The organism is Corynebacterium sp. ES2715-CONJ3 (assembly GCF_024814365.1).
In the GTDB taxonomy this organism is placed as follows: domain Bacteria; phylum Actinomycetota; class Actinomycetes; order Mycobacteriales; family Mycobacteriaceae; genus Corynebacterium.
Genome location: NZ_JANUXS010000003.1, coordinates 56,816 through 287,501 on the forward strand (window position 1 = coordinate 56,816; position 230,686 = coordinate 287,501).

Annotated in this window: 210 protein-coding genes, 2 tRNA genes and 1 riboswitch (2 of these 213 cut by a window edge); of the genes, 143 read left to right on the forward strand and 69 right to left on the reverse strand. The window is 52.9% G+C overall.

Annotated features, from left to right (window positions below; translation table 11 throughout):
• The 3 genes in view from mscL to NXT00_RS04310 are tightly spaced (at most 51 nt apart) and all read right to left on the reverse strand, a layout consistent with a single transcriptional unit that may run on beyond the window.
• Positions 1 to 9, reverse strand: the beginning of a protein-coding gene (gene mscL, locus NXT00_RS04300; protein ID WP_259078341.1) for a large conductance mechanosensitive channel protein MscL. 408 nt of this gene lie to the left of the window's left edge; only the first 9 of its 417 coding nucleotides appear in the window; the start codon lies at positions 7 to 9; its stop codon lies beyond the left edge, outside the window.
• Between the two features lie 51 nt (positions 10 to 60).
• Positions 61 to 696: a hypothetical protein gene (locus NXT00_RS04305; protein ID WP_259078340.1), complete on the reverse strand. Its 636-nt coding sequence runs from the start codon at positions 694 to 696 to the stop codon at positions 61 to 63.
• Positions 697 to 701: 5 nt separating this feature from the next.
• Positions 702 to 1,268, reverse strand: coding sequence for a 5-formyltetrahydrofolate cyclo-ligase (locus NXT00_RS04310; RefSeq protein ID WP_259078339.1), 567 nt, complete (start codon positions 1,266 to 1,268; stop codon positions 702 to 704).
• Between the two features lie 87 nt (positions 1,269 to 1,355).
• Between NXT00_RS04310 and NXT00_RS04315 the strand changes: the two genes are divergently transcribed.
• Genes NXT00_RS04315 through NXT00_RS04340 form a run of 6 tightly spaced genes read left to right on the forward strand, consistent with a single transcriptional unit; the run spans position 1,356 to position 6,296 of the window.
• Positions 1,356 to 2,276 (forward strand): UTP--glucose-1-phosphate uridylyltransferase, encoded by a 921-nt coding sequence (locus NXT00_RS04315; protein WP_259078338.1) that lies wholly within the window; start codon positions 1,356 to 1,358, stop codon positions 2,274 to 2,276.
• 17 nt (positions 2,277 to 2,293) lie between these two features.
• Positions 2,294 to 3,541 carry a gephyrin-like molybdotransferase Glp gene (gene glp, locus NXT00_RS04320; protein WP_259158232.1) on the forward strand — a complete coding sequence of 416 codons (1,248 nt, stop codon included), beginning with the start codon at positions 2,294 to 2,296 and terminating at the stop codon, positions 3,539 to 3,541.
• A complete protein-coding gene (locus NXT00_RS04325) occupies positions 3,541 to 4,239 on the forward strand; it encodes a GNAT family N-acetyltransferase (RefSeq protein WP_259158234.1) in 699 nt (232 codons plus the stop codon). The genes glp and NXT00_RS04325 overlap by 1 nt, the downstream gene beginning before the upstream one ends.
• A 56-nt stretch (positions 4,240 to 4,295) precedes the next feature.
• Positions 4,296 to 5,246, forward strand: coding sequence for a gephyrin-like molybdotransferase receptor GlpR (gene glpR / locus NXT00_RS04330; protein WP_259078333.1), 951 nt, complete (start codon positions 4,296 to 4,298; stop codon positions 5,244 to 5,246).
• Positions 5,247 to 5,248: 2 nt separating this feature from the next.
• The gene (locus NXT00_RS04335) at positions 5,249 to 5,665 is read left to right on the forward strand and encodes a DoxX family protein (protein ID WP_259078332.1); all 417 of its coding nucleotides are present in this window, start codon (positions 5,249 to 5,251) and stop codon (positions 5,663 to 5,665) included.
• Positions 5,652 to 6,296, forward strand: a complete 645-nt coding sequence (locus NXT00_RS04340) for a zf-HC2 domain-containing protein (protein ID WP_259078331.1) — start codon at positions 5,652 to 5,654, stop codon at positions 6,294 to 6,296. The genes NXT00_RS04335 and NXT00_RS04340 overlap by 14 nt, the downstream gene beginning before the upstream one ends.
• 94 nt (positions 6,297 to 6,390) lie before the next feature.
• On the opposite strand, the gene NXT00_RS04345 is transcribed toward NXT00_RS04340, so the two are convergent.
• Both NXT00_RS04345 and NXT00_RS04350 read right to left on the reverse strand, forming a co-directional pair.
• Positions 6,391 to 7,497, reverse strand: coding sequence for an HNH endonuclease (locus tag NXT00_RS04345; RefSeq protein WP_259158237.1), 1,107 nt, complete (start codon positions 7,495 to 7,497; stop codon positions 6,391 to 6,393).
• A 131-nt stretch (positions 7,498 to 7,628) separates the two neighbouring features.
• The gene (locus tag NXT00_RS04350; protein ID WP_396124931.1) at positions 7,629 to 9,179 is read right to left on the reverse strand and encodes a dolichyl-phosphate-mannose--protein mannosyltransferase; all 1,551 of its coding nucleotides are present in this window, start codon (positions 9,177 to 9,179) and stop codon (positions 7,629 to 7,631) included.
• A gap of 282 nt (positions 9,180 to 9,461) precedes the next feature.
• On the opposite strand from NXT00_RS04350, the gene NXT00_RS04355 reads away from it, so the two are divergent.
• The 19 genes from NXT00_RS04355 to NXT00_RS04450 all read left to right on the forward strand — a co-directional run bounded on the left by NXT00_RS04355 (position 9,462) and on the right by NXT00_RS04450 (position 32,488).
• The gene (locus NXT00_RS04355) at positions 9,462 to 11,171 is read left to right on the forward strand and encodes a BCCT family transporter (RefSeq protein WP_259158365.1); all 1,710 of its coding nucleotides are present in this window, start codon (positions 9,462 to 9,464) and stop codon (positions 11,169 to 11,171) included.
• Positions 11,164 to 12,552, forward strand: coding sequence for a hypothetical protein (locus tag NXT00_RS04360; protein WP_259078323.1), 1,389 nt, complete (start codon positions 11,164 to 11,166; stop codon positions 12,550 to 12,552). The genes NXT00_RS04355 and NXT00_RS04360 overlap by 8 nt, the downstream gene beginning before the upstream one ends.
• Positions 12,553 to 12,663: 111 nt before the next feature.
• Entirely contained in the window at positions 12,664 to 13,533 is an 870-nt protein-coding gene (rsmI, locus tag NXT00_RS04365; RefSeq protein WP_259158242.1) for a 16S rRNA (cytidine(1402)-2'-O)-methyltransferase, read from the forward strand.
• The gene (metG, locus tag NXT00_RS04370; RefSeq protein WP_259078319.1) at positions 13,526 to 15,352 is read left to right on the forward strand and encodes a methionine--tRNA ligase; all 1,827 of its coding nucleotides are present in this window, start codon (positions 13,526 to 13,528) and stop codon (positions 15,350 to 15,352) included. The genes rsmI and metG overlap by 8 nt, the downstream gene beginning before the upstream one ends.
• A gap of 1 nt (position 15,353) precedes the next feature.
• Positions 15,354 to 16,211 carry a TatD family hydrolase gene (locus NXT00_RS04375; RefSeq protein WP_259078317.1) on the forward strand — a complete coding sequence of 286 codons (858 nt, stop codon included), beginning with the start codon at positions 15,354 to 15,356 and terminating at the stop codon, positions 16,209 to 16,211.
• Positions 16,212 to 16,372: 161 nt separating this feature from the next.
• Complete coding sequence (locus NXT00_RS04380; RefSeq protein WP_310470326.1) at positions 16,373 to 17,518, forward strand: transglycosylase family protein; 1,146 nt, start codon at positions 16,373 to 16,375, stop codon at positions 17,516 to 17,518.
• A gap of 336 nt (positions 17,519 to 17,854) precedes the next feature.
• Entirely contained in the window at positions 17,855 to 19,477 is a 1,623-nt protein-coding gene (locus tag NXT00_RS04390; RefSeq protein ID WP_396124742.1) for an ABC transporter substrate-binding protein, read from the forward strand.
• Positions 19,478 to 19,746: 269 nt separating this feature from the next.
• Positions 19,747 to 20,712: an ABC transporter permease gene (locus tag NXT00_RS04395; protein ID WP_259078315.1), complete on the forward strand. Its 966-nt coding sequence runs from the start codon at positions 19,747 to 19,749 to the stop codon at positions 20,710 to 20,712.
• Between the two features lie 2 nt (positions 20,713 to 20,714).
• The gene (locus NXT00_RS04400; RefSeq protein WP_259078452.1) at positions 20,715 to 22,760 is read left to right on the forward strand and encodes a dipeptide/oligopeptide/nickel ABC transporter permease/ATP-binding protein; all 2,046 of its coding nucleotides are present in this window, start codon (positions 20,715 to 20,717) and stop codon (positions 22,758 to 22,760) included.
• An 11-nt stretch (positions 22,761 to 22,771) separates the two neighbouring features.
• Positions 22,772 to 23,590: an ABC transporter ATP-binding protein gene (locus NXT00_RS04405; RefSeq protein WP_259078313.1), complete on the forward strand. Its 819-nt coding sequence runs from the start codon at positions 22,772 to 22,774 to the stop codon at positions 23,588 to 23,590.
• A gap of 100 nt (positions 23,591 to 23,690) precedes the next feature.
• Positions 23,691 to 24,608, forward strand: coding sequence for a dihydrodipicolinate synthase family protein (locus tag NXT00_RS04410; protein ID WP_259078311.1), 918 nt, complete (start codon positions 23,691 to 23,693; stop codon positions 24,606 to 24,608).
• 17 nt (positions 24,609 to 24,625) lie between these two features.
• On the forward strand, positions 24,626 to 25,312 hold the full coding sequence (locus tag NXT00_RS04415) for an N-acetylmannosamine-6-phosphate 2-epimerase (protein WP_259158243.1): 687 nt from the start codon (positions 24,626 to 24,628) through the stop codon (positions 25,310 to 25,312).
• A gap of 50 nt (positions 25,313 to 25,362) precedes the next feature.
• The gene (locus tag NXT00_RS04420) at positions 25,363 to 26,052 is read left to right on the forward strand and encodes a FadR/GntR family transcriptional regulator (RefSeq protein ID WP_259158246.1); all 690 of its coding nucleotides are present in this window, start codon (positions 25,363 to 25,365) and stop codon (positions 26,050 to 26,052) included.
• Between the two features lie 9 nt (positions 26,053 to 26,061).
• Positions 26,062 to 26,943, forward strand: coding sequence for an ROK family protein (locus NXT00_RS04425; protein ID WP_259158248.1), 882 nt, complete (start codon positions 26,062 to 26,064; stop codon positions 26,941 to 26,943).
• On the forward strand, positions 26,943 to 28,070 hold the full coding sequence (locus NXT00_RS04430) for an N-acetylglucosamine-6-phosphate deacetylase (protein WP_259158250.1): 1,128 nt from the start codon (positions 26,943 to 26,945) through the stop codon (positions 28,068 to 28,070). Before NXT00_RS04425 ends, NXT00_RS04430 begins: the two co-directional genes overlap by 1 nt.
• Positions 28,071 to 28,088: 18 nt before the next feature.
• Complete coding sequence (gene nagB / locus NXT00_RS04435; RefSeq protein WP_259078299.1) at positions 28,089 to 28,862, forward strand: glucosamine-6-phosphate deaminase; 774 nt, start codon at positions 28,089 to 28,091, stop codon at positions 28,860 to 28,862.
• A 51-nt stretch (positions 28,863 to 28,913) separates the two neighbouring features.
• Positions 28,914 to 29,786 carry a 16S rRNA (adenine(1518)-N(6)/adenine(1519)-N(6))-dimethyltransferase RsmA gene (gene rsmA, locus NXT00_RS04440; RefSeq protein WP_259158251.1) on the forward strand — a complete coding sequence of 291 codons (873 nt, stop codon included), beginning with the start codon at positions 28,914 to 28,916 and terminating at the stop codon, positions 29,784 to 29,786.
• Between the two features lies 1 nt (position 29,787).
• Positions 29,788 to 30,705, forward strand: coding sequence for a 4-(cytidine 5'-diphospho)-2-C-methyl-D-erythritol kinase (locus NXT00_RS04445; RefSeq protein WP_396124932.1), 918 nt, complete (start codon positions 29,788 to 29,790; stop codon positions 30,703 to 30,705).
• Positions 30,698 to 32,488: an ABC-F family ATP-binding cassette domain-containing protein gene (locus NXT00_RS04450; RefSeq protein WP_259158255.1), complete on the forward strand. Its 1,791-nt coding sequence runs from the start codon at positions 30,698 to 30,700 to the stop codon at positions 32,486 to 32,488. Before NXT00_RS04445 ends, NXT00_RS04450 begins: the two co-directional genes overlap by 8 nt.
• Here the strand turns inward: NXT00_RS04450 and NXT00_RS04455 are convergent.
• Positions 32,483 to 33,139 (reverse strand): TetR/AcrR family transcriptional regulator, encoded by a 657-nt coding sequence (locus tag NXT00_RS04455; RefSeq protein WP_259158257.1) that lies wholly within the window; start codon positions 33,137 to 33,139, stop codon positions 32,483 to 32,485. The two genes, NXT00_RS04450 and NXT00_RS04455, sit on opposite strands and share 6 nt — an antisense overlap.
• 161 nt (positions 33,140 to 33,300) lie before the next feature.
• Between NXT00_RS04455 and ppk2 the strand changes: the two genes are divergently transcribed.
• Complete coding sequence (gene ppk2, locus NXT00_RS04460) at positions 33,301 to 34,122, forward strand: polyphosphate kinase 2 (protein ID WP_259078284.1); 822 nt, start codon at positions 33,301 to 33,303, stop codon at positions 34,120 to 34,122.
• Between the two features lie 43 nt (positions 34,123 to 34,165).
• On the opposite strand, the gene NXT00_RS04465 is transcribed toward ppk2, so the two are convergent.
• Complete coding sequence (locus NXT00_RS04465) at positions 34,166 to 34,987, reverse strand: HAD family hydrolase (RefSeq protein WP_259078282.1); 822 nt, start codon at positions 34,985 to 34,987, stop codon at positions 34,166 to 34,168.
• 98 nt (positions 34,988 to 35,085) lie between these two features.
• Here NXT00_RS04465 and NXT00_RS04470 point away from each other — a divergent pair, with 98 nt between their 5' ends.
• Entirely contained in the window at positions 35,086 to 36,120 is a 1,035-nt protein-coding gene (locus NXT00_RS04470; protein ID WP_259158259.1) for a 3-hydroxyisobutyryl-CoA hydrolase, read from the forward strand.
• Here NXT00_RS04470 and NXT00_RS04475 read toward each other — a convergent pair.
• Positions 36,106 to 37,209, reverse strand: coding sequence for a DUF6882 domain-containing protein (locus NXT00_RS04475; protein ID WP_259078279.1), 1,104 nt, complete (start codon positions 37,207 to 37,209; stop codon positions 36,106 to 36,108). The two genes, NXT00_RS04470 and NXT00_RS04475, sit on opposite strands and share 15 nt — an antisense overlap.
• 97 nt (positions 37,210 to 37,306) lie before the next feature.
• A complete protein-coding gene (locus tag NXT00_RS04480; RefSeq protein WP_259078277.1) occupies positions 37,307 to 37,783 on the reverse strand; it encodes a hypothetical protein in 477 nt (158 codons plus the stop codon).
• Between the two features lie 161 nt (positions 37,784 to 37,944).
• On the opposite strand from NXT00_RS04480, the gene NXT00_RS04485 reads away from it, so the two are divergent.
• Together NXT00_RS04485 and NXT00_RS04490 are read left to right on the forward strand one after the other, a co-directional pair.
• Positions 37,945 to 38,598 (forward strand): hypothetical protein, encoded by a 654-nt coding sequence (locus tag NXT00_RS04485; protein WP_259078276.1) that lies wholly within the window; start codon positions 37,945 to 37,947, stop codon positions 38,596 to 38,598.
• A gap of 92 nt (positions 38,599 to 38,690) precedes the next feature.
• Entirely contained in the window at positions 38,691 to 39,239 is a 549-nt protein-coding gene (locus tag NXT00_RS04490) for a hypothetical protein (RefSeq protein ID WP_259078274.1), read from the forward strand.
• A gap of 491 nt (positions 39,240 to 39,730) precedes the next feature.
• Here NXT00_RS04490 and NXT00_RS04495 read toward each other — a convergent pair whose 3' ends face one another.
• Complete coding sequence (locus NXT00_RS04495) at positions 39,731 to 41,371, reverse strand: peptide chain release factor 3 (RefSeq protein ID WP_259078273.1); 1,641 nt, start codon at positions 41,369 to 41,371, stop codon at positions 39,731 to 39,733.
• 184 nt (positions 41,372 to 41,555) lie between these two features.
• On the opposite strand from NXT00_RS04495, the gene NXT00_RS04500 reads away from it, so the two are divergent.
• The 8 genes from NXT00_RS04500 to NXT00_RS04535 all read left to right on the forward strand — a co-directional run bounded on the left by NXT00_RS04500 (position 41,556) and on the right by NXT00_RS04535 (position 52,125).
• Complete coding sequence (locus NXT00_RS04500) at positions 41,556 to 43,991, forward strand: choice-of-anchor M domain-containing protein (protein ID WP_259158261.1); 2,436 nt, start codon at positions 41,556 to 41,558, stop codon at positions 43,989 to 43,991.
• A 122-nt stretch (positions 43,992 to 44,113) separates the two neighbouring features.
• On the forward strand, positions 44,114 to 44,944 hold the full coding sequence (locus NXT00_RS04505; protein WP_259078270.1) for a choice-of-anchor M domain-containing protein: 831 nt from the start codon (positions 44,114 to 44,116) through the stop codon (positions 44,942 to 44,944).
• Positions 44,945 to 45,037: 93 nt separating this feature from the next.
• Positions 45,038 to 46,708, forward strand: coding sequence for a choice-of-anchor M domain-containing protein (locus tag NXT00_RS04510; protein WP_259078269.1), 1,671 nt, complete (start codon positions 45,038 to 45,040; stop codon positions 46,706 to 46,708).
• A complete protein-coding gene (locus NXT00_RS04515) occupies positions 46,705 to 48,261 on the forward strand; it encodes an anchored repeat ABC transporter, substrate-binding protein (protein WP_396124925.1) in 1,557 nt (518 codons plus the stop codon). Before NXT00_RS04510 ends, NXT00_RS04515 begins: the two co-directional genes overlap by 4 nt.
• A 39-nt stretch (positions 48,262 to 48,300) precedes the next feature.
• Positions 48,301 to 49,221, forward strand: coding sequence for a choice-of-anchor M domain-containing protein (locus NXT00_RS04520; protein ID WP_259078265.1), 921 nt, complete (start codon positions 48,301 to 48,303; stop codon positions 49,219 to 49,221).
• Positions 49,221 to 49,970 (forward strand): anchored repeat-type ABC transporter ATP-binding subunit, encoded by a 750-nt coding sequence (locus NXT00_RS04525; protein WP_259078263.1) that lies wholly within the window; start codon positions 49,221 to 49,223, stop codon positions 49,968 to 49,970. The genes NXT00_RS04520 and NXT00_RS04525 overlap by 1 nt, the downstream gene beginning before the upstream one ends.
• On the forward strand, positions 49,967 to 50,824 hold the full coding sequence (locus tag NXT00_RS04530; RefSeq protein WP_259078262.1) for an anchored repeat-type ABC transporter permease subunit: 858 nt from the start codon (positions 49,967 to 49,969) through the stop codon (positions 50,822 to 50,824). Before NXT00_RS04525 ends, NXT00_RS04530 begins: the two co-directional genes overlap by 4 nt.
• Complete coding sequence (locus NXT00_RS04535) at positions 50,821 to 52,125, forward strand: choice-of-anchor M domain-containing protein (RefSeq protein ID WP_259078259.1); 1,305 nt, start codon at positions 50,821 to 50,823, stop codon at positions 52,123 to 52,125. The genes NXT00_RS04530 and NXT00_RS04535 overlap by 4 nt, the downstream gene beginning before the upstream one ends.
• Here NXT00_RS04535 and pth (NXT00_RS04540) read toward each other — a convergent pair.
• Positions 52,122 to 52,736: an aminoacyl-tRNA hydrolase gene (gene pth / locus NXT00_RS04540; protein WP_259078253.1), complete on the reverse strand. Its 615-nt coding sequence runs from the start codon at positions 52,734 to 52,736 to the stop codon at positions 52,122 to 52,124. The two genes, NXT00_RS04535 and pth (NXT00_RS04540), sit on opposite strands and share 4 nt — an antisense overlap.
• A 35-nt stretch (positions 52,737 to 52,771) precedes the next feature.
• Between pth (NXT00_RS04540) and NXT00_RS04545 the strand changes: the two genes are divergently transcribed.
• Both NXT00_RS04545 and NXT00_RS04550 read left to right on the forward strand, forming a co-directional pair.
• Complete coding sequence (locus NXT00_RS04545; RefSeq protein WP_259078251.1) at positions 52,772 to 53,770, forward strand: nitronate monooxygenase; 999 nt, start codon at positions 52,772 to 52,774, stop codon at positions 53,768 to 53,770.
• Positions 53,771 to 53,812: 42 nt separating this feature from the next.
• Positions 53,813 to 54,130, forward strand: coding sequence for a hypothetical protein (locus tag NXT00_RS04550; RefSeq protein WP_259078461.1), 318 nt, complete (start codon positions 53,813 to 53,815; stop codon positions 54,128 to 54,130).
• On the opposite strand, the gene pth (NXT00_RS04555) is transcribed toward NXT00_RS04550, so the two are convergent.
• The 4 genes from pth (NXT00_RS04555) to glmU all read right to left on the reverse strand — a co-directional run bounded on the left by pth (NXT00_RS04555) (position 54,117) and on the right by glmU (position 58,182).
• Entirely contained in the window at positions 54,117 to 54,656 is a 540-nt protein-coding gene (gene pth, locus NXT00_RS04555; protein WP_396124740.1) for an aminoacyl-tRNA hydrolase, read from the reverse strand. The genes NXT00_RS04550 and pth (NXT00_RS04555) overlap by 14 nt on opposite strands.
• Positions 54,657 to 54,721: 65 nt before the next feature.
• On the reverse strand, positions 54,722 to 55,357 hold the full coding sequence (locus NXT00_RS04560; RefSeq protein ID WP_259078249.1) for a 50S ribosomal protein L25/general stress protein Ctc: 636 nt from the start codon (positions 55,355 to 55,357) through the stop codon (positions 54,722 to 54,724).
• 269 nt (positions 55,358 to 55,626) lie between these two features.
• Positions 55,627 to 56,607: a ribose-phosphate diphosphokinase gene (locus NXT00_RS04565; protein WP_259078248.1), complete on the reverse strand. Its 981-nt coding sequence runs from the start codon at positions 56,605 to 56,607 to the stop codon at positions 55,627 to 55,629.
• A gap of 120 nt (positions 56,608 to 56,727) precedes the next feature.
• Positions 56,728 to 58,182: a bifunctional UDP-N-acetylglucosamine diphosphorylase/glucosamine-1-phosphate N-acetyltransferase GlmU gene (gene glmU / locus NXT00_RS04570; RefSeq protein ID WP_259158264.1), complete on the reverse strand. Its 1,455-nt coding sequence runs from the start codon at positions 58,180 to 58,182 to the stop codon at positions 56,728 to 56,730.
• A gap of 405 nt (positions 58,183 to 58,587) precedes the next feature.
• On the opposite strand from glmU, the gene NXT00_RS04575 reads away from it, so the two are divergent.
• Positions 58,588 to 59,202, forward strand: coding sequence for a TetR/AcrR family transcriptional regulator (locus tag NXT00_RS04575; protein WP_259078451.1), 615 nt, complete (start codon positions 58,588 to 58,590; stop codon positions 59,200 to 59,202).
• A gap of 51 nt (positions 59,203 to 59,253) precedes the next feature.
• Positions 59,254 to 63,027 carry a transcription-repair coupling factor gene (mfd, locus tag NXT00_RS04580; RefSeq protein WP_259158265.1) on the forward strand — a complete coding sequence of 1,258 codons (3,774 nt, stop codon included), beginning with the start codon at positions 59,254 to 59,256 and terminating at the stop codon, positions 63,025 to 63,027.
• Positions 63,028 to 63,115: 88 nt separating this feature from the next.
• On the opposite strand, the gene NXT00_RS04585 is transcribed toward mfd, so the two are convergent.
• Positions 63,116 to 64,594 (reverse strand): amino acid permease, encoded by a 1,479-nt coding sequence (locus tag NXT00_RS04585; protein WP_259158267.1) that lies wholly within the window; start codon positions 64,592 to 64,594, stop codon positions 63,116 to 63,118.
• A gap of 246 nt (positions 64,595 to 64,840) precedes the next feature.
• Here NXT00_RS04585 and NXT00_RS04590 point away from each other — a divergent pair, with 246 nt between their 5' ends.
• The 4 genes from NXT00_RS04590 to NXT00_RS04605 all read left to right on the forward strand — a co-directional run bounded on the left by NXT00_RS04590 (position 64,841) and on the right by NXT00_RS04605 (position 69,098).
• The gene (locus NXT00_RS04590; protein WP_259078241.1) at positions 64,841 to 65,281 is read left to right on the forward strand and encodes a YbjN domain-containing protein; all 441 of its coding nucleotides are present in this window, start codon (positions 64,841 to 64,843) and stop codon (positions 65,279 to 65,281) included.
• 2 nt (positions 65,282 to 65,283) lie between these two features.
• On the forward strand, positions 65,284 to 65,745 hold the full coding sequence (locus tag NXT00_RS04595) for a YbjN domain-containing protein (protein ID WP_259158269.1): 462 nt from the start codon (positions 65,284 to 65,286) through the stop codon (positions 65,743 to 65,745).
• 148 nt (positions 65,746 to 65,893) lie between these two features.
• Positions 65,894 to 68,389, forward strand: coding sequence for a hypothetical protein (locus tag NXT00_RS04600; protein WP_259158271.1), 2,496 nt, complete (start codon positions 65,894 to 65,896; stop codon positions 68,387 to 68,389).
• Positions 68,390 to 68,462: 73 nt separating this feature from the next.
• The gene (locus NXT00_RS04605; protein WP_259078236.1) at positions 68,463 to 69,098 is read left to right on the forward strand and encodes a MazG nucleotide pyrophosphohydrolase domain-containing protein; all 636 of its coding nucleotides are present in this window, start codon (positions 68,463 to 68,465) and stop codon (positions 69,096 to 69,098) included.
• A gap of 27 nt (positions 69,099 to 69,125) precedes the next feature.
• Here the strand turns inward: NXT00_RS04605 and NXT00_RS04610 are convergent, their stop codons facing one another.
• The gene (locus tag NXT00_RS04610; RefSeq protein ID WP_259078235.1) at positions 69,126 to 69,578 is read right to left on the reverse strand and encodes a hypothetical protein; all 453 of its coding nucleotides are present in this window, start codon (positions 69,576 to 69,578) and stop codon (positions 69,126 to 69,128) included.
• A 166-nt stretch (positions 69,579 to 69,744) separates the two neighbouring features.
• Between NXT00_RS04610 and NXT00_RS04615 the strand changes: the two genes are divergently transcribed.
• From NXT00_RS04615 to NXT00_RS04660, 10 genes are all read left to right on the forward strand, one after another.
• Positions 69,745 to 70,533: a lytic transglycosylase domain-containing protein gene (locus NXT00_RS04615; RefSeq protein WP_259158274.1), complete on the forward strand. Its 789-nt coding sequence runs from the start codon at positions 69,745 to 69,747 to the stop codon at positions 70,531 to 70,533.
• Between the two features lie 48 nt (positions 70,534 to 70,581).
• Entirely contained in the window at positions 70,582 to 70,707 is a 126-nt protein-coding gene (locus NXT00_RS04620; RefSeq protein WP_259078232.1) for a hypothetical protein, read from the forward strand.
• Positions 70,708 to 70,838: 131 nt separating this feature from the next.
• Complete coding sequence (gene eno / locus NXT00_RS04625) at positions 70,839 to 72,116, forward strand: phosphopyruvate hydratase (protein WP_259078230.1); 1,278 nt, start codon at positions 70,839 to 70,841, stop codon at positions 72,114 to 72,116.
• 155 nt (positions 72,117 to 72,271) lie between these two features.
• Entirely contained in the window at positions 72,272 to 72,811 is a 540-nt protein-coding gene (locus tag NXT00_RS04630; protein WP_259158277.1) for a septum formation initiator family protein, read from the forward strand.
• A 34-nt stretch (positions 72,812 to 72,845) separates the two neighbouring features.
• On the forward strand, positions 72,846 to 73,406 hold the full coding sequence (locus NXT00_RS04635) for a DUF501 domain-containing protein (protein ID WP_259078228.1): 561 nt from the start codon (positions 72,846 to 72,848) through the stop codon (positions 73,404 to 73,406).
• Positions 73,403 to 74,368: a Ppx/GppA phosphatase family protein gene (locus tag NXT00_RS04640; RefSeq protein WP_259078227.1), complete on the forward strand. Its 966-nt coding sequence runs from the start codon at positions 73,403 to 73,405 to the stop codon at positions 74,366 to 74,368. Before NXT00_RS04635 ends, NXT00_RS04640 begins: the two co-directional genes overlap by 4 nt.
• Positions 74,369 to 74,440: 72 nt before the next feature.
• A tRNA-Leu gene (locus NXT00_RS04645) sits at positions 74,441 to 74,514 on the forward strand.
• 267 nt (positions 74,515 to 74,781) lie between these two features.
• Positions 74,782 to 75,003, forward strand: coding sequence for a hypothetical protein (locus tag NXT00_RS04650; protein WP_259078226.1), 222 nt, complete (start codon positions 74,782 to 74,784; stop codon positions 75,001 to 75,003).
• A 104-nt stretch (positions 75,004 to 75,107) separates the two neighbouring features.
• Positions 75,108 to 76,091, forward strand: coding sequence for an AraC family transcriptional regulator (locus tag NXT00_RS04655; protein ID WP_259078225.1), 984 nt, complete (start codon positions 75,108 to 75,110; stop codon positions 76,089 to 76,091).
• A gap of 119 nt (positions 76,092 to 76,210) precedes the next feature.
• Positions 76,211 to 77,023 carry a Bax inhibitor-1/YccA family protein gene (locus NXT00_RS04660; RefSeq protein WP_259158279.1) on the forward strand — a complete coding sequence of 271 codons (813 nt, stop codon included), beginning with the start codon at positions 76,211 to 76,213 and terminating at the stop codon, positions 77,021 to 77,023.
• Between the two features lie 53 nt (positions 77,024 to 77,076).
• Here NXT00_RS04660 and NXT00_RS04665 read toward each other — a convergent pair whose 3' ends face one another.
• The 3 genes from NXT00_RS04665 to NXT00_RS04675 form a co-directional block, all read right to left on the reverse strand.
• Entirely contained in the window at positions 77,077 to 77,553 is a 477-nt protein-coding gene (locus tag NXT00_RS04665) for a hypothetical protein (protein ID WP_259158281.1), read from the reverse strand.
• 8 nt (positions 77,554 to 77,561) lie between these two features.
• Positions 77,562 to 78,083, reverse strand: a complete 522-nt coding sequence (gene greA, locus NXT00_RS04670; protein WP_259078220.1) for a transcription elongation factor GreA — start codon at positions 78,081 to 78,083, stop codon at positions 77,562 to 77,564.
• Between the two features lie 146 nt (positions 78,084 to 78,229).
• The gene (locus NXT00_RS04675) at positions 78,230 to 78,652 is read right to left on the reverse strand and encodes a DUF4307 domain-containing protein (protein WP_259078449.1); all 423 of its coding nucleotides are present in this window, start codon (positions 78,650 to 78,652) and stop codon (positions 78,230 to 78,232) included.
• 269 nt (positions 78,653 to 78,921) lie between these two features.
• Between NXT00_RS04675 and mca the strand changes: the two genes are divergently transcribed.
• The 4 genes from mca (at position 78,922) to NXT00_RS04695 (ending at position 81,678) form a co-directional block, all read left to right on the forward strand.
• Complete coding sequence (gene mca / locus NXT00_RS04680; protein WP_259078218.1) at positions 78,922 to 79,800, forward strand: mycothiol conjugate amidase Mca; 879 nt, start codon at positions 78,922 to 78,924, stop codon at positions 79,798 to 79,800.
• A gap of 279 nt (positions 79,801 to 80,079) precedes the next feature.
• Positions 80,080 to 80,355, forward strand: a complete 276-nt coding sequence (locus tag NXT00_RS04685; protein WP_259078217.1) for a hypothetical protein — start codon at positions 80,080 to 80,082, stop codon at positions 80,353 to 80,355.
• 5 nt (positions 80,356 to 80,360) lie between these two features.
• Positions 80,361 to 81,134 carry an isoprenyl transferase gene (locus tag NXT00_RS04690; RefSeq protein ID WP_259078215.1) on the forward strand — a complete coding sequence of 258 codons (774 nt, stop codon included), beginning with the start codon at positions 80,361 to 80,363 and terminating at the stop codon, positions 81,132 to 81,134.
• Positions 81,135 to 81,174: 40 nt separating this feature from the next.
• Positions 81,175 to 81,678, forward strand: a complete 504-nt coding sequence (locus NXT00_RS04695; RefSeq protein ID WP_259078213.1) for a flavodoxin domain-containing protein — start codon at positions 81,175 to 81,177, stop codon at positions 81,676 to 81,678.
• Here NXT00_RS04695 and coaA read toward each other — a convergent pair.
• The gene (coaA, locus tag NXT00_RS04700) at positions 81,675 to 82,601 is read right to left on the reverse strand and encodes a type I pantothenate kinase (RefSeq protein ID WP_259078211.1); all 927 of its coding nucleotides are present in this window, start codon (positions 82,599 to 82,601) and stop codon (positions 81,675 to 81,677) included. The genes NXT00_RS04695 and coaA overlap by 4 nt on opposite strands.
• A gap of 217 nt (positions 82,602 to 82,818) precedes the next feature.
• Between coaA and glyA the strand changes: the two genes are divergently transcribed.
• The 3 genes from glyA (at position 82,819) to NXT00_RS04715 (ending at position 86,900) form a co-directional block, all read left to right on the forward strand.
• The gene (gene glyA, locus NXT00_RS04705; RefSeq protein ID WP_259078209.1) at positions 82,819 to 84,102 is read left to right on the forward strand and encodes a serine hydroxymethyltransferase; all 1,284 of its coding nucleotides are present in this window, start codon (positions 82,819 to 82,821) and stop codon (positions 84,100 to 84,102) included.
• A gap of 100 nt (positions 84,103 to 84,202) precedes the next feature.
• Positions 84,203 to 86,197, forward strand: a complete 1,995-nt coding sequence (gene pabB, locus NXT00_RS04710; RefSeq protein ID WP_259158282.1) for an aminodeoxychorismate synthase component I — start codon at positions 84,203 to 84,205, stop codon at positions 86,195 to 86,197.
• Positions 86,187 to 86,900, forward strand: coding sequence for an aminotransferase class IV (locus NXT00_RS04715; RefSeq protein WP_259158283.1), 714 nt, complete (start codon positions 86,187 to 86,189; stop codon positions 86,898 to 86,900). Before pabB ends, NXT00_RS04715 begins: the two co-directional genes overlap by 11 nt.
• A gap of 2 nt (positions 86,901 to 86,902) precedes the next feature.
• Here NXT00_RS04715 and NXT00_RS04720 read toward each other — a convergent pair whose 3' ends face one another.
• Complete coding sequence (locus NXT00_RS04720; protein WP_259158286.1) at positions 86,903 to 87,223, reverse strand: DUF5997 family protein; 321 nt, start codon at positions 87,221 to 87,223, stop codon at positions 86,903 to 86,905.
• A gap of 62 nt (positions 87,224 to 87,285) precedes the next feature.
• Here NXT00_RS04720 and NXT00_RS04725 point away from each other — a divergent pair, with 62 nt between their 5' ends.
• Positions 87,286 to 87,942, forward strand: coding sequence for a LysR family transcriptional regulator substrate-binding protein (locus NXT00_RS04725; protein ID WP_259158288.1), 657 nt, complete (start codon positions 87,286 to 87,288; stop codon positions 87,940 to 87,942).
• Positions 87,943 to 87,948: 6 nt separating this feature from the next.
• Here NXT00_RS04725 and NXT00_RS04730 read toward each other — a convergent pair whose 3' ends face one another.
• Positions 87,949 to 89,346, reverse strand: coding sequence for a class II fumarate hydratase (locus NXT00_RS04730; protein WP_259078199.1), 1,398 nt, complete (start codon positions 89,344 to 89,346; stop codon positions 87,949 to 87,951).
• Between the two features lie 199 nt (positions 89,347 to 89,545).
• Positions 89,546 to 90,565 (reverse strand): class II fructose-bisphosphatase, encoded by a 1,020-nt coding sequence (gene glpX, locus NXT00_RS04735; RefSeq protein ID WP_259078196.1) that lies wholly within the window; start codon positions 90,563 to 90,565, stop codon positions 89,546 to 89,548.
• 229 nt (positions 90,566 to 90,794) lie between these two features.
• Between glpX and NXT00_RS04740 the strand changes: the two genes are divergently transcribed.
• Complete coding sequence (locus NXT00_RS04740) at positions 90,795 to 91,367, forward strand: DUF4245 domain-containing protein (RefSeq protein WP_259078194.1); 573 nt, start codon at positions 90,795 to 90,797, stop codon at positions 91,365 to 91,367.
• Here NXT00_RS04740 and NXT00_RS04745 read toward each other — a convergent pair.
• Together NXT00_RS04745 and xseA are read right to left on the reverse strand one after the other, a co-directional pair.
• Complete coding sequence (locus NXT00_RS04745) at positions 91,364 to 91,618, reverse strand: exodeoxyribonuclease VII small subunit (protein WP_259078192.1); 255 nt, start codon at positions 91,616 to 91,618, stop codon at positions 91,364 to 91,366. The two genes, NXT00_RS04740 and NXT00_RS04745, sit on opposite strands and share 4 nt — an antisense overlap.
• Positions 91,619 to 91,638: 20 nt before the next feature.
• Complete coding sequence (xseA, locus tag NXT00_RS04750; RefSeq protein WP_396124738.1) at positions 91,639 to 92,865, reverse strand: exodeoxyribonuclease VII large subunit; 1,227 nt, start codon at positions 92,863 to 92,865, stop codon at positions 91,639 to 91,641.
• Positions 92,866 to 92,905: 40 nt separating this feature from the next.
• Between xseA and NXT00_RS04755 the strand changes: the two genes are divergently transcribed.
• The gene (locus NXT00_RS04755; protein ID WP_259078190.1) at positions 92,906 to 93,862 is read left to right on the forward strand and encodes a 4-hydroxy-3-methylbut-2-enyl diphosphate reductase; all 957 of its coding nucleotides are present in this window, start codon (positions 92,906 to 92,908) and stop codon (positions 93,860 to 93,862) included.
• A gap of 25 nt (positions 93,863 to 93,887) precedes the next feature.
• On the opposite strand, the gene NXT00_RS04760 is transcribed toward NXT00_RS04755, so the two are convergent.
• The 4 genes from NXT00_RS04760 to NXT00_RS04775 form a co-directional block, all read right to left on the reverse strand.
• Entirely contained in the window at positions 93,888 to 94,667 is a 780-nt protein-coding gene (locus tag NXT00_RS04760; protein ID WP_259078188.1) for a DUF6542 domain-containing protein, read from the reverse strand.
• A 23-nt stretch (positions 94,668 to 94,690) separates the two neighbouring features.
• On the reverse strand, positions 94,691 to 95,896 hold the full coding sequence (locus NXT00_RS04765) for an AI-2E family transporter (protein WP_259158290.1): 1,206 nt from the start codon (positions 95,894 to 95,896) through the stop codon (positions 94,691 to 94,693).
• A 96-nt stretch (positions 95,897 to 95,992) separates the two neighbouring features.
• Positions 95,993 to 96,172, reverse strand: coding sequence for a methionine/alanine import NSS transporter subunit MetS (metS, locus tag NXT00_RS04770; RefSeq protein ID WP_259078184.1), 180 nt, complete (start codon positions 96,170 to 96,172; stop codon positions 95,993 to 95,995).
• Between the two features lie 18 nt (positions 96,173 to 96,190).
• Positions 96,191 to 97,816, reverse strand: a complete 1,626-nt coding sequence (locus tag NXT00_RS04775) for a sodium-dependent transporter (protein ID WP_259078183.1) — start codon at positions 97,814 to 97,816, stop codon at positions 96,191 to 96,193.
• A gap of 271 nt (positions 97,817 to 98,087) precedes the next feature.
• On the opposite strand from NXT00_RS04775, the gene ychF reads away from it, so the two are divergent.
• Both ychF and NXT00_RS04785 read left to right on the forward strand, forming a co-directional pair.
• The gene (ychF, locus tag NXT00_RS04780) at positions 98,088 to 99,170 is read left to right on the forward strand and encodes a redox-regulated ATPase YchF (protein ID WP_259078181.1); all 1,083 of its coding nucleotides are present in this window, start codon (positions 98,088 to 98,090) and stop codon (positions 99,168 to 99,170) included.
• 445 nt (positions 99,171 to 99,615) lie between these two features.
• Entirely contained in the window at positions 99,616 to 100,476 is an 861-nt protein-coding gene (locus tag NXT00_RS04785) for an SDR family NAD(P)-dependent oxidoreductase (RefSeq protein WP_259158291.1), read from the forward strand.
• Between the two features lie 499 nt (positions 100,477 to 100,975).
• Here the strand turns inward: NXT00_RS04785 and NXT00_RS04790 are convergent, their stop codons facing one another.
• Positions 100,976 to 101,383: a hypothetical protein gene (locus tag NXT00_RS04790; RefSeq protein WP_259158294.1), complete on the reverse strand. Its 408-nt coding sequence runs from the start codon at positions 101,381 to 101,383 to the stop codon at positions 100,976 to 100,978.
• A 79-nt stretch (positions 101,384 to 101,462) separates the two neighbouring features.
• Here NXT00_RS04790 and NXT00_RS04795 point away from each other — a divergent pair, with 79 nt between their 5' ends.
• Entirely contained in the window at positions 101,463 to 102,317 is an 855-nt protein-coding gene (locus NXT00_RS04795; RefSeq protein ID WP_259158296.1) for an alpha/beta hydrolase, read from the forward strand.
• Between the two features lie 57 nt (positions 102,318 to 102,374).
• The gene (phoU, locus tag NXT00_RS04800; protein WP_259158297.1) at positions 102,375 to 103,103 is read left to right on the forward strand and encodes a phosphate signaling complex protein PhoU; all 729 of its coding nucleotides are present in this window, start codon (positions 102,375 to 102,377) and stop codon (positions 103,101 to 103,103) included.
• A gap of 70 nt (positions 103,104 to 103,173) precedes the next feature.
• Here phoU and pstB read toward each other — a convergent pair whose 3' ends face one another.
• The 4 genes from pstB to pstS all read right to left on the reverse strand — a co-directional run bounded on the left by pstB (position 103,174) and on the right by pstS (position 107,133).
• Positions 103,174 to 103,950, reverse strand: a complete 777-nt coding sequence (gene pstB, locus NXT00_RS04805) for a phosphate ABC transporter ATP-binding protein PstB (RefSeq protein ID WP_259078166.1) — start codon at positions 103,948 to 103,950, stop codon at positions 103,174 to 103,176.
• A 36-nt stretch (positions 103,951 to 103,986) separates the two neighbouring features.
• Entirely contained in the window at positions 103,987 to 104,886 is a 900-nt protein-coding gene (gene pstA, locus NXT00_RS04810; RefSeq protein WP_259078165.1) for a phosphate ABC transporter permease PstA, read from the reverse strand.
• Positions 104,887 to 104,903: 17 nt separating this feature from the next.
• A complete protein-coding gene (gene pstC / locus NXT00_RS04815; protein WP_259158366.1) occupies positions 104,904 to 105,896 on the reverse strand; it encodes a phosphate ABC transporter permease subunit PstC in 993 nt (330 codons plus the stop codon).
• Between the two features lie 118 nt (positions 105,897 to 106,014).
• Positions 106,015 to 107,133, reverse strand: coding sequence for a phosphate ABC transporter substrate-binding protein PstS (pstS, locus tag NXT00_RS04820; protein WP_259078164.1), 1,119 nt, complete (start codon positions 107,131 to 107,133; stop codon positions 106,015 to 106,017).
• A gap of 1,605 nt (positions 107,134 to 108,738) precedes the next feature.
• On the opposite strand from pstS, the gene NXT00_RS04825 reads away from it, so the two are divergent.
• Both NXT00_RS04825 and NXT00_RS04830 read left to right on the forward strand, forming a co-directional pair.
• Positions 108,739 to 108,900: a hypothetical protein gene (locus tag NXT00_RS04825; protein WP_259158299.1), complete on the forward strand. Its 162-nt coding sequence runs from the start codon at positions 108,739 to 108,741 to the stop codon at positions 108,898 to 108,900.
• An 18-nt stretch (positions 108,901 to 108,918) separates the two neighbouring features.
• Positions 108,919 to 109,482 (forward strand): hypothetical protein, encoded by a 564-nt coding sequence (locus tag NXT00_RS04830; protein ID WP_259078159.1) that lies wholly within the window; start codon positions 108,919 to 108,921, stop codon positions 109,480 to 109,482.
• A 33-nt stretch (positions 109,483 to 109,515) separates the two neighbouring features.
• On the opposite strand, the gene NXT00_RS04835 is transcribed toward NXT00_RS04830, so the two are convergent.
• The 3 genes from NXT00_RS04835 to NXT00_RS04845 all read right to left on the reverse strand — a co-directional run bounded on the left by NXT00_RS04835 (position 109,516) and on the right by NXT00_RS04845 (position 114,286).
• Complete coding sequence (locus NXT00_RS04835; RefSeq protein WP_259078156.1) at positions 109,516 to 110,649, reverse strand: hypothetical protein; 1,134 nt, start codon at positions 110,647 to 110,649, stop codon at positions 109,516 to 109,518.
• 78 nt (positions 110,650 to 110,727) lie between these two features.
• Positions 110,728 to 113,274, reverse strand: coding sequence for a fibronectin type III domain-containing protein (locus tag NXT00_RS04840; RefSeq protein WP_259158301.1), 2,547 nt, complete (start codon positions 113,272 to 113,274; stop codon positions 110,728 to 110,730).
• A gap of 64 nt (positions 113,275 to 113,338) precedes the next feature.
• Complete coding sequence (locus NXT00_RS04845) at positions 113,339 to 114,286, reverse strand: DUF808 domain-containing protein (protein WP_259078153.1); 948 nt, start codon at positions 114,284 to 114,286, stop codon at positions 113,339 to 113,341.
• A 159-nt stretch (positions 114,287 to 114,445) separates the two neighbouring features.
• A riboswitch (TPP riboswitch) is annotated at positions 114,446 to 114,562 on the forward strand.
• Between NXT00_RS04845 and NXT00_RS04850 the strand changes: the two genes are divergently transcribed.
• Entirely contained in the window at positions 114,562 to 115,143 is a 582-nt protein-coding gene (locus NXT00_RS04850) for an ECF transporter S component (protein WP_259078151.1), read from the forward strand. It overlaps the preceding riboswitch by 1 nt.
• Before the next feature lie 10 nt (positions 115,144 to 115,153).
• Here the strand turns inward: NXT00_RS04850 and NXT00_RS04855 are convergent, their stop codons facing one another.
• Positions 115,154 to 116,281 (reverse strand): chloride channel protein, encoded by a 1,128-nt coding sequence (locus tag NXT00_RS04855; protein ID WP_259078148.1) that lies wholly within the window; start codon positions 116,279 to 116,281, stop codon positions 115,154 to 115,156.
• Positions 116,282 to 116,299: 18 nt separating this feature from the next.
• Between NXT00_RS04855 and NXT00_RS04860 the strand changes: the two genes are divergently transcribed.
• The 7 genes from NXT00_RS04860 (at position 116,300) to NXT00_RS04890 (ending at position 124,626) form a co-directional block, all read left to right on the forward strand.
• A complete protein-coding gene (locus tag NXT00_RS04860; RefSeq protein WP_259078146.1) occupies positions 116,300 to 117,706 on the forward strand; it encodes an ABC transporter ATP-binding protein in 1,407 nt (468 codons plus the stop codon).
• Complete coding sequence (locus NXT00_RS04865; protein WP_259078144.1) at positions 117,703 to 118,485, forward strand: energy-coupling factor transporter transmembrane protein EcfT; 783 nt, start codon at positions 117,703 to 117,705, stop codon at positions 118,483 to 118,485. Before NXT00_RS04860 ends, NXT00_RS04865 begins: the two co-directional genes overlap by 4 nt.
• Positions 118,482 to 119,000: a hypothetical protein gene (locus tag NXT00_RS04870; RefSeq protein ID WP_259078143.1), complete on the forward strand. Its 519-nt coding sequence runs from the start codon at positions 118,482 to 118,484 to the stop codon at positions 118,998 to 119,000. The genes NXT00_RS04865 and NXT00_RS04870 overlap by 4 nt, the downstream gene beginning before the upstream one ends.
• Positions 119,001 to 119,342: 342 nt before the next feature.
• Complete coding sequence (locus NXT00_RS04875; protein WP_259158303.1) at positions 119,343 to 120,941, forward strand: ABC transporter substrate-binding protein; 1,599 nt, start codon at positions 119,343 to 119,345, stop codon at positions 120,939 to 120,941.
• A 105-nt stretch (positions 120,942 to 121,046) separates the two neighbouring features.
• Entirely contained in the window at positions 121,047 to 121,973 is a 927-nt protein-coding gene (locus NXT00_RS04880) for an ABC transporter permease (protein ID WP_259078133.1), read from the forward strand.
• Positions 121,966 to 122,925, forward strand: a complete 960-nt coding sequence (locus NXT00_RS04885) for an ABC transporter permease (protein WP_259078131.1) — start codon at positions 121,966 to 121,968, stop codon at positions 122,923 to 122,925. Before NXT00_RS04880 ends, NXT00_RS04885 begins: the two co-directional genes overlap by 8 nt.
• 12 nt (positions 122,926 to 122,937) lie before the next feature.
• Entirely contained in the window at positions 122,938 to 124,626 is a 1,689-nt protein-coding gene (locus NXT00_RS04890; protein WP_259078129.1) for an ABC transporter ATP-binding protein, read from the forward strand.
• 54 nt (positions 124,627 to 124,680) lie between these two features.
• On the opposite strand, the gene NXT00_RS04895 is transcribed toward NXT00_RS04890, so the two are convergent.
• The 4 genes from NXT00_RS04895 to NXT00_RS04910 all read right to left on the reverse strand — a co-directional run bounded on the left by NXT00_RS04895 (position 124,681) and on the right by NXT00_RS04910 (position 127,169).
• Positions 124,681 to 125,505: a trypsin-like serine protease gene (locus NXT00_RS04895; RefSeq protein WP_259078127.1), complete on the reverse strand. Its 825-nt coding sequence runs from the start codon at positions 125,503 to 125,505 to the stop codon at positions 124,681 to 124,683.
• 74 nt (positions 125,506 to 125,579) lie between these two features.
• Positions 125,580 to 125,849 (reverse strand): hypothetical protein, encoded by a 270-nt coding sequence (locus NXT00_RS04900; RefSeq protein WP_259078117.1) that lies wholly within the window; start codon positions 125,847 to 125,849, stop codon positions 125,580 to 125,582.
• Positions 125,850 to 125,904: 55 nt separating this feature from the next.
• On the reverse strand, positions 125,905 to 126,444 hold the full coding sequence (locus tag NXT00_RS04905) for a DUF402 domain-containing protein (RefSeq protein ID WP_259078116.1): 540 nt from the start codon (positions 126,442 to 126,444) through the stop codon (positions 125,905 to 125,907).
• Positions 126,444 to 127,169 (reverse strand): hypothetical protein, encoded by a 726-nt coding sequence (locus tag NXT00_RS04910; RefSeq protein WP_259078115.1) that lies wholly within the window; start codon positions 127,167 to 127,169, stop codon positions 126,444 to 126,446. The genes NXT00_RS04905 and NXT00_RS04910 overlap by 1 nt, the downstream gene beginning before the upstream one ends.
• Positions 127,170 to 127,518: 349 nt before the next feature.
• On the opposite strand from NXT00_RS04910, the gene typA reads away from it, so the two are divergent.
• From typA to NXT00_RS04950, 8 genes are all read left to right on the forward strand, one after another.
• Complete coding sequence (typA, locus tag NXT00_RS04915; protein ID WP_259078113.1) at positions 127,519 to 129,432, forward strand: translational GTPase TypA; 1,914 nt, start codon at positions 127,519 to 127,521, stop codon at positions 129,430 to 129,432.
• A 180-nt stretch (positions 129,433 to 129,612) separates the two neighbouring features.
• A complete protein-coding gene (locus tag NXT00_RS04920) occupies positions 129,613 to 132,237 on the forward strand; it encodes a hypothetical protein (protein ID WP_259158304.1) in 2,625 nt (874 codons plus the stop codon).
• 124 nt (positions 132,238 to 132,361) lie between these two features.
• Positions 132,362 to 133,966 (forward strand): ABC transporter family substrate-binding protein, encoded by a 1,605-nt coding sequence (locus NXT00_RS04925; RefSeq protein WP_259158306.1) that lies wholly within the window; start codon positions 132,362 to 132,364, stop codon positions 133,964 to 133,966.
• Positions 133,959 to 134,834 carry an N-acetyl-1-D-myo-inositol-2-amino-2-deoxy-alpha-D-glucopyranoside deacetylase gene (gene mshB / locus NXT00_RS04930; RefSeq protein ID WP_259158307.1) on the forward strand — a complete coding sequence of 292 codons (876 nt, stop codon included), beginning with the start codon at positions 133,959 to 133,961 and terminating at the stop codon, positions 134,832 to 134,834. The genes NXT00_RS04925 and mshB overlap by 8 nt, the downstream gene beginning before the upstream one ends.
• Positions 134,831 to 135,229 carry a hypothetical protein gene (locus NXT00_RS04935; RefSeq protein ID WP_259078102.1) on the forward strand — a complete coding sequence of 133 codons (399 nt, stop codon included), beginning with the start codon at positions 134,831 to 134,833 and terminating at the stop codon, positions 135,227 to 135,229. The genes mshB and NXT00_RS04935 overlap by 4 nt, the downstream gene beginning before the upstream one ends.
• A 17-nt stretch (positions 135,230 to 135,246) precedes the next feature.
• On the forward strand, positions 135,247 to 135,567 hold the full coding sequence (fdxA, locus tag NXT00_RS04940; RefSeq protein ID WP_259078099.1) for a ferredoxin: 321 nt from the start codon (positions 135,247 to 135,249) through the stop codon (positions 135,565 to 135,567).
• Between the two features lie 111 nt (positions 135,568 to 135,678).
• Entirely contained in the window at positions 135,679 to 136,779 is a 1,101-nt protein-coding gene (gene dapC, locus NXT00_RS04945) for a succinyldiaminopimelate transaminase (protein ID WP_259158309.1), read from the forward strand.
• A gap of 434 nt (positions 136,780 to 137,213) precedes the next feature.
• Positions 137,214 to 137,765 (forward strand): GtrA family protein, encoded by a 552-nt coding sequence (locus tag NXT00_RS04950; RefSeq protein WP_259078444.1) that lies wholly within the window; start codon positions 137,214 to 137,216, stop codon positions 137,763 to 137,765.
• 32 nt (positions 137,766 to 137,797) lie between these two features.
• On the opposite strand, the gene dapD is transcribed toward NXT00_RS04950, so the two are convergent.
• The 3 genes from dapD to NXT00_RS04965 are packed head-to-tail and all read right to left on the reverse strand — an operon-like array spanning position 137,798 to position 141,137.
• Positions 137,798 to 138,769: a 2,3,4,5-tetrahydropyridine-2,6-dicarboxylate N-succinyltransferase gene (gene dapD / locus NXT00_RS04955; protein WP_259078096.1), complete on the reverse strand. Its 972-nt coding sequence runs from the start codon at positions 138,767 to 138,769 to the stop codon at positions 137,798 to 137,800.
• Between the two features lie 5 nt (positions 138,770 to 138,774).
• Positions 138,775 to 140,163, reverse strand: coding sequence for an amino acid permease (locus tag NXT00_RS04960; protein WP_259158310.1), 1,389 nt, complete (start codon positions 140,161 to 140,163; stop codon positions 138,775 to 138,777).
• 59 nt (positions 140,164 to 140,222) lie between these two features.
• Positions 140,223 to 141,137 carry a DapH/DapD/GlmU-related protein gene (locus tag NXT00_RS04965; RefSeq protein WP_259078093.1) on the reverse strand — a complete coding sequence of 305 codons (915 nt, stop codon included), beginning with the start codon at positions 141,135 to 141,137 and terminating at the stop codon, positions 140,223 to 140,225.
• Positions 141,138 to 141,219: 82 nt separating this feature from the next.
• On the opposite strand from NXT00_RS04965, the gene dapE reads away from it, so the two are divergent.
• The 7 genes from dapE (at position 141,220) to NXT00_RS05000 (ending at position 146,309) form a co-directional block, all read left to right on the forward strand.
• Positions 141,220 to 142,308: a succinyl-diaminopimelate desuccinylase gene (gene dapE / locus NXT00_RS04970; protein WP_259078091.1), complete on the forward strand. Its 1,089-nt coding sequence runs from the start codon at positions 141,220 to 141,222 to the stop codon at positions 142,306 to 142,308.
• 41 nt (positions 142,309 to 142,349) lie between these two features.
• The gene (locus NXT00_RS04975) at positions 142,350 to 143,093 is read left to right on the forward strand and encodes a TIGR00730 family Rossman fold protein (RefSeq protein WP_396124736.1); all 744 of its coding nucleotides are present in this window, start codon (positions 142,350 to 142,352) and stop codon (positions 143,091 to 143,093) included.
• A gap of 72 nt (positions 143,094 to 143,165) precedes the next feature.
• On the forward strand, positions 143,166 to 143,978 hold the full coding sequence (gene folP, locus NXT00_RS04980) for a dihydropteroate synthase (RefSeq protein ID WP_259158367.1): 813 nt from the start codon (positions 143,166 to 143,168) through the stop codon (positions 143,976 to 143,978).
• Complete coding sequence (locus NXT00_RS04985) at positions 143,975 to 144,691, forward strand: glycosyltransferase (protein WP_259078089.1); 717 nt, start codon at positions 143,975 to 143,977, stop codon at positions 144,689 to 144,691. The genes folP and NXT00_RS04985 overlap by 4 nt, the downstream gene beginning before the upstream one ends.
• A gap of 60 nt (positions 144,692 to 144,751) precedes the next feature.
• Positions 144,752 to 145,084 carry a hypothetical protein gene (locus tag NXT00_RS04990; RefSeq protein WP_259158311.1) on the forward strand — a complete coding sequence of 111 codons (333 nt, stop codon included), beginning with the start codon at positions 144,752 to 144,754 and terminating at the stop codon, positions 145,082 to 145,084.
• 108 nt (positions 145,085 to 145,192) lie between these two features.
• Positions 145,193 to 145,360 carry a DUF3117 domain-containing protein gene (locus NXT00_RS04995; RefSeq protein WP_259078086.1) on the forward strand — a complete coding sequence of 56 codons (168 nt, stop codon included), beginning with the start codon at positions 145,193 to 145,195 and terminating at the stop codon, positions 145,358 to 145,360.
• Positions 145,361 to 145,445: 85 nt separating this feature from the next.
• Positions 145,446 to 146,309: a methyltransferase domain-containing protein gene (locus NXT00_RS05000; RefSeq protein ID WP_259078084.1), complete on the forward strand. Its 864-nt coding sequence runs from the start codon at positions 145,446 to 145,448 to the stop codon at positions 146,307 to 146,309.
• On the opposite strand, the gene NXT00_RS05005 is transcribed toward NXT00_RS05000, so the two are convergent.
• Together NXT00_RS05005 and glgA are read right to left on the reverse strand one after the other, a co-directional pair.
• On the reverse strand, positions 146,306 to 147,679 hold the full coding sequence (locus NXT00_RS05005) for a GH32 C-terminal domain-containing protein (protein WP_259158312.1): 1,374 nt from the start codon (positions 147,677 to 147,679) through the stop codon (positions 146,306 to 146,308). The genes NXT00_RS05000 and NXT00_RS05005 overlap by 4 nt on opposite strands.
• Positions 147,680 to 147,763: 84 nt before the next feature.
• Positions 147,764 to 148,930, reverse strand: a complete 1,167-nt coding sequence (gene glgA, locus NXT00_RS05010; protein ID WP_259078082.1) for a glycogen synthase — start codon at positions 148,928 to 148,930, stop codon at positions 147,764 to 147,766.
• A 114-nt stretch (positions 148,931 to 149,044) separates the two neighbouring features.
• On the opposite strand from glgA, the gene glgC reads away from it, so the two are divergent.
• A complete protein-coding gene (gene glgC, locus NXT00_RS05015; RefSeq protein WP_259078080.1) occupies positions 149,045 to 150,262 on the forward strand; it encodes a glucose-1-phosphate adenylyltransferase in 1,218 nt (405 codons plus the stop codon).
• 63 nt (positions 150,263 to 150,325) lie between these two features.
• Here glgC and NXT00_RS05020 read toward each other — a convergent pair whose 3' ends face one another.
• Positions 150,326 to 150,961, reverse strand: coding sequence for an O-methyltransferase (locus NXT00_RS05020; protein WP_259158313.1), 636 nt, complete (start codon positions 150,959 to 150,961; stop codon positions 150,326 to 150,328).
• A 186-nt stretch (positions 150,962 to 151,147) separates the two neighbouring features.
• Between NXT00_RS05020 and sigE the strand changes: the two genes are divergently transcribed.
• Together sigE and NXT00_RS05030 are read left to right on the forward strand one after the other, a co-directional pair.
• A complete protein-coding gene (gene sigE / locus NXT00_RS05025; protein WP_259158314.1) occupies positions 151,148 to 151,765 on the forward strand; it encodes an RNA polymerase sigma factor SigE in 618 nt (205 codons plus the stop codon).
• 539 nt (positions 151,766 to 152,304) lie between these two features.
• Positions 152,305 to 152,745 (forward strand): twin-arginine translocase subunit TatB, encoded by a 441-nt coding sequence (locus NXT00_RS05030; RefSeq protein WP_259078071.1) that lies wholly within the window; start codon positions 152,305 to 152,307, stop codon positions 152,743 to 152,745.
• Positions 152,746 to 152,778: 33 nt separating this feature from the next.
• Here NXT00_RS05030 and NXT00_RS05035 read toward each other — a convergent pair whose 3' ends face one another.
• The 3 genes from NXT00_RS05035 to NXT00_RS05045 are packed head-to-tail and all read right to left on the reverse strand — an operon-like array spanning position 152,779 to position 155,814.
• Positions 152,779 to 153,912 (reverse strand): Mrp/NBP35 family ATP-binding protein, encoded by a 1,134-nt coding sequence (locus NXT00_RS05035; RefSeq protein ID WP_259078070.1) that lies wholly within the window; start codon positions 153,910 to 153,912, stop codon positions 152,779 to 152,781.
• Positions 153,913 to 153,944: 32 nt separating this feature from the next.
• On the reverse strand, positions 153,945 to 154,517 hold the full coding sequence (locus NXT00_RS05040) for a DUF1003 domain-containing protein (RefSeq protein WP_259078068.1): 573 nt from the start codon (positions 154,515 to 154,517) through the stop codon (positions 153,945 to 153,947).
• Positions 154,510 to 155,814 (reverse strand): magnesium transporter MgtE N-terminal domain-containing protein, encoded by a 1,305-nt coding sequence (locus NXT00_RS05045; RefSeq protein WP_259078066.1) that lies wholly within the window; start codon positions 155,812 to 155,814, stop codon positions 154,510 to 154,512. Before NXT00_RS05045 ends, NXT00_RS05040 begins: the two co-directional genes overlap by 8 nt.
• 136 nt (positions 155,815 to 155,950) lie before the next feature.
• On the opposite strand from NXT00_RS05045, the gene NXT00_RS05050 reads away from it, so the two are divergent.
• Both NXT00_RS05050 and NXT00_RS05055 read left to right on the forward strand, forming a co-directional pair.
• On the forward strand, positions 155,951 to 156,451 hold the full coding sequence (locus NXT00_RS05050; RefSeq protein WP_259158315.1) for a general stress protein: 501 nt from the start codon (positions 155,951 to 155,953) through the stop codon (positions 156,449 to 156,451).
• Positions 156,452 to 156,466: 15 nt separating this feature from the next.
• Positions 156,467 to 157,159: a hypothetical protein gene (locus tag NXT00_RS05055; RefSeq protein ID WP_259078056.1), complete on the forward strand. Its 693-nt coding sequence runs from the start codon at positions 156,467 to 156,469 to the stop codon at positions 157,157 to 157,159.
• Between the two features lie 64 nt (positions 157,160 to 157,223).
• On the opposite strand, the gene NXT00_RS05060 is transcribed toward NXT00_RS05055, so the two are convergent.
• The 5 genes from NXT00_RS05060 to NXT00_RS05080 form a co-directional block, all read right to left on the reverse strand.
• Positions 157,224 to 160,946, reverse strand: a complete 3,723-nt coding sequence (locus NXT00_RS05060) for a multifunctional oxoglutarate decarboxylase/oxoglutarate dehydrogenase thiamine pyrophosphate-binding subunit/dihydrolipoyllysine-residue succinyltransferase subunit (RefSeq protein WP_396124926.1) — start codon at positions 160,944 to 160,946, stop codon at positions 157,224 to 157,226.
• Between the two features lie 99 nt (positions 160,947 to 161,045).
• Positions 161,046 to 164,978, reverse strand: a complete 3,933-nt coding sequence (locus NXT00_RS05065) for an ABC transporter ATP-binding protein (protein ID WP_259158316.1) — start codon at positions 164,976 to 164,978, stop codon at positions 161,046 to 161,048.
• 41 nt (positions 164,979 to 165,019) lie between these two features.
• Positions 165,020 to 165,748, reverse strand: a complete 729-nt coding sequence (locus NXT00_RS05070; RefSeq protein WP_259078051.1) for an EcsC family protein — start codon at positions 165,746 to 165,748, stop codon at positions 165,020 to 165,022.
• A gap of 236 nt (positions 165,749 to 165,984) precedes the next feature.
• Positions 165,985 to 166,449: a GNAT family N-acetyltransferase gene (locus tag NXT00_RS05075; RefSeq protein WP_259078049.1), complete on the reverse strand. Its 465-nt coding sequence runs from the start codon at positions 166,447 to 166,449 to the stop codon at positions 165,985 to 165,987.
• Between the two features lie 281 nt (positions 166,450 to 166,730).
• On the reverse strand, positions 166,731 to 167,591 hold the full coding sequence (locus NXT00_RS05080) for a shikimate 5-dehydrogenase (protein WP_259078047.1): 861 nt from the start codon (positions 167,589 to 167,591) through the stop codon (positions 166,731 to 166,733).
• Between the two features lie 219 nt (positions 167,592 to 167,810).
• Between NXT00_RS05080 and NXT00_RS05085 the strand changes: the two genes are divergently transcribed.
• The 10 genes from NXT00_RS05085 (at position 167,811) to NXT00_RS05130 (ending at position 178,315) form a co-directional block, all read left to right on the forward strand.
• The gene (locus tag NXT00_RS05085; protein ID WP_259078045.1) at positions 167,811 to 168,587 is read left to right on the forward strand and encodes a (2Fe-2S)-binding protein; all 777 of its coding nucleotides are present in this window, start codon (positions 167,811 to 167,813) and stop codon (positions 168,585 to 168,587) included.
• 176 nt (positions 168,588 to 168,763) lie between these two features.
• Positions 168,764 to 169,651, forward strand: coding sequence for a hypothetical protein (locus NXT00_RS05090; RefSeq protein ID WP_259158318.1), 888 nt, complete (start codon positions 168,764 to 168,766; stop codon positions 169,649 to 169,651).
• Positions 169,652 to 169,701: 50 nt separating this feature from the next.
• Positions 169,702 to 170,715: a nucleoside hydrolase gene (locus tag NXT00_RS05095; protein WP_259078041.1), complete on the forward strand. Its 1,014-nt coding sequence runs from the start codon at positions 169,702 to 169,704 to the stop codon at positions 170,713 to 170,715.
• An 84-nt stretch (positions 170,716 to 170,799) separates the two neighbouring features.
• Complete coding sequence (locus NXT00_RS05100; protein WP_396124927.1) at positions 170,800 to 171,567, forward strand: ECF transporter S component; 768 nt, start codon at positions 170,800 to 170,802, stop codon at positions 171,565 to 171,567.
• A gap of 5 nt (positions 171,568 to 171,572) precedes the next feature.
• Positions 171,573 to 172,259 (forward strand): energy-coupling factor transporter transmembrane protein EcfT, encoded by a 687-nt coding sequence (locus NXT00_RS05105; protein ID WP_259078039.1) that lies wholly within the window; start codon positions 171,573 to 171,575, stop codon positions 172,257 to 172,259.
• On the forward strand, positions 172,256 to 173,284 hold the full coding sequence (locus NXT00_RS05110; protein WP_259078038.1) for an AAA family ATPase: 1,029 nt from the start codon (positions 172,256 to 172,258) through the stop codon (positions 173,282 to 173,284). The genes NXT00_RS05105 and NXT00_RS05110 overlap by 4 nt, the downstream gene beginning before the upstream one ends.
• A gap of 42 nt (positions 173,285 to 173,326) precedes the next feature.
• Positions 173,327 to 174,550 carry an MFS transporter gene (locus tag NXT00_RS05115; protein WP_396124746.1) on the forward strand — a complete coding sequence of 408 codons (1,224 nt, stop codon included), beginning with the start codon at positions 173,327 to 173,329 and terminating at the stop codon, positions 174,548 to 174,550.
• A gap of 202 nt (positions 174,551 to 174,752) precedes the next feature.
• Positions 174,753 to 175,154, forward strand: coding sequence for a (deoxy)nucleoside triphosphate pyrophosphohydrolase (locus NXT00_RS05120; protein ID WP_259078035.1), 402 nt, complete (start codon positions 174,753 to 174,755; stop codon positions 175,152 to 175,154).
• 185 nt (positions 175,155 to 175,339) lie between these two features.
• A complete protein-coding gene (locus NXT00_RS05125) occupies positions 175,340 to 175,750 on the forward strand; it encodes a hypothetical protein (RefSeq protein ID WP_259078033.1) in 411 nt (136 codons plus the stop codon).
• Between the two features lie 471 nt (positions 175,751 to 176,221).
• The gene (locus NXT00_RS05130) at positions 176,222 to 178,315 is read left to right on the forward strand and encodes a DEAD/DEAH box helicase (RefSeq protein WP_259078437.1); all 2,094 of its coding nucleotides are present in this window, start codon (positions 176,222 to 176,224) and stop codon (positions 178,313 to 178,315) included.
• Positions 178,316 to 178,445: 130 nt separating this feature from the next.
• Here the strand turns inward: NXT00_RS05130 and NXT00_RS05135 are convergent, their stop codons facing one another.
• From NXT00_RS05135 to putP, 3 genes are all read right to left on the reverse strand, one after another.
• Positions 178,446 to 178,937 (reverse strand): DUF2269 family protein, encoded by a 492-nt coding sequence (locus tag NXT00_RS05135; protein ID WP_259078031.1) that lies wholly within the window; start codon positions 178,935 to 178,937, stop codon positions 178,446 to 178,448.
• Positions 178,938 to 178,989: 52 nt separating this feature from the next.
• A complete protein-coding gene (locus NXT00_RS05140; protein ID WP_259158321.1) occupies positions 178,990 to 179,670 on the reverse strand; it encodes an HNH endonuclease family protein in 681 nt (226 codons plus the stop codon).
• A 127-nt stretch (positions 179,671 to 179,797) separates the two neighbouring features.
• Positions 179,798 to 181,312, reverse strand: coding sequence for a sodium/proline symporter PutP (putP, locus tag NXT00_RS05145; RefSeq protein ID WP_259158324.1), 1,515 nt, complete (start codon positions 181,310 to 181,312; stop codon positions 179,798 to 179,800).
• 336 nt (positions 181,313 to 181,648) lie between these two features.
• Between putP and NXT00_RS05150 the strand changes: the two genes are divergently transcribed.
• The 6 genes from NXT00_RS05150 to NXT00_RS05175 all read left to right on the forward strand — a co-directional run bounded on the left by NXT00_RS05150 (position 181,649) and on the right by NXT00_RS05175 (position 190,374).
• Entirely contained in the window at positions 181,649 to 184,807 is a 3,159-nt protein-coding gene (locus tag NXT00_RS05150) for a DEAD/DEAH box helicase (protein WP_259158328.1), read from the forward strand.
• A 1-nt stretch (position 184,808) separates the two neighbouring features.
• Complete coding sequence (locus NXT00_RS05155) at positions 184,809 to 185,702, forward strand: SWIM zinc finger family protein (RefSeq protein ID WP_259078023.1); 894 nt, start codon at positions 184,809 to 184,811, stop codon at positions 185,700 to 185,702.
• Positions 185,703 to 185,755: 53 nt separating this feature from the next.
• Positions 185,756 to 186,895: an exonuclease SbcCD subunit D gene (locus tag NXT00_RS05160; protein ID WP_259158329.1), complete on the forward strand. Its 1,140-nt coding sequence runs from the start codon at positions 185,756 to 185,758 to the stop codon at positions 186,893 to 186,895.
• Positions 186,896 to 186,909: 14 nt separating this feature from the next.
• On the forward strand, positions 186,910 to 189,480 hold the full coding sequence (locus NXT00_RS05165) for an AAA family ATPase (protein ID WP_259158331.1): 2,571 nt from the start codon (positions 186,910 to 186,912) through the stop codon (positions 189,478 to 189,480).
• A 90-nt stretch (positions 189,481 to 189,570) separates the two neighbouring features.
• Positions 189,571 to 190,053: a MarR family winged helix-turn-helix transcriptional regulator gene (locus NXT00_RS05170; RefSeq protein WP_259078019.1), complete on the forward strand. Its 483-nt coding sequence runs from the start codon at positions 189,571 to 189,573 to the stop codon at positions 190,051 to 190,053.
• A gap of 90 nt (positions 190,054 to 190,143) precedes the next feature.
• Complete coding sequence (locus NXT00_RS05175; protein WP_259158332.1) at positions 190,144 to 190,374, forward strand: PspC domain-containing protein; 231 nt, start codon at positions 190,144 to 190,146, stop codon at positions 190,372 to 190,374.
• Between the two features lie 53 nt (positions 190,375 to 190,427).
• Here the strand turns inward: NXT00_RS05175 and NXT00_RS05180 are convergent.
• The 5 genes from NXT00_RS05180 to NXT00_RS05200 form a co-directional block, all read right to left on the reverse strand.
• A tRNA-Arg gene (locus tag NXT00_RS05180) sits at positions 190,428 to 190,500 on the reverse strand.
• 110 nt (positions 190,501 to 190,610) lie between these two features.
• Positions 190,611 to 191,246 (reverse strand): LUD domain-containing protein, encoded by a 636-nt coding sequence (locus tag NXT00_RS05185; protein ID WP_259158335.1) that lies wholly within the window; start codon positions 191,244 to 191,246, stop codon positions 190,611 to 190,613.
• Positions 191,247 to 191,248: 2 nt separating this feature from the next.
• On the reverse strand, positions 191,249 to 192,787 hold the full coding sequence (locus tag NXT00_RS05190; RefSeq protein WP_259078015.1) for a LutB/LldF family L-lactate oxidation iron-sulfur protein: 1,539 nt from the start codon (positions 192,785 to 192,787) through the stop codon (positions 191,249 to 191,251).
• Positions 192,784 to 193,569 (reverse strand): (Fe-S)-binding protein, encoded by a 786-nt coding sequence (locus NXT00_RS05195; RefSeq protein WP_259078013.1) that lies wholly within the window; start codon positions 193,567 to 193,569, stop codon positions 192,784 to 192,786. The genes NXT00_RS05190 and NXT00_RS05195 overlap by 4 nt, the downstream gene beginning before the upstream one ends.
• 472 nt (positions 193,570 to 194,041) lie before the next feature.
• A complete protein-coding gene (locus NXT00_RS05200; RefSeq protein ID WP_259078012.1) occupies positions 194,042 to 195,712 on the reverse strand; it encodes an L-lactate permease in 1,671 nt (556 codons plus the stop codon).
• Positions 195,713 to 196,273: 561 nt separating this feature from the next.
• Here NXT00_RS05200 and argS point away from each other — a divergent pair.
• From argS to thrB, 4 genes are all read left to right on the forward strand, one after another.
• Positions 196,274 to 197,926, forward strand: a complete 1,653-nt coding sequence (gene argS, locus NXT00_RS05205; protein WP_259078010.1) for an arginine--tRNA ligase — start codon at positions 196,274 to 196,276, stop codon at positions 197,924 to 197,926.
• Positions 197,927 to 198,005: 79 nt separating this feature from the next.
• The gene (lysA, locus tag NXT00_RS05210) at positions 198,006 to 199,355 is read left to right on the forward strand and encodes a diaminopimelate decarboxylase (protein ID WP_259078008.1); all 1,350 of its coding nucleotides are present in this window, start codon (positions 198,006 to 198,008) and stop codon (positions 199,353 to 199,355) included.
• A 112-nt stretch (positions 199,356 to 199,467) separates the two neighbouring features.
• A complete protein-coding gene (locus tag NXT00_RS05215) occupies positions 199,468 to 200,814 on the forward strand; it encodes a homoserine dehydrogenase (protein WP_259158337.1) in 1,347 nt (448 codons plus the stop codon).
• Entirely contained in the window at positions 200,815 to 201,729 is a 915-nt protein-coding gene (thrB, locus tag NXT00_RS05220) for a homoserine kinase (RefSeq protein WP_259158339.1), read from the forward strand.
• Here thrB and NXT00_RS05225 read toward each other — a convergent pair.
• Complete coding sequence (locus NXT00_RS05225; protein ID WP_259078003.1) at positions 201,726 to 203,453, reverse strand: long-chain fatty-acid--CoA ligase; 1,728 nt, start codon at positions 203,451 to 203,453, stop codon at positions 201,726 to 201,728. The genes thrB and NXT00_RS05225 overlap by 4 nt on opposite strands.
• A gap of 426 nt (positions 203,454 to 203,879) precedes the next feature.
• Here NXT00_RS05225 and rho point away from each other — a divergent pair, with 426 nt between their 5' ends.
• The 17 genes from rho (at position 203,880) to NXT00_RS05310 (ending at position 220,197) form a co-directional block, all read left to right on the forward strand.
• Positions 203,880 to 205,748 (forward strand): transcription termination factor Rho, encoded by a 1,869-nt coding sequence (rho, locus tag NXT00_RS05230; RefSeq protein WP_259078001.1) that lies wholly within the window; start codon positions 203,880 to 203,882, stop codon positions 205,746 to 205,748.
• A 3-nt stretch (positions 205,749 to 205,751) separates the two neighbouring features.
• Positions 205,752 to 206,825, forward strand: a complete 1,074-nt coding sequence (gene prfA / locus NXT00_RS05235; RefSeq protein WP_259077999.1) for a peptide chain release factor 1 — start codon at positions 205,752 to 205,754, stop codon at positions 206,823 to 206,825.
• Between the two features lie 5 nt (positions 206,826 to 206,830).
• A complete protein-coding gene (gene prmC, locus NXT00_RS05240; RefSeq protein ID WP_259158341.1) occupies positions 206,831 to 207,667 on the forward strand; it encodes a peptide chain release factor N(5)-glutamine methyltransferase in 837 nt (278 codons plus the stop codon).
• Between the two features lie 44 nt (positions 207,668 to 207,711).
• Complete coding sequence (locus tag NXT00_RS05245) at positions 207,712 to 208,362, forward strand: L-threonylcarbamoyladenylate synthase (RefSeq protein ID WP_259077996.1); 651 nt, start codon at positions 207,712 to 207,714, stop codon at positions 208,360 to 208,362.
• Positions 208,363 to 209,577, forward strand: coding sequence for an MraY family glycosyltransferase (locus NXT00_RS05250; RefSeq protein WP_259077995.1), 1,215 nt, complete (start codon positions 208,363 to 208,365; stop codon positions 209,575 to 209,577).
• The gene (locus NXT00_RS05255) at positions 209,574 to 210,005 is read left to right on the forward strand and encodes a hypothetical protein (RefSeq protein ID WP_259077994.1); all 432 of its coding nucleotides are present in this window, start codon (positions 209,574 to 209,576) and stop codon (positions 210,003 to 210,005) included. Before NXT00_RS05250 ends, NXT00_RS05255 begins: the two co-directional genes overlap by 4 nt.
• Before the next feature lie 1,512 nt (positions 210,006 to 211,517).
• Positions 211,518 to 212,309 carry a F0F1 ATP synthase subunit A gene (atpB, locus tag NXT00_RS05260; RefSeq protein ID WP_259078435.1) on the forward strand — a complete coding sequence of 264 codons (792 nt, stop codon included), beginning with the start codon at positions 211,518 to 211,520 and terminating at the stop codon, positions 212,307 to 212,309.
• 97 nt (positions 212,310 to 212,406) lie between these two features.
• Positions 212,407 to 212,646, forward strand: a complete 240-nt coding sequence (locus NXT00_RS05265) for an ATP synthase F0 subunit C (RefSeq protein WP_259077993.1) — start codon at positions 212,407 to 212,409, stop codon at positions 212,644 to 212,646.
• Between the two features lie 33 nt (positions 212,647 to 212,679).
• A complete protein-coding gene (locus NXT00_RS05270) occupies positions 212,680 to 213,228 on the forward strand; it encodes a F0F1 ATP synthase subunit B (protein ID WP_259077991.1) in 549 nt (182 codons plus the stop codon).
• 8 nt (positions 213,229 to 213,236) lie between these two features.
• Positions 213,237 to 214,055 (forward strand): F0F1 ATP synthase subunit delta, encoded by an 819-nt coding sequence (locus NXT00_RS05275; RefSeq protein WP_259077989.1) that lies wholly within the window; start codon positions 213,237 to 213,239, stop codon positions 214,053 to 214,055.
• A 63-nt stretch (positions 214,056 to 214,118) separates the two neighbouring features.
• Positions 214,119 to 215,747 (forward strand): F0F1 ATP synthase subunit alpha, encoded by a 1,629-nt coding sequence (gene atpA, locus NXT00_RS05280; RefSeq protein ID WP_259077987.1) that lies wholly within the window; start codon positions 214,119 to 214,121, stop codon positions 215,745 to 215,747.
• A gap of 57 nt (positions 215,748 to 215,804) precedes the next feature.
• Positions 215,805 to 216,782 carry a F0F1 ATP synthase subunit gamma gene (locus tag NXT00_RS05285; protein ID WP_259158342.1) on the forward strand — a complete coding sequence of 326 codons (978 nt, stop codon included), beginning with the start codon at positions 215,805 to 215,807 and terminating at the stop codon, positions 216,780 to 216,782.
• Between the two features lie 3 nt (positions 216,783 to 216,785).
• Entirely contained in the window at positions 216,786 to 218,231 is a 1,446-nt protein-coding gene (gene atpD, locus NXT00_RS05290) for a F0F1 ATP synthase subunit beta (protein WP_259077983.1), read from the forward strand.
• 14 nt (positions 218,232 to 218,245) lie between these two features.
• On the forward strand, positions 218,246 to 218,617 hold the full coding sequence (locus NXT00_RS05295) for a F0F1 ATP synthase subunit epsilon (protein ID WP_259077982.1): 372 nt from the start codon (positions 218,246 to 218,248) through the stop codon (positions 218,615 to 218,617).
• Between the two features lie 100 nt (positions 218,618 to 218,717).
• Positions 218,718 to 219,173, forward strand: a complete 456-nt coding sequence (locus NXT00_RS05300) for a DUF2550 domain-containing protein (RefSeq protein WP_259077980.1) — start codon at positions 218,718 to 218,720, stop codon at positions 219,171 to 219,173.
• Between the two features lie 33 nt (positions 219,174 to 219,206).
• Positions 219,207 to 219,905 (forward strand): endonuclease NucS, encoded by a 699-nt coding sequence (nucS, locus tag NXT00_RS05305; RefSeq protein WP_259158344.1) that lies wholly within the window; start codon positions 219,207 to 219,209, stop codon positions 219,903 to 219,905.
• A gap of 4 nt (positions 219,906 to 219,909) precedes the next feature.
• Positions 219,910 to 220,197, forward strand: coding sequence for a hypothetical protein (locus NXT00_RS05310; RefSeq protein ID WP_259077976.1), 288 nt, complete (start codon positions 219,910 to 219,912; stop codon positions 220,195 to 220,197).
• A gap of 3 nt (positions 220,198 to 220,200) precedes the next feature.
• On the opposite strand, the gene mce is transcribed toward NXT00_RS05310, so the two are convergent.
• Positions 220,201 to 220,647: a methylmalonyl-CoA epimerase gene (mce, locus tag NXT00_RS05315; RefSeq protein ID WP_396124731.1), complete on the reverse strand. Its 447-nt coding sequence runs from the start codon at positions 220,645 to 220,647 to the stop codon at positions 220,201 to 220,203.
• 72 nt (positions 220,648 to 220,719) lie between these two features.
• Here mce and NXT00_RS05320 point away from each other — a divergent pair, with 72 nt between their 5' ends.
• Together NXT00_RS05320 and NXT00_RS05325 are read left to right on the forward strand one after the other, a co-directional pair.
• Positions 220,720 to 221,028 carry an MTH1187 family thiamine-binding protein gene (locus NXT00_RS05320; protein ID WP_259077974.1) on the forward strand — a complete coding sequence of 103 codons (309 nt, stop codon included), beginning with the start codon at positions 220,720 to 220,722 and terminating at the stop codon, positions 221,026 to 221,028.
• A 12-nt stretch (positions 221,029 to 221,040) separates the two neighbouring features.
• Positions 221,041 to 221,883 (forward strand): tetratricopeptide repeat protein, encoded by an 843-nt coding sequence (locus NXT00_RS05325; protein ID WP_259077972.1) that lies wholly within the window; start codon positions 221,041 to 221,043, stop codon positions 221,881 to 221,883.
• A 55-nt stretch (positions 221,884 to 221,938) separates the two neighbouring features.
• Here NXT00_RS05325 and glgB read toward each other — a convergent pair whose 3' ends face one another.
• Together glgB and NXT00_RS05335 are read right to left on the reverse strand one after the other, a co-directional pair.
• Positions 221,939 to 224,158: a 1,4-alpha-glucan branching protein GlgB gene (gene glgB / locus NXT00_RS05330; RefSeq protein WP_259158346.1), complete on the reverse strand. Its 2,220-nt coding sequence runs from the start codon at positions 224,156 to 224,158 to the stop codon at positions 221,939 to 221,941.
• A gap of 387 nt (positions 224,159 to 224,545) precedes the next feature.
• A complete protein-coding gene (locus NXT00_RS05335) occupies positions 224,546 to 226,582 on the reverse strand; it encodes a maltotransferase domain-containing protein (RefSeq protein ID WP_259077962.1) in 2,037 nt (678 codons plus the stop codon).
• Positions 226,583 to 226,776: 194 nt separating this feature from the next.
• On the opposite strand from NXT00_RS05335, the gene NXT00_RS05340 reads away from it, so the two are divergent.
• The 5 genes from NXT00_RS05340 to NXT00_RS05360 all read left to right on the forward strand — a co-directional run.
• Positions 226,777 to 227,562: an ABC transporter ATP-binding protein gene (locus NXT00_RS05340; RefSeq protein ID WP_259077954.1), complete on the forward strand. Its 786-nt coding sequence runs from the start codon at positions 226,777 to 226,779 to the stop codon at positions 227,560 to 227,562.
• A gap of 12 nt (positions 227,563 to 227,574) precedes the next feature.
• Positions 227,575 to 228,372 carry an NUDIX domain-containing protein gene (locus NXT00_RS05345; protein ID WP_259077953.1) on the forward strand — a complete coding sequence of 266 codons (798 nt, stop codon included), beginning with the start codon at positions 227,575 to 227,577 and terminating at the stop codon, positions 228,370 to 228,372.
• On the forward strand, positions 228,369 to 229,547 hold the full coding sequence (locus NXT00_RS05350) for a THUMP-like domain-containing protein (RefSeq protein ID WP_259158347.1): 1,179 nt from the start codon (positions 228,369 to 228,371) through the stop codon (positions 229,545 to 229,547). The genes NXT00_RS05345 and NXT00_RS05350 overlap by 4 nt, the downstream gene beginning before the upstream one ends.
• 134 nt (positions 229,548 to 229,681) lie before the next feature.
• Positions 229,682 to 230,479: an electron transfer flavoprotein subunit beta/FixA family protein gene (locus NXT00_RS05355; RefSeq protein ID WP_259077950.1), complete on the forward strand. Its 798-nt coding sequence runs from the start codon at positions 229,682 to 229,684 to the stop codon at positions 230,477 to 230,479.
• Between the two features lie 12 nt (positions 230,480 to 230,491).
• Positions 230,492 to 230,686 carry the 5' end (the start) of an electron transfer flavoprotein subunit alpha/FixB family protein gene (locus tag NXT00_RS05360; RefSeq protein ID WP_259077949.1) on the forward strand. It continues 768 nt past the right edge of the window, so only the first 195 of its 963 coding nucleotides appear in the window; it begins with the start codon at positions 230,492 to 230,494; its stop codon lies off the right edge, out of view.

Consider the following 230,686-nt stretch of genomic DNA (forward strand, 5'->3'; position numbering starts at 1 on the left):
TTGAAACATCTCTATAACTTTCGTCGAAGGGATACGATCTTCGAGTTATCGTACCCGACTTCAGCCTTGAGCGCGTGCTCCCGTTACGATGACGCTAATGGGGGATTGCGCCGCCGCAGCCGCCACGCTCTCGGCGTCTGCAATATCGAGGGATAGCAAAAGTGATCCAGTTTTTAAACCCGCCGCCTGGTGATCGGCACTACTACTAAAAACCACCTGAGCACCTGAGGCAACTGTGCGTGGTTCCCCGGTCTCGGCGGAGAGCGCCACAATACTAATTTGGTCACCAGGAAGGACAAACCCCGCAAGGGCAGGATCATTCAAACTTATAGGAATGAGTGCATTGCCGTCGAGGCCGACAATATTCTTGGCATCGAATTGGGTATTAATAGTATCCTCGGGGAGCGCAATCGCGGACTTAGGCCGTTGACTAATAAGTACCCGACCCACAAAATCTTGCTTTTTCATCGACTGTCCCCTAGGAATGAGGTCGATTGCCACCTGCTTTTCCATTAAATCCTCGGCTTTCAGTCGGGTTCCGGCTGCGACGTCGTGACTGTAGATGATCGCGGTGGCGGTGGAATTATTGTGTCCGGCCACAAGTAAGAGGGCAGCGCTGATGATCAAAGCCGCGGAAATGAGACGTCGAAAAGCGATCTGGCGGGCAATACCTGGCGAGGCAAAAGGGTAGATCATACCTGCTATGACTCACAGCGAAGATCGACGGTTCCGTTCTCAGTGAGGATAATGTCTACACGGCAATCGTGGGCCTCGACTACGATGGGTTGAACCTCGCTGGCGAAACACACCCCAATGAGTAACGTAGGACGATCAGCCAATGCGCGGTCATAAAAGCCACCGCCCTGGCCGAGGCGTTCACCGCTGGGGCTGTAGCTCAAACCTGGCACCACAACCGCGTCAAGCTCACCTAGAACTGCAACATCCCTAGTTGCCAAACGAGGTTCTCGTATGCCACAGCTGCTTTTTTCCAAGGATGCTGGACCCTGGTATAGGCCCCACCGAAGCTGGTGCCGTTGAGCAACACGCGGTAACCAGAGCTGCTCGAGGGCTGCAGCGAGAGGAGCGACAAAGTCGAAACCCGGTTCGTGAGGAAGGGGAGCGTAGGCGGCAACAGCTCGCGCATGATAGTCACGAAGAAACTTCACCAAGTGTCCGGAAATTTGAGCATTTTCACTTCGGCAATCTTTAGAAATACGAGCTCGTCTCACCTTATCTCGCATCACCGATTTCGCTGCAGCACTATTCATGGTTTGAATCCTAGGCGGGAAAAAATCTCGTGGCTATAGCGGTGGTGCTTTCCGAAACTCAGCGGTCAAACGTTTACACTATTAACCATGACTTTGCCTTCCTCCTATTCCTCGACAGCGGTACGAACCGTTATTGTGCCGGCGGCTGGCATGGGTACGCGCTTTTTGCCGGCCACCAAGACGGTGCCCAAAGAGTTGCTACCCGTTGTCGATACCCCCGGCATCGAGCTCATCGCTGAGGAAGCGGCACTTCTCGGGGCCCAGCGGCTTGCTATCATCACGGCCCCTAATAAACGCGAGGTGCTTGCCCATTTCCAAAAATTCGGGGACCTCGAGCGCATGCTTGAAGATCGTGGCAAAGATGAGCAACTAACCAAGGTTCAACGTGTCAACACTCTGCCTACCCCAGTCGCCGTAGAGCAGGCAGAACCCTTGGGCCTAGGCCACGCAGTTAGCCTCGCAGAATCCGTCTTAGATGACGATGAAGATGTCGTTGCGGTCATGTTGCCCGATGATCTTGTACTTCCTATGGGCGTAGTAGAGAAAATGCTTGCAGTGCGCAATGAACTCGGGGGGTCGGTACTCTGTGCCTTTGAAGTCGCACCGGAAAACGTGTGCAATTACGGGGTTTTTGATATCGAAGAAGCTTCGTATTCCGGCGATCTGACCGTGAAAAAAGTTAAGGCCATGGTGGAAAAGCCGACCGTTGAACAAGCGCCGTCTACTTTTGTTGCTACCGGTCGCTATCTGTTAGATCGTTCGATATTCGATGCCCTAGCTCGCATTCAACCAGGTGCTGGCGGAGAATTACAACTAACCGACGCAATTGCCCTACTCATTGAGGAAGGGCACCCCGTCCATATTGTGGTTCACCACGGTAAGCGCCACGACCTCGGAAATCCTGGAGGGTATATACCGGCGTGTGTCGATTTTGGTCTCCAAGACCCCGTGTATGGTCCTGGATTACGAAAAGCCCTGCGTAAAATATTTGACGAGCATGGGCTCTGAAAAGAGGGAGAATCCTAGTGCGCTCCGTTGACGAGCAGCTCAATCTCATCACCCAGGCTGCACGAACCCCAGAACCTGTTCGTATCGCTATCGCCGAATCGTTGGGGCTCATGTGCGCCGAGGAAGTTCAGGCCACGCATCCGCTACCTGGTTTCGACCAAGCAGCAATCGATGGTTACGCTATTAGAGCAGTCGATATCGCCCCGATCGCGGGGGATCCCGATGTCCCCACCGAAGTGTCGTTGCCAGTTGTTGGTGAAGTAGCTGCTGGCAGCTCAAGACCGTTGCGGTTGCAACCGAAGCAGGCAGTGCGCGTCCATACCGGCGCCCCCCTCCCGAGCCTTTCCGATGCTGTTATCCCGCTGGCGTGGACCGACCGAGGACGCAAGCGTATGACCGCGCTCAGAGCTGTACGGCCAGGTGAATTCGTACGCAGGCAGGGCGATGACATACAGCCCGGCGATATAGCGGTCTCTGCAGGAACGATTTTATCTCCTGCCCATATAGGCCTCCTCGCAGCTGTGGGGCGGAGTAAGGTACTGGTCAATCCGCGCCCTCGGATGTCTGTGATTTCGATCGGTTATGAACTTGTTGACATTGACCGGGATCCCTCCCTGGGTCAGATTTATGACGTCAACTCCTACGCCTTAGCCGCCGCGGGTCGAGAATCCGGCGCCGACGTGCACCGCGTGGGAATAGCGGCGGGGGAGCCTCGACGGCTGCGCGAAATCGTCGAAGCGCAGATGCTGCGCAGCGAAATTATCGTGATCTCTGGCGCCGTTGGGGGTTCGGGATCGGACACCATTAGGGACATTCTTAATGAGTTTGGTGAGATCGACACTACCCGCGTAGCCATGCACCCTGGCAGTGTTCAAGGCTTTGGTCTCCTCGGTGATAAACAGATACCGGTATTTCTGCTACCGGCCAATCCAGTATCCGCCTTGGTAATCTTCGAAACCATGATCCGGCCCCTGGTACGGGCGAGCCTAGGCAAGCGTAACGCTAGACGTCGGGCCGTACGCGCCCGGGCGCTGAACCATGTGAGCAGTAAGAACGGGCGGCAAGGTTTCATCCGAGCCAGGCTTATGCGCGATGCACAAACGCAGGATTATCTTGTCGAGGCACTTGGGGGTGCCAATGGAGCTCCCGCCCACTTGCTCGCGGGCCTATCAGATGCCAACGCGATGATTCGTATTCCGGCAGGTATAACCCAGGTGCGTCCGGGCGATATCGTCGAGGTCCTCTTTATGAATCAGCAAAGCTAATGCCCATCTTTCGCGAGCGTCTTGCTCTCGGCCCCCGACACCCCATGCACCCAGGTTGGCGAGAGTATACCCCGCATATTCGAGTGGGCACACGCCAACTTCGGTTACGGCCGCTACGAAGAAGCGACGGTCCTCAATGGTGCGAATTGCGTATCGACGACGAACGGTTCCTCCGCCCCGTCGAACCGACTCCCACTGCCGCGTGGCACCTCGCACACAGCAGTGCCGCTTGGCGAGCTACCTACAGATACTTGAGTCGCAGTGCCGCTAAGGGAGAGACTTTGCCCCTGGCTATCGAAGTCAACGGGGAATTTTCCGGCCAGCTGACAATAGGCAATATCCAACATGCGACTGCTCAGGAAGGATGGGTGGGTTATTGGCTGCATTCTTCTCTAACTGGCCACCACATTGCTACCGCAGCAGTGGCTCTAGCGATCGATCATGCCTTTAATCGAGTGGGTCTTCACCGCCTCACGGCAACACATCTTCCGTCGAATAAAGCTAGTCGAAGGATCCTGGAAAGAAACGGCTTCAGAGAGGAAGGCTTATTAAAGGAAAACCTTCATATTGACGGCCGGTGGCGCGATCATTACTTAATGGCCCTCACGCGTTCAGAGCTTCAGCAGACGGCTGTCCAGAGAATAAGCGACCAAGGGATCATTTCAAAAAAGCCCAGTAGGAATCGGCGCGCCTTATAAGCTATGTTCGGTCGCCCCAATAGGCTTGAACTGTTAAGTAGAAAGGGCTATCACTAGTGACCGGACTCATTGGTCTTCTCATCATCGTCGTGCTGTGGATTTTCGTGCTCGCACCGTGGTTTTTGCGTGCCCAGAAACCGATAAGAAAAGCGGGCGAAGCCTTCAATGAAACGCGCGTCATTCTCGAGGGTGGATCTAAAAAGCTCAGCCCCCAGCGATCGTTGAAAAAATTGCCGCTCGAGGATTCAGCGGTCCCAACTCCCAGTGACTCACAGCTCGAGTCTGACGTTGAGGCATCGGGCGAGGAAAATGAGCCGGTGAATGGCGAGGATCAAGACGAAGATTCTATCCTCATAGATCCTCCTATTAGAGAACAAACTATCTCTGACCTTTCTTCACAGGCCACCTATGAAATCGATTCTTCCTATACCGATCCAGAGGATCTGCTCTTCCCAGCCCCCGACGAAGATACTGGCGATGAAGTAGAAGATAGCGAGGAAACGCCCGATAACGACGACTTTAGCCCAGAGTTCACCGAAGAAGAGCTGTCGTATATTCAGGCTAGGCGTGGTCGGGGAGGTTTCGACCCTGAAGCGGATCGAGAAGCCGCGAAGTCACGTTATCAACGGCGAAAGATCGTAGTAGCTACGATGAGCGTGTTGCTTCTCGTCGCTGTTATCTCTGCGATTGTATTTGGGGGACTGGCCTGGATTGCCCCTGCACTCATGGGCGTTATATTTGTGGCATACCTGATCGTGCTGAGGAAATTGGTTAAATCAGAGATCGAGTTACGCAACCGACGCATTCGGCACCTCCGTCGTAGCCGACTTGGTGTACGGAGCGTCTCCGATAACGATCTGGGTATACCGCAGCGGCTGCGTCACCCTGGCGCGGTGGTTTTAGAGATTGACGACGAGTCAGCCGATTTTCAAGAATTGGAGCTCATCGACAGTGCTCATTATAAACAGCCCACACATGATGCTGAAGCTTCGCGGCGGGTGAGCTAGGCATGGATCGCCCAGTGGTACGCGATATTGCACTCGCAATATTTCGGCTCGTCCTCGGCGTCATCTTCGTAGCACATGGTTACCAGAAGCTATTCATCCAGGGAATTGATGAGATTGCCGGACAGTTCTCTGCAAGCGCTATTCCCCAGCCAAAGCTCTCTGCCTATATAGCTGCCATTGCTGAACTCGGTGGGGGAGCCTTGCTGGTTATTGGACTGCTAACCACTGTAGTTGCTGGTGCTCTAGCTCTTCTTATGGCGGCGGCCTTTTACTTCGTCCACCTAGGTTCTGGTTTTTTTGCGTCCAGTGGGGGATTCGAGTACGTGCTCTTGCTTATTGTGTCTCTTATGGTAGTCGTGGTATTTGGTGCAGGTCGGCTCAGCGTAGATTGGTTTCTCACCCGCGATGCTGAACTGTGACAAGGTTCAAGCTGCTCTCTCGGCTCGCTTGGATGGCGAAGCTTTTTCTCTTAACGATGAGATCGTTGATGCCCACCTTATAGGGTGCGAACAATGTCGCCATTTTCTTGAGCAAGCCGCCTTAATGAATCGCAGATTAGCCTTCAACGAAAATTTGCGGGATCGCGCTCCGGACTTGTCGGCAATTATCATCCATGGTGTGGAATCCGAGTGGCGCCGTCACGCGTCTGCGCGAATTGTTGGTATCACCGTATCGCGCGTATTCATTGCAGTTACTGGTTTGTTCTGGGTCTTTTGGGCCCTCTTTCTTTTGGGCGATGTTGAGTTTCTAGTCGATGACCCGCTGATGAGTAGAGTTGTAGTAGAGGCAGCCGCTATGCGGTTATCACTGGGTTTTGGTCTATTTTTTGCCAGCTGGCAATACCGCCTCATCGCCGGAATCTTGCCCGTGTATGGAGCTGCGTGGATGTTCAGCTTTGGTTTTGCGACGCGTGAAATTGTTGTTGGGACGATTAACTACGATGCACTCGCTCAGTTGGCATTGCTGCTTTTCTCCGTCGTAGCGTTGGCGGGATGTTGGTTCGCTGAACGTGGCTGGGAATTGCTGGAACTCGGCAGACGTTCTCTGTAATAAGGCATCCTCAATAACCCCTTGGTCCTTCGACCTCGAGGATGTGGGTGTTGCGTGTGGACTAGCTCTCTCCGAGGATCCGGTGGGCGAAGGCCTATGTTCCCTTGGAGATAGCTGGGTGGAGATTAGCGCGTTGAGTGCCGTCGGGCATCCGGTAGGAGATAAGTCCAGTCTTAGGGTCAGCTTCGACACGCCCGTGGCGAGACCTATTAGGGTCATCGTCGTTTCTAAGGTTATGGACCCTACACAGGGGGCAGAGATTGGCAGTGGTAGTTGCCCCTCCACGAGAAAAGGCCTGTATATGGTGGATATCGCAGCGTACGGCCGGGATCGAGCATTCTGGATGCTGACATATCAAATGCGAAGTTATCGCGCGAAAACGGTCGTCTGCGTCTGCTAAGCGTTTGATATCAAGAACTTCGTGAGGCCTGGGTACTCCGTGTGAGTCCTTGTAGATTGCGATGGCAAAACCCATTTCGTTGATAATTTCTTCAGCAATATCGGTAATATTGAGAATGACGCCATCACTATTGGTGACTGTACCATCGCAGTGTTCTTGCGCATCTGCTATCGGAATAAGGATCAGAGGACTGTGGCGAAGATCCCGGTGGCCAGAATCAGTTGAAGTATTGGTAATAACGGTTTCATACAGAGCCATAGCGAGGCCTTCAGCCTCTCCGTTGGCCATACCTTGGGATGCTTTATCGTGGGCTTGTGGAGTTAGCACTGTGCGCAGACGTTCACATTGCGCTTCAGGGAGCTTCATATTGATATAGCGCATGCCGTCTGCATCGGCAGTTGCGGAGAAACGGGCGTACCATGCACGTGGGCGGGAATACTCGGCATTTAATGTTTTCAACGTAGTTTTGATGTGGCGATCGAGGTCGAAGCAGCTCAAGGTTGCCGCTTGACGGATGAGTTCTTCTCGTAATTCCTTAGGATCGATGCTCGGATTGCGCAGTTTTTTGCTCACACTTGAGATCAAACGTAGTTTGGCAAAACTCAGTTGGTAGTCAATAGCTAGGTCGAGCTCGTCCGGGTGAAAAGTTTTTGCAACCGCGAGCATCAGTGAGGCTTCGGTATGGGTGCAGTCGAGGAATAACGCCATCTCGTCTTTTGTCAAAACGGTGCGCTTGAGTTCGTAAGCAAGTTCACCACCACGTGGAGCGAGGTCCTTTATCGATTCTAGGCACGTCTTCATGCTCCTGACGCTAAACAGGAAGAATCGCGAGCACAATATCTACTCTAAAAAACGCGAAAAGTTGTGGATAACTTTTTGCGTTTGCAGTATCGACCTTTAGACCCTCAACCGCTTTGGCTCTACGATTTTTGCTATCGCCACGCAGGGATCCACGCTAGCGCGTCATAGGCTGAATCGGGCAGAATGAAGCCAAAGAAGAGAGGCATGAAGTAGAAGAACTGTGCAATAAGGATGCCGAGGTAGATACTAACAATAACCGTTCCCCCTCGGGGTCTCCTGTGGATTATTTTCCCTAATAGGTAGGTGAGCATCACAATAACCATCGGGATCAGAGGAGCCGCGTAGAAGAAGTACATCTGGCGGTCGTAACCGATCAACCAGGGAATGAAGCCAGCCGCAAACGTCCATAAGGGGATAACAAGTACCCAATCCTTTTTGATCAGGACAAGCCACAAGGCGGCAATAATAACCGGTATGACGAGCCACCACAGAGCGGGAGTGCCAAAGAGGTAGAGCATGCGGCGGCACGCGGTTGGTCCGCAAGGAATATCCGTTTGTGAGAAGTAGAGAATGGGCTTAATCCCGACCAGCCATTCCCATGGCTTGGATTCAAAGGGGTGCTGGTGGCCGGCGGAGGTGGTTAGCGAGGCATGAAATTTCAGCACTTCTGAGTGATAATAAGTCCAACCTGCAAGTCCCTCGGGGAGAAGCTTGATAAAAGAATCATCTCCTAAAGTGCCGTCGCTAGCAACATGGTGATAGATCGACGTCTCGCTAGCGAACCAAGCTCGCCAGCTCCAGATATAGAGCGCAACAGGGAGGATAACCAGGTGGGTAAAAGCGCGCCAGCTATCACGCATAAGTGTTCCTACAAACGGTGATAACGTACCGGAGCGGGCGCGAGTTCGGTAATCGAGAATAACCGAGAGGATGCCAAAGAAAGCCATATAATACAGACCTGACCATTTTACGGACAGCGCTAGTCCGAGAAAAACTCCACAGGCAAAACGCCACCAGCGAAATCCGATGGGAGGCCCGTAGAGTGATTCGTGGCGATCCTCATAGCGGGCAGATACCTGCAGCCAATCTCTGATAAGAGCCCACGAGGCCGCAGTAATAAAAAAAGTTTGAAAGACGTCAAGAAGAGCGAATCGACTGATTACCAGAAGGAAGCCGTCGCTTAGCGCTATCACTCCCGCTGTAGTCGCTAGGCCGGTTGAGCGGGTGAGCTGCCTAGTTATAGCCATGATAAGGGTGATCGTCAGTGCGCCGAGCAGCGCGCCCACCGCCCGCCACCCGAAGGGCGTGTAACCGTAGAGCATTTCGCCAAGGGCGATAAGCTGTTTCCCTAATGGTGGATGGACAACGAGGCCGTAGCCCGGATTTGATTCGATGCCTCCAAGGATCGGGTTCATCCACGTCTCCACCATATCCCAGGCCTGGGGCACATAATGCTTTTCGTCAAATACTGGGGTTTCTTGGTCGCTGAGGGAGCCGAGATTGACGAAACGCAAGAGTGCCGCGCAGATGAAAACGACCATCGTGGAGAGAGTATCCCCGAGGGTCCAGATATGGCGTGGGTATTCGTGGTTAGGTGGCTTCTTGACGAGGTTCACTGTTTTAATATTAGAGGTAGAGCGGTCTCGAGTGGAAAGATATTGAGAAACTCGCCGGAGCTGGATAGCGTGGCTGATGGCCCTAATCGTTACCCTATTGTGACCTTCGGTCAGGCATTGTATTATCGTGCCTGCGCATAGCGTTGGTAACGAAATGGTTACATTGATCAATTTGGAGCGCCGGAGCTGTCAATTTTGGGCGCCTTTGTTGCATTATCGCTGCATATGGAGCACGGTAGCTTTATGGAAAAATCTAATGAATCTCAGCCTGCAGAGGCTAGCGGTGTCGCTTTGACGACCGCGCAGGAGGATGCAGCAGCACCTACTGCAACGCATGAGCTTGCTGCCATGCTCTCGAGTAGATCGACAATCGAGGAGCAGGCCTACGGTGACGAGGAAGAGATTATTCTTCAGGGTGAAGATGAGGATGCCAAGGTAGATTGGCTGGTCACCATACCAGCAGTCGTCGCGGTTTTAGCCGTCGTGGCTTGGGGTCTCCTTCTTCCGGATTCATTCTCAGGCTTTGCCGGCACGGCCCTTGGCTATGTCATCGATACCTTCGGTTGGGCCTTCATTTTGGGCACCACCGTCATATTGGTATTCGCTATTGTTGTGGCGCTCAGTAAATTTGGTTCCATAAAACTGGGCCGCGATGATGAAGCCCCCGAATTCTCCACCGCCAGCTGGATCGCCATGATGTTTGCTGCCGGCATGGGAATCGGTCTGATGTTCTACGGTGCATCGGAACCGTTGACTCACTACCTCAACGGAGTGCCAAATTATGCCCCGAATAACGTGGCTCAGGCTATGGCAACCACGCTCCTGCATTGGACATTGCACCCGTGGGCTATCTACGGAATTTTTGGCCTTGCTATTGCATATTCGACCTTCCGTTTAGGGCGACGCCAGCTGCTAAGCGCATCCTTCATCCCATTATTTGGTGAAAAAGGGGCGCGAGGATGGCCAGGGCGCGTGGTGGATATCCTCGCAATCATAGCCACCATTTTCGGTACTGCGTGCTCCCTTGGTATTGGAGCGACTCAGATCCGTGCTGGTCTCACCGCTGCGGGAATCGTCGAGGAACCACGGATGTCCACGCTTATTGGTATCGTCTCTGTGCTCACTCTAGCGTTCTTAGTGTCCGCTATGTCGGGCGTGGGCAAGGGCATCCAGTATATTTCCAACGCTAATATGGTCCTCGCCTCGCTCGTTGCACTCTTTGTGTTCGTCGTGGGACCTACCGTAACCATCCTCAACCTCATTCCTGGTGCCCTAGGTGCCTACCTGTCCAACTTCTTCCAAATGATCGGTCGTACTGCTGAGTCCGCTAATGGTTCTGCCGGCGAGTGGTTGGGTGGCTGGACGATCTTCTATTGGGCTTGGTGGATTTCCTGGTCACCTTTTGTTGGCATGTTCCTGGCTCGCATTTCGCGCGGACGCACGGTGCGCGAGTTCATTATGGGAGTGCTACTGGTACCATCTGCCGTGTCCGTAGTATGGTTCGCTATCTTTGGTGGGACCGCTATTCACCTCGAGCAAGAAGGTCGCTCGATCTATGGTGAAGGCAAAGCAGAATACCAGCTCTTTGATCTGCTCCACACGATGCCAGGTGGGCATATTGTTGGCATTATCGCCCTCATCCTGCTTGCTACCTTCTTTATTACCTCGGCAGATTCTGCCTCGACGGTGATGGGGTCAATGAGTCAAAATGGTAAGAGTGACGCTAATCGCTTCGTCTCTGCGGGTTGGGGTGTTCTTGTAGCTCTCATCGGTATGACGATGTTGGTCACCGGTGGAGCGGATGTGCTATCAAACTTGCAGAATTTAACTATCATCGCCGCTTCGCCTTTCCTCCTTGTTATTGTTATGCTCATGTTTGCTCTCTTGAAGGATCTTCGCAACGATGCGATTTACCTCGACTATCGTGAGCAACAGCGCTTCCAATCCCGGTTGGCCCGCGAACGACGCATCCACTTAGAGCACGTTCGACGGGAGAAGAATAAGGCTAAGCGCCGTCTCGACAGGCACCACAAGAAAGAGAAAACTCCACATGTTTAAGCGCGTTGCGTCGATAGCTCTAGCATTCATCGGCGTCATCGTAGGAGCTGGGTTCGCTACTGGCCAGGAAGTGCTGCAGTACTTTGTAGGCTTTGGCTCGATGGGCATCCTTGCGGCAGTCATATCCAGTGTCGTGGTTATGCTCTCGGGCATGGCTGCCATCCAACTCGGCTCCTATTTTCTAGCCGACGACCACGGGGCCGTGATCCATCGGATCTCTCACCCCATCGTTGGCAAAATGCTCGATGCAGGTGTCCTCGTGACCCTGTTCTGTACCGGTATGGTTATGTTTGCCGGCGCTGGTTCCAACTTGAATCAGCAATTTGGTTGGCCAATTTGGGTAGGCGCGATCGGACTGCTGGTTGTGGTGCTCATCGCAGGTCTACTCGACGTTGATAAGATCACTGGCGTTATCGGCGCCGTAACTCCCTTTATCGTTGCCTTTATTGGGCTGGCGGCCGTGTGGGCCTTAACCCATGCGTCCTCCTCACCAGAGGCTATTGAGGCTGGCGTGCGCTTGATTGAGCCCGCTACTCCGCACTGGTTTATTTCCTCCATGAACTACGTAGGACTGAATCTGATGGTGGGTGCCTCGATGGCAATCATCATCGGCGGAAATAATACTGATCCAAAAGCTGCTGGTATCGGCGGCCTCATCGGTGGCATTGTCTTTGGACTCATGCTCACACTAACCGCATTGGCACTCTACCGCAGCGTTGATGTGGTGGCCCAAGACGATGTTCCTATGCTGCGCATTGTCGACGGCATTCATCCGAACTTGGGTCTTTTAATGAGTATCGTGATCATCGGCATGATCTTCAATACTGCGGTCGGTATGTTCTACGCCTTTGCCAAGCGCCTAACGTCCAAATCTCCACAGCGTTTCTACCTGGTATTCGTGGCTTCCTGCCTCATCGGATTTGGTGCCAGCTTCCTAGGCTTTAAAACATTGGTTGCCACGGTATACCCAATCCTGGGCTATATCGGAGTGATACTCTTTACGGTGATTACCCTTGCATGGATAAAGAGCTTAACTACCATCCGTGAGGAGTCCACACGCCGCGACCGCATCAGAGAATTGCTACGGCGTAAACTCGATCCGCGCCTACGCTTTAGCTCCAAACAACAGCGTATGTTAAATCGGTATGTTGAAGAGTCGAACCTAGAGCGCGAGGAATTCGTGGAATCTATTCGCGTTGAAGTTGAGGAAGAGATCGAAGAGGAAATCGCTGAAGAAGAACGTCGTGAACACGAGAGCCTTGACGGGGCCGATGAGAGCACCACAGAGTCTCATCAGATTGAATCTGAGAATTCACGTGAGCACCCGGAAACTTTAGGAGATTCCGATCAGCAGTCGCCACATAGGTTGCAGGATCACTAGAGCTTGACCTAGCGCCGCCAGTTTTTTACTGGCGGCGCTTTTGTATAGTCCTATAAGGGTAGATTAGGGGGTGCTAGTTAAGCCGCTGCCTTCTAAGGAGTTATTAAGAAGATGACCGTCGACCTACCACCTCTGCCACGCGGGCTCATCCTCGCAGCGACGCCACTGGGCAATATCGGAGATGCTTCCGAGCGGTTGCGCCAAGCTTTGAGTGAGGCTGATTATATTGCCGCCGAAGATACCCGCCGTACAAAGGCGTTGGCGCAGGCTTTAGGAATTGAGGTGAAGGGGAAGATCATCTCTAATTTCGACCATAATGAACGCTCGCGCGTGGCTACACTCATTGAACTGGCACGTGATGGAAGAGTTGTTGTGGTGACCGATGCAGGAATGCCTATCGTGTCGGATCCTGGATTTCCTCTTGTTGAGGCTGCTCATGAGCAGGGTATTCCCATCACTTGCTTCCCTGGTCCATCTGCCGTGCCCGTAGCTTTAGCCTTATCCGGGCTGCATGTGGGAAAATTCGCCTTTGATGGATTCGCGCCACGAAAAAAAGGAGCCCGACTGTCGTGGTTAGAGTCTCTGAAGAACGAAGAACGGGCCGTGTGTTTCTTTGAATCGCCCCATCGAATTGTCGATACGCTCTCGGATGCTCTCGATGTTTTAGGTCCGCAGAGGCGTGTCGCCGTGGTGCGCGAATTGACTAAAACATTTGAGGAAGTTAAGAGGGGGAGTCTTCTTGAAGTTCTGCAGTGGGCACAGTCTGGGGTACGTGGCGAGATCACCTGCGTGATCGAGGGAAATTTGGGGGCGAGGGATGTCGATATTGACGATATTATTGCCGAAGCTGTAGAGAGGGCAGCGGCTGGGGAGCGGCTTAAATCGGTCTGCAAGGACCTGGCCCGCACGTACTCTTTGCGTGCGAATGATATCTTCGAGAGCGCTTTGGTTGCTCGTGATAAAGTTCTAAACCATGAATAATTTGCTGGTAGCAGTTGCTTGGCCCTATGCCAACGGTCCGCGACATATTGGCCATGTTGCGGGTTTCGGTGTCCCCTCGGATGTATTCGCTCGTTTTCAACGAATGGCAGGGAATAATGTGCTGATGGTGTCGGGGACCGATGAGCACGGAACTCCCCTATTAGTGCAGGCTGACAAGGAGGGCGTCCATGTCAAGGAGCTGGCTGATCGATATAATCGTCAGATCGTTGAGGATCTTACCGGTTTGGGTCTAAGTTATGATCTCTTTACCCGTACAACCACCCGCAACCACTATGCGGTGGTACAGGAACTGTTTAAGGGCCTGTATGACAACGGTTATATGATTAAACAAACAACTTTCGGGGCGGTGTCGCCATCGACAGGGCGCACCTTGCCTGATCGGTATATCGAGGGTGAATGTCCGATTTGCCACTCGGAGGGTGCCCGTGGAGATCAGTGTGATAACTGCGGCAATCAACTAGATCCGGCGGAACTCATCAACCCGATATCGAAGATAAACGGTGAGGTTCCTCAATTTATTGAGACTGAGCACTTCCTTCTTGATCTTCCGGCGCTTGCTGAGTCTTTAGAGCAGTGGCTTCATAGTCGCAAGGATTGGCGTCCTAATGTGCTGAAATTCTCGCTCAACCTCTTAGGTGATTTGCGCCCGCGGGCCATGAGTCGAGATATCGATTGGGGAGTTCCAATTCCCGTCGAGGGCTGGGAGAATAAGCCAACAAAAAAATTGTATGTATGGTTTGATGCTGTTATAGGCTACCTATCCGCATCCCTGGAGTGGGCCTATCGCTCGGGCGATAAAGACGCTTGGCAGAAGTGGTGGACTAATCCACAGGCTCTTTCCTACTACTTCATGGGTAAGGACAATATCACCTTCCACTCCCAGATCTGGCCTGCTGAGCTCTTGGGGTACCAAGGATCCGGTGCCAAAGGTGGTCAGGAGCATCACTATGGACACCTCAATTTACCGACCGAGGTGGTTTCATCGGAGTTTCTGACCATGTCAGGCTCGAAGTTCTCCTCGTCGAAGGGCGTTGTCATCTACGTCAAGGATTTCCTCAGGGAATTTGGCCCGGATGCCTTGCGTTATTTCATCGCGGTCGCCGGTCCGGAAAACAACGACACAGATTTTACCTGGGATGAATTCGTCCGACGCATCAATAATGAGTTGGCGAATGGCTGGGGCAATCTCATCAACCGTACAGTCTCTATGGCGCATAAGAACTTCGGGGAGGTTCCTCCCTGTGGTGAACTTCTCCCGGCTGATATGGACATTCTGCAGGCGGCTACCGAAGCCTTCGACCGAGTTTCTGAACATTTGGCCCAATCGCGATTTAAGCAAGGCATTTCTCATATTATGCACATCGTGGGTGAGGCGAATGCTTATATTGCGGAGATGGAACCGTGGAAGCTTGCCAAAGATGAATCCCAGCGTGAACGCTTAGGCACTGTCTTGTGGGTAGCCTTGCAGCTGGTTTCAGATATCAATGTGATGCTCACTCCATATTTGCCGCATCTCGCTCAAGCTGTTCACGAGACTTTGGGACGCTCGGGAATATGGGCAGCACAGCCTGAGATCGTTGAGGTTAGCGACGATATTCCGGTTGAGCTGGTCGGAGTGGGTTTACCTGACCCCAGTTCTACATATCCGGTAATCATGGGGGATTATGCGAGCGAGCAGGCTTGTTGGCAGCGCATCGACATGGTCGCCGGTACGCCCTTGTCGAAGCCGCGCCCGCTGATTGCAAAATTAGACCCTAAGCTCGCCACGGAGGGCCCGAGTTGGGCACCGGTGCAATAGCATGGGGAAGAAGAAGCCGCGCCCTCTCGCGCAACCGTACCCTAGAATCCCTTTGCTTGTCGATGCTCACACGCACCTGGCTAGTTGTGGAGCTCGCAATACCAGTGAGATCAAAGCCTTAGTCGACCGTGCCTTAGCCTCGGGGGTGGAGAAACTGTGTACCGTCGGTGATGGCCTTGACGAGGCCGTCTTAGCTCTCACGGCGGCGCAGGTGAATCCTCGTATTTTTGCTGCGGTAGCGATACATCCTACACGAGCAGGTGAACTCGACGAGGTGGCACGCGACCAGCTTACTCGTATGGCCGGGGACGAGCGGTGTGTCGCCGTAGGAGAAACAGGGCTTGATACTTATTGGATTACACATGCTCCTGAGTCGACGGCTTCGCTAGATATTCAGGAAGAGGCCTTTCGCTGGCATATCGATTTGGCGGTGAAAACGAATAAGGCCCTCATGATACATAACCGCGAGGCTGATGCGGATTTACTGCGAATTCTCGCGGATGCTCCTCGACCACGCGAAGTTATCCTGCATTGCTTCTCTTCACCCGTGGAGGTTGCGCTCGAGGCGATCGACAGGGGCTATATATTGAGCTTCGCTGGCAACCTGACTTTCAAGCGCAACGATCATCTACGACAGGCTGCTGCGCTGGCTCCGATGGATCAAATTTTGGTGGAAACTGATGCTCCGTATATGACGCCCGAGCCCTATCGCGGAGTTAAAAATGAGCCGGCATTAATCGGCCATACTGCGGCTGTGATTGCGCACAGTCGCGGGATGGAGCTGGAAGAATGTGCTTATCAAATCTACCGAAATTTCCATCGCGCCTATGGACTCGATGAAACCTTGGGAACAATTTGAGTGGCGGGTGTGACGACTGTACACGCATGGGGCAAACGCGTTTTCCCAGTTCTACCGCCTGTAGTTGTGGTTCTGTTATCATAATGTAATCAAACCCTCGAATCTCACTGAGGGGGTTGGAAACTCGTCACGCAGGGTGGCAGAACGTTGAGAAAGGGATTATGGGACATCATCGCAAGGATTTAACTCCAGGATCATCGCGTCGTATCGCCATCCGTTGTGCAGCCGGTGGCACCGCCGCGGCTTGTCTGATGAGTGGCGGAGCGATGGTAGCCCAAGCAAAAGACGTGGTGATAAACCTCGACGGGGAGAACGTAGAGTTACTCACAACGGCTAGTGATGTGGCTGGCGCGTTGGAGAAAGCGGGGATTACCGTCGACGCTGACGATATCGTCGCTCCCGCCCCCGATCAGAAGATTCAACACAATCAAGTAATCTCAGTGCGTACCTCGAAACAAGTCGATCTGGTTATCGATGGCAAGCGCGAAACGGTCAAAACTAATGCAAATACCGTCGGGGAATTAGTCTCACAAATTGATTCAGTGTCCAGTGCAGCCCGGGCTTTGGGTTTAAGTCAGCCTGTTTACACCAGATTGGCGGAGGGGCCACGTGAAATCAACGTGGTAACACCAAAAATAATCACGCTGTCCGATGGGGGTCGGACTTCATATATCTCCATTGCAGAACCTACTGTGGCTGATGTGCTCAAAGCTCGAGGTATAACATTGAGTGCTTTAGATCGCGTGACACCAGATCTGAAAGAGCAGATAGCGCATAATACCCACATCGTTATCAACCGTGTGATAGAGCAGGACGTCGAAGAAGTTATTGAATATGACGCTCCTGCAGCCTATTTTGAGGATCCCCACCTCGATAAGGGGGTGGAACAGGTGCTCCAGCCCGGTACACCTGGACACAAGCGGGTGAGCTCAATTATTACACTCATCGACGGGGTGCAAACCGCGCAAGAGATCCAATCTGAGGAGATTATCCATACTGCAATTCCCGCAACCATTGCACGCGGAACCAAGCCTGTCATCTCCGTGCCCGCGGTCAGTTCTGGATCGGTGTGGGATAAGTTGGCACAGTGCGAAGCCGGAGGGAATTGGTCTATAAACACCGGGAATGGGTTCTCTGGAGGGCTGCAGTTCGCTCATTCTACCTGGCTGGGTTTTGGCGGGGCGCAGTATGCTCCCATGGCATATCTGGCAACTCGAGAACAACAGATTGAGATAGCCCAAAAAGTGCAGGCGGTTCAGGGCTGGGGGGCGTGGCCCGCGTGCACATCCAGAATGGGCTTGCGATAGTCTTCTCCTTCTTATTACCTGGGTCTCGCCACCTTATTTGTGTGAGGTGGCGAGGTCCTTTTTTGTGATGAGTAATCTTTTGGGTGAATATGACGGGTTGCCCAGGCATTACTGCCGAAAATAGGGGGTGTTGATGGGGGTGGATTTTCTGTACTGCCTATGTCAGGATTTCTGCAGATAACGGCGCTATTCTCGGCTTTTGCCTCGGTCAGATGTTATCTACCTTACATTAAGGCGAAATAGTGACGGTAGCCCGTTGTTATGGGTGTAATTGTTTAGTACACTCAAAGTCGAGGCATCAGACGTCCGACAAGTCAACTCAATGGAGGTTGAAACATGACAAATACCGCTGAAGGTATGAACCGTCGTGGTTTTTTAAAGGCAGCAGGCGTTATGGCCGCTGCCGCTGGTATTGCTACCACCGTTAGCGCCTGTGGCTCTGACGATAAGTCAGATGGGAACACTAGTGGATCCGGATCCGGATCCGGCGGTGCTATGAGCAAAGATGAGATTACCGCTGGTATCTCCTATGAGCTGGGCACCAACGGCTATGACCCAATGACCACAACGTCAGCACTAACGATTGCTGCGAACTGGCATACCCTGGAGGGTCTATACGAGATCACTCCCACCCCAGACCGCACTGTTTACGCAGCGCTCGCTGACGGTGACCCCAAAGTAAGCGAGGACGGAAAGTCCGCTGAAGTGACTTTGCGCGACGGTGCAGTTTTCCACAATGGGGAGCCAGTCACCACGGAGGATGTCGTGTTCTCCTTCGAGCGCGTATTGGACGAGTCAAATAATTCGCTCTACGCATCCTTCATCCCATTCATTGAGAAGGTCGAGGCTAAAGACGCCACCACCGTGATGTTTACGATGAAGTACCCCTTCACCCTTGTGAAGGAACGTCTATCGGTAGTGAAGATCGTACCGAAGGCAAGCGTAGAGGCTGATAGTGCAGCATTCGATGCTAACCCTGTAGGAACCGGCCCGTGGAAGATGACCGACAACGGTGCTGCATCTTCGCAGGTTGTCTTTACAAAGTTCGAGGATTACACCGGTCCTAAGCCAGCCAAGGCTGCCAAGATGACATGGAAGATTCTTCCAGACGCAGCAACTCGTACCAACGCTATGGAATCCAAGTCGGTTATGGCTATCGATTCGGTTCCCTACCTCTCACTCACCCAGGTTCAGGCCTCGTCGAGTGTCGAGTCTGTTCAAGGTTTCGGCTTGCTGTTCATCATGTTCAACAATGGTGAAAATTCTGCCATGAAGGACCTCAAGAATCGTCGTGGTGTGCTTTATGCCATCGATATCGACAAGGTTATTCAGACAGGCATGGCCAACCAAGCGTCGCCGGCTAAGTCTTTCGTCCAGGAAAACCACGCAGCCTACAAGGAAGCTTCGATGGTGTACAGCCTCGATGCTGCCAAGGCTACCGAGCACTTCGCCGAGACTGGCCTGAAGTCTGTCCGGATGCTGGTAACCAACCATGACTGGGTCAAGGGCTGCACCCCAATCATCAAGGAATCGCTTGAGGCTGCTGGTATAAGCGTAGAGTTCACCGAGTTGAAGTCTTCGGATCTCTATACCCAAATCGCATCTGATGACACGTGGGATATTGTGATCGCCCCTGGTGATCCTTCCGTCTTCGGTGCTGACGCCGACCTTCTTATGCGCTGGTGGTACGCAGGTGACACCTGGACCGATGGTCGTATGCACTGGAAGGGCACCGACTCCTACAACAAGGTTCAAGAGCTGCTTGAGAAGGCATCCCAGTCTTCCGGTGACGAGCAAATGGATCTGTGGCACCAGACCTTCGATCTCCTCTCCGAAGAGGTACCTCTGTATCCGCTCTTCCACCGCAAGAGCCCATCCGCTTGGAACGACGATGCACTTGATGGTTTCGAGCCGATCTCGCTCACCGGTCTCTCCTTCGTCGATGTGGGACTGAAGTAATATCTTGTAGAAGATAAGCGACAACGGGGCGGGCTTGGCTCCTGCCAATACCCGCCCCTTAGTCGAAATTGGCTCGTGTTCGGCCAAAAATTATTGAGCACAATCAAACTTTAACCGTGATGCGCACTGGCATCGTTATTTGTCGTGCCCGCATAAATCTTGGGGAAACTGCCCAGTCATCGCAAGCACGCAGCTTCCTTAAATACTGAAATACCTGTCCCCACAAAAACTACTTAAGCTTCATTTCTTACGAAAGGAGCAGTCCCACTGTGTCGAATCTCATCCGACTGATCGGACGAAGGCTAGTTGCGCTGCCCATCATGATTTTGGGCGTTACCTTTTTGGTCTTCTTCGTCATGTCTTTCTCACCCTCCGACCCTGCGCGCCTAGCCCTTGGCGAAGCAGCTTCCGAAGAAGCCCTCGAGGCCTATCGTGAGCAAAACGGTCTCAACCTTCCCTTGTTCGTTCGCTACGGACAATTCCTTCTTGGACTTTTGCGGCTAGATCTTGGAACCTCCAAGGGTAATACCTCGGTAACCGACCTCGTCGCTTATGCTTTCCCAATTACGTTGCAATTAACGTTCATCGGCCTTTTCATTGCTGTCATCATCTCCTTCAGCTTGGGCGTTATCGCTGCCCTGTACCGTGATAGCTGGCCTGATCAGCTCATCCGTATCCTCTCTATCGCAGCATTGGCAACTCCTTCGTTCTGGCTGGCAATCTTGCTCATTCAGGCCTTCGGTACCGTGCCTTCAGGAACTGGTTGGTTCCCAGCGTTGATCTCAGAGTGGGTCCCATTTACTGAAGATCCTGGTCGCTATATCAACAATATCTTCCTGCCCGCCTTCGCTTTGGCTGTTCCTGTTGCAGGTTCCTTGACCCGTGTGGTGCGTACTGCCATGGTTGAAGAGCTCGATAGGGATTATGTCCGTACCGCTATCGGAGCCGGCATTCCAAAGTCTGTTGTCATCGGCCGTAACGTCTTGCGTAATGCATTGATCACCCCAATTACAGTTTTGGGTCTGCGTGTTGGCTACCTCATGGGTGGCGCGGTGATCATCGAGATCATCTTTAATATTCAGGCGATGGGTCAGCTCATCCTCGACGGCGTTACCCGTAACGACGTCTACCTTGTCCAGGGCGTGACCTTGACTGTGTCTATTGCCTTTATCCTCATCAATATCATCGTTGACCTTCTCTACGTGATGGTCAACCCGCGCATTAGGAGCGTCTAATGATACGCAAGAAGATGACCCAAAAGCTCAGCACGCCTGGATTGCGATTCAAAAAATCCAGCTTGCCCGTAGGCTCGCAAATCGCCGTTGGTATGCTCGGCCTTGTGATTCTCATGGCTATTTTCGCGCCGTTGATCACCAAATTTGATCCTCTCACCACCTCGCTTCCCTTCGATCCTTCGGTGGTTGGCGATGAACAAGCTAATAGCGCACTAGTCCCAGTCGTTCCGCCAGATTCCACCTTCTGGTTTGGAACCGACGCCTCCGGCCGCGACGTCTTCGCTCGTGTAGCCTATGGCGCTCGCTACTCCCTCGCCATTGGCCTCCTATCTACCGCAATGGCACTAGTCTTCGCCGCGGTCCTCGGCTCCATCGCAGCAACAGCTGGCAAGGTAGTTTCCGAGATCCTCATGCGTATTTTGGACATCATCATGTCCTTCCCCGGCATCGCTTTGGTTGCTGTTTTCGTAGCCTCCCTCGGTAAGACAATCGGCGTGATCGTCTTTTCCATTGGCTTCCTGTATGTGCCGCAGCTCTCCCGTATCGTTCGTGCCAACGTACTCTCACAGTTTGGTGAAGATTATGTTTCCGCTACCAAGGTCATGGGTGCTCGCACGTCCTGGATTCTGTTTAAACACGTTGCCCGTAACTGCATCGCTCCCATTATGGTGTTCGCGACGGTGCTGGTAGCCGATGCGATCGTACTCGAAGCCTCGCTATCATTTATCCAAGCTGGAGTTCAGCCACCTGCTCCATCGTGGGGTAATATCCTGGCCGACGGTAAGCAACTTTTGACTTCAGGATTCTGGTGGCCCACATTCTTCCCAGGTCTGATGATCTTGATCACCACCTTGTCTCTGAATGTACTTTCCGAGGGTCTCACTGATGCGTTAGCAGCACCTCGAGCTCGCGGTAATGCCAAGTTCATCGGGGCAACTGAGGATGAAGTCGAAAAGCGTAATGAGTATATCGTCAGCGAGTATGTTCGCCAGAAGGAATCTCTTGGCGAGCGCTTGGATGCGCTGCGCATTTCTGAAATCTCCCGCGATGATCGCCTCATCTTAAGCCCAGAGAAAAGCGCGCAACCTCCACTACTCGAGGTCAAGAACCTCACCATCAAGTTCCCAGCAGCCCACGGTGATGTGGCTATTGTGGATAATGTCTCCTTCTCCGTTCGCCCGAGTGAAACTATGGGTCTAGTGGGTGAGTCCGGATGCGGCAAGTCCATCTCGTCTATGGCGGTGATGGGTCTGCTCCCTGATACCGCAGAAATTACTGGTTCAATCCTTTTCGACGGACACGAGCTAGTCGGTATGGATCCCAAGGAGCACAACTCCTTGCGTGGCCATGAAATTGCCATGATCTACCAAGATGCTCTGAGCTCCCTCAACCCCTCGATGCTTATCTCCTCACAGATGAAGCAACTGACCTCGCGCGGCGGAACGCGAACCGCTGAAGACCTTCTTGAATTGGTGGGCCTCGATCCTGACCGCACCTTGAAGTCTTATCCCCATGAGCTCTCCGGTGGACAGCGTCAGCGTGTGCTCATTGCTATGGCGCTCACTCGCGATCCTAAATTGGTCATCGCAGACGAGCCGACAACCGCGTTGGACGTGACGGTTCAAAAGCAGGTCATTGACCTGCTCCACGATCTGCAACAAAAGCTTGGATTCGCCATGGTCTTCGTATCGCACGACCTCGCCCTTGTGGCCTCGGTCTCGCATCGCGTCACCGTTATGTACGCAGGTCAGATCGTCGAGCAGGCACCAACTGCCGAGCTTATGACCAGCCCAACCCACGAATACACCAAGGGTCTGCTGGGGGCTGTGCTTTCGATCGAATCCGGAGCCGAAAGGCTCCACCAGGTACCCGGCACAGTGCCTTCGCCTCGCGAATTTGTTACGGGCGATCGTTTCGCTCCGCGTTCCTCGCACCCGACTGTGGGTATCGACACCCGTACCGTCCCCGTTGAGGTTGGTCCCGAGCATTGGTATGCGGAGCTTCCAGAATACCTCGACGCTCACAACCGTCCGATTGCTAAGAGTTAAGGAGCACTGACATGACTTCTCCACAGGACGTCCCTGTTATTGAGCTGAAAAATGTCCACGTGGTTCACACCTCACGTACTGGTAAACTCTTCCGGCCGGATAAGGTTCATGCCGTCAATGATGTGTCCATGAAGGTGTTTAAGGGTAAAACCCTAGGCATTGTGGGTGAATCAGGGTGCGGTAAGTCAACTACAGCGCGTGTCATGGTGGGCTTGCAGAAGCCTACCGGGGGAGAGGTTCTCTTCCGTGGCAAACCGGCGCACTTCAATGCTTCAGGGCGCAAGGAAATTGGACGTGCTGTTTCGGTGGTCTTTCAAGATCCCGCAACCGCCCTCAACCCTCGTATGATCATCCGCGATGCGTTAACTGATCCTATGAAGGTCCACGGCATTGGCACTCCGGAGTCGCGCGTTGCCCACGTCAAGGAGCTCCTCGATCTAGTGGGTCTACCTCAGTCGGCCCTCGACGTGTTACCTCGCCAGATCTCAGGTGGCCAGCGCCAGCGCGTGGCTATTGCTCGCGCCCTGGTTCTAGAACCTGATGTCATCATCGCCGATGAACCGACCTCCGCCCTCGATGTCTCGGTGCGTGCACAGGTACTTAACCTTCTCGTAGATCTGAAGGAACGCCTCGGACTTGGTTTGGTTTTCATCTCCCACGACATCAATACTGTCCGCTTTATTTCTGATCGCATCGCGGTGATGTATAAGGGTTCGGTAGTCGAAGAACAGTCGACGACCGATATCTTCAACAACGCCCATGATGACTACACCAAGATGCTGCTCTCCGCAGTTCCTTCATTGGTGCAGGAATCGCAAAAGCTCTACTAGTTTCACCCTCGGTGTGCCCCGGAGGTCGTAACCTCCTCCTCCGGGGCACTGGAGGATACTTCATCTTTTTCTCCTTTTCGGAAAGGTCCTTAACATCATCATGAATAAGAAATTTCATGGCATCATCCCTCCGCTCGTTACCCCACTACTCGAAGATGGATCCTTCGACCGCGAGAGCTTCAAACGTCTAATTGATAGACTCATTGATGCAGGATGCCATGGTCTTTTCGTCCTCGGTTCCTCAGGCGAAGTCGTTTTCTCCACTGACGCGCGGCGCCGGGAAATCATTGCTGCTGCAGTTGAATTCAACGCGGGCAGGGTGCCTGTGCTGGTGGGCTGCATCGATACAGAGACCAACCGTGTTATCGAACATGCCAAGGTCGCCCAGGAACTCGGCGCCGATGCGATTGTGGCTACCGCCCCCTTCTACGCACTCCAGGGCCTCGAAGAGATTGAGCGTCACTTCCGCCTCATTCACGAAGCCTGCGAGTTGCCACTTTTCGCCTACGATATTCCAGTGTGTGTTCACACGAAACTACCGCACACCTTGCTCGTACGTCTTGGACAAGAAGGTGTTCTCGCTGGTGTTAAGGATTCCTCAGGTGACGACGTATCATTCCGCTTCTTGGTCCAAGATAACGAACGCGCTGGCCACCCTCTGACCATCCTCACCGGCCACGAAGTTGTCGTAGACGGAGCTTATTTGTCCGGGGCTGATGGTGCAGTTCCAGGTCTGGGCAACGTTGATCCAGCAGCTTATGTGCGCCAGTGGAACGCCTACCAAAATGGCGACTGGGAGACCGTACGCGCCGAACAGGATCGACTTGCGGATCTGATGCGCATTGTTTTCGTACCCCAAGACCTGCACGGCTACGGCGCCGGCGTAGGTTCTTTCAAGTCCTCTCTGATGCTCCAAGGCGTTTTCACCAGCAATACGATGCCAGCTCCTGTGCGTACTCAAAGTGCGGAAGTGGTTCAAGGAATTGGTGAACTGCTCAAGGCTCACGGCGTTCTCTAGAAGAAGGTTAAACGATAATGAGCACGGATATCACCAGCATCATTGAGCAAACAAAGGGGCTCATTGTGAGCTGCCAAGCCTATCCAGGCGAGGCACTGCGAACTCCTGAAGTCACTGCCAGAATGTGTCAAGCAGTAGTTGCAGGTGGAGCGGTTGCGGTTCGCGTCCAGGGTGTCGTCGACATCTCAGCTGCGCGCCAGGCAGTTGAAGTCCCAGTGATCGGCTTGATTAAGTACGGACATGATGGAGTGTATATCACCCCTTCTACTGCTCACGCTCGTGCGTGCGCCTTAGCCGGGGCTTCGATTGTGGCTATTGATGCCACCAATCGGCCCCGGTTAGGAGGGGAGTCTTTCGCCGATGCTGTGCGTAGTATCCACGAAGAATTCCCTGGAGTCGCCATCATGGCTGACTGCGGTAGCCTCGATGACGCCCTGCGGGCTGAGGAAGCTGGAGCTGATCTCATAGGTACGACGCTCGCCGGATATACCGGTGATCGAGAAAAAACCGCGGGACCAGATTTCGAGCTTATCGACGCTGCATGTGAGCACATCACTCGACCCATCATCGTCGAAGGCCGCATCCACACCATAAGTCAGCTCAAAGAAGTATTTACTCGCCCGATCCATGCTGCCTGTGTGGGCACCGCCATTACTCATCCCACCTCGATTACCTCGTGGTTTAGTCAGGCTATCGAATACTAATTGATGGGATCCCCATCCCCCTTATACCGTGGCAGAAAGGATATATTCTCATGGCTGTGAGTACTACCCAGCAGGCAGTAGCCGGAATAGAAAAATATATCCGAACCCACGGACTTCGTGAGGGGGATGCATTGCCCTCCGAGACTACCCTGTGTGACGAGCTAGAGTGCTCGCGCAGCTCCGTCCGCGAGGCTATGCGAACATTGCAGTCACTCGATATCGTCCACATCCGTCGTGGCCAGGGTACTTTTATTTCGAAAATGAGCATGAGTCCGCTGGTACGTGGGATGGTTCTGCGTTTGACTCTCGATCCCCGTAACGCTGGGGAAAATCTCCTCGAGGTAGTTGCTACGCGGGAGGCTATCGAATCAGCACTGGCCGCAGAACTAATTGACAAGCATACTTCCGCAAGTATCGAGGATATGCTCATCACGGTTGAACAAATGCGTTCGAGCTACGAAAACCGCGGCCATTTTACCCGCGAGGACCGTCTGTTTCATCGGCAGCTACTAGCACCAACATCTAATAAACTTATGCGGGAGCTTTCCGACGCCCTTTGGCAGATTCACGACCGAACGGTGCCCATGCTCAGCCTTGATATCTCTTCGGACTACGCACGCACCATTGAATCGCATGCCGTCATGGTCAAAGCCGTTGCCGCCCGTGATGTTGAGGCCTTCAAAACTGCAGTCCACCATCACTATATTCCGCTGCGAGAAGCAGTGGCGAAACTCAATTAAGGATAAAGTATGGTCAGCATTGCCGTCGATATCGGTGGCACCAAAATTGCCACGGGAATTGTCCTCGATGACAAGCCTAAAGAAGTGCTATTTCGCAGCGTTCGTCCAACCTTGGCTCAAGAGGGTGGCCAGGTAGTCTTACGCGAAGTAATAGCCGCCATTCAAGAAAGCCGAGAGCTGGCCAAAGAAGCTGGTCTGGAGCCAAAGCGCATCGGAATCGGAGCCCCAGGCGTGGTAGGGAACGGCCGCATTCTATATGCGGGCCCCACCATGCCAGGCTGGGTCGGAACCGAACTTACTGAACGTATCACCGAAAAGTTTCAGCTTCCCATCGCTCTTCATAACGACGTGCGCGTCATGGGATTGGGAGAAGCCGTCTATGGCATCGGTGCAGACAAAGAAGTTCTCTTTGTCTCCATTGGCACTGGCATCGGGGGAGCTCTGATTAGTCGGGGCGAATTGATTGATTCCCCCCACTTCAATCGGGGAGAAATCGCTTATCTCCTAGGACCCACTCCACAGGGAGGCTGCGCTCCGATTGAACACGTTGGTTCAGGTCCAGCGATGTCTCAAGCCTATGGCACCGATTCTTTGCACCCGGTAATGCAGGACTACCGAGCAGGGGTCAAGGAGGCGCGCGCACTTATCGATAAAAGCCAGGAGTGCGTGGGGCAGGCGATTGCCGGTTTTATCAACTCTTATGATGTCGACGCCGTAGTTCTCGGTGGTGGAGTAGGAACCTTGCCGGAAACCCTCGCGCCCTTCGAAAAAGGTCTGCGTTCAGGTCTCATTTCTTCTCTTAAGGATATTCCGTGCATTCAGGCGACTCTCGGTACTAACGCACCACTCGTGGGCGCCGCATATCTTGCTCGAACAAAGGACAATACGTAATGGCTGATATTTTCCGCGGACGTGTCGTTAATCGTGAGGGAATCACCCCCATGGAGATGGAGGTAACGGACGGTGCAATCTCGGCTCTGAGGGTTCTCGACGAGGATCCAGATTCGCTGCCCATTCTCTTCCCTGGCTTTACTGATATCCATAACCACGGCGGGGCAGGGGAGTCTTTCCCTAACTCCGACCTTGCTGGGTGTCGCAAAGCTGCACGCTACCACGCTATGCACGGCACTACGTCGATGCTCGCCTCTCTAGTTTCTGCAACTGAGGAGATCCTGACCGAGCAAACAAAAATTCTTGCGCAACTAACTCACGAGGGTGAAATAGCCGGAATTCATATGGAGGGCCCCTTCGTCAATCCAGGTAAATGTGGCGCTCAGGATCCTGATGCCATTATGCCCGGAGATCCAGAGATGTTTAATCGGATTGCTAGCAGCAGCGAGGGCACCATGCGCTCTGTCACCTTCGCCCCAGAAACTGCTCATGCTAAGGAACTTGTCGATGTGTGTGTTGCCCACAATATCATTGTCTCCCTCGGGCATACGAACGCTGATGCCGATACCACTTGGGAGATTGTTGATTATGCCCTCAGCAAGCGGGCGACTGTGACTGCGACGCACCTTTTTAACGCTATGCCAGCTATCCATCACCGTGAACCAGGAGCAGCAACCGCGCTTATCGACGCCGCTGAGCAGGGCCTGGTGACAGTAGAGGTCGTTGCCGATGGTGTTCACCTTAATGACCATATAGTCAATATGGTGCGCAATGGTTCGCCTCATAATACTATGTTCATAACCGATGCTATGGCTGCCGCTGGCTTGGGCGACGGAGACTACGTGCTAGGAGCACTCCCGGTGACAGTCAGCGACGGAGTCGCTCGTCTCACCCACGGCGGAGCGATCGCCGGGGGTACGTCCACCATCCACCAACAACTGCGTCGGCACACCGCCAAAGGGTGGACCTTAGACGACATGGTTCCCCTCGTGTCTCAGAATGCTGCTGCATTATTGCAGCTTAACTCGGGCGAGCTAGAGATGGGCCGCGATGCCAATTTCGTGATTATGGATGAGGATCTATCAATCCAGAGCGTTTATCGCTTGGGTAAAGAATTGTCATACTAAAAAAAGGAGTTAGTAATTATGGAAATTATCATTATGCCTGATGCCCACCAAGTGGCACTGCGCGCAGCCGATGTCTACGAAGGCTATGCCACCGAAGGGGCAACGTTGGGACTAGCGACTGGTTCCACCCCGCTGGCGATGTATCGTGAGCTCATCCGTCGTCATCGCGAAGAAGGGTTAAGCTTCGCGCAATGCCGAGCCTTCCTCCTCGATGAATATGTGGGACTACCTCGCACACATGAGCAGAGCTACTATGCCACCATTCGGAACGAATTTACCTCCCATATAGATATCGATGACACCGCGGTGAAGAGTCCCGATGGGACAGCCCCAGATGTCACTGAGGCTGGGAAAGCCTACGATGCCGCTATCAAAGAGGCCGGTGGCGTAGATATTCAGCTTCTTGGAATTGGAACCGATGGACATATTGGGTTCAACGAGCCAGGTTCCTCCCTGCGTTCTCGCACTCGTCTGAAAACTTTGCATCCGCAAACGATCAAGGATAACGCTCGCTTCTTTGAATCCGAGGATGAGGTTCCTATCCATGTTCTCACCCAAGGACTGGGCACTATCTCCGAAGCCCGACATCTGCTGTTACTTGCCACGGGGACCAATAAGGCTCAGGCAGTACGAGATTTTGTAGAAGGACCGCTCGCATCCGTATGCCCGGCCTCAGTACTGCAATTGCACAATCACGCTACCGTGATCGTTGACGAAGAGGCGGCATCACTTCTCGAGCATGCGGACTATTACCGCTTCGCCTTTGATCACAACCCTGCGTGGAAGAAATAAGGGCGGTACCCTTTTAGAGAAATATTCTCTAAAAGGGTACATTTATCTGCTATGGAGACCCTCGAACCGCCTCGACTTCTAGGCCCCCAGGAAATTCGTCAGCTGGCGGACCATCTGGGGGTGAGCCCGACAAAAAAGCTGGGTCAAAATTTTCTTCTCGACCCCAATACAGTGCGCATGATCGTTCATGCAGCTGGACTCAATGACGAAGGTGTTTCAGAGCACGTCGTCGAAGTGGGGCCCGGCCTAGGCTCTTTGACCCTCGGCTTAATCGACCAGGCGCAGCATCTGACAGCTATCGAGATTGATCAAAACTTGGCTCGTCAATTACCGCAGACGATAGCTGATTACGCCCCAGATTTCGCCTCTCGTTTTTCCTTGATGGGAGCGGATGCGTTGCGGATAAGTTCGACTGATCTCTCGAACCCCACGGCTCTGGTTGCTAACCTTCCATATAATGTTTCGGTGCCAGTAATCTTGCATATGCTCAAAACTTTTCCTTCAATCCAACGAGTTTTGGTGATGGTGCAAGCAGAAGTTGCCGATAGGCTAGCGGCAAAACCCGGCAGTAAGGTTTACGGTGTCCCGAGCGTCAAAGCTGCCTTTTATGGAGATGTAAAAAGAGCCGGCTCCATCGGTAAAACCGTCTTTTGGCCCGCACCGAAAATAGATTCCGGCTTGGTTCGTATCGATTGCACTCGTCCCTATGATCTTTCTCTGAGGCAGCAGGCATTTCCACTTATTGATGCTGCTTTCCTCCAGCGCCGCAAAACCATGCGCGCGGCATTATCAGGATTCTATGGATCGGCAGCCCAGGCCGAAAATGCTCTCAGACGTGCAGGAATTGATCCTGCTATTCGCGGTGAAAAGCTTGGCATAAATGATTTTATTCGCTTGGCTCACGCCGGGGGGAGCGACATCTAAAGTGCCGAAGGTTCCTAAAATATCGAAAGTAACTGCCAAAGCCCAAGGCAAAGTGAATATCCATTTAGGGGTGGGGCCCATACGAGACGATGGCTACCATGAGCTTTCTACAGTTTTCATGGCTCTCGATCTCAGCGATACCATTACCGTCGAGGCCACCACGGGGGTTGGGGTCACCACTCTTGATTGCGCGGAGACCGGGGTGCCAACCAACGCTCGTAACCTCGCGTGGCGGGGAGCCGAACTGGTGCTGCAGCGCTATGGGCGCCTCGGTAAAACACAGGGTCTCAAGATTACTATTGAGAAAGGTATTCCGACAGCTGGTGGAATGGCCGGTGGGAGTGCCGATGCCGCCGCAGCCATGGTGGCCACTAACCACATGCTGGGCGGTCGCCTCAGTCAGGCAGAACTGTTATCCTTAGGTGCCCAGCTGGGTGCTGATATCCCATTTACTATCCTCGGTGGTGTAGCTCTTGGTCAAGGAAGAGGTGATGAGCTCCGGCCTTGTGAGTCCAAAGGTAAATTCCACTTTGCTCTTGTTTTTTCGGATACCGGCTTATCCACACCTGAGGTTTTTCGTACCCTGGATTCTATGGATCGTATTTCCCATATGGACTCCTCGCGGGCAGAAGCTGCGCTTCGACTCGGTGACGCGGATGCATTGGCGGAAGCTATGCGCAATGATTTGCAACCCGCCGCCTTAAAACTTCAACCAGCACTTGCAGATATTCTCGCCGCGGGTCAATCCGCCGGAGCTCTTCGGGGCATAATTTCCGGCTCGGGGCCGACGTGTGCTTTCCTCAGTCCTCATGAAGAGAGCGCACGCGCTATCGCCCGTGCGCTCTCACCCCTAGCCCGCACTGCTATCGCTTCCGGTCCAGCTCGCGGGTCATATATTGAACGGATACATCATGGCTAATCTCATCAATCTGGCAGAAGTCTCGAAGTCATTCGGCTTAAAAACCCTTCTCGATGAGGTGAGCTTAGGTGTGCAGTCCGGAGATCGCATTGGCGTAGTGGGACTAAATGGTGGGGGAAAGACTACTCTGTTAGAGGTTCTCACGGGGATCGAGCCTCCAGATTCCGGGCGAGTAAGTCATACTACGGACCTGAGGATGGCGGTAGTTACTCAACGCGCTGAGCTTGATCCACAGGCCACCATAGCCGACATCGTGTTGCGTCCGTTGGGACTAGCCACCTTTGAATGGGCTGGTGATGCGCGAGTACGTGAAGTGCTTAATGGTTTAGGGGTTGCACGGCTCGGGCTGGACACTAAAGTGGGGGAGCTGTCGGGTGGGGAGCGACGCCGTGTAAATTTAGCGGCAGCCCTTGTTAAAGAACTCGATGTGGTCGTTCTCGACGAGCCCACCAACCACCTTGACATTGAGGGTGTCCAGTGGTTGGCTGCTCATATTGTTGCCCGCAAAATCGCGGTTGTAGTAGTCACCCACGACCGGTGGTTTCTCGATACTGTCGCGACCAAGACCTGGGAAGTCCACGATGGTCACGTCGACATCTACGACGGTGGCTATAACGATTGGATTTTTGCCCGCGCGGAACGGTCACGCCAGGCCGATGCCGTAGAGCAACGCCGTAAAAACCTAGCCCGCAAGGAGTTAGCGTGGTTGCGTCGAGGAGCGCCCGCACGCACCTCAAAGCCTCGTTATCGCATTGAGAACGCCGAGGCGCTCATCGCTGATGTCCCTTCACCGCGCGACAGCGTGGAGCTCATGGCTTTTTCAAAGAAACGCCAGGGCAAGGTTGTCATTGAGCTGGAAAATGCCCGTATCGAAACTCAGGACCATCGAGTTCTTGTTGAAGATCTCACCTGGCGTTTAGGGCCCGGCGAGAGAATTGGCCTCGTAGGCATCAATGGTTCCGGTAAGACCACGCTGTTAAGAGTGCTCGCTGGTGCTTATCCACTCAGTGCTGGACGTCGTATTGAAGGGCGAACCGTGCGCATAGGATGGCTGCGTCAGGAACTCGACGATTTGGATCCACATATTCGACTCCTTGATGCCGTGGAAGAAGTGGCAAGCTATGTACAGCTAGGTACTAAGGAGCTCAGCGCGTCTCAACTAGCCGAACGTCTTGGCTTTAGCGCGAAGCGCCAGCGTACACCAGTGGGCGACCTATCCGGTGGGGAACGCCGACGTTTGCAGCTAACCAGAGTGCTCATGGCTGAGCCGAATGTGCTGCTCTTGGATGAGCCCACCAACGACCTTGATATTGATACCTTGCAGGAATTGGAATCTCTTCTGGATAACTGGGCAGGAACTCTTGTCGTGGTCTCGCACGATCGATATCTTATCGAGCGTATCGCTGATTCCACATGGGCCCTTTATGGTGATGGCATCTTGAGTAACCTTCCTGGTGGGATCGAGCAATACTTACAACGACGGCAGGAAATACTAGCTGATACTCCTTCTGGGCTCATTCAACACGGAGAAGCTCAGGTGCATCAGCCGCAGCCGCAGATCGACCCAGCTTTAAAAAGGCGCGTTGAGAAGGAGATGAAAGCTCTCGAGCGTAGGGTGGAAAAACTTCGCGAACAGCTCACCGAGCTTGATGCTCAGATGGCCGCCGCCGCTCATAACGTCAGTGAACTGATGACATTAGGGGAGAAGGCCCGCGTGATCCGTGAGGATATTGAGGGCCTGGAAATGGAATGGATGGAGCGAGGAGAGCAGCTCGAGCTATGACAGTTGGGCACGAAGCCTTTCGAGCTCAATCTGATCTTCGACAGCTTGGATAATGCGCTCGACATATTGGCCGAGCTTGCCAGCGTCCATCCAGCTTTCGAGAGGGCTGAAAGCTTGATCAGAGATTCCAGAAATACGCTCACGGGCTTCATTGAGTCCTGTTTCGCCACCCTCATGAACCCTTTGCAGGGTGGAGTGGGCGATATGGCCGGTGACTGTTAGCTCACCTAACATGGTGATGAGAAAATCTACGTTGGCGTAATCAACGGGGAAACCCTTTGCAACGAGATAGCCTGAGATATCCCTGTAGTAGTCGAGGGCATGCACATGAGCTGCTGGAGTTTCTAACATGGCCTTCTCGAAACCAGGATAACGCTCAAAAAGATCCCATAATTGCTTAACCAGAAAGCGTAGGGCATCCTGCCAACCCATCTCGTCCTTCGGCAAGGTCAGTTGCGATAGTCCGTGTTCTAAACATAGATGCACTATATCGTTGCGTGTTTGAACGAGGCGGTATAGCGATGGACTGGAAACTCCTAGTTCTCGAGCTATATCGGCAAGGGTGAATTTATCCACTCCACGTTTGAGAGCAATACGTACTAGGTCAGATTCATTGAATTTAGGCTTTGGTCCAGTCTTCTTTACGGGCATAGCGAAGATAATACTACTCCTAAGTTATATATTCGAATGCCTTTAAAACTTCGACCTCGTTGACATTCGCCTTCGTTTTAAGACTTTATTCGGCATCTTATTTGAGATCAGCAACTGTACGTATAGCGACGTAAACACGCCGAAGCGGGTAAATTGGAGGTATGTCCAACAAAGAAGAGAAAAAACCGCGGAAACTGAATAAGAAGACCTACCAAGCAGAGCTGAAGCGGCTACAGGCCGAGCTCGTGGAGATGCAGCAGTGGGTGGTAGCTACAGGGGCCCGCGTGGTCATTATTATGGAGGGCCGCGACGCCGCAGGCAAGGGGTCGGCAATTAAGCGCATCACCCAATATCTCAACCCACGTTCGTGCAGGATTGAAGCGCTTCCTGCTCCCAACTCGAGAGAACAGGGACAGTGGTATTTTCAGCGCTATGTGGAGAAACTCCCCACCGCCGGCGAAATCGTTATTTTTGACCGATCCTGGTACAACCGGGCGGGCGTCGAGCGCGTCATGGGATTTTGTACAACCGAGGAATACCGGAAATTTCTCCATCAAGCGCCAATATTTGAGCGCCTGTTAACGGAAGATGGCATCATTTTGCTCAAATACTGGTTCTCGGTATCGAATGAAGAACAAATTGAGCGCTTTAAGTCCCGCCGTAACGATCCACTGCGCCGATGGAAACTCTCGCCTATTGACCTCAAATCTATTACACGTTGGGAGGACTATTCCCGCGCTAAAGATGAGATGTTTATCCACACCGATATTGTGGTAGCACCGTGGTACACGGTTGAGAGTGAGGATAAGAAGCGCTCCCGGATCAATGTGATCAACCATATTCTCTCGGCTGTCCCGTATGAGCATATTAAACAGGAATTACCGGAGATACCCGAGAGGCCTGAATCGTCGTATGACTATCAGCGCCCTCCGCGGGAAGAGTTCCGTTATGTTCCAGATGTAGCCAAACGCTTGGAGGAATAACATGAAACCTGGCCGCGCTAGCTGCTCATATAACTAGCAAAACCTATTTATCGGAATCTGGAAATAGCTCGTCTAAAACAGTGAGCACTCCGTGCTCGCTATTGGGAGGGGCTATATGGTCGGCAATATCCTTCAATTTTTGATGACCGTTGTCCATGACATAGGAGGTCCCAGCGGCCTCGATAAGTTCGTAGTCGTTGAGATAATCTCCAAAAGCTAAAGTTTGGGATATATCGATGCCCATAGCGTCTGCAAGCTCGCGCAAAGCTTTGCCTTTATTAGCAGACTTATTCATGACATCAATCCAATGCTTGCCGGAGACTGCAACAGCGAGGTGATCAGGAAGCGCGGAAAAAAGGTCATGGGCGCGATCTTCAACGTCCTCGAAGCTGTAGAGGGCAAGCTTTACAACATCATCGTTGACTGCCTGATGAAGGTCTTCGATATGGGTGAGGCGGGCGTAGTACCGGGTACCTTCAGCTAGGAAGTCCTCGTCGGTGCGTGAAACAAATGCCCCATCTGTGCGGCACAGGGCAAGGCCCCAATCGATCTCTGGGTGAGCGTCAACAATGTCAATAATGCGGTGGGCATCCTCAGGGGCGATCGTTGTCGTTGAGATGATCTCACCTTCGTGGTAGACCATTGTGCCATTCTCGGCGATGACCGAAACCGGGTAGGATGCCTGCTCGAACTGATTAAGCAGCGTATACAGCTGACGGCCTGAGGCTGGAGCGAAGGCGACGGACTGCGAAGTTAGTCGATCAAGAAGAGCCCAAAACCCCTCAGGTATATGGTGTTCGCTATCTAATAATGTGCCGTCCATATCGCATACGACTAGTTTGTACTGCGGATCCTGATTACCCATTATCTCGGCGTGCCTTTCTCGATAAGTTCATGCAATGCCCACGCTACCTTACAAGATGCTAGCTAGCGGAGCACATTTTAATATGTCACACTTAGCCTATGACAGATAGCGTGATTCGTGCCTATGTTGAAAATCGCACCGGTATTGTCGAGCTTAACCGCCCCCAGGCTCTTAACTCTCTGAATCTCGAGATGGTCACTATTATCTCGAAGCATATGAGCATCTGGGAAGCCGATCCCGATATTGACCAAATACTGATTTATTCTAATTCCAAAGCTTTCTGCGCCGGCGGTGATGTGCGCCTCGCCCGAGAGTATATTATTGCTGGCGATCCCGAGCGCGCCGACGAATTTTTCCGTGCTGAGTACGCCATGAACGCTCAGATTCATCACTGCACTAAACCGTATATCGCGCTGATTGATGGTGTAGCCATGGGCGGCGGCTTGGGTATTTCGGTGCATGGTAGTCACCGCATCATAAGTGAAAATGCTCTTGCGGCGATGCCCGAAATGGCGATCGGGTTCATCCCAGATGTGGGTGTTGCCTATATGGCACAACGAATGGTGGGGCAGCGAGGCTTCGCATCGCCAGCCCTCGCGCGATTTATGCTCCTCAGCGGCTGGCATCTGGGGCCAGCTGATCTTCTATGGTCAGGTTTTGCAACCCATTATGTCGAACACGCAGATATGGAAGGTGTGCGCTCTGCGATCATTGCCCACGGTATTGATCAAGCGCTTGATCGCTATGCTCGACCAGTGAAGGGTGAATCGGAGCTTGCGAGATTTGCGGAGGCCATCGAGGAGGTCTTTTCGGCGGCCGAATGGCCCGATATCGAACGACGACTTACTGCCTATCCCGAGCTCGCTGAGCGTTTCGATACCCTCACCAAGGTGGCAAGTCCTACCTCCATGATTGCCGCCCTCGAGCTCTTAACTCGCAGCCAAGAAGCCAGCACTATAGAGGAAGAACTTCGTTTAGAAGAGAGGCTGGGGGCCTATCAGCGCCAGCACCCAGATTTTGCCGAGGGGGTCCGAGCAGTGCTCGTGGACAAAACTCGCGATGCTTCGTTCTGCCCTGCTCACATCGATAATGTGGACAAGGATGCGATTAAAGCCGCACTAGAATTGTCGTAGTTGACGGTAGGCGAATTCTGCTCGTTGCTTATCGACGCCGCTCGGGAGACGTGTGGATCGAGCGGCCGCCGCAGCCTCCGGAGTATAGGGAGGTAAATGGAAGGCGGGAGCGTCGATAAGCACGAGAGCAGTGGTGCACTCATTCACGGGAATAAAGACGTGAGTCCAGTGACCTACAATGCGCTTCACAGCATGGACAAGACCTAGTTCCTGGGCACGAGCAATAGAAGTAGGTTGGAGTAGTTCAGGAATTGCGTATTTTGTCGCGAAGGCTCGTACCGGTAGCAGCTCAGCTTCGCTGGAGTGGGCGAAGCTGAAGGTATCCCCACTGAGGAAGCCAGCTACGATCCCGTGGGCATTAATGGAATTGCCGCGAAACTTGACCTGAGCCTGATGGGTTTGCTCGTCATAGGTTACTCTGGCCTGGGGAAATGCGCCGTGGAAGAAGAGTTGATGTTCCACACTGAAGTAGAAGGAATCTGCCACAACGTCGGCGATGCTGAGTGAGTTCGTCGACTCTAAAGTTCCCGAGCTTAGATTGACGCGCGATCCGTTTTCGAAGACAATCACATCATCGTCGGCGCGAATCCTGATATTTTCGAAGGCCGCGAAAGACAGCAGCGCTCGCTGTAGATCTATGGAATGTGGCAGGGAGCGCAAACCAAGGGCGAGTGTTTCATCGATAGATGGCAAGAAACCGCCCCAGTCGGCATCTTCGGCTAGCACGAGATCCGTTGTCCCGTCATCCTGCGGTGCTAGATAGAGCAAACCTGGTCCAAAAATCGTCCGGGCCGCCTGGATGAGCTCATCTGAAGCGGGAGCGAAGAGAAAATCGAAATCGGGGTGGGGAACCAGCCATGTAATATGAGTCCGATCAGCGTTGAGTGAGCCGATAATTCGGCCCTTAAGCTTCAATGCCCGGTCAGCCCCAATAAGGTCAATCGCATAGCCGGATTCAGTGCGCATATAAGCAACCTTAGGGGACGTACCCAAGCAGGTCCGCAGGGCATAATCGCGGCGCAGAGCAGAGAAATAACCATCTGAACGTACGTCATCGAGGGTTCGAGGTGGTTGCAGGTGGGTAGACAATGAGGTTCCTCTAGGGTGAATTACTTCAAGCTAGGTAACCAGCGTTACCTAGCTTGTAATCTGGACATACCGCTATTTATCTTAGCGTAGAGGACTTTTAGGAACCTGTGGGCTGAACGCAACCAATGGTGTCGCTTCCAGCAGCTGCTGAGAAGAGCGTTTTACCCTCGTAAGTAGACACGTTGAAGATCATGACTTTTTCAAAAACTCCCTCGCCATTGGCGGGAGTATGCCAGCACCACTCGTGGGTCTCGGATTCGTCGTTGAGCGGTTGGTCGTAGACAAGGGTCATATCCAGCTCTTTGCGCGGTGGGTTGGAATAAATATAAGTCGCGAGCGCTTCCGTGGACATCTCGGGGTAGTAGGCATCCCAGAAGTAAGTTCCCTCTGCGGCAGTTTTATCCTCGATCTCCGTTGCACCCAGGGGGAGGACATAGTCGTAGAGCTTGGCTACGGTAATACCATCGCTGCCAACGCTGGTGCCTGAATCGGCTGTTGTGTGGTCTTCGTCGGAAGCGCAGGCAGCAAGGGCGGTTATGGTGGCGAGCCCGCAAATGAGGGGAATAATTTTCATATCGGAAATCCTTCAGAAGAGTCAACAAAGATTGCTATCAGCCTATCAAATGCGAGCTTGCTAACCCATTTTCTATTGGAGGAGCTCTCGTAAAATAGGGATGCCCGTTAGACTGTCAGGGACACCAAAAGGAAGCCCACAAAAAATAAAGGCAGTATTTAATGCTTCATGCTGTAACCTATGCATTCCTCGATTCGCTTAACGTCCTCCTCATCGGCATTGTGGTTGCATTGGGGATTATGCTGCCTGAGCGCTCCCGTTATCGCCACGTGGTGGGGGTCCTCATTGTTGGTGACTGGTTGGGAGTTTTTTTACTTGCATTAAGTACGATGTTTATTTTTGACCAATTAGGCGATGTCGTACGGAAAGCGGTTTCTTCGCCCATATTTGGTTGGTTGCTTATCTTTGTGGGCATATTAAGTATTGTGATGACGGCTCGCGGAGGGGACTCCCAGGCGATGGTCGCAAAGTTCCTGCCACCTTTGCATACCCCCAGCTTTCGTACCCTAATTATGGGACTATTTATTGGGCTCGCCCAATCTGTTACATCGGTTCCTTTTTTTGCGGGTATTGCAGTCTTAAGCGCCGGCGATTTTTCTTGGATGACCCGTTATCTGGGAATGATTGTTTACGCCAGTATTGCTCTGTCACTACCGACGTTATCGGCTCTCATGATGGTGTCTATCCGATCTCGGCCGACCTCGCGTGCAGCGGTCCTGTTCCAGGCAATGCGTGGACGACCGCGTTTGGCTTCGCAGATTGCCGGTTATACTGTTGGAATCGCTCTGATCCTTATGGGCAGCTTTCATCTTTAAGTGGTTGGTAGCACAGAGTTCATCTCATAACGGTTCGGTAAATTTCGGGCGCGGGGATGTAAAAATATGCGGAACTATGCCACCATAGAGCTATGAAGAAGATTCGCCATATCGCTCTCGCCACCTCTCTTGCTTGTGTCATGGGATTGGCTCCTCAGGCAGCTGCCCAGCCTGCACCGAGTAGCTCAGACTTAGCAGCGATAGGCGGAAGCTCCGAATTTGTGCTGCCCAAGGAATTGCTCGACGTGGCCGATCAGTTGAGGATCCCAGTTCCTGCTGAGTTGCGTCCTGATGACACCCTCGCTCGCACTACTCACGAGCGGGCTGCTTTGCAATCTGCCACAGAAAAGCACCTTGCAAAGATGGGGCATACCCCTGATCAACGGGCGTATAGCATAGCTGCTGCTTGGGCTGATGAGGCTGCACGCGGACGAGTGGTATTCCACGGCAATGCTGGACGCGGCGGCAGTCATCTGCGTGAAGGCACCGGAAATATTTACCGCTATACCCCGCAACAAGCTCGCGAGCGGGCGAAGTGGCTGAAAAACTCCCCAAACTATTATCCAGATGGGCGAGGATTTGGGGTAGCTACATCGGCGCGCAGAGGCCAGGTTTTTGTCGTTGAGTATTTCCTCAACTAGCAGTGGTTTAATCCGCACCTTTGTCACGAAGGTGCGGATTTCCTATTCTCGGGATTGAGAGCTTTTGCCCTCGACACTTAGTATCATCTCGTGTTCAGCACTATTGCTAGGAGTCGAGGGGTGCTCAGGGGATAGTAGATCGCGTAAAGCTAGCACAGTGACGTAATGCTCAGGAGCAAAAGTGGCCCGACTCAGCACGCATCACTGGATGCCTGCCTCACATAATCAATATAGGAAACGGTTAGTGGTGCCCGGCTGTTGTTTATGGGGCCCTGCCAGCCGCTAGATACTGAACTTCATTGCACTCAGTAGGCCAAGGCTCACGCTATATGATCGCATATGCCCCTAGGTATCAGTTTGAACTCTTCGAATATAGCTTTACAGTCCGGTGATCAGGATTCACCTATTCCCCACGAGAGGCGTTTGAAAATGGTGAGATCTCGAGAGCCTCGTGGGCTGCGGCGACAGTTGAGGTGTCGGAAGTTCTTAACCTAATCTGCGACCATGGGGAAGAGTTCAAACTCGGGGTGCTCTTTTTCGATAAAGGCAAGTTTCCACTTATCCCCAAAGAGAGCGACGAGCTCGCCATCGGTGCGCGTGAAAATCTCAACTCCGCGCTGTTTGGCTAATTCTGGGGCGGTCTCTTCGGTGGTGCGCCGTGCTACGGAGTAGGGGATAGGGTCAGCTTGGGTTTCTACGTTGTATTCATTCTCCATTCGAGCCATCATGACTTCGAACTGCATGGGACCTACCGCCGCCATGACGGGGGCGGCATCGCCACGGGCGTCATTCCTCAAAATCTGCACTACCCCCTCGGCTGCGAGTTGGTCTAGCGCTTTGCGGAATTGCTTGTATTTGCCCAAGCTCTTCGCGCGAAGGGTGCGGAAATGTTCGGGGGCGAATTGCGGCATGGGTGGGAATTGCACTTTTCGTCCTGCGTAGATGGTATCGCCTGGTGCGAGGGAACCGGCATTGACCATACCTACGATATCGCCAGGAAATGCGCTTTCCACTGTGGATCGGGTGCGACCGAAAACAGTGAGCGCGTATTTTGTGGAGAAGCTGCGCCCCGATTGAGCGTGGGTGACCTGCATTCCGCGCTCGAATTCACCTGAAACGATTCGCATAAATGCTAGTGAATCGCGGTGATTTTTATCCATGCCGGCTTGTACCTTAAAGATTACGCCAGAAAATTCCGACCCTACTTCGCGAAAACCGTCGAAGGTGCCGGTGGCGGCGGCTAATACTTTCTCATCTGAGCCTCTTCCCTGGGGGGCGGGGGCGAGGGTGCATAAGGTATCGAGAATTTGGTGTACACCAAAATTCAACATCGCGGAGGCAAAAATAAGAGGGGAAGTCATGCAGGATAAAAAGAGTTCTTGATCGTGCACGGCTCCATCAGCAGCGAGGAGTTCTACCTCTTCGGTGGCATTGTCCCATGCCGCGCCCTCACGGGTATGGGCGGCATCGGGCTCGTAGTGCTCCTCTGGGGCAATGGTGGATCCGCCTGCGGTTCGCACAAAGTGGATATAGTTTTCTGCTTCACCCTCATCATTGATGCGAGCGAGTCCGCGAAAATCGCCTGCTTCTCCCACGGGCCAATAAAGCGGAGTGGGTTGTAGCCCGATCTCTTGAACGATTTCATCGACGAGTTCCAGAGGGCTGCGGCCTGGGCGGTCCCATTTATTGATCACCGTGATAATGGGGAGACCACGAGCTTTACATACCTTGAAAAGCTTGAGGGTTTGCGGCTCGAGGCCTTTGGCAGCGTCAATAAGCATCACGGCTGCGTCGACCGCGGTGAGGACGCGATATGTGTCCTCGGAGAAGTCGGCATGCCCTGGGGTATCGACGAGATTGATCATATAAGGCTCGCCCTCATGACCCGCCGGCGCATATTCAAATTGCAGAGCCGATGACGCGATCGAGATCCCGCGGTCTTTTTCCATCTCCATCCAGTCAGAAACAGTTGCCTTACGTCCTGCTTTACCGTGCACGGCTCCGGCTTCGTTAATGATGTGTGCGTGAAGCGCGAGAGCTTCTGTAAGTGTTGATTTACCGGCATCGGGGTGGGCGATGACTGCAAAGGTGCGACGGCGGGCGGCTTCTGTGGCGGTGTGGGTTGAACTCATGATTTTTAAGGATAGTACAAACTAGGTGCTCTCCTTTCTTTCTCCGTATGAGCAGAGTGGTGTTGATTACATAGGGCGTGGCTTAGTTGGTTTGAAAGTCTTATTCGTTTATTCTTGGATTCTGATGCCTATTGGTACTCGTTTTCATTATTTTCAATAAGAACCCCTTGATGGAAAGGCTCCCATGTCCCTTCGTCCTTCCGCTCAGAGGCTCTTAGCGTCGCTAACCTCGCTATCCATGCTCGGTGCAGCGCTCATAGTGCCCTCAACAGCAACTGCCAGCCCCGATGATGGCAAGCGTGTGATTACGCGCCACCATGTCGATTCCCCAAAGACCTTCTACGATGAAGCAACGGGATCTATCCAATTGCGCACCGAATACTCCGACGGAAAGACAGCCGAATTTGACGAGTCGGTCATCTGGATCGGTAAAGGCTGGGAGCGCGGATTCCGTGGATATGTACCCACCTATCAGTTCACCACCCCTGATAATGATTTATTCGATCATATGGGACTTAAGCGGGAAGCGACCTACTACGCGAGTCCAGCGAATATCCGCAGTTCAGCAACACCGATTTGGTGGGGTTATGGGTCAGATGAAAGCTTCAAAATCAACCAGTACCTCAATCAAATGGCCATGCTCGACCTCGTGAGCGTCAAAGGCCCAGGCCGCGTGGAACTGTTTAACTACTACGAGGACTACCCAGCTGGTCTCAATCAACTGCTCGGGTCAAGCGCTCAGAGCCCTCGCTCGAGCAAGCTCGATTTCGGAGAGCACACCCATAACTACACCCTTTTCACCAAGCCTGGACGCTATGAGCTCACCTACCGAACCGTAGCGCGCCAAACTGACAAGGAGCTGCTCTCCTCCAAGCTCAGCACGCTAGTGGTACAAGTAGGCGGCGAAGCTCCTAAGGATACTGCGAGCGCCAGCCTGAAGGACCGCTACTCCAACGCACCTGCCCAAACGCATTCCCCGGCTTATACACTGAGCATTGCCCCGACCGAGCTCAATGCCGAGAGTAGCGCCGGCGATGACAAGCTCGACACCATTCGTTTCGACGCCAAAGACGATTCGGTGCGCGGTACCCTGACTGTGCTTATCGATGGCTACCATCTCACTGATCTAGACGTGGTAGACGGTGTGGCGAGCTGGAATGAGCTCATGGGGCCTGAAGCCTCCAAACTTCAAGCTATTTTCGTCCCCGAGGGGGACGCTGGGCAACGCTGGATCTCGCCTATCTTAAGCCGCGAGGTCGATGAGGAATTCCAGGTCATCCCCGCGACGGTGGGAGGCGTTGAAACCGAAGAATCATCGTTTGATGAAAAAGTTCTAGCTCCGGTTGCCAACGACGTTGTAGACCTTGATCTCAACAATTTTGAGCCACGTGAAGATATCACCTGGGCAATTGCCATTACTCCTATTGAAGACGATCACTATCGCGTTACGCTCACCGCAAGCGACCCCAGGGCGCGCGGCGTAGTCAAGTTCCGCGCTGGTGAGGGCGGCGATGAATACTCCTTCTTCGTTGAAAACGGTGTAGGCACCCTTGTTCTTAGCGATAGTGATCTTCAAGATCGCCAGCCGCATATCAAGATCATCCCCCACCCAGCAGTTGCGGTTAGTGCTGTCGACGTAACTGCCACAGCACCAATAGATCTGGAAAGCGATTCGATAACCATTGCTACTCCTCCCATGGTGTCCACACCGCTTATCGACGCTCCCGCTGAAACCCCAGAAGTACCCCGGGTAGTTCATCGGTGTGAAGACAAGATTCTGCTCGACCGCGGGCACACCGACTTGGTGGTGGATCGGGAAGGCGAGAAGCTGAGCGCCATGATCTACGACGAGACGGGGATCGAGACCGACGACTTCATCAAGCGTGACATCGAATCAGTAATCAATGTTGTGTCGCCCGCCGCCTCCGTGGTACGCACGCAACGGTTTGATAACCAGGGACTCGACTTCATCGATGCCCAGTACCTCGATCAGGGTGAGAAGTTCTACCTCCTTCCCGAGAGCTTAGGCAATAAAACCAGTATTCTGTGGCCTGGCTACAACACCATGAAGCTCGATATGGAGGACTTCTCCGATGGGATTACGTGGCACCTAGAGCCCACGAAACTGCCTCAAGGAGCACAGTTTGGGCTCTACCGTGATGCCACCCTCAGCGATAACACCTTGGTCATGATCAACTCAGTGACCAAAGACTACGAGGAAAAAATCAGCACGGCTTCCCACGTGCACATGAACTGGGCGTTTAGCAAAGCTGGCGTATACACGCTCAAGAGCTATTTTACGGGCGAACTTAACAACGGCACGAACATTTCCTCTGAGCCCGAAGAAATGACCTTTGTGGTGGGACATAATGCCGACGAAGCCTGTAAAGTTTTGAGCCAGCAATCTCACGATGAACAAAGCCCTGAGGACACGCAGCCTGGGGATCAGCAACCAGAGGATCCGCAGCCTGAAGATCCAAAGCCTGAAGATCCAAAGCAGGAGCCCACCCCAGTCTGGATACCAATTGTTTCAGCCATCTCCACGATTGCCCTCACAGCTCTGGCAATCTTGCAGATGCAATGGCTCATCGATTTCCTTCGATCGATACTGCATCGTTAAATTGCGCGAGGCACCACTGCCCTAAGGGGTGCCATGTCGCACCCCTTAGGGTCATGCCCACCTCGGTTCAACTGGAATGAACTGGGCACCAAGCTTTTGAAGCATTTTCACAAGGAGAAAATATGTTACGCCAACACGTCGTCGCCCTGGGCACCGCTGCCATCGTGGGAACGTCTACCATGTCTGTAGCTCATGCAGAGACCCTCGTTCTCGATCGAGGCCATGTTGACTTCCTGCACCTCCAACAGGACAAGGATCAACTCAAGCTCAACGTCAAAGAAGACGTGACCGGCGTCGGTGTTATCCGTGAGGCCGATGAGGTTGTTTTTAAAGTCAACGAAAAAGCCTGGATAGAGGCCAAAAAATTTGAGAAGTTTTCCACTAATCCCGTTGGAGCCAATGCCGCGTATCTGCCACAATCTCAACGGCAAGAAACACTGTGGCCTGGCTGGGACGCCCCTTTGAAAAACAAGAAGCTACCTGTCGACTTCAACTTTCTCGAAGTCAGTGGTCCTGGTTCGATCTATATTTTTAAAACCGATGGAACAAATGGTGATGGACTTTTAAATGTTCGCCCGGTACTCAACGGTGGGCAGCTCAAGCTGGAGACCGGTTCTCATCTGATCACTCAACCAGCCCATAGCCACGTTCATTGGATCTTCACCGAGCCTGGAACCTACACCATGAAAGTGTCGGCTCAGCAGGGTCAGCTCATCTCCAACCAGGCTACATACACCTGGGAGGTCGTAGAATCGCCGTTAAAGCCTGAGGCACCGAGTGCGCCTAGTACGACACAACGTCCAGCCGAACCTGACTCTCCCGCCCCTTCGCAACCTACTGAAAAGAGCGGCCTTAGCGTTGGGGCCATTGTAGGAATTGTGATAGCTATTATCGCTGCTCTCGGTGGGCTGATTGCAGCGGCTCTCAACGGAGGATTACTTCCGCGCTTCTAAGAGGGCACCATCGTTAAGATCCCGACACTCTACGTGAGTGTCGGGATTCCCGCACCCTGCGATTTTTTCGTTTCTCAATTTTGTGAAGGTCTCATGTCTCAGATTGCTACGCGCCGATTAGCTGCACTACTAGGCAGCATCCTTATTTCGGTTATTCTCATAACCGCCCCAGCCCAAGCTCAGGGAATTGAATTGAGCAGCGGGCACGTGGATCTTTTCACTGTTCGAGCTCAAGACGGTGGACTTGATTTGGCGGTAAAAGAAGACATCACTGGCACTGGGGTGATCAGACGAGCAGAAGACATCACCCTGATTGTCGGCGAGAATGCTTATTCTCAAGAAACAGCACGGGTGTCGGAAATCGGACAAGCCAGTTATTTTCTCCCACAATCACAGCAGCCCGGAATTCTATGGCCTGGATGGGACACCCTGGGAGTGCGGACCGGTGGGTTTTCTGAGATAACTCTTACCTTCGAATCAGTTTCGGGCCCAGGGTCGGTCTATCTCTTCGAAGATCGCATCGGCGGGGAACTAGCTGCTGTGACCAGTGACGGCGGCTTCGAGCTCACCTCAGGTAGTACTGTTGACCAACGCTACCCAGCGCATCGCCACGTCAATTGGGCATTCACCCAAGCAGGCAGTTACCAATTCGAAGTCGTGGCCAGCGGCAACGGGGTCAGTTCAAACCGCGCTCTCTATACGTGGAAAGTGGGGGACACCGCTGCCCTCGGGCGCTCGCAGGACGATAGCTCAGATCTTACCCATCAAGACAACAGCCGCACTCCATCACCCTCGCGCAACCAAAGTGCCCCTATACAGCAGCAATCCCGACCTCAGCCAGCACGCCCCCAAATCCAATCGGTGCCTGCACCTTTAGCGCCGCAGGCTCACGTACCTCAACCCGGGACGTGCGAACCCACGGTGATTCCGCAGATTAAAGATGACACCACCTCTCCAGCTCGCTGGGTGAATTTCAATGACCTGCAGTTTCACTTGGGGTCAGCGGCTATTAAAGATCTACCTCTTAGTATAGGCCCCGTACCGCGAGGAAAAGTTTGGATGATCGGATCCACCCAGGAGCCCCATGTCCCATGGGTGGGTTCGAATAACCAACATCCCACCATGCTGGAGCATACTCAAGGATCCGTGGTGTGGGAACTTGTAGGCTTCCGCGGTCCTGGCCCCATGGTGGTCTACAGCCAGGGATCACTCGGCACCGTGGTGGGGGAAGAATGGTTTAGAGGAGCGAATAACCAGGCGTCTGGGGTACACGAAATTCCGCGCAATTCCCATGTCCATCCCAACTGGGTATTTGGAGCCCCTGGTACCTACTATGTGTCGATCCGGCAATCAGTGACCTTGACTACGGGGGAGCAAGCACAAGGTACAGGTACTCTTGTCTTCAATGTAGGTCATGGTGATCAGTCGGGGCATTTTGACATAGGAAGTGTGATCAACCCCGCAGGCGGGCAGTGCGATCCGGGGATCTCTCAAGCGCAAGCAATCGCGCCCGTGCCCCAAGCGCCAGCGATACCAAGTGACGTATCCAATGGTGCACCAGGGGAGACTGGAAATATTCCAGATTATTTCGGCGAGGTCCAACACCAGAACGCCGCAGAGAGCAAATCCTTGGCAGAAAAAATCATCGGGGTACTCCCGTTCGTCATTTTCGGCCTCGGTCTTTTCGTATTGGGTGCCGGCAGCACCGTATTGATCAATGCAATGATGAGGTCACGTGCACGATCGGCGGTAGCACCGAAATGACAAGATTTTCGCGGAACCTTGTTCATACAATACTGGTAGCAATAGCAGGCTCCCTGATGATCACTGGGTGTGCGTCTGATAATGCTCAAGTACCCACCACTAACGACTCGACCGTTGATGCCGTATCAACCACACCTATTATCGCGGATCTGGTTTCTCAAGTCGCAGGTGATCGTGCTCGGGTTATCTCCCTGATGCCCCTCGGCGCCGATCCTCACAATTATGAGCCGGGTTTGCGCAATATTCGCAATATAGCCAACGCTGATATCGTTTTTGCCAATGGGCTCCTCCTCGAACAGCACTCTCTCCTGACCACGGCTCAGCACGTCAAACGTGTGGGCGTGCCTTTCGTAGAGCTCGCCGAGCAAGCGCCACGACATGGCGGGGAATTGCTTCCCCTGGTTGAAAATATTGCCCTTGATACGGTGTGGTTCGGGATGCGCATTGGTGGCCAGGGGCAAGCTCTCGGTGCGAGCCGCAATTCCGGCGTAGATATTGCCCTCTCAGCGGCTGAAGGTCCAGGTCACGCAGCAGCCTATATCACTAGTACCTTCGGCACTCCAGAGATCCTATTTAATACCCGCGATGGAATCGACGCCGCCGATCAAGCTACTTTACCTGTCGACGCCCACACCCATGTGTCCTGGGCGTTTTCAAAGCCGGGATACTACCGGCTGAATTTTTCTGCCACCCTCAACACCGCTGAGTCTTCCATTCCAGTTGGCACCTCAACGGTGACTTTCGCCGTGGGGGTTGATCCCCACAGCACTCCGGGTATAGCTCATCCGGTGGTTCTAGATCACGGACATATGGACCTCACCGCTGACCTGGATCAAGCCCGAATGACCATTCGCGGTGATGCCCCGGAAGGGATTCAAACAGATTATGATTACGACCCCGAGCGTTCGGTCGTGGCTGTCCCATCATCCGTTTTGCAACAAATTCCTGGTGACCCAACCTTCCGTTTCCTAGGAACCGCCGGCGAAGAAACTTATCTACTGCCACAAGCGGTCTTGGGTAAGCACGTCCACGGGGAGGTTGACCCCCATGTCTGGCACAGTGTCGCCAATGCCATTGCCATGGTTCGCGTAATCCAAGACGAATTAACAGCTATAGACCCGGGTGGACGAGATATCTACCGAGACAACGCTGACCGATATGTGGACTCACTCCAGGAGTTAGACCAATGGATGAGGGCTTCTTTGAGTACAATTTCGCCACACCGACGCCATTTAGTAACCACGCACGACGCCTACGGATATTTAGGCCACGACTATGATCTCAATATCGCGGGCTTCGTGACCCCTAACCCAGCCGTTGAAGCGAGCCCCCGAGATGTGATCGCCTTAACGCGCACATTGGAGAATTTACAGGTGCCAGCGGTTTTCCTGGAACCAAAACTAGCTGGCCGCTCAGGTGTACTGACCGAAACCGCTGCCACCTTGGATATCGCTGTGTGCACTATACGTGGCGATACCCTTGACTCCACCGCGACGAACTATATTGACCTCATGCGGAGCAATGTCGAAGAACTCCGTCGGTGTCTGGGATAGCAAAAATAAGCGCACTTAAAAGTAATTTAAGGAGAAAATATGTTCAAAGAGAAGGTTGCTGCACTGACCGCATCACTATGCCTGGGTCTGTGCATCACCCCAAGTATCAGCACTGCCGGCGATCTGAACCAAGTTATTAGCGCGGATGAGCCGATTGCACCCGAAGGCGAACTCACCGAGTTCTTCGGTGGGCATGCTGATATCGCTCCGCTGGTGAAAACTGATGGATCGGGATTCGATGTACTCATTCGCGATGACAGGCAGGTGCCTCCCGTGTGGCGCAGCGTCGACGATATGATCTTCGTTTTGGATAATAAAGCTGTTCAGCAAATTCCCGACACTGAAGAATTTGCTTTTATCGGTGCTAAACCTGGCGCAAAGGTATGGGTCGCCCCGCAGGTGGAGGAAGTAGGAGTGCCGTGGTTAGGGTGGTCTACCCAATCGCCTCTTTTCGTTGATAAAGCAACGCGCGGCATGAATATGACTTTCCTCGGGCACGAGGGTCCTGGAGAATTTACCCTCTTCTTACAAAATGGTGGCTTCGAAGCGCCGCAAGTACTCTTTAACTCCGCGCAGCAGAAAGCCCAAAAAATTTGGATCGATCTCAATACCCACACGCATGCAAACTGGGTATTCACTGAGCCTGGAATCCAGCAGGTAGCACTAAAGTTCAGCACTGAGTTTAATGATGGCAGCACTCACGAGTCGATTAAGACTCTGGTTTTCGCCGTCGGTGAAGAGGCCGACCTCCCCGCAGCCCAGGCAGTCACATGGGATGGAGAATTCCTTGCTGACGATGACGACACTGTCACGCCTGGCCCCGCGTCAAGCGCCGAGGGCGAAAGCCAGTGGGTGCTGTGGTCGATCATCGCACTCGTGGCGCTTCTCGTTATCGTGAGCATTATTGCAGTAGTACGACTCGTCCTTGGCTCTAATAAGAGAGGAGCTGAGCAGAACTAGTGGAAATTTTGCGCGCCCGCAATCTGGGAGTTCACCTCTCAGGTCGGCGAATCTTTCAAGGCGTGGATCTCAGCGTCAATCAAGGAGAATTTCTGGGATTGCTGGGGCCCAACGGGGCCGGCAAAACGACCCTTTTGCGGGCCATTCTAGGACTGGTGCCGTCTACAGGCACGGTTAGCATAGCCGGGGAAACGCAACTAAAAAAGATGCGGCAGCTCACCGGGTATGTGCCACAACGCCACGAATTTGCGTGGGATTTCCCCATCAGTATTCGCGATTGCGTGATCAATGGCCGCATTGGGATCAATGGAGTCCTCATAAAAAAACGTGCCGCCGACCGAGCAGCGTGTGACCAGGCACTCAAGCGAGTAGGCCTCGACGGACTCGCAGACCGCCCGATTGGCCAACTCTCCGGCGGTCAGCGGCAACGCGTGCTTGTTGCCCGGGCACTGTCTACTCATCCGCGATTATTACTTCTCGATGAACCTTTTACTGGCCTCGATATGCCCACCGCGGAGGGGTTGACGCAACTCTTTGTGGAATTAGCCCAGCAAGGAATCTCTATTGTCATGTGCACCCATGATCTTGGGGAGGCACTTAACTCCTGTTCTCGTCTGGTGCTCTTTCGAGGAGCAATCCGTGCAGATGGAAGCCCTCGAGAGCTGAGTGACCCGCACGTGTGGATGGATACTTTTCAAGTGGGGGAGACCTCGCCGCTGCTCACCCTGGTAGGAGCCCATATACAATGATTGATATTTCCTTTGTCGACTTCCTCCACGATCTCGCAAACCCCTCTCTAGCATTTTTGCCCCGCGCTTTGCTGATCTCGGTGATATCAGCAATCGTGTGCGCTATTATCGGCACCTTCGTGGTTCTGCGCGGTATGTCCTTTATCGGTGATGCTGTGGCCCACGCAGTTTTTCCCGGACTGGCCATTGCTTTTGCATTACAGGTATCAGTGCTCGCCGGGGGTGCGGTAGCGGGAGCGTCGGTTGCTCTGCTCATAGCTGTCTTTTCTCAGCGACGTCGAATTCGAGAGGATGCGGTTATAGGAATCTTCTTCGCTGCAGCGTTCGCCCTTGGCCTCGTTGTCATCTCGCGAACCGAGGGGTATACAGCTAGCTTGAATAACTTTCTTTTCGGCTCCATTACTGGGGTATCAGACGCCGATATTGGTTTTGCCGCCATCGCTGGCACGCTTATAATCGCCGCAGTCTTTTTACTTCTTCCCCAATTAACTGCGGTAGCTTTGGACCGTGAGACCGCACGCGCTATGAATTTACCGGTATTCTTCCTTGACCTGGTTATCTATATGGCAGTCACAGCTGCGGTGGTGATGAGTGTGCGCACCATCGGTAATATTTTAGTTCTAGCTCTTTTGATAACCCCCGCCGCCACGGCCCGTCTGCTGAGCGATAACCTGAAGATGACGATGCTCATAGCGGCTCTGGTTGGGGTCATCGGAGCTATCGCGGGGGTATACCTTTCTTGGGCAATTGATCTGCCTACCGGTGCTACCATCGTGTTGGTACTAACTTCCATTTTCCTTTTCGCTTGGATCTTTAGTCCCACGCAGGGGCTGATAGGACGCAAAAAATCATGAGAAAATACGCCCTTGCCTTAAGTGTCAGCTTGGCCTTTATGCCGTTGGGGATGGCAACTGTTGCTTTTCCACCAGCGGTAGTTGCCGCGGAGGAAAGTAGTGGTATCCAACGCTACTTGGTGCGCGAAAATCACCAAGATATGCACCTTTTCCTCGGTGAGGATCAACGCATCAACTTTCTCATGCGTGATGATGGATCCTTCGACTCCCGTGGGCTTTCGCCGATGCGGGAAAGCGAAACCGTTTTTATTCTCGTCGGGGACGATGCTCGCCTGACATCTGCACGACTGGAACCAGATCTCGGCCCTGACCGCGCAGGGATAACGCCAAACGGTGAGGATGAGATCTGGAATCTTCCTGAGGTGCAAATAACCACCTGCGGCACCCACGTGCCCTGGGTCGGTTTTTCCACTCTGGGTATAACCAGTGAGCAGCTTGGTGGTGCGACGTCGCTACCTCTGAGCATGGATCTCCTCGAAAGCCCAGAAGACGGACGCGTAGTATTTTGGAAGCAACAGAATTCTCTCTTTTCCCAAGCGGATGTATTGCTCGATTCCGCCGACGCATCAAAGGTGTGGGATTTCCCAGCTCACGCCCACGTTCATAGCGGCATTATCTTTACACAGCCAGGGATCTATACAACCAAATTCGCCTTTGGTGGCAATTTTGCCCATAATCCGGTGATTGCCTCGGATTATACGGTGAACTTTGTGGTGGGTGAGGAGACAATCGATGACCTGATAACCGCTCAGGACTATCAATTCATCGAGCAGCAGGTGTACCAACCTCAGAACGACGCCAACTGTGGCCCCAGACAATCTCGTACGGCCAGCTCCATTGGTCAATTGCCCAGGGTGCTGGTCCGTGAGTTTAAAAAACTCGACTCCGAGGTTGTTAAGCTTGGCAAGTCTTTAGACAACCTAGAACCGCGCCAAAAAAGCACAGAGTCCGAGAGTCCCCAATCTCTACAGGCACCAGAGTCTCTACAGGCACCAGCGGAAACGTTCGTTCCTGTGCAACCGCGAAGCGCCTCCTCACAGCTGCCTGTGATTGTTAGGCGACAAACAACACCGATCCAGCAGTCGCCCTTTAGTCCCGCCTTAAGCGCTCCCCCGGTAGCCTCCTCTCCACCCCCTTCCGTTCCCAATGCGAGCTTGCAACCGGTGCCTGCTCAAGCGCAGGTTGAGGCTACGAACGCCCGCGAAAATTCGCGAATGGGCGAGGGGGTTGCACTAGGTATCGGGATGATGAGTCTCATTATGGGCTTCGCCGCTTTCGGCGTCGCTCGGTTTATCAATTAGTGAATCTGATTTTGAGCCCGTGCTAAGCCCGATGTGACTATCAGCTCCGCGGCGCGGGCTGCAGTATTTATGCTGGCTGAGAGCTCCGTACTTTCAGGTATATCGGAAAGGACATAATTGGCAATATTAGTACCCTTCTGAGGGCGGGAAATTCCCATCCGAATGCGGAGGTAATCGCGGGTACCAAGATGGGCTGTGATCGATTTCAGCCCATTGTGACCATTCTCATTACCGCCCAACTTTAGGCGCACTTTAAACTCGGGAAGATCCAGTTCATCGTGGATAACAATAATATGATCCGCGGCAATATTGAGCGTCTCTGCAACTGCTGCCACACTCTTGCCTGAGTTGTTCATGAACTCAGTTGAACGGGCGAGAACGCACGGGCTATTATCAATCTCGGCAAATGCTAGTAACACTGGCATTCCTTTGACAGGAGACAGTGTGCGGCCGCTTTCTTTCAGTAATATATCTAGAGCCCTATAGCCGACGTTATGGCGGGTCTTGGTGTATTGTTCTCCGGGATTTCCCAGACCGATGATCAGCCACTCAGCGGATTGGAGGGGTATATAGGGTGAGGAAAAGAAAGATGCACATTTCTGCCAAAACATAGACAAATAGTCTCATATTCTCAAGGATGGTGCACATGAGCGTCTTGAAGTCGCTGAGGTACCCGATCATCGCGGCTCCCATGGCTGGCGGACCATCGACCCCTGATCTCGTCAATGCCGTTGGTGAGGCCGGCGGCTTCGGATTCCTCGCGGGTGGCACCTCGAAACCAAAACATCTTATTCAAGAAATGGATGCTGTTCATGTTCCTTATGGGGTCAACCTTTACTACCCTCAACTGAAGAAACCCAAAAAGCAGGATATCTTCGAGGTCTACGAAAAGCTTGACCGTGCTGTAAGCGACGAGAATCTCAAGCACCCCTATATGGTGCCTTCGGCTGATTACAGCTTCGGATTTAGCAAAAAATTTCAATCGGTTCTCGAATTAAAACCTACGGTCGTTTCTTCCAGTTTCGGTTGTTTTAGCTCTAAGGAAATTAAGAAGCTGCACACTCAAGGGATAGAGGCCTGGGTGAGTGTAACTAATGCGCAAGAAGCCCACATAGCCGAAAAAGCCGGCGCAGATGCCCTCATAGTTCAAGGTTATGATGCCGGAGGGCATCGCCTCAGTTTCGATCCAAAAATTGAACCCAATCAAATCCCCACCTACCTCTTAGTCCAAGAAGTCTCTGAACACACCGAAACCCCGCTTATTGCAGCAGGCGGAGTACGAACCGCCCGTCAAGTAGAGGCGATGCTTGAGATCAAACAAGTCCATGCAGTGTGTTCCGGCTCTATCTTTTTGCGGTCCAAGGAAGCGGGCACCTCAAAGTTCAACCGTAAGCTCATCAAAAACTCTTCGTCTACAGTAGTTTCTCGCGCCTTCAGTGGACGCTATGCCAGGGGGATCCCGAGTTCCTGGAGCGAAAATAATGCAGACCTTCCCTTTAGCTATCCCGAATTAGCTTTTATGACCGCAACCGTCAAGGGGATAGCGGAAACTAAGGAGTTCGCTTATTGCCTCGTCGGCGCCGATCTGGATCATATTAAACGCAAGCGAGCGCGCAAGATTATTCAAGAACTGTTCGAGAGCTGAGAACTTCCTAGCCAGCTTAGGCTGTGCTATCTTCGTAGTACTATGAGTTCTTCTTCCTCGCGCTTAAGCAGCTATCAGCCTAAGGTGACAACGCAACTGAGAGCGCGGAAGATCATCGACGACGCCTTTGCCCAAGCTCTAGCTGAGTCCGACATTCATCCCTCAGCGGTATCCTCACCCACCTCCACGCGCGAACTGCGTGACAGCATAGCCAAGGGATCTCCTAAGAAAAAGTGCTGCCGCTCGCATCCGCGGTGCAAAAAGTGCCCCACGGTCATGCACCGTTTGCGGCGAGCGGGGGCACTAAAGCTCGACGATAACGCACTGAAAGCCGCTCTGGTAAAAGCTAGGAAGTGGTAGCGATATAGCGTTCGATCTCGTCGGCCATATCGGCACATATTACCGGCAGAGATTCCTGCTCTTTTTTAGAAAAGGGTTTGAGTACAAAACTGGAGACATCCATTCGGCCGGGTGGCCGTCCTATACCCAGGGCACAGCGAATATAATCCTTACCTGCACTCCGCGTTATTGAGCGCAGACCTTTATGTCCGTGATCGCCACCGTGATGCCGGAGTGCAGTATGGCCGAACTCCAACTCAAGGTCGTCGAAGAGTATCAGCATTCTAGAGGGATCAATCTTATAAAAGTCCGCGAGCGCTCGGACAGGTATTCCTGATTCATTCATATATGACCGCCCCTGTGACAAGATAACCCGGTGGGAAGCGATATGAGTTTCCGCTACCTGAGTGCGAGTCCGAGTATGTTGTTTAAGGGTTTCCCCGGTACGTTCGAGCAGTTCATCAAGAGCCATGCGCCCAATATTGTGGCGTGTTTTGGCATAACTGGGGCCTGGATTACCTAATCCAAAAATCAGAAAAGTCATCATCGATCCTTGATAAGCAAAATGCCAGGGTCCCCTCGAGGAGGGGACCCCAGCATTTTAAGTGTTGATTATTCTTCAGACTCGGCTTCCTCAGCGTCACCCTCGGATGCCTCAGCCGCTTCTTCAGCGTCCTCGTCAACCTCTTCCTCGTTGAGCTCCTCGTAGGAAACGGAAGCGATAACGGTTTCTGGATCGAGGATCAAGGTGGTCTTAGCAGGCAACTCGATATCCGAAGCCAAAACCTTATCGTCGGCATTGAGGCCTTCGATATTGTGGATGATCTCTTCCGGAATAGAGAATACATCGGCTTCGACCAGGATGGTATCGATATCCTGAACCAACTGAGTACCAGGCTCGGTCTCGCCCTCGAATACCACAGGTACTTCAACCTCTACCTTCTCGCCGCGCTTAATAGCGAGCAGATCGATATGATCGGCGTTGAAGGTCAACACGTTTTGGTCGACGTGCTTAATCATGACCATGTGGCTGTCGCCCTCGATATCGAGCTCGAAAACGGCGTTGGAGCCGTAGTTACGCAAAACTGCGTGGATCTCGAGAAGATCAGCGGAGAAGTGAACGGGGTTATCCAGGGTCTGGCCATAAATAACGCCGGGAACGCGGCCTGCAGCGCGCAGACGGCGAGCAACACCCTTGCCGAACTCCTGGCGAGGGGTAGCGCTAAGAACCAAAGTATCTTGTGCCATGGTGTACTCCTTCAAGTACTAAATGCGACCCAGGGCAAAACAAAGGCCCTGCGGTCTCGATAGAAACAGAAAATTGTCATCGTCGAGTCTTCGCAAGGCCACACTATGGCAATATGAAGATATCTATCGCGTCGATAACGGCGCACTCAAAGAAGAATCCTCGAGCTCGCCCTCGCCGAGACTAGGAAATCTTAACATAGAAAATATACTCTCTCAACAGAACTGGCCACGAGCATCAACGCTCGTGGCCAGTCTAAATATCGGCGTGGCTAAGCCTCGCCCTCGAAGAGGTCGGTAACCGAGCCATTCTCGAAAATTTCATTGATGGTACGTGCCAGCAGTGGGGCAATAGATAAAACCGTGAGATTGTCCCAATCTTGATGATTTTGCGGCAGCGTGTCGGTGGTAATGACCTCTCGAGCACCGCACTTCGATAGCCGTTCGCGAGCCGGGCCAGAGAATACGCCGTGCGTGCAGGCTATAATAACGTCTTTAGCGCCGGCATCGCGCAAAACGCCTACGGCTCCAGCGATTGTTCCACCAGTGTCAATCATATCGTCCAGTAGTACCGCGGTCCGTCCAGCAACTTCGCCAACCACCCGGTTAGATACAACCTCATTGGCCACCTCAGTCGAGCGGGTCTTATGAACGAAGGCCAAAGGTGCTCCACCAAGGGTGTTAGCCCACTTTTCAGCGACTTTCACTCGACCAGCGTCGGGAGAGACCACCACGATATTCTCAAGGGAGTATTTCGACTTGATATAGTCCGTGAGAATAGGCATTGCATGCATATGATCGACCGGACCGTCGAAGAAACCTTGGATCTGATCGGTGTGTAGATCCACCGAAACGATGCGGTCGGCACCAGCGGTCTTGAGGAGGTCAGCGATGAGACGGGCCGAAATGGGCTCACGGCCGCGGTGCTTCTTATCCTGCCGGGCATAAGGATAAAAGGGCACAATTGCCGTAATGCGTTTGGCTGATCCACGCTTGAGGGCGTCGATCATAATGAGCTGCTCCATGAGCCACTTATTCAGTGGTTGATTGTGGGCCTGGATAACAAAAGCATCCGAACCACGAACTGATTCTTCGAAACGAACGAAGATCTCACCGTTGGCGAAGTCGCGGGCGGTCATGGGGGTGAGTTCGATACCTAACTCGCGGGCGACAGCTTCGCCCAGCTGCGGATGTGCGCGCCCCGAAAAGACCATGAGGTTCTTCTTGGTTTCGCTCCACTTGGTGGCGGTCATTCGAGAACTAACCTTCCTTTAAGGTGAGTAATTAGATGAGGAAAGTGGGTGAGTGTCAACTATGGGTTAATCTGGCACTACCGTCTTTTAGAGTACTTCTTTTCTTAGCTTGACGCGAGATTATGAGGATTCTCGTGCCCGCCGAGCTGCCTCAGCTGCTGGGGTGCCTGGGCGATGAGTTTCTACCCAGCCTTCAATAGTGCGCTGTCGGCCTCCCGATACCACCAGAGCACCTGCTGGAACATCCTCGCGAATGACCGTACCCGCTCCAGAATAGGCGCCATCGCCCACGGTTACTGGAGCAACGAACATGGTGTCCGAACCAGTGCGCACATGTGAACCCACCGTGGTGTGATGCTTATTGACGCCGTCGTAGTTGACAAAAACAGAGGAAGCTCCGATATTAGATTCTTCACCGACCGTGGCATCACCGATATAGCTGAGGTGAGGAACTTTCGAACCACGTCCGATTGTGGCGTTTTTTGCTTCCACGAAGCCGCCCAGTTTGCCACCTGCGCCGAGATACGTGCCAGGGCGAATATAGGTGAAAGGCCCCACTGAGGCGTTAGGGCCAATCTCCGAGCCCATGGCGTGGGTGCGAATCACGTGCGCGCCTTCACCAATAATCATATCGCGCACAGTGGTATCAGGGCCGATCACCGCATCATCGGCTATTCGAGTATTTCCCAGGAGCTGGGTCCCAGGATAGATCGTAATATCCTGACCCAATTGCACGTCGACATCGATCCACGTCGTTCCCGGATCAATGATTGTTGCCCCACCCTGCATTGCGGCAGCTAGGAGGCGGCGGTTTAATACCTTGCCAGCATAAGCTAATTGGCCGCGATCATTAACACCCACCAGCTCCTGAGGATCTGCCGCACGATGGGCGCGTACAGGATGCCCTTGCGATCGAGCAATGGATAAGACGTCAGTGAGATACAGTTCGCCCTGGGCGTTATGGGTTGTAAGTTTGCCGAGAGCATGACGAAGCAAACGAGCATCAAAAGCAAATACTCCCGAGTTCACCTCAGTAATGGCAAGCGTATGTGGATCGGCGTCCTTTTGCTCCACGATTGCAGTGATATTGCCATCGCCATCGCGTACGATCCGGCCGTAGCCAGTCGGGTCGGGTTGTTCAATGGTAAGAACTGTGACCGCGGTAGGAGCCTGATTATGGGCGCTGACCAGAGCGTTGAGCGTCTCTGGCCGTAGGAGAGGCACGTCGGCATTGGTCACGACAATGGTGCCCTGGAAGGCGCTAATGTCACTTGCGCTCACCAGCTCATCTAAGGCATCTAAACCACACTGCACTGCATGCCCGGTGCCTTTTTGCTCCTCCTGAATAGCCTGGACAACATCGATACCGATTGCATCAATGGCGGGGCCGACCTGGTCGCGACAGTGGCCAATGACGGCAACAATATAATCTGGGTCGATTCCAGCAGCGGCGTGGAGGGAGTGACTGAGTAAGCTGCGCCCGCCAATCGTATGCAACGTTTTTTGTAGCTTGGACTTCATTCGAGTTCCAGCGCCTGCAGCTAGAACGATGACGGCGGTTTTATGCGCATTCACTTTCGAGGTACTCCTTTGAGGAAAATAGCGAATATGTCTATGGTGCCACTGTAGTCGGGTCGGACTGGCTTCGGTAAGATTCACACTCTGCTGATCCTCTACCGGTTGACCAAAAACCTCAGCTCTAGCTTGCGTGCCTGAGTGGAGACTTTTCCCTGCTCAAAGAACCAGGAGAGATAATTGGCACTCCGGGCTCAAGCTATGTATAATGAGGAAGTCCAATCGCGACATTGTTTGGATTTTTCCCTGTGGTGTAATCGGCAACACTACGGTTTTTGGTACCGTCATTCGAGGTTCGAGTCCTTGCAGGGAAGCATTATTATCCCCACCCCTTGGTAGTATCAGGGGTGGGGATATTGTTTTCGGTGTCCCATCCTCGAAGGGTTAAAGACTGCCATGACACGTATGACCGGAAAAGAACGCCGAGAACAACTCATTGCGGTTGGGCGCAGTACTTTCGCCGAGCGCGGTTACGAAGGCACCGCAGTCGAAGAATTAGCGGCGCGCGCCGGGGTCTCTAAACCCGTCATCTATGAGCACTTCGGAGGAAAAGAAGGTCTCTACGCAGTTGTCATTGACCGCGAAATGACGAGGCTGGAGACGGTGATCACTCAGGCCCTTACCTCAGGCACATCTCGCCAACGCATCGAGCAAGCAACCTTGGCCCTACTGAGTTACGTAGACGCTGAGACCGATGGTTTTCAAATCCTCGTGCGCGATATGCGTCCGGGCTCACAACGCAGTTATTCGACGTTGCTCAACGATGCGGTCAGCCAAGTGTCCCATATCCTGGGGCGAGCCTTCGAACGCAATAACCTCCACCCCGAATTAGCCACACTCTATGGTCAAGCCTTAGTTGGAACGGTCAGCATGACAGCTCAATGGTGGCTCGATCAGCGTAGCGGCGACAACGCTCTTGCCAAGGAAGACGTGGCCGCGCATATTGTTAATTTATGTTGGAATGGACTTGCCGGCATTGAGCGAGATCCGCATCTGGGCATTCTAGAATCGAGGCAATAGGGATCGGCTAGACTCTTCTAGGTTGAGTTTAATCTAGGGGAGAGAATATTAATGTCGAGCCAACCGCTCATGCTGTCCGGCCTACTCAAAGTAGCTGCAACTGATCCTAAGCTGAAGGGCTTACGTTCATCAATTGGGGAGAAGTCCCTGCACATAACGGGGATCACCCAGGCACGCCCGTGGGCGATTGGAACCATTGCTCAAGACGTTCCTACCCTCGTCATCGCGGCAACTGGGCGGCAGGCGGAAGATATCCACGCCGAATTAGTGGCCATGTACGGTGACAAAGTGGGATTCTTCCCCGCGTGGGAAACTCTCCCTCATGAGAGATTGAGCCCCGCCAGTGATGTTGCGGGCAGACGCGCACAGGTGCTCGAGAACCTCGATACTTATAAGATCATTGTCACCCCTGCACGCGGTGCTTGCCAGCCGATTGTCCGATCCGTCGCGGGGCGCGAGGCTCTCATTCTCGAAAGTGGAAAAGAATATGACCTCAATGAGGTTGTGGAAGGTCTAGTATTCCGTGCGTATGCACCCGTTGACCTGGTGGCCAAGCGAGGGGAATTCGCGGTACGCGGTGGTATCGTAGATATTTTTCCCACCACCATGGACAATCCTGTGCGCGTGGAATTTTGGGGTGATGAGATCTCGGAGATGAAACCCTTTTCTCCAGCAGATCAGCGCAGTTACCTCGATGGCGATATCACTTCGCTGGAGATCTACACTGCCCGGGAATTGCCCATTACAGACGAGATTGCCCAGCGAGCCCAGGAACTTGGCAGGACCTTTGAATCTCACCCCATCCTGCAAGATCTCCTTGTGAAGATTGCCGATAAGATGCCCTCCGATGGCATGGAAGCTCTGATCCCAGCTCTGGTGGAGTCGCCTCTGGTTACCCTTGCCGAGATGATGCCCCAAGGCACCCACGTCGTGGTTCTAGACCCCGAGAAAGCGCGATCGAGGATCGCAGATTTGCAATCCACCGATAAGGAATTTCTCCTCGCCAGTTGGGAAGCTGCCGCCATGGGGGCAGATGGTCCGATTTCGGTGCCGGAGCTCGATCTCGAGGGATCTACATACCGCAGTTACGAGGCGCTAGAGATAGCCGCGCATCAAGCTGGACATGCGTGGTGGACATGTGCTCCTCAGGGCATGTTTGAAGCGGCAGAAACGCAGACCCTAGAGCTCAATTTCGAGCAGGGTCCAACCCCGCGCGGCGATGCTGATCAGATCGCCGAGATGATGACAAAATTACGTGCCCATACGATTGGTGGTGGGCGGGCCGCCTTTATTGCACCAGCAGAAGGGGCGATCAAACGGATGGTCGCCCGCTTTAAAGAGAATGGTATTGCTCATAGGGTTGCCAGCCCCGGGTGGGAACCGAATCCCGGAGAAATAACCCTCTACCAGGCTTTAAGCCATGCTGGTTTGGTTTTTCCTCGAGTGCGTAAGCATCGCGATGCTGAGGCTTTACCGTTAGTGGTGATTACCGAAACCGATCTCACAGGTAATAGAGTCGGTGATATCGCTGGTCAACGTCATAAGCGCACCAAAAAGCGGCACCGGGTGGATCCGCTGGCGCTCACGGTGGGGGATTATGTTGTTCACGAAACTCATGGCATAGGTCGATTTCTCACCATGACAGAGCGAACCGTGGTGGTCGGGGACGAAACCTCCAGGCGCGAGTATATTGTGCTCGAATACGCGTCGTCGAAACGCGGGCAGCCAGCCGATCAACTTTATGTTCCCATGGATTCCCTCGACCTGCTCAGCAAATACGTCGGTGGAGAGAAACCCAGCTTATCGAAGATGGGGGGTGCGGACTGGAAAAATACCAAGAAAAAAGCACGCAATGCGGTGCGAGAGATCGCTGGCGAGCTTGTAGAGTTATACGCCAAACGCCAGGCATCACCGGGTCATGCTTTCGCCCCCGATAGCCCGTGGCAGCGTGAAATGGAAGATAACTTCCCCTTTGCGGAAACCGAGGATCAGCTACTCGCCATTGAATCAGTGAAGAACGACATGGAAAAAGCTGTACCCATGGATCGCGTGATTGTTGGCGATGTCGGCTATGGCAAAACCGAGGTAGCGGTACGCGCGGCCTTCAAGGCGGTGCAAGATGGCAAACAAGTGGCTGTGTTGGTTCCCACAACCTTGCTTGCCCAACAACATCTGAGCACTTTTGCCGAACGAATGGCAGGATTTCCCGTAACTGTGCGAGGGCTATCGAGATTTACCTCAGCATCAGAATCGCGCGAGATCATCCAGGGCCTTGCCGACGGCGGAGTCGATATCGTCATCGGAACCCACCGACTGCTGCAAACGGGTGTGCAGTGGAAAAATCTCGGCCTCGTTATTGTCGACGAAGAGCAGCGCTTTGGCGTGGAACACAAAGAACATATCAAGGCGATGCGGGCGCACGTGGATATGCTGACGATGTCGGCCACCCCGATCCCACGCACCCTCGAAATGTCGATGGCGGGCATTCGAGAAATGTCGACGATTTTAACGCCACCGCAGGACCGCTATCCCATTTTGACCTACGTAGGCCAATATGAGCACAAACAAGTAGCAGCTGCCATCCGGCGCGAACTCTTGCGCGATGGTCAAATTTTCTTCGTGCATAACAAGGTCGCCGATATCGAAAAACGAGCTCAGGAATTGCGAGACTTAGTTCCAGAAGCTCGTGTGGTGGTCGCTCATGGGCAAATGAATGAGGAGCTCCTCGAGCGGACTGTCCAAGGTTTTTGGGATCGTGAATACGATGTTTTGGTATGCACGACCATTGTAGAAACTGGGCTCGATATTGCTAATGCCAATACCTTGATTGTAGAAAATGCACACCATATGGGCCTTTCGCAGTTCCATCAATTGCGTGGACGTGTGGGACGTTCACGATCGCGGGGTTATGCCTATTTCTTGTACCCCAAAGGAGCAATCTTGACCGAGACCTCCTATGATCGCCTCGCAACTATCGCCCAAAATAATGATTTGGGAGCTGGTATGGCAGTGGCTATGAAAGATCTCGAAATGCGTGGTGCCGGCAATATTCTTGGAGCTGAACAATCAGGCCATATTGCCGGAGTTGGTTTCGACCTTTATATTCGACTCGTAGGCGAAGCTGTGGAAGCGTATCGAGCTCTAGCCTCCGGAGAGGTGGTAGACGCCTCCGACCAAGGCCCTAAGGAAATTCGCATTGACCTCCCCGTGGATGCTCATATCCCCGAGGAGTATATTGACGTGGAGCGGCTGCGATTAGAGCTCTACCGATCGCTAGCAGCAAGCGCTAATGAAGCGGATTTAGGCGCCGTTATGGAAGAGATGACCGACCGTTTTGGGGCGCTGCCAGATCCGGTCAAACGGCTCATAGCGGTGGCGCGCCTACGCCATATATGTCGTTCGCTCGGGATCGGTGAGATGATCATGCAGGGAAATAGGGTCAAAATTCATCCCGTGCAGTTAGCTGATTCGAAACAACTCCGCCTCAAGCGCCTCTACCCAGGAGCGACACACCGCCCGGCAGCCCAAGCTATTACGGTGCCTTTGCCTAAGGCGGGGCCGAAGATCACTGATCCACCCCTGCGTGATCTCCCACTGGTGCAGTGGTGCGCTGATTTCTTGGCGGCCATGTGGGATAGTCAACGCATCGATGTCTCGAATGGGCATCAGCTGGCAGGAGAGATTATATCTGTTGTGGAAGAACCTCACTCTAAGGTCTCAACTCCTAGCCGCCCCAGCACTCGAGTAGCGGGTCGACGGCGCCTATCAGATATGGATGATGACGAACGCCGCGAGGAAAGGCGGCGCCGCTACCGGCTGCGGTAGAAACGTTTCCGCACCCACGATTCGCTTTACCCCTGCTCTGCGAACCTTAAAGCGAAAACCACACCGCGATTTACGGTGTGGTTTTTCCCTATAGGCTCAAAGAGCCAGTGTAGAGCCCTATTATTGCTGCGATTGAAAAGATAACAAGAATCCCAACCACTCCTATTTCGAAAGAATTGAAAATCTTCTTTCTGTAGTGCCATCGAGTCCAGATATAGGGAATAAGACCTGGAAGGACCGCTAATGCCCCAAAAAGGACAAATACTGGATCCGCAGCGTAAACCAACCAAAGAGAATACGTTAGGGCAAGTATCCCAACCCCTAAATGCCTACGATTAAGTTGTGCTGAGATTTGCACTGTGTCATATCCAATTGAGGGCGCGAGATCGTCTTCGCTAAAGCCGCGCCCACGCACCGCCAATAAAATGAGGTAGAACGAGGAAAAAATATAGGGAACTAGGTAGAGCACCGTAGCCAACTGCACCATGAAAATATAGGTCGTCTCATTGAGATAGAACACAATGATGCAGATCTGAATAACGGCGGTGCAGATCAGTTGCGCCAACCATGGGGCCCCCTGGTTAGTCAGAGAACCAATCTTACGCGGCAGCAGCCTATCATAAGCCATCATGGCAAGTGGTTCAGCACAGAGCATCTGCCAAGAAATATATGCTCCCAAGACTGAAAGACATAGACCGACGGAAATCAGCGCGCCGCCCCACGGTCCCACCACAGCTTCGAGAACTCCCGCCATTGAATTATCGGTTAGGGCCGCAAGTTCCTCTTGGCTGAGAACACCAAAAGAGAGAGTTGCTACGGTGACGAGGAGTAAAAGAACTGTAAAAAATCCAATGACTGTGGCGCGGCCGACATCAGCGCGAGAGTGCGCCTGCTTGGAATAGACCGAGGCCCCCTCGACACCAATAAACACCCACACTGTAAAGAGCATGATCCCCTGAACCTGCTCAAATACCGATCCAGCTGCAGCGTGGCCCCAAAAATCAACAGTGAATGTGTCCCAGCTAAAACCGAGGAAAAGTACGAGGATAATAAAAGCGAGAATGGGAAGTAATTTGGCCACAGTAGTGACCCCATTCATTATCTTTGCCTGTTGGATACCGCGAGCTAGAACTGCAAAGACTATCCACGTCATCGCAGAGACACATATAGCCTGGAAGAGCCTATTATCGCTGCTGAAGAGCGGAAAATAGTGTCCCAGCGTACCAAAAAATAAAGTGGCATAACCTACCTGGGCGATTACTGAGCCTAGCCAATAGCCCCAGCCCGACGTGAAGCCTATATAATTTCCCAGCCCAGCACGTACGTAGGCATAGACACCAGAATCGAGGTGCGGTTTGCGATAAGCCAAGATGTGGAAAACAAAAGCTACCGAAAGCATACCGATGCCGGCGATTATCCAGCCGATGAGCATTGCGCCTGGACCCGCCACAGAGGCGATATTTTGGGGTAAAGCAAAAATCCCCGAACCTACAGTCGATCCAACAATGATGGCAACGAGCGCCCAGAGTCGAACGGTATTAGGTTGCCGCTGCTCAGATTTATTCACCGCGCTGAGTCTAGTACATACCTATTCCACAAACGAAAAAGTTTCAGGCGAATTAACACGCTTGGGTGCAGCTCATAGCGCTGATGAGAGAGCTGAACTTTGAGATTCAGGCCGCAATCTTAAATAATTCCTCTACACTTAGTTGACAGGTCTAGAGGGTGCTCGGTTGAAGAGAGGGCGGAATCAAGTCCTTCATATCATATCTGGACTAATCCTAATTTAAAACAATGAAGGAGCTTAAATTTTATGGCTTTAGCACAATATAATCACCAGCGGCTGGAGGCCGCTCTCGAACGAGCTAATCTGCTCTTCGACCAACAAGAAGGGTTTATCGGAGTCGGCTTCGATGAAGGCTGGTTCGGCTTCGATATTCTCGGTGAGAGTCAAATCTTGCGCTGCTTCGGACGCTGGTTCGGTGAGGCGAAGGAACCTCATGATATCGCCACGCTACGCGAACTAGCCGCGCACCTTAACTCTGATAGCTATCTGTTTAAGCACTATCCCCTTGAACTCGACAACGGTGTCACAGTATTGCAGTTTGAGCACTGTCTACCGATCACAGCTGGGATTAGTGATGAACAGATAGATTCCTTTATTGACGCAATGTTCACTGCAGGCCACAGCGTATTCACTAATGCCGCTAAGGAACTGCCCAGCTTGGCACCTGCTACGGGTGAGGAGAAATAATAATGGCTTGGTTTAAAAAGACTGAAGAGACTACTCCCGTTACCAAAGATCGACTCGAACAGTGGTTTAGTTCCAGAGGATACTCGATGAGCTGGGAAGACGACACTGCATATGCCATTTTCGACGGTTTCTATACTCGTTTCGATGTCGGTCATGATGCTCTGACAACGGTAGGCGTCCACTACCCTGAATTGCCTATCCCGCCAGAGCGTATCGATGAACTCACATCTTTTGTCGAAACGCGCAATCGAGAAGGTAGCCTCGGCATTTGCTACCTCAAAGAAAACGAGGGCCACGTAGACTTCGTGTCCGATCACTCTTTCATTACGGTGAAAGGCGCCTCGGACGAGCAAATAGATGAGTGGATTGACGCCGGCATCTCCGCTCAGCTCGGTCATGCCATGGCTTTATGTGAACAATTTGGTATACAGCCACCGGTGGAACCGCCCAGTGATGACGCCTAAGGGCGCTTAGAGTTTTCTCAAAAAGGATAGAGTGCTTCCTAGGTGATCTCATACTGTGGTCACAGCCTTAACGTGTAGGAGTTGAGGGGGAAGCACTCTTTTTTAAAAAATAACCAAGCAAAGTGCGACCTTAAATAGAAAGTAGTATATGAGCAGTCAATTTGAAATCGATGAACTCCGCGACCTGATGGAGCGCGCCTATGCTGCTCCTTATGGTAAGTCATGTTCGTCTTTGTGGGCTGAGGCAGTTCAGCTAGCTCACGATGAGGGGCGCTGCGAAGAGGAATTCGAGTGCTATGTCCATCTAGCATCATCCCTTGGACAAGGTGGGGAGATCACTCGCATGATTGCCCCGTTTTTGTGGGTGGATAAGACACGCAAGGTTCATCCAGAGTACTTCACCCCGGATCTTGCAGAATCATTTGCATGGTCGTATAAATACCTCATGTCGGCAGTGCGTGCAGTGCCGACGATTAGCGCCCAGCAATGCCTAGACAGCTTGGCCGAGATGAAAAAGCTCTACCTTGACATGGGAGACCCGCTCAAGGCGTATTATATGCGCGAATACTACCTATACAAAGAGCTAGGTATGGATGAGCAAGCGGAAGAATCCTTCAGCCAGTGGCAGGCTGCTGAGGGGAGTGAACTCTCCGACTGCGCTGGCTGCGATCCCTCGCACTTGGTGGGCTACCACGAATTAAACGGTGACTATGAATCAGCAGTGAAGGTGGGCGAGAGAGCTTTGGCTGGGGAAGCGGAAACCTGCCCTTCCCAGCCAGAGTCGCTCTATACCGAATTGCTCATACCGTGGTTAATGACCGGTAGAGACGATAAGGCATGGCGTGCCCATACCCGCAGTATGCAGCGCTTTAGTTACGACAAGCACTTTCTCTCCGATTTTGCAGTCCACATCAACTACTTAGTGATCTCAGGTCTCGCTAATCGGCCGGAACGATTAAAGCGCGGTTTAGAATATTTCATCCGTTTCTTGCCATGGTGGCTAGAAGCGGAATCTCCCGCGGAGTTACTTCTTCTCTCACGCTCATTCGCTGGGCTATTACGCCATATCCCCCAACAAGATGTCGCTCTCGGGGTAGATCTTCCTGGCAGTTTACTGCCATGGGTAAAAGCCCCCGATATTAAGGATCCCACTATTGCAGATGCAGCGCAGTGGTGCACTGATATCGCTGTGACCCTAGCCCAAGAATTCGATGAAAGACCCGGTATCGTGCGTCCCCACCACGTGGAGGCAACGCGCGAGATCATCTTCTCCCCACCTCGTATTGATCCCCTTCCTGATCCCGTCGTCCACGATGCAGCAGGCGGCTTCACAACGGTAGACACTGTTGACTACCGGGTAGATACCGGCAATTTTTCGGATATGGAACGACTGACGGTCGCTGCTGAGGAATCGGAGGAGCAGCCTCTCACGCTCATTTCTCTACACGGAGACTGGAAAGAATTAAGTGACGAGGAACTGGACGCACGTCATGAGGTTCTGCAGACACAATTACCAACCATTTATACTATGGTGCAGGCCGAAAAGCACAAGCGTGGCCTTACGTGGCCGGAGCAGCTTGATACCGAAACTGACCCAGCTCGGAAACTTCTTGCGAACGCTATTACCAGTTTTAACGAGCGCGATTTCCGTTCCGCGGCAATCCAGGCTGACGAGGCTATGCGCACCCCAACTGCTGAGCCTATCGGAGTGCGTCTGACTGGTATGTCCCTGCTAGGCGCTGCAGCCATGCACGCTGGATATGCCAGCGAGGCGATTGAACCACTGCGTCACTGGTTGAATCTGGTGGCCGCTTATGAATTAAGTTGGCAGCGAGAAGCAGCCGCAACAGCGCTTGCCGATGCCCTCATCGCCACCAAGCAATACTCGGAGGCCGCCGAGGTTATTTCGATGACGCTCGACGCCCTCAGCGATCGACCTGCTGTCAAACTTCGCGCCATGCTCGTAACCAGCCTAACTGCGCTCGACCTAGCGCGGGCTGCCTGCAGCGCTGCTTTCGACTTAGCGAAGAATAGCGAAGATCGCGAGGTCATCGTTGATGCCTATCAAAAAGCCTTCCAGAGCGCTTATCAAGAGCGCGAATTTGACGTAGCGATTTCTATCGCTGATGAAATCGCTCAGATCTCCCGCGTTAGCTATCGTGATAATCCAAAAGATGACAACGCAGCGCAACTCGACTCCGCCCTGGTCCGATCCATCTTCGCACGCACTTCAGCACCTGGCACTCTTGACGATGCGGAATTTGCCGTGGTTGAATCGCTCACCGAGGAGCGACGCGATATAGCGAAGCAGAGAAACGACGATGAGCGTCGACTGGCAGGGGCTCTCGCTGATATCAACGAGGACCTTGCCCTAGGTGCGGTACGGTCAGCGCGCTCCATGGATTTTACTCTCCATATGGAAAATGCCCTTGAAAGTTTCGCGGAGTATCGGTTCTTCCCGGAGGCTGCACGCTGTGCGCTGACACTTGGCGAAGTCGCCGCGGGGGAGCAACGGTGGGTGGAGGCCCGGGCTCGGCTGCAGGAGGCCCGAACGTTTATGGATCAGGCAGCAGTTGTCCCAAGCGCCCTGCGTTCACGTGAAAAAGGCCTGGAAGAATTTCTTAATCAGACCTTAGACGACTAGAAGCGCTTGTCCGCTAGCCCACGTATACCCACCATATAAGGGGTGTCGGCCATACGTGGGCTAGCATGATCTCATGACTCAAGCCCATCTCACTGTGCTCATCCTCGACCCGCGCTGGCCCACTATGGTCCCTCTTAATATCCTCAAAGGCCTTCGAGGGTCGATTGAAGTGACCGAGGATATTCCAGAGCAGCTGCTTTCCTTGCTCAAAGATCTAATACCCGCTGGGCCTGAGATACTTCTAGTGAGCAGCCAGCCCAACCATCCTGCGGTCAAAACCTTTATGGATCAGGATGCTGTATTAATCTGCGCTCCCTCGCTGGAGGATCCTGTTGATCAAGCTGTACAGACAATGAGACGAGCTTTGGAGATAGGAGAGTGGGAGAGAGCCCAAACTCATCGTTCTCTGATTCCTTACCTGCGTGAAGAGACGGCCGAAGTCATCGAGGCCATTGAATCAGAATCCGGGGATGACCAGATTCGAAACGAGTTATCGGATGTGCTTTTGCAGGTTTTTTTCCACGCCGAAATAGCCGCCCGACGCGGAGCTTTTGACTTCGCCGATATAGCGTCAAGCTTTACGGCGAAAATGCGTCGGCGCGCACCTTATCTTTTCGATGGAACCACTGAGACCATTCCTACCGAAAAGCAGCAGGACATATGGCAAAAGGCAAAGCTAATGGAAAGTGAAAAACAGGCGCAACCATAGGGTTACGCCTGCTTCTTCATCGTTGATCTATGAGCTCAGTAAAGATAAGGCCGAAGAGCCCAGGGAACTGGTGGAATTCGAGGAGCCCGAATCAGACGAACCTGAGTTGGACGACGCTGAAGGGGCATCCGGAGAGACAATTTCACACGTCAGTGCGCGGTTGAGCACTGGCTCGAGAGCGATAGCGCGGATCTTGGAGGGAACATTAGTATTCGTAGCCTCTTTGTAAAGGACGTCTGAAAGCTGCTGTCGAGTCATGCCAGGTTTGACGTTGTCACCGAGCATGGAACCTAGCAGTGAGCACGGGGTATTGGAGACGAAGAAATCCACTGCCTTCTGGCTCACAGTGCCGAAGGAATCGAGAGCTTTAATAGCGGTGAGAATGGTTCCTAAACCAGCAGCATTGGCGGCTGGGACCGTAATGCCAGAGCTCAAGAGGGCAGTGCCGGCTACAGCAACAATGGCGCGACGAATACGCATATTTACGTGTCCTTCCAGTAAAAATAAATTACGACAGAGCAACAATAATAGAAAAACCACCTACTGCATAGATATATAAGGGTCGGGGGTAATTGGTAGGGGATCGTTCGAGCCGGCGCGTTGGAGGAAATTCTGCTCACCACAAAGATTGCTAGAATCACACCCCATGAGCGGTGGAGTAAAAATTGTGTCGGGTTGCGCGGTGGGTGTCCTGCTTGCTGTGATCACGGTGATAGCAGTAGTCGGATGGAGCCTGTCCTTCCTCGACCAGGGGCCAGCGGTGAGGCAGTTAGCACCTATCCCTGAGAATATTCCACCAGCCAGAGGCCAAGAGGTTCCCCTCATTGATGTCAACGCGCCGGGACGCACCTCGGATAAACTGCGCTTTTGGGCCGATCCAATTTCGGCCGAGACAGGGGTATCCTCGGCCGCTTTGCGTGCCTATGGCAATGCGGAACTCATCGCGGCGCAATCGTGGCCCGAGTGCCATCTGTCGTGGACGACACTTGCAGGAATCGGTTATGTCGAAACTAGGCACGGAACCTACTCAGGACAGCTCTTCAACTCGCGTGATATAGATGAAGACGGTAACGTTTTGCCTCCCATTCTCGGGGTCCAACTTGATGGATCGCCCGGATTCGCCGAGATCCGCGATACCGATCAAGGACAACTAGACGGAGATTCGGAATATGATCGAGCTATTGGTCCCATGCAGTTTATTCCAACCTCATGGCAACGATACGGGCGTGACGCCTCGGGGGATGGGGTGGCGGATCCCAATAATATCGACGACGCCGCTCTAGGAGCAGCCAACCTACTGTGCTCTCAGGGCGACCTAGCCACGCCAGAGGGGTGGACTCGTGCAGTTTTGTCCTATAACAGCTCGCAAGCCTATCTGATTAAAGTACGCAACGCCGCTAATTCCTATGCGCTCTCACAACCAGCGATGCGGTAGAGAGCACTTTCAACCAAGCAGAACGAACTGTTCGTGTGAAGATCGTTGATGTGCAGAAACTCACAACCTAATCTCGACGGCCATCAAGGATCGACACCGACACTTGATATTGCTCGGAAAACGCTGTTCAGCGCCGGTTTCTACGACAAGGTGGGGGAGGAATATCTAGGCTAAAAACCACAAAACCAAACATGCTCTCACAGAAAGCCAAGGCGGACACTTAAAAAAAGTGCGTTTGTTATATAAGCTCGTAAGACGAGTCCTCATACGAGAACACTTACCTTTAACCACAGAGGAGTTTTACAGTGGCTGATATTATGCATGTATTTGCACGCGAAATTCTTGACTCACGCGGTAACCCTACCGTTGAAGTTGAGGCTTTCCTCGACGATGGCGCTCACGGCGTCGCCGGCGTTCCATCAGGCGCCTCCACCGGCGTCCACGAGGCACACGAATTGCGCGACGGTGGCGACCGCTACCTCGGCAAGGGAGTTTTGCAGGCAGTAAAGAACGTCAACGAAAAGATCGCCGATGCTATCGCAGGTATCCCAGCCGATGACCAGCGTCTGATCGACCAGGCCATGATCGAGCTCGACGGTTCTGAGAACAAGAAGAACCTCGGTGCAAACGCTATCTTGGGTGTATCTATGGCCGCTGCTCACGCGGCAGCCGAGTCAGCTGGTCTACCCCTCTATCGCTATATCGGTGGACCGAACGCACACGTCTTGCCAGTTCCGATGATGAATATTGTCAATGGCGGCGCACACGCTGACTCCGGTGTGGACGTTCAGGAATTCATGATCGCTCCTATTGGCGCTGAATCCTTCTCCGAAGCACTGCGCATGGGTGCGGAAGTGTACCACTCCCTCAAGTCCGTTATTAAGTCCAAGGGGCTTTCTACTGGCCTTGGCGACGAGGGCGGCTTTGCTCCTTCGGTTGAGTCCACCCGTGCCGCTCTAGACCTCATTGTAGAAGCCATTGAGAAGGCCGGTCTGAAGCCAGGTGCCGATATCGCTTTGGCCCTAGACGTTGCATCCTCGGAGTTCTACAAGGATGGTAAGTACCACTTCGAAGGTGGCGAGCACACCGCAGAAGAGATGGCCAAGGTTTACGAGGAACTCGTTGACGCTTATCCAATCGTATCTATCGAGGATCCTCTTCAGGAAGACGACTGGGAAGGTTATACCAACCTCACCGCTAAGATTGGTGACAAGGTACAGCTCGTGGGCGACGATTTCTTCGTTACCAACCCAGCTCGCCTCAAGGAAGGCATCGAGAAGAAGGCCTGCAACGCGCTCCTGGTTAAGGTTAACCAGATCGGTACTTTGACTGAGACCTTCGATGCCGTTGAGATGGCTCACCGCAATGGTTACCGTTGCATGATGTCTCACCGCTCCGGTGAGACCGAGGACACCACCATTGCTGATCTTGCTGTGGCGTTGGGCTGCGGTCAGATTAAGACCGGTGCTCCTGCTCGTTCTGAGCGGGTGGCGAAGTACAACCAGTTACTGCGCATTGAGCAGGAACTCGAGGGTGCAGCAGTTTATGCTGGGCGCTCTGCATTCCCACGTTTCCAGGGCTAGGGTCTAGGCTAGAAGTTAGCCGTTTCCCCTCCCTTATTGACTAACTGAACTCGCACCTTCAAACGTGAAGGTGCGAGTTCAGTTTATTTCTACGGGTACCACCCCGTGCGGCTTTAGATACCTGTGGGCGTGAAGGTGCTAAAATTTAGAATCCTATGCAACGTAAAAATAGAGCTGTTCCGGTTCTCAACCGTGAGAAAGAAATAAGGGCTACACGTCCGAAGCGCACACCCGTGCGACTCGGTCTTGAAGCCTATGCAGCCATAATTGCTGCCGTTGCTTTCGTCATAGTCATTATCTACGTACCGGTGCGCGATTATATGGAGCAGCGCTCTGAGATAGACCGCTTGGAGGTCTCGATTTCTCAGCTCACCAAGCAAAAAGAGAAGCTCCAAGACGATCTGAACCATTATCAATCCGAAGAGTATATACGCGAGCAAGCACGAATTCGATTAGGGGTCATTGCCCCTGGCGAACGTGCCTTCCGGATCATCGACCCTGGCCTTGAGAACTCCCATCATACGCAAGCAGTTAGCCCGAAAAATGAAGAAATTCGTATTTGGTACGAGACCCTCTGGGATTCAGTGACTGTGATCCCCGAGGAGGATGAACAGCCGCCGCGAGAAAATAAGCTTCCTCTTTTGAGCGATCTGCAGGCTCCCGTCCCATCGGCTCCCGAGGAGGGTGAAAGATAGGTGAGAGGGCGGGCATAGTCTAAAATCTTCAGATATGAGTGTCGACGAAAAAGATCTAGCTGCCGTAGCCCGCCAACTTGGTCGCAGTCCGCGTGGAGTCGTTGAAATATCCTATCGATGCCCGGACGGTGCACCTGGCGTCGTGATGACGCGTCCTCGCTTAGAGGATGGAACGCCTTTTCCCACTCTCTACTATCTGACAGACCCGCGGTTAACGGCCGAAGCATCCCGCTTGGAGGTCGCTCATATTATGAAATGGATGACTGAGCGTCTATCCAAAGATCACGAGCTCGCGGCGGACTATCGAAGAGCCCACGAGTATTTCCTTGATAAGCGCAATAGCTTAGAGGACCTAGGAACCGAGTTCTCTGGTGGGGGAATGCCAGATCGAGTAAAATGCCTTCACGTTCTTATCGCCTATGCCCTGGCTGAAGGACCGCAACATGTCCAACTGGGGACCGAGGCCGTCGCCATTGCTGCCCAACACGCTAACCTGCGCGGAACCGCTATTCCTGAAGACTGGCCTACGGTTGATGATTTAGGTATCGATATGGAGCACTTCGACTTCACTCATGCTGAGGCGCCACGCGCATGACTAGATATGCAGCGATTGATTGTGGGACGAACTCCCTACGGCTTCTTATTGTAGAGTGCACCCGGGATGGCGACATCAAAGAAATAGCGCGTCAGATGGAAATCGTCCGCCTGGGAGCCGCAGTGGATGCGACAGGTGAATTTGATCCAGCAGCAATCGAGCGAGCACGTCTCGTACTCGCTCGCTATGTCGATATTATGCGCGCCGAGAGGGTTGCCGATATCCGTATGGTGGCGACATCTGCGACCCGGGATGCAAAAAATCGCGAGGTTTTCTTTGATATGACGCGTACTGAGCTCGCTCCAATTAGGGAGGGAGCGGTTGCGGAGGTTATTAGTGGGGACGAGGAGGCACAACTTTCTTTTGCCGGGGCCGTGGCCGATCTGAACCCTGATCGAGGACCCTTCTGCGTCATCGACTTAGGCGGTGGCTCCACCGAATTTGTAGTCGGTTATCCTCATGGCAAGATTCTCGGTTCTTACTCGGCACAAATGGGGTGTGTGCGGCTGAGCGAGCGCATCCTTCACACGGATCCTCCAACTGACAAAGAACAGCTTCAGGCCGCAGAGTATATTTCCCAACAGCTACGTGACGTGCAAAACGCAGTACCTATTTCCCAGGCTCGCACATTTGTCGGGTGCGCCGGCACGTTTACCACACTCGCTGCCTTGGCACTGGGTTTAGAGACCTATGATGCTACGAAAATTCATAACACAACGCTAAGATTTCCCGCCTTAAAAGTGTTGAATAAGGAGCTCATCGGGCTCAGTAGTGCTGAGCGGCGCATGAATCCTGTGATTCATCCAGGACGAGCGGATGTTCTCGCCGGTGGGGGATTAGTAGTCAATGCCATAATCGACATGATCGCCTATATCACCAATATTTCACAGATCACCATTAGTGAAAAGGATATTTTAGACGGGATCATTCTGGGCATGATCTCTTCAAAGAGTTCCCCATAAAACACCGTGTTCGCGCTGGTGAGATCTTCATTTAGAAAATAACGGGTATCTACATTAAGATAATTACTCGTTGCCCCCATAGCCCAATCGGCAGAGGCGGTTGACTTAAAATCAATACAGTGTGGGTTCGAGTCCCACTGGGGGCACAGATAAAGACCTTGCGAGAAATCGCAAGGTCTTTATCTTTTAGTTGAGAAGCAGTGGAATCTAGCCCCTAAAGTGGGTGGAATTCAAACACGCCGACGAATTTACTCATCGCCTAAATGGCAGCTTAGAGGGACATTTAGTAACTCACAGCAATTTGACAGCTTGGGTCGACCCCTTCTTCAGATAAGCCCCATAGATTGCTTATTAAGTAATTTGCACACGCAACCATACGCAACGAGGACATAATCTTTTTAAGGAGCACCCTGATGGCAACCACCACCATGCAGCACACAGATTCAACAGACCTTTTTGTCACGCGCGACGTTGACGATACTGTGGTCTATCACCTTCGTCAATGTAACCCTTATGATCTCAACAGCTCCTACTATGTGCGCGAGAATCAATCGACCGGAGGACGCGCTTTTGTGGAAATGAGTATGCGGCATGGTTGTGGCTATGCGTATGCTCAGCGACGCGCTCGCGCCTAAGATACCCTTATAAATCAAACTTTTGGTGGTGTGGGCCTAGCTTTTAGCCGGTGTGACCTTTACAATGGGCTCACTGGCTTTTTGCTTAGGCTAACCTAATGGGAATGAGCGCAATTGTGATCAAAGATACCACCAAAACACGTACGACCACTTTCATGTGGTGCCGCATCGGGCAAGCCATTATTAAGGCACCCGACCGGATGCTTCATATTGTCGCGGGCGATCTCGTCATCGCTCCGGAAAGTGCGACGGTCATCGATAGCGCCGAGGCGAGCATTATCTCGTTCAAATTTACTGATATGCTCCCTGGGCCTACTCGAAAAATCTCTCTGGGTCCGGACTGGGATCGACGCATAATAGCTGAATATGCCAGAGCCCGGCTCGGGGAGAAGCATTGCAGTGAGGGATTCCTTACAACTCTTCATCAACCCCGTTTTCAATGTCCTCCGCTGCCAGTAGAACAGGCCGCACGCCGTGTTGCTAGCGAATTATTAGCGCAACCGAGCTGCACGACCTCACTTGAGGTATTTGCCCAATCCCACCGCATCAGTGCTCGAACTCTCCAGCGACAATTTCTCAAATCCACAGGATTACCGTTTTCCGAATGGCGAGCCGCATGTCGGGTAGCCAGCGCTGCCGATCTCATAAGTCGGGGGATGAGTATTAAACTCGCCTCTCAGCATGTAGGATTCTCGGCCACGAGTAGTCTGACACGAGCTTTTAAGCGCCACACAGGTCAGACGCCCGCGAGTTTTCTCAATCTTAAATCTGTTCATGTTCCACTCAGCGATCCTCTGACCGTCTTCGCACGCGCTCGAACTGATCTCGTCCTGTGGCTTGCTCATGGATCCGCCACCGTAACCACACCAGGCTACTGTCGGTTTCTGGCGCAAGGAGAGACAGTGACAATTCTCTCCGGAACTCATACTCGCCTGGATATCGCCTCTGGGTCAATCGCATTGCCGGTCAGCCCGCGTTTCAACGAACATGCCGTAGATGCTCTTTCTCGAGCTTTGGATACTCAAGGCGATACTTTCCTTGAGGGGTTGACAGATAGCAGTGACCAAGAGGCACTAACCCCCGCATAAAAGAGGCGCGGGAACTATTGTTAGTGCGGTCACGTTAGAAGGATGTACCTGGTCTTGGGGATAATTGATCCGCAGGACTATATAAGTAGAAAAGTAGCGAAAGGACAGTGTTACTACCTATGCGTAGCAGCAATCCAGTGCTCGCCTCTCTCCCCGCAAAAGGACAGGCGACGAATTATTACGGAGACTACCAGCAGGCCCCGACGGGTCTAGACGGTTTTACTCCCGCGCCAGTTAGCACTGAGCGTCCTATGACTGTCGACGATGTGGTGACCAAGACTGGAATCGTTTTGGCGATTATTGTGGCGCTAGCCGCTGTTAACTTTGGCATTGCGCTGGTAAGTCCAGCCCTTAGCATGGGACTTACGGCAGTTGGTGCCATAGGCGGTCTGGTCACTGTTCTTATTGCCACGTTCGGCAAAAAGTTTGGATCTGCACCAGTGACTTTGGTCTATGCAGCCTTCGAAGGACTTTTCGTTGGAGGTATTTCGGTTCTATTCTCTGGTTTCCTCGTGGGAGGAAATAACGCTGGGGCTATGATCGGTCAAGCCGTTCTGGGAACCCTAGGCGTCTTCCTGGGCATGCTCTATGCGTATAAGACTGGCGCCGTTAAGGTGACCCCGCGATTTACCAAGATTCTCACTGGGGCTATGATCGGTGTTCTGGTACTGGCGCTCGGTAACTTCATGCTCGCCATCTTGGGCGTGTCCAATGTATTGCGTGATGGTGGACCGATTGCCATTATCTTCTCCCTCGTGTGTATCGGTCTTGCTGCCATGAGCTTCCTACAGGACTTTGATGTCGCCGAGAAACTTATCCGTCAGGGAGCACCATCAAAGATGGCGTGGGGTGTGGCTCTCGGATTAGCTGTGACCTTGGTCTGGCTCTACACCGAAATCTTGCGGCTGCTGAGCTATTTCTCAAATCGTTAAAACCAAATAGAAATCCGGTTGCACACCACGTGATGGGGTGTAACCGGATTTTTTTAACCCGTAAGCTGATAGAACAGCAGGGCTATATCGTCAACAAATACCTGACTAAAAGCCCATCCTTGCTGCGTATCAATAGGGTCAGAGAGCACTATGCTAACGCTACTGCCATCGCGCAGATTGCCTGAGCCTATCGCTGTGTCTTTAGCCCACCGGGTCCATGTGATCGAAGTGATGCTGTTCGATGAAGTACAGCTTAATTTTATGCTGCGGGGTTGAATGAGAGCTGGGCCGAGGCAATCAATATAGCCAGGTTTGTTCTGCTGGGGATGGAAACCACTATCTACCTGATTGATGAGCCGATCAAGGGGATCTTTTGCTACGGGTCGTACTAGGGGGATAGTGCTATCGAGAGACGATAGCACTTTCAACGGTAGCTCCGGGGGGTCTGGTTGCGGGGTGGAGCACGCGCTGACGGATAAGAAAACGGTTAGATATCCGCAGATACCTAACCGTTGTAGAGTAGTTCTCATAAAGAATATTAGGCCTGGCGCGGAGTCGAGGCCTTTGTGGAGTCATAAGGCTCTGCAGATACGAGAGTCACGCTGAGGGTTGACCCACTAGGAGCAGTGTATTCGCGAGTTTCTCCTTCTTGAGCACCGATAAGTGCGGCTCCGAGAGGGGACTGTTCGGAGTAGGTTTCCAGATCTTTATTATCGGAGGCGGCAGCACGAGTACCGATGAGGAAAGTCTCTTTATCATTTTCATCACCGTTATAATAAACGTGTACAACCGAACCGACGGCGGCTACACCTTCGACAACGGCGGAACGCTCGGTAGTGGAATTCGCGAGGATTTCGGAGATCTGCTTGATGCGAGCCTCTTCCTGATCCTGCATTTCGCGAGCGGCATCATAGCCGGCGTTTTCTTTGAGATCGCCCTCCTCGCGGCGCTCGTTGATCTCCGCAGCCACAATAGGGCGGTGCGCGATCAGGGCATTGAGCTCTTCCTCGAGCTTGGCCTTAGTTTCCGGAGTGATATATTGCTTCTGCTGCTCTGCCATGTCACACGAACCTTTGCATAGTGATAAATAGAGACGCCCCAACTCCCAAAAATTTGAGGAGCGATGCGGGGCCTAGGATTTCTGTAGTCTAAGTAGTCGGAGGAGATTCTACCAAATATTGACGCGGAATAGTGCTGTCGCGAGTATTAGGGTGCTTTCTGCTCTAAGTAGAATGGAATAGAGTCACTGCAGCCATAGGCGGCTCCTGCTACTGCGCGCTCGCGCGTGGGAATATTGATATTCCACCGAGCGATATTTTGCCCACCAGCGGGAACAAATACTTCGCGCCGGCCCACCTCGGCCATATCAAAGTTGAGTGCCGTCACAATGCAGTAGGCGGGTTGGGAGGTATCTTTACGGGTGATATCAGCGATGACAGTTATATTCTCATCATTAATGGGCTCGGCGTTGACAAATTGAATCGTGATTGGTTGCGATTGTGCAGTCTGGAGGTATTTGGCGAAAGCGACTGCGAAGCCGATAACTAAAACCAAAATGGCAATAGCCATGAGCTTCCCCGTCATCGACGATTGCGATTCCTTGGGCTCGGCGGCATATCTACTGCGCATGGTCACAGCTAAATTCTCCTTCACCACGGCTGTGATCAAGGTTAGGATTTAGGATCCAGCCGTCCGTGGTTAACAAATCCGGGGTTAGCTCATAGTGTAGACGTTTTCGTTGCAGAAGCCGTCATTATCCATAGGCGTATAGCCAAATACGTATATAATTGGGGACTTGTCAACTTCTACCTGATAGATAAAATAGGTGGATTGGTCTCCTCTATGACAATCTTGGAGGGACTAACTCACCAGCAAAAGTATAGTTAAAAGGACAACCGATGACCCATTGCCTTCCTAAAATTCTTGCCATCCATGCCCATCCTGATGATGAATCGAGTAAAGGGGCTGCCACGATGGCCCGTTATATCTCGGAAGGACACGAGGTATTGGTGGTGAGCTGCACGGGCGGCGAGCGCGGAGATATTCTTAATCCAGCGATGGATCGGCCTGGAATTAAAGAAAATATTCGCGAAGTCCGAAAGGACGAAATGGCGAAAGCGGCCGCGGTTTTAGGGGTTGAGCATCGTTGGTTGGGCTACGAAGATTCTGGTCTCCCTCAGGGCGATCCATTGCCGCCTCTCCCAGAGGGCTGCTTTGCGCTCGTCGACTCCGATGAGATAACTCAAAAGCTTGTAAAAATTATTCGTGAATTTAAACCTGAAGTGATTTTGACCTATGACGAAAACGGCGGCTATCCGCACCCCGATCACCTGAAAGTGCATGAAGTCTCGCTCATGGCCTGGGAATATGCTGGAAACCCCCAATATCACCCCGAGCTTGGAGCCCCCTTTACCCCCCTGAAGCTGTACTATACGCACGGCTTTGTATTTCAACGCCTGCAGCTTTTCCACGAGCTTGCCTCGCGTGACGGGGCCCAAAGCCCCTATGGTGACATTTTGGAGCACTTTAAAGAAAACGGAGCCGACCTCATGAAGCGCGTGACCACACGAGTGGAGTGCAGCGATTTCTTCGATGCTCGCGATGCCGCACTGCGCGCTCATGCGACTCAGATCGATCCGGATGGTCTCTTCTTTTTTACCCCTGTGGACGTGCAACGCGAATACTGGCCGACCGAAGAATTCGAGTTGGCATTTAGCCGTGTGCCCAGTTCGCTTCCCGAAACCGATCTATTCGCTGGACTTGATAGTCAAAACTAACTATAAAGAGAGCCCTTGGCAATAAGTTATGGCCCGGAATCATCAACGTGACAGGATTCATGTCTGATGCTCCCAACGCGGTGAGCTGCGGCGGAGAGGGACCTCTCGCACTCGTTTGAGAGCTGCATTGAGATGAGGATACCCACCACGGGCGGGTGTGCGGATATACTTAATGCTCGATAGGGTAGTGGCGGGCAGTTAAATCGCTGAAGACAGCATTAGTTGCGATGCCTCACACTAAGTGTCTCAATACCAGCACAGACTTTGGGAGTATATCCGGTGGATTTTTCATCTGTGATCTTTTTAGCGCAGCAGGGTCCAGGACCCGTCGGCAGCGAATTTGGCAAGGCATCACCAATCGGCTGGTTCGTTTTGGTAGCTCTAGTCGTCGCGGTGCTATTCATCGGTTGGGCTTTTCATCGACGCTACTCACGCCTGAATCGACGCCGGCTTTTTGCTGAGGAACACCAAATTGATCCATTTGATGCTGGCGCTCTGGATCGAGCGATGGCAGAAGCCGGCCTTCTTGACCAGCGCAAAAAGCATTGGTTCTAGGGTCGATGAGATTTTCTCTCCCCTCGCTCCTTTATCCTCTATACGAACGCCGCCTCCTGTGTGAAATCGCCGATGTGGAACAACCAAGCCATGTCGCCATCATGTGCGATGGAAACAGACGGTGGGCGCGGGAAGCCGGCTTCATTGATGTCAGCCAAGGGCATCGAGTGGGCGCTAAGAAGATTGGTGAGCTAGTGTCCTGGTGCAAGGGAACCAAAATCAAATCGGTTACTGTCTACCTCCTATCGACTGAAAATCTGGAGCGCAGCCCTGATGAATTGCAGTTACTGCTCGATATCATTGGCGATGTTGTCGATGAGCTAGCCGCCCCGCAGCGTGACTGTGTCGTTCGCCTGGTGGGACACCTCGACTTACTGCCAGAGCATATTGCAGCGCGGTTGCAAAAAGCATCTCATAAAACTTTGGAACACTGTGGGGTTACAGTGAATGTGGCCGTGGGTTATGGTGGGCGCCAAGAGATTGTGGATGCGGTCCGCGCTGTGATCGCAGATGCCGCCACCCAGGGAATATCCGCAGCTGAGATGGCTCGACAGATTAGTGCTGAATCCATTTCCTCTCACCTGTATACCTCAGGCCAGCCTGATCCTGACCTGGTTATCAGAACTTCCGGTGAACAACGTTTATCTGGTTTTATGCTGTGGCAGTCCGCGTATTCCGAGATTTGGTTCACCGATACCTATTGGCCTGCCTTCCGACGGCTCGACTTTTTAAGAGCATTGCGTGACTACTCCAAACGCTCTCGCCGCTTCGGAAAATAACATTCTTTAAGTAGACAACACTCGAAGGAGTGAGCAGCTCTTGACCACACCCGTAGCCCATATCCGCTATGACTCCCAATACGGATCCAGCAGGGATTACGCCGAGGAATTAGCTCAGCGTTTGAGTACCCATGCTCACACCTTAGATGCAGCCGTGCCGAAAGACGGCCAGCCGGTCGTCTTCTTCAGTTTTATTCACGGGCCGGTGATCCCCGCCGTGGAGGGGGCCGCGGCTTTAGGCGAGTACCAGCCCCCGATTGCGCTCGCTGTGGTCGGTATGTCTCCCGTTGACTATGCGCGGGAAAAAGACAGCCTGGCACGTCTCGCCCCGCATTATCAACGTTTTTACCTTCCCGGTAGGCTGATCTATTCTCAACTTTCCACCAAGCACAAAACTATGATGCGAGCTCTAGCAGCAGGCATTGCTCTCAAACCCCTGAGGAACCCGGCCGAGCAAAATATATTGGATACCTTTGGACGTGATATCGATCTAGTTAACTTCGCGGAGTTAGACCCCATCGAACAGTGGATCAATTCTTTCTAGACTTTGCGCATGCGCACGTGCTGCACACTGTGGTCGGCGCCCTTGACCAACACCAGTGAAGCCCTCGCACGGGTAGGCAGAATATTCTCTACCAGGTTGGGCAAGTTAATCGTTTGCCAGATACTGCGGGCTTGAGCGGTGGCTTCCTCATCGCCAAGATCAGCAAAATGCCGAAAGTGGGAGTCAGGCTCTTTAAACGAGGAATAGCGCAGCTCCAGGAAACGATTGATATACCATTGTTCGATGTCCCCGCTCTCCGCGTCCACATAGACAGAAAAGTCGAATAGGTCGGATATTGCTAGGTTCGGACTCGGCTGTAAAACGTTGAGCCCCTCCACAATAAGAATATCGGGACGTGAAACTACGTGGTAGGTCTCGGGTACTCGGTCGTAGAGAGTATGCGAATAAACCGGTGCATGCACAGGTGCCTTGCCCGCTTTCACATCACTCACAAAACGCAAGAGCGCGCGTTGATCATAGGTTTCGGGGTAGCCCTTGCGTTCCATGAGACCGCGCCGCCTTAGCTCACGGGCTGGATAAAGGAATCCATCGGTAGTGACAAGATCTACATGTGGGTGGTTGGGCCAGCGTTGCAGGAGAACTTGCAATAATCGCGCAGTCGTCGATTTGCCGACGGCTACCGACCCCGCGATACCAATGACGAAAGGGACGTGTTCTGGACCTTCGCCGAGAAAGGTATGGGTAGCTGCGTGCAACCCTTGGCGTGCTGCAACCTGCAGGTGGATCAAACGAGAGATGGGAAGGTAGACTTCGGCGACCTCTTCGATATCGAGGTTTTCTCCGATGCCTCGAAGTTGCTCAACCTCGTGTTCGCTGAGAACTTGGGGAAAAGACTTTCTCAGGTATCGCCAGGATTCGCGATCGAATTCCAGATAGGGACTACCTATTTTTGCGCGGGACATAAACCTAAATTGTGCCAACCACAGCATAAGAAGGGCAAACTGGTTGAAACTAAAAATACGAAGCGCTCCCGTCACAGGGGAACGTGAGTATATTCTTAGATCTGAGCCTTAAAGATCCCCAACCCTTTCCATCACTGACCGCTGGTACCCTGAATTCTTAGGTTGGATCACGATAAAGAAGAGCTCAATTGAAAGAGAAAGGTTCCATAAAGCCCTCATGTCTAATGATATTCGCTACCAATCCCTTGCTGAATTAGATCCAGATATTGCCGAGGCGATTTCGGGAGAGCTCTCGAGACAGCGCTCCACCCTCGAAATGATTGCCTCAGAGAATTTTGTTCCCCGTGCCGTGCTGCAGGCGCAAGGTTCTGTCTTTACTAACAAATATGCCGAAGGATATCCAGGTCGCCGTTATTACGGTGGCTGCGAGCACGCCGATGTCGTGGAAGATCTAGCCCGATCACGAGCTAAGGACCTTTTTGGTGCAGAATTTGCCAATGTCCAGCCCCACGCGGGTGCCCAAGCCAATGCCGCGGTGCTCATGGCGCTCGCTCAGCCAGGGGATAAGATCATGGGTCTGTCCTTAGCGCACGGTGGTCACCTCACCCACGGCATGAAGCTCAATTTTTCCGGCAGATTCTATGAGGTTGCAGCCTATGGGGTCGATCCGCACACATTCCGAGTGGATATGGATCAAGTACGCGATATGGCCCTCAAGGAGCGACCTCAGGTTCTCATCGCCGGTTGGTCTGCGTATCCGCGACATCTCGATTTTGCCGCCTTCAGGGATATCGCCGATGAAGTAGGGGCCAAATTATGGGTCGATATGGCGCATTTTGCTGGGCTCGTTGCAGCAGGCGTTCACCCGAGCCCCGTGCCCTATGCCGACGTGGTGTCCACGACAGTACACAAGACTTTGGGCGGACCCCGCTCCGGTATTATTTTAGCCAAACAGGACTACGCCAAGGCTCTAAATTCCAGCGTCTTCCCGGGACAGCAGGGCGGCCCTTTGGTGCACGCGATTGCCGCAAAAGCGGTAGCCATGAAGATTGCGGCCACTTCTGAATTCGCCGAGCGCCAACATCGCACGCTCGATGGTGCCAAAGTTCTAGCCGAACGCCTGATGCAAAACGATTGCACCCGCGCGGGAGTCGATGTATTAACCGGTGGAACCGATGTCCACCTTGCACTTGTGGATCTGCGCAATTCTCAGCTCAATGGGCAAGAAGCCGAGGATCTGCTGCATGAAGCGGGAATTACCGTCAACCGCAATGCCGTCCCATTCGATCCGCGCCCACCGATGGTAACTTCCGGCCTGCGCATTGGTACCCCGGCCCTAGCTACGCGCGGCTTCGACCACGACGCCTTTGCGGAGGTAGCAGACATCATCGCAGCGGCTCTAACCGGATCGGAAAATCTCACAAACCTACGCGAGCGAGTTGATGCTCTCACGAAGAAATTCCCCCTCTATCCAGGTCTAGAAGATTGGAAGATGTTTTAAAAATCTCTGAAAATCCGAGCCCCGTTGCCTAGAGAAAGTTAAACCTCGGGCAGCGGGGCTTTATTGTCAAAACCCGTGGACCTCGTCTACCTTAGCTGATGTGCATATCATTATCGTCGATCACCAAGATTCATTTACCTATAACGTGCACACGTATATCCTGGATATTCTCCCCAGCGCCCGTGTCGATGTCATTGATTTTCGAGATATGACGGTGGCGCTGGCAGATACGGCAGATGCCATCATTCTCTCGCCTGGTCCTGGAGCAGTCGAGAACTCGCAAGATATTGGCAATAGCCTCGAGATTATCCGCCACAGTATAACCCCATTACTTGGTGTCTGTCTGGGGCACCAAGCGCTAGGCTTCGCCTACGGAGCCCAGTCAATACTGGCCCCCACGCCCATGCACGGCCGCACGAGCTGGATCAAGCATGATGGCCAAGACCTCTTTGCCGGTTTAACATCCCCTTTGGAAGTAGTTCGCTATCACTCCAGAGCCATCACTAATATTCCTGCTGAATTTGACATCACAGCGCGCGCCGATGACACCACGATCATGGCAATCAGGCATCGCAGCAAACCCCAATGGGGTGTCCAATTCCACCCCGAATCCATTGGGGGTTTCGACGGACACCGCTTGATCGAGAATTTTCTCAATCTCGCGAAAAACCATAAAAATTCCTCATCTCAATGCACGGTCGCACACCCCGCCCCACCAAAGCCCATAGCCAAAGTACACTCAGGCTATCGGGTAGAGGTTAAGACTATCGAGGGCTGCGTGGATCCTCTCAACATAACAGCTGATCCTGTGTATCTTCTCGATTCCACCGATCCGCACCACCGTGATGGTCGCTGGAGTTATCTCGGTATCAAGGGCGGTCCTTTCGCCCGAGAAGTCCAAGGGTGGGGTGCTGCCCGAAATCCCGGAGGGCAGGGTAATATCGAGCTTTTGGAAGATGCTCTGATTCACGCAGACACCTCCGCGGTCAGAGACCTAGAACTTAGCTTTAGCCTCGGCTTCGTGGGCTATTTTGGCTACGAGGTTCATGACGCGCTCAATCCCGAGGATCATCCAGCAGCCCTGCACTTTGTACTCAGTGACAGAGCTCTAGCGTTTGACCATCGAAGTAAGAAAACTCATATCCTCTATCTCACCAAAGAGGGTGCAGCCAAGGCGAATCTCGCTCAGCACCACTGGGCACGCAGAATGGCGCAGACAGTGAGCGCTACATCACCCCATTATTTTCCAACGAGCATAGGAAAACTCACAGCCTGGCATTCGGAAGTTGAATACCTAGCAGCCATCCAGCGTGCCCAAGAGTATATTGCGGCGGGAGATTCCTATGAGGTGTGTTTGACTACGCAACTTACGGCAACCATCGATAGTTTCGACCCGAGGAGTTGTTATGCACAATTTCGCAACCGCACTCCGCTAGGAGCTTGGCTCAATTTTTCCAACACCCAAGTAATGTCAAGTTCGCCTGAGCGATTCCTCCACTGCGATCAAGATGGCGTGATAGAGTCTCGCCCCATCAAAGGGACAAGGGCTCGCAGCTACGACCCGCGGGAGGATCAAGCCCTTAGAAACGATTTACTGTCTCACCCAAAAGACCGTGCCGAAAATCTTATGATTGTGGATCTAGTACGCAATGACCTCGCTCGCATTGCCCAGCCCGGGACGGTAGTAGCGGCTCCTCTTTTTGAAGTGGAGAGTTTCGCGAGTACCCATCAGCTCGTGAGCACTGTGCGCGCACAGCGCGCGCCGGGAGTGGGTATCTCTGAGATTATGCGAGCGACGTTTCCAGGCGGTTCGATGACGGGCGCACCTAAAGAGCGAACAATGCGCATTATCTCAGAACTGGAGAAGGGGCCACGCGGTATTTATTCGGGCGCGCTGGGCTATTTTAGCTGCGACGGCCAGTTTGATCTCTCCATGGTGATTCGAACCTTAGTTATCTCAGGTGGCCAGGCGCGCTATGGAGTGGGAGGGGCGATTGTTGCCCAGTCTGATCCCGTAGCGGAATATGCTGAGATTATGACCAAAGCCCGACCCCTTACCGACAGTGTGGCGCAGGATTTCCCTCGTGGACATTGATCTGTCGGTATTCGATCCCGCTCAGGGATTCGTTCCTACCTCCCACAAAGTATCTGGGCGCGTTATCATAGATTCCTTCCCTGTGGAGCTCGGCCGCACATCCCATCTCGATCTGCACCTTGAGCGTTTTTCTCAGGCCTGCGGAATTTGTGTTCCAAGGAAGATCCTCGAGGCCGCACTCAGTGATATTATGTGGGGATTTCCCCGCCTCGAATACGAGGTAAAGACAGGCCAGATATTCCTCAGGTTACGATCCATGCGGCCAATTCGTACGGAGACCTCACTCTTTAGTGTCACCGACACCCGTGAGCGACCTGAGATAAAGGGGTGGGACCTTGGTCTCATTGATTCCTTGAGGGCTGGAGGCTACGGGTGCGACGATATTCTCTTCCTCAATCCGGACGGCTTGGTAAAAGAGGCCGGATATGCGGTTGTTGCTTGGTGGGAAGGAGAACAGCTTTGTAGCCCGCGGAGCGAGCTGGGCATCGTGAATTCCACGACGTTGAAAAGAACTGCTACCCACATACCTATAATCCGCAAGGATATAACTGTGGCGACGCTCGCTAAGCACGTCGCCATGGTCGGGTCAGCTCTTCATGGATGGACAGCCCTGACCAGCATCGTGAACGACGAGGCTCAGACCTTGATCCTCCCGCAGAATGTCAACCTGCTCGAGCGAGCAAATAGAGCGTGGGGAGCTTAAACCTAGTGTGAATCGCGGTTTTCCGCGAGGTTAGTTCGTTCGGTGCGCAGCCACTCCGGCTGGTTATTGAGCAAGTCCTTAATCTCGGCAGTAGTTAAGGGCTTATCCATGTCATTGCGCTTCAGAGCGGCGATGGTGATACCCAGTTTCTGAGCCACCACTGGGCGAGGATGCGGCCCAGTGCGGCGTAACTCTTCCAACCAATGAGGGGCTGCCTCTTGCAAAGCCACAAATTCTTCGTGACTGAGCGCAGTATGTTGGAACTCCTCTGGGGCGGCGGGCAAGTAGATGCCTAGCTTCTTAGCGGCTGTCTGGGGCTTCATATAAATCCCAGACGGTTTGCGTGCAGATTCTTCATTCACGTAGTAGACGGTACCATTATTTCATGCTCACCTTAAGTTTTATCACTGGAACCGAACCCGATAAGTGGTTTCGACGCTTCCGAGATCGCACCTCTCAGACCGAGCTTAAGGTTCACGCCAGCGATGATCCGCTTGCCGAGTTAATCAGGGGTGAGGTTGTCTTAGCGCTCACTCGGATTCCAGATTCGCGTCTCGATGACACCTACCATGTGGTCCGCTTGTACCAAGAGCAAGTAGGAGTGGCATTCCCCAGTGACCATCCTTTAAATCTTTTAGACGCAGTCACGCCAGCGGAACTAGACGGCGAAATTGTTCATACCCGGTATACCGAAGCCCTCAAAATCGAGGAGATTCGTACGCACCTACACACTGTGGCAGCCAATGTAGGTGTGGTTATTGCTCCGCGTCCTATGCTCAAAGCTCTCAGCGGGGCACGTGTAGCACATCGTCCATTAATCGAGAGTGAAACTCCCCCCACCACCATCGCCTTAGTATGGTTGAAATCCGAAGACAGTGACGATATTCAGGATTTTGTAGGCATTGCTAAAGGGCGAACGAGTAACTCCTCGCGGCATACGCAGCCACAACGATCCGCCCAACAAAAAGCTCGAGATAAAGCAAAGCGCCGCTTGGCGTCGAAACGCGTGCCAGCAAAGCACAACAAGCGGCGCAGCCGATAGCGGAGATTAGTGATCGCGGTCAGTATTGGCCATCGCCAAAACGTCGAGGCGTTTATCGAGTTCTTCCTCGGTCAGTTTTTCTCCGTCAACAAAGCCTAGATCGATAACGGTCTGCCGAATCGTCTTGCCTTCCTTGAGTGCGGTCTTTGCCACCTTCGCGGCATTTTCATAGCCGATAGCGGAGTTCAGCGGGGTCACAATAGACGGGGAGGACTCAGCAAGTGTCTTCATGCGCTCGACATTGGGCTCGATTCCATCCACTAGTCGAGTAGCAAACTGGCGCGCAGTATTAGCGAGCAGGCGAGCCGACTCTAAGACGTTGCGTGCCATCACCGGGATGAATACGTTGAGCTCAAAGTGCCCCTGGGAGCCACCAAATGCTACAGCTGCGTCATTGCCAATGACTTGCGCTGCCACCTGGGTAGCAGTTTCGCAGAGCACTGGATTCACCTTGCCAGGCATGATGGAAGAACCTGGTTGGAGATCAGGAAGGTGAATCTCACCGAGACCAGTCAGTGGGCCGGAGCCCATGAGACGGATATCGTTAGCGATCTTGTTTAAAGAAACGGCGATCGTGCGCATAGCTCCTGAGAATTCCACCAACCCATCGCGGGCTGCCTGCGCCTCGAAGTGGTTAACACACTCTTTCAGCTCCTCAACTCCAGTGAGCTTGACTAGTTCAGCGGTGACTTTTGCGCCGAAATCAGCGGGAGTATTCAAGCCGGTGCCGGTAGCGGTACCACCAATAGGAAGTTCGCCCAAGCGTGGGAGGCAAGCCTCAACGCGCTCGATACCAGCCTCAATTTGGCGGGCATACCCGCTGAACTCCTGGCCTAGGGTCACAGGGACCGCGTCCATGAGGTGAGTACGGCCAGACTTAACAACGCTCTCCCATTCTTTAGCTTTAGCGGCAAGAGAGGCGTGCAGTACCTTCAGGCCTGGAATAAGGTCGCGCACCGCAGCCTCAGTCGCGGCAATATGGGTAGCAGTGGGGAAGGTGTCGTTGGAGGACTGGCCCATATTCACATGATCGTTGGGGTGGACTTCGACACCATTGAGATGCGCAATGGAGGCAATGACCTCGTTGGTATTCATATTCGATGAGGTACCCGAACCAGTTTGGAATACATCGATGGGGAATTCAGCGTCGTGCTTCCCCTCGGCAATTTCCTTAGCAGCCGCGATGATGGCCTCAGCTTGCTCGGTAGGGAGCAAACCACGGTCTTTATTGACCTGGGCGCAGGCCGCTTTAAGTAAGCCGAGGGCCCGGATTTGAGCGGACTCAAGGCCGCGACCAGAGATAGGGAAATTCTCCACAGCACGCTGGGTTTGGGCTCGCCATAGAGCCTTAACGGGAACCTTCACTTCACCCATAGTGTCGTGTTCGATGCGGAATTCAGTCATATACGTTTCCAACCTTTTAAATATGTGAAAGTAAAAGAACTTTCTGCGGAAAATTGGGTCGACTGGGCACTCGGCGTGGCAGGCGCACGAGCAATCCCAGCGCTTAACCTAGTATGGCTCAAAAACGAGGGCAGCGGGAGTTAAAGCGCTCAAGAAGGCCTAGCTTCGTGGCATGAATCACCTCACCAACCCTTTCCCGCTATCTGAGGTCGGCGTGATAATCCACAGCGGAATACTCCTGTAGTTTTGCAAGCTGATGCACGGATTCGATATAGCGCACCGTGCCGCTGCGCGAACGCATCACCAGCGAACGCGTTGTGGCGCCGTTTCGGCGATAGCTCACTCCGCGCAGCATATCTCCATTAGTCAGGCCGGTAGCAACGAAATAGCAGTTATCTCCACGGACTAGGTCATCGGTTCCCAACACCCGATTAAGATCGTGGCCCGCTGCTCGAGCGCGGCTGCGCTCGGCGTCGTTCTGGGGGGCGAGAATCCCTTGAATTTCTCCACCCATGCATTTCATCGCGCAGGCGGTAATAATTCCCTCGGGGGTTCCGCCAACACCCATCATTATATCGACCGAACGACGCATCTGAGCCGCGGCGACGGCGCCCGCAACATCGCCGTCTCTGATTAAACGCACCTTAGCTCCAGCCTCCCGAATATCTCTTATAAGCTCGGCGTGTCGGGGGCGGTCGAGGACCACCACGGTGACATCGGATTTATTAATTCCCTTTGCTCGCGCTACTGCGGAAATATTGGTGGAGACCGGGGCATTAATATCAATGGCTCCAACACAGTCCGGGCCTACTGCGATTTTTTTCATATAGAAGACTGCCGACGGATCATACATCGTGCCGCGCTCGGCAGCAGCGAGAACCGATATAGCATTGGGGCGCCCCTCTGCCATGAGCGTGGTGCCGTCGACAGGGTCGATGGCGATATCAACCTCAGGGCCTTCGCCGGTGCCTACTTTTTCGCCGTTAAAGAGCATGGGGGCGTGATCTTTTTCCCCTTCTCCAATAACAATGACTCCTTTCATGGGGACAGAATTTAAAAGGGTTCGCATGGCGTCCACCGCGGCTCGATCACCGTTATTCTTCTCGCCCCGTCCCACCCAACGTCCTGCTGCTAACGCTGCGGCTTCCGTCACCCGAACAAGATCGAGAGCTAGATTGCGGTCGGGTGTATGTACTTCGTTGCTCGAGGTATAAGTCACAGTATCTCCTTGTAGGTCAGGGGCGTGGAGGCTATCAACACTTGTCCAGGGAGGGGGACCCTCTTGCGTCAATCCCACATTTTAATCCCTAGACATTCACCATTGTGACACCATTTAGTGGGTATTTGCTATGGGTTTACCCTCAACGAGGGGTGACTGTATGAATCGGGGACGGTGCAGAGTGTAGATAGGCTTTGCAACCGGTATGCCAACTGACATACTCATACACATGGCTGAAGAGAAACCACGGATCTACCAATCGGGCCGCGACATCACGCTTTCACTTGGGGCGATCCTCATCGTCATGGTCGTTGCGGTTGCGCCAACTGGCATGTGCTCGACCACCGTTGGTGCTCCTGAATTTGGGCCCGTGAAAGAAGTGGATGCGCGCGCCTTTTTAAGCCTTGAGTCTCGGGCTATGCCTTATCCCCTCCGCTTGCCTCAAGCTCCCCAAGACTGGGTTGCTAATTCTGCCAGACGCTCGAGTATCGATGGGCAGCCGGCAACTGTCGTGGGTTGGGTAGTTGCCGAGAGTGGATATATTAAAATGACCCAGACGGGTCTGCCGGCTGACATAGCAATCGCAGAATACGATAATAATCCCCGTGAGTTAGTCGCTCGCTATCAGATTCAGGGCACGCCCGTGAAGCTGTACGAATCTCCTGACAAGGGGGTTCGCGCGGTGCGCTTGATCGACTTGGGTGATGTCCGCATTCTCTTCTCAGGAGCCGCCAACGATCAAGAATTCGACACGATTATCGCGGGGACAATCCTCACGGATCCTGTCATCTCTGAAGGTTAATCCTGGCTGTTTTCCTGCTGGCCAGTGACCTCCGCAACCTTCGAGGCAGCACGGCTGAGTTGCTCTTCACAGTAACGGGCTAGAGCCTCGCCACGTTCCCAGTACCGTAGTGATTCATCCAAACTCATTTGACCTAATTCTAAGATCTTGACAATCTCGATGAGTTCGTTGCGGGCGTGCTCGTAAGGCAGGGATTCTATCGGTGCGAAGTCTGCTTGTCCTTGGCCGCTGCCAATTGTCTCGTGGGGCATGGTTTTCCTTTTCTTTGTGGTTAGTCTGCGGGCTTATTCTGCATGGCTGCCGCGGTAATTGACCCATCATTCACGCGGATGCGCAGCTGCGAACCCGGGGGAGACTGCTGGATTGAAGTTACTACCTCTGGTGGTGTTCCATCCCGGGGTAATACCTGCACAACAGCATAACCGCGCTCAAGCGTAGCTGCAGGGCCTAAAGTCGAGACCTGCTTGCGCAACATTAGCATCTCTTTGTTAAGGCCATCGATATAGCGGTGAATGGTGCCATCCAACTGGGTTGCAATAAGTGAAAGATCCCGAACATGCTGGTCCACGAGGCTCATCGGTCGAGCCAATACAGGTCGCATCCGCAGATCTCTCAGGGCCCGTGATTCTTTATATACCCAGCCACGCAACGCCTGCGAGCTACGGTAACGAAGCTCCTTAATCAGCTCGCGTTCGGCCACCACATCAGGAACTACCCTCTTGGCCGCATCAGTGGGAGTAGCGGCCCGCAAATCCGCAATATCGTCGAGTACGGGGCGATCCGGTTCATGCCCAATTGCCGACACCACCGGAGTGTGGGTGGCCACCACCTGACGCTGTAAGGCTTCCTCAGAGAAGGGGAGCAAATCTTCAACAGATCCACCGCCACGCGCGATAATAATGACGTCAACATCGGGATGCTCGTCAAGAGTTTTCAGGGCTGCAATAATCTCAGGGACCGCCCGTGCGCCTTGCACGGCGGTATTGATAACCTCAAATTCTACTTCGGGCCACCGTAGCCGTGCTACCGAGAGGACATCGCGTTCGGCAGCTGAGCCGCGACCGGTTATCAAACCGATGCGTCGCGGCAGAAAAGGAAGTGGTTTCTTACGCGTTGGATCGCTGAGGCCTTCGGCTGCCAATTGTTGTCGTAATTTTTCAATACGGGCAAGCATAGCTCCGAGACCAAGGTGTTCGATCTTGGTTATATGAAGTGAAAAGCTGCCGCGACCTTCGTAAAATTGCGGTCGACCGAAACAAACGATTCTGTCACCATCGTGGATTGTGGCTAATAGCTCGTGCGGACACGTGACCGACACACTGGCCTCAACTTCGACATCGCGCAGGGTGAGATATCCATAGCGCCAGCGAGGGTTGGCTTTGAGTTGAGTGACTTGGCCCTCAACCCAAATTGTTCCTAGGCGTTCGATCCAACCTTTAACTTTATTGTTAAATTCCCTGACTGGCCACGCGTTTTCCGGAGAGTGTGCTGCGTCCACGATAGAATTCGACCCCCTATGTGTATTAAGCTCGTAGATTATGACATCAACTAAGAAAGTGCTCCTGGCCGCACCGCGCGGTTATTGTGCAGGAGTAGACCGCGCGGTTGAGACAGTCGAGCGTGCTCTCGACAAGTATGGCGCACCAGTGTATGTGCGTAAAGAAATCGTACACAACCGCTACGTCGTAGATACGCTCGCTGAACGGGGCGCCATCTTTGTTGATGAAACTTTTGAGGTCCCCGACGGAGCTTATCTGGTGTTCTCAGCCCACGGAGTTAGCCCCGAGGTGCATCGGGAAGCCGCGGAGCTTAACCTTACAACTCTCGACGCCACGTGCCCGCTCGTGACCAAGGTGCACAACGAGGTTAAACGATTTGCCCGAGATGGCTATCATATCCTCTTTGTCGGACACGAAGGCCACGAAGAAGTCGAAGGCACTGTAGGAGAGGCTCCGGGTGTCACACACCTCGTGGATGGCCTCGGCGGGGTATCCACCCTTCCCGAGTTCTTGGCCGATAAGGAAAAGCTGATCTGGCTATCCCAAACTACCTTGTCAGTTACCGAAACCATGGAAATTGTGGATCTGCTGCACCAGAAGTATCCGCAGCTCATCGATCCCCCTAGCGATGACATATGTTACGCAACCCAAAATCGTCAGGTTGCCGTCAAAGCGATTGGTGCTCGCGCTGATCTTTTCATTGTGGTGGGATCGCAAAATTCCTCAAATTCCAAACGGCTCGTGGAAGTAGCGCTACAAGCGGGCGCGAAGGCCGCCTATCTTGTTGATTACGCCCATCAAATTGACCCAGCGTGGTTCAACGGTGTGGATACAGTGGGGATTTCCTCCGGAGCATCCGTTCCCGAGATCTTAGTCGATGGGGTGCTGGAGCTTTTGGCTAAAAACGGCTATAACGACGTTGAAGAAGTTCGGACCGCGGCTGAAAAGATCGTCTTCGCCCTTCCGCGCGACCTGCGACCAGCACGAACCTCATAAAACCTTTCCAGCTGGGAGGTTTTTGCTAGCTATACAAATCGTCATCGAGGGAGCCAAGTCGAGGCAGGGTACGCTTATCTAGACGCGGGTTGGGAGTCGCCTGAGCCTGCTCGCTAGCCGCTGGCTGCGGCGGAGACGCTTCAGGCGGCCGCACCGAACGAACGGGTCGTAAAGCATAGGTCTGAGGTTTACGCGATTCTGGGTCACGTTCAAGGACCGATGGGGGGCGTGATCGCGCATTGCGGCGCAATAATTCTTCTACCGTCACAGTGCCTCTATCAGAGCTGCGTCGCACCCGCGAACGAGCCTGGCTAGCTTGCATTGTGGTGCGGGCGTTGGCCGCCCTAGTTTCTTGCAAGGTCTTCTTCACTCGGCGCTCAATAACTCGAGTGCGGCGGCGCAAGAGGCTTACTCGCAAAACCGCGATGAATCCAGATAGAAGGGTGGCGGTGAGGAGTGCGGGGAAGTGTTGCATGAGGGGGTAAAAGACCGAGATAATCTCTGTAGTACTGAGATTTTGGGCTGGTTGGTTATCAGTCACGATGAGCCATCCCGCTATAGCGCTCGAGGTGGCAAAGCACACGGGTACACAACTCACTATTATAAAGAGGGCTTTCGGAATGGTGAGGATAGTAACCAGCAGAGCGCTGAAGGTGAAAATAGCTAGAAAGGGCACCCCGAGAGTTCCCGTTACTAAGGTTGCTCCGACTGCGGTCAGAGAGCCAGCGACGAGGCCGAGTAGCGCGATCTTTAAGGAAAAGCCATAAAAGGGCGCGGAAGACGATTTGCTGGTAGCGGTAGACACAAATAATTATCCTACTATCAGTTTCAGCGACTAAAGATGTCCGCCACTTTTTTGGGCGCCAAACTTACATAGGAACAAATATAACGAGCGATATTCTCGCTGTCACCGAAATCGTCAACCGCAGGGTTGCTCCCTGCCGAATCCTGCTGCGGCGCTACGTATTCACCTGTTCGCTGGGCAATTTTTTCGTTGAGGTAGCGCATAAGAACCGCCACCATGGCAGCTACAGGTACAGCCAAGAAAGCGCCCATCATGCCAAATTGGCTACCGCCGATTGTGATGGAGACGAGGACTACCACCGGGTGCAGATTCATCGCTCGCGAGTGTAAAAGAGGTGCCAGTATATTGGACTCAACCTGCTGAACTACGAGCACAATTGCGAGAGCTATCAGGGCTTCGGTAAAACCCAAGGACACTAGAGCAACTAGAACCGAGAGGGCACCTGCGACAAATGCTCCCAGTATGGGAATGAAGCCAGCAACGAAAGTGAGAACTGCGAGCGCCAGCGCCATGGGTACCCCGAGTATTGCGAGACCCAAACCGATAAAAACTGCATCGACGAGAGAGACGATTGCTTGAGCGCGGATAAATCCACCTAAGGTAGCCCAGCAACGGTGGAGAACTTCAGTGAGGTGGAGGCCGATACGCGGGCCGACGATCCCAGATAACCACGGGAGAAAAAGGTCGCCGTCCTTGAGGAAAAAGAACGTAAGCACCACGATTATGCCAATTGTTATCAGTGCAGAGGAGGCGAAGCCGAGTCCAGAAAATAATAGGCCGCCTTCCTGAAGCCAGTTAACCGCCCGATTAATGAGGGCACTCAGATCTTCGGCATCCAAATTAAAAGGCGGGCCCTGTAACCACAGCTGGAGTCTCTGGATTCCTTCGAAAGCTTGGTAGTAGAGAGTTTGAGACTGACGGCCTACCTGTGGGGCCATAATCCTAAGGAGAACACCGATGACGGTAAAAGATCCCACTATGGTGAGAAAAGCTGCTAAACCTGGGTGAACCCCGAGTTTTCGGAGAACGACGAACGGTGGATATAGAACTGTACACACAATGAGCGCCAGTGCGATGGGAAGGACCCCACGCCACGTTTGCCACAATACAATCCCCACTAAGTAAGTGGCAGCAACGATAATCATGAGTCTTAGACACCACGCCGCCAGGATTTTAATGCCACTTGCGATAACCGTGGCGCGATCGGGATACGGGGGAGGGGTGCTCACATTGACAATCTTTCCACATTTTCTCTACGGATAGCGCAAGGGCCGGCTCGACTCGATGTCGATCCGGCCCTTGCGTGTATTGAAAGCTGAGGTCTACTAAGCGGAGTCCTGTCGAATCTCCTGAGCTAGCAAGACATCGTCGGTGGCAAATTCAGCGGTGCCAAAATCACCTGAAACTTCGTCGGGGTGGCGTTGTAGGTGGATGAGGGTAGCAGCAAAGCCTCCCCAAATAACGACCATAAACAAGACCATCATAAAAATTGCGATACCAGTCATGTAAATCAGCACTCCTTTCTATTTGTACTGTTCGATTGCAAAACCAGCCACGCGGGATTCACGGGGATCGAATTGTTTGGGGATCTGCGGAATGCGGTTGAGTTCTGGTGCAATTCCGAAATCTGAGCCTGGAGGGCCGTCGAGTGGGAGCTTGCTGGGCCAGGTGATAAAGCTCATTGCTATTGATGCCACAAATATGAAACCTAAAACGCCCCAGCCGTAGAGAGCCACCTGAATAGTCGTATAACCGCCATATGGTTCCTTAATGAGATCAAGGAGCTCTTTGGCCAGAGTATAGCTCAAAACAATCGCGGTGAGATTTACGATGCTGATTCGCCAAAGGACACCAACTTTAAAGGATGAAACCACATTGAGGTGTGCTGAAACTTCGTCGATTCGCCGCAGGATCCAGTCGTAGCACACGATGATAATCAGCGCGATGAGGACGATGCCAATATTATTGGTGAATTTATCCATAATGTCGAGGTGGATTAAGCCACCGGTGGTGGAGAAAAGCAGCACCGACAACGTGGCCATGACGATGCCAACGCTGAGAGCGGCACGCTTACGTGGCATATTGAGCTTATCTTTGACTGCAGAAACAACAACCTCGAAAAGAGAGAAGAGGGAAGTGAATCCAGCGATGGTTAGAGATCCGAAGAAAAGTACCCCAAACAGACCACCCAAAGGCATCTCATTGATAATGGTGGGGAAGGCAATGAAGGCCAAGCCGATACCACCCGAGGCCGTATCTTCAACGGAAACACCTTGCTGCACAGCCATAAATCCCAATGCAGCAAATACTCCGATGCCGGCAAGCACTTCGAATGAAGAGTTGGCAAAGGCTGTAACCAAGCCGGTACCCGTTAGATTGGTACGAGGCTTGAGGTAGGAGGAGTACGTGAGCATAATGCCGAAGGAAACCGAGAGAGAGAAGAAGATCTGCCCATAGGCGGCGATCCACACGCTGGCGTCTCCAAGGGCTTCCCACTGAGGAGTGAAGAAGGTGTTGAGGCCGTTAGAAGCCCCGTCTAAGAAGAGAGCCCGCACGACCACAACGATGAAAAGGACCGTGAGTAGTGGCATGAAGATCTTAGAGATGCGGCCGATTCCTGAATCGACTCCCATGGCAAGCACAATAATGGCGGCGATCCATACGAAGGCGAGTGCGATGACGATTTCTCCGACATAGTCGAAGGAGAATGTCGCAGAGGCATCCATGCGAAGGAATGACTCGAAGAAATAGGTATTCGGATCATCTCCCCAGACGCGGTTGAAGGACTTCACCGTGTAGAGGCCGGCCCACGCGATAATGGCGGCATAATAAATCGTGATGAAAAAGCAAATTCCTACTTGGATCCATCCGATTGGCTCGCTCCACTTTTTGATGCGCCTGAACACCAGAGGTGCGGAGCCGCGGTAGCGGTGGCCGAGGGCATAGTCGAGGAAAAGGAGGGGAATACCCGCGGTAAGTAGCGCGATGATATAGGGGACAAGGAATGCCCCACCGCCATTTTCGAATGCTACGTAGGGAAACCGCCAAATATTACCCAGTCCAACGGCTGAGCCAATCGCAGCCAGGATGAACACCCAGCGTGTGGAGAAGGTCTCCCTCCTTTGGCTGGTATCTACTTCTGTTGCCATGAGAAGAACGCCTTTCTGTGGTAGTGATCATTACCGCTGGTGGCGGCAACGACTGTGAAGCAAAAAAGAAGTGTCCCTCGCGCTTTTTGAACAGCCCTAAGGGTGCATACCTTTTTTAATAATCAAGAAAACAGTCCTTGCAGAAAGGTTTTCTATCGGTAGAAAGAAACTCTAGCGCAGCGATTTTAGAAAATAGGAATTACTATCCCATATAGTGGGATATGGGGGTGTGGTATGGGGTTATTTTTCTCAGGTGATACCATTAGCAATCGTGAGCTTAACTTTAGGAATTGTAGGACTGCCCAACGTGGGTAAGTCGACGCTATTTAATGCCCTGACCCGCAACGATGTTCTGGCTGCGAATTATCCCTTTGCAACTATCGAGCCCAATATCGGATTGGTTGAATTGCCAGATGAGCGTCTGAAGCGCCTCGCCGAAATTTTCGGATCCGAGCGCATCTTGCCCGCTACCGTTTCCTTTGTTGACATTGCTGGCATTGTCAAGGGAGCTTCTGAAGGCGAAGGAATGGGGAATGCATTCTTAGCCAATATCCGCGAAGCCGACGCTATCTGCCAGGTTGTGCGCGCTTTTGCCGATGATAACGTCATCCATGTCGACGGCAAGGTCGACCCGTCTTCGGATATTGACGTTATTAATACTGAACTCATCTTGGCGGACCTGCAGACTATCGAAAAGGCCTTGCCACGCCTGGAAAAAGAAGCCAAGAAAAATAAAGATTTGGCCGACCATGTGGCAGCTACCAAAACCGCGCAAAGCATCCTCGAAGATGGGCGTACCCTGTTTAGTGCCTCTAAAGCCGGCGAGGTTGATCTAGCTTTGGTCCGTGATCTGCATCTCATGACGGCAAAGCCGTTTCTCTACGTCTTCAACTCCGATGAGGACGTTCTGAGCAATGATAAGCGCAAAGAAGAACTACGAGCCATGGTAGCCCCAGCAGATTGTGTTTTCTTGGATGCTAAAACAGAAACCGACCTGCTTGAACTCGATGACGATGAAGCTTTAGAGCTACTCGAGTCCGTTGGGCAGACCGAGCCGGGCTTACACTCTTTAGCCAAGGCAGGTTTCGCCACCCTTGGGCTGCAAACTTATCTTACTGCGGGCCCCAAGGAATCGCGTGCGTGGACCATCCATAGGGGGGACACAGCTCCCAAGGCTGCCGGTGTCATTCACTCCGACTTCGAGCGTGGCTTTATTAAAGCCGAGGTCGTTTCCTTCGATGACCTCGATGCAGCGGGGTCTATGGTTGAAGCACGTGCTCGGGGGAAGGTTCGCATCGAGGGCAAAGAATACATCATGGCTGATGGTGACGTCGTGGAGTTTCGCCACTCCTAGAAACACCCAGGCTTGAGACCTTTTATAACAATTAGTGCATATTATGGTGCCAGCAGCTCATCCGTGGGGATAATGTCTAGCCGGCATAGCGCACCTGCCTGCTCCAGGCGTTAGGAAGCGCCGTTTAATGACATCAACAGTCTATGGTTTTTAAGCTGAGTAATTGACTGTCCCGGTGTTTGTGTTCTCCTAACGGGTTCGTGGATGGGTGAGTGGTGTACTATCAACGCGGTTCCTCGTAGACAAGCGGTAGCCTCCGCCAATAGATCCCAGTGCGGAGGAATGACGCGTTATTTTAAGTCTTCAGTGCTAGCTGCGGTCAGAGTCCTCAGACCTCCGCTTCCGGCTTTTTAGTATGATTTCACAGAGTGGTTCGAACCTATGCTGCCACGGAGAAGGGCAATGACGGGTACCGTTGGTCATAAACCTAGCTTAAGGAACCACTATGAAAAATCGTGTTCAACCAATTGAACTACCCGATCAAACCGGCAGTACCTGGCTGGTCACCGGCGCCACAAATGGAGTGGGACAAGAAGTGGCACGGGCGGCACGCAAAGCCGGAGCGCGTTTAATTATCACCGCCCGGGATCGTGGTCGCGGCCTGGCGGCACAGAGAGAGCTTGATGCCATCCGCCTCATAAATCTTGATTTAGCTGATCTCGAAAGTATCCGAGCGGCTGCTGCCTCTGTGGATGAGCCTATTGACGTGCTAATCAACTGCGCTGGTGTGGTTACTCCCAAAAGAGAAGAGACTGTCGACGGTTTTGAAATGATGATGGGGACGAATTTTCTCGGCCCCTTCGCGTTTACCAACCTCATCGCTGGGCACGTTAAACGCCGGGTTGTCATCGTGGGCTCGGAAGCCCATCAAAAAGCTCGGCTCGATTTAGGTGATCTGCAATTTACCAACGGGTGGTGGCCTTTAGCCGCCTATAGCCGATCGAAATTGGCGGATATGCTTTGGGGTTTGGAGCTTTCTCGCCGATTGGGCCCCGTTGATATAACTGTAGCTCACCCTGGGTGGGCAATGACCAATCTGCAAAATGCTTTCTCGGCTCCTGTTAACGCCGCGATTACTGCGGTTACAAGCCTTGTCGCCCAATCTGCGGCTGATGGGGCGCAATCGGTCTTATGGGCAGCCGTCGCAGATATACCCTCGGGGAGCTATGTTGGCCCAGACGGTTTCGGGGCACTGCGAGGTAACCCCACCCTAATCGGACGGGCCGCCCTGGCCTCAGATCCCTATCTATCCCGTAAATTATGGGATAGTGCTGTTGAACTTACAGCTACCGACCTCCCCTCCTAATAGAGAACCGGAGGTCGCGCCGGAATCCCTCGGCCGCGCGGTTTACAATGCGGTGTCGTCGAAGATTTGCAGAGGCTAGACCATATGTGCCAAGCTTTTCGGCTTTTCAGCATAGCCGCATTGCGCTTCTCATTGCCGTGCGGACTGAGGGGAATGTTACTGCTTCGGCCAGCTCTGACCCACGTAAAAGAAGGTCGATCTGCGGTGCACTAGACCAGTGGTCACCTCACTGTCGGATGCTGAGAGATGCGTACACGACCGCTCTGAGGCCTTGTTTAGACTGATAATTGTCACCGCACTAGACGGGTCAGGATTCTACTGCTTCGGGGTCTAAGCCGAGCTTATTATATTTAACCAGGTTGAGGCATAGCCCCTTTAGGTAACCTCGCCGCATAGTGGTCCGTAGCTTCGGCGAATCTGAGCTCCCGCTTGGCCCCTTTGATAACCGGCAGAAGGCCAAGACTTATATCGTTGACGGATAGGGGGGCTTGTGCACAACTTAAACGCGATCTCTCCTGCCAAACCAGTTACCGGCGTAGAGAGCCGCGAGAACAAATATGGGCTGGAAGAACAGGCGAGCAAGCCGTTTGGCATCGGTGTCGAGTCCGAAAGCATCGATACTGCCGGTGTATTGAGAAAGATTGCCAGTAAAGACCGCGATTAAAAAGACTATGAGCGCGGCGGTTATGGGGCGCCGGTACCGTGGTAAAGCAATGAGCAGAGCGCCAAAACCGATCTCAATAATCCCGGACCCAACAACTACGGGATCTGCTGGAAAAGGTACCCACGGTGGAACCAGAGCTTGAAATTCTTCGCGTGCAAACGTGAGGTGCGCGACGCCGGCGAAAGCCATAAATCCACCCAGGGATAGTCGGGTGAGATGTTGGCCAAATTCAGAGATGTGCATGAACTAATTATAGGCGACAATCCATCCAGGGCTATACCCCTTCGGGGGGTGGTAACCAGACACCTGATAGAATAGTGATATGGAAAATACAACATTCACACTCCCCACGCGTGACGGTCTGTCATTATTTGGGTACATATGGCTTCCCGAAGTGGCCCCAAAGGCGATTGTGCAGATACAGCATGGTCTTGCCGAGCATGCAGGGCGCTACGAGCGATTCGCTCGAGCCCTCACTTCTGAGGGTTATGCGGTCTATGCGGCTGATGCTCGCGGTTCAGGTAAAAGCGCCGCCGGAGAATACGGTGACTTTGGACCGGACGGCTGGTCTGGATGGGTCGACGATGTCTTTCGATTGACTACGTTTATCAAGCAGTCTCACCCCGGACTTCCGCTGATTATCTTCGGGCATTCCATGGGTTCTTTTGCTACCCAGCAATTCCTCCTCGACCATTCTGAGTTAGCGGACGCAGTGATATTAAGCGGTACAACTGATGCTGCCGGGATCGTCTCCGCCCTTACTTCCGGTGGAGAGGCGGATCTTGCGGCCTTCAACGCACCCTTCGAGCACCGCACCGGTTTTGAGTGGCTGTCACGAGATCCCGCCGAGGTTGATGCCTATGTGGCGGACCCGGCGAACGGTTGGTCAGCGCCTCCCCCCAAGGGGATCGAACACCTAGCGGTCGCATCTGAGGTCGAGCGGGTACAGGCTATCAAAAAAACGCTGCCTATCCTCGTCATTAGCGGAGATCACGATCCGGTCGCCGGCTCTCAGGCCCTAGGTCCGCAAGCTGTTGCCGCACGTTACCAGCACGTAGGCCTCAATGATGTCGAATTGAAACTGTACCCTGAGGCACGCCACGAGATCCTTAATGAAATTAATCGCGACGAAGTCACGGCCGATATTATCGATTTTATCTCTCGCCATAATCTCTAAATTTTTGGGCTAAATTACCCGTGCATCTAGGGAAAGCATCACGTAGACTTAGGGCTTATGCGTACTGTTTACAGAGAGAAAATTCGCAATTTATCCCATGATATGATTCTCATGTGCGATCAGATTAATCATATGATTCGCGCAGCTACACAAGCACTTATTCACAACGATCTAGAGAAGGCTCAAGATGTGAAGAGATCCGCAGTGGATCTTGAGCAACTGAGAATCTCTTGTGAGAATACTTCCTTCGAACTACTTGCGAGGGAAGCGCCGGTGGCCCGAGATCTACGCCAGGTGGTCTCGGGCATTTATATCTGCCAAGACTTGGCTCGCATGGGTGCACTGAGTAGCCATATTGCAGGGATCGCGCTAAGAGCTCAGCCTCAAGCGGCCATCGATGAGACTATGGCGCCCTATTTCGAGGAGATAGGGCGGTTGTGCGATGAAATGACCCAGTCCACGCACGAAGTTCTCGTTTCACGTGATGCAGATCGAGCCGTGCAGATGGGGCGTGACGATCAAGCTATTGATGATATCTACGAGAGTATAAATCGAATTATCTCCAGCGGTGATCGAGAGCTCGGACACAGGCAGATAGTAAATATGACTCAACTGAGTCGGTACTACGAGCGCTTCGGAGATCACTGTGTATCGGTGGGTGCACGAATGGTTTATATGGCGACCGGATACAAGCTTGAGGAGTATTTGGATATGCGTGATCTTGATGAGAAAGAAAGGGTATTGCAGGCACGCTTCCGTAATATTGCTAGTACATTTGATGACTAGTTAGAGGATATTTGTAGAAAGTTAAATGCTCTCATTCCGTCATAAGAATGAGAGCATTTATTTATTCGTTTTAACCGAAGCGTCCGGTGATATAATCTTCGGTTTCTTTTTGCGTTGGTTTTTCAAAGAGTTGCTTAGTTTCGCCAACTTCTACTAAACGTCCAGGCTTTCCCGTTGCTTCGAGAGAGAAGAAAGCGGTTTGGTCCGAGACGCGTGCTGCCTGCTGCATATTGTGGGTGACGATCACGATTGTAAACTGCTCTTTAAGCTCATGAATGAGATCCTCAACTGCCAGGGTCGATATAGGGTCGAGGGCGGAGCATGGCTCATCCATGAGCAGCACCTCGGGTTCGACAGCTATGGCGCGCGCGATACACAGGCGCTGTTGTTGCCCACCCGAAAGTCCAGAGCCAGGCTTATCCAGGCGATCTTTGACTTCGTCCCATAGGTTGGCACCTCTGAGTGATTTTTCGGCTACTTCCTTCAAGCGTGCCTTGTTCTTAACCCCTGATAGCCGCAGTCCTGCGACCACATTGTCTTCGATTGACATAGTGGGAAATGGATTCGGTCGCTGGAAAACCATACCAATAGTATTTCGGACTGAGACGGGATCGACCTGAGGGGCGTATATATTCTCGCCGTCAAGAAGCACTTCGCCCGTTACGTAGGCGCCAGGGATGACTTCATGCATCCGGTTCAACGAGCGCAGTACTGTTGACTTACCACAGCCGGAAGGGCCGATAAAAGCGGTAACTGACTGCGGGGGAACATGGAGATTAACATTTTGGACAGCGTGAAAGTCACCGTAAAAAATGTCAACATCTTTGAGATCTAGGCGCTTAGCCATAGAGAGACAACCTTCCTTGAGAAATATAGTGTGTGGCTAAGCCTTGACAGAAAAGCGGCTAGCTATAATGCGTGCAACGATATTGATCGTGGCAATGATGAGAACCAGGGTGAGAGCGGCGCCCCACATATTTTGTACCGACGCTCCCGTGTTACCAGCTCCATATTCGCCCAAAATATAGAGCGGGAGAGAGGATTGAGAAGAACCAAAGGGGTTGTATTTAATGATGCGGGACGCCGCAACCAGGATGAGCATGGGAGCTGATTCGCCCATGACGCGAGCTATAGCAAGCATGACGCCCGTAACAATTCCAGACAATGCAGTTGGGAGAACGATCTTTACAATAGTTTTCCATTTAGGAACTCCGAGAGCATAAGACGCTTCACGCAACTCATTAGGTACTACTCGCAGCATTTCCTCGGTATTGCGAATCACGATGGGCAGCATGAGGAGAACTAAAGCCAGCGATACGGCAAATCCCGAACGGTTCATGCCAAACATCACGACCCACATGGAGTAGATAAACAGGGAAGCAATAATTGATGGCACACCAGAAAGAATGTCCACCATAAAAGTTGTCATCTTGCCCAGTCGCGAATTCCCAGCGTATTCCACGAGGTATATAGCCACAAAAATTCCAAGCGGTACCGTCATAATTGCGGTCACGAGAGCCTGGACTATCGTGCCTATGATGGCGTGGGCTACGCCGCCAGAAGCTGAGCCAAGGGTTACGCCCATTTGGGAGCGAGTCCACCATTGGGTGCTCAGCAGACTTGGGGTACCGCGCACGATGAGTTCGAATAAAACCCACATCAGCGGTATAAGTGCGAGAACCATACTGGTGTATATCACCGTCGTGGCAACCTTATCTGCGAATTTACGGCTGCCTTTGATTTCTGTAAAAACCACCGATGGGGTGGAAGTTGAGGTAGTCATAGTATTCTCAGCACTCCTTAGTACTTCTTCTTGGCAGCCATACGGGCGGCGGTGTTGACCACGAAGGTGAGGACGAACAGCACGAGCCCTGCTGACATATAGGCGCCCGCTTTGAGATTATCGTTGAACTCAGGTGCAGCATTGGCAATTAAGGTGGCGAAGGTAGCTCCACCATCGAAAAGTGAGCCATTGAAATCTGCTGACGGAGACATCACCATATAGAGCGCCATAGTTTCACCCAGCGCTCGCCCAAGGCCGAGCATGGAGCCTGATATAAAGCCCGATTTGCCGAAGGGGAACACTGCTAGCCGCACAGTTTCCCAGCGGGTTGCGCCTAAAGCCAAGGCTGCCTCAATATTCCCTCGCGGCGTTTGTACGAAAACCTCTCGGGTTGTCGCTGCGATCACAGGCAAAATCATAATCGCCAGGACGATGCCGCCGGTGAAAATATTGCGTCCGGTATCAAAGGAGGGCGAGTTGGGATAGACGGCAAATAATGGTATGAAGCTGAGGCGGGTACTAAGACTTTCGTAGAAGGATCCTAGAGCTGGCCCGAGAGCCATAAAACCCCACAGACCGTACACAATGGACGGTACTGCTGCCAAAAGATCTACCAGGAACCCTAAGGGGCGCACTAGACGCTTAGGGGCGTAGGACGTGAGGAATATTGCAATTCCCAGCGCCACAGGCATGGCGAGCAAGAGTGCCACGAGGGACACCATGACGGTGACGAGGAAGAGATTGGGGATCCCAAAGTGCATAGCGCTGACATCACTGAGATCCCAACGCTGATTGAATAAGAAGAAATTTTCCTCATTACGGGCTAAGGATGGAACAGCCCGCAGCATGAGAAAAATTCCGATGGCAAAAATAGTCAACGAGACCAATATCGAGGAACCGTTGGAGAGGATCTGAAATACGCGGTCGCCAGGTCGGATGACTGAAGATCTTGGGGCTGGCTCGGCAGGATCCTGCTGTGGGGGAGCGATCTGCGCAGCCGAAGTTTTCATCGAGATGGATTTTTCTTGAGTAGAAGTCGAAAGGGGCATAGGTGCTTTCCTTGATATGAACTGATCTGCCCGGTGCGGACACGATAGTCCGCACCGGGAATTCAGTCTGGGGGAACAGCTATTGGATAGCCTCTACGGCAGCTGCGAGCTTGGTCTTGAATTCTCCCTGAACCGGGATATAGCCCGCGTCTTCCAGCGCTTGGCCCTGACCTTGGTCAAGCACGACAGTGAGGAAGTTCTTTACAAGGTCGCGATCGTGTGATTGATCGTCGGGGTATGTGGAGCAGACGATCTCGTAGGTGGTGAGCACCAGCGGATAGGCGCCAGGTTCGTTCATAGCGAAGAGGGTCTTCGCATCGACAACCATATCGTGGCCGTCACCCTTGAACTCCACGGAGTCGAGTGCCTTACCGACAGTGTCCTTGTTGAGTTCTACTGCTCCGGAGCCGAAGTCCATCTTCGCCACTCCCAAGTTTTTGGATTTTGCGTAGCCTGATTCCACATAGGTGATGGCACCTTCGACAGCCGAAACCTCATCAGTTACACCCGAGGACTTATTGGCACCTTGGCCAACTCCTTGCGGGAATTGCTTAGAAGGCTCGTGAGGCCATGCAGCATCCGCGGTGGCGCTTAAGAATTTCATGAAGTTGTCGGAGGTACCAGACTCGTCGGCGCGGAAGACGACCGTAATACCGGTGTCAGGAAGGGCGACGTCTGGGTTAAGTGCAGCAATTTTAGGGTCGTTCCACTTGGTTATGGCTCCATCGAAGATTTCTGCAACTAAGGTAGGCGAAAGTGTTATATCGACTCCTGGAAGGTTGTAGGCAATGGCTACCGGCCCGATGGCCATAGGCAGGTGCCAGGCGTCGTTGCCACCGCAACGGGTGCGAGCTTCTTCAATTTGGTTGATGCCTTTTTTATTGTCTTGGAGTGGCGAATCAGAGCCGGCGAAAGCCACCACGCTAGCCAAGAACTGTTTTTGACCTGCGCCGGACCCCGTCGGGTTGTAGGAGAGAGCGGAACCGGTGGCCTCAAAGAGTGGAGCCCACACACGCATGGCATTGTCCTGTGAAGAGGCGCCCTCGCCTTTGAGCTCCCCTGTGGTTTCGTTAAGACCCTGCACCTGAACTGCATCCTCGCCGCCTGCTCCGCCTTCGGAGCAAGCAGTTAAGCCAAGGCTTGCTGCGAGAGAAGCAGTGGCGATAATAAGAGCCTTGCGGCGTGTAGTAGAGAACAAAACAACCTCCGATAAGAGTGGATGACATTTATGCAACGATGATCGTCGTTCGGGGCTATCGGCTGGGTTTTGTCGATCGGAAAACACGGGTGGACTGCCAGCTCAAGGCAGATATAGACCTTAAGCTGAGACCTAGCTAAGAAAACGTTGGTCTCTTCCAATGGTTAAAACAAACAAAAATTTGATTATCCACTATAAAAGCGGTAGTGTCAGGAGTAGTCAGGATCTTTTAGCAATGCTGGTAGCGACTTAAAGCCCGCGCTATTACTTGGCGGTATAGCGGGAAATGAAAGATAAGTCGCGGACAGGTCTGCGAAAAGGGTCTGAACTTCTGCTGATGCTACTTGTCCTCTAGTGATGTCCAATCGACCTTGGCGGGTGTGATAGCTGAACATCCTCAGGCTAGCACAGCTTAAATCAGCTAAGCCGGGGGTAGAGCCCCTGGCTTTGCTTTGTGCCCGAGTGGAGCTGCTAATCCATATAAGATGCGGTCTCTGTGAGAGGGCTCACTTTAAGAGTTAGCTAAGATTTCCCAACCTTTATTGAGTTGATCCGTACTGCTTAAATATGTGTTGAGCTGTAAATTTCCCCCTTTCGGCTATGTGGCTTGGAAAAGTAGACGGGCTTAGTGGAATAACGAGGCTAAAACAACCAACACTGTAAAATTGTGATATATATTACTTTTTTGAGTGGGGGTGGAAAATTATCTCCTAACCCACCGATTTATAGGTAGCCCCACGAGTGCCCAAGCCTACGCAAGCAGATCTAATACGCCTCGAATGAAGCGTAGTTCCATCAAGAGTGCCGCCGATTCTGGAAAAAGTACTTACACAAGCTCTGCCCCCTTACTCAAGGGTACCTATACGTGCCTCCAAGCCGTGTGTGCAATGGCACGAATTTTCCCTTACCTCCACCAAGTCTTCTTTAAGGGGGCACAACGAAGAGGGAAGCACAATCACATCAGAATTTTCGCACAACCTCATATTTCTATGTCGAACGCCCCGCGCATTGCGGCAGCTCGCTGATCCCGGAAAGCGATACGCGCGGGTGCCAACCGTATGCTGCCAGTGTGAACAGGTGTGCAGGCAATTTCCGGAGTCGGAGAAACGGTCTCTAGTGTGAAACCCCTAGTATGAGAGCCTTTGAGTTAAAACCTCAGGGTGAAAACAAGACCTCCTGCTTCGAGTATGCCCGAATGAAGAGCTATTGCCGGGGAGTGCCCGCGGCCATAACGGGGTGCACTTTAATACCTCGGTATCTTCACTTCGCAACCTAATAGTCGTGGAGGCAGCCGGTGTCTTTCCTGGAGGTGCCAGCTCATGAAAAAAGTTATGGGAATTGCAGAACAATACGATCACTGACCCGATCTCAGAGAAATCCGCAAAATATATGGTGAGATCCAGACCGGACACAGACTTTTACCCTTGCGCAGTCCATCTGGCTACCCAAGGATTAGTGCCCTCCAGGCGCCCCTCATGGTTCGCGAATGGCTAAAAGCGACCTCATCACATTCCACCAGCTCTGCAGACAATCAAACTCTTCAAAGCTAACAAGATAGTGGAATGGCATATTGTAAAAGACGAAAGATCACAATTAAGGAGACCAATGTTCACTGAGCTACTACACAATCGATCAAGTGTGCGCGCCTTTCGTAACGAGCCAGTTGAGGACAAAGACATTGATATTATCCTCTCCGCAATGAGTAATACCGCGTCGAGCAACTTTGGTATGCGCGCCTGTATGATCCGTATCTCCTCACAAGAGTAGAAGAGTGAAATTGCTGCTATGTCCGGTCAAGCTTTTATTGCTCAGTCACCGGAGCTGTGGATTTTTATTGCAGATGATTGCCGCAATCGTGAGATTGCCGAAAGTTTCGATGTAAAAATCCCCCAGGAGCGCCTCGATGTCGGTATTTTCCTCCAAGCTATGACCGATGCTTTACTGATGGCGCAAACCGCAGCGATCGCTATTGAATCGCTTGATATGGGCAGCGTCTTCCTCGGTAGTATTCTCAACGATCCCCGCAAAATTATCGAGATATGTCAGCTTCCCCCTCGAACCATGCCCGTTGTGGGATTGGCGTGGGGCCCATATGATCACCGCGAGGTTAAAAAACCCAAGCTAGGTCCGCAACTAAGGGTGTTCCACGATGCTTATACGCTAGCGGAAGACTATGGAGAACATCTCAGTGCTTTCAACGAGCTGGTCGAGCAGTACTATGCGCAGCGGTCGGGCCCGAGAGTGACGACGACTTTCTTTGAGCATATTACGCACATTTCTAGCACCTACAAACCGCAGCGCAACCAGTATTTTAAGATCGCTGAGGAAAGAGGATTTAGACTGCTATAAGAAAACCCCAGTACTAAGACTGGGGTGAAGAGTTTAGATCCGGATGCCGGCGTGCGGAGCAAACCAGCTAGCCACCGCTGCAAATAATCCAATGACAGCGGAGATAATAGCGACCACTATTCCAATTGTGGAATCTTTTTGGAGCTTGTCGTATTTCTTTTGCAACTGGGAAAGATCTTGGGTGTTTTTGCCGTCGAACTCCTGGCGCAGCTTCTCCAGGTCCGCCTTAGCCTCATTGAGTTTCTGCTGCGCTTGATTGCGATCATTCACAGCATTATTGAAGCGCTCTTGAGCTAGATCGAGATCTCTTTTCGCCCTATTGAGCTTGAGCTCGTTGTCGCGCAGGATGCGGTTGTATTCCGCCGCACTAGGAAGATCGCTCCCGAAGTGGTTTCCCATTACCTCCTTCAACGTCGCTTTTTGGAGCAGCAGGTTATCCGCCGAGGGGAAGTAATGATCGAAACCCTCAGCCTTGGTGCGCTGCGGAATCTGTTGATTAAAGTCGGCGCGGTGAATAATCGACATCACTGCGGGAGCGCCACTGGCACTCACTAAGTTAAAAGCACCTACTGCTTGGCCTACATAGCCTTTCCCTGGTACCCACGCTGGACCACCCGAGTCGCCGCCTTTGGTACCAAGATCGGCAGCGTAGGCTAAGTGATCGTCAATATGTAGCACTTTGCTGCAGAAAACATGGTCGAAAGTCGTGGCTCCAAATCGACAAATGTCGTCGCCCACGCTCGGTTGGTAATAGCGATCACCAGAGAATTTATTGCTTCCTGGAGTCACCTTATCGGAGAGATCAATATAGGCAATATCGTGGAAGAAGTAGTCGGCAGTTAATTTTCTTCGTTCGAGTTCGGACACCCGCGGATCGATCGTTGGATCCACGTCGTAGGGATGTTTTATCACGCCAATTTCGGTTCCAGTTGACGTGAAAACGAAAGAGTTATCTCTGGCGCAGTGACCTGCAGTCCAGATGCGCCGATTCTCTCTATCAACGAAGCCAACCGTGCAGGTGAATGTGGAGGGTCCCTCCTGGAGTTTAATGGCATCGCCCTGATTGATGATGGGCTTCGAGGCGGACACTTCTTGGGTGTGAGCAATTCCGGTGCTGAGCAGGGAGAAAGAGACAACAACTGATGCCAGTGCTCGAGAAAATCGCATGGAGGATACTTCCTTAAGGGACGAAAGATAAAGCGCGTCGCGCTTGGCGACGCGCTTTATAGGAACAGGTCGGATATGTTAGGGCAGCCGTAGGAAACCTTTGACAGTCTGAATGATCTGAGGGAAGAAATTGATCACAGCACCAATGATTGCTGCCAATGCAGTCAACGATCCGATGACACTAGCCGCAATAATCCCTGGGCTCGACCCTTCGGAGTTGTCGTCTGGGGTAGGTTCCGGAGCCGGTTGAGGATCGGGCTTCGGTGTGGGGGTAGGCGAAACTTCTGGATCCGGGGTTGCAGCAGAGCCGAAATCGACGGGAAGTGGGGTGCTGGAATCCAGGCTACGGTCAGTCTGGGAAAGCGCATGGGCTGCGAAGGTGTTGACCATATACGGAGCATCGCTTGAGGTTAGAACACCCTTTGGAATGATGAGATCAACGGTGAAACGTCCATCGCGCAATTGATCGACAGAAATATGTTGCGCTGTAATTTCGCCCTTGCGGTGAGCGGGAGTGCCTGGACGCCATGCGTTTTGGGGCTGGATTGTGACGTAGACGCCTTTAGCGGTGCCGTCGCCATAGAATCCAGAGCCATTTACGCGCACTACATTGTCCATGGTCGGATCAAGCGGCCGCTGATCGAAACTAATCTGTGGATTGGCTACCTCGGTTCCTTCGGTGCTCAATAGCTGCGTTGCACGGTACTTATCGCCCTTTTGGGTGCGTACGCGGTATTTCTTTCCTGGTTCTAGGGTGCCAGCCGATATGCGCAACTCATAGTTCAACTCGCCACCAGACACTGGAGCTGTGACTTTTAGCAGCGAGGTAGTGCCCTCGAGGTCAAGCACCTCAACATCGACCGAGTCCGTCTCAAAATAGCCACTGCCGTTAAGCCTGATCGTAGTGTCACGGGTGGCATTGATGCGATTATTAGAAAGCAGGAATTCAGGAGTGAATTCGATGGCCTTCTCAGTGATCTGGTGAGAATTAGAGACAGCACTGGCGGCGGAATCACCAGCAGCACTTTCGGCAATGATTGTTGCGGTCCAGGTGCCCTGGGTGAAACCATTGAATTCGAGCAAGGAATCTAATGGCTCAGCAGTCTTGGTGACTGTCTTAGTTCCATCGGTGAAGATGATACGGTATCCAGTAATCTTGGCCTGTCCAGCTTCACGGGGCCCATCGATCCAGCTGATCTTTAAAGATCCAGCTGCTCTCCCGTCACCGAGGATGACGCTCTGCACCGCACTAGGAACTGTTTTAACCTTAGAGCTGGCAATCTCTACTTCTGTCGATCGAGCTTCAGGCGAGTAAATCGCTTGGCCAGAAGAATCGCTCTGAATATTGCTGACTACCTTGGCGTAATAGCGACCGGCCTTGAGGCCTTCAAAAGAGGTCGACGTAATATTTTTACCCCGCGAGATGCTCTTGACCAATTCATTGGTCTCGGCGTTAAAGAGTTTGACTACGTATTCTCTAACGCGGTGATCCCTAGCAGGAGCCCATGAGACAGAAACTGAAGCATCCGAGGCTTCCGCGGTGACGTTGGTGACGGGTAGGGGGGTGAAAATGATCTCAATGGCTCGGTCAAGTCGCCGATCATTACGGAAATTCTCCGCAGTAATGCCGACAATATAACGGTCGCCCTTGGAGATATCGAAAGTATCGGCAGGAATTGTGATCTGTTTGGTGAACGTCCCATTCGTGATATCACTGGCTGACATCTTATAACTGAGTTGAGTGTCATCCTCGGTCAGCCAGGGGCGATATCCTGGCTCCCACTGCTTGGTATTCCACACCACCACATAGAAGCCTTTTTCCACAGCGCCGCCGGTTAGACCACTGCCGCTTAAAACAAAGGTGTTCTCTTTGGTGGGATCAATCAGTGGGGGGTTGAGGTTAAGGGATATATCACCTGGGTCAGCTGTGACAGTGATGCTATCGCTGGATTTGGCCGGCTCAGAGTCGCCAATTTCGTTATGGACCGCCACTGAGGCTGTATATGTGGTATTAAGTTTCAGGCCACCGATTTCAATTTCGTTAAGCTCGCCGTCAGCTTTGGCGGTGATCACTTGAGAGCCATCGTTCGGGATCAGTGTGACCATGCTGTGTTCCACTCGAGCGCCGCCATTGGAAGTCCGTGACCACCAGACACGCGCTTTGGAGCCCTTGAGGAGTTCAATCTGCGGCTCATTGGGCTTCTGGGGCACCGTGATGTCGTGCGAAACCGTAAACTCCTCGGAGAAAATCGGGGTATCGGCGCCCGGGTTATTGGTCAAGGGCTCAACCTTCACCCTGTACGTGCCGGCAGGAACTTCCGTAAACACAGTCTGAGTGAATACACCGTGCTTGGGGGAAACAACTTCGCCAGATTTCGAAGGTAGAACGATAGTCGCGGTATAGCCTTTGGCCCCTGGGATAGCGTCCCAAAACACGCGGACAACTGGACCGTCAGCGAGCACGCGGGGGAGGCTTGCCTCGGGGGTTTCATTACTATCGCTTGGGCTTTCCACTGTGCTTTCGCTGGGAACTGCCTGAACTGCCTGGGCTACGGGCAGAGTGAAAAGGAGGCTGGAAGCGGTGGTTCCAGCGATAATGGCGCGACGCCATCCGACTGCAGACATAGATAAACCTTCCGACAGGACTATTTCAAATATAGGCTAGCCTACGCTCGTCTTTGAGAATTCACTAATTTCCAGATAAGCGCGGATTTGCGGAGTCCTTGGGAGGGTTGATGACTCTCTTGGAAGCCTTAAAAATTCCGACGATCAGCGTGCCTGCTACGAGACCGACAACCAAGGAAAAGAATGTATCGGTCAACCATGATACAAACCCACCCCATGCCAAGGCTTGATGGCTTAAGTGGTGGACAAAATCAATTGGAGCTGACCATCCTAGGTCAGAAAAGCCCGCAAGCAGGATATGTCCTCCAACCCACAGCATGGCGAACAGGCCCACGACAGAAATGATGTCGAGTACCTTGGGCATCCCCGCGACTAGCGCCCGGCCAGTGCGTTGGGCAAAAAGAGAATCCCTAGTCATGAGGCTAAGGCCGAGATCATCCATCTTCACAAGGAGGCTCACCGACCCGTAGACGCCGACGGTAACAGCAAGCGCTACGACTACGAGAATGGCTGCTTCTTTCCAGAGAGGTTGATCTGCGACCTCATTCAAACTAATGACCATAATTTCCGCTGAAAGGATGAGATCTGTGGTAATTGCACCGCGAACAAGAGCCTTTTCATCCTTGAGTGCGGCCTTTTCTTGATGATGCTCATGACCACTGATCATCTCTAGAAATTTCTCTGCTCCCTCAAAGCAAAGATAAAAACCACCGAGCATTAGAATGGGTACGAGGAGCCATGGCGCTAAGGTATTCAAGATCAGGGCGATCGGTAAAATAACAATGAGTTTGTTAAATAGCGACCCCTTGGTGATTCGCCAGATTATGGGAAGCTCCCTGGCAGGGCTGACACCCTCCACGAAGCGCGGAGTAACAGCGGTGTCGTCGATGACAAGACCTGCCGCCTTGGCGGAGGTCTTGGCTGCCGAGGCAGCAATATCATCCACACTCGAGGCGGCAGTTTTTGCGATGAGTGCGATATCGTCGAGAAGTGCAGCGAGTCCGCCAGCCATAAAATTGTCCTTATATATATGGGATTTGTGGTACTTACGTGGTTACTATAGCGAATCTAACTGCGCGGGCGGGTGGGGGTAGAGATAAGGTTGGCCACTTCTGATGAGTAGTCTTCATCGGTTTTATCCGTTAGTATCACTAGCTGTACGCCATAATAATGAGCGTATCCCGGGTGCTCTTTTCCGCCGCCAAACGGAGGAAGAGGTGCTGAGATCAAACCGATTGAACCTGATCTGTGTGTAATGCCAGCGTTAGGGAGAAAGAGAGACTAACCATGCTTAATTGGCGTGTTATTGATATTGTCATCGCGGCCGTTCTAGGTGTCGCAACTGGACTCATCTTCTGGGTCTGGAATTCCATCGGTTATGCCTGGTACGAGGCTGCCAACGCACTGACCCCTGGTTTCGGCGGAATTTCCGTGGGTATCTGGTTGATGGGTGGTGTCCTCGGTGGGTTGATCATTCGTAAGCCAGGCGCTGCGATTTTCGTTGAGGTACTGGCTGCCTGTGTATCTGCCGGCCTAGGTAACCAGTGGGGAATCGAGACCGTCTATTCGGGTCTCGCCCAAGGCATCGGAGCAGAACTCATCTTTGCCGCTTTTGTGTATAAGCGATTCGGCCTAGGGGTAGCTGCACTATCGGGTATTGGTGCGGCAGTTGGAGCCTTTATTCTAGAACTTTTCCTATCCGGAAACCTTGCCAAGACCTTCGAGTTCAACCTCATTTATTTGGCGTCCATGTCCGTTTCGGGTGCCATTCTCGCGGGCGTTCTGTCCTTCTATCTGGTCAAGGCCCTTGCTGCTACCGGAGCGCTGGATCGTTTCGCTGCAGGACGCGAACGCCAGAATCTCGTCTAGCTGTCCGCCATTAGCTGCTCCGATCCGGGGGAGTGGCTGATCTCGGAGGTCGGGCATATCGCTTCTTAGCGAAGGTTCCTACTGTCACTACAGTAAGGGCACTGAGTGTTATCACTGCGGAGAGTGCTAGTGAAGGTCGACTTAGTTCCAGTACAAAAATAGCCGCGAAAATCCAGCTCTGCTGGCTTATTGCCAAGGCGCAGAAAGCGCCGAATAGGGCCAAAGCCACAGGGCTGGTATTCCACAATGAGGCGGTCATAGCGCCCCCGGCAGCGCCCAAGGCTAAAGCGGGAGTGAGCACTCCGCCCCGAGCGCCCGACGATAGCATTGCTAGCGTTAGTGCAAGTTTGGCGATAATTAATATCAGAGCATATGTGGGGTCGAGACCGAGTAAGGCTTGTTCCACAATGAGCTGCCCGTTACCGGTTACCGGGGGAATATAGGTTGCTGTTATCCACACAGTTGCGCAAGCTAGTGGGATGCTCAGGAGCGTGATGGAGCTGGTGGCACGGAGTGACCTCGAGCCTAATTCACGCAATAACAATCCCAGCGTCATAGCCATCAGTGCGGTGAAAAGATATGCTCCCAGGTCTTCGGTGCTGATTGGAGATTCGGTAACTGAATAGATGGTTCCTACATCAAGAACTAGCCACGAGGTTAGGGTGGCTACGCCAGCCATCAGAGCGCATACCAGAAAATTCCGCACGGTTCGGGTTATAGGGAGCAACAAAAACGCGTAGAGTGCTCCAGCTAGTGGCACATTGTAGACTGCTGCCAAACCACCTCCAGCGGCGCCAGCGATGACGACCCTGTCCATACGTGAGCTCAGCGCGGCTGCTACCTGCCGAGGCGCCTGTTCGCGACCCAATGACGCACCGAGACCAACAAGAAGGAGTTGCATGGTCGCATCGATAAGAGTGGGCACTACTGGCAGCGGCCCTCCAGTAGTTATCGCTGAAGCTACACTAATACTCCAACGGCGGCTGATCATCAGCCACGCACCCGCCGCCACCACCCCGGCGGGAAGAAGCAAGATCGGGTTAAGGCACGCGATATTCTCGATGAGGAGGCTGGTGGCCGCTCCAACCAAACCAGCGGTAACTCCGAAGAAAAGCGCAGATAGTAAAAGTGAGAACATCCTTGAGGACCAGTAGTAGTGAATATACAGATTAAACTCGATCGCTTTAGTTTCCGTCACGCAAGCCGAAAAAAGCCAGCGCTTAACCAATTAAGTCTCAGCATAAAGGCTGGCGAGAAGATCCTGCTACTTGGGGCCTCTGGGTCGGGAAAATCGACCCTTCTGGCAGCCCTAGCCGGGGTACTCGGTGCTGATGAAGGGGATACAAGTGGCCACCTTGAGGTATCAGGGATCGTAGGCATGGTGCTCCAAGATCCAGATTCACAAGTTATCGCCTCCAAGGTCGGAGACGATATTGCCTTTGGATGCGAGAATTTGCAGGTTCCAGCCGAGGAGATTTGGCCTCGAGTGCGCCAGTCCCTCGATATGGTTGGCCTAGATCTTCCCTTAGACCACCCTACGGCTGAGTTATCGGGCGGGCAAAAGCAGCGTCTGGCCTTAGCAGCTGTTCTTGCCATGGGCGCAGATATCATCCTCCTCGATGAGCCCACCGCGAATCTTGACCCCGAGGGAGTGGAGGAGGTCGTGCGTGCTGTCGATCAGGTCATCGCGGAAACCGGCGCCACCCTCATCATTGTCGAACATCGCGTGCACACCTGGGCGCGAACTGTCGATCGAGCGCTCGTGCTTGTCGACGGTATCCTGCAAGCTGATGCACCACTTCACGAAATTTCTACCTCTCATGGGCGCATGCTCGCCGAGCAAGGGGTATGGATGCCAGGACACGACCCACAGCTGCCACCAGCACAAAGCCCCTGCACCTTCGATAAACAGGAATGGGCGATAAAGACCTCAGGTCTCGTCACTGGATGGGATCGTCCACTCTCACAGCGCGATGTTCGTATACGCCTAGGGTCATCAACAGTGATTACCGGCCCTAATGGAGCTGGGAAGTCGACCCTCATGCTCACTCTCGCCGGACTTCTCAAACCCTTGGGTGGAACGATCAGTTTTCATGAGCAAATTGCTCGCGGCCTGAAAAAGCAGCCTATTCAGTGGAGTTCAGAACAACTATCACAACGCATTGGCTGCGTCTTCCAAGACCCAGAGCACCAATTCGTTGCCCGATCCGTGCGCGAAGAACTCCTCGTGGGAGCAGGCAACGGTAAGGGTAAAGATATTAGTCAGGCTGAGTATGATCGAGCCGACGAGATTCTGCAACGCTTACGCTTAGATCACCTTGCTCAGGCTAATCCTTTTACGCTTTCAGGAGGACAGAAGCGACGTCTCTCGGTAGCAACAACCTTGGTCAAATCACCGCAGCTGATTTTCCTCGACGAACCGACTTTCGGCCAAGATCGCAATACTTTCATAGAGCTCGTTACTTTGCTTAGGGAACTAACGGATCACGGAGTCACCGTGGTATCAATTTCTCACGATCGACTTTTCGTTGAGGCGATGGCCGATGAAGAGGTCAAACTATGACAACCACAACCACCAAAAATCACGACACGCTGATTTCACGCTTCAACCCGGTGGCGCGTATCGCAGCTGTGGCGGTATTTACCACTCCCTTACTGCTAAGCGTTGACGTTGTTAGCGCCGCAGTGGCGCTCCTGATCACCTTGATCGCTGCGCCATTTTTGGGAGTGCCGCTACTGACTCTGCTGAAAAATGCCCGTCCCATTCTCTTCCTCACTCCCATCGCAGGTATATCGATGGCGCTATACGGAAGGCCTGAGGGTAGAGAATATTTCTCTTTCTTCTTCGCTCATGTGACCGACAACTCCCTCCAGCTCGCTGCTGCCATTATGGTGCGCGTCCTCGCGGTTGCGCTTCCTGTTTTGGTTATGATGGGTCGAATTGACCCCACGGCTTTAGGGGACTCCTTAACCCAAAACTTAAAACTGCCGCACACTTTTGTGATCGCGGCGGTCGCTGGTGGACGACTGATCAGCCTCTTCCAGCGAGATTTGGAAACGATGCGGCGCTCACGCCGTATTCGAGGCATCGATAATAGAGGGGTGCTGACAACCACGATCGCTTTAACATTCGGACTCCTCGTGCTCGCTCTTAGGCGCGGTGCTAAATTGGCAACCGCTATGGAGGCGCGCGGTTTCGGCCGCTACCCTGAGCGCACCAAGGCCCGTGTCTCCTCATGGAACCCTCGAGATACTCTGCTGCTCGTTGGATGCTTCGTTGCATCTCTTATGAGTCTCGGGGTAGCTATCTATACCGGATCCTTCCATTTTCTTGGCGCATGATTATTCTCATCGATGGTCGCAGTGGATCCGGGAAGACAACCTTAGCTGCCACATTGTCTAGAGTTTTAGATTACGAGGTTATTCACCTAGACGATTTTTACCCGGGATGGGAGGGCCTAGCGGCTGGTCGAGAGATAGTGGCACGATCAATTCTCCAAGCGAACCGCGCCGGCTACTTCCGGTGGAATTGGGAGGAGAATAAGCGCGGGGAGTGGGTACCAGTGGATATGAGCGCCTTGAAAAATCCTCGACGAGGCCTCATTGTTGAAGGGGTCGGTGCCATCAGTCTGGAAGCAATTAAAGCTGCTCGCCGTTTTTGTAGAACGCACCTTATTCTCTTGGAACTCGAGACCGAACAAAGGAAAAAGCGCGCCTTAGACCGTGATCCTGACTATGCCCCTTACTGGGATCTGTGGGCACGCCAAGAGGATGAACACTTCGAGGAGCTGGAGAAGCTCATTGCTACCTCTGCTCATGCCCAGTACTTCTCCAATCTCCAGCGCATACGGGGTTGAGAGAATAGCAGCAATGCCGGCTTCGATTTTAGCAACACGCTTTAATAAGCGGGATAGGGGGAGACGGTTATCGAGGATCCGAGACTCTCTCTAGCGTCACCTAATACCAATCGTTTGAAAGAATTTCGTCGAACAAAGATCGCCGGGGGTAGGGGTAGCATTACCCCTACTCGTTCACGATGTTTTCGCAGCACACAGCGAAATGGAAGGGGGTATAAGCTGAAATTGTTCCCTAGGTAACTTTTGATTGTTTTGCATGAGATAGATCACCCTATAGGGTTGATGATAAGCAACCGACGAAGTACGCTTCGTCTTTTTTATTTTCAACGAAAGGGCTGCTTAATGTCTCTCAAGAAAACTATCGCGGTAGGCGCAGGTACATCACTTGCGTTTATCCTTGCAGCGTGTGCTACCGACGCCGATTCAAACTCCGCATCCGACGATCAAAAGATGAGCGCCACGAATTACATCACCGCTTTTGGTACTGAGCCTCAAAACGCTCTCATCCCGGCGGATACCAGCGAAACTGGTGGAGGCCGAATAGTCGAGCTTATTTACTCGGGTCTGCTCTACTATGACGCGGCGGGTGAAACGCACAACGATATGGCTAAATCCATTGAGCTTGAAGGCGACAAGACCTATGTAGTCACTCTGAAAGACGACATCAGCTTCGCGGACGGCACTCCAGTAACTGCCCAAGATTTCGTGGATACCTGGAGCTATAGTGTGGAAAATTCTCTCCGCAACGCCTTTTTCTTCGAACCCATCAAGGGTTTTGAAGAAGGCAAGCCACTCGAGGGTTTGACAGTAGTTGATGAGAAGACCTTTAAGATCGAGTTGAATCAGCCCGAGTCCGATTTCCCCTCTCGCTTAGGTTACTCTGCTTTCTACCCACTGCCTGCCGTTGCCTTCGATGATATCGAGGCTTTCGGTGAGTCCCCCGCAGGTAATGGTCCGTATAAACTCGCGGAGTGGAATCACAACCAAGACGCCCTTCTTGTTCCTAACGAGAATTACGACGGCCCCCGTAAGGCACTAAATGACGGCATTAAATTTGTCTTCTATGCCTCCCAGGACGCGGCTTATGCTGATTTGCTGTCCGGTAACCTTGATATCTTAGACGCCATCCCCGACACCGCCTTTGCTTCCTTCGAATCCGAATTGGGCGAGCGGGCTGTCAACCAACCTGCGGCTATCTTCCAATCTGTTACCATTCCTTATAGCCTCGAGCACTTCACCGGAGAAGAGGGCGTGCTACGCCGCGAAGCGATCTCGCTGTCGATTAATCGTGAAGAAGTGACCAAAGCTATCTTCGATGGCACTCGCACTCCAGCTACCGATTATTCGTCTCCTGTCATTCCAGGCCACTCCGATTCTCTTAAAGGCTCCGAGGTGCTGGAATACAACCCAGAAAAGGCCAAGGAGCTGTGGGCCAAAGCCGATGAAATCGCACCCTATGAGGGCGAATTTACTATTGCCTACAACTCCGATGGCGGACACCAAGCATGGGTGGACGCGGTAGCTAACCAAATCAAGAATACGCTCGGTATTCAGGCGGTGGGATCCCCGTATCCAGATTTCAAATCCCTGCGTGACGATGTCACCTCTGGCAATGTCACCGGCGCTTACCGCACCGGATGGCAGGCAGATTATCCCTCACTCGCGAACTTCCTGGTTCCACTGTACGCCACGGGTGCATCGTCGAATGATGGCGGATATTCTAATCCCGAGTTCGATGCTCTCCTAACCTTAGGTAATGGGGCAGACACCGTAGAAGACGGACGGTCCTACTTCCTGGAAGCACAGGAAGTCCTGCTCCAAGACTTGCCTGTCCTGCCCCTGTGGTATTCCAACGTCACCGCTGGTTATAGCGAAGAAGTCACAGATGTTGCCTTCGGGTGGAATAGCCAGCCTGTTTACTACATGGTGAAAAAGGCCTAGATACCTTAGAGCTCCTTCGTAGCTCATGATTGTGGCCCCGTGCGTACTCACATGCGCGGGGCCAGAGTCCTTTTATAATACTTCAATTCATAAGGAACTAATCCAATGTTGCGCTATATTGGCCGCCGCGTTCTACAGATGATTCCGGTATTCTTTGGCGCCACCCTGCTGCTCTATGCCTTGGTATTTCTCATGCCTGGCGATCCCGTAGAGGCTTTAGGGGGCGAACGCGGGCTCACTGACGCCGCCCGCGAGAGAATTACCGCCGAATATAATCTGGACAAGCCCTTCATCATCCAATATTTGCTGTATATCAAGGGCGTATTCATGCTCGATTTCGGAACGACCTTCTCCGGACGTCCCGTAGCCGAAGCGATGGCAAATGCCTTTCCCGTCACTATCAAACTGGCCATGATGGCACTGATCTTTGAAGCCGTCCTCGGAGTCCTCTTCGGCGTTGTTGCTGGTATGCGCCGTGGCGGAATTTTCGATTCCACGGTTCTTGTGACCTCACTTATCGTGATTGCAGTGCCTTCCTTCGTCATAGGCTTTCTTTTTCAATTTCTCATCGGCGTCAAGTGGGGGATTCTGCCGCCCACCGTCGGCGCCCGCGAAACCTTTGTCAACCTCCTCATGCCCGCGGCGGTGCTAGGTGCCTTATCCTTCGCTTACGTTGTGCGACTCACGCGACAATCCGTGAGTGAAAACCTCCGCGCAGATTTCGTGCGTACTGCCAGGGCCAAAGGACTTGCCAGCGGTACGGTAACGCGACGTCACGTGCTGCGTAACTCGCTGATACCAGTGGCAACCTTCCTCGGCGCCGACTTAGGCGCGCTCATGGGCGGGGCCATTATCACCGAAGGCATTTTTGGAATCAACGGAGTAGGTGGAGCGATCTATCAAGCAATTTTGAAAGGCGAGCCCACGACTGTCGTTTCCTTTACCACCGTGCTGGTGATCGTATATATCATCGCTAACCTCGCCGTAGATCTTCTCTACGCTGTGCTGGACCCAAGGATTCGCTATGCATAATTCTCATAATCCCCGTACTCTTCCAGGCCAAGAGCGTTTTATTGCTCACACTGATGAGACAGGCCTTGGCGCCGTTGACGCAGTTGCCGATGAATCTGCGCCTACTTCCGTCTGGGGTGAAGCGTGGCGCTACTTGCGCCGGCGACCACTATTTTGGGTCGCGGGGTCCCTTATCCTGATAGCTCTCGCTCTCGCAGCAATCCCACAGCTTTTCACCTCAACGGATCCCACTTTCTGTCAGCTGGCTAACTCACTAGATAGTCCGCGCTCCGGACACCCCTTCGGTTTTGACCGACAGGGCTGTGATATCTATGCCCGCGTTGTCTACGGGGCGCGTGCTTCCGTGGCCGTGGGGGTTTTGACAACCTTGGCTGTCGTTGTGATCGGTACCACGGTGGGCGCCCTAGCCGGCTATTTCGGTGGAATTATTGACGCTATTTTGTCGAGAGTCACCGATATTTTCTATGCAGTACCTCTCGTTCTTGCTGCTATCGTGGTGATGCAAATGTTCAAAGAATATCGTACGATCATCACCGTCGTTTTAGTACTCACCATGTTCGGCTGGACATCAATTGGTCGTATTACCCGCGGTGCCGTTTTGGAAACTAAAAATGAGGAATTCGTGACGGCGGCGCGTGCCGTGGGAGCTTCTCGGTGGAAAATTCTCACCTCACATATCCTCCCCAACGCCGCTGCTCCCATCATTGTCTATGCCACGGTCGCCTTAGGTACCTTTATCGTGGCCGAAGCAACCCTGTCCTTTTTAGGCATAGGATTGCCGCCCACCGTTGTCTCCTGGGGCGGCGATATTGCCAAGGCACAGGCCTCATTGCGCACCCAGCCAATGGTGTTGTTCTATCCGGCTGTGGCCCTCGGGGCTACCGTCTTGAGCTTTATCATGATGGGCGATGTGGTCCGTGATGCACTCGATCCTAAAGCCCGTAATAAGTAGGAGAACAAAGAGATGACCCAACCACAACCAACCCTGCCCGCCCCGTTGCTGGAATTGCAGGATCTCAAGATCTCCTTCGAGTCCACCACTGGAACAGTCGAGGCAGTGCGCGGGATCAACCTGACAATCTATCCCGGCCAATCTGTGGCCATTGTGGGAGAATCTGGTTCCGGCAAATCCACGACCGCTATGAGCATCATTGGCCTGCTACCAGGGTCAGGAAAAGTGACTGGCGGTAGCATTACATTTGAAGGTCGCGATATCACGCACCTGTCCGAGAAAGAGCTCAATGAACTCCGAGGTTCCGATATTGGCCTGGTGCCGCAGGACCCCATGAGTAACCTCAACCCAGTATGGCGCGTGGGTACTCAAATCAAAGAGTCGCTCAAAGCAAACAAAGTTGTCCCACAGGCCGAAATGGACGAGCAGGTTGCGGAGCTCTTAAAAGAGGCCGGACTCCCGGATGCGAAACGCCGCGCCAAGCAGTTTCCACACGAATTTTCTGGCGGTATGCGCCAGCGTGCGCTCATAGGCATGGGCCTAGCAGCTCGTCCTAAATTGCTGATTGCTGACGAGCCCACCTCTGCGCTTGACGTAACCGTGCAAAAACGTATCCTCGATCACCTGGGAAATCTCACCAAAGACTTAGGAACCGCCGTACTCTTTATCACCCACGACCTAGGTTTGGCTGCCGAGCGTGCGGAGCACCTCGTGGTTATGCACCGCGGTCGCGTAGTTGAATCAGGTTCTTCTATTGAGATCCTCCAGAACCCGCAGCATCCCTATACGCAGCGTTTAGTGGATGCCGCTCCGTCCCTAGCCTCAGCGCGCATCCAGTCTGCCCAAAAGCGAGGGCTCACTCCAAAGGAGCTGTTAAGGCGAAAGCGCGAGAATGACCACGAGGAGATCATCCGAGTGGAGAATCTCACGCGCGAATTCAAAGTTCGCGGCGCGCGTGGGAGTAAATCGATACTCAAAGCTGTAGATAATGTGAGCTTTGGCTTGAAAAAGGGTACGACCCTCGCCCTCGTAGGAGAGTCGGGCTCTGGGAAGTCGACAGTAGCGAATGTGGTACTCAATCTTTTAGACCCCAGCTCCGGTAAAATCTATTACAAGGGAACTGATCTTTCTACTCTCAACGAGAAGGAACTTTTCGCCATGCGCCGGAAGCTACAGGTGGTTTTCCAAAACCCCTATGGTTCCCTGGACCCCATGTACTCCATCTACCGGTGTATCGAAGAGCCTCTCATCGTGCACAAGGTAGGGAATCGACAGGAGCGGGAAAACAGAGTCGCGGAACTCCTCGACATGGTGGCAATGCCTCGATCGGCTATGCGCAGATATCCAAATGAATTGTCGGGAGGCCAGCGCCAGCGTATCGCCGTTGCTCGCGCACTCGCCCTCAATCCTGAAGTTGTGGTCCTGGACGAGGCTGTATCGGCATTGGATGTGTTGGTCCAGCATCAAATCCTACAATTACTCGCAGATTTGCAGGAAAACCTCGGCTTAAGCTATCTATTTATCACTCATGATCTCGCGGTGGTTCGCCAGACCGCTGATGAGGTGGTTGTCATGAAGAAGGGCAAAGTAGTCGAACAAGGAACCGCCGACCAACTATTCCTTAATCCACAGCAAGAATACACCCGCGATCTTATCGATTCGGTTCCGGGCTTAGGTATCGAACTAGGTGTCGATTTATAAGCCATCGCCTTGGTAGAGAAAAGCCCCTGATAAAAAGGGGCTTTTTTTCCTACTCTAACTACTCAGGATCGCACCTGGGGTGAGTACGCGGATATCGAATTGGTAATTAAGTAAACTCTCGATAGCTGAGATGCCCACCGGGGGGACCGCGGGGAGAGGAACAACAGTAGGCGACTGGCTGGCGTCGATAAGCGGGGCAGGTCGATCGATGATCACCGGAGCTGGGATGCCTGCGTGTCGGCTGATCCACGAACTATGCTCGGCCACTGGGGTAATAAAACCCACCGTGCCAGGTTCGGTCATGGCGGATTGAACACCCGCGAGTGCTCCGCTGTCGTCGAAGAGAGGTCCGCCAGAATCTCCCTGGCTAATACGTCCGCCGGTAAAGTTCGATTCTATAATTGTGACCGTATCTAGGGGCGCTGGAAGACGGTGCACACGCCGGGTGATATGGGCGTCAGCGGTTGTTGCCTGACCATTGGGGTGAGCACCGAAGCCGGTGAGGATGCCATGTTCACCAGGGAGGAGGTGGGATGATGACAGCGGGACCGCTCGCGCTGAGGTAGGGCGATGAAGCCGCAACAGAGCTAGATCATCATGAGGGTGCAGCACTGCCTCAGTGGGATAAAAATTCTCCCCCTTAATTCGGATCAACGAGGGTCCCTGATGCACACAATGCTTGGCGCTAAGTACCCACGTTGGGGCGATTACCGTGCCCGAGCATTGTGAGTGACCGAGCACGACTAAGGCTACCGATTCGTTGGGTATATAACGCCCACCCATGACCGCGTGCGCTTCTGGTACAGATCCAAGGCTAGAGCCAAATAATAGTGATATCCCCAGCATGACAGTGGTACTGAGCAAACGAATAATTTTCATGAGTAAGTATCTGCTATCTCTATCTATAGGGCAAGACAGTGCTACGCCCAGGTTGTCTGTGAAACTAGGGTGCTTTAGGAAACGAGTTCGCGCTCTAGTATTAGGTTGATGGCTTCTTCTCTGTGGCGCCCATAATCACACAGCCGAAAGAGGGAGGCTATCTTTCTCGCACTTTCGCGTGCATGTGGACGCACACGGTAGTGCTTCAACATAGGCCCAGTCGGGGTGTCGTTATGGTTAGGATCATCTTTAGTCTCGTGGAGCCGTGTGGCTCCATGTTTGTGGGGGTGGCTAAAGCTCACTCGGAATCTCGAGCGGTCTAACCGGCGAATATCGGTGAGCATAGCTGGGAGTCTACCCGCGAGAGGTTCAGAAGTGAAGGAAGTGACTCCAGGGATCTTAGGAATTCGCAGCAGGGGACAAGGTAACCGCTTTGGCCCATCGAATATCTATCCCCTGGGAGTACATCCACCGTGTTGGATCATCCCCATAGCGGGTTATTCCCTCTACAGCTCTCAGCGTGGACTCGATTGCCATCTCAGCATCATCAGCGGAAATTAGCCCTGCCGACGTCGCGGCGGCGAGCTCATCAATATCAAGAACCTCGATACTATTGCCACGGATCCACATGAGATCCACGTAGAGATCGCGCGTGGTCCACGTATCCGCTTTGATATCTATGTCCACGACGTCGATATAAATATCTTCACGCTTTTTAACCGAGTCTCGGTAGTGAAATTTATTTGCCCGTAGGCCTATTTTTGGCAATAACCACGATTCTAGGTAACCAAACTGAGGGTGATCGGCGCCGCGAGCCATATACAGTCCACATGGAGTCGTGCGGTAGGAATCTACAGCGCGACTAAAACCCTTGGGGTCGATATTGATCTTGGATTCCAGATCAAATACTTCTTCCTTGATGGGATGGAGATCGACCATTATTTAACCTCGAAAGCTACGCTAGTAGGGGCAAAGGTGCAATATGTTGCACTTTCCCCTTCTATCGTGCTCATCCCTCCATCCATTACGGCTACAATGTGCCCGCGTCCCGTTGGAGCAGTGGCAGTTGCGGTCGCTGGCCCCTCTGGGTTGATACCCTTCTGGTCAAGGATGATCTCTCCGCTGGTGAGCGTGCTGAGATTAAACCACCGTACTCGCATATCAGACCGATCCAAGGTGCCAGTTCCTAATGCTGTAAAGACGAAAGCGGTCTCCCCATCAGCCACTCCCGGTAGGGGGAGCGAGGCGGGTCCTGGCACTGCGATGGCACTACCGACCGAGTCTAGCTCTCCTCCTATACAGCTACGGGCAACGGTGGGCCACCCAAACTGGAAGAAGCGGGGACCGTCAGCCGGAAGATCTACGCCCGGTTCCCCCTCGCCTTTAAAGAAGCCCACCCCAGCCATGATGGCGGTGCGAAGCATATCCGGCAACGGCGCGGATTGTGCAAAGGTTGCAGCTTGGTCGAGGAGGTGAGCCTTCGGGCGCCCTAGATTATCGATGGGCCAAGCGGGATACTGGCTCAAATCAATCGCTGGAGGCACAGTGATATGTGACTGCGATGATAAGGCGGGCTCCGCGGCGTGAGCGACCGGACTCAAAGCAGCAGGGATGAGAAGGCCTGCGGTGGCAACTAGTAATGATGCAGCTTTTTTTCTGAACATAGTGGGGCCGTCTCCTGCAGGTGCCAAAGGTTGGAAGCGATAGGAAAGGTCGATCGCCTTTCCCGTGACTTAGAATATTGTGTCCGAAGAATCTTTGCTGAGCAGTGTGGGATTCACCCCTAGGCCTCTCAGATAAAGTTCTCAAATCTAATACTTTTCTAGCACAATTGTCCCACTTATAACAGGGATCGGTTGTTTTCCAGTAGCGGATTGAGGTGACTAGAGCGATCGATCATTGCGAAGTAAAGGTGCACGCTGGAACCTAAATGGGGCCGAAAGTAGCCATGATTGGCCGTGGTGGAGTAGGGTTGTACCGTTATTTTTCTTTCCTTTATAGTGGGAGCACCTCTTGAGTCATCCAGAATTTCGCAACGTTGCCATCGTCGCACACGTCGACCACGGCAAAACTACCCTCGTGAACGCCATGCTAGAGCAGTCCGGCGTTTTCGGTGACCGCGGTGAGGTCACCGATCGGGTCATGGATTCGGGTGACCTTGAGAAAGAAAAGGGCATCACCATCCTGGCAAAGAACACTGCCATTCGTCGCAAAGGATTAGGCAAAGACGGCCAAGACCTCGTTATCAACGTTATCGATACACCAGGTCACGCCGATTTCGGCGGTGAGGTCGAACGTGGCCTATCCATGGTTGACGGCGTTGTTCTCCTCGTTGATTCCTCTGAGGGGCCACTACCACAAACTCGCTTCGTGCTCGGCAAAGCGCTCGCCGCCAAAATGCCCGTCATTATCGTGGTCAATAAAACCGATCGCCCCGATGCTCGTATTGACGAAGTTGTGGAAGAGTCTCAGGATCTGCTCCTCGAGCTGGCCTCTTCTCTTGATGATCCCGAGGCTGCGCAGGCTGCCGAGCAGCTGCTCGACCTCCCGGTGCTCTATGCTTCCGGACGTGAAGGCCGCGCCTCTACCAAGAATCCTGGGAATGGAAACGTGCCAGACGCTCCAGACCTTCAAGCACTCTTCGATGTCATCTACGAGGCACTCCCAGAACCATCAGCAACCATCGATGCGCCACTCCAGGCCCACGTGACAAACTTGGATTCATCCTCCTTTTTAGGGCGTATCGGGCTCGTTCGCATTCACTCCGGCCACCTGAAAAAGGGCCAACAGGTGGCGTGGATCCATTACGACGACGAGGGTAACCAGCACGTTAAAACCGTTAAAATCGCAGAACTGTTGCGCACCGTGGGTGTGTCCCGCGAATCCACTAATGATGAGATGGTCGCTGGCGATATCGCGGCGATCTCAGGTATCGACAATATTATGATCGGTGATACCCTCGCCGATATCGAACATCCAGTTGCGCTGCCTCGCATTACCGTCGACGAGCCCGCAATCTCTATGACCATTGGTGTTAATACCTCACCACTAGCTGGTAAAGGCGGAGGCGACAAGCTCACGGCGCGTGTTGTCAAGGCACGCTTGGACCAGGAGCTCATTGGTAACGTATCCATCAAGGTACTGCCCACCGAGCGTCCAGATACCTGGGAGGTGCAGGGGCGTGGCGAAATGGCGCTATCTGTGCTGGTAGAAACCATGCGTCGGGAAGGCTTTGAGCTCACTGTGGGCAAACCCCAGGTTGTGCTGCAGCATATCGATGGCAAAATCTACGAACCCCATGATCATATGGTTATCGACACACCATCAGAGTATCAAGGCGCAGTAACTCAGTTGCTCGCAGCCCGCAAGGGGCAGATGACGTCAATGTCTAACCTGTCGGGCGATTGGGTCCGGATGGAATTCGACGTGCCCTCTCGTGGTCTCATCGGTTTCCGTACCACCTTCCTCACGGAAACCCGTGGTGCAGGCATAGCCAACTCGTACTCGATCGAAGCTCGCCCATGGGCGGGGGAAATCAAGGGTCGCGCCTCGGGCTCCCTCGTGGCCGATCGTTCCGGTCAAATTACAGCTTATGCCCTTCAGCAATTGTCCGATCGCGGCAATTTCTTCGTCGAACCTGGCATGGAAGCCTACGAGGGCATGGTCGTTGGTGCCAATAACCGCGATGAAGATATGGACATCAATATTACCAAGGAAAAGAAACTCACCAATATGCGCTCGGCAACAGCCGACGCTACGGTGACTCTGGCTAAAGCGCACGTGCTATCGCTCGATGAGGCCATGGAGTTCTGTGGTCAAGACGAGTGTGTTGAGGTTACTCCGAATATCTTGCGCGTGCGCAAGGTGAACCTCAATGCTACAGAGCGAGCTCGTTCGCGTTCTCGGGAAAAAAACCGCAATAAGTAGCTTCTCGAACCCCCCTTCCACAGCAGAGTGGAAGGGGGGTTGCTTTGTCTAGACCGATGGCAGGGAGTGGACCTTCACGGGGGTATCCGAGGGTATAGGATTTAGGCAAGGCTAAGTTGCCGAGATATGGTAACTTCGAAAATTTTATCATTTGCCGATCGATCAGGGAGATCTTCTTAGATGCACAATCCAGCCCGTTTGACCGCCCTTGGCCTGACCACAGCCCTCGCGCTGCAAGGCGTTGCAGTCACTCAGCCATCAGTTCTAGCGTTAAGTGTAGTAGCAGCTCAGGCAGCTGAGATTGCATCACTCCCCAGCGATCAGCTGCTGAACCCCCCAGCCGACGCCGCACGTTACGAAGGTGCATTCACGAGCTTCGATACCATCTACCGTGCACGGCAATATTACGCCGATTCGGCTACCGAGTGGAACGAAGACTTCTATGCTTTCGACAGTCCACGCGCTTCCTGGAAGGGACTAGGATGGGCCAAGCAACACGCTCGAATAGCCCTTGCTGCCCGCACTTTCGTGCTTCTGCAAGCCGAGGATTTCCCCGAAGCGCGGGCCCTCGATCTTACAACGCTTGGATACAAAGAAGCGACCGACCTCAAGGCTAAAGAGATCCTCTCAGAGGCGAAGAAAAAGTTTGCGGAACTCAAAGATCAACCGAATGCCGAAGCGTGGTATCAGACCCGTTATACCGACATCGTGAGATCCCTTGCGATCTTAGAAACCTACACAAATGGAATCGTCGAGGTTAAGCGCATTCCAATAGCAGCGGTCATCGACTGGGGCGTACCCGATAAATATCCCACTGACTCGGCTCAACGGGCGAAAAAAGAGGACTTCGCTGACCTCGAGATATACAAGGTAGAGTACAACGAGTCGAAAGCGGATCAGAACTTCGTTACCGAGACCGCAGAAGCGAATGCGCAGACGAATACTGGTGTCCTCGAGGCCGCCCACGGTCCCCTGCAACCAGCCGATAGTGGTGAAGTTGATTTCGACCGACAAAAGTCTGACCTCAAGGAAAAAATAGCCGATACCCTTGAGCGGGCCCAGGCCCTTGCTGATTCTCAAGAATTTGTGAGCAAAGCCGAGGAATTAACAGCCACCGTCGAAGCCATCGATTCCGAGATGAAGCTACAGCAGGCCACCGAAGAAGTCAACGCGTTTGCCCGCTCCGTCGAGAAAGCTGCTAGCGATGAACTCGCTGCACAGAAGCAAGTGTATACAACTAAGTTGCAGGAGGCTCGGGCTCAGATCACCGCGCTCGTGGCAGCGGAGATCGCCGAGAATACGCGCACTCGAATCCTAAATGAACTTGACGAACTTGAACGAGGCGTGGCTGACGCGACCGATCGAGCAGCTCTCGAGAGTTTGAGCAGCGCGATTGAAACAGCCTTATTGAATGTTTCGGTGCACACTCATCGAGCCGAGGCTCTAAGAGAACTAGCTACTACTGATGCTGCTGTACAAGCCATCGGTGATGATGCGATCTCAAACAAGGCCGAGGATATACGCAGCAGGCTACTCGATGCCGTATCTCTCGATGGAGTAACTAGGATCGCCGAGGAGATCGAGCCCTTCAAAGCCGAAGCACAGTCAAGCCTCAATCAAAAAGTAGGAGAAATCCTACGCGAAACCGTTAAAGTAGCCAACGCCACGCAGGTATACGCCCAGGGAGCAGACTCGAGCCTATTGCAGGCTAAAGCACTTCAGGCAACGCAAATGCTGGGCGCACTCTCCCAAGCTGATCTGCCAGAACTTGTGACCAAGAAAGTGGCTGCTAGCGAGCTCAAAGAAAGTGTTCTCGCAATTAAGGTTCGCGTAGAAGAAAACTATCTCGCGACTGCGCAAACCTCTTTAACCGAGCGGCTGGAAGCCATCCTTGATAAAGCGACCCAGCTTGACAATCAAACGCTCAAGGGCCAAGCCGCGGATCTCCTCAACCAAGTCGGCTCTTCAACAGTGCACACTATCAAAGACCTAAAATCTAAGGTCACGGCTCTTGAGGCCCAGCTTATCGAGGCCCAGCTTGACGCTGCACGTCAACCATTGATTGTGCGTCTTGAAAGTGCAAAAGCGCAAGCGATCAAACTGAACGCTACCGAAATACTCGCTCAGATTGACACGCTTACCGATGATCTCTCTGCAGCTCAAAACTCAGAGGATCTAGCACCAATCGAAGCAAAGATCATGCAGGTGGAGCAGGATGTTCAGGATTTCTCAGCCAACCTCCGTGCCGAAAAGAGCGCTGCACTTATGAAGCGGTTGGAGGCTGCGAAGTCGGGTGCTGTGGCTGTGGGCGCTGATGCTGTGGTGGAGCAGGCTGAGGCTGTGATGGCTGAGGTTAATGCTGCTGCGAGTGTGGAGGCGCTTGAGCAGTTGGTGGCTCAGGTTGTAGAGGTTGAGCGGGCTGTTGCTGATGCTGTGGCTGAGAAGGTTGATGCTGCTCGTGCTCCGTTGGTGAAGCGGTTGGAGGCTGCGAAGTCGGGTGCTGTGGCTGTGGGCGCTGATGCTGTGGTGGAGCAGGCTGAGGCTGTGATGGCTGAAGTCAATGCAGCAGCATCAGTGAGTGCGGTGAGGGCCCTAGAGTCGCAGGTTAACGCCGTCGAGCGAGCACTTGATTCCTTTAAGAAAGAACAAGAAAAGGAAAAAGAAAAAGACACTCTCAGTACCGGTGCGATCGTAGGCATCGTAACCGCAGTTGTCGCGATACTGGGCGTCTTGCTGGCAGTGCTAGCCCAAGGAATCCCTGGAATCAACGCCTTCCTTGATTCGCTCCCTCTCCCAAGATTCTAAAACCGTATTTTCAATCTAGTGAGCTCTAGTCCTCCCGCAGGGGGCTAGAGCTCTGTTTTCGTAATTGTTTCATACACGGTTGCTTGTTTCGGTTGGAATCAGGCGACCAAGTAGACTTTGTAGTATGAAAGCTTTCGATCTCAGCTGGGGGATACTCCTCGTCGTGTCTCTGGCGGGCTGTTCGGCTTCGCCCGGCCCCCCTCCCGTTGAGGATCCGCTGGCTTCCCAGATATCTGTGGCTACCAGTACGACCACCGGCCAACCCACTCTCCAACAGACAGAACTTGTTATCGGGATCGATCAAGTGCAAACCGGATTTAATCCGCACCTACTTGTCGACGATTCGAAGTTCACCCGAACCCTCGCATCGCTTATTCTCCCCAGCGCATTCGTTGACGGAAAGCGAAATAAAGATCTGCTGACTAACGCCTACGTGCTGCCTGTACACACCTCTGCCACGAAGGCCGACCTCTTAATTCCGCGCGGTGTGGAAGAAAGAACTCAAGGCGATCTTCAGCGCGAGCGACCACTCGCATTTACTGTGCGATACGATATCGCCCCAGAAGCACAATGGAGTGATGGAACTCCAATCACTGTCGCGGATTTTGAATATTTGTGGTCTTCAATCATCGCTACTCCCGCTACCCTTAATCCCAGCGGTTATCGCGCAATTTCTGCTATCCGTTCCGCCAACGGCGGTAAGACGGTCTACGTTGATTTCGCCCAACCCTACGATGAATGGACGTCGTTATTTTCGGCTCTTTTGCCCGCTCACCTTCTACGCGGGGACCCTTTTTCCGAGGTGCTAGCAAGAGGGGTGCCCGCTGCAGCAGGGAAATTTGCGGTTCAGACGATCGATCGGCAGCGGGGTGTTTTTATCCTCAAGCGTAATGATCGGTGGTGGGGGCGTGAGCCCGCGCGCGTTGAAACACTTTCCTTCAGAGAAATTCGCAGCACGGCTCAGGGCATAGAGATGCTCAATAGCGGACAAGTTAGTTTTCTGGATCTCAACCCCACCCAGACCTCGCGCGAGGCGTATGAGTTAGTTCCAGGCACCCAAGTGTGGGAACAGTCCGATGAACTGGAACTCGAAATCGTAGCTAATACAAAGCTGCAACCAGTTGTGCGGCAGGAATTGCAGTCCTTAATCGATGCGCCCACTATCGCAAGATTGGCCTACGAGCGCACGAATCACCTTGATATCGACCCTACTGAACGGACGCCGCAAACACTGCATATCAAGCATCTAATCTCGCCGGTGCGAATCGGGGTTGATCCCTCTCAAGAACTAGACTTTAATGCTGCTCAGGCGCTCATGGCTCTTCTACAGGGCCATAACATTACAGCTACGATCGTTCAAGCTGATATGACCACCCTTGTCGGAGCACTGATCCCGCAAGGTAAGGTGGATGTGGTTGTCCACCGCACGAGTGCACAGTTACCCGAGCGCTATGCCTGCCCTGCAAAAGGATTGTTGGGCTCCAATATCTCGGGTTTTTGCGACGGGGAATTGCAACAGCGGATCGATGCCTATTACGCCGGGCGTTACCCCTATGATGAACTCTTCAACGATATTGCTGCAATTGAGCGAAAAGAAACCCTGCGAACGTCCATTGCTCGGGGTACGCGTCTCGAGGTTAAGGGCAGGGGTATTGTAGGTCCTGAACCGATTGAGGGAGACGACCCTCGAGGCACAACATCTTTGGATACCTGGAGAGTATATGATTAACCTGCGCGTCGTCGCAGTGCATGCCCATCCTGACGACGAAGCCATTTGGACCGGCGGGCTCCTAGCTCATCTTGCGGCACACGGTGCAGACGTTGAAGTTATTACCTGCACCCTGGGTGAACAGGGAGAAGTTATCGGCTCTCGCTACCAGAATCTGGTCGCCGCCGACCAATTAGGCGGATTCCGCATTTCTGAACTTAGTGAGTCGTTGACGCATCTAGGAATACGCGGAGAATTTCTCCGGGCCCCGGGATACTGGCGCGATTCCGGGATGGTCGGTGATGCTGCGAATGAACACCCTAGAGCTTTTATCCACTCAGCGGATAAGGCTGTGAAACAACTCATTGAGCAACTGCGCGATCATCCGCCGCAGCTGCTGATCAGCTACGGCCCCGATGGGGGCTACGGTCACCCGGACCATATCCGAGCTCACGAGATCACCGAGGCAGCCGCTCGTTATCTAGATATCCCAGTTTTATGGTGCGTGACCCATCAAGAGCTCCTCGCCGACGGCCTAAAAGTCATATCGGCCCCAGCGGGATGGCGTATGCCTAAGGCCGGAGAGTTGGCCTGTGTCGACTACTCCGATTTTGCGCTGCGGCTCAGCGATGATGTGCTAGCGAGGAAAGTGGGCGCTATGAAAGCCCACGCTACGCAAATTTGGGTGGCTGATGGAAGCAGCTGCGCAACCCGACCAGTTGCGGCCTATGCCCCGCAATCCGATCCAGAGCGAGCGCCCTTCACTTTTTGCTTGTCTAATATGATTGCTCAGCCATTAAGCCGGTATGAGCATTATCAATTTTCTGAGTTCTCCGATCCCCGACGACTACGCGAGATTGTGAGCCTGATAGAGGGTATCGAAAGATGAGCTCCGAGAATCCTCAGCGTTATATCTATTCGAATTTCTCCAAGGCGGAGGCGGCCTTCGGGCTCATGTGGCTCGCACTCGCCTCGCTTTTGTCCGTATTCCTCGAAGTGATTTACCTAGGTGTCTGGATATTCGGGGTCCCGGTGCCTTATACCATCGTGATCGCGTTCTTTTTTAATAGAGTTCTCAGTAATACGGCCCTTTTGTGGTCAAAGAATTTAGCGATCGCTGGGATTCCACTATGGGCTTGGACGATTGGCTATTTCCTCATGCTGATGGCGCCGAACCTAACAGGGGATCAGTTGGTAGGCTCGAGTATTCGGAGTATAGTGTTGATGTTTGCGGGACTAATCGGGGGTTTTCTGCCTTTGATGAAGTCAAGAATGGTTAGTTGAGAAGAAGTTGGAAAGTAATGACTTACACTATTGCCCAGCCATGCGTTGACGTGATGGACAAAGCGTGTGTTGAAGAATGCCCAGTTGACTGCATCTACGAAGGCAAACGCTCGCTTTATATCCACCCAGATGAATGCGTGGACTGCGGGGCTTGTGAACCCGCCTGTCCCGTAGAAGCAATCTTCTATGAAGATGATGTTCCTGATGAATGGATCGACTATAACGAGGCCAATGCCGCCTTCTTCGATGATCTCGGATCACCTGGCGGGGCGATGGGTCTTGGCCCCCAAGACTTCGATCCACCGCTGGTTGAAAAATTGCCTCCACAAAACCAATAGATCGTCCGCTAAGGCCCCTGGGTTCGACCCAGGGGCCTTAGCCTTTCATCCGTTAAACTGTTGAAGTGAGAATTTTCTCGCCCCTACTCTTACCCGATCAAGGATATTCCCATGGCCCGTCAATCACTCGCTGAAGTCCTTCCAGATTTTCCTTGGAATTCATTACTCCCCGCAAAGAAGCGAGCTAGCGCCCATCCTGATGGGCTCATCAACTTATCGGTTGGATCGCCCGTCGATCCTGTGGCTCCCGGTATTCAATTAACCCTTGCTGAATCAGGTCAAGCATCCGGGTATCCTCAGACGGTGGGGACACCCCAGCTACGCGCAGCTATCAAAGAGTCTCTAGCCAGGCGTTATAATATCCCTCAAGTCGAGGGTATTTTGCCTGTCGTGGGTACTAAAGAGGCAATAGCATGGTTGCCCACTCTGCTGGGCTGTCGTGGAAAGATTGTGATTCCGACTGTTGCTTATCCCACCTACGAGGTAGGGGCGCTGCTCGCAGGAGCGCAACCAATACGCAGCGATACTCCGTGGGATGTAGACGACCCTGACACTATTGATTTGATCTTCATTAATTCGCCGTCGAATCCCACTGGCCGTGTGCTTAGCCCTGAGGAACTCCGACAGTTAATCACTTTCGCTAGAGCACACGATATTATTGTGGCCTCTGACGAATGTTACCTAGGGCTCGTGTGGGAAGGCGAGGCCATGTCCATTCTTGATGAGCGGATTTCCCATAACGATCACCGCAATCTCTTGGCCATCCATTCGCTCTCAAAAACATCGAACCTTGCAAGCTACCGCGCCGGGTTTTTAGCGGGAGCGGATAATATCATCGCGGAGCTCACCGAGACTCGCAAACATGCGGGATTGATGGTACCCGGACCCATCCAAGCTGCGATGGTAACTGCGCTTGCCGACGATGACCAAGAAGCTCTGCAAAAACTGCGCTACGCCCGTCGCCGCACAGTCTTGCTTACTGCGCTTCTTCACGCTGGGTTCCAAGTCGAGGAGTCTTCTGCTGGGCTGTACCTGTGGGCCACCCGCGGAGAGGACTGCTGGACAAGTGTCGAATGGTTTGCCGAGCGCGGCATTCTTGTAGCGCCGGGTTCTTTTTATGGCCCTACAGCCACGCCATTCGTCCGTCTTGCTTTAACTGCGACCGATCAGGATATCGACAGTGCTGCGCGGCGCTTAGATATCGCCTCCTAGCCAGTTGTGCCACTCTTATTACATTCATCGGATCGCAAACGTGGAGTCGACCCAGGCTATGGTGCCTGCGTGTGAAGCTATGTGCTGCGAATGCTCTTGAGTAGGAGAATTCTGAGTGCTCTACTGCTTCCGGCAATAAAACTAATTGGGTCTGTTTTTGCAGCTGATGTCCTAGATGCATAAGCGCGCGCTATTAGTGGGGTGGGGAAGTGGAGAGTACCCAAGAATTTCCTATATCCGTGAAATTGTCCGCGCTTTTGTGCAAACGGATATTACCGATGCATCCCGACCTCAGGCCCTTGTGATTACTGGTGTTGATGAGAGATAAACTAACGGCACGTTTTAATTCGCTTAGAAACTTTGCAGCAGAGTAGTATAGGGAAAATCTGTTTTTAACAAAGAATAAGGGAGCGTAACGTCTAGTGGCTATCACTATGAGCGAGGCTGGCTCACATCTTCGGCAATTCCTCCAGTTTGGACTGGTGGGAGGCTCGGGGATCGTAGTCAACCTGGTCGTTGTCTATATAGCCAAGAAATGCGCTGCCTATGGTTTTAATATCAGCGAGCATGATGCCTTTCTGAATCTTTTGGGCAGTCGCTACCACATTCGCTGGTACCACGTCTTTATGACGGTAGCCTTCCTTGTAGCCAATACGTGGAATTATCAACTCAATCGAATGTGGACCTTTAAATCAGACCGGTTATCCAAGTGGTGGAGGGGATTTTTTGCTTTTCTCGCCACCGGCCTTTTGGCATTTCTGGTCAGCCAAGTGGTGGCCACCTTATTGATGAATCCTCTGAGCCCTGTGGCTCTTCCCACCGAGATTTTCGATGATTCCTCCGGGCTGCGGACCAAGTTCTACTGGGCGCTGATCATCGCTATCGGTTTGAGCATGCCAGTTAACTTCGTCGTTAACAAGCTCTGGACTTTTAAGCCCAAACCAATAACGATCATCAAGGACGTTGACCCCCAAGCTTTGAATTAAAAAATATCCTCTCGTTGTGAGAGGATATTTTTTTAATTGGCATGCAGTGCGGCGTTGAGCTCAATAGGATTTTTACCGTGGGCTACCGCTTCAATCGCGCCACTCAGGGAATTTCTGCGATATAAGATATTGCTGGCTCCCGATAATTCGACGGCTTTAATGGTATCGCCGTCGGCAAGCTCGAGGGCACGAGCCACGTCGCCGCGCACGATAATCTTGGCGCCGGCTGTAATATAAAGGCCCGCCTCAATAACACAGTCATTGCCAAGAGAGATTCCTAGTCCCGCATTGGCACCCAGCAGACATCTCTGAGCAATCGAGATGACCTGCTTGCCACCGCCCGAGAGGGTACCCATAATCGAGGCTCCACCACCGATATCAGAGCCATCTGCAACAACAACCCCAGCCGATATACGGCCCTCCACCATAGAGGCGCCGAGTGTGCCAGCATTAAAGTTCACAAAGCCCTCGTGCATGACGGTAGTACCTTCGGCTAGATGAGCGCCGAGGCGGATACGGTTGGCATCGCCGATGCGTACACCGCTGGGCATCACATAATCGACCATACGGGGGAACTTATCCACCGAGAACACTGTGACGGGGCCGCGCAGGGAGAGTAATTGCCTTGTCATTTCAAAATTCTCTGGAGAACAAGGGCCAAAATTAGTCCACACCACATTGGCCAGGAGACCGAAAATGCCATCAAGGTTTTGTCCGTGCGGTTTAACTAAACGGTGGGAGAGCAGATGCAGGCGCAGATAGGCATCATAGGCATCGATTGGTGCCTCGTCGAGGTTCTCAATCGTCGTACGGATAGCTACTCGGGTGGTACGACGATCTGGATCAAAAACAAGAAGATTAGTAAATTCATCCGGGGCATCAGCAAGCTGGACCGTACCCGGTGACTCAGGTGTGTCGGTCATGGTTGGGTTGGGGAACCAAGCATCTAAGACGGTTCCGTCTTCATAGATGGTGGCTAAACCAGTAGCGGTGAATGCAGTCATGGGTGCTAGAGTCCTTTCGATGCTGATGATTTTTTAGTGATAAAGCTCGCGAGGACTGTCAGCGCAAAGATAATAGCGACGGACCAAATTTGTCCTCGTGCGCTTTCGTCTATCAGCATTAATCCTACGAGTGTGGCTAGCATGGCCAGGCAGATAATCGCACTCCACGGGTGGCCTAGCATCCGCACTTTGGTGATTTCATTATTTCGAACTAGTTCGGGGTGCAGTTTCATCCAGCTGGCTGCGATCATGACCCAGAGGACGATCAAGCAGCCACCTACGGCATTGAGCAGGAATGTGAGCAATCCTGGCGGGTTCCAGAACTGCAAACCGACAGAGCCAAAGGCGAAGAACATTGAGAGGATCACCGCGTTCATCGGCACCCCTTGTTTACTGATAACACCAAGGATTCGAGGTGCATTGCCGCGTTCCGCGAGGGAGAAGATGAGGCGGGAGGTCCCATAGATTTGCGCATTAAAGGCACTCAGGAGCGACAAAACGATCGTGGCCTCCATGAAACCTACAACATAGGGAATATTGGCCAGGCCCAGAATAATGGTAAATGGTGATTCGGCTGCGTTAGAAGCTCCAGTAATGCTCTCAAATGGCAATAAGGCGATGATAACGAGCACCGAGCCGAGATAGAATAACGATATACGCCAGATGACGGAGCGGACGGCGGTCGATATGGAGGAGGCGGGATCTTCGGATTCGGCCGCTGCAATTGTGATAATTTCTACTCCACCGAAAGCGAAGGCTACAGCTAGAAGGCCTGTGGCTACCCCGGCGAAGCCATTAGGCATAAAACCGTTGCCAAGTATATTGCGCATGCCCACGTACTCAGTACCAGGTAGTAACCCAAATACGAGCAGTACGCCCACAATAAGGAAAAGTATAATGACGGCGACTTTGATGAGGGCAAACCAAAATTCGAATTCACCGAATCCCTTCACGTGCGCCAAGTTGATGACAGCGAAGATAGCCACGCTGATCAGGGCAGGAATCCACGGGGCGACTCCAAACCACTCTCCCATAATTGCCGCGGCCCCGGTCATTTCTGCCCCCATAACCATGGTGAGCATAAACCAATAGAGCCACCCGGAGGAGAATCCAGCCCAGTGTCCGAAGGCTTGTTCGGCGTAGACAGAGAAGGATCCCGAGGTCGGGCGTGCGGCGGCCATCTCGCCGAGCATCTCCATGAAAAGCACAACGATGATGCCTGCAAATATATAGCCGAGAATAACCGCGGGCCCGGCGGCTTGAATTCCTACGCCGGTACCAAGAAAGAGTCCGGCACCGATTGAGGATCCTAGACCCATCATGGTTAGGTGTCGGGTTTTTAAGCCTTTACCTAAACTCTTGGTCGCTGTCGTTGTTGAAGGGGGATTTTCCATAGGGAATACTCTAGTATCCCGCTTGCTGCGGAGACTAATAAATCCGAACCGAAAATACTTTAGGAGGCGATTTTTTCCGCAAATGGTTCCCGGTAGTCCGGATGCATGGTGATCGACCAGTCGGATTGCCCGGCAATGACCTGAGCGGGTGCGATGCCACCAGTATCGGCAAAGCGGAGGAGAGTGCCAGGCTCGAGGACGACTTTATGACCTATATGGCAGCGATCGCCAAGGTCGAGACCCAGAACCGAACTGCTTACTCCGAAGGTGCAGTTTTTTCCAATGCGCATGGGCTGTGGCTTGGAGCTCATCAGAGATGACGAGAGCATTAACGTGCACCCAGCATCGATAACAGTGCCTGAGGAGATGCGCCCTTCAACGGTGCACGCGCCGAGCGTACCAGCGTTATGGGAGACAAAGCCCTCCCGCAGAACGCGAGTTCCAGGGGCCAGGTAAGCCCCCAAACGTACCCGCTCTGCCTCCGAAATTTGGATACCGGATGGCACCACATAGTCCACCATGCGCGGCAAAGGATCGATACCGTAGACGTGGATCAAACCCCGAGAGCGCAGTGAGGTGCGCATGAATTCGAAATTATCGGGCAGACACGGACCCTTGTTAGTCCACACCACCACGGAGAGCTTTTCCAAGGCCTGCGTCATATTAATCGTATTGGGTTCGACCAAGCGGTGGGAGAGTAGATGCAGCCGCAGATACACGTCATAAGGATCTTGAGGTTCTAAACTGAGATCGCGAATGACAGTGCGAACAGCTACTTGCTCAACCATGCGGTCATTATCAAGCTTCACCAGATTGAGCAGCCGCACAGGGAGATCCTGGGCTCCAAGACGTTCCGTGCCAGCGCTATAAGAAGCAGGATCGATAAGTGCCGGAGAGGGGAACCAAACATCTAAGACATCCCCATCCATCGAAATATTTGCGATACCAACGCCCGTTGCACCGTGTTTTAGCATGCGCCTAACTTTAGTGGCTGAAAGCTTGAGAAATAAAACCGTCTCAGCTGCCTCCGACTCATGACGGTCTACACTAAAACCTATGATTGATCTCAGCATGGACCCTGTCGAATTAACTGAGGCTTTGATGAATATTCCGAGCCCCAGCCATCACGAAGAAGCTCTCGCAGATGAATTAGAAGGTTCTCTCCGGAAACTGCCAGACGTTGAAGTTTTGCGCTTAGGTAACAGTCTCGTGGCACGTACCAATCGCGGTTTACCGGCGAGGGTCATCCTCGCCGGCCACATAGATACTGTGCCCCCAGCCGAGAACCTACCCGCACGAAGGGGGTTGGACTCACGCGGCCGCGATACCCTCTTTGGTTTAGGCAGTGTCGATATGAAATCGGGGCTAGCAGTGTATGCCCACACTTTTGCCACCCTCAGCCAATCACCTGATCTTAAATACGATCTGACCTTGGTCTGTTACGAAGCCGAGGAGGTAGCGGAGCGCTACAATGGCCTAAAGTTTATCGCCGAGCAGCACCCCGAATGGCTACGAGGTGATCTCGCGCTTTTGGGAGAACCATCAGAAGCCATTATTGAGGCAGGTTGCCAGGGCTCGATTCGGCTTAAGGTGAGCGCGAGAGGGGTGCGCGCGCACTCTGCACGGAGCTGGTTAGGCTTGAATGCAATGCACCTTCTAGCCCCCGTGATTGCAAATATTGCTGCCTATAAAGCCAGCGAGGTCGACGTTGATGGGTGTTACTACCACGAAGGTCTGAATATCGTGCACTGTGAGTCGGGGGTGGCTACCAATACGATCCCTGATGAAGCGTGGCTATACGTCAATTACCGATTTGCTCCGCACCGTGATCTTGATGCAGCAATGGCGCACCTCCTTGAGGTTCTAGATCTCCCAGATTCTGTGGACTACGAGATCGACGACGCCGTTCCTGGTGCACGCCCAGGTTTGGACCAGCATGTGGTCCAAGACCTTATCGCTGCCACGGGGCAAGAACCGCGCGCCAAATTCGGATGGACAGACGTTGCACGCTTTAGCGAGCTAGGGATACCCGCTGTGAATTTTGGTTCTGGCGACCCCAGTTTCTGCCACAAGAAGGATGAACAATGCCCAGTGGAGATGATTACTGAACTTGCTGAGGTACTGAGGCGCTATTTGGTGGCCTAAGTGTGCGACAAAGTTATAAAGCCTCATCTAATCTGGACGACATGGAAAAAAAAGAACGTATGATGTGTGGCCCAGTGCTGCTGAAGAACTCCATGAACCAGCCTGGTTCTACCTATGATCAGCGGCTCCTTGAGGTCGGGGCAAATCACGACTGGAAACACGCCGATCCGTGGCGGGTCTTGCGTATCCAGAGTGAATTCATCACTGGTTTCGATGTCCTTAGTGAGCTTCCCCGGGCAGTAGCTGTATTTGGTTCTGCACGGATGCAGGCCGAGCATCCGTGGTACCGCCTGGGCGAAGAAGTTGGCCAGGAATTAGTAGAGGCCGGCTATGCCGTCATCACTGGTGGCGGCCCAGGCCTCATGGAGGCAGCCAATAAGGGTGCCAGTGACGCCGAGGGTCTATCCGTGGGCTTGGGTATCGAGCTTCCCCATGAGCAGGGCATGAATGACTATGTAGATATGGGTGTTCATTTTAGGTACTTCTTCGCCCGCAAAACTATGTTTCTGAAGTACTCTGAAGGATTTGTATGCCTGCCAGGCGGTTTGGGAACAATGGATGAGCTTTTTGAAGTTCTATGCATGGTGCAGACTGGCAAGGTAACGAACTATCCTATTGTGCTACTCGGGACGGAATTTTGGGCTGGTTTAGTGGACTGGATGCGTAGCCGCATGGTTGATGCAGGAGTCATTAGTGAATCGGATATGGATCTCTTCCTAGTAACGGATTCGGTTGCTGAAGCTGTCGCTCATATCCGTGCATACCACGCTGCTGCGGAGCAGTAAATTGTGATTTCGGCTTCTCGACCTCCAATACGCAGTGCTTTTGCGCCCCGCGATTCGTCCATCGCCATTGTCATGGCCATCATTAATCGCACCCCCGATTCTTTTTATGATGCAGGAGCAACTCACGATGTTGATCGTGCCTTTGATCGTGCCCTTATGGTGGTCGACCAGGGTGCGCGCATTGTGGATATAGGGGGAGTCAAGGCGGGGCCAGGGGAGGTGATCAGTCCTGCTGAAGAGATTGACCGCGTGGTACCGCTTATTGCGAGGATTCATGACCGGTTTCCAGATATCACCATATCCGTGGATACGTGGCGAGCTGAGGTGGCTGCGGTTGCGATCGAAAATGGGGCTACTTTGGTCAACGATACGTGGGCGGGCCACGACCCTGAGTTGATCGAGGTGGCAGGCCACTTTCGAGTAGGTTATATATGCTCCCATACAGGTGGGGCTATCCCGCGCACGCGCCCTCACCGCGTGCACTTTGATGAGCTTGTATCCGATGTCATCGCTGAAACTACCTCGCTGGCAACGAGGGCAGTAGATTTAGGGGTTCCCGAGGACAAAATTTTTATCGACCCCACGCATGATTTCGGTAAAAATACTTATCACGGCCTGGAGCTACTACGCCGCATTGATGAGCTCGTGGCAACAGGCTGGCCGGTACTTATGGCTTTGAGTAATAAAGATTTTGTTGGAGAAACTCTAGATCGCCCTGTTAAACAGCGAGTCGCTGGGACTCTAGCTGCAACAGCATGGGCTGCAGAGCGGGGAGTAGCCTGCTTTCGGGCCCATGAGGTAGCTGAAACCATTGATACTATACGTATGACCGCAGCCATTGCGGGCATACAGCCGCCGTTACGCGCGACGAGAGGCCTGGTATGAGTGACTTTGATGTAGTAATTCCCGCCCTGAATGAGCAAGATACCATTGCTGATGTGGTGGGTGCTGCCCTCGGCTCGCAGGCTTGCAATGTATTCGTCATTGACTCAGATTCCACCGATGAGACCGCCCAGCGTGCGCGGATAGCTGGTGCGCAGGTGATAAATTGGCGTGAGGTTCTCAGCGATATCCCACCGCGGCCAGGCAAGGGGGAGGCTTTATGGCGTGGGGTGGCGGCCGCCTTAAGTCCTGTCATCGTTTTTGTCGATGCCGATGTCCGAGGACTCACCTCAGAATCAGTGAACTCGCTAGCTAAACCTTTCGCCGATCCATCAGTAGACCTCGTTAAGGCCAACTATCAGCGTACTTACCTCGGTTATTCTACCGGGGGAGGCCGGGTAACGGAACTGTGTGCAAAACCTTTGATGCGTATCCTTTTCCCGCATCTAGCTCATATTGCCCAGCCGTTGGCCGGGGAGTACGCGGTGCGGCGGGACTTTGTCCGCCGAGTTTCCTTTATTTCAGGCTACGGGGTGGAGATAGGCCTGCTTATAGACGCTTCCCATATCGTTGAAGTAGCCTTGCCTCCGCGCGTTCATCGAAACCGCCCCTTGGAGCAAGTGCAAGGTGTAGCTGAGGACGTGGCACAGGCTATTTTGGCCAAGGCAGGACTCTGTGAGGTGGATATGCGTCCCCCTCTCAATGATTATGATTAAGCCTCTGTGGCTGTAGACACGTTATGCGAACTGGCAGGGCACGAGGGGTAGGATATAACTATGAACATGGTTGCTGTTACCACCGTTATTATCATGGTTGCACTGCTGCTGGTCCTGACTATTGCCGCCTCGGGAATCATATATCTGGTTCTGAAAAAACGCGACGGCGCAGCCTTTAAGCCGCAACCTATTGAAGTTGATGTTGATGTCACTGCAGTAAATAAGCGCGCTATTGGCGAGCGTAATCCTGCAGGTCTTCAGTTCCACGATGGGGTTCCGGGCTACGACAAGCGTGAGGTTGACGCGGTATTACGGGAGCTATTTGACCAGCTATCTCACACTTCTTCCTTAACAGAGCTCCCGCAGGCAACCGATAAAGATATACCAGAGTAATTTAAACCTGCTCTTTACTCCGTATTTTCATGTGAGATCTGTATTTTGTATTGACCTTTAAGGTAGACTTAAATACTAGGACTGAAATAAAAAAGAATGAGAGAGAATATGGCAGCCATGAAACCCCGTACGGGTAATGGTCCGATGGAAGTAGTCAAAGAAAATCGCAAGATTGTCATGCGAATTCCCACCGATGGTGGTGGGCGTCTTGTTATCGAGCTCAATGACAGTGAGGCTGCAGAGCTCGCTGAACATCTAGCCGCAGTAGGTAGCTAGACCATCCCACCTAGAGGTTCCGCTAACAGGGGAAGCGGAACCTCATTTCTTTAGCAACATTCTCTTATTCAGACTGGATACTGCAATGCTCTCCCATATCGTCGACGTTCTCGCCGATCCAGAAGATGGAACCAGACTATTTCTTAGCGAGAACGGTCGCTACTTATCATCAGAGAGCGGACACACGTATGATGTGGCCAAACAAGGCTATGTTTCCTTAGTTGGAGGATCTGGTCTTCGACACCATGGAGACGATCTAGCGATGGTGCGAGCCCGTGAAAGCTTTCTCGCGTTAGGCCATTTCGCTCCTTTCGTCGAGACGGTGTCGACCGGGATCGACGAAGCCCTATCCGGAGTTGAAGCTCGTGAACCAGTCATTCTCGAGATTGGAGCGGGTACCGGTTACTACCTTTCCCATATCTTAGATTCGATCCCCGACTCCCGAGGGGTGGGTCTCGATATTTCCACCCCCGCGGCTAAGGCACTGGCGAAGAGTCACCCTCGCGTTGGTGCCGTCGTGGCTGATGCTTGGAAAACTCTGCCTATCAGACCACAGAGTATTGACGCTATCGCCGTTGTTTTTGCGCCGCGTAACCCCCAGGAGTTCTCGCGTGTACTTAAGACTAACGGTGAAGTAGTGATTTTAAGCCCTAACCCGAATCATTTGCAGGAACTGCGAGAACCGCTCGGGATTTTGCGAGTGGAAAAAGATAAAATCCATCGGATGCTCGAACAGTCAGCTAAATATTTTGACGTGGCGGATGAAGGCCACGAGGTCGAATTCTCGATGCGTCTAGACCAGGAGTGCATCGCTGCCCAGATTGGTATGAGTCCATCAGCACGTCATATTCCACCCGCAGATTTAGAAGCGCGCATCTCCTCTTTAGACCCGGTCATGATGGTTACAGCAAGCGCAACCATCACACGGCTTCGAAAAATACAGCCCTAAGCCGGAAAGATCTCTGGCAAGGGTTTAATAAGGGTGGATCTCTCAACCTCTACCTGCTCCGAGTTGTGGAGAACGAATCGCGTGGTGGGTCCGTCAAAGTAAACTCGGCTAGCCATGGCTACTTGTCCACCGTTGCCGAATACTTCCACTGTTGAGCCATCAATGATGACTGTCATCGAGCTCGTTGCATCATAAAGAAGAGGTGCGCTAGCGACTGCATCGCCCGCGTGGTTCGGATTCATCGAGCGATCTAAGGTGATGTGATCACCATAATGAGTGATCGTGCATATAATCTGATCGTTAATATCTAGAACGGTGATGGTTTGATGTTCGCCACGAGGAATCTCGCTAATACCCGTCCACATAGAGGCACGATCTGATTCCTCAATGGCAGCGATGATGCCGCTCGTAGGGGTCTGGTAAATATGGCCCCCCTGAAGGGTAATCTCGCGCGCGAGGCTGAGGCAGTTCGCCCACCCTTCAGCGCGGAAACTCAGGTGCGCGCTCCCGTCATCCTGGCGGGAGGCACTATTAAGAAGGCCAAAGATCACAGTGTGCTCTTTATTGTCGGCATCGGGTGCCCAGTTTACAGTTCGGGGGCGTCCGAAATCGTGTCCATAATCCATGCGCTGGAAAGGCTTCGCCACCTCGAACGAGGTACCATTGAGCTTTCCCACAAGACAGCCCGCAATATCTCTGCCGTTCTCGTCGATCGTGACGAGCAGGATATCGTACAGATGCTGATCTATTTCATCGCGAAGTTGGAAAATACGAGGCGCCACCACAAATGTGGAAGCAATGCCAGAATCGCCGTGAATCGTCAACGGCCCGCGCATCTTAAAGTGTTGGCCATCAGCGGAATCTAGAACGACGAGTACAGGATCTGAGGATGAACCCGCCACCGCGACCATCAGATATCCACTATCCACCGGAATCACGCAGGGAGAACGAAAACGTGACAACCCTTCCTGGTTAGCGACAACTGTTCCTATATCAACAATATGCTCGTCCAGGATGAGGTCATCATCATCTAAGTCCGCGATTGTTTCGCCTAGGTCATCGACTCGGGCGGCCTTAATAGTGCGCTCATTGCCCACCACGTGAGTGTAGTAGAAGGTGGTGGAATCGCCCGTTGTTACTACCGAGCCAGCCCGGATGGATTCGTGGTCTTTGGTGGAGGCGAGTACATCGGTGCAGATTTCGAAATCGAAAGCTGTGGCGGAAGAAACTAAGTGGGCCCACCTAGAGGGTTGGGTGGGATCTGGACGGTATTGGTTGAAAAGATGCCAGTAGGTGCCGTCGTACAGCGCTCCAGCGGGGGCGTCCAGAATGCCGTGATCAGGGTGGATATGCAGTTCGGGGCGATACATAATTGTTGTGGGCTCCTGCCAGTTGACGAAGGCTGTTATGCCTCCCAGCGTAGTAGCAAAAGCCCACGACTGCAGATATCGACACTAAAGGAGGGAGCGATAGATTTCCACCGTCTGCGTGGCTATCTTGTCCCAAGAAAAAAGCTCCACGGCGCGTGTACGCCCCGCCAGGCCGAAGGCTTTGACCCGCTCTTGGTCGGCTATGAGTGCATTAACTTCTGCGGCGAGATCGCGCTCGAAGGCCGTGGTATCGGCTGGATCGTAATGCACTAAGAGGCCTGTCTGACCATCGGCTACGACTTCGGGGATGCCGCCGACATCTGAGGCCACCACGGCGGTACCGCAGGCCATCGCCTCAAGATTAACAATTCCCAAGGGTTCATAGATGGAGGGACAAATAAAGGCGTCAGCAGCGCTTAGAATTTCCTGAATTTTAGGTTTGTCCAGCATTTCCTGCACCCAAAATACTCCAGCTCGTTGGTGCTGTAATTCAGTGACCAGAGTGGAAATCCGGCTGGCTATCTCGGGGGTGTCGGGGGCACCGGCACAGAGTACCAGCTGAATCTCGGGGTCAAAGTGGGCCGCCGCCCGCACGAGATGTTCCACCCCCTTTTGCCGCGTTATGCGCCCCACAAAGGCGACGATCGGGCGAGTAGGATCGACACCCAAGGAGTGTAGAACAGAAGTACCCTCAAAGGCTGGGCGCGGCTGCCACACAGTGGTATCGATTCCGTTAAGAACCACGTGAACCTTGGCGGCATCGACACGCGGATACGCTTCGAGGACAGCTTCTTTCATCTTCTGTGACACCGCAATGACTGCATCAGCATACTCCATCGCATTACGTTCGGACCACAACGAAATATCATATCCACCATTGAGTTGTTCGCGTTTCCACGGGCGATCGGGCTCGAGTGAGTGAGCCGTGACAACGTGGGGAATATTGTGTAGCTGGGAAGCGAGATGTCCTCCTAAACCCGTGTACCAGGTGTGAGTATGTACGACCTGAGCATCGCGGCAGGCTTCGGCCATATAGAGACCTGTTGAAAGGGTCTGGATAGCCGGATTCGCATCACGCAGGCCAGGATCGGCGCTGTGGACGAAAACATTGTCCTCGTCACGGGGTGCCCCCATGCAGTGTACGTCTACGGGTACGATCTCTCGCATATAGCGAGTGAGCTCTGCTACGTGGACGCCAGCACCTCCATAAATCTCCGGTGGATATTCTTTAGTTAATAGTGCGACTTTCATAAAGATAACGGTAGTGGCAATGAGGCTAGGGCGCTGAGTATTTGAAAGGTGGCGTGGATCGCATTTTTCTCAATACCCTAACGGTGGTAGAACTTTCGCATTAAATTAGACACTGTGAAAAGTCAAAATAATGTCCTTGCCATCGTCTTGGCCGGCGGAGAAGGGAAACGTCTCTTCCCTCTGACTGAAGACCGCGCTAAGCCTGCCGTTCCCTTCGGCGGCACTTACCGATTGATCGATTTTGTTTTGTCCAATTTGGTCAATGCCGGTTATATGAAGATCTGCATTCTTACTCAATACAAATCTCATTCGCTAGATCGTCACATCTCACAAGCGTGGCAATTTTATGGCCCGACCGCTCAGTATATTGCGTCGGTGCCGGCGCAGCAGCGTCGAGGCAAGCACTGGTACCGGGGCTCAGCGGACGCAATTTTGCAGTCACTGAATCTCATCTACGATGAACGCCCTAATTATGTGCTGGTATTTGGCGCTGATCACGTTTATCGCATGGATCCGGAGCAAATGGTCGACGAGCATATCGCCTCCGGCAAAGCTGTATCTGTAGCTGGTATCAGGGTGCCCCGATCTGAGGCCAGTGCTTTTGGCTGCATTCAAGCCGATGAGGCAGGAAATATTACGGAATTTCTGGAAAAGCCCGAGAACCCTCCAGCTGTACCCGACGATCCAGACGTCACCTTTGCCTCAATGGGCAATTATGTATTCACTACGGACGCCCTCGTTGAAGCTCTACGGGAGGACGGTATCAACGAAAATTCCGAGCATGATATGGGCGGGGATATCATTCCGTATTTTGTTGAGCGCGGAGATGCACACGTTTATGACTTTACGAACAATATAGTTCCAGGATCCACGGATCGTGATCGGGGATACTGGCGTGACGTGGGTACCATCGATGCCTTCTACGAGGCTCATATGGATCTGATCTCGGTTCACCCGATCTTTAACCTGTATAACCAGCAGTGGCCGATCCGCTCAACTGACCTGACGGAATTACCTCCAGCTAAATTTGTGCAAGGCGGCATCGCGCAATCCTCGATGGTGGCCCAGGGCTCCATTATTTCGGCCTCTACGGTTCGCAACTCGGTGCTATCGACCGGTGTCATAGTCGAGGAGGGAGCCACGGTGGAGGGTTCGGTTCTAATGCCGGGAGTTCGCATCGGTAAGGGGGCTGTCGTGCGCCATGCTATCCTCGACAAGAACGTGGTAGTTACGGACGGAACGCTCATTGGTGTGGACCATCAGCGGGATGCAGAGCGCTTCGCCATTAGTCCCGGCGGGGTTGTTGTTGTAGGAAAGAATGTAGTCGTTTAAAGATCACATGAGAAGAGGAATCTCGCCCCACTCAAAAATTATTTGGGGGGCGGGATTTTTTGACTACTGCACAGTCACGATGACTAGGCCGGCACCTAGGGGAAGCCTGGTGACCTGAACTGACTCCAGCGAATTGAGGTAGTCCTGCAGGTCGCGGGCAGCTACAGTTTCTCGGTCGCGTCGCGTCTGGTCGCTGGGGGTACCGTCGAGCAGGATATCGGGGATGATTACACTCCCACCTGCACTTAAAAGGGGGAGCGAGGCACTAATAAGAGCTCTCGCATCAATGGGGGATACTTCTCCGTAAATAATTTGATAAGACTTTTTAGCTAGGCGCCCCATGACATCGAGAGGGCGGGATGGTAAAAAGCGCACTCTAGTGGGGGAGAAGGATGCATTACGGAAGATCTCAGCGGAGCGCCGGTGATATTCTGGCTCCGGGTCGATGCAGGTGAGAGTGCCCTGAGAATTCATTCCCTGCAGCAAGAAGTAACCGACGACCGCGCTCGCGGGGGTAATAGCGATGGCCCCTTGAGCTTTACTCGTGGCTGCTAGGGTGCTCAATAATTGACCGATGTGGATATCGGGCGCACTGAGCCCAAATTCCTCGGCCGTCTCGTAGGCTAGCTCGAGGGTAGTATCGGCAGGGCTAATGGCTTCGATATAGGAGCGTAGTTCTTCAGTCACACCTTTAAGCATAGAGTTTCTCGACTGTTTTATCCTTCGCAAAACACCGATACTCTATAGTTCAACTTCCCCTCGGAGCTTCGATGGAGTGTTGATATAGTCACCCCCTTTCTCCACATCCTAGATATTCTCGCTCTCCCAGCTAATTCACAGAGTTCTATCTGGCTTTTTGAAGACAGTTCGGGAACAATAGACCACATGACCACAACGCCTCGCCCGACTGATGCCGGCGCTTATGCTGCGGACCTTTCCGGAACCGCGGCCTTTGATGCAGGCGTAGGTTCCATGCCAGATTGGAGCGATCTCGTTTCTGAGCATGCGGACAGCGTATACCGGCTCGCCTTTCGACTCAGTGGCAGTCAACATGATGCTGAGGATCTCACCCAAGAAACCTTTATGCGAGTCTTCCGTTCCCTGGATAAATATCAACCTGGTACCTTTGAGGGCTGGTTGCACCGTATTACTACTAACCTCTTTTTAGATATGGTGCGGCGCCGCACGAAAATCCGCATGGAAGCTCTACCAGAGGACTACGAGCGAGTTCCGGGAACCGATATGACCCCTGAACAAGCCTATAACGTGGCCAACCTTGACCCAGCTTTGCAGGAAGCGCTCGACGCACTGGCCCCCGATTTTCGAGTGGCAGTAGTGCTCTGCGACGTGGTGGGTATGAGCTACGAGGAGATAGCCGCAACTTTGGGCGTCAAGATGGGCACTGTGCGTTCGCGTATCCACCGGGGCAGGAGTCAGTTGCGAGCGATGCTGGAGGCGAAGGCTGAAGTTGACGCTGATGCGCAATTGCTCATTCGCAGCTAATGCTAAACACTAAACTCTAAACACTGACTCGCCACAACCATATGGCGAGTCTTTCTCTTATAGTGGACAGTGGGGAACTAACGGCATATGCGGTTCGTTCCACTTATGACCTCTAGGTTATAAACCTGTGATTCGAATCGAGAAAGCTGGTGGGCTATGGCGCAACGAGACAAGCCGCAGCGTTCCAGAACATTTGATATTTCCTCCCAAGTCCGAAAGTTATCAGCGATTGACCATCTCAATCCTGAGGCCATAGCTGCCTTGGCAGATAACGAGTTGTGTCCCGCTGCCACACACCGAGCCCATATACATCTAGTTCACTGCCACGAGTGTCGTCTCGAAGTAGAGAAACAACGGCTAGCATCGCAGCGCCTACGCAATTCTTGTTGCCAATCATTGGAAGCCAGCTCGGAGCTAATGAGACGCCTGCATCAAATTGCTGACTGTGTAGAGTCGGATCAGCATCCCTTGCGATCGAAGATGTCAAAGATTCGGCTGATGAGATGGAAATAGCGCACATGCAGGGTAAGGTTATTTAAGTGTTTAGCTCAATTGGTTGGGGAGAAATTTTCTGGATTCTCATCCTCGCTATGATTTTCATTGGCCCCGAAAAGCTCCCAGGCGTCATTGAGGATGCCCGTGCTGCTATTTTTGCTGCTCGCCGCGCCATCAATAATGCTAAAGCTGAACTAAATGGGGAGTACCTGGAGGAATTCGAAGATTTCCGTGCTCCCATTAACCAGATCGCTGGTTTGCAGCGAATGGGTCCCAAAGCCGCATTAACTAAAGTGCTCTTTGACGGAGATTCTGAGGCCATCGATTCTCTCGACCTGAAGAAACAGCTCGGTGAGCTTGATTCGCCAACTAGTGCCGCACGCACCGAACTTAGTCCCGACCGTCAAGCCTCCCAGGCCGATATACCCAATAACGCGGTATCCGGCCCGAGAAACCGGGACTTTAGCTGGGATGATGTCCTATAGCCCCTATCCAATCAGGCAGGGGATAGGAGATTTCTAGTCGTGCCGAGTCACCCCAAGGCCTAAGGGCTTACCGGCAAGTGATTCAGGTCGAAGAACGAGCTGATCTGCAATAGCCTTGATCGCTACCGCAGTGGGGGACTCGGGGTGGGCAAGCACAATGGGGGTGCCGTGATCGCCTCCCTCGCGAAGCTGAGGATCTAACGGAACCGATCCGAGAAGCGGAACCTTCGTTCCAGTAAGCGTCGAGATGCGCTGCGAGACCTCTTCGCCTCCACCTGAGCCAAAGACTTCTAACGTCGATCCATCGGGCAAAATCATGGCACTCATATTCTCGATGACACCCGCGAGCTTCTGCTGGGTTTGCAACGAGATAGTCCCGGCGCGCTCGGCCACCTCAGCCGCGGCGCTCTGTGGGGTTGTCACCACGAGGAGCTCGGCATTGGGGAGGAGTTGGGCTACCGAAATGGCGATATCGCCAGTTCCAGGGGGAAGGTCGAGAAGCAAAATATCGAGGTCACCCCAGAATACATCTCCAAGGAACTGCTGAATGGCGCGGTGCAACATCGGGCCGCGCCACACCACAGGGGCATTACCTTCAACAAAGTGTGCAATCGAAATGAGTTTTATGCCATGAGCCATGGGCGGCATGATCATCTCGTCTACGGCATGAGGACGATCGGTGCACCCGAGCATGCCCGGTATTGAGTGCCCGTATATATCGGCATCAAGCACCCCGACCCGCAATCCGCGAGCAGCTAGTGCGGCTGCAAGGTTAACGGTCATCGAGGATTTGCCCACGCCCCCCTTGCCAGAAGAGACGGCAAAGACTCTGGTTGTGGAGTTAGGTTGGCTAAAGGGAATCACCGGCTCGTGGGTATCGCCGCGTAACTGCTGCCGCAGGCTCTTGCGCTGTTCATCATCCATGACATCGGTAGTCACGGTGATCTCACCAACGCCCGGAAGATCTGCGATGGCAGCGCGTGAGTTTTCCACCAACAGGTTTTTCATCGGACACCCAGCAATCGTGAGGTATATTTCTACCTCAACGTCTACGCCACTGAGGGCGATAGATTTCACCATGCCGAGTTCTGTTAACGGCTTACCAATTTCGGGATCTTCTACGCGCGAGAGCGCCTGCCGCACGTCATGCTCAGTAATAGTGGTCATTATTTTTCTAAGTACTTCCCCTCGTATTTTGCTTAACGACGCTCACTCGTGCGCCCCTGAATCGGGTCACTAAGATCGTGGTGTGCGTCATCGAGTCCCTGCTGATGGCGGTATGCAGTCCGTTCAGCGGCTTCATCGTCCAGCTTAGCTTCAATGCGTTCGATCATGGTGTGAAGATCTTCCAATTCGTGCCGCAGATAATCACGAGTGACCATATCACCCAGCGCTAGACGCAAGCCAGCGAGCTCGCGGGTAATATATTCGGTATTCGATTTGGTTTCAAAAGCACGGCGGCGATCTTCATTGAGAGAAACACGATCACGATCTTCTTGTCGGTTCTGTGCCAGCAAGATCAGCGGCGCCGCGTAGGCTGCCTGCGTGGAAAATGCCAGGTTCAGCAAGATGAAGGGATAGGGATCCCACTGCCACCAGAAGGCACCGAGGTTCAGCACGATCCAGATAGCGACGAAAACCGTCTGCCACATCAGGTAACTGCCGGTACCAAAAAAGCGGGCGACCTGCTCAGCGTAGGCGCCAATGGAATCGTCATCGAGTCTGAAAAGCCTCTTTTTCCCGGGCAGCCGTGGGGTATCTAACTCAGCCATGCGCTAGGTCTCCTTTCACAATGGTCGAATCGGGGCGGATACCCGAATCACGCCAATCTTCCGGCAATAAGTGATCGAGAAGGTCATCAACTGCCACCGCTCCCAGTAGGTGGTTATCGTTATCCAGCACAGGTCCGCAGACCAAGTTATAGGTAGCAAAATAGCGCGCCGCAGTTTCCTGGGAATCATCAGCATAAAGGGGCGGTAGATCCGGATCCAAAATGCCAGAAACGAGCATCGACGGGGGTTCACGGAGCAGCCGCTGCAAATGCACAGAACCTAAATAAGTCCCCGTCGGGGTGGCGGTGGGCGGTCGCACCACAAAGACCATAGAGGATAGGGAGGTAGGAAGATCAGGGTTGCGGGCTTGGGCGAGCGCCTCAGCGACGGTCGTTTGAGGGCTGAGGATCAAAGGTTCTGGAGTCATCAGCGCACCTACCGTGTCGGGGCTAAAGCTCATTAAGCGCCGCACTGGGGCTGATTCCTCAGGATCCATGAGTTCGAGCAAGACATCGGCTTTTTCATCGTCGAGCTCAGAAAGCAGATCGGCAGCATCATCAGGATCCATTTCCTCGAGCACATCAGCTGCACGTTCGATGTCAAGAGTTTCTAATAGCTCGGCCTGGCGATCCTCACTCATCTCTTGGAGAATATCGGCGAGGCGCTCATCGTCCAGCTCCGTAGCGACCGTGGTGCGCTGGTTCTCGGGCAAGTCATAGAGCACCGAGGCGATATCTGCCGGACGCATATCCTCGAACTCCGCCAACAACTCAGCAAAGGCATCAGACATACCAACACCCGCAGCGCTGATACCATGGACGTGCTTCCACGGCACCACAAACAGTTCCGGCCGGCGAGCGAAAGTGGCACGTTCCTTGAGCACGGCCACCGCAGAGATGGCCCAGTCGCGAGTACGGGTACGCTCTAATTCCACATCGGCAATCTCGACCGGCTTAGAGTGCAGCTGCTCCAATTCAGGATCATCCACGTGGACCTTCGCCCCGATCACATCGCCGACGATAGCGAGTTCACCGGCCCTAGGCTTATACGATCGCAGTGAGACCGAACCAGAGACCAGCATAATCTCATGAGGATCGATGGAGGCCACCCGGAGCATGGGAAGAAAAATGCGGCGCTTATTGGTCATTTCAACCACGAGACCAAGCACTCGGGAGGTATGTCCGTAGGGCCGGATATTAACAATGACATCACGCACGCGACCGATTGCATCAGTTTCGGGACCGCGAACAATCATGCCCGCTAGGCGCCCAGCATAAACTCGGGTAACTTCACTCATAATTGATAAGTGTAGCTGTTTCTCCAGGGCACTCCCTAACACGTATCCTGGCGCTGAACAACTGCGATATAGTGAACAGTATTTGAGTGTTGCGCAAGCCACTCTAGACTTGAACGAACTGACAAGGAACACAGGTATGACTTTTTTCTCGAGGCCCAACCCTGAGCTGAATGGGCGGCAAAGAACTATCCCCGAGGGGTGGCCAGTCGGCTCCTTTAGCACCTATGCGCAGGCACAGGCAGCCGTCGATATGCTCTCGGATAAAGAGTTCGATGTCAGTGCAGTCTCAATCGTCGGCGTTGATTTAATGGAGTGCGAAAACGTGCTGGGGCGCCTGACATGGCCGAAAGTTTTATTGAGCGGTCTTGCCTCAGGTGGCTGGGTGGGCCTATTTATGGGAACGCTTCTAGGAGTGGTCACGGGCGATTGGTCGAGCTCGCTAATCTTCGGCGTCCTCCTAGGTTCAGTGTTCTATACCAGCGCGGCAGCCATCCAGTACGCGGCCTCAAGGGGCAAACGTGACTTTGCGTCTACCACCCAAATAGTAGCCAGCAGATACGATATCCTATGCGATCCGGCAACAGCCCCCCAAGCACGTGATCTCATCAGCGAATTCACTCATAAGCGCCCGAACTAGGGAAAGGACCCCATCGTGCCCTCTGCAGCTCTTAAGCGTGGGATTGCGGCGATCGCGGCGCTCAGCACCCTAGGCGCAGGATATGTGGTCGGTAATGGTTACCTCGATCCCTTTGACTTTACGAATAATAAGGCTGCGAGCCCCGATCGGGTGATTATCGTTGCCGTCCAGCCCCACACCACTGAGGCACTGGTCTTGGCAGAATTATACGAACAAGCCCTCGAACGGGCCGGCCATCAGGCGATCCTAAGCTTGGATCAGTCGGGTTATTATAGTGGCGTGGATCGGCTCAGCTATGGCTCAGCAGACCTCGTGATTAGTTGTACCGGAACACTAGTCCAGGCGCGGAATTCAGGTCTAGCAGAGGATTTACGGCAGCGTTTCGCGCGGGATATAACTGACCCTCACGAGCAGCGGGAAATAGTTTACGCCGCAGCCATGTCTACCTTGCTTGATAATACAACTGCCACAGACCCCTCCAATGCGCTCGGATGTGTCGACTCCGACTCGGGTCTGCCCGAGCACATTATGCCGATCTACCGAACCTCGGACTTAGATCGTCGCAGTAGGCGAGCAATCAATACAGTTTCTGGGGTCCTCACAACCGATTCTTTGCAGGACATCATCGAGCGCGCCCAGAAGGTTGGTTCTGCTCACCAAGCGGCTGAGGAATTTCTAGATAGATATAGCGGCGACTTCAACTTATAAAAATCCATTCAAAAAGGTGAGGGTGCCGCTTATTACGGCACCCTCACCTTAATTACTGACGGATCTATTCGCTGAAGGCTGAGTCAACGAGTTCCTGTTGTTCTACCTGGTGCACCTTTGACAAGCCCGTGGCGGTCGATGCCTGTGCGCGCCTCGATACTCGTTTCAAGGGCAACATTCCTGGGATAAGGTCAGGTAAGTGGGCACTAAGGAAGGGCCATGGCCCCTGGTTGGCGGGTTCATCTTGGCAGAAGCGAATCTCAGTCGCATTAGGATAAGCGTCGAAAGCTTCTTTGAGACGGTTGAATGGGATGGGATGGAGCATCTCCAAACGTATAATAGCGACGTCATTGCGGCTCTCTTTCTCAGCTCGCTTCGCCAGCTCATAGTAGAGCTTTCCGGATACCAGCAAGATCGTCTTCACACTCGAGGTGTCACCGACTGTTGATCCGGACTTATCAAAGAAACGTGGGTCGTTGATGACTGACTTAAAAGTGGTGATCTCGGTGAACTCAGAAACCTCAGAGGTTGCAGCCTTCATGCGCAGCATCGACTTGGGAGTGAATACAACGAGCGGGCGTTTGAGTCCACCCAAGGCGTGGCGCCTTAATAGATGGAAGTAGTTAGCGGGAGTCGATGGTTGGGCCACGGTCATGGAGCCCTCAGCGCACAATTGCAGGTAGCGTTCAATCCGGCCAGACGAATGGTCTGGCCCCTGACCTTCATAGCCGTGGGGCAACAGCAGGATCACAGAGGAAGTCTGTCCCCACTTTGTTTCGCCAGATGAGACATATTCGTCGATGATGGTCTGCGCGCCGTTGGCAAAATCACCGAACTGCGCCTCCCAAGCCACGACGGCCTCTTGGTTGCCAACCGAGTAGCCATATTCAAAACCCATGCCAGCATACTCGGTGAGCGCAGAGTTATAGACGAGGAATTTACCGCCGTTGCCTTTGGATTCTGCCAATTCATGCAGAGGATTAAATTCCGCGGCGGTCCGGGGATCGTAAACCACCGCGTGTCGCTGGGTGAAAGTGCCGCGCCTAGTATCTTCACCTGCTAGACGGACTAATTTGCCGGAGTTAGCCAAGGAGGAGAAGGCAATGAGTTCGCCCCAACCCCAGTCGATGCCACCGGTTGAGATAGATTCCACGCGCTTGTGGGCTACCGGCGCCACTCGAGGGTGCAGGGTGAAGCCTTCAGGGAGGCGCCCGTAGGCTTCTGCTATCTCGGCAAATTCTGCCTTGGAGATATTAGTAGTTAACCCGCGAGGGAGTTCCTGGGCCTTGGTAATGCCCTCCTGCTGAGTAAAGACCTTCTTCTCGGCCACTTTGACCTCATTGAAGACCGATTCCATTTGGTCGTGGAAGTCGCGGGAGACTTTCTCGGCATCTTCTTTTGATAGTTCACCGCGGCCGAGCAGATCCTCGATATATTGATCGCGCACGGTCTTGCGGCCGTCGATGAGCTCGTACATCTTTGGCTGAGTCATTGATGGATCATCAGCTTCATTATGGCCTCGGCGGCGATAGGCTATGAGGTCAATGAAGACATCTTTTCCGAATCGACGCCGGTATTCCGTCGCGAGGGTACCGACCCACACCACAGCCTCTGGATCGTCGCCGTTAACGTGAAAGACTGGGCAACCAAAGGCTTTAGCCATATCGGTTGAATAGAGGCAGGAGCGGCCGGAATCTGGGGTAGTGGTGAAGCCGATCTGGTTATTGACCACAATATGCACGGTGCCACCGACGGTGTAGCCGCGAAGCTGCGCTAAGTTGATGGTTTCTGGCACAATGCCCAAGCCTGCAAAAGCAGCATCGCCGTGGAGAAGCAGCGGCATAACCGTGTACCCTTGATCCCCCTTATCGAGCAAATCTTGCTTAGCGCGCGCAATACCCTCCATCACGGGGTTAACGGCTTCAAGGTGGGAAGGATTGGCAGTCAAGGTTACCTTGATCTCGCCATCGCCGAACATTTGTAAGTGTGTGCCCTCGGCTCCCAGGTGATACTTCACATCGCCGGAACCTCCAGCTGCTTTGGCCTCGATATCTCCTTCAAATTCGGAGAAGATAGTTTCTAATGGCTTGCCTACAATATTAAAGAGCACATTCAACCGGCCGCGGTGCGGCATGCCAATAACCACTTCGTCGAGATTCTGGCCCGCAGCGGTATCGATGGCGGAATCCATAAGCGGAATCAACGCCTCGGCGCCCTCGAGAGAGAAGCGTTTCTGGCCTACATATTTAGTTTGCAGGAAATTCTCAAATGCTTCGGCGGCATTGAGCTGCTGCATAATATATTTTTGCTCTGCACTAGTGGGTTTGGGCATACCCTTTTCCAAGCGTTCTTGCAACCAAGTACGCTCGTCACGGTCCAAGATATGGGTATACTCCGCACCGACCTTTAGAGTGTAGGCCTTGCGCAACTTCGAGAGCACTTCGCGCAGAGTCATGGATTCCTGACCCGAGAAGCCGCCTACGTGGAAAGTACGATCAAGATCCCAAATAGTTAGACCGTGGGATTCCATGACAAGATCACTATGATCTGGCACGGGGATACCAGGCTGTGACCAGTGCAGGGGATTTGTATCGGCGATAAGGTGTCCACGTGAACGGTAGGCTTCGATCAACTGCATCACGCGGGTATTTTTATCCACCCCAGTATTGGGTAGATCTTGGGCCCAGCGCATAGGGGTATATGGGATGTGGAGGGAGAAGAAAACCTCATCCCAGAACGAATCATCGATAAAGAGCTGGCTCATGGTCTTGAGGAAGTGACCAGACTCGGCGCCCTGAATAATGCGGTGATCATAGGTAGAGGTGATGGTCACTAATTTGCCAACACCCAATTCCGCAAGCCTATCTACGGATGCGCCTGCGAATTCTGCTGGATAGTCCATCGAGCCGACACCGATAATGGAGCCTTGACCTTGCGTGAGGCGAGGGACGGAGTGTCGAGTGCCAATACCGCCTGGGTTTGTGAGGGAAACGGTGACTCCCGAAAAATCATCCATCCCTAACTTATTTGTTCGGCTTCGCTTGACAATATCTTCGTATTTTTCCACGAAGGTGGAAAAATCAAGCTTTTCGCATTCCTTGATGGCTGCGACCACAAGTGCGCGGGAACCGTCCTTTTGGGGCAGATCTATAGCTAGACCGAGATTAATATGCTCCGGGGTGACAACGGTGGGTTTCCCATTGATCTCAGCATAGGAGTTATTCATATCAGGGTGAGCCATAATCGCCTTCACGAGGGCATAACCGATGATATGGGTAAACGAAACCTTGCCGCCGTGGGTGCGCTGCAGGTGCTCGTTGATGATCGCGCGATTCTCGAACATCAACTTCACAGGCATATCGCGTACCGATGTGGCAGTGGGAATCGTTAGAGATTCATCCATATTTTTTGCAATCGCTTTGAATATGCCCTTGAGGGTTCTCTCTCCCGCTGTAGGCATCTCAGCGGCGCGCGCTAGTGGGGATTGAGAGCGCTTCTTTGCGGTGGCCTTATCCTTAGCCTCTTTACTTACCTCCGCTTCGCGGTGCTGATCAGCTTTCGTCGCTACTGAATCAGGTGTATCGGGTGCGGTCACCTTCGATTGGTCGGAGGTACGCTGCGAACTTGAAGCGGTCTGAGGGCGGGGGCCACCCTGTTTGGTAAATAGTTCACGCCATTCCTTATCAACTGACTCTGGGTCGTGTTGGAACTGCTGGAACATATCATCGACCAGCCATTGATTCTGGCCAAAAGTACTAGCGCTGCTCACGGCAGGTACTCGCCTCATTTCTGTGGGAAGTTCTTTTAGTTAAGGAATTCTTAGGGGTATTGTCCACGTTCGTCACTGTAACTGGAACGTATTTAATAGACGATAGCTATTTTTTTCTTACAATGTGCGCGGTTTCACTTTCGGGGTTAGTGGGGGCTCACTCTGAGAACGCGCAACCTTCCAAAGTGTGGCATAGGTACCCCCAGATGAGCGGAGTTCGTTATGGCTCCCGTCTTCTACGATACGCCCCTTATCCACCACAAGGATTCGATCGGCATTCTCCGCAGTTGCAAGCCGGTGAGCTACCACAAAAGCAGTGCGGGTATGCGCCACATGGTGCGAGGCTTCGACGATGACCTTCTCGGTGGCTGGATCTAAGGTGGCTGTAGCTTCATCGAGGACGAGGATCGAGGGCTGGACTAGTTCTGCTCGTGCCAGAGCCACTAATTGGCGTTGCCCGGAGCTCAGGCCCTGACCGTGCTCGCGCACCGGGGTAGCAAGACCATCAGGAAGAGCGGCAAAGATCTTCAAGGCGCCAACATTTTTCACTGCCTGAGTGATGTCCGCGCGACTGGCCTGTGGCTTGCCGTAGGCGATATTGGAGGCAATGGTCCCGTGGAATAGATAGGTTTCCTGCGGCACAAAACCGATCGTCTCGCGCCACAATCCCACGGGTAAATCACTAAGCGGCTGGGCTCCCGCCTTGATCCTCCCGGAGATAGGATCATAGAAGCGAAGAAGCAATTTAATCAGAGTTGATTTGCCCGACCCCGTCGGCCCCACGATGGCAACGGTGGTTCCAGGCTCGATATGGAGATTGATATCGCTAAGTGCGGCCTCGTCAACATCGCGGTAGTGGAAATTCACCTGCTCAAAATCGATTGCCTCGCGAGCCAGACGGCGGATATCTGTACTCGAGTACGATCGCTGTACCTGGAGGGTACGGTGAGCATCAGTCGTCTCTTCTTGCTGCTCGGCCGCATCGGAGTTTTCGGTGGACAAGAGATCAGAAATACGACGGAAACCCACCGCCGCTTGTTGATAAGCATCAAATACTTGCGAGAGATGCTGAACGGGGCCGAAAAGGCGCTCCAAGTACAGCAGAAAAGCAACGAGGACACCAGCTGAGAGCGTTTGATCGGCAACCATGAGAGCCCCCACGCCAAGGACGCTCGCACTGAGGATCTCAGTGGTGGCGTTAATACCTGGAAAATAAACGGCTACCGCAGTCTGGGCTTTGATGCGAGTACGCCGATAGTGAGCGGCCTGGCGTTCGAAATCCTTTAAAACTTCAGCTTCTTGATTAAAAAGCTGGGCGGTGCGCAACCCTGACATCGACTCATGGAAATGCGCATTTACCGTCGACACTTCCTCCCGTGCTTGGGTGTACAGCTTGGACGAGATGGAACGAAAAACCACAGTCGCTACCGCAATAAGTGGAATACCAATAGCGGCAATCAGCGAGAGTTTGACCGATGTGGCCACGAGCAAAATAACAATACCGGCGATTGTGCTCAAAGAGACGACGAAGACGGTGAAGCCATTCTGCAGGAATCCATTGAGGGCATCGATATCAGTAGTCATTCGAGTAATGATGGCTCCCGACATGACCTTCTCGTAGAACCCAAGCGAAAGCCTCTGGAGGTGGCTGTAACTGCGGATTCTCAATTCGTACAATAAGCTTTCGCCGGTACGAGCGCTGAGAAATTCGGATGCTATCGTGGCTAGCCAGCTCATCACCACCGCCAGGAGACCGATCCCGGTGAGGGTTAATAAGGTGGAGACATTATTTTGCTTAATGCCCTCGTCGATAGCTCGCCCGATCAGGGTAGGGATAGCGAGGCTCGCAATAACCCCGAGGATATACAGGGCGATGAGTACCATAAGGTAGTAGCGGACTGAGAAGAAGAGAGTGCGAGCATTAACGACGCGCATCTTCTGCCGGAAAGAATCTGCTCCGCCTCGGGGAGGCAGATCCTTGATTGAAGGAAGCCGATCGACCCGTGCGAGGAGATTTTTAGTCGCAGGAGTGGCTCCAGCCATGGCCGCAAAAGCAGCGCCGTGACTCATCCCCTTAGCGCCGGCAAGAGAGGCCGCGGCTTTTAAAGCCCCGCTAGTGGTAGTTCGGTTAGAGCTTTCTTTTTCATCATAAGACCGACTCGACCACAAAAGCTCCTCCAATTCTGTGTCGCTAAGAGAATCGAGACCGGTGGTTTCCTCTGTCTCGCTCAATTGAGGTGATCGTATCGCTTCGGCGATAAGTCCTTCAGGAGGGGCAGTTAGCTGAGGCGTCGCGCTTAGATCAAGGTCGTTGGTGTCCAATTCCACGTCCATAAGTTCCGAGAATTGAGGATTGTCCGCAATACGCTCGGGGGAGTCAATAGCCACCATATGGCCCTTGTGAATCAAGCCCACATAATCCGAATGGGCGAGGGTGGAATGGCGGTGAGTAATAGCCAGGACCGTGGTATGAGGAAAGTGCTCGCGCAGATTGGCGTAGATGCGTGCCTCGGTGGCACTGTCGATAGCAGAGGTGGTGTCGTCGAGGAGTAGCACCTTAGGGTGAGCGACTAGAGCCCGCGCGAGAGCGACCCGTTGCCGTTGCCCTCCCGAAAGGGTCAGCCCGCGTTCGCCGATGAGACTATCCAGACCGTTGGGTGCGCGCTCAATGAAATCATCGATACAGGCCATACGGCAGGCACATAGAATCTCCTCATCGCTGAGATGTCGGCCAGCATCAATATTCTCCCTGATCGTGGCGTGGGAGAGGAAAGGTTCATCGAATACACAAGCAATAGAGGAGCGAATGCTAGATAGAGAAAGGTCAGTATAGTTACGAGTAGCAGGGTTAGGCCCTTCCTCTATCAGGGAAATTTTGCCGCTATCTGGTTGATAGAAACCCGCCAAAAGCTGAATGAGCATGGATTTACCAGAGCCGGCAGGACCAACCAAACTGGTATAGCTTCGAGGCGCTAGGTCGAGGTCGAGCCCGTTGAGGACATCTGAGTAATGAAGATTGCTTATGCGTAGGCCTAAAGCCTGAGCATGAGGGTTAAGCTCTTGAGGTTTTTCAGGCTCTGTATATTCAGGTCGAAGCTCTAAAACTTCGAATATCCTATCGGCGCTCGATAGGCCCATGTGGACTTGAACGGACATGGCGGCGAGCATGGAGATCACACTGGAGAGTGCGGAGAGGTAGACACTCGCGGCAAGAAATTCCCCGATGGTAATGGCACCGTTGAGACTGAGTAGACCACCGATACCAATGCTGAGGACGAGGGTAACGGTCGGGATATTTTGGAGCAGGGGTTTAAAGCGGGCGCTTAACCGAGCGACACGAAGCTTGTGACCGTATACCTCGGTGGCTTGCTGCTGTAGGGTATCAATTTCGCGATTTTCTTGGTGAAAGGCTTTGACTATCCGAACTCCCTGGATCGTCTCCTCGATATGAGTGCTCATATCGGCGATCTTCTGCTGCGCCGCCCACGTGGCCGCGAAGAGAGTTTTGCGAGATTTTTGTCCTAGCCAGACCAAAATTGGAATCGTGATAAGAGCCAACACGCTGAGTACGGGGGAGATCCACATGAGGATGCCGGTGAAAAGGATGACCTTAAAGGCTTGGCCGATCATCAGCGGCAGCATGGCAATCATGATCTGTACCGTGTTCAGATCAGAAATGGTTCTGGAAACCACCTGGCCGGTACGGAGGCGATCGTGGGCGGGGCCGTCGAGGTGAAGCAGGTTTTCTAATATACCGACCCGCAGGCGGTGCTGAAGGTGGTTGGAGATATAACCGGCAAAAAACCGCCGCCCAAATTGAAACAGGTAGCGACCCAGGCTCACCACGACCAAGGTGATGATGATAGCGGATATACCGCTTCGATCGGAGGCGATTGCCTGGTCGATCGCGGAGCCAGTCAGGAGGGGAATAGCGGCGTCGAAAAGCGTAATAAGAAACGTACAGCTTAGAGTGAGCACTAAGGCGACGGGCGTGTGCCAGAGCGTTGCAATGAGCTTGTAGGAGGGGGAATCTTTAAACTTCATCCGCATGAATACGCTCCTTGTCGCTTTACTAGCCTGAGGCTCAAGGCTTAGATGGTGCCTAGGGTACTTTCGACGTGGGTGATGACTTTGCGCCCTAGCTTGCGGTTAGCCACTGAACCAATCATGGCGCCGACACCTAAGGGGAGCAGTTTCCCGATCCACGAAAATAGAGCTGACTTCCGGAGCCTCTTTACAGCGCTGCGCATCATAATCTTATTGAGGTAGCCCATATTCTGAGCATTGGCACCCTTAATTACCTGGGTAATAGAGGCCCCGCCGAACGTAGCATCGGTGAGGGCATTGCCTTCCGAACCGAGAACCGCGGCCAAAATTATCGCTTGCCGACGCTCGGGTGAATCGATATCGATACCGCGCACATAAGCCGATGAGAGAGCGTAGGAGGCCGCAAAATCTAGGAAAAGGAAGCTCTCGGCCCCAATCGCAGCCGACCCCACCACTAAACCAACACCCGGGATCGCGGAGGCCATACCAGCGCTCGCGCCACTGCCAGTAACCGCTCGCAAGAAGTTCTTATCCAATGCTTTCTGAATATCGTGGTTGTTAAACTCCGGGTTCTTTTCGCGGAGATTATCCACATAATTCGTCAGCACTCCGCTGGTCATTCCGGAAACTTTTTCGAGAACTGTCACCAACACAGTGGCCATGGGGCCGCGATCGGCTTCAGAGAGATCGCTGAGTAACTCGTGGGTGGAATCCGCAGAATCGGATGTTCTATCGAGATCGCGGTCGTGGGTGTGTTGTAATTCGGGAGACATATATTTACAGGTGATCCTTTCAAGACCATTCGGGGTTGTATCTACCTCTCGCCCAGAAATGCTGGTATCGCTTTTCGCAGCGATATTTGAGGGGCACAATACCTCTGCGGCAGAGTAGACAAACTAAGAGCTATTGATGTGTTCGCAATTTTAGTATGAAGCTATCCATCGCGCTCAATTGCCCGTATATTCGCAGTAAATGCTCGCGCTTATGTCGCGCCTACCAGACTCGGTTATCACTTTTCCAGCACGAGCTCTAGCACCATGAACTCATCGTCATGATCAACTTCTACGAAACCGAGGGAGGTGTAAAGCCCGCGGGCGATAATATTATTGGTACCCGTTTCAATTCTCACGCTATAGGCACCCTGAGCAGTGGCGACGTGGATGACGCGGTCGACGAGCTTGCGCCCCGATTCGTTATTGCGGTACTGCGGATCAACGAATAGATCATTCAGCGTTAAAATTGTGCGGAGTTGGAGGGAAGAAAAGTGATAGAACACTTGGGCAAAACCGCACACCGTGGTGTCATCTTCGGCTACGAGAATGAGTGAATCGCCACGCTCAAAGCGTTCGGTCATAAATGAGCGCGCCTGCTCCTTATCGTCGCAGCGCCGATAAAAAGCGCGATAGGCAATAAAAAGCTCGGTGACGCGCTCAAGATCGGCGCTGGTCGCTTGACGGATATGAGTCGAGGGCATCTGAACCTGTCTCCCTAATAGGATGATCAATATTGTCTTATAGTACCTCCGCTCAGCTGCCTCATCGCTAGGCCTACAGACCATTGTCATCCCGCTTAAACGATGCGAAGCTTGGGATAGGCCCATAGCACAATCTTCGGCCCAATACCGTTCGTGGTGCAGCCCTGAGGGAGTGTAGAGGTGAACCAAGATCCGCGGAGCACAAAATCTTTTAGATTGAGCACCTCCGCTACAATTATTCTGGGGTACGTTCATCCTACGAGCCCAGAAAATCTACGAGGCTATATAGTGGGGCTATTTTTTCCACGAGCAAAAGCTTCGGCTTCGTTAACCAGCTTGGGATCGAGAGTTACCCCAGTATAGAGTGTGAATTGCGCCGCCGCCTGCAAGGCAATGACCTCGTCGCCGGTTATAACCGTCCGCGGAGATATTGGGCTCGACCCGCGAGCTGCCCGAATAAGGGGTGTCTCACTAGGATGAGCCACGACATCGAAAATCACTGCCGCCCGAGCTATATCGGAGTGGTCGAAGGCAGACTGTTGGCGGTGCGGGCCTTCCATGCCCAGGGGAGTGGCATTGATGAGCATATCCTGATCCCTCGGGACCCTCGTAGCGTAAGACCACCGATATTTCTCGGCCAGCTCCTTGGCTTTTTCAGCACGCCTAGCGACCACAGTGCACCGTGAAGCCTCGAATCCGTGGTCAGCCAGAGCCGCTACGACAGCTTTGGCCATCCCGCCGGCTCCGCAGATACTCACCTTCAGGCTGGGATCCACGTGGTGGGTGCGAAGCAGCTGAGAGACCGCAAGATAATCGGTGTTATAGCCACGCAGATGCCCATTTGTATTAACGATGGTATTGACTGCCGCAATACGTTCGGCTGATGGGTCGAGGGAATCAATGAGGTCAATTACAGCCTGCTTATACGGCATAGATATCCCAGCTCCACGGATATTAAGCCCACGAATTCCTGCCACTGCGTGATCAATATCTTGAGGAGCAATGGCATGATAAGAAAAATTCAATCCGAGTCGACGGTAAAGGTAATTATGAAAACGCACACCGTGGTTGGATGGGCGTGCTGCTAGGGAGATACACAAGGTAGTTTCACGGTTGACTGTCAATGTACGAGTGGAATCCATACGTCCACTGTAGGTGATATCGACTCGAGAGTTCCTTAAAGATAAGGCTCCCAGAAATCAGCGGATAAAAGTAAGGCGAAGTCGAGGACACTGCGGTTTTTGGAGTCCTCGACTAGGATTTTTACGAAGGATAATGATGAGGCATCTCTGATTTTTTAGGTCGTTGGCCACGAGTGCTTTGTTCTTATCAAGAGCCTCGTAATTCTAAAGGAGAAACCTGTGAGTGTAGCTGGATCTCTGGCCCAGGTAGTCTCGGCTACCCCACGCTATGCCATTAGTGTAGAGCCGTCTGACGAAGCACTAATTATGAGCCCAGATGATCTGTGCGATGAGTCGATTATTACCGCAGCGATCTCTCAAAGCGAGCAGGAATATGGGGTGGCTAAGCACTCTCATGCTGCTAGGATCTGGCTCTTTTCCCTCATGGGATCGGTGTGTAATCCAGCAGTTGCAGCGATGATCCACGGCGACGATATCATTGATCTTGATTTGAGGACCGGCACACTTTTTAGACGCGAAGATTCAACGTATTGGTTTGGTTTCCGACCCCAGAACCCAGCAGAGTCCTACGCTGCTTCCGCCCGTCACTTAGCGAGCAATCTCAAACCCTTAATTAACAAGCTCTGTGAAGTTTATGCAATGCGGCCAGCGCCCTTATGGGCGATCGTTGCAGATGGTCTTGTGCAACCAGCCATGAGCGCCGGTAATGAAGAGTTTGAGCAATTAAAGGCACTGCATATCGCCCGAGAACTCCACCGAGGTATATGCGAAGTTGCTGAGGTGAAAATTCCGAGACCCCACTTTGTTGACGTTGTTGACGAGGACGTTGTCCCGTTGGATCTCACCACCAAACAGGAGCCCGAATTTCTTGCTGCATATCGCAGTAGCTGCTGCATGATCTATCGCTCCCCGCATTCTGACTATTGCGTATCGTGCCCTAAGAGACCTCGAGCGCAACGCGATGCCGCCATCGTTGCAAGTGCGCAGTTCTTCTAACCGTCGACCCTTAAAAGGGGCAGAAAAGGCATCAGTGGTGCAGGCTGAGCCGCAGATCACTCTAGCTGGCGCTCAAAATATGCAGACTTTTGGCGGCTAAGATGCCTGTTTAGCGCTAATCTGGAGGTGGGTGCCGCTCACCCTTTTCGAGTTAATCGAGGTAAAGGACAAAATCGTTGAGATTTTTTGAAGATATCGCAGCTGCACTTGACGCTGAAGGCATTGAGTCCAGGGTCCACAATGACATCCTATTCGTTCCTATCTCCTCGGAGCTAGAAGTTCAGTTTGTGGAGATCGATCCCCATATGCCCGCCGCCAATGTTTATATAGCCACCGCCGATGACCATGATGACTTTGACGCTGTGCTCACTTCCGTAGTGTTCTCCGTCGAGGATGCTGTGGACACTATCGCTCAAAACGTTGCGACGGATAGTATCATCACCGTAATGCGCGACCTTATGGAGGGTGCGGATGAGCGCGTACAAGATATCGAATTCGAACAAGACCCCGAGGAAGAGAACGCTGTTTGGGCTCCTCTGACAGACGGTGGATTGGTGCGCGTCGATTTCTCTGTTGAAGGCGGCCTTCCCTCAGCTGCCGTGGCCTTTATCACTGTGGGTGCCGGATTTGGCAATACTCTCGACCACGCCACTAATTCTTTCCTCGAATTTGCCGAAAACTCAGATCTTCCCGAACATGAAATCTCCAGACTCCTCGAAGATTACCTCGACGCGGTAGTTGATCAGCATAAAGAAGTGTTGGAACTGGGGTCCTTCGTGGACTTCGATCGACTATTCGACGTTATCTCGCTTGCCGCCGATCAAGCTGAGGCTTGGGAAGAGCAACTAGGAGCTCTCGAAGGCGAGGACGACGAGCCAGAGGTCTACGATCTTTTCGGCGAAGACGACGATGATAATGATGATTTCTTCTATGAATACGACGAGGATGAACTGGGAGAAGACGACACTACTGATCCAGTCGACGATGTAGATGACGATGATATCGAAGCAGAAGTAGAAGCAGAGGTTGAAGATATCGACGATCCCGACGCTCCCAACTACTAGGATTCATACTTTCCTTGTGAGCTAGAACGTGTAGGCCATAGGCTTAAGGTATGAATTACGCGCTCAGATCTGTTCCTCGGGTTCTCCTTGATTGTGATACTGGTATCGATGATGCTCTAGCGTTGATCTATCTCGGAGCTTTACACCGAGCAGGTGAGATCGAATTGCAGGCAGTGACCACCACTGCCGGTAATGCAGAGGCTGACCTATGTGCTGAAAATAGCGCGTATATTTTGTCCCGCGTGGGAGTCGAAGGGGTCGACATAGCGGTTGGGCAGCATCAACCCGTGGTAGTTGATCTGGTCACCACCCCAGAAACGCATGGTCCCCGCGGGCTTGGATACATCACAGATGTTTCGGAGACCTCGAAGCCCGCGGAGTCGTCCTACCCAGGGATATCCCTCGAAAATGCTCCCGCTGCGTGGAGAAAGTTGTGGCAAAAGGCGGTCGATTCTTGTGCGCATGTGATTGTGACTGGTCCTGCGACGAATCTTGCTACGTGGTTGGCCGATCGTCCATGGCCGAGCACGGTGACGATTATGGGCGGGGCGTATTTTTATCCTGGTAATACGACTCCTACTGCTGAGTGGAATACCTGGGTTGATCCGCATGCTGCTAAAGATGTTTTTGCTCTGGCCCCCGGAGACCAGCGGGTGACTGTGTGTTCGCTTGGTGTCACTGAGCAGATGGTTATTACCCCGCAGCGACTGGATCGCTATGGTGAGATTGTGGGTTCGCACCCCATTGCCAAGGTGCTGAGAGAGGCCTTGCGTTTCTATTTCGAATTTCACGAGGCTCAGGGTGAGGGGTATCTGGCTCAGGTCCACGATCTGCTCACTGTGATGGTTGCCCTAGGTAAGGTGGAAACCACTTGGAGGCTGAGCACTGTGGATGTTGAGTGTGAGGGCATGATGCGGGGGACAACGGTAGCGGATCTACGTGGGCATTGGGGGAGAGATCCGTCGGTTCGCCTTGTCGAAAGCGTGGATATTGATGCTGCGCACGAAGAGTTTGAGCGAGTGTTGACGGTATTGGCTAAGTTGTCGAAACCTGCGCTAGGATAAGGTCGTTCTTTCTATCCCTGCGAGGTGACATAGCAGGGATCCACTGGTCTGTCTTCTATGAAGGCAGAGGGACTAAGGATTTTCATGTCACCTATGCAATCGGCGTTAGCGGCCCCGCGTTCATCTCTTCTTTTAGGCACCCTTGGGGGTGGGATTATTGGGGCCACGTGGTTATTTTTGGTTCTTGCCCGTCCGACGCAGTGGGATTCGGTATTTGGTTCCTCTCCGGCTCTTATAACCTTTGTGGCTTATGTGTGTGGTGCTTTTCTCCTCCTTGCGGCATCTATTCCGCGACTGAGCTCACGAACCTTAGCGCTGATCCCCATGGCCTTGGCGCTCAATATCATTACCGGTCAACTTCTCGGTGCTGTAGGTATCCCACTCTACTTAGACTCTATTGGGACGGTCATGGTCGCCATCCTTGCAGGTCCCGTAGCGGGACTCGCTACGGGGGTTCTCAGCAGCGTTGTCTGGGCGCTTATTAATCCCGCAGCTTTACCTTTCGCTGCAGTATCAGGACTCATTGGTTTACTTGCGGGGTTAGCCTTCGCTAGAGGGATAGGGAACCATAGTGTCAAGGTTACAATTTCCGGCGTCGGGGTCGGCATCATCTCTGCGACACTCGCCGCACCAGTGGCGGCCGTTGTTTATGGTGGCACTGCGGGCGTGGGTACAGGGGCAGTAGTAGCATTGTTCCGGGAAATGGGGAATTCCCTCCTTGCAGCCGTGACGTGGCAATCTTTTCTTTCTGATCCACTCGATAAGGCGCTCGTTTTTCTTATCGCCTGGCGTTGCGTCAAGCGTCTGCCAGCCTCCGCTCTCACGCCATCCATTTCCCCGACACTTCGGTAGGTTCCATGATTAATCCACTTACCACTCTCAGCTTCGCCGCAGCTACGTGGATTTTTGTCTTGGGGGGCAATGACCTAAGAATTTCTCTTCTTGTCTGTGCTATCGCTCTTACTGCTGCGTGCCTAAAAACCGTGAGTCTCAGACCCCTCGGGGCTGTCCTCACAATCGTGACCCCAGTAGCTTTATCCATCGCAATAATTCATATTCCGTTTGGTGAGCAGTCCATAGCACCGTTGATCACCCGCGACGGTGGGGCTATCGCTCTTCATCTTAGTGTGCGTTTTGCCGCTCTTATGGCTAGCGCCGTGGCGGCTTTTAGTTTCTTTACCCCAGCTCGCCTGAACAAGGCCATGCAGCTCACACGTATTCACCACTCGGTTACTTTCCTTATCACGCAGTCCCTCCAATTCTTACCATTCGCCCGCCACGTACTGGAGACGGTGATAACCACCAACACTTTGGCAGGCCGCAGAGCTTCGTGGCGGCACCCGTTTATGGTGGTTGAATTCTATATTTTCCCCCTCATTATGCAGCTTCTTCACCGCGCTGGGGAGAGAGAAGTTGCCCTTCACGCACTCGGTGTGGATCTAGCAGGCAGACGCAGTGTTTATTGCCCTGAGCGGGATCCATGGTGGGAAAAGATCGCCCGTCCTTCAGTTATCATCGCAGCAATGATCGGAGGGGTCCTATGAGCGTGATTGAACATCACAAGGGCTCTGCTCTGAATCACTACCGGCCAGATGGAACTATGGGGATTATTCAAAGCGAGGCTTCAACTCACCTTAGTCTGCTGCGCGAAAGTGTAGAGGAAGAGATCGCTTTTCCGCTGGAGCAGCGAGGAATTGATCGGGCATCCATGCGGGCTCGGGTCGATGAGGTCATCGCGGCTCTGCGGCTTGAGCTGCTTCGATTGCGAAATCCAGCTGATCTTTCCCCGGGTCAAGTGCGGCTTGTCGTTATCGCAAGCACTTTAGCTCTGCGGTTTCCTACCATCCTTATTGAATCCCCCTACCGCGGTCTCGACCACAAAGCCCGCACGCTCTTAGAACAGTATCTGCACTCATACCCAGGGCAAGTGCACCTCTTCATAGCTGAAGCACCTACGAGTCCACTCGAGCTTGAAACAGTTACCTCACCCCTTCCGGGGACATATTGGCCGATCAAGGTAGCTCAACGTGTTGCGACCCGCACTCGTCGCCGCTTATTTCGGCCCGCAGAGGTTACCTTTAGCACCCACATACCCTTCGCTGAGCTCATCCCAGGTGAGGTGGTGTACCTAAGTGGAGCAAATGGGAGCGGAAAGACGACGTGCTTGCTCGAACTTGCGACGCAACAGCGAGATCACTCGGTTGCTATGGCAGTACAGCATCCAGTCGACCAAGTCCTCGAAATCACTCTTTCGGATTTTCTCGCAGGTGCCCCGAATCCCACAACAGCCACACGTGATACGCACCCCCTCGATCTCAGTGCGGAAGACCTGCGTCTCGCCCAGATTGCCCGAACCCTCCATTCGGGCGCTCACGTCATTCTGCTCGACGAACCAGATCAGGACTTAATATCAAAAGAACCAGTAGCCCACCAGCTTCTCCACCGCGCCTTGTCGCAGCCGGATCCGCCGGCGGTGATCATAACCAGCCATGATAAGCGCTTCATTCATCGAGTGGAAAGCTATGCATCTGTGCGTACGGTACGAATGGGAGAAACAGGACTAGGATGATGGGTTGATCAACATCACCCCGATCGTGAGAAGAAGGAGCGGATAGTCGTGGCTGAGGAGCCGACCACGAAAATACCTGGATCGATTAAAACTCTCGTTGCGGCTGCGTTTATTATCGCACTAGGTTTTGGTTTTATATCCCCGATCCTGCCGCAGTACATCACCAGCTTCAATGTCGGTACCGCCGCGGCTGGATTCGTCATCTCTGTATTTGCTATCAGCCGCCTCATTTTCGCTCCCTTTGCCGGCAGACTCGTTGATGCTCTTGGATCGCGCACCATCTATATTTCAGGGCTTCTCAGTGTTGCCGTGACTACTACCTTGGTAGGGGTTGCTCAAGAGTATTGGCATATTGTTGCGCTGCGTGGTCTCGCGGGTTTTGGCTCTACTATGTTCACAGTCTCCGCAATGGGTCTGGTGGTTAAACTGTCGCCTCCTGAAATTCGCGGGCGCTGTTCGGGCGCTTATGCCTCAGGCTTCCTCTTTGGTTCGATCCTGGGCCCACTAGCTGGCTCCGCCCTCTCTTTCCTCGGAATGCGCTGGCCTTTTGTCATTTATGGAGTATTTCTATCGCTAGCCTCATTGATTGTTTACCTGCGGCTACCTAAAAATATTGGTGAGGCCACCCCTACGAGCGAATCAAAACCAGCTTTCAGCCCCAAAGAAGCTGTGCGACTGAATACTTACCGGGCGGCCCTTATCGCCTCCTTCGCTAACGGGTGGGCCAATTTTGGAGTGCGCATCGCCATCGTTCCGCTTTTTGCTGCCACCGTATTCCACCAAGGCCCAGCTTTTGCTGGGGTCATCTTGGCGGCCTATGCGGTCGGGAATGCCCTCGCTCTGCAGTTCTCGGGGCGTCTAGCTGACCGCCACGGTCGTAAGCCGCTAATCATTGTAGGTTTATTCGTTTCCGCCACATTCACTGCGACATTCGGACTAACCGAAGATATCTACCACCTCATCGCGCTCTCGGTCCTAGCTGGTGTGGGTTCCGGTCTCTACAACCCGCCGATGCAGGCGAGCTTGGCCGATCTGATCGGCAACGACCGTGCAGGGGGCAAAGTTCTCGCTTCCTACCAAATGAGCTCTGATTTTGGTGCCATTCTAGGCCCAATTTTGATCGGTGCAGTGGTGGAGATATATGGCTACGAGATCGGTTTCTTGGCAACTAGCGCGGTGCTTTTCTTTGCCGCTATCAGATGGGTTTTCGCGCGGGAAACCCTAGCAATTAAGGCTACAGTGGAAAATCTCGAGCCTCGAGAGTAGCTAAAAGAGACGAGTCTGAGAAGGACCTCTAGACGTTCTCTGATTCTATAGTAGGCTTTAGTACTCTTTGGCTTCTCCGAGTTGGGATGGAAAGGTCGTTAGTTCACCAGCTCAGATCACGCCCGTTAGACTGGTCCAGACCTCTAGGAGCTCTTGAGGTAAACCTGCTTGAAGCGATGGTGTGTAAGGAACGTAGAATTTTATGAAGAAATTAATCCGGGTCGTCGGTGCCGCCATCGTGGCCGGTGAGAGGGTTCTAGCAGCACAGCGTGGAGTAGGGATCTCGCTTGAAGGGAAATGGGAATTTCCTGGTGGAAAAATCGAAGCAGGGGAAACTCCTGCTGCAGCTCTCGTCCGCGAGCTCAAGGAAGAATTGGACTGTTGTGTAGAGGTCGGGGATTTGGTTAATACCGCGACCTATGACTACGACTTCGGCTCGGTGGAACTGAGTATTTTTTTCTGCACACTGGTTGGTCGAGAACCTACCCCGAAGGAGCACGCCCAAATCCGCTGGGTTGAAATTAGCCAACTATATGAGCTTGATTGGGCGCCAGCAGATCTAGCCGCTGTCGATGCTCTTGTGGGGCGCACTGATGAATCTTGAGGCTAAATATAATGTCGACCAGTTGATGTCTAGATGCGCGGGGAAAGTGTGCCCTTCGGTTTTGTTGATTCCGATACTCAATCCGGTAGTCGCTTAAGCCCAACACAGATTTCGGATCAGCCGGCTAACACCATGCTCAGAGCGTTGAGCGAAGAACCAGTGGTGCAGTGTGCTCAAGGTTTTCCGTGGCGTCTATTAGCTCTCACGCTTTAGAGTTGTTGAAGGACGACCTCTTAGGCTTCCAAGGGCCTTTTAGTCTTATTAGGTCAAGGTATGACGGTTTTGACGGGCTGGATATATTCCGCGAGTTGCTACGAATTCCCAATATTGATGTATGTGTCTACCATGGCAGCGGTCTTCTTTCGAAGGGCTATCTCTTTGAGCACCGGAAGTATCGCAGCGTAATCATCGGTAGCTCGAATCTTAGCCGGAGTGCTCTCCTGGAAAACGAGGAGTGGAAGCCTAAAGTATCTGCTTCTCCCGGAGGAGGAATCACCGCATTAAACAGTGCGACGATCAATCGACCACTTGATACTCGCAACGGCGGACTCTTGACTGAAGAATGGATCGCCGATTACGAACGCACGGGTCTTTAGAGCCCCCTAGATCAAGTGCCCAGAAAATGCCCAACCCGGGATTATCGCGAATGCCATGCATTGAGGGCTGATATCTATGACTACGTTGGCCTGTATATTTTCGTTAGACAAGATGATTCCGAAGGATGAGGTTTTCCGTCTGGGAGAATCAAGTGTTCGCCACGCCACGAATGGATCGTACTGAGACGATTCCGAGCAAGGATCATACTTACGTAAAGAGATGGTTCTCGATTTCAAGAGCTTCGTTAAAGCGACAACCTCCGATCACCTGGAAGCATAGCGATGTTAAGGCGCTCGAAGCCGCTTTAGATGGGGGATCAATTTTAGGGTAGTGAGGTAACACTCTTGATGGTGCATGTATAAATAGCAGCATTAATTAATCAGGCGCTTGCCCTATCTTTTCGGTGGGTGGCATCCCTTGATTCGGCGATTAACCCCAAAGCCTCGTCATGCCGTATCGTAGATTGGGCAATGAGTATTACCGATGACGCTACCAGCGGCGCGATTGAGCTGGATGAGAATAATAATGTGTCGGAATCTCAGGAAAATACGCAGGCAACCACTGAGCCAGTTACCCTTGATGAGGTACTAGGTTCAGATGACGCCCGGGACGCGGACACTTCTGAGGACACCGGCTCTACTGTAGAAGTAGACAACGAAGTAGATGACCAGAGTGACTCAGAAGGTGAATCCAGTAATGAAAATACTGGACCTAATTTCGCCGAATTGGGTCTGCCCGAGTTCGTACTGAAGGCAGTATCAAAGGTCGGCTACGAATCTCCATCGCCTATCCAATCAGCGACAATTCCAGTCCTGCTCGAAGGCCATGATGTTCTAGGCCTAGCTCAGACTGGTACAGGTAAGACTGCAGCGTTCGCGTTGCCCATCTTATCCAAAATTGATCCTGATGTACGCCACCCCCAAGCGCTCGTTTTGGCACCGACGCGTGAATTGGCCTTGCAGGTAGCTGATGCGTTTCAGTCCTTCGCGGATCACTTAGGTAAAAGGATTTCCGTACTTCCGATCTACGGCGGCCAGTCCTATGGCATTCAGCTCTCGGGATTGCGCCGTGGCGCCCAAATTGTGGTTGGCACACCAGGTCGTGTGATCGACCACTTGCAGCGCGGATCTCTCGATATCTCAGCACTACGCTTCCTCGTCCTTGATGAGGCTGATGAGATGCTGAATATGGGCTTCCAGGAAGATGTTGAGCGCATCCTGGCCGATACCCCAGAGGTTAAGCAGGTTGCTCTCTTCTCCGCGACGATGCCTAATAGTATTCGCCGTATCTCTAGGGACTATATGAATGAGCCCCGCGAGATCCAGGTGAAGTCTGAAACCCGCACCGCCACTAATATTACTCAGCGATTCCTTAATGTGGCTCATCGCAATAAACTCGATGCGTTAACCCGTATCTTGGAAGTCACTGAGTTTGAAGCCATGATCATGTTCGTGCGTACCAAGCACGAAACTGAGGAGCTCGCTGAAAAGCTGCGTGCCCGTGGTTTCTCTGCAGCTGCTATTAACGGCGATATTGCCCAAGCCCAGCGTGAGCGCACCGTGGACCAGCTCAAGGACGGCCGTCTTGATATCCTCGTGGCCACCGATGTTGCGGCCCGCGGTTTGGACGTGGAGCGCATTTCTCACGTGCTGAACTTCGATATCCCCTCCGATACTGAGTCGTATGTGCACCGGATTGGTCGTACGGGCCGTGCCGGGCGTACGGGCGAAGCAATTCTCTTTGTCACCCCTCGTGAGCGCCGATTCCTCCGCAATATTGAGCGTGCTACTAATGCGCCTTTGCATGAGATGGATCTGCCGACCGCTGAAGAAGTTAATGATTCTCGCCGTGCCAAATTTGCCGATTCGATCACGGAGTCCTTGGAAGATCCTCAGGTTGCCGAGTTCCGCAGTTTGGTGAAAGCGTACTCGGAACAGCATGATGTTCCGTTGGAGGATGTGGCAGCCGCCCTAGCAACTCAAACTCGTGCGGGTACTGAGTTCTTGATGAAGGACGAGCCGTTCGAGCGTCGTCGTGATCGTGATGATCGCGGTGGTCGTGACCGTGGTGGGCGCTTCGGCGATGAGCGACGCGGAGGTCGTGACCGGGGCGATCGTGGTGGTTCCCGCTTCGAGCGCTCGGGCCAAGATATGGCTGTCTACCGCCTAGCAGTGGGTAAACGTCAGCATGTGCGCCCTGGTGCTATCGTCGGCGCGCTGGCCAATGAAGGTGGTCTCTCCAATAAAGATTTCGGCCGCATTACTATCGCCGCAGACCACACGTTAGTGGAGTTGCCGCGTGACTTGCCAAACTCTGTATTGGATAACTTGCGCGACACCCGTATCTCGGGGCAGTTGATTCAGATTGAGCGCGATCATTCCGGTGCCTCCATGGATCGTCGTGGCTCGGGTCGCGGAGATCGCGGAGGATTCCGTGGTGATCGTGGTGGTTTCCGTGGTGAGCGCGGAGGACAGCGCGGTGGCCGAGACCGTGGTGATCGCGGTGGCCGTGGTTTCCGCGGTGGACGTGATCGCGATGACCGTCGTGGCGGTTGGCGCGACTAATTCCATGATTGACCCCCTCCATTTGATGGTTCGCCGTTAATGGAGGGGGATTTTTTTATGTGAATATAGCTCCACTGAGAAAAAATGCCCTCTAGATTATTTAATCCAGAGGGCATTTCTCAACTAGGTTTTAAGCGAAGATGCTCGTGATAGAAGACCACATCATAAGAATGAAGACAATCACCCACAGCGCCGCGAAAATACCGCCAAACATTGACAGTTGGCTTTTCGCGCGATTCCAATCGGCAACAGAAAAAGTTTTCGTCGATTGTTCATCAGCTGGCAGGAGATTAAGGGCGCCTAGCATATTTTTCTGGCGCGGAATGATGAGGAAGAGAAGGAGAGCCCAAGCAATAACAGAGAGGGCAATGGATGCATGGTAACGGCCTTCACTCCAATAGTCGCCGGTAAACATCAGCGCAAAGCCGAGAAGCGGAACGAGAAGCGAGAGTATCGCATAGGTTTGAGTGGTCTTGTGAAGAACCTTAGCGGCTCCGGCGGCCTGCAGATCGCCGTCTTTGGCTTTGAATGCTTGGGTATGGAAGCTTGATACCGCCACGGTAATGGGACCAAGGAAGAGAACCGCTGTGAGGATATGGAGGAGTTCCAGAAGAGAATTCATGGTAGAGTCCTTTCACTTTCTTAGAATACTTAAAAAGATACGGAAGACTACCCTACTCGAACAGGCACTGTCGACGCATAATTGACACGTCCCTTTTTGTCAGGGCAAGGTCGTATTTCACCGCAATGCGTGCGAGACGCGTGACATACCAACAGCGTCGGTGGATATTGCTTGGAAGATATCGGGAGGGCAGAAGATCTGATTTTCTTTGATTCTCTTCTTGCGATACCGCCACTAGATTGTCTGGATCATTGGCGAAGGCGCGCCGTTGGGACGTCTCCCATCGAAAGGCCCCCATATCCCATGCCGCACGTAGCGGAAAGATATGATCCACCTCGATGGCACGACCTGAACCATCTGCTGCGGTAGAAAGCGTCGCTGTTGAATAGGGATCGGGGCCAGTAAGGGGCACGGTTGCAGGAGCCGTGGGACAAAAGCTACCGCTTTCACGGGGTATGTCTGAGGGAGACTCCAATAGTTGGCTATAGATGATCTCCTCGCGGATAGAACACGGGTGTCCGGGGATCGTAGCCCAACCTGATCCAAACTCCTCCCGAGAATAACCAAGTATATGGGTGCGGCGGGAGACCACCCGAATTGAATCGAAGTCAAAATGACTACGCTGCGGATTTGGGAAGTATTCCCCAAGCAACATCAGGGTCACAAGCGTGAGAATCAAGGGAATAACAGGGATGCGATACTCATCCAGAGTAGTACTGCGAAATGGACGCATACGACCTACGACTAAGCAGGGGGTCCATTTGGTTCCTCAAGATGCGCAAAACCCCTTCTCCTTGCCAAGAAAAAGCAACGAGGAGGGGTTTGGTGAAGTTTTAAACCGAAGTCTTAAACCCGGGAATTTAATCTCTAGCCCGAGCGGTTGCGGTCATAAACTGTTGAGTGACTGTGTCCTGTGGGGGAGCGGTGATCAGCGATACCACCACGGTGACGACAAAGGAGCTGATAACACCGGGCACCATCTCGTATAAGAATTCGCCAAGGCTCGTCGATCCCCAGATGAAAACCACGATGGCACCAGTTATCATCCCAGCTAGTGCGCCCTGGGTATTTAGCCGCTTCCAGTAGAGGCTCAAAAGCACCAGTGGTCCGAAGGCCGAGCCAAAGCCCGCCCACGCGAAGCCAACTAATCCCAAGATGGAATCAGATGGATTTACCGATAGAATGCCAGCAACTACAGCTACCGCAACCACCGCTGTGCGGGAAAGATTGATGAGTACCTGCTGACGTGGTTTCTTCTTTACCACAATAAGGTAAAGATCCTCTATGAGTGAGGTGGAGGAGACTAAAAGCTGGGAAGAAATAGTGGACATGATAGCTGCTAGTACCGCAGTCAAGATGAGACCAGCGATCAGGGGATGGAAAAGAATTCGTCCCATATCTAGGAAGATGGTTTCAAAGGCCTGGCGGTCCACAATCGAGATATTTGGGTTTTGACCGAAGAAGGCGGTACCGATAATCGCCACAAAGGTGGCGCCAGCAATGGTCAAAATCATCCAGCCAATACCAATAGCGCGGCCACGCTTGGCGTCGGATGGACTGCGTAGAGCCATAAATCGCACGATGATATGCGGCTGACCGAAGTAACCTAAGCCCCAAGCCATATTTCCGATAATCGCTGCGAAGGAAACTCCGGACACCATTGAGAAGTAGGTGGGATTACCCACCCCAGAGGTATACGGTCCGTAATCGTTATGGGCGGCCCATGTCCATATAGAGCTGGGGTCGTCGAGATAAAACAGCGCCATGACAGGAACGATGATAAGGGCACAGAACATGATCGTGCCCTGAACGGCATCCGTATAAGAGACCGCCAAAAAGCCCCCGACGAATGTGTATACCACTGTAATAAAGGCAACGATCAACATGCCGTCCAGATAGTTGCCGCCGAAGGTTGACTCGAAATAGCGTCCGCCTGCCACCATGCCGGAGGAAACATAAAAGGTAAAGAAGACCACAATAATGAGGGCGGAAACTACCCGGAGCAGGCGGGAGGAATCTGAGAGTCGATTTTCAAAGAAGGAGGGGATAGTGACCGAGTCGGAGGCGACCTCTGAGTAGGCGCGCAGTCTCGGGGCTACCCACTTCCAATTGGCCCATGCGCCAGCAATCAAGCCAACGGCAATCCACAATTCGCTGATACCGCTGACAAAGAGTGCACCAGGAAGGCCCATGAGAAGCCAGCCAGACATGTCGGAGGCACCGGCGGACATCGCCGCAACAAAAGGATTGAGGCCTCGTCCGGCGAGAACGTAATCGTCGTAGGCGTCAGTTTGGCGGTAGCTCCAGTAGCCAATGCCAAGCATTGAGCTCATATAGATAATGATGGCGAGGATATACCAGGTTTGATCTGACATAGGGCCGCCACCTCCTTTGATAGTTCAGTGACAAAAAGAAAAGAGATGAAAATATTTCTTCCCCTAACACTGTTCGAGCCTCTTGCTTGCGATTAGGGGTGGGAATTTTTCATCACGGGAAGGGATCTTACACGCCTAGTAGTTAATAGCAGGACTTTATCGAACAGAGCTGCACAATCAGGAGAGAGTGAAATATACCGAGCTGTGGGCATTCCTCGTGGTAGCGGGAGAGTGCAATCTATAGGGATTCGCAAGATGAAAGCGAGGGTATATTCTTATACAGATCGGCTTCTTTTTCTTCTGGCACTCGATTTTCCTTTGGGTGGAACGGTTTATATGACTTCTCACTTAATTCACGGACTCTGGCAGCGTAGTTCGGGCCTGCATCTGTGGATCGAACAAGTAGAGGGGCACCGTATTGTTACCCCTGATGATATTGCGCCGGGAGTTTTCCCCGACGAGATAGACGCCATGATCCGGGGAAAAAAATTCTGGCACCGGTTGAATATGACCCTGCTCACCCCCAAAGGGCGCCAAGTTCGTCTGGGAGTCCCCACAATGGCCTTGGCTCCAGAATATGCTGTTAAGCTCCTCGCCCGAGTTGCTGCCCTCAACGAGGTCACCACCACCGAATCCCAGCTCGCCACGATTGCTAGTGATCTGAAGTGGATGAGCCACCTGTATAAGGGGTTATATCACTGTGTGCGGGCGGGTCGGATCACCATCAAACTCAATTATTTTGAGCAGCAATGGTATCCCACGTGGCAGCTATCGACGGGCTTGGGAGAGCGCGGTTGGATCGCTCATATGACACACGCGTGCCCTGGTGTACTCGTGCGCAATAGTGGTTCGAGTGTGGCAGAAGATATGGCCGAGGAATTGCCACATTGGATTGCGCAGGCGATCCTCAAACCGCTGTATTTTAAACCCCGAGCCACACCATGGCACGATTTTCCGCGTGCCCTTTTAGCCTCCGAACCGCTTAGACGCGGAAGCGCTCAAGTTGTGAGCGCGTTGAATAAATGGAAAGAATCCATACAGGCTGTAGGTCTGGAGCTGATAATTCGAGTTGAGGAACCCCCGCGTTCAGACGAAGAGGAACAGAATTTATACGACAATGCTGATCATGCCGAGTGGCCTGTGAGAGTCAGCGTGAGATCCGGTATCGACCAACCTGTGCCTGTTATTCTCAGTCAATTTGACTCAACTACCCGTCAACAGTTGGAGGCTATGCGGCGAGAATTGTCCTTTGTCTCCCGCTATTTTTCAACCGAACAAACACCTCACGCGCATCCGACGACAACACGGTTAAATGACGGACAGGGCGGGGATTTTGATATCTACCTCAGCACTGTCGATCTTGTGGACTTTATAGCCACAGATATAAAAAGGTTGCGCGAAGCTGGATATACGATCTTTCTCCCCAAAGCGTGGAGCAATCAGGATACAAAGGCTACCGTCAAAGTGAGCGCCGCCAGTGAATCGACAGGAGATCGCAAGGTCGGTATGGATGCCATTGTGGACTTTTCCTGGCAGATCGCTATCGGCGACACCACCTTAGATGACAAGGAAATGAAGGAACTCATCGCCTCGCAGTCGGGACTGATAAAGCTGCGCGGCGAATGGGTCATGGCTGATTCCCAAGCCTTGAACAAAGTGCGCTCATATTTATCAAAGATGCACAGCTCGAAGCTGAGCTCCCTCGAAAAAGAGCGTGCCAGGCTCCACCAAGAGCTTCTATCAGATGTCGACCCCGATCTGATCTGTACCAAGAAAAAGGAAATCGCGGACTTAACAGCCCGCATCGCCAGGGAAGCCTCTAGCTCGGGACGTCTGAGCTTGCAGGACCTGCGCGAATTGTCTCTAGCTGATGAGTCTCAGTATGCACACGACCCGGTAGAATTCACCGGAAGCGATTGGTATCTGGCTCTGATGGGTAAGGGAAATCTCCCCGAGCTACCCGCACCACAACCCGTAAAAATCCCGACCACGGTGAGAGCCCAACTGCGCGATTACCAGCACCGCGGCGTTTCATGGCTGAAGTGGATGTCTAGCCAGCATCTCGGCGCTATCTTGGCTGATGATATGGGACTCGGAAAAACCCTCCAACTTCTCACTCTCCAAGCAATAGAAAAAGCCGAGTTTGAGACACAGATGCACGCCATGCGTGGGATCACCTCCAGGTCCCCGTACGGGCCGTCTTTGGTGGTCGCTCCCACATCGGTGGTAGGAAACTGGGCCAAGGAGGCGCAGAAATTTACCCCAGAGTTAAAGGTGCTAGTCCACCATGGGCCCAAGCGGATGAGTTCGAAAGATGAGCTTGATAAATTAGCTGGCTATGATCTCGTGATCACCTCCTACGGCACTGTGAGCCGAGATATCTCTTTGTTCTCCCAGGTGTACTGGCACCGGGTCACCCTCGATGAAGCACAGCATATAAAAAATTCTCAGACCCGAACCTCCAAAGCTGTGCGCGCACTCAGGAGTACGCACCGGCTGGCTTTGACGGGCACTCCAGTGGAGAATAGGTTGCTGGAACTGCGTGCCATCCTAGATTTTTGCAATCCAGGGATCCTAGGCAGCGTGTCATTTTTCAGAAATCATTTTGCCAAGCCCATTGAGGTAACCCAAGATGAAGTCGTGGCTGAGAAGCTTAAAACTCTCACGCAGCCTTTTATCTTACGAAGGTTGAAATCCGATCCGACAGTGGCCCACGATCTGCCCGCAAAGACCGAAAATATTGTGACAGTCGATATGACCGCTGAGCAGGCAGCTCTCTACCAGGCCTACGTCAATGAACTCAAAGAAGCTTTGAGCCATAGAGAGGGCATGAAGCGCCGTGGCCTCATCCTTAGTTCTTTGACGAAAATTAAGCAGATCTGTAATCACCCAGCTCATTTCTTGGCCGATAACTCGCCCGTTACCTTTAAAGGCAAGCACCGTTCTGGCAAAATCGAAGAGCTTATGAATATCGTCGATAATGCCCGTGCCAATGACGAGAAAATTCTTGTATTCACCCAGTACAAGGCCTTCGGAGATATCCTTGTACCATATCTGGAAAACTACTATGGCACTGACATACCCTTCTTGCACGGAAGTGTGAGTAAATCGGGCCGCGATCGGATGGTGGATGAATTTCAATCAACGAGCGGGGCGCCGGCAATGGTGCTCTCGCTGAAGGCGGGTGGCACGGGACTCAATCTCACCCAAGCTAATGTGGTGGTTCATATAGATCGCTGGTGGAATCCAGCAGTGGAAAATCAGGCCACCGACCGTGCCTATCGCATCGGTCAAGATAAAAATGTCATGGTATACAAACTCATTACTGCCGGCACCCTCGAGGAGAAAATACAAGAAATTATCGAAGGTAAATCAGCTCTCGCCCACACGATGATAAGTCGCGGTGAAGGGTGGCTGACCGAGTTAGACGACAGTGAGCTGGCAGAATTACTAGAGTATCGGACCATGTCCGATGGTTTGAGTAGGGAGGACTAGAATGGCAGATAATCAAGCACTACCTCCGAACAGGCATATTTCTCGCGACAATATTATCTACGCAAATTTTCATGCTGCAAAGCGCAGCTCAGCGGGCGAGGATGAACGACAATCGCCGGCGAAAATCCGACGTATCGAAGGGATGCGCTCGCACCGAAAGCACGAGCGCATCCCTTTAATAGCCAGGCGCATAGTGGAACTCGTAGAGAAAAAAACCGAACCTAAGAGGGGAGAGCGAGGCCGGTCCTACCAGCGCGCAGGTAAGGTTGCGAGCCTCGATTTTAAGGACGGGGTTATATACGGTTCAGTAGCGGGTACCCAAAATCTCCCATTCGATTGCGCCATAACTTTGCCCTACTTCGGTGAAGAGGCAAAAAGAAAACTTATTCAACTCCTACTGGAGAATCCCGTCGCACTCGAGCGGATGCGCGCCGGGGACTTTCCTCACGAGGTGGTAGATCTTTTAATTGGAGCCACTCCTTTTGACATCCGGTTTTCGTGTGATTGCCCGGACCTGAAGCCGCTATGTAAGCATCTCGTTGCGGTTGCATATGAAGCCCAGGAGAAAATAGAGCGCGAGTTTGAGGTCGCCTTAAAGATGCGGGGACTCTCGTTTGCCGCAATCGACGAGCTGCTAGTCTCTGCCGCACATATAGCTGCCCAAGAGAAGGCGAAAGATGCCACTATCGACCAAGAGGAATTTTGGCATGGAGGCCCTGTGCCACCTATCCCAGAGTTGGAAGTACATTCTGTTCTCGATGACTCGGATCTCACACTTTTGCATCAAGCGATGCGATTGGTCAGCTTCAGTACTTTGGACGAATTAAGAGCAGTAAGCGATATCGAAGACATTTTCGATTATCTAATCCGCGCAGACGATGATGTGTCTCAGTAATCTTCTAAAATTAAAATAACGACAAAATCAGCGAGCGAGGGGCCGAAAGAACAATGGCAGTTAAATTCTTGCATACCTCAGATTTTCAAATCGGTATGACCCGAGCTTTCCTCGAGGGTGATGCAGGCCCCCGCTTTGAAGCGGCACGCAAAGATGCCATAGTGCGCCTCGGTGAGATAGCTGCAGACAACGGGTGCGCGTTTATGGTGGTGGCAGGGGACGTTTTTGAGCATAATACTATTAATGCCAGGGTGCGAGAACGCGCTCTGCAGGCGCTAGCGAATATCCCTGTGCCAGTCTATCTACTACCTGGAAATCACGATCCTTTGAGTGCGGATAGCATATTCCACCGTGTGCAAGAATACGAGGGTTTAAATATCCTCGACGATGACTCGCTACGAGAGGTCCTCCCCGGCGTCGAGTTAGTGGGAGCCCCGCTGCGCTCGAAGCGAGCAGGCCAGGATCTAGTAGCTAAAGCGTTGAAGGATCTTTTACCCACTTCGGCTATTCGAATTGTGGTGGGACATGGACAGGCGCTTGCGCGCTCTAATGAAGTCAACCCAGATCTTATTGATCTGGCTGCCGTGGACAAGGCTCTCGAACAGGGGATCATTGATTATGTTGCGCTTGGTGATACCCATTCCACCCAGTCGGTGGGGTCCAGCGGAAAAGTTTGGTATTCAGGCGCACCCGAAGTGACGGATTTCAGAGAGGAACCCAGTGGGATGGGGGAATATAACTCTGGAAATGCTCTGATCGTCGAAATTGAAAAGAGTGGCCACACAAGTACCGTTAAACCTGTAGAAGTTTCGGTAGGCACGTGGCGCTTTATCGCACCCCATTTCGAACTGTATAGCAGAGTGGACGTCGAAGATTTTTTTGCCTACCTCGATGCCTTCCCAGATAAAGATCGAGTGGTTATCAAATATGCCCTCACCGGCTCTCTTGATATTAGTACTATGAGATTCTTCGAGAACGGACTTGCTCAGCGAACAGTACTTTTCGCAGCTCTATTTCCGCGGACGCGCCTGATGGACTTAGCTATTCAGCCCACAGCCGATGATGTGGACGATCTTAGTTTTGACGGTTTTGCCCGTGAAGCTTTCGAGGAACTCATAGAATCAACAGATCCTCATGCTCAGGAGGCACTGAAATTGCTCCTGCGCCTTGAAGCCGGACTGGACAGGACCTAAGAGGAGAATTCACGATGGACATCCAACGAATTGAGCTCAAGAATATTCGCGGTATCAATCACCTCATTCTCGATGATCTCCCTGCCACCGGCGTTATTATGATCTCTGGAGATAATGAGGCAGGAAAATCCACAATACTTGAAGCTATTCGCATCGCATTGGATATGAAAGCAACCTCAAAAAGCAAAAATGTGAAGGCTCTCAAGCCTCTCGATCGGGATGAAGCTCCAGAAATTTGGCTGCATTTTCGCCTCGGTGAGCACAAGATCGAACTATATAAGCAGTATCTGAAAGCGCCCAAAACTGAGCTGAAGGTCGATAACCGAAGCTATACAGCGGACGACGCCGAGGACCAACTAGAACAACTCAAGCAGCGATATATCGATCCTGGACTTTTTCGGGCACTTTATAATCAACAAGACCAAATGGACGACGATCTGGTCTTTGCTGATATTAAGCCATTAGAAGACACCTTACGCGCTGACCTGGACGAGGATGCCTCTCCCGATCATGGAAACGAATTGATTAAGAGAGCTTTCGAGGAGTATTCACGGTTTTACCAAAGAACCGGGCGAGAAACCACCGAGGTGAAAAATGCGCGTCAGGCGGTTCAAGAAGCTCAGCAAAACTTCGAAGCCAAGAAGAAAAAACTCTCAGATCTCAGCACCTATATCGCTGAGTATGACAAACAGCAGCGCCACGTCACCGAATCGGAGAAAGCGCTGCCCACGTACCATGATCACGTAAGCGAATTAGCAGAGCAGGTTGCAGAGATCGAATCCGCTGAGAATAAGCTACTGGGATTAAAAGAAGACTTCGAGCGCGCACAAGAAGCCTTAAAACACAGTATAAGAGAGTGCAAGAGGCGCCAAGAGTTGCAAGCCGCTTGCGCAGAGCTTGCTCAGGAACTGGCCCAACTGCGCAAAGATATTATTCCCATAGCGCAGGCCGCCGACAAAGAGCATGAGGAACTTGAGGCGCTGAGAACACGCAGAGGCGATCTTACTGACCAACTGAAGCAATTACGGGAAGAGATAAAAACTCTCAAGGAGCGTATTGAACGCACGGCCGCTGGGGAACTGGCTCGGGAGGCAACAGAAACCCTAGAAAAGATTCGTGAAGTCGAAGAAACTATTGCCCGTCTCGCACAAGTTCCCCACATCGAGAACAGTGTACTTAAGCAACTGGAGCAGGCGTGGGAGAATTTCAATGCCGCTTCTATCAAGGCCGAAGCCCAATCGACGGTTCTATCCCTATCAGCCCGTTCCGACACCGAGCTTCTAGTCGATGGACAGGATGTAGCAGTTGGTCGGGAGCGTAGAGACTACTTAATCACCAAACCCTTAACACTCGAGATTGGTGATATTACCGCAGAGATCACTCCAGGCGCCGGTTCGGTGCAACGCGAGCGAGACGATTCGGAGGCCAAATGGCAGGAGTTAAAAGACGCTGCCGGTGTCGAAACTATCGAACAGGCACGTGAGATATTCCATGCAGGGCAAGAAGCAACCCGTAGTATAGTCAGCTACCGCAGCACACTGAAGGAATTAACCAAGGAGCGCACCCACGCAGAGTTATCGCAGCTCATCGCTGCAGCACCTCAGGACGAGGATGAGGATAGCTCGGCCGATCTAAGCGCTGAGCTCCATCTTCTAGAGAAATCAAAAGAAGAAAAAGAAGAAGAGCGAGAGTGCCTTGACGCTCAGATCACCGATAGTGAGAACTCCCCGCAAGCTCAACTCCTGCAATCGCTCAGTGGAACTATTAGCGCCAAAGAAGCTGTTTTGCAGCGAGAGGAACTGTATCTAGAAAGCGCCGAAGCCGAAGTGAGTTCTTTGGTCTTAGATCAGCAACGAGAATCTGCGGAGACGATGGTGGAGAAAACCCGTCAGAAATGGGAAGCAGCCAAAAAGCAACTCGATCTCTTGGATATCGAGAATAAAAAAAGAGCACTGGAAGTTGCGCAAGCGAAAGTGACCAACACCAAAGAATCATTAAGACGAGCCGAGCAGGAAATCGCCCGCATGGCCGGCTATATCGAACAAGCCGATGGGGCCGGCACAGACTACGACCTAGCCTGCGATCATCTAAGTCAGGCGGAGCGTAAACTTGAGGCGATAGAGAGCCGGGCAGCAGCGGCAAAGCTCCTTTATCAGATACTACTTTCACACCAGAAATTGGCCCGAGAGCGCTATGCCCTCCCCTTTGCCCAAAAACTCAATTCCTTAGCACGGATTGTATGGGGGCCTGATGTGAATTTTGAGTTGAGCGAAAAGCTCCAAGTGCTCGCGCGTACCGGAATGGGTGGAGTTCGCGTAGAACAGGGCGAACTCTCAGGTGGGGCAAAAGAGCAGCTGAATATCCTATCGAGGCTTGCCGTTGCCTCCCTGGTGAGCGAGCAGTCAATCCCAGTATTTTTTGACGATGTACTCGGATCAACAGATGCCACGCGTCTGGACGCTATGGCGGCAGTGTTCAACCAGCTCGCTAAAACTCAGCAAATTTTCGTCCTAACCTGTGTTCCCTCGCGCTACCAGGGTGTTACCCAGTGCGATGAAAGACCTCTCGCTTTGCTCAAAAAATAGTAACAGGCTTTAAAAATTCCGCAAGGACAATTTTACAAGTAGAGACCGTGACGTTTCCCAAAAGAAAATTATGCGGTTATCATGGGCTTTATGAGTACTCCCCGCTGGTTGACCGACGAAGAGCAGGTATTTTGGCGCCTCCTACTAAGCACCGTGCGGAAGGTACAGAATACTAATGAGCAAGTACTGCACAATGAACACAAGCTCACCAGTAGCGAATTCGCCGTCCTCGTATGCCTATCGGAAGCTCCGGATGAGATGCTGCGTCTGCGCGATTTGTGCGCCAATCTGGAGTGGGATCGCTCCCGGACGTCGCACCAGGTCACTCGCATGGAGAAGCGCGGTCTCGTAGCTAAAAGTAAGTGTTCCGGTGATGCACGAGGCATCCATATCAGCCTCAGTGCCGAAGGAAAGAAGCGTCTGGTGGAAGCGGCCCCGACCCATGTAAATACGGTGCGATCATTGATTTTCGACACCATCACACCCGAATTGATGGCAGCGGTAGAAATATATCTCCAGAATATTCAAGATCAAGATCTCTCTGCTCCTGATATCGATTCACCAGCAGTGTGAATTCAGGGTTTATTCAGGGGGATCCCTGATACCTACAGTTGTTGTGAAAAGGCATAATAGAAGGATCACATCACAATTAAGGAGACTTCGATGGAATTTTATTCGACGCCCTATGGCGACCCTTCTGTCCCGTGGTACCAACGGCAGGTCCACCGTTCGCGGACTCAGGGAATCGCTGGGGGAGTGTTGGCGGGTATCGGGGAAACCTACGGTGTCAATATCACGTTGCTGCGGTTGATATTCTTGCTCTCCATGATGCTGCCTGGCCCGCAACTGCTCCTTTATTTCCTGGCGTGGTTTCTTATGACGCCACAGGGCTAAGATAGCGAATAGGTCCCTCTCCACTTCATCTGGAGAGGGACCTATTTATATAGTGCCCCCGACAGGAGTCGAACCTGCGACCTTTGGTACCGGAAACCAGCGCTCTATCCACTGAGCTACGGGGGCCAAGAAGTTCTCATTCTATAAAGAACAACGCGACTTACTTTAGCACCTTAGAGGTCAAACTAAAAAAGAGCGGCGAGGCCGGGTATCTTCGCCGCTCCCACTAGGAATTTTTAGCCATCCACTAAAACACAGATGAGAGTACGCGGGCCGTGCACACCTTCAACACGGCTGAGCTCGATATCCGAGGTGGCTGAAGGCCCAGAGATCATGGTGATCGGTCGAGTGCGACCCAACCGGGCGATCATTTCCGGAATTCCGTAAACTACCGAATCCATATGCACAATCACAACGTGGCAGTCGGGCACTAAAGTGAGGGCACGACGACCACAGCGGTCATTGGACTCCAGACAAATGGTTCCAGTTTGAGCCGACGAAACATGAGAATCAGTCACGATAGCGTCAACCTCATTGAGGGTGCGCGGATCCACAGAGTTGTCGTCGGGAGATGCGTGACCATTAAATGAGTCGAAGAGACCACTATCGAGACCAGGAGCATAGCGAACAGTATGCGCTTCGCGAGCATTAAGGATTTCGGAAATCTTATTCCCTAGTCCCTCAGCGGTGCTTTCTTCCACGATAGCCTTGTAGTCCAGGAGGCGATCGATAAGAATGTCCTTGAGTTCTTCCCGTGAATACTTCTCGGTCTCGTTCTCGTTGTATTCGCGGACAATCTCAACCTCGTCGGGCATATTGGAGAGCTTGTGCGCATTCCGAATACGGGTGAGCATCTCAGTCTTGGCATCCATTATTAATTCTCCTCGCCCTCGTTGAGCTTATTGGTGGGAAGACCGTCGTGGCGGGCGTCAGTGAGCAGCTGCTGAGCCTCATCAGATTCGAACCACTGTCGGAAGGATTTCTTTGGTGGCACCGCGGTATCGCGAATATCGGTCCAACCAGAAAGAAAGGATGGTAGATGCGTAATCTTGCCGTTGAAACCTCCGAGAATACGCCCCATGAAGACCACACGCGTTGCAAGGTTCCACAGAGTCGGAGAGCCCCACGTCATTTGCATAGCACCCATAAGTGCACCTTCGACGAGTGGCTTGTGCTTTTCCACCTTCTGGTGGCGCAGTTCAAGGAGGGTCTCCACAATAGGGATTTTAACCGGGCACACTTCATTACAGCGACCACACAGTGAGGAGGCATAGGGGAGATAGTTATTTGGATCGTCGGAGGTGTCCATGCCAGTTAGCTGCGGTGACAAAATAGCACCGATGGGGCCAGGATATGTGGAGCCATAAGCATGTCCACCGGCGCGCTCGTAGACGGGGCAGACATTCAAACAAGCTGAGCAACGGATGCACTTGAGAGCTTCGCGGCCGAGTTCGTCAGACATTGCGGCAGTGCGGCCGTTATCGAGCAGAATTAGATGGAAGTTCTGAGGGCCATCGCCTTCAGTAACCCCTGACCACAGTGAAGTATAGGGATTCATGCGTTCGCCGGTGGAAGAGCGCGGCAGTAATTGCAAGAAGGTCTCGTAGTCGCGGAAAGTTGGCAAAATCTTCTCAATGCCCATCACGGAAATGAGGGTTTCCGGAAGTGTAAGGCACATACGGCCATTGCCCTCTGATTCCACAATCGTGACGTGCCCTGTTTCCGCGATACCAAAATTGGCGCCCGAAATAGCTACCTTGGCTTCCATAAACTGTTCACGTAGGTATACGCGAGCAGCCTCTGCCAGCTCCGGGGGATCGGAGCTAATCGATTCGTCGATATGACTCATCTTCTTCAGGAATATAGAGCGAATCTCGGCTCGGTTGCGGTGAATAGCAGGAACCAGAATGTGGGAGGGGCGATCCTCTCCTAACTGCACAATCAGCTCAGCGAGGTCAGTTTCTTGAGCAAAAATACCAGCTTCCTCGAGCTGTTCATTAAGAGCAATCTCTTGGGTAGCCATAGATTTAATTTTCACGACGCGATCGACATTTTGCTCCTTCACCAAATCGAGCACGATCTTGCCAGCCTCGGCGGCATCGCGCGCCCAATGGACGTGACCGCCGCGGGCAGTGACTGCTTCCTCGAACTGCTCGAGCAGCTCGGGAAGATGCGCCTGGACATAACGCTTGGTCGTGGATCCTGCTTCACGCAGCGCTTCCCAGTCATCAATTTCAGAGATGACCTCGTGGCGCTTATTCCTAATATGCGTGGTGGCCTTGGTGAGATTACGCCGCTGGGTAACATTATTGAGCCCATCATGGGCTTTATGTGGGAAGGAATCATCGCCACGCAACATCGACGGTGCTGTTGCGTAGGGTGGCATGGGTGGGGTGCCGAGATTAATGCTCACAGCATTGCCTCCTTGGAATAAGCGGCCGACGTGGGGCTCCATTCGTGATCTTTAGTGGATGCAAGAATTTCCGCGATATGAATAGCGCGGATGCCAACATGCTGACGGGAAAGGGAACCGGCGATATTCATTAAGCAGGATGAATCGCCACCAGTAACGAATTCTGCTCCCGTTATCTGAATATTACGGCATTTATCCGAAACCATCGCAGCGGAAGTTTCCGCGTTCTTAAGCGAGAAAGTGCCACCGAATCCGCAGCATTCTTCCTTATTAGGCAAATCGATAAGCTCCAGGCCTTCGACATGCTGCAATAAGCGGTATGGGCGGTCGCCAAGTTTGAGAAAGCGCAAGCCGTGGCAGCTGGGGTGGTAGGTCACCTTGTGAGGGAAGAAGGCGCCGACATTCTCCACACCTGCGACATCGATCAGAAATTCGGGGAGGTCGAGGGTCTTTTGAGCGCACTTCTTGGCGCCATCAACTAGAGAGGCGGTGCCATAGCGTTTAGCCAAGTGCTCGTGATCATCGCGGACGGCGGTAACGCAAGAGCCAGAAGGGGAAACGACATAGTCGATGGAGGAATCCTCGAAGGCGTCTACGTAGTTCTTTACTTGGCCAATCGCTTCGCGTTGGTAACCGGTATTGACGTGCATCTGACCGCAGCAGGTTTGGGCCTTGGGGAAAACGACTTCATGGCCCAAGCGGGATAGAAGCAAAGCGGTGGCCTTCGAAGCATCGGGGAACATGGCGTCACCGATGCATGTAGAGAAGAGCGCAACTCTCATGTGGTACTACTCCTGTCTTGTGGAAGTTAGATATTCACGCCGCGCTTAGTTCAAAGCTCCACCCGAGGGTGACGCATCTGTGGCCCGAAAATTGCGAGTAATCCTTGGGTTAGAGAAAGCGTGAGACGCGAAAATAGCTACCTTTTACCCTACCTGATCACCCTTAGTTAATCTAACCAAAACTAGCACTAAAATAGCGACCTAGCTGCCAATATATAAGAAACACTAGTGTTTCAAAAAGGCTAACCTAACTTAGGTTAAGGTAAGAACGGTACTGAGCGCTTACTTTCCGATATTGTCAGTTCCCGCTTGAATCGTTGCGGGTGGTAAGCCGCATAAAAAGGGGAACAGTTGTCAATAAAAAGCACCCACTTACTCCCCCTTATATGGGGGAGCAAGTGGGTGTGGAGACCTTGCGAGATCATGCGAGATCTAGCGGGCTAAACCCTTATTCCGTAGAGGCGGAAAGCCACTACGGCACGATGGGGGCCATGAAGCTAAGAACGTTAGTTTGGAGGAAGACCAAGGAGCATACAACAAAAAGCATACCCAGGGACCACCAGACAACGGCTTTGAAAATTTCAGACTCGCGACCTTCCATCTTCACCGCTGTAGCGGCAATTGCCAAGGACTGAGGTGAAACCATCTTGCCCACTACGCCGCCCGAGGTGTTGGCAGCGAGCATAAGGTCGGGATTAATGCCAGCAGTATTAGCAGCGGTCACCTGCATCTTAGAGAAGAGTGCATTAGCCGAGGTATCTGAACCCGTTACGGCGGTTCCCACCCAACCTAGAGACGGAGCCAAGAAAGCATATGCGCCGCCGAGCGATGCGACGAACTGGCCGATAGCCACCGTTTGACCAGAGTAATTCATAACATAAGCTAGCCCAAGAACCAAGGTGATGGTCAGGGCGGACCAGCGCATACGATAAGCAGTTGAAGTGAATTCGTTGACCACTTCTCCGGCTGTTAGCTTATAACGGCCGTTCTCCGTGAAGATTGCGTAGATAACTGCCACGATGAGACCCGAGATGAGCAGGAGGGAACCGGGGTTGTGAATGAGCAACAAGGTATAGCTGGAATTCACTGGATCGCCATCAGCGGTGACAAGGCGATCAGCCAGAAGTGGCCAATCGAAGGAGATCTTTGGAGCCTTGAGGAGGTCAGGAATGGTACTACCCAAGTTGGCAACACCGAAGACGACTGTCACCACGGCATATGGCAATAAAGCCATCCACACGCGCATTGGAGGTAGCTCCTCGGAGGTTGCGGCCGGAGGGAGCTCCATGCGCTTACGCATCTCGTCCACGCCCCGGGGATCCCAGAAACGAAGGAAGACAAAGGCGGCACCAAGCGAAACGATACAAGCTACCACATCGGTGAGCTGGTAGGCGAAGAAATTCGAGGTAGCCCACTGGGCAATGGCGAAAGCGAAACCAATAACAAACGCTGGTACCCACGCCTCCTTGAGTCCCTTGAATCCGTCCAAAATGATGAGCAAGATAGCCGGCACAAAAACCGCGATGAGTGGGGCCTGGTGACCCACAATAGCCGCAATATTCTCGGTTTGTTCGAGGGTGCGACCGCCCACAGCGCCCGCCGTGGTGATGGGGATGGCCACGGCGCCGAAGGCCACGGGAGCGGTATTAGCCAAGAGGACCACGGTGGCAGCCTTGAGCGGTTTAATACCGAGAGCCAAAATCATGGTGGCCGTGATGGCCACTGGTGCACCAAAGCCCGCCAGGGCTTCGAGCAAGCCGCCGAAGCAGAAGGCGATAAGAATAGCCTGGATGCGGACATCGCCGTCGCCTAGCTTATCGAAGGTGCGGCGGAGATCCTCAAATCGGCCCGATGCCACCGTGATCTGGTAAAACCAAATAGCCATCACGATAACCCAGACAATGGGTAATAGCCCGAAGAGCGCACCGCGCAGGGTGGCGCTTAGTGCGAGGTCGATGGGCATATTAAAGCCTAAGACTGCCACCACGATAGCCGTGAGGGTAGCCACGGCAGCGGAAACATGGGCGCTTGTTTTTACACCGATGAGCATGACGAAGAATGCGAGTAAGGGTAGGGTGCCCACTAAGGCTGATAGGCCGAGGCTACCGCCAACTGCATCGGTCACAGCGGTAAATTGGTTCACTGCAACTCCTTTGACTGGATAGTATTGTCAATATTTTTATGAAGAGTTGCGCCCTAGTTATATCCCGAGGCGCAACCATAACGCCCACCGCGATCATAAACCCCTCAGGCGAGCGTCAAGGTTGCATGGTGGACTGGATTTATGGTCTTCTCGTGCAGATAGGGAGAGAGCAGCATGACCTTTCAATCGGTGAAGCCTGAAGCTGCGCTGCCGAAGAAAGATGATGACACCCCTACCTATGTGCTCCGCTAACAGCTTAACCCCCCGCAGTGTCTGATGTGGGCCTCGTGGGGGTTTTTCGGCCTGTTGAAAATCGTCGAAAATTACCCCCGTTTCCTTGAAAACCAGCAGTTAAACCTGTTGAGAGTCGTTTTGGCTAAGAATTCAAGGGGGTAGCGGGGTGGCGGTGGGCGTCTTGAATAAGAGGTGGAGAGAAATCGGGGGACCCATCTATGCAGCCAAGGGGAACACAACCCAGTAATCGAAGCGCTCGCTGACATGTCTTTTTTCAACAGCATGTGATGTGACTGCCGAAAAGTAGATACGCTAAACTCACTGCCTATGACACCTGCAGAACTCTCACAACTCATCACCTCCACGGCGTACCAAGTACTCTCCGAGAAACAGCTCGATACTTCGGTATTGCCTGAAACTGTTGTCGTGGAACGCCCTCGCAATCCTGAGCATGGTGATTACGCCACCAATATTGCCTTGCAGGTAGCCAAAAAAGTCGGAATGAACCCGCGCGAATTGGGTCACCTACTTGCGCAAGCCCTCAACGTCATCGACGGCATCGAATCCTGCGAAATCGCTGGACCTGGCTTTATCAATATCACATTGCAAGCTGCAGCCCAGGGGGCGATTATCGCGCAGATCCTTAAGCTGGGAGCCCAGTATGGGGCCGGCGATGTCCTCGCTGGCAAAAAGATTAACTTGGAGTTCGTATCGGCTAACCCTACTGGTCCCATCCACTTAGGCGGAACTCGGTGGGCTGCCGTCGGTGATTCGCTGGGGCGAATAATGAGCTTTAGCGGGGCTGATGTGACTCGCGAATACTATTTCAATGATCACGGGCGACAGATCGACCGATTTGTCAATTCCCTGCTCGCTGCAGCCAAGGGCGAGCCTACGCCAGAGGATGGCTATGGGGGAGAATATATAACCGAGATTGCAGCAGAAATTACCTCCGCTCACCCAGATGCACTCAATCAAGACGATGAGGTAATGCGCGAAATTTTCCGCAGCCACGGAGTTGATATGATGTTTAGTCATATTAAATCCTCACTTCGTGAATTTGGCACCACCTTCGATATATTCTTCCACGAGAATTCGCTTTTCGAGTCCGGCGCGGTTGACCAAGCTATTGCAGCCTTAAAAGAGAACGGCAACCTGTACGAAAAGGATGGCGCATGGTGGCTGCGTTCCACTGACTATGGCGACGACAAAGATCGCGTTGTTATCAAATCGGACGGAGACGCAGCCTATATTGCCGGCGATATCGCCTATGTCAGGGATAAATTTGAACGCGGCCATGACATTGCCATCTATATGTTGGGCGCCGATCACCACGGTTATATCTCGAGACTCAGGGCCGCTGCCGCCGCTCTAGGCTACGCTCCTGAGCGGGTAGAAGTTCTCATTGGTCAGATGGTGAATCTCGTGCGCGACGGCAACGCGGTAAGAATGTCCAAGCGTGCCGGTACCGTGATTACTCTCGACGATCTTGTAGCCGCTATAGGTATCGATGGTGCCCGCTATGCGATGATCCGCTCATCAGTGGATTCAACCCTCGACATTGATCTTGAGATATGGCAGTCTCAATCCTCTGATAATCCCGTTTATTATGTGCAATACGGTCACGCCCGCCTGTGCTCATTGAGCCGTAAGGCCGCAGAGCTCGGCATTGAAGCCATAAACCCAGACTTCTCGTTACTCAAGCACGAGCGGGAGGGAGAACTCATCCGCACGCTCGGAGAGTTCCCTGCTGTGGTGCAGGCCGCCTGTGAATTGCGAGAACCGCACCGTATTGCGCGCTATAGCGAAGTTTTGGCAGGTACTTTCCACCGTTTCTACGATAACTGTCAGATTCTGCCAAAAGTAGGGGAGGAAGCTGCTGACATCCACACCGCGCGCCTCGCTCTAGCAATGGCCAGCCAACAGGTCTTAGCCAATGCCTTGAACCTTCTCGGCGTTCGTGCGCCAGAGCGGATGTAGAAGCAGTGCCACTTTCAAGCCCACGGGGTGTCCTGCCTCGTGGGCTCCTTTTAATATTTGACCGGAAGATGATGAACGCGTGAATTTTAATGATCTCCCCGCCCATATATGGCCCCGCAATGCGTGCCGATCAGCCGATGGTGGTGTCACGATCGCGGGTGTGCCACTTGCAGCGATTGCCGCTGAATTTGGAACCCCCACCTTCGTTGTTGATGAAGACGACTTCCGCTCGAGGTGCCGCGATATGGCCAAGGCATTCGGGGGCGGAGAACACGTGCACTATGCAGCCAAAGCATTTCTTACTACCCGTATCGCCCAATGGGTGGCAAGCGAAGGTCTCGCCCTCGACATCGCTTCGCACGGAGAATTGCAGGTTGCTCTGCGCGCCGGTTTTCCGCCCGCACTTATCGCAGCCCATGGTAATAACAAAGACGCTGCTTTTCTTGGTGATATTGTCGCCAACGACATCGGTCATGTGATAGTAGATTCCCATCAGGAAATTGAAGAACTGCAGGACATAGCTGCGTCCTTGGACAAGGTTCAAGATGTTATGGTGCGGGTTAAACCAGGTATCGATGCTCATACACACGAGTTCATTGCCACTGCCCACGAGGACCAGAAATTTGGATTCTCGCTTTACTCAGGCTCTGCGTACCGTGCTGCTCGCAGAATTGTTGAATTAGAAAACTTAAATCTCGTCGGTCTTCACTGCCACGTCGGCTCTCAGGTTTTTGATGCTGAAGGCTTCTCGCTTGCTGCTGAGCGGGTGCTTAAACTGTATGGAAGGATTTTAAAGGAGCTGTCTGTGGGTCGAGATTTCTCAATTCTCGACCTTGGTGGGGGCTACGGTATTGCTTATACGGAATCCGAAACTGCCCTCGATGTTGACGCAGTAGCTAAAGATCTGTTGCGTCGCGTCGCTGATTACGCCCACCGCGAAGACGTACCCATGCCTTTTGTGATGGTAGAACCAGGACGGGCAATTGCCGGCCCATCTACAGTGACCCTCTATACGGTGGGCACAGTAAAAGATGTGAGCTTGGATGGGGGATATTCGCGCCGCTATATCTCGGTGGATGGGGGGATGAGCGATAATATCCGCCCGGCACTCTATGAGGCTATCTACGATATACGCAAGGTGGACGGCTTCAGTTCAGCGCCGACAGTGGATGCTCGAGTGGTGGGTTCGCACTGCGAATCCGGGGATATCGTGGTCAACCATGCGCAGATTCCTACCGATATTGCTCGGGGAGATTTGGTCGCCACTGCTGCTACGGGCGCCTACTGTTATTCGATGAGCAGTCGATACAATATGCTCATGCGCCCGGCAATTGTTTCGGTCAAAGATGGCCAAGCGCAATTAATGGTGCGTCGCGAGACCATCGAGGATTTCCTCAACCTTGAAGAGAACGACAACACTTCCGCATGAAGAATTCATGGTGTGCGGTCTATGGTTTAGAATTTGGCAATAGGTTTAAAGAGGTAGCGAGAGATTTCGCGACTTAAATGCCATAACTTTTTATTTGATAACGGGAGTTACTATGAGCGAAACCCATCCGGCAAGCAATTTCAGGCATGGTAAGGGAGAGAATTCACCCGTGGGTGTGGCCATCTTGGGCAATGGAACCGTGGGTTCACAGGTACTTCGGCTCATGGTTGAAAATGCTGAAGAATTTGCCCACCGGGCAGGCGGCCCCCTCGAGGTTCGCGGTGTTGCAGTGGCCAACAAAGAGAAGCACACCTCGAGTCTTGCCGCCGAACTGGGTGTTCTTACCGACGATGCCGCCTCCCTGATTGAGCGTGACGACGTCGATCTCGTTGTCGAAGTTATCGGCGGTATCGAATATCCACGTGAGTTAGTCCTTAAAGCCCTACGTGCCGGTAAGTCCGTGGTCACGGCCAATAAAGCACTGGTGGCCGCTCATTCAGCAGAGCTATCCGAGGCTGCGGATTCCGCGGGGGTGGATCTTTATTTTGAGGCGGCAGTTGCCGCTGCTATCCCAGTGGTTGGTCCACTCCGGCGTTCCCTTGCAGGTGATCAGATCGAATCAGTGGCCGGAATCGTCAATGGGACTACCAACTTCATATTGGATGCGATGGATTCCGCCGGTGCCGAATATGAGGATGTGCTCGCCGAAGCCATGCGCTTGGGCTATGCAGAAGCAGATCCCACCGCCGATGTTGAGGGATACGATGCTGCATCCAAGGCCGCCATTCTTGCATCTCTAGCCTTCCACACGAGAGTGACAGCGACGGATGTATACTGCGAGGGCATCTCAGCGATTACTTCGGATGATATCAAGGCCGCTCGAGCAGCTGGTTATACCATTAAACTACTGGCTATTTGCGAGCGCTTGACCAACGATAGAGGTCAACGCTCTGTTTCCGCTCGTGTTCACCCAACCTTAATTCCACGGGATCACCCTTTGGCTAGCGTGAGTAAGAGCTTTAATGCGATCTTCGTTGAAGCGGAAGCTGCTGGTCGCCTAATGTTTTACGGAAATGGTGCTGGTGGTAACCCCACCGCCTCCGCGGTTCTAGGCGATATTGTGGGCGCCGCGCGTAATAAAGTATTCGGTGGCCGAGCTCCTGGTGAATCCACGTATGCTGATTTGCCGATCGCTGACTTTGGAGATGTCCCAACCAGGTACCACATCGATATGAAGGTTATTGATAGGGTGGGTGTGCTGGCTGAGATCACACAGATCTGCGCTGACCAGGGTATATCCTTGCGCACGGTGCGCCAAGAAGATCACCACGGTGAAGCTCGCCTCATCCTCGTTACCCATACCGCCAAAGAACGGTCGCTAGCCTCGATGGTTTCAGCCCTCGAAGAATCCGATACCTGTCTATCGGTAAACTCCGTACTACGTTTTGCAGGAGAGTAAATGAGCCACCAACTTCAACCTGGTCGTCATATTACCTGCTCGGTGCCTGCATCAACGGCCAACTTGGGCGCAGGTTTCGATTCTCTTGGTCTCGCGCTTGGACTTTACGACACGGTAGAGGTCATAACGACCGATGCGGGACTAGATATTGAGGTTCATGGCGAGGGGGCTGGGGAAGTTCCCCGCGATAGATCCCACCTCGTTTACCGTGCCCTTGAGGCTGGACTGTCGGCAGCTGGGATAACGGTTGCGGGTTTGAAAATTATCTGCCACAATAGGATCCCGCATTCTAGAGGCCTTGGTTCCTCGGCCGCAGCCGCGGTTGCGGGAGTGGCTTTAGCTCAAGCATTAACTGGTGATGCACTCGATTCTGCTACCCTTTTACAATTAGCCTCTGAATTTGAAGGTCACCCCGATAACGCCGCAGCTTCTCTTTTCGGTGGCGCCATTATTTCATGGTCAACTGCTGGTGAAAGTAAGCGCTACCAGGCGGTCACCACTCCGGTTCATCCCGACCTCAAGGCTACGGCTTTTGTACCAAGTTGCCACGCCTCCACACATGAGGTGCGTAAAGTCTTACCCGCAAGCATTTCTCACCTAGATGCCCGCTTTAATATTTCGCGTGCAGCTTTAATGGTCGCCGCCTTAAACGAGCATCCCGAGCACCTGCAGAGCGCCACAGAAGACGTGCTGCATCAACCTTATCGTGCCGCGGTCTTAGAGCAGACTGCCTCATGGATTGAGCGGTTGCGGGACAAGGGCTATGCAGCTTACCTTTCCGGTGCTGGCCCCACCTGTATGGTGTTAGGAACCACCTGGGTCGACCAGTCGCTCATCGATGAAGCTGTAGCCGCGGGATTACAAGTTCTCACTCTAGAAATTGCTGGTGGAGTGAGCACCAAGGTCATAGCTTAACGAACTCGGGAGCTGCCCGGTCCGGGTAGTTTAATGATGTCGAGATCGCCGCGGGCCGCGGTAGCTCTGAGTTCGATCTTGTCGAATTTTCCTACTGAGGTTTTAGCAATATTTTCGACAAAGGCCCAGTACTCAGGAAGCATCCACGAAGGGAACGTTTCGCGTAGGTGATCGCGTAATTTATCTGCGGTCTCAAAGGTAGCATCGACATCAGCAACCAATTTGGTAATTGCTAGCGGACGCTCACCCCAGGTGCGGTCGTGGTTTCCAATAACGGCGCACTCAACAACTTCAGGTGCGGACATGATTTCATTTTCCAAGAGGCTGGAGTAAATCCATTCTCCTCCGGAACGGATGACATCTCGGGCGCGGTCGTTAAGAATGAGGAAACCATCAGCAGTAACCGTGCCGACATCACCTGTGCGAAGCCACCCATCTTCAGTGAACTGTTGCGCATAATTATCGGCTTTAGAGGGGTCTGACGGGTGATCGCTGACTGCTGAGCCTTCGTTCGAGGAGTGATAATAAGAACCGGTAATCCACGTACCCCTAACCTGAATCTCACCATCGTGGCGCTCCGTGCTATTGACCACCCGGCCATCGTTGACCACACGATAGTCAACGGCGGCGGGGAAACGACCTTGGGTGATCCGGTAGGAACGTTCGGCATCGGGTGATAGTCCAGTAGGCGGACGGGCCACCGTGGTGACACCAGAGGTTTCGGTCATGCCCCAGATTTGAACGAGATCAATGCCGAAGTTATTGCGCCATAAATCCATCAGCGCCGGTGGAACGGGGGAACCACCAGAAAAAATCTCCCGCAGCGAAATATTATTTGGTGGGTGCGCCAGATAGTACATCACGACCTGAATCCAGATGGACGGAACTCCATTTGCAGCCTGCGGAGAGGTGGTTTCTATGAGCTCTGCTAGGGATCGTGGTGTTAAATCAGCCCCTGGAAATACTAGGGGTGCCCCAGACATGACTGCGGCGATGGGCACGCACCACGAAAGTGTGTGATAAATCGGGACGCAGCACAGAAAGGTTCGTCCATGCGAAATTCCCAAGGAGTCGGAGGTGCGCAAACTGATCGCTTTCAAATACAAAGAGCGCTGGGAATACACTACGCCCTTCGGCTCGCCAGTAGTGCCAGTGGAATAACAGAGTGCTGCTGCAGCATTTTCCGGCAGTAGGGGCCACGGATAGGTCGAACGCCGCCCGTCGAGGAGGGCCTCATAAGAAAAGGTGGTAATGCCTGAAGGTATATAGCGTGAAGCCGCCTGCGGATTGGTGCGACCGATGAAAATCACTGCCCGAACGCTCGGGCACCCCGTCGATAGGACCTCACCCAATTGTTTTGCCAGGCGCTGATCGGCGATAATAACCTGATCTTCCGCAAGATTGATGATATGAGCAATCTGCGCATTCAGTAGCTGCTTGTTCAGAGGATTAAATACTGCCCCCATACAGGTCACAGCAAAAAGGGTCTCCAGGTGCTCAGTGCAATTAAACATGAAGGTGCCCACCCGATGGGAGGGTTTGATTTCCAACTCATCGGCGAGGGCATGCGCGAGCGCGGCCGCTCGCGCAGCCAGTTCACGGTAGGTGCTTGTAAATTCCTCCCCAGATTCCCACGTTTTAATGAGCGTAGGCCCGAATGCGCGCGCACCGTAATCCAGAATGCGAGAAATATTAAGAGGGACTTCCTGCATGGTAGAAAGCATGAGTATAAGCGTAGCAATCAGTTCGCTAGGACCGTAAGCGAACTCGCCACCTTATTAGCTGAATGCCGTGAGGGGAGAAGAGAGTTCTCATACGGCCATTTTTCATATTCGCGCAGATTGAGCTAGACTAACGAACGAACATACCAATCTTTGCCTCCCCCGCGTCCGCACTATTTGCACCAGAGGTTGTGCGCGTTGAATTTCGCTCAAACGGGAGAAGCCTGCAAATTCTGTGACTAAAGATTGCTCAGTTTGTTCATCCACATACATAGTAGGACTTGCTCCGCATTTCATGGTCTTCCATTGAAGGGCGTCGCTGTCACGATGCCTTGCCGCATCGGCATTCAGCGCCCCAATGGCCATCGATGGCTGATATACCCCAACCTCACAGCTAGCAACGAGCACAGTGAAACTGAAAGGACATCTGTGACTACAACAGATCAAGGCGCACCGCGAAATCTCGCAGCTCTGCGCCTACCTGAGCTGCGGAAAATGGCAGCCGATCTCGGTCTTAAAGGAATTTCCGCCCTGCGTAAGGGCGATTTAATAGCCGCCATCAACAACGCCGACCACGCTCCAGCCCGGGCTGAATCTACCCCCAGTGACAATCGCCCAGTTGCTGACAATCAAGAAACTGACACTACCGACAAGCGCCCACGTCGTCGGCGGGTGACTAAGCACAGTTCGGCCGACTCCGCTTCGGCCGAGGGCGACGAGAGCTCGCAGCCTAAGCAGCGTACTCAGCGGCGCCATCAGGACGGCGAAGAGGGCGATAATCAGCACGAGGATACAGAATCCAGAGATGCGGGCTCAGAGGATGAGCGTGATGGTGATAACCGCTACGAATCCCGCTCGGCTGCACGTCGCGCGCGGCGGAACCGCTCCCGCCGCGACGAGAGGGGTCGAGGACGACATAGTCACGATGGTGCCGATGAGTCGGCTCCGCAGAACGACAACTCAGAACAGACCGATTCCGCATCCGATGACGATTCTCAGGACAATCGCTCCCATCGGGGAGATCGTCGGGGGGAGCGTCGTGGCCGCCGAGGGCGACGTGGACGGGACGGCCGTGATAACCGCGACAGCCGCGACAATCAGGATGAGCGCGAAGCCAAAGAAGAAAATATTCAGGAAGCTGCAGGAATTCTCGATATTGTCGATTCCAATATCGCTTTTGTACGAACCTCGAGCTATCATGCAGGGCCAGCGGACGTCTACGTTAATAACCAGATGATCCGCCGCTTAGGGCTGCGATCCGGTGACTATATTGTCGGTGGTGTCCGTGTGGGCGGGAATAACGACAATCGCGGTAACTATGGGCGCGGTCGCAATCGCCAGAAATATAACCCTCTCGTTCGCGTTGATTCCGTCAACGGCATGACGGTAGAAGAGGCTAAAGCCCGCCCCGCCTTCAACTCGCTGACTCCACTGTATCCAAACCAGCGCTTGCGTTTGGAGACCGAGCAAAATATTCTCACAACCCGCGTTATTGACTTGATCATGCCTATTGGCAAGGGGCAGCGAGCCCTTATCGTATCGCCCCCGAAGGCCGGTAAGACCACGGTTATGCAGAATATTGCCAATGCCATCGCCACAAATAACCCTGAGTGCTATCTCATGGTGGTGCTTGTAGACGAACGGCCTGAAGAAGTCACCGATATGCAGCGTAGCGTAAAAGGCGAGGTCATTTCCTCGACATTCGACCGTCCGCCATCAGAGCACACCGCGGTGGCCGAATTAGCCATTGAGCGAGCCAAGCGTCTAGTGGAGCAGGGTCAAGACGTGGTGGTTCTACTCGACTCTATTACGAGGTTGGGCCGCGCCTACAACAACTCCTCACCGGCTTCTGGTCGTATTCTCTCCGGTGGTGTGGACTCCAACGCTCTATATCCGCCGAAGCGCTTCCTCGGAGCGGCTCGTAATATCGAAAATGGCGGCTCGTTAACGATCATCGCTACGGCCATGGTGGAAACCGGTTCCGCGGGTGACAACGTGATCTTTGAGGAATTCAAGGGCACCGGCAACGCCGAACTGAAGCTGGATCGCAAAATTGCAGAGCGTCGCGTATTCCCAGCAGTGGATGTTAATCCTTCTGGTACACGTAAGGATGAGTTGCTTCTCGCTCCTGAAGAAGCCCGCCTGATGCACAAGCTGCGCCGAATCCTTTCGGCATTGGATAATCAGCAGGCTATTGATCTATTGATCAAGCAGCTGAAAAAGACGAAGAGTAATCGCGAGTTCATGATGCAGATCGCTTCCTCGTCAATTATGTCTGCTGATAACGAACAGGAGTAACTGGTGGCAACACACGTTTCAGCCGTTGACGATATCGTCTCGGAGTATCAGGGCATCGAGGCACAGATGTCTGATCCCGAGACCATGAATGATCAGGCTTTATTTAGGAAACTCTCGAAGCGCTATTCAGAGTTGCAGCCAATCATGAATGTCAATCGGAAACTGGTTCAGGCTCGCGAAGATCATGAAGCCGCAGCATCAATGGCGCACGAGGATGCCGAATTCAAGGCTGAAGCCGAAGAATTAGAGGGCACAATCGTGCAATTGGAGGAGCAGCTGGCCGATCTCCTGGCTCCGCGCGACCCCCATGACTCTGAGGATATTGTTATGGAGGTTAAAGCCGGAGCTGGCGGCGAAGAAGCTGCACTCTTTGCAGGAGAGCTGGTGCGGATGTACCAGCGCTTTGCCGAGAAGCACGGTTTCATTACCGAAGTACTCGATCTCTCAGAGTCTGATCTTGGCGGTGTCAAGGATATAACCTTGTCAATTCGTTCGAAGCAGCCCTCCCGAGACGGAGCGTGGAGCATTTTTAAGTTCGAGGGTGGCGTCCACCGCGTACAGCGTGTGCCTGTCACCGAATCTCAGGGGCGGATTCAAACCTCAGCCGCTGGAGTACTGGTCTACCCTGAGCCTGATGAGATCGCGGAAGTGGAGATCGACGATAAAGATCTGCGAGTCGATGTGTACCGCTCGTCTGGTAAAGGTGGCCAGGGTGTGAACACCACCGATTCAGCGGTGCGTATCACCCACCTGCCTACGGGCATTGTCGTCACCTGCCAGAAAGAGCGCTCCCAGATCCAAAACAAGGCTCGCGCAATGCAGGTGCTCGCTGCACGACTGCAGGCGCTTGCTGAAGAGGCAGCAGATGCCGAGGCTGCTGAAGGGCGCGCCGCACAGATTCGCACTCTCGACCGCTCGGAGCGAGTGCGAACCTACAACTGGCCCGAGAACCGAATCTCCGATCACCGCATAGGCTACAAGTCGAATAACCTCGACTCAGTTCTCAATGGTGATCTCGATGATCTCTTCTCGGCACTGCGAGACGCCGAACGCGCGGCGCGTCTCGAAGCGGAGTAAGTCACGTGCGTGACCTTCTCACGCAAGCTGAAGCCACCCTTGCTCAAGCGGGGGTGGCTTCGCCTGCCTATGACGCCCGAGCGCTGGCCGCACATATTCTTAAATGTCAGCCTTTAGATCTGGGTTTTCTCAGCTCTGTTCCCGAGGATTTTGCCCAGGATTTTTCACTGCTAGTCGCGAGGCGCGCTCTCAGGGAGCCGCTGCAATATATAATTGGCACCGCAGCCTTCGGGTCGCTCGACTTAGCCGTCGGACCAGGAGTTTTTATACCCCGACCTGAAACCGAAGCCATGGCTCAGTGGGCTGTGGAGCATGCTCAAGAAATGCTGAAGGAGCGGAAGGCGCCAAGAATTGCCGATCTTTGTACCGGTTCCGGAGCCATTGCTGGTTATATAGCGACTTCGCTGGGACGCCACGCTCAGGTCTTCGCTGTGGAAATCTCTGCAGCAGCCTTAGCCTATACCAAAAAGAACCTGGCTCCTTTTGACAACGTAGAGATTATTGCTGGTGACGCCTGCGATCCGCGAATAGTACCGAAAGATCTCGATATGATCCTTACTAACCCACCCTATGTACCAGAAACGCCCACACTGGAACCGGAAGTTTACGCCGATCCGCCCCAAGCCGTATTCGCAGGCGAGTCGGGTATGGAGATCATAAATAAACTTGTCACTACTATTGACTCGAACTTAAGACCTGGTGGATTGATTGCAATTGAACACGACGACACCACGCAAGATGAAGTTATCACTCTGCTAGCCACGCATGGCTTTGAGAATATATGCGGGCATCTGGATGCTGCGGCTAAGCCGCGATTCGTAACGGCAAAGAGTAAGCTGTAACACTTGAGAGACGATCTATAGCCAAAAAGAATAAAGAGGCGATCATGAGCAGAATTTACCAGTGCAGTTCAGCCGATAACCGGGCATTAGGGATCAAAGCCGCCCTCAGTGCAGTCGAGTCGGGGCAACTAGTGGTGCTTCCTACCGATACGCTTTACGGCCTCGGCTGTAACGCCTTTGATATTCGGGCGGTTGAACGCCTGCTCACTACCAAAGATCGCGGACCAAATATGCCCGTACCCGTTCTTGTTGGTAGTTGGGAGACCGCTCGCGGACTCGTCCACTCGTATGATGATCGTTTGCGTACTCTCATCGAAGCTTTCTGGCCTGGCGCGTTGAGTATTGTTATACCGCAAGCTCCGTCGCTGAGGTGGAATCTCGGGGATACGAGGGGCACAGTCATGTTGAGGATGCCCCTTCATCCAGTAGCAATCGAGCTTTTACGAGCAACCGGTCCCATGGCCGTGTCGTCAGCGAATATCTCTGGTCAACCACCTGCAACTACGGTCGTTCAGGCTAAAGAACAGTTGGGCGATAAGGTTGCGGTGTATCTCGACGGGGGAGAGTGTGCCGCTAAGGTTGCCTCATCGATTCTCGATCTCTCAGGTACCCACCCTAAATTACTGCGCGAAGGCGCCCTGAGTGCTGACAGAATCGCAGAGGTTCTCGATGTTGATCCTGAGAGCATCAGGTAGATGGGGGCGGGAGTTGCCGGCGTCCCGATGCGCGAACTAGGGCTCGTGCTTCTAGTTGCCGCTTCTTTGACATATCTCACCACAGGGATCGTACGAATGGCCATGGTCAAGGCCGGACGCATGGGGGAGATCCGCGAGCGCGACGTGCACTTAGTTCCTAAGCCGAGACTTGGCGGCGCCGCTATGTTCACAGGATTTGTTTGTGCCGTCCTACTAGCGGCTCAATTGCCAGCTCTCACGAGGGGTTTTCAGCCACTGACCCCAGAGATGGACGCTGTTTTGGCCGGCGGTTTCATAGTAGTCTTGGTGGGAATTTGCGACGATCTCTGGGAACTCGACGCTCTTACGAAACTCGTTGGCCAGCTGGTGGCCGCGATCATCATGGTCTTCTTGGGACTTACCTGGACACTTATATGGTTGCCGCTCGATGGCGGGAGTACGTTCATTTTGGACCCCATCGCCTCGACGTTCGTGACGGTCCTATTCACCGTTACCCTCATCAATGCGATTAACTTCATCGACGGCCTTGATGGCTTAGCTGCTGGCGTGGGCCTCATCGGAGGGGGAGCGATCCTTCTCTACTCGCTGACCGTCCTCCATGATCAGGGCGGAATGGTCTCCGCCTATCCTCCGGCTATTATTGCGGCAGCGCTCGTAGGTATCTGTGCAGGCTTTTTGCCCCATAATTTTGAGCCCGCCCGAATATTCATGGGTGACTCCGGTGCCATGCTGATCGGTTTGTTACTAGCGGCAGCCTCAACCTCCGCATCAGGAAAAACTAGCCTCAGCCTCTACGGGGTCGTAGATATTATTGCTCTTTTATCGCCGCTCATGGTGGTCATTGCGGTGATCCTCATACCTGTGGGCGATCTCATTGTGGTGGTTATCCAACGGTTGTTACGCGGGCAATCACCTTTTTCAGCGGATCAGCTTCATATCCACCACAGGTTATTATCCATCGGACATACCCATCGCAGGGCGGTACTGATCATCTATGCCTGGGTATCCTTGGCGGCTTTTGGAGCCGTGGCGTTTTCCATCGTACCGTCGCAGGCCGCTAGCATCGCTACTGTCGTGTCCTTTATTGTTGTGGTGGCCCTAACGGCACGCCCTATTTATGAAGGAAGAAGAGAACGCCAACCTGAACTTAAGATTCTTATAGACTCTCACCCTCAAGCTCCTCCAGCGATCAACGAAAGTTTTAAAAACCCGTGAAAACACGCTCGCCCTACGATGACCATAAAAGGCCCCTCAATCGAGCCCTCTATTTTGGTCTGCATGCCCTCGTCATTGTCACGATCGTCCTGCTTATGGTGTGGGGAGCGGTCAGCGGACTCCCCGGATTGTGGGGAGTCTTGGTGGGATCGGGTATCGGTGGTGCCTTTATGCTGCTCACGGTGATAAATGTGCTCATTACCGCATCCTCGTCACCGAGTACTACTGGGGTGGTGATATTGGGTGGATGGCTGGTCAAACTTATCGTGGCCGGTATCGTTCTCTACTCCGTTCGAGACGCCGAATTTTACGATCCGGTTGCGCTTTTCAGTTCCGTGGTGGCTGTGTGCATTGTCGTGATTGGCGCCGAGGTCTATGGGATTATGACCACCAACGTCACCTACATAACTCCGCAGGACACTCCCTAGCCACTACAGACACAACGCTCTCCCCAGCGGTTATCTCGATAGATCAATCGGATTCCTCGATGTCGCCGAGCTACAAGCAACGAGACCCTACACAACGTCTCGAGCTCAAAGGGCAAGCTCTTCTCCTCGCTCTATAGCGTTTCTTCCGCGACTGCCGCTGTGGATAACAATCCAATGCGCGTCCCATCGAGTCAGCTCAACGGAACCGAGGAGCACCTCGTCCACGGTACGCGATCGTGAGTTTTCTTAGTAAGGTCATCGATCGGGATTAGCGGGCGTGACCAAAAATGATACCCCAAGTTATCGCATTACCCGCGGCGATTGTGTGAGAAGAATTGGATACAGGTTTTCTGTGTCTGTGACAACTCCGCCGTCGATCCGGATAACCACGAAACTTCGACAAAAGTAGGCGGGGTCTCCCTACCGAATGAGCTCAGCTCATCGGTTGTTTTTTTCTCGCTCACGGGTCAAAGAGGCAAGCGCCCGTTTCCCATTTGCACTGCGGTTTCTAGGAATAATAACGCTGGATGAACCTCGGAAACTCTAAGGTTAGCTAAGCGGATATAGCCAGATCGCTGGCGAGCGCACATTGGGTGCAAGCTTCGAGCTTGGCAGTGGGCGTCTCGCTCCCTGCTAGTTGTGCCTTCTCATCCACCCTGCTTCAGGCTTGCTTCATATGCCGGCACCAGTGCACACACGAGCACCCTTGATACGAAACCAGTGACGTTGGTCGCGGGCTGTGTTTTTGTGGTGTGCGAGCTCAGAATAATATTTTCCTCGTGCCGATGTCGGATCACCCGCGGTAATGTTTATTTCGGACCCCTCGAAGAGTCGAATAGCAACGCCTGGATCGCCGCTACTTATATTGAGAACTGGAGGGAAAATCTAACCAATATGGATCGGTTGAGATTATCTATTAATTGTCTCTTTAGTCGTTATGGAGCATTAAGAGCGGTGGGTGGGTCTCTCGCTAAGATATCAGGCTGCGGGGTTAAGAGAGATATAAGGCTGAGGTGGTCATCAGTGATATCGAGTTGGTAGACCCGCGGCTATGGACCATGTGCACGACCTAGCGGTTGTGCACTAGATTTCGAGTGCGCACGGTCATGTGGAGTAGTCGTGCTCTACTCGAGTGGAGTGGGAATTTAAGCAGAATCCAACGAGTATGGATGTGAGTAAAATTACCCCCGTAACTGAGTGTGAGCGACGTTATGGGTCGCTTATTAGCGCAGCTTAACTAGCACTCTAGCTCTTCGGGTTGGCGGGGCTAGAATTTCGCTGAGCCGAGTGGGAAGAAAAGTATGGTTTGGGCTGCTAGTCTTACACGTGGGCTTATATCTCGGCGAGTGCCTGCTCGCAATTGATCGAGACTTAGGTTCTGGGTTGACTACCGATGTGTAAGGGAATTGGTAGTCAGTACCAAGAAATGACATGACGTCCCTTACACCACGATTTTTCAAAAAATAGATTTTCGTGGCCCGAACACGGGAGAGAACGCTGAGCGTTATACAACTGGCCTTAGAGGGTGAATTTCACGCGCCCGATTTGGATCATGAATTTTTCCCGGATGCCATTTGGTTCGCCGATATTGCGAACGGCTGGTTCACAATCGACCGTCTGGTGTTTGTCCGCTTAATTATGGTTGGCGTTCTTCTGGCATTCTTCCTCATTGCTATGCGTCGCCCGAAGCTAATTCCTTCGGGCTTGCAGAATGTTGGCGAGTTGCTGTTGGACTTTGTGCGCATCCATATCGCAGAAGAGATCCTCGGGAGGAAAGAAGGGCGGCGGTTCCTGCCGGTTATTGCCACAATCTTCTTCCTGGTGCTGTTTATTAATGCCCCGTCGATCATTCCGTTCCTTAATATTTCGCCCAATGCTCGTATCGCTATGCCATTAGTGTTGGCGATTGTAGGTTATATAGCCTTCATTTACGCGGGCGCTAAGAAGTACGGATTCTTCAAGTATATGAAGAGTTCAGTGGTGATCCCCAACCTGCCGCTGCCGCTACACTTTGCGGTGGTGCCACTGGAATTTTTATCGACGTTTATTCTGCGCCCCGCCACACTCACGGTTCGTCTGATGGCGAATATGCTGGTTGGACACATCATTCTGGTTCTGCTTTTTTCTGCTTCTAACTTCTTTTTCTGGCAGATGAATGGCTGGACCGCCTTATCGGCAGTCACCTTGGTTGCTGGTGTCGCGTTCACTATCTTTGAGATGTTGGTCATCTTCTTGCAGGCCTATATTTTCGCCCTGCTAGTAGCCGTCTACATCGAATTGTCGTTGCACGCCGACGAACACTGATCCACATAGCGCATCTTGTTCTAAGATCGCTAATTAATCACATATTTTTGAAACTTGCTCGGAAGAACTGAGCACGAAGAAAGGGAATGACACTCTCATGAATGAAGTCATCTTGGCTCAAGAAGCAGCTGGAGTTACCGGCTCCATTGCCACCCTCGGCTACGGCCTTGCAACCCTAGGGCCCGGCCTCGGCTTGGGTTTCCTTGTAGGTAAGGCTCTCGAAGGCATGGCACGCCAGCCAGAAATGGCCGGTCAGCTTCGTACCAACATGATTCTCGGTATCGCTTTCGTGGAGGCCCTCGCACTGATCGGTCTTGTCGCCGGCTTCATCTTGTAATTACTAACGACGACTAGGAAAGTTTGAGGATTCATGACGAACGTCATTTCTTTAGTAGCTGCAGACTCAGAAAATTCTGTGCTGCTGCCAGCGAATTACGACATCGTCTGGTCGCTCGTTGTATTCATCGTCGTGGGACTCGCCTTCTGGTTATATATCAACCCGAAGTACCAAGAGGTCCTATCCGAGCGTAAAGACCGTATCAAGGGCGGCATCCAGCGTGCTGAAGCAGCGCAATCGGAGGCCAAAGCAGCCCTCGAGAAGTACAACGCTCAGCTAGCTGAAGCTCGCACCGAAGCTGCCGAAATCCGTGAAGAAGCCCGCCAGAAGGGCAAGCAGATCGAGGCCGAGATGAGGGCCAAGGCAACCGAAGAAAGCCACCGGATTATTGAGTCTGGTGAGAAGCAATTAGCTGCCCAGCGGGAGCAGGTTGTAGCCCAATTGCGTAATGAGATGGGGCAGCATGCAGTGGCTTTGGCTGAGCGCCTCATGGCTGAGCAGTTGTCGGATGCAACCAAGCGTTCTGGCACCATTGATCGTTTCCTGGCCGATCTCGACACGGTCCCAGCGGCAGGAAAGTAGGCCTACTTATGCACGCAGCAAGTCGCTACGCACTCGCTCAGCTATCTGCCAGCCTCGACGAGGATCTGCGCGGAGAAGATCAGGCTATTGCGGCGGCCGCCCAGATCGGCACTGAACTATTCGACGTGGTGGAAGTTCTGGACGAGGAGCGCCGCTTGCGCACGTCGGTTGCCGATGTTTCCCTCAGCGCCGATCAGCGCGCGGGCCTCATTGCAGCTGTATTTGCCGACAAGGTGTCCTTGTCCACACTTAAGCTCCTCCGCGCGGCAGCGGCAAAGGAATGGTCAACTCCGCGAGAGTTTCGAGCTGGGCTCGTTCAACTAGGCCGTCGCGCAATCTTGCGTTCGGCTGACTTGCAGGGACAACTTTTGCAGGTGGAAGATGAACTCTTCCGCCTATCTAGGCTGCTCCTCAAGCAACCGCAACTTGCCCTGAGACTCGATGACCGGAGTGCTGACTCATTAAAGAGGCGTGAGCTATTTGCCCACATTCTTTATGGCAAAGTCACAGCTGCAACCGAAACCCTAGCATTACAGGTTGTGGGTCGGCGCGAGGCAAATATTATCGACGATCTCCACGAGATTTCGACATACGCCGCCAGCATGTGGGGGCGTGAGGTTGCTTACGTGGAATCTGCCGTTGAGCTTTCCGAGTCCCAAAAACAGGCGCTGTCAAGCAAGTTAGAGCGTATTTATGGTCGTGCGATGAGCATCCACTTAGAGGTTAATCCCAGCCTCCTCGGTGGCATGATCATCCGAGTTGACGACGAAGTAATTGATGGCTCCTATACCGGCAAGATTGACCGGTTGCGTCTTTTGCAAGTCTAAAACACGACAGAAACGAAGAAGATTAAGAAATTGCTGGAAGAAACTACCGAGAGCAGGAAAAACATGGCGGAGCTGACGATCTCCTCCGATGAGATCCGTAGCGCGATTGCGAACTACACCTCGAGCTACTCCGCGGAGGCCTCCCGCGAGGAGGTCGGAGTGGTTATTTCCACTGCTGATGGCATTGCCCAGGTGTCTGGACTCCCATCAGTAATGGCTAACGAGCTCATCGAATTCCCAGGCGGCGTTATAGGCGTCGCGCAGAACCTCGATACCGACCGCATCGGTGTTGTGATCTTGGGTAATTATGAGACATTAAAAGAAGGCGACGAAGTTAAGCGCACCGGTGAGGTGCTGTCGATTCCCGTGGGCGATAATTTTCGCGGGCGCGTCATCAACCCCCTTGGTCAACCCATCGATGGCTTGGGGGCTATCGAGGCTGAAGAGGATCGCGTCCTAGAACTACAAGCCCCCTCAGTCCTTGAGCGTCAGCCCGTGGGAGAGCCCATGCAGACGGGTATTAAAGCTATTGACGCTATGACTCCCATCGGTCGCGGTCAGCGCCAGCTGATTATTGGCGACCGCAAGACCGGCAAGACAGCCGTGTGTGTCGATACGATTTTGAATCAAAAGGCGAACTGGGAATCGGGCGATAAATCCAAGCAGGTGCGCTGCATCTACGTGGCTATCGGCCAAAAAGGCTCGACTGTGGCTGCTCTGCGCAAAACCTTAGAGGAACACGGCGCTCTGGAGTACACCACCATTGTGGCTGCTCCAGCATCCGATTCCGCTGGCTTTAAGTGGTTGGCTCCTTTCGCAGGAGCGGCCCTCGGACAGCACTGGATGTACCAGGGCTACCATGTCCTGGTGGTCTACGATGATTTGACCAAGCAGGCAGAGGCTTATCGTGCGATCTCGTTGTTGCTGCGTCGTCCTCCAGGACGTGAGGCCTACCCCGGTGACGTCTTCTACCTGCACTCCCGACTACTCGAGCGCGCCGCGAAACTGTCCGATGAGCTAGGCGCTGGCTCGATGACCGCTCTACCGATCATCGAGACCAAGGCAAACGATGTTTCCGCCTTCATTCCTACCAACGTGATCTCGATCACCGATGGTCAGGTCTTCCTCGAGTCAGATCTCTTCAACCAGGGTGTTCGCCCCGCAATCAACGTCGGTGTTTCAGTGTCCCGTGTCGGTGGTGCCGCACAGACGAAGGGGATGAAGAAGGTTTCTGGTTCTCTACGTCTCGATCTTGCCGCTTACCGAGATCTCGAGGCCTTCGCCACTTTCGCCTCCGACCTTGATCCAGCATCCAGAGCGCAGCTCGATCGTGGTTCACGCCTGGTTGAACTGCTCAAGCAACCCGAGAATTCACCACAACCAGTAGAAGATCAGATCGTATCCATCTGGCTGGCTAGCGAGGGGCATTTTGACAACGTACCCGTCGAAGATATTCGTCGCTTCGAACGTGAGTTGCTAGATTACCTACATGCTTCGCACCGCGCGATCTTCGACCAGATTGCTGGGGGTGCGGCTTTATCTGAAAGTAGCCAGGAGACCTTGGTCGAGCAGACCGAGAACTTCAAACGCAGCTTCCAGACCACCGATGGAACTCCTGTGATCAACGAAGTAGAGCCTGAGGCTCTGCCTGCTGATCAGGTGAAGAAGCATCAGCTGAAGGTTAAGAAATAAGAGCAATGACTCTTACGAGCATGACAAACATCAAGGAAAAGAAGGGAGGCGCTGTATATGGCAAGTCTTCGCGAATTGCGTAGCCGAATCCGTTCGGTTAACTCAACGAAGAAAATCACGAAGGCCCAAGAGCTGATCGCTACTTCGCGCATCACGAGAGCTCAGGCCCGCGTGGAAGCATCACAGCCATACGCCACCGAAATCCAAAATGTGATTGGTCGTCTGGCCTCAGCAAGTTCCCTCGATCACCCAATGCTGAGACTTCGAGATAATGCCCGACGGGCCGCCATTCTCGTGGTGACCTCAGATCGTGGAATGGCTGGAGGCTATAACTACAACGTCTTCAAGAAGACAGCGGAATTGGAAAAGCTGCTGACCGCCGAGGGCTACGAAGTTGTGCGGTATATTTGTGGCAACAAGGGTGTGGGCTACTACAACTTCCGTGGCGGCGATTATGCTGGCGCGTGGGCGGGGTTCTCCCAAGATCCGACCTGGGTAGATACGCACGACTTGCGTCGCCACTTAATCGATGGTTTCCTCGCTGGCTCCGACGGTCTTGCTAAATATCGTCCGGGCATCAACGGGGAAGAAGGCCAGGCAGTACCAGGGTTTGATTCTGTGCACGTTGTCTACACCGAGTTTGAGTCCATGTTGACCCAAACGGCGACCGCACACCAGCTGCTTCCTATAGAGCCGGTTGTAGAGACGACTGAGATTAAAAAAGGCGAAGACTTCCTCGATACCTCAGGCGAGCCAGAACCAGATTATTATTTTGAACCTGACGTGGAAACACTCATGGAGGCTCTGCTTCCTAAGTTCATCTCTCGAAGCCTTTTCGCTATGTTGCTGGAGGCCTCGGCAGCAGAATCAGCTTCGCGTCGTAACGCGATGAAATCTGCCACGGACAACGCCAACGAGTTGGTCAAAGACCTCTCGCGGGTGGCTAACCAAGCTCGTCAGGCGCAGATTACCCAGGAAATCACAGAGATTGTCGGTGGCGCAGGCGCGCTCGCCGAAAGCGGAGAAAGTGACTAGATTATGACCACAGCTCTCACAGAGCAACAAACCCAGGCCGCGGCTACCGCGGGCCGCGTAGTGCGCGTTATTGGGCCGGTCGTCGACGTGGAATTTCCGCGCGGCGAGCTCCCGGCACTCTTTAACGCGCTGACTGTCGATATCGACCTCGAGGCAGTTGCAAAGACCATCACGCTCGAGGTGGCCCAACACCTGGGCGACAATATCGTGCGAACCGTTTCCATGGCGCCTACTGACGGCCTCGTGCGAGGCGCTACCGTGACCGATAGCGGTAAGCCCATTAGCGTGCCCGTCGGCGACATCGTCAAGGGCCACGTCTTTAATGCCCTCGGCGACTGCCTTGATGAGCCAGGTCTTGGCCGCGACGGTGAGCAATGGGGCATCCACCGCGATCCGCCACCCTTCGACCAGCTCGAGGGTAAGACTGAAATCCTGGAGACGGGCATTAAAGTCATCGACCTACTCACCCCTTATGTAAAGGGCGGTAAAATTGGCCTCTTTGGTGGTGCTGGCGTGGGTAAGACCGTTCTCATTCAGGAGATGATCACGCGTATCGCCCGCGAATTCTCCGGTACCTCGGTATTCGCTGGTGTTGGTGAGCGTACCCGCGAAGGAACCGACCTCTTCTTGGAGATGGAAGAAATGGGCGTGCTTCCAGATACAGCGCTGGTTTTCGGCCAGATGGATGAGCCCCCTGGAGTGCGTATGCGCGTCGCTTTGTCGGGCCTCACCATGGCGGAGTATTTCCGTGACGTCCAGCACCAGGACGTGCTGCTGTTCATCGATAATATCTTCCGCTTTACCCAAGCAGGTTCCGAGGTTTCCACGCTGCTCGGTCGTATGCCTTCGGCTGTGGGTTACCAGCCCACCTTGGCTGACGAAATGGGTGTGCTGCAGGAGCGAATTACTTCCACTAAAGGTCGTTCGATTACCTCCTTGCAGGCCGTCTACGTGCCAGCCGACGACTACACCGACCCTGCACCGGCGACAACCTTCGCCCACTTGGATGCCACCACCGAACTTGACCGTGCTATTGCATCAAAGGGTATCTACCCTGCAGTGAACCCGCTGTCTTCGACTTCCCGTATCCTGGAGCCGGGCATCGTGGGTGAGCGCCACTATACCGTTGCCCAGCGTGTGATCAATATTTTGCAGAAGAACAAAGAGCTCCAAGATATTATCGCTATTCTCGGTATGGATGAGCTGTCAGAAGAAGATAAAATCACGGTGGCTCGTGCCCGCCGTATCGAGCGATTCTTAGGGCAGAACTTCTTTGTTGCCGAGAAATTCACTGGTATTCCTGGCTCCTATGTGCCATTAGAGGAAACCATTGATGCATTCGAGCGCATCTGCGACGGCGAGTTCGATCATTATCCCGAGCAAGCTTTCAACGGCTTGGGCGGTTTGGAAGATGTAGAAAACGCCTACAAAAAGTTGTCTGAGAAATAGGAAGAGGCACGCACATGGCTGATATCACCGTGGAACTCGTTTCTCCCGAGCGTATGCTGTGGAGTGGCACCGCGACGATTGTTACCGCGCAGACCACCGAAGGTGAGATTGGCGTGCTCGCTGGGCACGAACCTATGCTGGGACAGCTCGTGGACAATGGTGTTGTAACCATCAGCCCAACTGATGGGGAAAAGCGCTACGCCGCTGTGCAAGGTGGCTTCTTATCCGTCTCAAAGGAGAAGGTCACGATCCTAGCGGAGTATGCCGTTTGGGCTTCGGAGATTAATTCCTCCGACTCTACGCAACGTCTGCAAGATCCCGATAAGGTAGCCAAACTTCGCGCTCAGGCTGAATTAAAGGCACTCAAACGTAGCGGTCGCTCGTAGAGCAGCCGTGTATATGGTGAGATCCCCGAGATAAGTTTTTTCTCCGGGGATCTCACCGTATTATTATTCTCATAAACGCTGGATATAAAAGGGGAGAATCATGGTATCTGGGTTGCTCTGGTTGTTATCGGCAATACTGCTCACGACCGCACTCCTTGCCGCGTGGCGATTCTTTAGGTATCGACCACAGGGCTCAGCCATGGCAATACGGACGATGCCTACCTCTGGAATCCATGGGTGGCGCTTTGGTAGCGCCCATTATTCTTATCAAACTTTAAAATTCTATAAACTACGCTCGATCCGCCCTGGTGAGGATCTTAATTTCAACCGGTCTTCCATCGAATTATTAGGTCAACGTGATACCAGCTCTGCTGAACGAACCTTCTTCGGTGATGGAGAACCGGTTTTTATTTTCTCTCACGGGGACACCACCTACGAGGCGCATGCTACCAGCCTCGTTCGCTTGGCATTCACGGCTTGGATCGAGTCTGCCCCAGATATCCGTACCGATCGCATGTCGGTGCAGGAATTAAGGCACCAGAGCAATTCTGATTAATGAAGCCAGTGATCGTGAGCTAGGCTAGAATTTATGCGTCTCGTTATAGCACGGTGTTCAGTTAATTATGTGGGCCGCCTCGAAGCCCATCTGCCCATGGCCGATCGTCTCTTGCTTTTGAAAGCTGATGGATCCGTCTCCGTTCACGCTGATGACCGTGCGTACAAACCTCTAAATTGGATGACGCCCCCATTGACGGTGACCGAGACCGAAGATCCCAAGGATTTTCCCGAGGGCGCCAGCGATCTAGTTAGCTACTGGATAGTGGAGAATAAAAAGGGTGAACAACTGCGCATCAGTATCGAAGCTATCCATTCAGATATCTCCTACGAGCTGGGTGTCGATCCCGGTCTAGTCAAAGACGGAGTGGAAGCTCACCTCCAGGAGCTACTAGCCGATAATATTGAGGTGATGGGGGAGGGTTATAGCCTTATTCGGCGTGAGTATATGACACCTATTGGCCCTGTAGACATCCTATGCCGCGATGACCAGGGAAATACCATAGCCGTAGAGATTAAGCGCCGTGGCGGAATTGATGGGGTCGAACAACTGTGCCGCTATGTGGAACTACTGAACCGAGATCCACTCTTGGCACCTGTCCGGGGAGTATTTGCTGCTCAAAGTATTAAACCACAAGCTCGCACGCTTGCTGAGGATCGCGGTCTTTCCTGCCTTGTACTTGACTATAACGAATTACGGGGAAGTGAAAGCAGCGAGTTGAGGTTATTCTAGGTCGATGGGACGAAAAAATAGACGAGCTAATATCAGCTCGTCACATCAGCTTCCCAGTCATGGGGCCGCGTTTTTTGGAACTCGTGAGGTTGTCGGACCTCGGTGGGCCCAGGGAGAGATATTTCTCATGCGACTCATGGGTAGCAGCACTGCCAAAAAGTACTATATTTGCCCTGGCTGCAATCAGAATATCCCCCCGGGTATTACCCACGTAGTGGCTTGGCCCAAAGACTATGGCGGACGAGCGGAAGATCGCCGTCATTGGCATCGGGCCTGCTGGGAAAGGCGATAGAATTTAGTGCTGTGGCTGGGTGAGTTCGAGAAGTACTCCGCCAGCATCCTTCGGGTGCACAAAGTTGATTCGGGCTCCGCCGGTACCAGTCTTTGGCTCGGGATAGAGGAGGCGGACGCCCTGCTCCTTCAGGTGAGCACTGAGGGCGTCAATATCACTGGTGCGAAGGCACATCTGCTGCAGGCCAGGGCCCTTCTTAGAGATGAACTTTGCAATTGTTGATTCTTCGTTGAGTGGCGCCAGAAGCTGGATCATACCGTCGGTTTTACCCAGATTCTTAGGGCCGACCATGGCCTCGGTGACGCCCTGTTCTTCGTTAACTTCCTGGTGGTGGTTAACCCAGCCGAAAGCAGAGGCGTAGAACTTCAGAGCTTCGTCAAGATCTGGAACAGCAATACCTACGTGATCTAGGCAGATCACGAGATTTTCGGGAATATTCAATGTCGTCATAGTTATCGATATTACCCCCTTATCTCTGGGAAAACATGCTGTGTGAAATAGATCAAGCGCTAGAATGGTCGTATGATAATTGCTTTTTCCGTTGCCCCCACAGAGGTTCCGAATCCCACCGCAGAAATGAGCGAGGCGGTAGCCGCCGCAGTAAAAATAGTTCGCGAATCCGGATTGCCTCACGAAACAAATGCCATGTTTACGTTGATCGAAGGCGAGTGGGATGAGGTGATGGATGTGGTCAAGCGCGCGACTGATGCGGTCTTGGAGGTGTCACCTAGGGTAGGTTTGGTCATCAAGGCAGATATCCGCCCTGGATATACCAACCAATTGCGTGCCAAAGTTGAATCAGTTGAGCGCCATCTTGCCAACTCCCAGTAGAAAGAACTTTTTATGACCAACTTTTCTGGTGCTGTAGATCTAGCAGCCATTTCCAAACCTGCCGTCGCTGGTGTACCCACCTTTGTGGATCTCACAATGGACAATATTCAGCATGAGTTAGTGGAACGCTCGGCGCAGGTACCCGTAATTGTCATTGTGGGAACCCCTCGGAGCCCAGAATCGGAGCAACTCAAAAGCGATTTTAAACAGTTAGTGACCGCTAACCCCGGTAAATATGTGGTCGCCTATGTAGACGCGGACGCCAGTCCTGATATTGCGCGCATGTTTGGTATTCAGGGCTTACCCACCGTTGTTGCTTTTGCCTCCGGTCAACCACTGGCCAATTTTGAAGGCGGGCAGCCACGTGAAGCTTTAACACAATGGCTCAAGGCGATTCTGGAGGCTGTTGGAGACCAGTTGCCGGGGTTAGAGAACGAAGAGCCCGATGGCGATCCTCGGTTTGAGCCGGCTACTGCCGCCTTAAACGACGGAGATTATGATGCCGCTATTGCAGTTTACGAGTCAATTCTTGCCTCAGAGCCTAAGAACCAAGAGGCGTTGCGAGCTCGCGACAGCGCTCACGTGCTCAAAAGGTTAAATGAGGCCTCAAAATCAGACAACGATCCAATTACCTGGGCACAGCAGAATCCCAAAGATATCGACGCTCAGTTCGCTGCAGCTGACGCATATATTGCGGCTGGGGCACCGGAGCAAGCCTTCGATACGCTCATCGGAGTGTTGAAAATAGATACGCCGAAGGTACGCGATCGACTCCTTGAGCTATTTTCTCTTTTCGATGTCTCCGATGCGCGTGTTATCGCAGCACGTCGCGCGATGGCTTCAGCTCTCTTTTAATTAGACTCAAAAGAAAAGCCCACCGAAGTGGGCTTTTCTCTATTTATGTCGCAATTTATGGGCGCCTATTACCAGTCCATTGATAGAACTGAGCGCTCATTGCTGGAATGGCGATGGTCAGGGAGTGTTCATAACCATCCCACGCGGTATCCCACGCTTCGACATCGGTCTCCACATAGTTATCGCCGCCCTGGTAAACACCAGCATCAGTATTAAGAATACAATGCCAGTTTCCTGATGCAGGAACACCAAATTTATAACTAGTCTGAGGGGAGCCGCCGAGGTTGAAGACACAAAGGATTTTCTCTCCGTCTCGACCGTGACGCACAAACGCGAGGATATTATTGCTTGCGTCATCGGACTTGGTCCACGAGAAGCCGTCGGGAGTATTGTCTAGGCTGTACAGGGCGGGGGAGCTCTCATAGATACCGTTGAGATCACGCACTAAATTCTGCAGAGCGTCGTGATATTCGCCCTCCCAGCCAGACATATTGTCCCAGTCTAGGGAACGAGCCTCGGACCACTCCATGATTTGACCGAACTCTTGACCTTGGAAGAGTAATTTCTTGCCGGGGTGAGCGTACATATAGGCGTAGAGAGTCCTAAGACCAGCTGCCTTCTGCCAAGCGTTCCCAGGCATCTTAGTCCACAGTGAACCCTTCCCGTGAACCACTTCATCATGGCTGAAGGGGAGGCAGAAATTTTCAGAGAAGGCGTAGACGAGAGAGAAGGTGATCTCGTTGTGATGCCATGATCGGTGGATAGGATCGAGCTTGAAGTACTCCAAGCTGTCGTTCATCCAGCCCATATTCCATTTCAAATCGAAGCCGAGACCGTTAAATTCGGTGGGGGAGGTCACCCCGGGCCATGAGGTAGATTCCTCAGCAATGGTGAGCGCACCGGGGAAGGTTTTGTGAACGGTAGCATTCATCTCTTGGAGGAATTGCACTGCTTCTAAGTTTTCCCGACCGCCGTAGATATTGGGCAGCCATTCGCCCTCTTTGCGCGAGTAATCGAGATAGAGCATGGAAGCCACGGCGTCAACGCGCAAACCATCGATATGGAATTGGTCAATCCAATAAAGGGCATTTGCTACCAAGAAGTTACGGACCTCGTTGCGGCCAAAGTCGAAGACATAGGTACCCCAGTCCATCTGTTCGCCACGGCGCCAATCGGGATGCTCGTAGAGAGCCTGGCCGTCGAAGCGGCCGAGGGCGAAATCATCCTTAGGAAAGTGTGCAGGAACCCAGTCCATGATCACACCAATGCCCTCCGCGTGGAAAGCGTCGACTAGTTCTCGGAACTCATCGGGACTACCCCAGCGGGCAGTTGGGGCGTAGTAGCCGGACACTTGGTAACCCCAGGAACCGCCAAAGGGATGCTCGGCTACGGGCATGAATTCGACGTGCGTATAGCCCATATCTTTCACGTAGGCGACGAGTTCAGTCTTGAGCTCGTGATACCCCAGGCCCATGCGCCACGAACCTAGGTGCACCTCGTAAACACTCATTGGCTTATTGAGATGGTCAGCGTGCTCGCGGTTGCGTAGCCACGACGCATCTTTCCACTTATAGTTATTCGCCACCACAATGGAGCCGGTGCGTGGTGGCTCCTCAGCTGCGCGCGCCATGGGGTCGGCTTTGTCGAGGCGCCAACCTTGCTGGGTATGGATAGCGAATTTGTAGACACAGCCAGCTTCCAGCCCCGGGATGAACAGTTCCCAGATTCCGGAGTCACCGAGCGAGCGCATCGGGAATTGGTTGGGATTCCACCCGCAGAAATCACCGATAACGGCCACACCCGCTGCGTGAGGAGCCCATACTGCGAAGGAGACACCTGAGACTGTGCCCATGGTGGTCTCATATTGGCGAATATGCGCACCCATCACATCCCAGAGGCGTTCGTGGCGGCCCTCCTTGATAAGATGCATGTCCAGCTCGCCCAAGGTGGGAAGGAAGTGGTAGGGATCAGCCTCGATGGTGGTCAGATCCTTATTCCAGGTGACCTTTAGGCGATAGTCTTCGAGAGTGGCACCTTTTTTTATGGTGGCGGTGTAGATGTCATCTCCGATTGCGTCGAGCTTGCGGGTTTTGCCATCAGCAGTGAGTATTTCTACCTTTTCAGCTCCCAGTTGCCTGGTACGTATGATGGCATCGCCGTTCTCAAGAGCGTGCCACCCATAGATGCCGTGTGGATCATAATGACGGCACTGCGTTAATAGTCCGCGGTCGTGGTCGTCGAGACCGGCGGGGTTATAGGTGGTGAACTCAGCCATAATTAGCTTCTTTCTTTCGCTCGTACTCCATAGGTAGCTGGGTTTTCAAAACCCACAGAGATTCCGCCCTGCACCCTCGAAGGCTATGTAACTTAGCTCATAGTTTGGATGAAGATGGAATCACAACACATAGCTTTAGTTTAGCTTCCTCCATCCTAAAGCCCTATTTCTAAGATCGGTTTTAGGGCCCAAAAAATAGGGAGATTAAACACAGTGGGATAAAACCCCCGCATAGCGCACGATAAGCCACAGTTCGCATTGAGATTGCTGCCCCAATTACCCCCGAAGGTAGGGAAGACTGCGCCCACATCTGCGGGAATCTCTCAGGAGTTTTTCCAGCAGAAAAGGAAAACCCCACCCCCTGAAATCAAGGGTGGGGGACAAGTCCTAGGGGCGATAATCCGTTATAGTGCGCTTTCTTATGCGCTCGAGGGCGTCACCAGATACCTTGGGCAAGCTCAAAATATGGGCGACGTCTTGCAAAGGCTCAAGTCGGACGTAAGTTCGATCGCTCCACGGGAAATTCTGACCTGTAATCATATCGTGCACGTTAAATTGCTCACCAGGGGCTAGGCCAATGGCCCCCATATCGAGTTCCACCATCGTTTCCTGAGCATGGAAAGAATCGAGATTGACGATAATCAAGATGGCGTCCCCAGTGACAGGATCGATCTTGGTATAGGCAATGATCTGATCATTGGCAGTGTGGTGGAAATGGATCTGACGCAGTTGTTGGAGAGCGGGGTGAGCACGCCTGATCTCATTGAGAGTCGTGATATACGGTTCGAGGGAATCACCCGATTCGACGGCAGCCTCAAAATCGCGGGGTCGCAATTGATATTTCTCGCTATCGAGATATTCTTCACTGCCCTCGTTAGCTGCTTGAGACTCATAGAGCTCATAGCCGGAATAGACACCCCATAGTGGAGAGAGAGTTGCCGCCAACGTAGCGCGGATGGCGAAGATGGCCCGCCCGCCGTACTGCAAAGAGGCGTGCAGAATATCAGGAGTGTTGACAAAGAGATTCGGGCGTGAGCAGTCGGCCATTGTAGCAATTTCGTGGGCGAAATCGATGAGCTCAGACTTAGACGTCTTCCACGTGAAGTAAGTATAGGACTGCGAGAATCCTACCTTGGCTAAACCGTAGAGTTTGGCCGGTCGCGTAAAAGCCTCAGCTAGGAAGATCACCTCAGGATTGGTGGCACGTACTTCAGTAATCAGCCATTGCCAGAAATTAGCAGGCTTAGTATGAGGGTTGTCTACTCTGAAGGTCTTAACCCCAAGACTGATCCAGTATTGCACCACACGTAGGATCTCAGCATAAATATCGCCTTGGTTATTGTCGAAATTCAGCGGATAGATATCCTGATATTTCTTTGGTGGGTTCTCCGCAAAGGCGATAGTGCCATCGGGAAGGGTCGTAAAGAAATCTGGGTGGCTGTGTGCCCACGGGTGATCCGGAGCCGCCTGCAAGGCGAGGTCCAGCGCTACTTCCAAGCCTAGTTTCTCGGCGTGGGAGATAAGTTTCTTGAAATCTTTAGCATCACCTAGTTCTGGGTGGAAGGCGTCGTGACCGCCTGCGGCGGAGCCGATGGCCCATGGGGAGCCTACATCATTAGCTTCTGCGACAAGAGAATTATTTTTCCCTTTGCGATTGATTTCGCCAATGGGATGAATGGGCGGGAAATAAACGGTATCAAAGCCCATTCGAGCTACGCGGTCGAGTGCCTGGGCCGTGGTGGCAAAGGTTCCGTGAACCGGTTTTCCATTGGAGTCGACTCCGCCGGTGGACCGTGGGAATAGTTCATACCATGAATTCACCAGAGCTTCGCGGCGTTCAACTAATACCTTGTGTAAGGGAGAGGATGTAAGAAGTTCCCGTATCGGGAATTCGTGCAGGATCTCCAGAACCTCATGAGACAGGCTGGGAGCTACGCGCACCCTCAAGGATTCGGTCTCATCACGTAGCTCTTTGGCTACTGCGAGTAACGCCATTTTGTGGCTCTTTTTGCGTACCTTTTGAGCAGCCCGCTCGAATAGAAGTGCTCCGGTTTCGAAGTCATTGCGAAGCTCTTCGGCCTTTTGTCCAGCCTCGATCTTTTTGGTAATCGCGTTGCGCCAGGTACTCATGGGATCGCTCCAGGCCTCAACTTTGAAGGACCACTGACCTGGAGTATCAGGAATGAAAAAGGCGTGGACGAGGTCAGGGTTATTCGCCTCAGGGCGCATACTAAATCGAACGCGATTCGCTGCCAGCCGGGAATCCGCGGGGCCTTGAACTACGAGAGTGCCGACGATAGCATCATGCCCTTCACGCCAGACGAGGGCACTAACTGGAACCAGCTCACCCACGACTGCTTTCGAGGGATGTTCCCGGGCGGAAAGTACGGGGCGAATATCTTCGATCGCAAGTCGTCCTGTCACGATTGTCTCCATTATGAGTAGGGTGCCAATTGGCATAGCTAAGAAAAAGGCAGCACCGCAGTGCGCTTATTATCCAATCTAGTCATGTGACGGAGATAAGGAAGAGCAATTCACTGTGACATTTATTTGATGTGTCGTTAAGAAGTTGGTGTCACTTCACTCCTGAATGGCGAAGATAAGGAAGAATAGGATATATGACTCATATCCTCGATCTGCGCGATATAAGCCTTATCAGGCAGTCCAAGCCCATTATTAAAGATCTCAGCTGGAAGGTCAGCCCTGGTCAACGATGGGTTATTCTAGGCCCGAATGGAGCCGGTAAAACTACACTGCTCCGTATCGCTGGAGCGGAGGAATTCCCTACCCGAGGGAGTGTGCGGATTCTCGACGAGCAGGTAGGTCGGACGGATATGCGTGATCTGCGCAGCATGATCGGCTTTAGTTCGCCGAGCCTTGCGACTCGTATCCCACATGATGAGAACGTAATCGATCTTGTGGTGTCCGCAGGATATGCAATCGTGGGGCGATGGCGCGAAGAATACGATGAGCATGATATTGCCCGCGCTCAAGCTCTTCTGGAACGCATGGGTGCAGGTCACCTCGCAGATCGGCGGTTTGGCTATTTAAGCGAAGGTGAACGCAAACGCGTGCTTATTGCGCGCGCGCTCATGACTGACCCAGAATTGCTCCTACTCGATGAGCCAACCGCAGGTCTAGATCTTGGCGGGCGCGAGGATCTAATGGGATACTTAGGTGCTATCGCCCGCGATGAAGATGCCCCGGTCTTGGTCATGATCACCCACCATGTGGAAGAAATTCCAGCAGGATTCAGTCACGCATTACTTCTTGACCAGGGACAGATTGTCACTCAGGGGCCGATTGCTGATGTAGTGACAAGTGAAAACCTCAGCAAGCTCTACGACCAGCCGCTGGTTGTTGACGAAATTGACGGGCGTTATTTTGCGCGTCGACAAGAATAGAGAAGGAGCGTAATGTCGCCAGCTGTTACCGGATTGGGTAATGCCCGGCTTGCCGTGACCGTCCTGATGATCCGTGACAGTGCCCGCGGCTTAGAAGTCTATATTCAAGAACGCGTATCGTCGATGCCCACTTTTCCTAATGCCACCGTATTCCCCGGTGGCGGTGTGGATGAACGCGATCTTGAGCAGCATGCCGATAGCCCATTGTGGTCTGGTCCGAGCGCACATACGTGGAGTTCCACCTTAGGAATTGAGCCGAATAAAGCCTGCGCCCTCATTATGGCTGCCGGCCGCGAGCTGTTCGAAGAAACTGGAACCCTTCTGGCATCAGATCAACAGGGGGAATTAATTGCCGATGCGCACCCGTACCATCCGCAGCGTATGGCCCTAGAATCGCATAGATTATCTTTTTCTGAGGTGCTCAAGACTCACCGACTGACACTGCGCTCGGAAGTGCTTTATCCCTATGCTAGGTGGGTGAGTCCAATCAACGCCCGTCACCGGTTCGATATGTTCTCTTTCATCGTTGCTCAACCTCGTGGCCAAGAACCTGATGGTCGTACGCGCGAAGCCGCCTCTACGGGGTGGTTTAGCCCCGAGCTGGTGCTCAGAGGTTGGCATGAGGGCCTGCTGCAATTGGTGATACCTACATGGGCTCACTTAAAATTTCTCAGCGCTTTTTCCTCTGTGGACGAAGTTCTCACCAACATTAAAGGACGCGAGATCACTCCTGTGGTGGGGGATCCATATCACGATCCGCGCTTTGAAAAATTCTACTCCCACACTCCACCCCAGAGATTTCAACTATGAGTTTCAGTGCCGACGAGGTCGATTATCTCATAGCTCAGCACGATGAGATTGCGGCGGTAGCGCCGACATTAACGTGGGATAAGAAAAATGCGCTTCGCAATGCCACAGTGATGCGCTCTCTATTTCCTGAGCATTCCCGGGCCGTGATGGAGTTGCTGTCGGCGCGCTTAGCCGCCAAAACGAAACTCCCAGAGTCGTGGCTTATGTGCACCGAATCAGCGCAGCAGGCTACTCCTGCAGAGGTTGCTTTGCAGCGTGCTCACAGATTGTCCCTCTATGGGGGAGTAGTCCATGATATAACGTGTTCAATCGGAACCGAGGGGCTAGCTGCGTCCCACTATGGATTAACATATTGCGGTTCTGATCTTGACCGAATTCGCCTCAAGATGGCGAGGCATAACCTCGGTGACCGTGCCCTCATTCACCAAGCAGATGCACTCCAACCCGCGGTTCGTCGAGGCGATATCATCATTGCGGACCCAGCGAGACGGCAAGGGGGGCGTCGACTCCTCAAGCCAGAAGATCTGCTGCCTCCACTGCCGGATCTCATCAAGTCCTATGCGGGAAGAGAGCTGGCAATTAAATGCGCTCCTGGCCTAGACTATCGATTTTGGCCAGGCTTGGTGAGCGTTAGCAGTGTTGACGGCGGGGTAAAAGAGGTGTGCCTATACAGCGAAGGCCTGAGCGGAGGATCAAAGCGCGAGGCGCTCGTTATCGTCAAAGGTAAAGTGGACCGACTCAACGACGATCTGCCACAGGACTGTCAGGTTAAAGAACCCGGACGTTTTATAATCGACCCTGACGGCGCTGTGGTGCGGGCCGGCTTAGTCCGCCACTATGCCGTCCGAGAAAAACTGTGGATGCTTGACGAGCGTATTGCTTTTCTCAGTGGCGATGCCATTCCACCAGGACATAGCGGATTTGAATTTCTGGAAGCGGTGTCGCTAAAAAAACTGCGCAAGGCAATGGATTACTACCAGGCGGGTAGTGTGGAGATTCTCATCCGCGGTGTGGAGAAAGACCCCGACCAGCTACGCCGGAGTTTGAAATTACGCGGAAAAAATCACCTAACCCTAGTACTTGCTCGAATCGGTGACGATCATATTGGTTTTATCTGCGGTCCGAGGCAATGGGGAGGAAGTCACCCGAATTACATGGCTGTTACGACAGCTTGATTAAACAGCTAGAAGTATTCGCAGTTTACCGATTCCTATTGGGGCAGTAGTGTGGGTGGGGCGTGATATTTTTCTCAAATTTGGCGCTAGCGTAGTTAGCCAACGATAGAAAACGGCAATAGAAAGGGCGATAGATGCCAGCAATCGTAGTATTGGTAAAAAACGTTCCTGATACCTGGTCGGCGAAATCTCTCAAGCAGGATTACACCCTTGATCGGGAAAGCGTTGACAATGTGCTCGATGAAGTTAATGAATATGCTGTGGAGCAGGCGCTACAGTTGCGGGATTCCTTAGACAACAGCGAGGTCGTGGCGCTTTCCGTGGCGCCAAATAACGGCCAAGAAGCTCTGCGAAAGGCCTTAGCTATGGGCGCAGATCGAGCTATTCAGGTAGCTGATGAGGCTCTCGCCGGCTCCGATATCATGGGCACCGCATGGGTAATTACAAATGCTCTCAATCTCGTTGATGATATTGCCCTCATTATCGCCGGACAAGCTTCCTCAGATGGCGCCATGGGAGCGCTGCCCGGCATACTAGCCGAATACCGCAGTTGCCCAGCGCTGACAAGTTGCACCGAAGTGAAGCTATCAGGTGCTACGGTTACTGCTACGCGCCAAACCCATTCCGGAATCTGGGAGGTCGAAGCGCAAATACCAGCGGTAATTTCGGTGACTGATCAGGCAGACAAGCCCAGGTTCCCAAATTTTAAGGGCATCATGGCCGCTAAGAAAGCAGAAATCCCCGTGTATAGCCTGGAGGATATTGGGGTGGCTGCCGAGCAGGTTGGTTTAGCCCATGCTGCTACGCGTATCACTCATGCAGTCTCACGCGGGGTGCGTGGTCGAGGAGAGACAATCTACGGCGATGCCGATACCCAAGCCGAGGCGGTAGTGGAATTCCTTGCCGCTAGGAATCTACTTACACGGAATTAAAGGAGCAAAGCTATGTCTCAAGCCTATATTCTCGTCGATTATGCTGGCGATACTCTTGCGCCCTCGACTATCGAGCTCTTGCATGCTGCTCGCGTCCTAGGATCTGTTACGGCTGTGGTGGTTGGTGAGCCCGGGAGTCATCTTCGCTTTGTCGAGGACTTAAAGGCACACGGCGCTGATACCATTATCGGGGCTGAGGTGGCCGAT

Bases quoted from the DNA above. Each gene is read 5' to 3' on its own strand.
- NXT00_RS04305 (WP_259078340.1), bottom strand. From the start codon at position 696: ATGATCTACCCTTTTGCCTCGCCAGGTATTGCCCGCCAGATCGCTTTT.
- NXT00_RS04310 (WP_259078339.1), bottom strand. From the start codon at position 1,268: ATGAATAGTGCTGCAGCGAAATCGGTGATGCGAGATAAGGTGAGACGA.
- NXT00_RS04315 (WP_259078338.1), top strand. From the start codon at position 1,356: ATGACTTTGCCTTCCTCCTATTCCTCGACAGCGGTACGAACCGTTATT.
- NXT00_RS04325 (WP_259158234.1), top strand. From the start codon at position 3,541: ATGCCCATCTTTCGCGAGCGTCTTGCTCTCGGCCCCCGACACCCCATG.
- NXT00_RS04335 (WP_259078332.1), top strand. From the start codon at position 5,249: ATGGATCGCCCAGTGGTACGCGATATTGCACTCGCAATATTTCGGCTC.
- NXT00_RS04340 (WP_259078331.1), top strand. From the start codon at position 5,652: ATGCTGAACTGTGACAAGGTTCAAGCTGCTCTCTCGGCTCGCTTGGAT.
- NXT00_RS04345 (WP_259158237.1), bottom strand. From the start codon at position 7,497: ATGAAGACGTGCCTAGAATCGATAAAGGACCTCGCTCCACGTGGTGGT.
- NXT00_RS04355 (WP_259158365.1), top strand. From the start codon at position 9,462: ATGCTCTCGAGTAGATCGACAATCGAGGAGCAGGCCTACGGTGACGAG.
- NXT00_RS04360 (WP_259078323.1), top strand. From the start codon at position 11,164: ATGTTTAAGCGCGTTGCGTCGATAGCTCTAGCATTCATCGGCGTCATC.
- rsmI (WP_259158242.1), top strand. From the start codon at position 12,664: ATGACCGTCGACCTACCACCTCTGCCACGCGGGCTCATCCTCGCAGCG.
- metG (WP_259078319.1), top strand. From the start codon at position 13,526: ATGAATAATTTGCTGGTAGCAGTTGCTTGGCCCTATGCCAACGGTCCG.
- NXT00_RS04375 (WP_259078317.1), top strand. From the start codon at position 15,354: ATGGGGAAGAAGAAGCCGCGCCCTCTCGCGCAACCGTACCCTAGAATC.
- NXT00_RS04380 (WP_310470326.1), top strand. From the start codon at position 16,373: ATGGGACATCATCGCAAGGATTTAACTCCAGGATCATCGCGTCGTATC.
- NXT00_RS04390 (WP_396124742.1), top strand. From the start codon at position 17,855: ATGACAAATACCGCTGAAGGTATGAACCGTCGTGGTTTTTTAAAGGCA.
- NXT00_RS04405 (WP_259078313.1), top strand. From the start codon at position 22,772: ATGACTTCTCCACAGGACGTCCCTGTTATTGAGCTGAAAAATGTCCAC.
- NXT00_RS04410 (WP_259078311.1), top strand. From the start codon at position 23,691: ATGAATAAGAAATTTCATGGCATCATCCCTCCGCTCGTTACCCCACTA.
- NXT00_RS04415 (WP_259158243.1), top strand. From the start codon at position 24,626: ATGAGCACGGATATCACCAGCATCATTGAGCAAACAAAGGGGCTCATT.
- NXT00_RS04420 (WP_259158246.1), top strand. From the start codon at position 25,363: ATGGCTGTGAGTACTACCCAGCAGGCAGTAGCCGGAATAGAAAAATAT.
- NXT00_RS04425 (WP_259158248.1), top strand. From the start codon at position 26,062: ATGGTCAGCATTGCCGTCGATATCGGTGGCACCAAAATTGCCACGGGA.
- NXT00_RS04430 (WP_259158250.1), top strand. From the start codon at position 26,943: ATGGCTGATATTTTCCGCGGACGTGTCGTTAATCGTGAGGGAATCACC.
- nagB (WP_259078299.1), top strand. From the start codon at position 28,089: ATGGAAATTATCATTATGCCTGATGCCCACCAAGTGGCACTGCGCGCA.
- rsmA (WP_259158251.1), top strand. From the start codon at position 28,914: ATGGAGACCCTCGAACCGCCTCGACTTCTAGGCCCCCAGGAAATTCGT.
- NXT00_RS04450 (WP_259158255.1), top strand. From the start codon at position 30,698: ATGGCTAATCTCATCAATCTGGCAGAAGTCTCGAAGTCATTCGGCTTA.
- NXT00_RS04455 (WP_259158257.1), bottom strand. From the start codon at position 33,139: ATGCCCGTAAAGAAGACTGGACCAAAGCCTAAATTCAATGAATCTGAC.
- ppk2 (WP_259078284.1), top strand. From the start codon at position 33,301: ATGTCCAACAAAGAAGAGAAAAAACCGCGGAAACTGAATAAGAAGACC.
- NXT00_RS04465 (WP_259078282.1), bottom strand. From the start codon at position 34,987: ATGGGTAATCAGGATCCGCAGTACAAACTAGTCGTATGCGATATGGAC.
- NXT00_RS04470 (WP_259158259.1), top strand. From the start codon at position 35,086: ATGACAGATAGCGTGATTCGTGCCTATGTTGAAAATCGCACCGGTATT.
- NXT00_RS04480 (WP_259078277.1), bottom strand. From the start codon at position 37,783: ATGAAAATTATTCCCCTCATTTGCGGGCTCGCCACCATAACCGCCCTT.
- NXT00_RS04485 (WP_259078276.1), top strand. From the start codon at position 37,945: ATGCTTCATGCTGTAACCTATGCATTCCTCGATTCGCTTAACGTCCTC.
- NXT00_RS04490 (WP_259078274.1), top strand. From the start codon at position 38,691: ATGAAGAAGATTCGCCATATCGCTCTCGCCACCTCTCTTGCTTGTGTC.
- NXT00_RS04495 (WP_259078273.1), bottom strand. From the start codon at position 41,371: ATGAGTTCAACCCACACCGCCACAGAAGCCGCCCGCCGTCGCACCTTT.
- NXT00_RS04500 (WP_259158261.1), top strand. From the start codon at position 41,556: ATGTCCCTTCGTCCTTCCGCTCAGAGGCTCTTAGCGTCGCTAACCTCG.
- NXT00_RS04505 (WP_259078270.1), top strand. From the start codon at position 44,114: ATGTTACGCCAACACGTCGTCGCCCTGGGCACCGCTGCCATCGTGGGA.
- NXT00_RS04510 (WP_259078269.1), top strand. From the start codon at position 45,038: ATGTCTCAGATTGCTACGCGCCGATTAGCTGCACTACTAGGCAGCATC.
- NXT00_RS04515 (WP_396124925.1), top strand. From the start codon at position 46,705: ATGACAAGATTTTCGCGGAACCTTGTTCATACAATACTGGTAGCAATA.
- NXT00_RS04520 (WP_259078265.1), top strand. From the start codon at position 48,301: ATGTTCAAAGAGAAGGTTGCTGCACTGACCGCATCACTATGCCTGGGT.
- NXT00_RS04530 (WP_259078262.1), top strand. From the start codon at position 49,967: ATGATTGATATTTCCTTTGTCGACTTCCTCCACGATCTCGCAAACCCC.
- NXT00_RS04535 (WP_259078259.1), top strand. From the start codon at position 50,821: ATGAGAAAATACGCCCTTGCCTTAAGTGTCAGCTTGGCCTTTATGCCG.
- pth (WP_259078253.1), bottom strand. From the start codon at position 52,736: ATGTTTTGGCAGAAATGTGCATCTTTCTTTTCCTCACCCTATATACCC.
- NXT00_RS04545 (WP_259078251.1), top strand. From the start codon at position 52,772: ATGAGCGTCTTGAAGTCGCTGAGGTACCCGATCATCGCGGCTCCCATG.
- NXT00_RS04550 (WP_259078461.1), top strand. From the start codon at position 53,813: ATGAGTTCTTCTTCCTCGCGCTTAAGCAGCTATCAGCCTAAGGTGACA.
- pth (WP_396124740.1), bottom strand. From the start codon at position 54,656: ATGATGACTTTTCTGATTTTTGGATTAGGTAATCCAGGCCCCAGTTAT.
- NXT00_RS04560 (WP_259078249.1), bottom strand. From the start codon at position 55,357: ATGGCACAAGATACTTTGGTTCTTAGCGCTACCCCTCGCCAGGAGTTC.
- NXT00_RS04565 (WP_259078248.1), bottom strand. From the start codon at position 56,607: ATGACCGCCACCAAGTGGAGCGAAACCAAGAAGAACCTCATGGTCTTT.
- NXT00_RS04575 (WP_259078451.1), top strand. From the start codon at position 58,588: ATGACCGGAAAAGAACGCCGAGAACAACTCATTGCGGTTGGGCGCAGT.
- mfd (WP_259158265.1), top strand. From the start codon at position 59,254: ATGTCGAGCCAACCGCTCATGCTGTCCGGCCTACTCAAAGTAGCTGCA.
- NXT00_RS04590 (WP_259078241.1), top strand. From the start codon at position 64,841: ATGGCTTTAGCACAATATAATCACCAGCGGCTGGAGGCCGCTCTCGAA.
- NXT00_RS04595 (WP_259158269.1), top strand. From the start codon at position 65,284: ATGGCTTGGTTTAAAAAGACTGAAGAGACTACTCCCGTTACCAAAGAT.
- NXT00_RS04600 (WP_259158271.1), top strand. From the start codon at position 65,894: ATGAGCAGTCAATTTGAAATCGATGAACTCCGCGACCTGATGGAGCGC.
- NXT00_RS04605 (WP_259078236.1), top strand. From the start codon at position 68,463: ATGACTCAAGCCCATCTCACTGTGCTCATCCTCGACCCGCGCTGGCCC.
- NXT00_RS04610 (WP_259078235.1), bottom strand. From the start codon at position 69,578: ATGCGTATTCGTCGCGCCATTGTTGCTGTAGCCGGCACTGCCCTCTTG.
- NXT00_RS04615 (WP_259158274.1), top strand. From the start codon at position 69,745: ATGAGCGGTGGAGTAAAAATTGTGTCGGGTTGCGCGGTGGGTGTCCTG.
- NXT00_RS04620 (WP_259078232.1), top strand. From the start codon at position 70,582: ATGTGCAGAAACTCACAACCTAATCTCGACGGCCATCAAGGATCGACA.
- NXT00_RS04630 (WP_259158277.1), top strand. From the start codon at position 72,272: ATGCAACGTAAAAATAGAGCTGTTCCGGTTCTCAACCGTGAGAAAGAA.
- NXT00_RS04635 (WP_259078228.1), top strand. From the start codon at position 72,846: ATGAGTGTCGACGAAAAAGATCTAGCTGCCGTAGCCCGCCAACTTGGT.
- NXT00_RS04640 (WP_259078227.1), top strand. From the start codon at position 73,403: ATGACTAGATATGCAGCGATTGATTGTGGGACGAACTCCCTACGGCTT.
- NXT00_RS04650 (WP_259078226.1), top strand. From the start codon at position 74,782: ATGGCAACCACCACCATGCAGCACACAGATTCAACAGACCTTTTTGTC.
- NXT00_RS04655 (WP_259078225.1), top strand. From the start codon at position 75,108: ATGAGCGCAATTGTGATCAAAGATACCACCAAAACACGTACGACCACT.
- NXT00_RS04660 (WP_259158279.1), top strand. From the start codon at position 76,211: ATGCGTAGCAGCAATCCAGTGCTCGCCTCTCTCCCCGCAAAAGGACAG.
- NXT00_RS04665 (WP_259158281.1), bottom strand. From the start codon at position 77,553: ATGAGAACTACTCTACAACGGTTAGGTATCTGCGGATATCTAACCGTT.
- greA (WP_259078220.1), bottom strand. From the start codon at position 78,083: ATGGCAGAGCAGCAGAAGCAATATATCACTCCGGAAACTAAGGCCAAG.
- NXT00_RS04675 (WP_259078449.1), bottom strand. From the start codon at position 78,652: ATGCGCAGTAGATATGCCGCCGAGCCCAAGGAATCGCAATCGTCGATG.
- mca (WP_259078218.1), top strand. From the start codon at position 78,922: ATGACCCATTGCCTTCCTAAAATTCTTGCCATCCATGCCCATCCTGAT.
- NXT00_RS04690 (WP_259078215.1), top strand. From the start codon at position 80,361: ATGAGATTTTCTCTCCCCTCGCTCCTTTATCCTCTATACGAACGCCGC.
- coaA (WP_259078211.1), bottom strand. From the start codon at position 82,601: ATGTCCCGCGCAAAAATAGGTAGTCCCTATCTGGAATTCGATCGCGAA.
- glyA (WP_259078209.1), top strand. From the start codon at position 82,819: ATGTCTAATGATATTCGCTACCAATCCCTTGCTGAATTAGATCCAGAT.
- NXT00_RS04720 (WP_259158286.1), bottom strand. From the start codon at position 87,223: ATGAAGCCCCAGACAGCCGCTAAGAAGCTAGGCATCTACTTGCCCGCC.
- NXT00_RS04725 (WP_259158288.1), top strand. From the start codon at position 87,286: ATGCTCACCTTAAGTTTTATCACTGGAACCGAACCCGATAAGTGGTTT.
- NXT00_RS04730 (WP_259078199.1), bottom strand. From the start codon at position 89,346: ATGACTGAATTCCGCATCGAACACGACACTATGGGTGAAGTGAAGGTT.
- NXT00_RS04740 (WP_259078194.1), top strand. From the start codon at position 90,795: ATGGCTGAAGAGAAACCACGGATCTACCAATCGGGCCGCGACATCACG.
- NXT00_RS04745 (WP_259078192.1), bottom strand. From the start codon at position 91,618: ATGCCCCACGAGACAATTGGCAGCGGCCAAGGACAAGCAGACTTCGCA.
- NXT00_RS04755 (WP_259078190.1), top strand. From the start codon at position 92,906: ATGACATCAACTAAGAAAGTGCTCCTGGCCGCACCGCGCGGTTATTGT.
- metS (WP_259078184.1), bottom strand. From the start codon at position 96,172: ATGACTGGTATCGCAATTTTTATGATGGTCTTGTTTATGGTCGTTATT.
- NXT00_RS04775 (WP_259078183.1), bottom strand. From the start codon at position 97,816: ATGGCAACAGAAGTAGATACCAGCCAAAGGAGGGAGACCTTCTCCACA.
- NXT00_RS04785 (WP_259158291.1), top strand. From the start codon at position 99,616: ATGAAAAATCGTGTTCAACCAATTGAACTACCCGATCAAACCGGCAGT.
- NXT00_RS04790 (WP_259158294.1), bottom strand. From the start codon at position 101,383: ATGCACATCTCTGAATTTGGCCAACATCTCACCCGACTATCCCTGGGT.
- NXT00_RS04795 (WP_259158296.1), top strand. From the start codon at position 101,463: ATGGAAAATACAACATTCACACTCCCCACGCGTGACGGTCTGTCATTA.
- phoU (WP_259158297.1), top strand. From the start codon at position 102,375: ATGCGTACTGTTTACAGAGAGAAAATTCGCAATTTATCCCATGATATG.
- pstB (WP_259078166.1), bottom strand. From the start codon at position 103,950: ATGGCTAAGCGCCTAGATCTCAAAGATGTTGACATTTTTTACGGTGAC.
- pstA (WP_259078165.1), bottom strand. From the start codon at position 104,886: ATGACTACCTCAACTTCCACCCCATCGGTGGTTTTTACAGAAATCAAA.
- pstC (WP_259158366.1), bottom strand. From the start codon at position 105,896: ATGAAAACTTCGGCTGCGCAGATCGCTCCCCCACAGCAGGATCCTGCC.
- NXT00_RS04825 (WP_259158299.1), top strand. From the start codon at position 108,739: ATGTTCACTGAGCTACTACACAATCGATCAAGTGTGCGCGCCTTTCGT.
- NXT00_RS04830 (WP_259078159.1), top strand. From the start codon at position 108,919: ATGTCCGGTCAAGCTTTTATTGCTCAGTCACCGGAGCTGTGGATTTTT.
- NXT00_RS04835 (WP_259078156.1), bottom strand. From the start codon at position 110,649: ATGCGATTTTCTCGAGCACTGGCATCAGTTGTTGTCTCTTTCTCCCTG.
- NXT00_RS04840 (WP_259158301.1), bottom strand. From the start codon at position 113,274: ATGTCTGCAGTCGGATGGCGTCGCGCCATTATCGCTGGAACCACCGCT.
- NXT00_RS04845 (WP_259078153.1), bottom strand. From the start codon at position 114,286: ATGGCTGGCGGACTCGCTGCACTTCTCGACGATATCGCACTCATCGCA.
- NXT00_RS04850 (WP_259078151.1), top strand. From the start codon at position 114,562: ATGCTTAATTGGCGTGTTATTGATATTGTCATCGCGGCCGTTCTAGGT.
- NXT00_RS04855 (WP_259078148.1), bottom strand. From the start codon at position 116,281: ATGTTCTCACTTTTACTATCTGCGCTTTTCTTCGGAGTTACCGCTGGT.
- NXT00_RS04865 (WP_259078144.1), top strand. From the start codon at position 117,703: ATGACAACCACAACCACCAAAAATCACGACACGCTGATTTCACGCTTC.
- NXT00_RS04870 (WP_259078143.1), top strand. From the start codon at position 118,482: ATGATTATTCTCATCGATGGTCGCAGTGGATCCGGGAAGACAACCTTA.
- NXT00_RS04875 (WP_259158303.1), top strand. From the start codon at position 119,343: ATGTCTCTCAAGAAAACTATCGCGGTAGGCGCAGGTACATCACTTGCG.
- NXT00_RS04880 (WP_259078133.1), top strand. From the start codon at position 121,047: ATGTTGCGCTATATTGGCCGCCGCGTTCTACAGATGATTCCGGTATTC.
- NXT00_RS04885 (WP_259078131.1), top strand. From the start codon at position 121,966: ATGCATAATTCTCATAATCCCCGTACTCTTCCAGGCCAAGAGCGTTTT.
- NXT00_RS04890 (WP_259078129.1), top strand. From the start codon at position 122,938: ATGACCCAACCACAACCAACCCTGCCCGCCCCGTTGCTGGAATTGCAG.
- NXT00_RS04895 (WP_259078127.1), bottom strand. From the start codon at position 125,505: ATGAAAATTATTCGTTTGCTCAGTACCACTGTCATGCTGGGGATATCA.
- NXT00_RS04900 (WP_259078117.1), bottom strand. From the start codon at position 125,849: ATGCTCACCGATATTCGCCGGTTAGACCGCTCGAGATTCCGAGTGAGC.
- NXT00_RS04905 (WP_259078116.1), bottom strand. From the start codon at position 126,444: ATGGTCGATCTCCATCCCATCAAGGAAGAAGTATTTGATCTGGAATCC.
- NXT00_RS04910 (WP_259078115.1), bottom strand. From the start codon at position 127,169: ATGTTCAGAAAAAAAGCTGCATCATTACTAGTTGCCACCGCAGGCCTT.
- NXT00_RS04920 (WP_259158304.1), top strand. From the start codon at position 129,613: ATGCACAATCCAGCCCGTTTGACCGCCCTTGGCCTGACCACAGCCCTC.
- NXT00_RS04925 (WP_259158306.1), top strand. From the start codon at position 132,362: ATGAAAGCTTTCGATCTCAGCTGGGGGATACTCCTCGTCGTGTCTCTG.
- mshB (WP_259158307.1), top strand. From the start codon at position 133,959: ATGATTAACCTGCGCGTCGTCGCAGTGCATGCCCATCCTGACGACGAA.
- NXT00_RS04935 (WP_259078102.1), top strand. From the start codon at position 134,831: ATGAGCTCCGAGAATCCTCAGCGTTATATCTATTCGAATTTCTCCAAG.
- fdxA (WP_259078099.1), top strand. From the start codon at position 135,247: ATGACTTACACTATTGCCCAGCCATGCGTTGACGTGATGGACAAAGCG.
- dapC (WP_259158309.1), top strand. From the start codon at position 135,679: ATGGCCCGTCAATCACTCGCTGAAGTCCTTCCAGATTTTCCTTGGAAT.
- NXT00_RS04950 (WP_259078444.1), top strand. From the start codon at position 137,214: ATGAGCGAGGCTGGCTCACATCTTCGGCAATTCCTCCAGTTTGGACTG.
- dapD (WP_259078096.1), bottom strand. From the start codon at position 138,769: ATGACTGCATTCACCGCTACTGGTTTAGCCACCATCTATGAAGACGGA.
- NXT00_RS04960 (WP_259158310.1), bottom strand. From the start codon at position 140,163: ATGGAAAATCCCCCTTCAACAACGACAGCGACCAAGAGTTTAGGTAAA.
- NXT00_RS04965 (WP_259078093.1), bottom strand. From the start codon at position 141,137: ATGCTAAAACACGGTGCAACGGGCGTTGGTATCGCAAATATTTCGATG.
- dapE (WP_259078091.1), top strand. From the start codon at position 141,220: ATGATTGATCTCAGCATGGACCCTGTCGAATTAACTGAGGCTTTGATG.
- NXT00_RS04975 (WP_396124736.1), top strand. From the start codon at position 142,350: ATGGAAAAAAAAGAACGTATGATGTGTGGCCCAGTGCTGCTGAAGAAC.
- folP (WP_259158367.1), top strand. From the start codon at position 143,166: ATGGCCATCATTAATCGCACCCCCGATTCTTTTTATGATGCAGGAGCA.
- NXT00_RS04985 (WP_259078089.1), top strand. From the start codon at position 143,975: ATGAGTGACTTTGATGTAGTAATTCCCGCCCTGAATGAGCAAGATACC.
- NXT00_RS04990 (WP_259158311.1), top strand. From the start codon at position 144,752: ATGAACATGGTTGCTGTTACCACCGTTATTATCATGGTTGCACTGCTG.
- NXT00_RS04995 (WP_259078086.1), top strand. From the start codon at position 145,193: ATGGCAGCCATGAAACCCCGTACGGGTAATGGTCCGATGGAAGTAGTC.
- NXT00_RS05000 (WP_259078084.1), top strand. From the start codon at position 145,446: ATGCTCTCCCATATCGTCGACGTTCTCGCCGATCCAGAAGATGGAACC.
- NXT00_RS05005 (WP_259158312.1), bottom strand. From the start codon at position 147,679: ATGTATCGCCCCGAACTGCATATCCACCCTGATCACGGCATTCTGGAC.
- glgA (WP_259078082.1), bottom strand. From the start codon at position 148,930: ATGAAAGTCGCACTATTAACTAAAGAATATCCACCGGAGATTTATGGA.
- NXT00_RS05020 (WP_259158313.1), bottom strand. From the start codon at position 150,961: ATGCTTAAAGGTGTGACTGAAGAACTACGCTCCTATATCGAAGCCATT.
- sigE (WP_259158314.1), top strand. From the start codon at position 151,148: ATGACCACAACGCCTCGCCCGACTGATGCCGGCGCTTATGCTGCGGAC.
- NXT00_RS05035 (WP_259078070.1), bottom strand. From the start codon at position 153,912: ATGACCACTATTACTGAGCATGACGTGCGGCAGGCGCTCTCGCGCGTA.
- NXT00_RS05040 (WP_259078068.1), bottom strand. From the start codon at position 154,517: ATGGCTGAGTTAGATACCCCACGGCTGCCCGGGAAAAAGAGGCTTTTC.
- NXT00_RS05045 (WP_259078066.1), bottom strand. From the start codon at position 155,814: ATGAGTGAAGTTACCCGAGTTTATGCTGGGCGCCTAGCGGGCATGATT.
- NXT00_RS05050 (WP_259158315.1), top strand. From the start codon at position 155,951: ATGACTTTTTTCTCGAGGCCCAACCCTGAGCTGAATGGGCGGCAAAGA.
- NXT00_RS05060 (WP_396124926.1), bottom strand. From the start codon at position 160,946: ATGAGGCGAGTACCTGCCGTGAGCAGCGCTAGTACTTTTGGCCAGAAT.
- NXT00_RS05065 (WP_259158316.1), bottom strand. From the start codon at position 164,978: ATGCGGATGAAGTTTAAAGATTCCCCCTCCTACAAGCTCATTGCAACG.
- NXT00_RS05070 (WP_259078051.1), bottom strand. From the start codon at position 165,748: ATGTCTCCCGAATTACAACACACCCACGACCGCGATCTCGATAGAACA.
- NXT00_RS05075 (WP_259078049.1), bottom strand. From the start codon at position 166,449: ATGCCCTCGACTCATATCCGTCAAGCGACCAGCGCCGATCTTGAGCGC.
- NXT00_RS05080 (WP_259078047.1), bottom strand. From the start codon at position 167,591: ATGGATTCCACTCGTACATTGACAGTCAACCGTGAAACTACCTTGTGT.
- NXT00_RS05095 (WP_259078041.1), top strand. From the start codon at position 169,702: ATGAATTACGCGCTCAGATCTGTTCCTCGGGTTCTCCTTGATTGTGAT.
- NXT00_RS05100 (WP_396124927.1), top strand. From the start codon at position 170,800: ATGTCACCTATGCAATCGGCGTTAGCGGCCCCGCGTTCATCTCTTCTT.
- NXT00_RS05105 (WP_259078039.1), top strand. From the start codon at position 171,573: ATGATTAATCCACTTACCACTCTCAGCTTCGCCGCAGCTACGTGGATT.
- NXT00_RS05110 (WP_259078038.1), top strand. From the start codon at position 172,256: ATGAGCGTGATTGAACATCACAAGGGCTCTGCTCTGAATCACTACCGG.
- NXT00_RS05120 (WP_259078035.1), top strand. From the start codon at position 174,753: ATGAAGAAATTAATCCGGGTCGTCGGTGCCGCCATCGTGGCCGGTGAG.
- NXT00_RS05130 (WP_259078437.1), top strand. From the start codon at position 176,222: ATGAGTATTACCGATGACGCTACCAGCGGCGCGATTGAGCTGGATGAG.
- NXT00_RS05135 (WP_259078031.1), bottom strand. From the start codon at position 178,937: ATGAATTCTCTTCTGGAACTCCTCCATATCCTCACAGCGGTTCTCTTC.
- NXT00_RS05140 (WP_259158321.1), bottom strand. From the start codon at position 179,670: ATGCGTCCATTTCGCAGTACTACTCTGGATGAGTATCGCATCCCTGTT.
- putP (WP_259158324.1), bottom strand. From the start codon at position 181,312: ATGTCAGATCAAACCTGGTATATCCTCGCCATCATTATCTATATGAGC.
- NXT00_RS05150 (WP_259158328.1), top strand. From the start codon at position 181,649: ATGACTTCTCACTTAATTCACGGACTCTGGCAGCGTAGTTCGGGCCTG.
- NXT00_RS05155 (WP_259078023.1), top strand. From the start codon at position 184,809: ATGGCAGATAATCAAGCACTACCTCCGAACAGGCATATTTCTCGCGAC.
- NXT00_RS05160 (WP_259158329.1), top strand. From the start codon at position 185,756: ATGGCAGTTAAATTCTTGCATACCTCAGATTTTCAAATCGGTATGACC.
- NXT00_RS05165 (WP_259158331.1), top strand. From the start codon at position 186,910: ATGGACATCCAACGAATTGAGCTCAAGAATATTCGCGGTATCAATCAC.
- NXT00_RS05170 (WP_259078019.1), top strand. From the start codon at position 189,571: ATGAGTACTCCCCGCTGGTTGACCGACGAAGAGCAGGTATTTTGGCGC.
- NXT00_RS05175 (WP_259158332.1), top strand. From the start codon at position 190,144: ATGGAATTTTATTCGACGCCCTATGGCGACCCTTCTGTCCCGTGGTAC.
- NXT00_RS05185 (WP_259158335.1), bottom strand. From the start codon at position 191,246: ATGGATGCCAAGACTGAGATGCTCACCCGTATTCGGAATGCGCACAAG.
- NXT00_RS05195 (WP_259078013.1), bottom strand. From the start codon at position 193,569: ATGAGAGTTGCGCTCTTCTCTACATGCATCGGTGACGCCATGTTCCCC.
- argS (WP_259078010.1), top strand. From the start codon at position 196,274: ATGACACCTGCAGAACTCTCACAACTCATCACCTCCACGGCGTACCAA.
- NXT00_RS05215 (WP_259158337.1), top strand. From the start codon at position 199,468: ATGAGCGAAACCCATCCGGCAAGCAATTTCAGGCATGGTAAGGGAGAG.
- thrB (WP_259158339.1), top strand. From the start codon at position 200,815: ATGAGCCACCAACTTCAACCTGGTCGTCATATTACCTGCTCGGTGCCT.
- NXT00_RS05225 (WP_259078003.1), bottom strand. From the start codon at position 203,453: ATGCTTTCTACCATGCAGGAAGTCCCTCTTAATATTTCTCGCATTCTG.
- NXT00_RS05245 (WP_259077996.1), top strand. From the start codon at position 207,712: ATGAGCAGAATTTACCAGTGCAGTTCAGCCGATAACCGGGCATTAGGG.
- NXT00_RS05250 (WP_259077995.1), top strand. From the start codon at position 208,363: ATGGGGGCGGGAGTTGCCGGCGTCCCGATGCGCGAACTAGGGCTCGTG.
- NXT00_RS05265 (WP_259077993.1), top strand. From the start codon at position 212,407: ATGAATGAAGTCATCTTGGCTCAAGAAGCAGCTGGAGTTACCGGCTCC.
- NXT00_RS05270 (WP_259077991.1), top strand. From the start codon at position 212,680: ATGACGAACGTCATTTCTTTAGTAGCTGCAGACTCAGAAAATTCTGTG.
- NXT00_RS05275 (WP_259077989.1), top strand. From the start codon at position 213,237: ATGCACGCAGCAAGTCGCTACGCACTCGCTCAGCTATCTGCCAGCCTC.
- atpA (WP_259077987.1), top strand. From the start codon at position 214,119: ATGGCGGAGCTGACGATCTCCTCCGATGAGATCCGTAGCGCGATTGCG.
- NXT00_RS05285 (WP_259158342.1), top strand. From the start codon at position 215,805: ATGGCAAGTCTTCGCGAATTGCGTAGCCGAATCCGTTCGGTTAACTCA.
- atpD (WP_259077983.1), top strand. From the start codon at position 216,786: ATGACCACAGCTCTCACAGAGCAACAAACCCAGGCCGCGGCTACCGCG.
- NXT00_RS05295 (WP_259077982.1), top strand. From the start codon at position 218,246: ATGGCTGATATCACCGTGGAACTCGTTTCTCCCGAGCGTATGCTGTGG.
- NXT00_RS05300 (WP_259077980.1), top strand. From the start codon at position 218,718: ATGGTATCTGGGTTGCTCTGGTTGTTATCGGCAATACTGCTCACGACC.
- nucS (WP_259158344.1), top strand. From the start codon at position 219,207: ATGCGTCTCGTTATAGCACGGTGTTCAGTTAATTATGTGGGCCGCCTC.
- NXT00_RS05310 (WP_259077976.1), top strand. From the start codon at position 219,910: ATGGGACGAAAAAATAGACGAGCTAATATCAGCTCGTCACATCAGCTT.
- mce (WP_396124731.1), bottom strand. From the start codon at position 220,647: ATGACGACATTGAATATTCCCGAAAATCTCGTGATCTGCCTAGATCAC.
- NXT00_RS05320 (WP_259077974.1), top strand. From the start codon at position 220,720: ATGATAATTGCTTTTTCCGTTGCCCCCACAGAGGTTCCGAATCCCACC.
- NXT00_RS05325 (WP_259077972.1), top strand. From the start codon at position 221,041: ATGACCAACTTTTCTGGTGCTGTAGATCTAGCAGCCATTTCCAAACCT.
- glgB (WP_259158346.1), bottom strand. From the start codon at position 224,158: ATGGCTGAGTTCACCACCTATAACCCCGCCGGTCTCGACGACCACGAC.
- NXT00_RS05340 (WP_259077954.1), top strand. From the start codon at position 226,777: ATGACTCATATCCTCGATCTGCGCGATATAAGCCTTATCAGGCAGTCC.
- NXT00_RS05345 (WP_259077953.1), top strand. From the start codon at position 227,575: ATGTCGCCAGCTGTTACCGGATTGGGTAATGCCCGGCTTGCCGTGACC.
- NXT00_RS05350 (WP_259158347.1), top strand. From the start codon at position 228,369: ATGAGTTTCAGTGCCGACGAGGTCGATTATCTCATAGCTCAGCACGAT.
- NXT00_RS05355 (WP_259077950.1), top strand. From the start codon at position 229,682: ATGCCAGCAATCGTAGTATTGGTAAAAAACGTTCCTGATACCTGGTCG.